Source organism: Rhodococcus sp. YL-1 (assembly GCF_001942025.1).
Classification (GTDB): Bacteria; Actinomycetota; Actinomycetes; order Mycobacteriales; family Mycobacteriaceae; genus Rhodococcus_F; species Rhodococcus_F qingshengii.
Genome location: NZ_CP017299.1, coordinates 1,167,551 through 1,395,701, shown reverse-complemented (window position 1 = coordinate 1,395,701; position 228,151 = coordinate 1,167,551). Strand labels below are relative to the sequence as shown.

Below are 228,151 nucleotides of genomic sequence, written 5' to 3'. Positions count from 1 at the left end.
TCCGAACGGTTCTGCCCATTGAGACGGCACCACGGACGCCGCACTGTCGCGAAGTATCTCGATCACATCTTCGTGCGAAGTGAATCCGGCCAGCGTGACGTTGTCGAGAGCTGCGCTTATGCTGGAGATCTCGCCGTACTGCGGTCCGTCACCGAGGACTGTGAGCGAGGGACTTCCAGCGCCCTGCGGCCAGTTGCGCACCAAATCCAGGACGCCCTTCTCCGGTGTCAGTCGGCTGACGCACACAACCGAATCAGTGCTCCGAAACTCGGGTTCATTTTCTTCGAATCCGAAGTTCGGACGAACCACGACGCGGCCAGAACTGATCAGTCGTCCTCCGACCAGACGTGCTGTCATCGCGCTCGTTGCGACGAACCTGTGCTGCTTCCACCCCAAGACGCTCAGCTTGACCGCCGTAGCGCTCAGGTAGCAGACAAGGCTCTGCAGTCGGCTGTTTCCGTAGCATCCGTTGCGGACACAACTCGTGAAGTATTTGGTGGAACCGCATTCGGTGCACGTGCCATCTGCGCGCAACTTGGCTGACGGTGTGGCGAGGCGATAGTTTCGAACCGCCTGCAACATAGGAATTGCGGCGGCTCTTGCGGCCACGAGCAACGAAGCCGAGAACGCCGGCCAGAGATTGTTCACGTAGATGACGTCGGGGCGCTCCGAACGGATGATGCGCAACGCATCGACGAGTACGCGAGGACTGAACACTGCGGTGACTGCCGCCCACGGTCCCCGGGAGATCTTGGAATTCTCGGTGGTGCACTGAACCGTCTCGTATCCGATCGATTTCAGGAGCTTGGATTCGTTGGCGAAGCTCTGCTCCTCACCACCCGGATTCCGATAGATCGCATGGAACATCAAGGCTTTCGGCGGCGTGAATCCACCGGCGGACGTCGGGTTCACTTCGGGCTTCGAACGCGCTACATCGAACGACTTGTACATCTCAGTGACCTCCTCTTCGCTCCGGAGCGAACCTGTACGCGTCGTTCTGGTCGGCACGAACCCCACGGATCGACAACTCGGCGTTGCCCGCATTGTGGGAGCGGTGGGTCGAGGGTCCGTACGGCGCCAGGAAGACCCATGCGATCAGCCACATGGCGCCGAAGAAGAGCGTCGACTCCGTCAAGTCCATCGAGAAGACGAGAGCCATGATCGCGACGACGGCGATGTACTCCGTTCTGCTGCGGGCTCGCCCGAGCGCCGTGCTCAGAAGCAGGTAATAGCCGGCCAACAGCAGCAGGAATCCGATCCAACCGATCTGCAGCCGAATGTCGAGCATTCCGTTGTGTGCGCTGGTCGCCGGAAAGGACAGCTTTGACCGAATCATCTGCCCCACTGCACTGTCCGGCGCCCACACCGAGCCGAAGCCCCATCCGAGCAGAGGCCGCTGTTCGGCGTAGTAGTCGGATACCGTCCAGAGATGTAACCGGCCGGTCAGCGTGACATCTCGCGAGAGTAGCGCCGCGACATCGGGTCCGAGCACCTTCATCGCGCCGGACACCCCGAGGTACAGGCCGATGATCACAGTCGAGGCGAGGTGAGCGTTCGGTGTCCGTCTAAAGCACCTCAGAGCAAGCATTGTCGCCAGCGCAATCCCTGCAGCGACGAGACCGGTCTGGCTCCGGGCCTCGAACAACACGATGCCGGCGACAGCAAGCGCCGCCACCCACGGAATACGCTTGACGTCGGGAAGCATGAGCATGACACCGACAAGTACAACTTCGATGGCAGCCATTCGTCCCAAAGTGTTCTTGTGCGTGAAGATTCCGCGATAAGCAACGGCGCGGGTGTCCACGTCGATGCCAGTCGAAGGATCGAGGAACACGACCATCAGCGACAGCACGAGAAGTACCAGCAAGGTGAGGGCAACAGTCCGCACTCGCACCGCGAAGGTCAACTCACGGGCGACGATGATTCCCGTGATCGCCAGGCACACGACGACGATGCCGGCGACGGCGGAGTTCCGGGGCAGTGTCGACCAGTACCAGCTGGTTGCCGGGACGCCGGCCGAGATCATAAGCGTGAAGACAGGCCACGTCGTATTGCGTGAGTATCGCCGGTCGAGGAAGTAGACCAACGCAAGTGTCGCCGAAAGAACGGCCGAACCGTGTACGAGCAACGATCCGAGCGCTGTCCTCTGCGTGTACGCCTGAAAGGCTCCGCTCGCGCCGATGACCGCGATCACCAATGCCGTTCGCAAGATCAGCGGATTGTTCGGCGCCTCATTTTCGCAAGGCGCCGGTACCGCCTTCTTGTCAGTAGGCGCCATCACTTCCCACCACCGCCTTGAGCGTCTTCGCGACGATCATGACGTCACCCATCATCGACCAGTTGTCGACGTAGGAAAGGTCCAGGCGGACAGTGTCTTCCCACGAAAGATCAGAACGTCCACTGACCTGCCACAGGCCGGTGACACCGGGCTTGACCAGTAGCCGACGACTGACCGCGTCGTCGTACATCTCGACCTCGCGCCGAAGCGGTGGCCGCGGGCCTACAACGCTCATCTCACGCCGGAGGACATTGACGAACTGGGGCAACTCGTCGATCGAGTATCGGCGCATGAATCGACCGACCGTCGTCACACGCGGATCGTCTCGCATCTTGAAAAGCACTCCGGCGCCTTCGTTCTCCTTCATCAGCGCCGTGACCTGTGAATCCGCATTCTGGACCATCGAGCGGAACTTGAGCATGGGGAACGGCTGACCGTCCAACCCCATCCGCTCGGACTTGTACAGAACCGGCCCCTTGCTCGTGAGCTTGACGGCGATCGCAGCCGCCAGTAGCACCGGACTGATCACGGCGAGTACCACGGTTGAGAAGACGATGTCGAAGGTCGTCTTCGTGAACTTCTGCGCGCCGTGATAGCGCGGACGCTCGACATGGATCAGCGGAAATCCAGCGACCGGGCGCATCGAGAGCCTCGGCCCGGACACATCCAGAATCCCTGGTGCGACAACAAGGTCCACATGATCGCGCTCGAGATCCCAGGCCAACGTGCGCAGCCTTTCCGGTCCGAACCGCTCCGACGCCGTCACTGCCACCGTGTCGGCACCGACCTGTTCGATTGCGTCGGTGACACTGTGCTCGTCTCCGAGCACCGGAATGTCCCGACCGTTCACTGTGACAACTTCGCCCACGTCTCCTCCGTAGCCGGGTACGCAGACTCCGACAACTCGGTATCCATGGGCATCGTCGCGCTCGAGGTTGCGTGCAAGATCGACAACCGCCCCTCGCACACCGACCACAAGTACGGCAGTTCGAAATTCACCTCGGGCTCGCTCACGAGCAATCACCCGTCGCCAGATCCAACGACTCGCGATCAAGGCGGTCAATCCCATCGGAAACGCCACGGCAAGGTACAGGCGCGCGATCTCCAGGTGAAGGAGAAGGCTGGCGATCGCAATCAGTCCGAACAGGCGGAGCGTTCCGACAGCGATCAATCGGTACTCTTCAGGGCCGCTTCCGATCACGCGAGGAGATCTGGTCCGAAATACCCTCAGTACGGCAAACCAGCCGATAATCAGGGCGAAAGACAGTGCGGTGTAGCTGAAATGGCCGAATGCTTCACCGTCGACGACATCCGCGTCGCTACCGAATCGCCACCATTGAGCCAGAAACACAACTGCCGCAACGATGATCGTGTCGGTGATCGCCAGACGACGAAGATACGCAGATTGCCATTTCCTGCGTGCGGAAACTCCACCGGCCCTCTCCGGCGTTACTCGTCGGTGTTGTTGTGGCCGCTCTTTCGTGGGCGCGGCCATCTCGAGAACCGTCATGTGTTCAGAAACCTTTCCCCATGCACAGAATTCGGCCTGAAGATGTTCACCGGCCGAGGTCCATCGGACCGCCTTGCCGATTCCCGAAACTTCGACAGCGAAGCAACTGCTCCGCATTGCTGCGTTCAGTGCGTATGGTCGCATTACGTGCGCCTTGCAGTTAACCCGGCGACTATTGTCAGGCCTCGGCCCAACTGTCGATTATTGCGGCATTGCCGCAGCTCACACCCCGTGATTGAAGCAGAGTCCACTAACAACCCAAACACAGGACGATCGGCGATTTCTCCTCGCCCGCTGACGTCGCCGGCCTCAATATTGCCAGGACTCACATCTTGGCAACTCTTCGGCTAGCTGGTCAGTACCAGTGAGGAGTTTGCCACATTCCGGACAGCGTGGCAATAGCGCTTTCCGAAGTTTTTCCCGACGTCAGCATTGACCTCAGTTATTCACCCTCCGACAAGAAGGAGTGAACATTGCTCACCATTACCATTGCGTACCTATAGTTTTCATCGCCTAGCCCATTTGGCTCCGCGTTTGGACGGAAACCAGCACGCGGTTGGTAAACACTCTGCAATCCATACTTTGATGCGCTCAGCGTCGACTCAGCCCTGGACGATTGTTCGACACTTCGCCTCTGGGCGTCTTACCTACTCCTGGCCGGCATTGCGCGAACCTACGATCGGGCGACACCGAGAATTCAGACATGCAAAAGGAGGAGTGTGGACCGCCAGCGATCGCCGGTGATGTCCTGAAATAGTTGCAGCACAGCCCAATTAGGGACATGCGAGTTGCGCAGCCGCTCGGCTGCAAAGCGGGGCGACTGCTACCGATGGCTATGGCTATGGCCATGGCAAACGTGTGTGGCCGTGTAGGGTCAACGGACGCTCGACACGCTCGTTCGCACCCAGTAGCGGAGCGTGTCTCTCGAACAACCGACATTGCGGGACAACTGATCAGCTGGGCGCACGCTCTCGAGTAAACCCCCGCACGCTTCGATTGCCTTACGCGAAACCGGGTTCCTTTCGTCGCAGGTAACCAGGACGCGACTGAGCCCCACCGGGTCGCCGACATACGCGAGCGCCTCACCCAGAGCAGTCGACGCTATCCCTTTCCGGCCCTCCGACCGACGGACCCGTGGCCGATATGACCACCGACATCGGCCAAGAACTCGTTCATGCTGAGTCGCAGCTGGCCGACAACCCCCGCACCCGCTGTCCAAATCCATCGAGGGATGCCAGATCGACATCTAGGCGTTGCGAAACTCTCGAGGCCGAATCGGGCTGGTCCGCCTGCGGTCCGCCACACTCGCTACGCGATTCCAACCAAGACGCCCAAGGCCCCGTCGGGCGCAACCAGATCGACAGTCATAGAGGCACTGGTCAAGCAGGGACAGCTCAGACCGCAGCGTCACATCCCGCATGCCCGTGCCTACCCAATTACTGCGACGGCCGATGAACCCGTATTCCGCACTGCGCGTCGCAGACTCAGAGGACCCGACTAGAGAATTGCGTCCGATTCACCACACAGAGAAGGGCCCTCGAGCTTTGCTCGAGGGCCCTGTGAGGCGTCGGGATTTACCGTACGACCAGGTCAGATGACTGTCGACGTGACCTTTCGTTCGCCGACTGGATTGCTGTCCACGGACCCTTCCACGGCCACGTCAGCGACAACCGGATCGGAATCGTAGTAGTACTTGTACTCGTAGACACCACGACCGTTCAGCGGGGTCATCGTGATGACAGTACCGAGAATCGTCGCGCCCACACTGTGGAGATTGCCGACCGCCCTGCTCAGCTGTTCCCTCTTCGTCGTGCCGTGACGAGCAATCACTAGCGCACCGTCCGCCAGCGCTGAAAGAACTGCAGCATCCGTAACCGGAAGCAACGGCGAGGCGTCGATGATGACGTAGTCGAACCTTCTGCGGAGATCGGTAAAGACCGCATGGGCAGTGTCAGTGCCCAGAAGTTCGCTCGGGTTCGGGGGAATCGGACCTGAGGCAAGAACCGTCAGGTCAGCATTGCTCGTGACTTGAAGTACGTCGTCGAGATCTGCTTGCCCGGCCAGGACCGAGCTCAGACCAACGCTTCCGATAAGTCCCAGATACTTCGAAACGCGAGGCTTACGGAGGTCACCTTCGACGAGACACACCTTCTTGCCTGCCTCGGCCAACACGAGTGCGATGTTCACCGCAGTCGTGGTCTTTCCCTCGGAGGGAAGAGAACTCGTAACGACGATGACACTCGGTGGGCGATCCACGGCCAGGAACTGCAGATTGGTTCGCAGCTCGCGGTACGCCTCGGCACTTGCGGAGTTGCCCTCGTGGAAGTTGATCGCTTGATGAACTTCGCGTTCCTTGTCGAACGGAATTGTTCCCACCATCGCCGCGCCGGCGATGTCTTCGACCACCTTGCGCTCTTTGACGGTGTTGTCCAGGCGATCACGCACCACAGCCAACCCGATCCCCAGCAGAAGCCCGATCGCGGCACCGAGCGCCACGTTCCGCGAAGTCTTCGGCGACACCGGTTCCGCGGGAGTTTGTGCTCGCTGTTCGACAACGACGCGCGCAGGTGCTGTGCCACCATTTGCGGGCGTACCCAGATCTTTGACCATCACGACAAACTCGTCCGAGAGCGCATTTGCGATTTCACGTGCCAGTTCAGGCGACGCATCTTGCACGCTCAAATCGAGCAGTACTGTATCCGGCGCCGATGTGGCGGTCACCTTGGACGAAATCTCCGCAGCGGAAAGCCCGCCGAGTCGATCGGGCCCGACTGAATCGATCGTTCTCTGTGCCAGTGTCTCGCCGGTAAGGAGCTTGGCGTAGGAAGTGACCAACTGCTGTGAGAGCTGGTTACCTTGGTAAGCCTCGTTCACGGTTGTTCCGGTAGAAGTCGACACGAACAGGCGCGTGGAAGCCTGGTAGATCGGCGTGGCAATCAACGAGGCGCCCAATGCGCCCAAGATCACGACCACAGTGACGACAGCGACTATCTTCCACCGTGCCTGCAAAATCTTCAGGTAGTCCCGTACATCCATCGTCGAATCTCCTTCGGCTCGAACACGTATCACGTCTTCGAGTAGTAATCGACAGCCGCTGTCGAGCCGCTGCACTCAATGCAGGCTGAACGAGGCAGCCAATCTTCTATCGCGTGTCCCTGCGTCACAGCGCGAGGTATTTGCCGAAACAGCCAGGGGGGAGAGGCCTTCACGGCATCTCACACATCTCACTTCCTGGCCGATGCATGATCGGGAAGTGGCGAACACGCGACACTGACAAACCCGCGACACTGACATCGGGCCCACTCGCACATCGCGCAGAGCAGACACAACGTGCAGCCAGGCTGAACTCTACTGCGTCATTGGTCTTTTCACCACCGCAACGGAGCCTCGAAACTTCCTAGACATCGTCAGTCGACTGTGCCGACCATGAAAGGGTCACATACCACAGCGGGCCGTAGGACCAACGTCCGTCGACGACCAACTACGCAACTTGCCGCCGGAAGTTGATGCATACCAACCGAACAAGGCAACATGCCCCTCACCCTGTGATGCACGAGCGGCTATCCCAGCATCTCCCCCGGCCACAGCTCGCTCGCTGACGGACTTTGGTCCTGGGCACACGGCCACTTCCCCTCGATGCCTACAACACCCACCCTCCGTGAAGGTTTCACCGGTTTACGGCCTTCCGAGACCTCGGTAGGTCCACCCTGCGTCGCGCCAGGTGGTCGGTTCCAGACAGTTACGTCCGTCGATGATGACCTTCTTGCGGACGACAGGTTCGAGGTCCGACGGCAACAACTTTCGAAACTCGGCCCACTCGGTCAGAACCAAGACGACATCAGCGCCTGCACACGCTTCAAGTGCGCTCGAAGTGTAAGTGAGGGTGGGGAACAACGCCTTCGAGTTTCCCATCGCCTTCGGGTCATAGACATTGACGGCAGCGCCTTGCAGCTGAATCTGCCCGGCAACGTTCAGCGCAGGTGAGTCGCGCACGTCGTCGGAGTCAGGCTTGAAGGCTGCACCGAGAACCGCCACATTGGCTCCGAGTAGAGAACCACACGCTTCTCGAGCCAGTTCGACCATCCGAGTACGACGACGCATGTTGATATTGTCGACTTCGCGTAGGAATGTGAGTGCTTGATCTGCTCCCAACTCACCAGCACGTGCCATGAAAGCACGGATGTCCTTCGGTAAGCAGCCCCCACCGAAACCGATTCCGGCGTTGAGGAATCGCCTACCAATTCTCTCGTCATGGCCGATGGCATCGGCAAGAACGGTCACATCCGCACCTGAAGCCTCGCACACCTCCGAGATCGCATTGATGAACGAGATCTTCGTTGCCAGAAATGCATTGGCTGATGCTTTGACCAACTCCGAAGTCGCAAGGTCGGTCACAACAAAGGGAATACCTTCGTTCAAGAGTTGCTCGTACACTTCACGCGCAATCGATTCCGCACGTCCGGGTCGATTGCGGTCGACCCCGAGCACAAGCCGGTCCGGGTGAAGCGTGTCTTTCACCGCGTAGCCTTCCCGGAGAAATTCCGGGTTCCACGCCACCTCCACGTCTTGTCCGGCAGGCGCCAGTTCCCGTGCCCGCGCACCCAATCGCTCTGCTGTACCGACTGGCACAGTTGATTTCCCGAAGATTACGGTCGGCCTGGTCAAGAGGGGTGCGAGTGTCTCGATCACCGAATCGACAAAACGCATGTCGGCCGCGAACTCCCCCTTCTTCTGCGGCGTACCGACGCCGAGGAAGTGGATGTCGGCGAACTCTGCGGCCTCCTCGTAGGAAGCCGTGAATCGAAGACGTCCCGCGGCTATGTTGCGGCGCAGTACTTCCTCGAGTCCCGGTTCGTAGAAAGGAACCTCCCCAGCTTCGAGCATAGCGAGCTTGTTCGGATCAACATCCACCCCGAGAACCTCGTGACCCAACTCGGCCATGCAAGCTGCGTGTGTCGCCCCGAGGTAGCCTGTGCCGAATACCGCAATACGAGAAGTCATAACGATGTCTGCCTGTCGAAGTCGAGTTTACGTCGAATAATGCTGTAGTACTTCATGTCCTGATCGAATCGACGTTCTGTCGATACCACTCCACGGTCGATGCGATCCCCGCACGAAGATCAATCCTGGGCTGCCACCCCAAATCTCGAAGCTTCCCGATGTCAAGCAACTTCCGCGGCGTCCCGTCAGGTTTCGAATGATCCCATTCGATCTCGCCGTCGAACCCGATCTCGTCCGCCACGATCGCAGAGATCTCCGCGATGCTCTGGTCCTCGCCTGTACCAACATTGACGTGTTCTGCTCCGTCATAGTGGTCGAGCAAATGAAGGCAGGCATCCGCCATGTCGTCGACGTGGAGAAACTCGCGCCTCGGCGTCCCGCTGCCCCAGTTCACGACTGAAGCAGCTCCATCACGGCGCGCGTCGTCGAAGCGTCTGATGAGGGCTGGCAGCACATGAGAGCCCTTGGCAGAGAAGTTGTCACCCGGGCCGTAGAGATTGGTCGGCATCGCGGAGATCCACGGACGCCCGAACTGCTTTCGAACAGCCTGTACCTGCAGGATTCCCGCGATCTTGGCGATGGCATATGCATCGTTCGTCGGTTCCAAATGACCGGTCAGCAAATATTCTTCGCGAATCGGTTGAGGAGCGAATTTCGGGTAGATGCAGGATGATCCGAGGAACAGCAGGCGATCTACGTCGAACTCGGCCGCCGCGTCCATCACGTTCACCTGGATGCGAAGGTTGTCGGAGATGAAGTCCACCGGCAGTGTGCTGTTCGCCAGTATCCCGCCCACTTTGGCTGCCGCGAGGACCACGTTCTTCGGCCTCTCGGCGGCGAAGAACTCGAACACGGCACCGCGGTCGCGAAGATCGAGTTCGGCGGACGTGCGACCGACAAGGCGATTGAAACCGTCGGCCTCCAAACGACGCCAGATCGCTGAACCCACGAGTCCACGATGGCCCGCGACGTACACCGCATCGTTCCGATCGAGGGACTTCTGCGCGTACTCCCCCGTCATCGGGCATGCTCCCAATCCACCAGGTTCGGGCGGTCGATCCAGGGCTTGCCCTCACACTTCAGAGCCTCTATGTCCGCATCGACCATGATTCGAGCCAGCTCGGGGGTATGTACAGTCGCCTTCCAGCCGAGCTTCTGCTCCGCCTTACCTGCATCTCCGATCAACGCGTCTACTTCCGTCGGCCGCAGATAGCGCTCGTCGAAGCGCACATGATCTTCCCAGTTCAGACCCGCGTGCTCGAAGGCCACCGTCAGGAAATCCTTGACCGAGTAGTTACCGCCTGTCGCGAGCACGTAATCGTCCGGCTCGTCGGCCTGAAGCATCCTCCACATTCCCTCCACGTACTCCGGCGCGTAGCCCCAGTCGCGGATTGCATCGAGATTACCCATGTACAAATCGTTTTCCAGGCCGGCCTTGATGCGCGCCACCGCTCGCGTGATCTTGCGAGTTACGAATGTTTCGCCTCGCCGCGGAGATTCGTGGTTGAACAGAATTCCGTTCACGGCAAAGATCCCGTACGCCTCGCGGTAGTTCTTGGTGATCCAGTACGAGTACACCTTCGCCGCACCGTACGGCGATCGCGGATAGAAGGGAGTCTGCTCGTCCTGCGGAGGCGGTGTCGCACCGAACATCTCGGAGCTGGACGCCTGGTAGAACCTGCATTCGAGACCAGCCATCCGGACTGCTTCGAGCAGCCTGATCGACCCGATTCCCGTCGTGTCTCCGGTATGTTCGGGCTCGTCGAAACTGACCCGTACATGTGACTGCGCTGCGAGGTTGTAGACCTCGTCCGGGCGTATCTGTGCGAGAAGAGTGACCAAACGCGCCCCGTCGCTGAGATCTCCGTAATGAAGGAACAGTTTTGCATCCGGCGTGTGGGGATCCACATACATGTGATCGATTCGAGCCGTATTGAACGTGGACGATCTACGAATAAGTCCGTGGACCTCGTATCCCTTGCTCAACAACAGCTCGGCCAGGTATGAACCGTCTTGGCCTGTAATTCCGGTAATCAGTGCACGTTTCACTTGAAACTCCGTCCTCGAAGCAGATACTTGTCTGCGAGTAGTCATCGGCCGAATTGTGTTGTGTGGGAGCAGCGAACCCACAACCAGAACTGAGAAACCCTCACGGCATTACTGCCTCCTTGATCCGCGATCTCAGATCCTCCAGTTCCGCGGCAGCGGAATCCATTCCGCGAGAGATTCGGGTAGATTCGTCGTGCCCTAGATTCAAGCTGCCACCCGTCGCATCGTCCATCCAGGAGGCCTGCGGTGCGAGTACCGGTTCCAGCGAATCCCTCAGCTTCGGTACCGAACTACTACCCGACATCACCGGTATCGATCCGCCTCGAGCGCTCAGGATCAAAACATGGAGGCGGTCACTGACGGTTACGGCGGCGCGCTCGTACAGGGCGCGGACAGCCGACTCCTGTTGCCGATGGGTCGTGTCATCGTCCCATCCCACGTAGGGAATACCCAGCGTCGCAGCAACTTCGCGGTTGTGGCTGTCGTCCTCGACAACCTGGCAACAGGCCATCAAATCCAAACCATTTGCCGAGAACTGACTTTGGATCGACCGAAGGGACGCGTAGTTCACCGGTCGGTCATGCCGAAGTGAAAGCAAGGCTATTTCTCGGCGCGCAGATTCTCGGCCAGCAGACTTCGCTCCGTCGGATACACCGGCCCCGAACGCGAGATCGGGATAGAACCGACTCTTACCTCGCAGGTACTCACACGTCCTTTTGTCACGTGCCGCGTAGACGTCGGCTACGCCGACGAGGATCTTCTCGGGTACTGCCGCCATTGGGCTTCGTACCTCGATCGACCGTCCCAAAACGAGGACTCGTGTACCGAACATGCGAAGCACCGCAAAGACTGTCACCAACAACGAGTGCTTGACGACGCTTGCTGCTGATGCCCCCAGAACCGCCGGCCCAGGTGCCATCACGATCACTGCCCGCTTTCGGCGCACTGTATCGGACAAAATCGCTCGCCAGAAGTTGATACCCGAATCCATCACCTCGTCGGTTGGTTCCCAATCGAAGGCATCGACGTACTCCGCGCTCATACTGCCCGAAAATACAACGGGTCTGAACCCCAGTTCACGCATGTAGTCGACTGCTGTTCGGCGTATCTCGATGTCACCCAGATTGCCCTGAGCTGCTGCGATACTCATGAAGAACCTACGCATGGGGATCCCTCCTCATTGCAACGACAACGACACAGGTCAGCAATGCGGTTTGAAGTACATAGCTGAGCGAGAGCGACCACCCCGCTCCGAGCGCCCCGTAACGGGGGGCAGCCAGCACGATTCCGACGAGGCAGATCAAGGTGCTCACAACCGTTATGTAGGAGACGATTTCAACTCTGCCCGTACCTTGCAGGATCGCATTCAATTGGGACGAGATCGCTGCGAAGATCAAACTGAAGCAGACGACCTGCATTACCGGTACCGCGTCTACGTACGCATCGCCCAAAATCGGTGGAACGAGTACAGGGATGACAGCTGCGATCACACCGAAGATCACCGCGCTTGCGATGCATACGTACATCGCGGGTCGCAGAATGCCCTGGGTGATTCGCCCGGTCGTCGAGCGCGCCGCCGCAGGCATGAGAACTGCCGCAAACGATGTGGGAATCAGCCGCAACGGAGTGGTGATACGACTCGTCACGCCGTAGATTCCGGAGACGGCCGGTGACGTGACAAGTCCAACCAGCAGTACGTCGAAGTTGCGCGTCTGAGTGGCAACGGAATTCAACCAGAAGTGCGAGGACTTGCCGATGATCGACTTGTACGAGCGTCTCGATCTGACACGAGTGATCGCCGGTCCGAGCCGAATGGCCACGAAGACAGCGATCATCGAAGAGAACGCGAGGCCCACGGAATACCAGAACACTGCGTCGACTCCTGCGAGCCAAGCGGCCGCAACAAAAACGAGAGCAAGTGCTCGCCGGAGGAGCAACGACACCGCGTTCTGCCAGGTATTCCCGTCAGCGAGTGGTAGCGAGAGCAGCGTCTCGACGTAATTGTCCAGAACAACCCAAGCTGTCAACGGCACTACGAACCAAAGCTTCGGCTCGAAGACCGCGGCTACCGCCGCGGTAAATGCCAGCAATGCACCGACGGCCAGGTTGGCGCGGCGCGAGAACTCCAAGGTCGACGCGATGAGGGGTTCCTGGTCACCCAACGCACGGATCCGAACCAGAAATGGGGTGAACCCGAAGTTCAGAATGGTCTGAAGCACCAGTCCGACACCATAAGCCGCAGCGAAGATTCCAAAGCCGGACGGACCGGAGATACGCGCGAGTAGGACCATACTCAGTGCCTGAATCAACGCACCGACAAGACGTCCGCCGGCGATTCCCGTGAACTGAACCACCAAGGGGTTCGTCATCACCTTCATGTTCCACCACCCGGGCACTCGAACGAGTGCGGAACCCCGGCGCAGCGCGGTCGTGCGCCCTTCATGGTCGTCCGATCGACGAAACCGGGGCGCGGACGATCGAACTCGCCGGAACATCGGATGTAACAAGGCAATTTGCGCCGATAACCGAGTGGTCACCGACCGACGTGCCGCGGAGAATTGTGGACCTGGCCGCAATCCACACTCCGTTGCCGATGACGATCGGTCCGTTGTCGAACTCGAAAGTCCGTGACTGTCTGCTGTGACTGCCCGCGCACAGAAAGACGTCCTGCGAGACACAACTGTTCGACCCGATACTCACCGGTTCGAGATTGAGGATCCATGCTCCCTCACCCACCCAAGTGTTATCACCGATCGACAGTTTCCACGGCCAATGGATCTTCACGCCGTGCCGAATCAGGACTCCATCACCGATCTCAGCGCCGAACAGTCTGAGAATGGCAACTCGTATGCGTGCCGGCACGAACCAGGCCCGGAACAGTGGTGCCACCGCGAGCCAGGCGACCTGCACTGATGCCGGACGTCCCTTGTCGTATCCTGCCCCGGTGAATTCGCCGAGGGAGAGCTGCGGGTGTGTCATCGCGCTCGGGCTTGCGTCGGTCGAGTCGGCAAACTGTCTCGATTGATGAGTCCGTCGAAGAGGTCACCGAACGCGGTGGTGGCAGAGCCGGGAGACAAGGTTTCGTGCACGTACTCCCCCCCGTTTCGCGCGAGTTGAGCGGCACGGACGGGGTCGGAAACCAGCATCTCTATTTCACGTACCAATGCTTCCGGATTTCCGGCGTCAACACGTACTCCCGCCCCGGACAGGGCGATCTCCTCGCCGGAGGCACTGTCCGAAGATGTAGCCGCGACGACAGGTACCCCTGAAGCGAAATACGATGTAAGTTTGCTCGGAACGGCCATACTGCGAAGATCGGCCAACTCGTTGAGAAGTAATGCGTCCGCTGCTCGCAGCACATCGGTGAAGTCCTCGCCGCCAACAGGATCCATGAATTCGATCCCAGTGCATCCCTCGGACAGCTCTTCGAGATGGGCCCGCTGATTCCCATCCCCCATCAGCACGAATTTGATGTCGGACTGGCGCGGCCCAAGTAAATGCGCGGCGTTCACCACGTTCTCGAGCCCTTGCTTTGCACCCATATTGCCGGCATGCAGAACTATCTTCTGTTCCGGCCCCCAGCCCAATCGCTTTCGCGAATCTTCTCGGGTGCAGGCAGACTGGGAGAGATCCAGGTGGGTCCAGTTCCTGATGACTGTGACGCTGCTCGAGTCGACTCCGAGGTTGTCCTGCGCATGCTTCGCGAACCGCGGGTGGATCACGACGACGTGATCGGACTTTCGCAAGATCCAGGATTCGGCTCGATCGACGAGAGACGACAGGCCTCCGCTCAGCTGACCGGTCTCGGACGCGCCCAGTCCGTAGAAGTCCTGCACCCACAGCACCACGGGTGTGCGCGATCGAAGGAGCCTGGTCCTGATGACAAATGCCGCCGAGGACAAAAGTGTAGGACTTAAACACAGTATGAGGTCTGCTCGATGGAAAAGAGTCGCCCAGGTCGCCCTCAAAGCGAAACTTGCCTCCATCAGAATTCTTCGCAGGAAGCTGGGATTCCGGGGGATGTAATGACGAAGTCTTTGAACCGTCAGATTTTCTGACTGCTCTACGGAAGACAGACCTGAGAAGCCATCCATCTTTCGCCAGAATGGATAGTGCGGATACCCTGTCACTACCCTGACGTCAGCACCGGCATCCGCTATCGCATTTGCTAAACCCTCCGTGTACGGAGCGATACCGGTTGGCTCAGGAGAATAGTTGATTCCCACGATCAGGATTTTATTTCCCTGATTATCCATCGTGCTCATTTCCCTTTTCAGCTAACTCAGGACGGCAGTCCGTGCACAGCTTGCAGGTGTGCACTTCTCTGCGTGTCACTCTCGAATCGTTCGGCGACTTTCCGTGCCGGAACTCCGACATTCACCGAGAAACTCTCGACGTCGTTCGTCACGACCGAACCGGCTCCGATAACCGCACCGTCACCGATCTTCACACCGCTCAATATCACCGAACAGGCGCCTATCCATACGTCTGTTCCAATTTCGACAGAATCGCGTGCACCAGGCTGACGGTCCCCCACCCACGTCGACGCGAGCATCGGAATACCCACCTCGTCGATCGCGTGGTCTTCGCGCCCCACGATGTAGACGTTCATTCCGATCATGACGTGGGATCCGATGGAGCCGTCTACCTGAATAACGGTTCGGGGTCCGACGCTGACATTATCGCCGATATTCAGCCGGTGAGGCGCACTGATGATGGCTCCACGGCCGGCGTTGAAGTCGCGCCCTACTGAAACATTCCCGTTCGATATTGCGAGTCCATTCATTATTCCGCGAAGGGCTCGCCTGACACCTGACGGTAGGCGTGATCGGTTGCTCATCGTACGACCATCTCCTTGGGCCATCCCTCATTGTCGAATTCGACGACCTGACCTCGCAACGCAGCAGAGATCCCCGATGCCATGGTTTCGGCGGAATAGAGATCCCCTACCTTCGCTGAAACTTTCTCCGCTGGAACGGGATTGGAGACAAGATGCAAGAAGTAGTCTCGCAGCGCCGCAGCCAGCGACTCCTCGGTCGTCGGTGAGTAACTCTGCATAGGACCGACAGCAGCAAGTTCGATCTCGGGGGCGTGCGGGGCGTCCTCGGGGTACAGCATCGGGACTCCGAATCCCAAACTCTGAGTGACACTCAACCCGACGTATCCGGGAGAGATCGACATGATTGAGCGTGCGTAGATTTCAGCAAGTTCGATCGGACTTTCAATGCGTCCGTGTACCACAACGGACTCTTCCAGACCTAAATCGAGAATTTGCCGTTCTATCGTTTCCACCGCATTGCCGAAACCCACGATTTCCAACACGGCACCCTCGTCGACGAGGCCTGATTGGTGGAAAGCCGGAACCAATTGATCGACGTTCTTCTCGGCAACCAATCGGCCGACATAGACAATTGATTTACGCGATTCACCGGTGTTACCAGCGTTGATGTCAGCGCGTTTGTACAAAGAATTGGGTGCAACCCAAACTGGTTGGCCTGGAACCTCGAGCTTGGCTGGGACCACACTGGCGTACCCGTAAAGAATAGTCCCCTGCGACAAGCGGCGCATTGTTCTCCGAAGGAAAGCCGTCTTCGACGAAGAACCTTGCCTGGGATGCAAATGGCCCCAAAGAAGAGTACGGCGACGCGCTATTCGTCGAAGGACCAAAATACTCCACGATGTGAGACTACGGGGGTTCAAATCCAGGATAGTCACGGACGCTGAAAGCGGATTTTTCCAAGAACCCACCTGAAGAAGAACCTTGTCACCGAAGATTCCGATCCGTCGAACGCGGTCGTAGAAATCCGTGTCGATGCCAGTTCGTACCGTGGAATCCAACCCGTAGTCCGAAGCCAGAATATCGAGATTTCCTTCCTCCATCTCACGCAACACCTCGATGCACGGATTCCGATACGTTGGAATCACCGCCAAATACATCGAGTATTTTTTTGATGACATCGAGCCTGCTCCCCCAAAGTTCTCATCGAGCGCCACCGATTGGCCAGTGTGCATTGCGCAGTTCCCTTACTTCGGATCCCAGGCAGGGTTCGCCGGGAATGGCGAATCGGATTCGCGATACGAATACGAAAGACTGACTGACTGACTGACTGAACGGATCAGTATGCGCCGTCACTAGCCATTACGGCTTTGAGCGTCTTCACGACGATCATCACGTCCCCGACCATCGACCAGTTGTCGACATAGGACAGATCCAGCCGAACGGTTTCTTCCCACGAAAGATCCGAGCGCCCGCTCACCTGCCACAAACCGGTGATACCCGGTTTGACCAGCAGTCGCCTTTTCACGGCCCCGTCGTATGCCTCTACCTCACGCCTCAACGGCGGTCTCGGACCAACTACGCTCATCTCGCGCCGGAGCACATTGACGAACTGAGGCAACTCGTCAATCGAAAACTTTCGAATGACGCGCCCCACCTTGGTAACCCGAGGATCGTCACGCATCTTGAACAGGACACCGGCGCCCTCGTTATCCGACAGCAGGCTGTCGACCTGCGTATCTGCGTTCTGAACCATCGATCGGAACTTCAGCATCGGAAAGGGAACCCCGTCCAATCCCATTCGCTCCGACCGATAGAGCACAGGACCCCGACTGGTGAACTTGACTGCCAACGCCGTCACGATCAAAACGGGACTGATCAAAATGAGAATTACAGATGCGAAAACGACGTCGAAGGCTGTCTTGGCGAACCGTTGAGCACCGTGGTATCGCGGACGTTCGACGTGAATCAGTGGAAGGCCCGCCACCGGCCGCATCGACAGTCGCGGACCGGAAACATCCAGGATTCCCGGTGCCACAACAAGATCGACGTCCTTACACTCCAGATCCCAGGCCAGTTTCCGCATACCGTCGTAGCCGAGGTGTTCCGTCGCCGTAACCGCCACCGCATCGGCTCCGACCAAGTCGAGTGCGTCGGTCACATCGTGCTCGTCCCCGAGGACCGGTATTTCGTTGCCGTCGACCACGATGACTCTGTCGCGACCACCTAGTTGACTGGGTTGGCAGACGCCCACGACCCGGTACCCGTCACCGGGAGCTCGTTCGAAGGTTTGGGCCATTTTCTTGACTGCAACCGGGCTTCCCACGACTAAGACGGACGTCTGGAAATCGCCGCGCGAGCGCTTCCTCGCAATCACCTTTCGCCAGATCCAGCGGCTCGCCATCAGCGCGGTCAGACCGACAGGAAATGCGAAGGCCAGATAGAGCCGCGCGATGTCCAACTGCAACAGCAAGCTGACAATCGCAATGAGTCCGAAGAGGCGAACTGTCGCGACGAAGATTCGCCTGTACTCTTCGGGTCCGCTGCCGATCACACGAATCGAGCGAGTGCGAAAGATCCCCAACGACGATAACCACATCGCCGCCAATGCAATTGACACACCGGTGTAGCTGAGTTGCCCGAGGATTCCGGGGCTCACTGCGCGGCTGTCTCCACCGAATCGCAGCCATTGAGCCAGGAAAACCGTCGCCACGATGATCACCGAATCGCCCAGGAACAGCCTTCTGCGGTACGCCGTTTCCCATTCCCTCCGAGAAGTCGATCCGCGGCGGAGGTCGGGCACTGCGCGGGGAAGCGTGTGCTTGGTCTTGCCCAGTGTGGACACGTCGAGCGCCGTCACGTGATCAGTCCCTTCCTCATTCGTGGAATCCGTGTGTCGTTGAATCCGTGTGTCGTTGACAGGTGTTGAGCGTGATTCACCAGATTTGAGCAATCCACTGGAACAGCAAATTGCTCGCTTCGATCCGAAGAGTGCAATTGTTCGAGAATCGGAACGCTCTCACGCTCCGAGTGGATTACATTTCAGCACTGTCCGCGCGCAGGATCAAACGCAAAGTCGCCCCAGTTCAGGCCTGTAGTCGCCCGCACCCCTACCTATTCCAATGTGGCCGCAACGCAAGCGCTTTGCCTCTCACCGTTCGGAGGCGGAGCGCCTGGAACAACAGAACGAAAGATCGATTCAGAGGCAACTATCGCGTTACTTCGACGAAAGTGCGGCAAAGCGAAGGACCTTACTCGTCAGTAGGCGGTTGCCACAGGGCAACGCATTACCGATACGGCCTGAATAGAGGATCATTTCCATTGGTAACCAACGCAATGACTTTCGCCGACATAAGGTGCCTGCGCCGTTGGGGACCTACGTCCCCGGCAGGGATCTTGGTCCCTATTGCCGATTCGATGTGCAATTCGAAGGCGAATAGCCCTACAGCCCTTGCTGATACAGGCTTCAACATCGAAACAAGATCAGGTCACTCGTCCAGTTCGCAACAAGCAAGCTCCGAAAAGAAAATTTTCCTTCGTCTCAATATGTGGGATTTCTGCCCCGCTTCGGCCGTTCCGCAGCGGCCGGTGCTCGGATTCGCACCTTGTGATCGATCACGTAAGGTCGACCAAAGTCGGGTTCGCTGACACAACCTCGCTGCAGCCGACACAGCCGGAGTGGACGACCAGTTCGAATAGGACTACATATCTTGAAGATTCGCGACCTACGCACGCAGTCGGGAATTATCCCCCGCCTCACAGTACGTTGGCTGATGATTGCAGCCGCGACAATCTTTGCTTTCTGGCCCACCTGGACCAATTTGTGGAGGAGCACCGCGAGCGGTACCGCCATCGGATACGTTTTTGTCCTCCCTTTGCTCTGCCTGATAGCCGCCGTCGGAACAGATTTGCGACGCGGCCCGGACCTTCCGATCCACGACCGTGAGACGGACAAGATTGTCGGTGGTATCGGCTTACTTGTTTCTCTGGGTTTACAGGCACTCCTCATGCCACGTTTTGCCGAGAACTATGAATTGATGCATATCGATGTAATCGCGGCATGGGTATTTGTCTGGAGCGCAGCGGTTCTCATGTTCGGGCTGCGTCCGGTGAACCGCTACTGGGCAATCTGGGTTGTTCCGATCGTCCTGGCGCCGCTCATCTACCGCACGCTGGCGACCGAACTCGGCGGCACACGATTCGACTACAGCATCATCATGGTGCTGGTCGCCTCGGCCGCAACGACGATCGCCGTCAGTAGGACCTGGAGACGGGGATTCGCCGGGTTCGTCGCTTCGTCCGTCCTGGGTGCTGCCTTGGTCTACTACCTCTCGCGGCAGTACCCGACTGCACCCTTGTTCAGCGTCCAGCTGCTACCAGCAATAGGTAGTGCGTTACTGGTAGGCGGGTTCTTCTACCTGTACGAGCGACGTGGAAGGTCATGGAAGCCGTTCGAGCGTCCGCTCCGGAATCCCTCGACGTCAACCAGCAACTGGACGATCCTGGTGGTGTTCGCCGCGGCAATCGTGATGTTTTTTACGCCAGTGCCCACCACTCAGAGCGTTCCGGTCTCAGTAGGTCCGCCGGCGACTGCTGATCCACGCCTCATCGTCCCCGCCGGTTGGCGTGAGATCTCAACCGACGAATACGATTGGCCGAGAAAATACTTCGGTTCCACCTCGGCACTCACTCGCCAGACAATTCGTGCTGACACACCCAACCCTGCCTGGGACACCCAGATGCGACCACGCACCGTCCAAATGGACGTTGTTCAAGTGCGTCGCCCGTCTACTCTGTCTGTCTATCCGAGCAATACAACCTATGATCTCCAGAACGCACGTGTCAGCCCCACCGTACGAGTTGAGTTGACTCGTGGAGTTGTCGCGGAAATGTACACAGTTGTCGACGACTCCCTCCTACTCACCTGGAGCAACCTCAATTTCGTGTGGACACGCGGCGACGGTGCCGCACAACGCGTCACACTCTTGACAGTGGACAATCATGAACCGAATGCCTTGTTCCCCGAACCGAAACCATCGATGGCTTCGAATGGAAGCAACACCTTGGCAGTTCTACTCAGAGGCAGGATATCTACTGTCGACAGCGAATCTCAGTACAAGGATCTAGGTATGCTCCAGTCCCTCGGAAGGCTTGTCGTGGAGGCACAGAAGTGGTAGATCCCGATCTCTCGGTTGAGGACGAAAGCTCGGAAGAATTCAAACGAGTTGCACTTCACGATGCTGTGAACGGACTGCGTGAACGTAAACCGATTTCGTCGGCATCAGTTGCGTTCTATCCGTGGCAGCGCAACATCCTGTTCCTGATTCTCGTGATCACCGTTGTGTGTCTGGTCTTCTTCCTTACTCCCACGCTCATCGTTCTCACATTGGCATGCACGCTCGGGTACGTATGGGCGATGGTGGATCGCCTAGTGCTGTTCACACGAGGTCTGGATGCCTCCTCGATCGTGACGATCAGCGATCAGGAGGCAAGCTCGCTTTCCGATGAAGAACTACCGCACTACACAATCCTTGTGCCGGCGTACAACGAGCCGGAAGTAGTCGGAGACCTGATTTCCGCTATGCGTGCGATCGACTACCCCTCGAACAAATTGCAGGTGCTGTTGCTCCTCGAAGAGGATGACACCGTCACCATCGACGCGGCGACTGCCGCCGGAGTCGATGCCGTGGTGAGTATCTTGAAGGTCCCTGCTGCAGATCCGCGCACCAAACCCAAAGCCTGCAACTACGGATTGCACTTCTCTACGGGCGAGATAATCACCATCTACGACGCCGAGGACTCACCGGATCCGCTCCAGTTACGCCGTGTGGTGGCAACCTTCGCGAAGCTTCCATCGAATACCGCGTGCGTTCAGGCGAAACTCGCATTTCACAACGGGACTCAGAATTTGTTGACCGCGTGGTTCACGGCCGACTACGCCCTCTGGTTCAATTTCATCCTCCCAGGACTGATGCGCAGTCAGTCACCGATTCCCTTGGGAGGCACGTCCAATCACCTTCGACGAAGTGTGCTCGACGAGATCGGCGCCTGGGACCCCTTCAACGTCACGGAGGACGCAGATCTCGGAGTTCGCATCGCGGAGAGCGGCTACCGGACCGCTGTTCTGAACTCGACGACGCTGGAGGAGGCCAACAGCGACACGATCAACTGGATCCGACAACGCTCACGCTGGTACAAGGGTTACCTGCAGACTTGGTTGGTTCACATGCGTCAACCTGTGAAACTGTGGCGCGGACTCGGCACGGTCGGATTTCTACGCTTCACCATCTTGATGGCGGGGACACCCATTGTGGCGACACTGAACATGGCGTTCTGGCTGATCAGTCTGGGTTGGATTCTCGGCCAGCCCGAGGTCATCCACGACGTGTTTCCCAACTACGTCTATTTTCCCGCCCTCGTGTCACTCGTATTCGGTAACGCCGCAGTCCTTTACATGAACCTGGTGGCATGCCGAGAGACGCGAAATCCTATGCTGCTGATAGCTTGCCTGACCGCTCCGCTTTACTGGGTCTTGATGAGCATCGCAGCCATCAAAGGCACATATCAGTTGATACGCAACCCGTCTTACTGGGAGAAGACCTTCCATGGCTTGAACACGTAAGCTCAATTCCCGATCAACTCTTGTTGCGCGGGTGAGCTTTGAAGCTTGCGGTCCGATCACTGCCGGCCGAAAGACATGCAAACGCGAGTACGACCGGTAGCCAGTAGTACGCCTGCTCGAAAAATGCCGAGGTCAGTGCGAATGTCATCATCGCGACCAGCACGCCGGCCGCGGCGGCGTTCTTGCCGGACTTCATCGATCTGAACGCAACCAATGCCGTCGCGCAGATGATGAGTCCCACAGCCAGGGCAAGCACCACCCCGCCTTGGTACCAAGACCGTAGAAACACATTGTGGACGACTGTGACGTTGTCGAACGAGGCCGCATTGGCAGCGTTCAGACCCACCCCGGACAGCGGATGCGCGCGAATAGCATCCCAAGCGAATCCGTAAGTGTCGTTACGGATCTCGAGTGTGCTGACGGCTTTGGTCTGCCCTGTGACCTGAAGGTATCGATCGGCCGGCGTCTCCAGGTGCTTTCCGAACTCGGTGTAGGTGATTGCGACCCAGAAGAGAACAGAGGCGCCGACAAAACTCTTGACGATGGTGGTGATCTTCACTCGCGAAGAAATCGCCACGACGATCAATCCGATCGCGCATGCCGACAACGAGCTCAAACTACCGGTTGCCAGCAGTCCCACCGCGTTCACAATCGATATCAGCACCAGAACGACCCGATTTCCTACCTTTCGCACTGCAGCCCCCAGGCACAGAATCAGCGCAAGTGAGGACATGATGCCCAGAACGTTCGGGTGACCTGCCAGACCTGGAGCACGACCGTTCACAACACCGAAACCGAAGACGGATGAACCGGCCAATTGGATAGCGGCGGCCAGAGCAGAAACCGATTGGCTTGCTATGAACGCAATGCATACACGCCTGACAAAACCCGGATCACGCCGGACATTGGCGACCATCACAAATATTCCGAGCCCGAGAACTATGAAAAGTTGGATTCCAACATAAAGATTTCCGCCGATATCATTGCCACGCGTCGCTGTTACCGTTGCGACGAGAGCGGCGTAGCCGGCGGTCAACCAGACGCCGACAAACTGCGGCCGAGCAACTCGTCCCAGCGCTACTGACGCCACGATGACCGCAAGCACTGCCATCGCCCACAACTGCGTGACGGCGCCGGGCAACGAGCGGTATATCGGAACTGCGATCGCGATCACCATCCACACAGCGGTAGTCGGCGACAAAGGAATTCTGCCTGTTCGCCCTGCCGTCGAAGCGGCATCATTCCGAAGACCTTGAGGTCTGACTTGACTCGGCGTTGTCATTGAGTTCCTGCTTCCGACAATCGAATTTTTTGCATTTCACCCTCGATTTCACCCTTCGCCGACGCCGGGCTGAATAATCCCCGCTCAGCGCAGAAGTCATCCTCTATCGGCAACGTCGCGTAACTGCAAATAAGCGAATCGTCGACGCAAAACTTTGCCACGACATGGCAGATATCCAATTGTCCTCGACTCGTGGCCGAAAGGAAGTGGCATATACGTCTCGGCTCAGGCAATATGACCGCTATGAGTGGTTTCTCCGCATGGGTCGAGAATCAACTGGAACTTCGCTCGTTCGGCGACATCCAGGAAGCTGCGCGTGCGCTGAAGATTCGACCTTCCGAGCTGAGTCGATGGCTGTCGGCTAAACGCCCTCCCACGCAGGACACGATGCGGACGGCATGTCAGGTCTTCGACGCTCCGATCATGGAGGTCCTCGTAGCCGCCGGTTATCTGACCTCTGAGGAAGCGGAGCCGGGGATGACTCCACCGTCGATCGTCGCGACGATTTCGACACAGTCCCTGGTGGACGAACTCACCCGACGCGGTATCGACCGACAAAGTGAATGAATCCGGGCTACCGACATTCACATACGCGCTAGCCGAACATGGTGCAGATTCTCGTGCACCAAAACATATTTCGACCTCAGCTGTCATGGACGGCATTATTCAGTACGTCAACTGCGGATCCGGCTGATCCAATCGTTCCTTGAGCCAGACTCGCAACTCCGGTCCGTACTCGGTGCGACTGAGCGCATGGTCGAGAGATGCTCGCAGAAAGCCTCCCGGGTTACCAAGATCGTGGCGGGTTCCGTGATGGACGACGACGTGAACCGGATGCCCCTCCGCGATCAACAGCGCTATCGCATCCGTCAGTTGTAGTTCGCCACCCTGCCCGGGTGAGATTCGTCTGAGCGCGTCGAACACGGCGCGATCGAGAAGGTATCGTCCGGCCGCGGCGAGAGTGGACGGAGCATCCTCAGGAGCCGGCTTCTCGACCATGCCGACGACGGCAAGTACATCGGGATCGCCGCCCTCCACAGGTGTTTGGACGTCGAATACTCCGTAGGCCCCAACACGATCGGGCGCGACGTCGAACGCGCACAGCACAGAACCACCACGCTCGACACGTACCTTCGCCATCGCGTCGAGAATGCCGCAGGGGTGGACCAGATCGTCGGGAAGCAGCACCGCGAACGAGTCCTCGTCCGCATCCAGCACCGATTCGACCAGACCGACAGCGTGTCCCAATCCCAGCGGAGACTCTTGCACAACCGGCTCCACCGAGATCAGGCCCGGGGCCCGACGCACACGCTCGAGTAGATGGTGCTTCCCGCTGGCGGCGAGCTTGCCCTCGAGCACCAGGTCCTCGACGAAATGCCCGACGACCGATGCCTTGCCCGGCGCAGTGACAATTACCAGACGTTCCGCGCCTGCTTGCGCCGCTTCGCTTGCGACCAGCTCGATCCCGGGTGTATCGACCACGGGGAGCAACTCTTTCGGAACCGTCTTGGTGGCCGGGAGGAAACGAGTCCCCATCCCGGCAGCCGGCACCACAGCAGTCTTGAAAGGCCGTTCAGCGCACCCAGTCATCGTTCACCTCTCCGCTCACACGATGCTCCACACACTTACCGTTACGCGCATGCAGCGGTCGTCCCCTCATTTCGACGACCGAAAGCTCACATCGCATGTACAGCCTGCGCACAAGGTCTACCGGGCGGCCGATGCCGCCGCAAGTTGACTCGAACTCGGAATTCGTTGCGCGCGAGAGCTACACACCACCCCTCGATGTCACTTCCACGAGGGGCACGCCGCACTCCGCGCACTACCCGTTACCGCGGCGAACGGTTGTGATCGTATTTCGACGTTGACCACGGCGGGACGTAGCAACTGGCCAAAGAGACAGGTACGACACAACTTCCGAACTCAGCACCTCAACCGGACCGTCCCCAGCCGACCCGGACGAAGGTCCTGGAAGCGTCGCATCGATGGTCCCGTGCGACTTCACCCGTCTTCAAGTTCGGTTATCCACAGGTGAATGCCACTGAATACCATTGAATACGAACGAAATACGGTCATCACGCCACAACACCAGATTCAGGTTGTTATCAAATCGTGACCATACTCCCACTGGATGGAACTCCCAGTGGACTACTAGCAGTGTCCTAACTTGCCAGTGAAGCAATCACGTCGAAGAGTGGATCGTCAGGCCCGATATCCATTGTGCATTCGTTCGGCCGTGGATCCGGCACGAATGCCCACAGGAGAGCTCCGGCCGTACCGGCCACCTTCTGCCCCGTCAGCTTCGTCTCGATATTCGTGGCTCTGGTCGCCAGTGATTCACAACTGCCTGCCAATTCGCCTGTCTCGGCGACCAACAACGGCTTCCCGACGTTCGCGGCCTGTTCGATGCGACGCGCCAGTCCGTTCCACTGGTCGCCCGGAAGCGGAACCCCGTCTGCTCCGTAGTCGTGATACTGCAGAACGTCGACGAAGTCGGACTCGCTCACGTACTGGTAGTCGTCACCCGCAGTGCCGCACTGACCGCCCCCGACGTATCCGGCCGTGATCAGGGTGTTCGGATCGATCGCCCGAAGTTCGGCGCCTGCCGTGTCGAAGAACTCCCGCAACACCTGCGCGGAATCAGACGGGCACGTTCTTGTCCACCAATTGCAGGCGGCATCGGTACACAGGCTCGGTTCCGGCTCCCCCACCAATTCCCACGCCGCGACGGAAGGCTCGTTCTTCCAACGGTCGACGGCGGTGTGCATCCAGTCCTGGAAGCTCATGGTGGCTCGACCTGGGATCAGGTTCGCGACCTTCCACTCGTCGGTGTACCAGTCCCTGGATTTGAACAGCCCGTCATCACACCCGCTGTCCTGGGGTGAGAGCACCGGAATCGTGAACTGATTGTGTCGCGCCGCAGCGTCGAACACCGCGTCCATCGGGCCGAAATCCATCTCCCCGGACACCTTGTTCACCGCGAGCGCCTGGAACGCGTTGAAACGCGTGACGGAGTTCGGTGGCAGAGAACCGAAGTAGGCATCGAGATCGACCATGGCGCCACAGCCGAAGTTCACCGACCAATCAGTGGCCAGTTGATAAGCATTCAGCCCGGTAGGCCACCATGGCTGTCCGTCGAGCGTCAGTCCGCTCGACGACGCTCCCACCCGAACCGTCTTAGGCGAATCGGCAACCACCGGCGTCGTGAACATTCCTGTCACCACCGCGACGGTTGCAAAGCTGACTACAGCGGCAGCGATACGGCGACGCACTGTGCCAGGCACACGCGGACGCACTTCTTCAGAAGACATCTACAACCATCCACGTCATACGGACAATCCTCCCACACGAATTGCCTCATCGACCCGTTTGCCGTTCACCGGTGACGCGATACAAACGCCAGGCCGAAGGGTCCATGCCGCCGTCGTTGGGAACCTCGAGTACCAGCGCTCCCACACCGCCGGCCCCGGCGTCGTACATCGTCGGATAGCGCCGATTGACCGCGTCCGACACACCGCGACCGGTGTTCGGCACCGACAGGATGTATTCGACGTGATGTTCGGCGGGGTTGTTCAGTACGCGCACGAAGTCCGCATCGGAAGGCACGACGAATTGCCGAGGGTTGTTCGACGACGCCACGACGGCATAGCTCTGCACGGTGTCGAGCAGAACCGACCCCTCCGGCAGAGCCAGGTCGTCCAGGTATCTGGCGATGCGACGCTCGGCCGCAAACGTGCGCAGATTCGTCTGCTCCTCCAGGTTCTGCCGGCCCGGAATGATCGCACTGGCAATGGAATGCTCGAGCACTGCGATCCGCGCATTACCCATCGCGACAAACGTGACCAGCGTCGACCCGACCAGCAAGCACAGAGAGATCACAAGGGGCAGAGAGGGTCCCGACTGCTCGGGGTACGTCGATACCGAGCGTGACGCAGCAGCCCCAGGTCGACGCGTGACGACCGGCGCTCCGCGAGGTGCGATCAGGACGACCAACACGAAACACAGCGGAATGATCGAAATGTAGAAGCGCAGAAGGGGAAACGTCGATCCCATCACGTAGAGCAAGGTTTGGGCACCGAGGATGGCGCCGAACAACACAAGAGGCACGACCACTTCGGTGTCGCGCCGCCGAAGTGCGTAGATGATTGCAAGGACCGCGAGCACCGGGAGCGCCGGGCCGAGTACGGCCATTTCGGTAATCGAGAACGCAAGACGGGCGATCGGTGAGTCGGTTCCGGCACCAGCCTGCTCCAGGATGGAACTGTTCCCGTAGACCGACGAGAACTGTTGGAACGCTTGACCTGTGATGAGCCAACTGGCAAACGACCACAAGGCGAAGGCAAGGAATCCCGGCATCAGCACTACGGCACCGTCGAGGGCTGCTGCCCAGAGCCGCAAGCCAGGCCCCGCGCCCTCGCCGCGCTCCTCAGCAGTCGGACGGAAACGAAGCCAACTCACCACGGTCACCAGCACCACCGCGACGAACAGCGGGGCCAATGCGTCGTATCTGGTGAGGTACGCCAGAGCGAAAGCGAGGCCGGCACCGATGAGGTCGTGTACGTCGTCGCTTCGCATCCACCGAATCAATCGACGTGTCGCCCACAGAACGAAGAAGAGGAACGGAGCTTCGCTCATTCCGCTCGCCGCGTACATGACGATCATCGGGTTGACAGCGAACAGCACGGTCAGGACGACGGTGACCCATCGCGCACACCCACGGTCGCGGCTGATCCCACGTACCTGAATCACAGCACCAGCCATGAAGGCCGCGGACATCACGACCGCAGTGATGTTCCACCGCAGCAGATCCGGCCACCAATGACCCATCAGGCCCATCGGAATCTGGACTGCCGCCGTCAACGGGGTGAACACGAACCCGATCGCCGCGAAGTGCGGATCACGGCTGAGCAGCATCGCCGACACCGCGGCGACGCGGCTGAGCGAATCGGTGAAGATGAACCCGATACCCGCGTTCATCCACACGCCCAACGCGGTGTAGATCGCGAAGAGCGCGACGAACATCCGCCATGGCTTGCGGCCCGGTAGATCGTGGACCGCGACGGACAGGGCCGGGCGATCGGTGACGGTCACTGTCCGCGACGCCGAGCCACGAGCACACCACCGACGGCAACAGCGATCAGAACCACGGTCCCGAATCCGATCCAGCCGATCGTGACCGCGCTCAGTCCGGTCTCCTCTTCGGCCGAGGTCGCGGTGCCCAACGGGGCGACGTTGACTCCGACATCGAAGGGCTCACTTCCCCGAGGCGCGACCAGGAGATCGCCGGTCAGTTCTGCGAACCGGTCCTTCCCACCTTCCAACCAGTTGAGCAGACCGTCGGCATCGGCCGCATCACCCTCAGAGGTCAGCGCCACCACTTCGTTGTGCGAACCCGAAACCACCTGCAAGGCACCGTATTGTCCACCGAATTCCAGACCCTGCAAGCGCAGGAGCCCTTGATCTGCTGTGTCCATGGGTAGAGCCACCGGAGTGGGAAGCGTCCCGTCCGCCGCGATCAACAACGCCGGCAGCGAACTGGTCGCCGCGTCGCCGAACGGGAGCACACGCGGTTGCAGCGGCAGATAGCTCAACCGCTGCATCGCCACAACGAGGCGCTGCGCGCGAACGAGATCTGCGAAATCACCGTGACTCAAACCGACATCGAGTGTGGGCAGCATCGACTGCGGTAATGCCTGGAATCCTCCAGGCGTCGGCGGGAATCCGGTAGTGGACGTGATGGTGCTTGCCGGATCGACAGTGAGCGAAGACGGGCTACTGGTGCCGCATTGGAAGTCGCCGGTCACATCCATCGAGACTTCGAAGGTCAGGTCGCGACGCAGGAGTTCGTTCGGAACATCGACGCCGATGTCGAAGCGCCCTGTCTCGTTCACCGTCTGCGAAGCAAGCCGTGAGTCCCCCAGCGAAATCGACAGTTCTCCGTTGCGTGAATTCGGCAGCGGTACATAGGAACCGATCATTCGGATCGACACGTCCTTCATCGGACGCCCCAGTTGCGACTGGCTGAACGGGACGTCGACCTCGATGTGATTGAGACCGGAAGCCGTCAACGTTCCGAGCTTCAGCTCACCGACGGTGATGGCGTCCTGGGAAATCTGGGCAACTGTGTTGTCCGGTGACGCGAGCGCCCTGCTCGCCGCCCAGTAGCCGTCGAAGTTCGCCGCCAACAGACTGACCTGAGGAACGAGGGTCTTGTCGTCCCCTGAAATTCGCAGCACTGGTGCACCATTCGGAGCAGCCGCGAGATCGATGCCGGCGTCCCCACTGTTGCCGAGTACTACAGCTCTCTCGAACAGTCCCGGCTCAGCGGACGGCAGACTCTGGCCGTTCGGCAGTTGTTCCACCACCACGGCGTCAGGCTGACTTCCGTACTTGTTGACAATCGCTGCACTCAGCTGCAGAGCCGCACTCTGCTGTGACCGTGACGAACCATCCGTGACGTAGATGGTTGCCTTCCTCAAAATCGGCGGAAAGAAGGTTGCAACAGTCGTGGGCTGCTGCTCGGCACCGTCGTAGGCGACAAAGGCATCCCGGAGCGCAAGGGGCTGGTATCTCGTTCGGTCGTAGCAGCGGTCGTCGACGGGAACGAGGTGAGCGATCATCGACACGGTCACGCTCCGGTCGACCACTTCGAGACCTTGCAACGGAACCGAAATCGGTAGGCCGGTTCCGGCCTGCCCGGCGTCGAAGTCGACGCGGCTCACCAATCTGCCGTCCGCAGTCACTTCGAGCCAACCCCTACTGAAGTCGGTCGGGGCGGTCAGGATTCCGGTCACGGCTGTTGCGGTGAGTCCGTCCGGCACCGGCACGGTCACCAAGACGGGTGCGTCATCGGAGGAGAACACGATGTCTGTTCCTCGTCCGAGTTCGGTGAAGGAGATCGGAGTTGTGGCTGCGGCGGCCACCGAAGTATCTGCGTCGTCCTCGAAATCCTGGGCGGAGGCGACACTGCCGAGCGGAAGCAACAAAGTGACCGCGACAGCCACCGGCATTGCCAGCGCGCGCGTCAGCCAGGTTCGAGAGTGGCCCATCAGCGTGTCTCCTCGACATTTCTTGTTTCCGCGCAATCACCAAACACAAATCACGAGTAGCAATCTCGCCAGTTCGCGACGGTCGCAGGTCCGATCGCACCGTTACGGACAAACAAACCATAACGACCAATTTATGCGTTTGGCTAATTATCCCGGCGGGCGAGACTTTTGTTACGGCATGTCACATGATTAGCAATCACCACCACTGGGAAGTCGAAAGACGCCACTGAAAAGCCCGTCAATACGCCTGAACGTCCGTCCAGTCCGGGCGCTTCACGGGCGGAGAATTCTCAGATAAAGGAAGCTGTGACGATCAATTCGATCATCCCCGCCGGCAGGAGTGCGATCGGGAAGCTGGTCGGTGCGCCGTTCCACTTCGCATCATCGCTGCGCATGGCCAGGGTTTTTCACCCTCACGGGATCGAACTGAAGGGAACATTGAAGCCGGCCACCCCATGGTGGCCGGTATCGGAGTCGTCGACGATTACCGTCACCGCTCGAATGTCGAAAGCCCTCGGAACACCCGGAGACCTACCCGACGTACTCGGCCTGGCGCTTCGGTTGCACGATGTCGGCGCAGATGAAAACCCGTGGGACATTCTTCTCGCAACATCAGGACTTTCTACCTTCTCGAAAATGTTTCCAGCTCCGGCTTTCTCGTGGAACGGCGCGAGATACAGCACACTGGTTCCTTACTCACGCGCGGGCGGTGCCGCGGCGTGGCTGATCGTGACACCGCGCGGTGTCCATCCGGCCGGCACTTCTTTGTCTGCATTGAAAGCTGCGGTCGATCATTCCCCGCTGCACTTCTCCGTGTACCTCGCGAGGATTCAACTTCAGTTGATACCGATCGGACATCTCTGCCTCGACGAAGTCGAGGACCACCCGGATTGCCTCCAGCCGTCCTTCGATCCGATTCTGAACACACCGGCCCACATGCGCATGCTTCCGGAGTGGCTCGCAGAAACGCGCAAGTTCGCGTATCGCGGTAGCCGCAACGGCCGAGGAGGCACACAAAAGCGCGGTTGACCGGACGTGCCGATCAACCGCGCCGAAGCTCACTCAGCTTGTGAACTTGTCCTTGATATCCGAGACCTTGTCACTGACAGTGTCTCCGGCCTTCTTGACCTTCGCCTCGCCCTGATCGGCAACACCCTCGGCAGCCAGATCATCGTTGCCCGTGGCGTTTCCGAACTTTTCCTTCGCTTCGCCGATGAGATCCTCAGCGCGGTGCTTTGCCTTGTCGATGAAGTCAGACATGTATTTCTCCTTCTTGAATTCGGTGTGGATTCGGTCGTGCGTTCGGCCGTGGAATTCGGTCGTGGATTCAGTCGAACTCGAACTGCGTGGACAAATGCGTGTCAGCGTTTTCCGGTGACTGCCTTGACCAGGAACAGCAAGATGACAGCGCCGAGGAGGCAAGTGAGGAAGCTGAAGATCCAGCCCGCGCCCTCGACATCGACGCCGAAGACTCGAAGCAGGAAACCACCGATCAGACCGCCGATGACACCGACAACGATGTTGAGGAAGATCCCCTGCTGCGCATCGGTTTTCATGATCTTACTGCCGATCCAACCCGCCAGTCCACCGATGATGATCCAGGCGATGATACCGAGAGGAAGCATTTGGACTCCTTAGAGTAAAGAGGGGCGGCGCAATGAGAGACTGCCGGTAAAGGGAGAGTTCCGAGCGATCGGCCCGCGCAACTAGACCGTGATCGCGGGTAGTGTTTGCACACAACCGGACTCTCCGCCGCACGACGCGGGGGATCGTGCACTCAGTAGCAGCCACATTGTCTGCTTACCTTTCTATCAGGTGTTCACGACAGAACCAAAATGACTGGCGATTCACCACATACGAGAAACGACACTCACCGACGCGCACATGATCAGCGTCACTACGATCGCGATCGCCATCGAAGTGACGGTCGCCAGGAGCACCGTGACGCACAGTGCCACAGCAACATCCATGACTCTGTGCACGATCGGGAGGTCTACCAATACCCGGCCGTCGGGAGGCTCAAACCTCGATTGATCAGAGAGTTCTCGGCTCATCGTGTTTCGCGCTTTCCACGGCGATGTGAGTTCTGGTCGCGACGGATGGATCACCGACCACCGCAGCGACTTGATCCCCCGTGTCGGTGACGCGAGAAATCAGCTCGGACAACGTTTCCGATCCGGATACGACGCTACGTCTCAATGTCACTCGCAAATCGATCGTGCGAACTCCACGATCGAGCAACGCTTTTCCTCGGACACGCGACACTTCGTCGAAGCCCTCCAGTGATGCGCTCGCCCCTTCCGCCACCGCACCCAGATCCGCGGTGATGGAATTGTGTGAGTTCGACCCATGGACGGCGATCTCCTTCACCCGACGCAGCGGCACATGCGCGATCAACCACCGCAACGCGAGGAGGACTAGCAATACTCCCCCAGCTCCGACAGCCCATGGCCACCACGAGTGATCGACAAGATCTTCAGCCCACGGGATCTCGATACGCGCCGGGAAATCCTTGATCACGTCGCGATTCCACAGGATCGCTGCAACTCCCAGCGCTATCGCGAGCATCCCCACGACGCATGTCGCCACGCGATCCATCGCCGTCGCCGTCCGAGTCATGACAGCGATCCCGTCTGGATACGAACCTTGATTCGCGGCGATGGTGACAGCGACCCGGCCAAGTCCCCCAGCACCGCACGGATTTCCGATTCAGCGGTGGCGGCTCCATCGGGCGTGACCGAGGCCTTCACTTCCAGCTTGCGCCGGGTCGCGTGTGACGAAGCGGATCGAACCTGGGCCAGTGACTCGACGCGAACAGACGCTATCGCCGCTACATCGGCGGGATCGATCCACGTATTCGCGACTCCGACCAAGGCATTGGCAGTCTTTCGTCGCGGTTTGAGTCCGAGGATGACGAACCACAGGCCGAGAACGACGGCTGCGATCCCCGCCGGCAACATCCAACCCTGGTACGCGAGCCCGTCCACATATGCGGCAGCACTTGGTATCCACTGCGACCCGGTGATCACGCCGGTATCCACCAGCGCGTCGCGGACGCCGACCACGCCGAGCGCAAGTAGCGCCGCGGCGATGAGGAATCCCGTGACGGCCGATCCGGGCGCCGCAAGGGGAACCGGAGCGGCAGCCCTCGAGGCAGTGGGTGGTGCGACCTTGTCGGCGGTCATCGCACTTTCCTTCCCGCGTCACGCTTGGTCGATGCCGGGAGAACGCTCACGATCGCCACGTCCACGCCGTCTACGTCCAGGCCCGATACAGACTGCAACTGGGTTGTCACGTTCTCTCGCACCGCGGTACCGATGACCGACAAGGATCCGGGCCACTCGATCGCGATGTCCACCTTGGCCCGTACCCGCTTGCCGGATACCAGCACTCGCGCCCTCGGCAATTCGCGCCCGGTCAGTTTGTCCATGCCGGCGGCGTGATGGCGCACCCCCGGGGTTCCGCGCGTCGCCTCGAGAACCAACTTCTGCGCGACTCTGTCTCGAATCGTCAGCGTTCCGCGATCGCCCGGCTCACCAAGCACAGACGACTCCGGTCGAGCTGTCTCAGCCACGTCCGCGACCCTTCAGCATCACACCGAGATCGAACTCGCCGTCACGCTGACCACCGACGAGGTATCCGATCACACCGAGAACCAGAGCGATGAGGAATCCGGTGAAACCGCCTGCAGCAGCTGCGACTCCGAGAAGTAGTCCTGCCAGTAGGCCGACAGTCGAGGTGGTCATGTGAATCCTCCGTTGTGGATGATGTTCGATGGTGCCTGTCAGATCTCGGTGTAGGTCTTTGCACCCGGAAACCGAGCGCGCACCCGCGTGTACTGGGCCCGAACGGGTTTGGCTATCTGTCGCATCGTGCCGCGCAGCGACGTGCGCACAACCACACCGATCGGGGATGCGAAGTCCCGGTCGACGCGTTCGAGTGCTCGATTGAGCGCGTCGGCAGATCCGCCCACGTCGGGGTGGTAGTTCCTGATCGCCTCTCGGCGTGCGGATCGTCGATCGGGAACTGAACCCCGAGAGTGCTCAGGCATCGTGCGCACGACCGACTACGTCTTCCACTGTCACGTTCACGGGGCCTGTAACGAGTCCTGAAACCGCTTGGCGGATACGTAAAGCCGTGTCTCGAACGGCGGCGTCGGCGAAGATGCACACATGGATGTCTGTCGACGACTCCGTCACCCGCACGCCGACGACGCGGCGGCCGGGGAGGTACGTGCCAACCTCGCCGAACATTCCGGCATGAAGCGAGGCGACCCCAGGTATCCCCGTCACAGCCGCCGCGATGGTGTCGGCGATTTCGGAACTCACTGCACCCGTGCAGTCTTGGGCTCGCCGGTTTCGTCGTCACTGCCCTCGTCGAGGTGAACGTCGTGAACCGTGATGTTCACCTCGGTCACTTCGAGACCCGTCATCCGTTCGAGCGCCGCAATGACGTTGCGGCGAATGCCGGTGGCCAGATCGGCGAGCGATACGCCGTACTCGGCCACGATGTCGATGTCGACCGCTGCCTGCTTTTCGCCGACCTCGACCGATACTCCCTGGGAGTGGTTGACACTCGCGCCGGGGATCCGCTCGCGCAGTGCCCCGACAACCCGCGACGCTCCGCCGCCAACGTCGTACACGCCGCTCACCTCTCGCGTAGCGATGCCGGCAATCTTCGAGACAACGGTGTCGGCGATCGACGTCTTTCCTTGAGAGCTCACGAGAGCCGAGTCGTTCGATGATGCAACATCCTTCGTAGATGCTGTCGCAACCTGTGTGCTGACCATTGTCATCTCCTCCTGTTGATCGATCTACCTGTGTAGTCGTCACTCGAAGGCAAAACCGAATGCCCCAGTCAGGTGACGTGCATCACTGACACTTGTTAGTTACTGTCCGTAACATTCAACGCCCCGGCCGGGCGAACAATCTTCGAACGCAGCCGAGTTTTCCGCATTTCCGCGAGAGGAGCGACTGTGGCGTTACCGCACACACAGGGGCTCACCGAAGCACCTGACGGCTTGGACACCGCAACGGTGGACGCTGCGATACTCGGCGACCGAGAAGCATTCGAGTCACTGGTGCACTACTACGGACCTGCACTTCACCGCTATGCGCGTCGAATGCTCGCAGATGAAGGTGACATTCTCGAGGTAGTCCAGGACACCTTCGTGGCCGCCTGGCGTCGACTCGATTCGTTTCGTGGCGAATCGTCGATGCGAACATGGCTTTTCGCGATCTGTTCCCGAAAGATCGTGGACAGCTATCGAATCAAGAGAGCTCAACCGATCGACGACAGATTGCTCGATCCTCTCGTGCCGTCTCCCGAGGCCGGCCCGTTCGACACGACCTCGAACTCCGCGTTCCTCGAGGCACTGGAAGAAGCGTTGGGTGAACTGCCTTATCGCCAGCGTGCGGCATGGACGCTGCGAGAGGTGGAGATGCTCACGTTCGTTCAAATCGGCAAGATTCTAAGACTCACCCCGGATGCGGTGCGCGGGCATCACCATCGTGCACGGGCTAACCTGAGTGAACGAATGACGAGGTGGCGATGACTGAATCACGAACCGACGCATTGATGGCGCACGCATCCGACGTCCTGCGGAACGCTCCCGAGCCGGGCTGGGATCGAATCAGCGACAAGGTGATCCGGGCGCTACGGTCGACCTCGGCGTCCGGTTGGCCGCTCGACGCACACGCGTCGGAAGGTCCACGTCTAGGCACTGTGTCGGTGAGCGATCACGTACTCCGCACCCACTTGGCCGCCGAGATACGTTCTCGGCACCACTGCTCGCCGAGCAGCATCGAGTTCTTCGTCGACGGCCACGAAATACGTTCACTACGTATCGAACTGGCAGCGCCATACGGAGTGGATCTGGCCGAACTGTCGGACCGGGTTCGGTTCACCGTCGTGGACGTCGTTCACCTGATCCTCGGCGACACGGACCCACCGGTCTCTGCAGAGAGCATCCACGTCGCCGTAGCCGACATCGTCGATGATCTACCTGCCGAAGGGAACACCAAAAGCCGCTCCGAACACTAGGTGTTTGTTCGGCAAGTGTTTGGGAACCCGGCACTCATGACCACTCCCCCACCACCGGATCCGGGCCCCGCCCCCGACCCGGGGCCGCCGACACCACCGGCGCCGACACCACCCGATCCGATGAATCCGCCGCCCGTGCCACCGACTCCGACGCCACCGAACCCGTACCCTCCGGATCCGATCCCGCAGATCTGACGTCGGCTGCCCCGAACTTCGGAGTTCAACCGCCGAGTTCGGCGATCATCTCGCTCAACGATTCTGCGGCGATACGTAGTTCACCTTCGTCGGGGTTGTCGGGTGAGGACGGTAGACGTTCGGCCAACTGCTCGCGAGTGACAAGCGAGATACCCTCGAGACCGAACCCTTCTTCATCGGGGACGTAGATCTCGATCTCGCCCCCGACCGCTACCAGTTCCGAATGGGGGCCACTGCCCAGCAGTGCACGCAGGTGTTCGGTCGTCACGGTCATATGGTTCACGTGAAATCTCCTGCTTCGGTGACAGCTGACTTTGCCGGTATGGACTCGACGTGACGTACTGGCTCGACGTGACGCACTACCCCCTACTGAGTACCCCTCGCGGGTGAGCAGGAAACGACAAGTACATGAACAACGACTTCCCGAAGGAAACGCACACCATGAGTGAACAGAATTCCACCGACCGCACGGATCAGACGGACGAGCCGCAGACCACCGGCACCGACCACGGTCCGGGAACCGGCTCCGACACCGCACCCAAGGACGTTCAGACCGATCCGTCGGGCGAACGTACGTGGGCCGACGAGGGCGGAGCCTCGAGCACCGGCCCGGCGACTGACACCGACTGATCCCGGAAGGTCTGAACCATCGGGACCAAGGTCCCGTGGGCCGACGCTCACGGGACCTTGAAATCCGTACGGATCTAACGCTTTTCACCTGGGTTTTCGCGATGCGGTAAGGTAGGCACTCAGCACGGTTGAGTACCCAGCCGTTGAAGACGAGCACGGTTCGTGCGTTGCTTCCCGTGCCGTTTCCCGGTTTCGAACGAAACCGTTTCGAACCAGACCGTTCGAACGAACCGTTTCGAGCAATCCGTCAGGAGTTTCGATGAACGAGTTTTCGAGAACTACAGATGAGCGTACGGACAGTCCCCCCACCTTCACGACGACCTGTGCCGAAAACATTCAGTCGCTCGTGGTCAGCGGCGAGATCGACGTCCGGTCCCGAGCTGATTTCGCTGCCTGCGTCGACGACCTGATCGGTGAGCGACACCCGTTCGTACTCGACTGCTCGGACGTCCAGTTCATCTCCGTCGGAGGTCTTTCCATCATCGAGACTCTGTCGGCCAAGGCACGGAGGCTCGGCGTGCCGTGGACGCTCGTCGCAGCGCACCCTGTCAGGCGTCCGCTGTCTCTTCTGAAGATGGACACCGACATCGTGTACACCGACTCGACAGCCGATGCAGTCGCGTACCTGTCCTCGACCTCCGTCCTGGACGAGACCCTGGCGGAGCCGATGTCGGCGTGAGTACCGATCTCGAAAAGCTCTCCGAATTCGTCGTCGTCGCAAACCGACTGCCGGTCGATCTCGAAACCGACGAAGACGGAAGCAAGAACTGGAAGCGAAGTCCGGGTGGGCTCGTCACTGCGCTCGAACCCATCCTCCGACAGCGGGATGGCGCCTGGGTCGGCTGGCCGGGGGTCGCGGACGAGAAGGTCGATCCGATAGTGGTTGACGGCCTTCGTCTGTTTCCCGTCGAGCTAACCTCTCAGGACCTCGCCGAGTACTACGAGGGGTTCTCCAACGACACGTTGTGGCCGCTCTACCACGACGTTCTCGTGGCTCCGACGTTCGAGCGGTCGTGGTGGCACACCTACGTCGCAGTCAACCAGCGGTTCGCCGAGGAAACCGCGCGTTGCGCCGCGGACGGAGCGACTGTCTGGGTGCAGGACTATCAGTTGCAACTTGCGCCGGCGATGCTGCGCGAGCTGCGGCCAGATCTGACGATCGGGTTCTTTCTTCATATCCCGTTCCCTCCGGTCGAGCTCTTCATGCAGCTTCCGTGGCGCAAGGAGATCGTCAGGGGAATGCTGGGCGCCGATCTGATCGGCTTCCACTTACCTGGTGGCGCAAACAATTTCCTGTTCTTGGCCCGCAAACTTCTCGGCCTCAAGACGACGACCGCGGGCGTCGGTGTTCGAAGTGCGCTCGGGCATGTGGATTTCGATTCTCGCGTCGTCAAGGTGGGCGCCTTTCCCATCTCCGTCGATTCTGCCGAACTCGAGCGCCAGTCGAAAAGCGATTCGGTCCTGCGTCGCGCGCGCGAATTGAAGGAAGAGCTGGGAAATCCCGAGAAAATCTTGCTGGGAGTCGACCGGCTGGACTACACCAAGGGTATCGACCTGCGGCTTCAAGCCTTGAAGGAACTCCTCGACGAGGATCGTCTGGATCCGGAGAAGTACACGATGGTGCAGCTCGCGACGCCCAGTCGTGAACGCGTGCAGCACTATATCGACCTGCGTAGCGTCATCGAAGAGCAGGTGGGCCGCATCAACGGTGACCACAGTCAGATCGGCCGCCCCGTCGTTCACTACCTGTATCAGCCGGTCGACCGTGAAGAACTGATCGCACTGTTCGTCGCTGCCGACGTCATGCTCGTGACGCCGATGCGCGACGGGATGAATCTGGTGGCCAAGGAGTACGTGGCCTGTCGTGGCGACCTCGGAGGTGCTCTCGTTCTCAGCGAGTTCACCGGTGCCGCAATGGAATTACGACAGTCATACCTGGTCAACCCGCACGATTTGGACGGCGTGAAGAATACGATCCTGACCGCGGTTCATCAGGATCCGAAGGAAGGCCGTCGCCGTATGGCTGCGCTGCATCGACAGGTCATGACACACGATGTGCATCAGTGGGCCGAGTCGTTCCTGACTGCGCTTGCCCCACCCGGACCGCTTCCGGACGATCAGTTCGTCACGGAGCGTGAGTCGAACTTTGCGCGCAACAACTGACCCTCACGGGCTTGCGTCAGTGCGCTCGGAGACTCGAGCTAGGATTGGTTTCAGTTCATCGTCAAGCAGCGGCTGCGAACTGATTTCCTCGACATAGCCGTGCAATGCTGCATCGGCCCAGAAAGACAGGCCGACCATGCCCCTCACGATGAAGTACTCCGAAACCTACAACGACGCTCTCATTGCGCTCGCTGCCGCTACTCATCGGCCGGCCAACGTGGTGAACCTGTTCGGCGAGTACGCCATTCGTGTTGACCTCGAATACAACCGGTTCCTTCTGGCGACCAATACCGCGGCTGGACTCTCCGATCGACCCGACAACGGAGAATCATGGCTGGTGCGGTTCTTCCAATCCGAGAACACCGACACTCCGGATCGCCTCCTCGCGGAGGCGTCGCATCAATGGTTGGTCGATGCGTTGGACGCCGCGCTCGAACAGATCGCAGCGGCAGGGAACAAAATCTCCGCCGACGCGGACTTCGGCGACCCTACCCGCACCGAAACTCCATCCTGAACGGCATCGTCTCGAGCAGCACCACTAGTCCCCCTCGGCGGTCAACTGGCTGATTCGAGCCGCTAAGACTGCATTCTCGGCCTCGAGGGACAGAATCAGACGAATACCGACGAGATTGACTCCGTCGTCGATCAGCGCGGTGATTCGTCCGAGCGTATCCAGGTCGGCTTCGCTGTACCGGCGCGTACCGCCATCGGTGCGGGTTGGTGTGAGCAAGCCCCTTCGCTCGTAAAGGCGCAGCGTCTGAGGTCCTACCCCGGACAGTTCAGACATCACTGAGATCCCGTACACGCCGCGCAGCGCCCGGGTCTGGGATTCCGACGTCACTGGAACCTCCTAGTTCGGTGTGGGCTGTCTCAATCGGCGTCACCCGACCTTAGCACCATCAAGCAGTGAATCTGACGCCCAGGACATAGATTCAAGCGTGTCCAGGACCACTGACAACAAGAATCGTCGAGCAGAAAAGGCGTGAAATGGCAGATCAAAGCCGATTTCGACAAGATTGCACAATGCGCTTTCCTTCGCCCGCGAATCGAAGTAGCCTTGCCAATTATCTACATCGGCTGATATAGATTTTGTAGCACCTGAAAGCGCCATAACTGGAGCTCGAAGGCGCAGAACACCCAGACGTCGGAGTCGGTGGTTCAGCCGACTCCCTCACGGCACACTCTTCACCGGGAGCAAGATGACGACGATCGACATCCCGCCCACACAGGGCGAGAGCACCACCGGCATCGGAATCACTGTCGCAAGTGCGACTTTGACAACCGAAGAGGTCAAGCGCCGAATCGCGATGATGTACGGCGACCCGGTGACAGAGGAGCCAGTAGCACTCGCGCACTGAACCTGACCGACACGCGATCCGATTGACGATGGCGCGAGACCGCCCCACTGGAGGGCGATCCCCATCAAGACGAGAGGAAAACATATGTCCGAGTTCACCGTACCGGGACTGAGCAGCGCAGACGGTTCGTCCGTCGCCGATATTCTGCAGGAACGCCTCAGCGCCTACAACGATCTTCACCTCACGCTCAAGCACGTTCACTGGAACGTCGTGGGCCCCAACTTCATCGGCGTTCACGAGATGATCGACCCCCAGGTGGAGTTGGTTCGCGGCTACGCCGACGATGTGGCCGAACGTATCGCGGCACTGGGTAACTCGCCCAAGGGCACCGCGGGAGCAATCGAGCGCGATCGAACGTGGGACGACTACTCCGTCGGCCGCGACGACGCTCGAGCGCACCTCGCTGCGCTCGACCTCGTCTACACCGGGATCATCACCGACAGTCGCACCGCAATCGACAGCGTCGGCAAGATCGATCCGATCACCGAGGACATGTTGATCGGCCAGACGGCGCAGTTGGAAAAGTTCCAGTGGTTCGTTCGTGCTCACCTCGAGAACTCGGGTGGCAGCCTCGTACACGAAGGCGCGTCCACCGAGCAGGATGCCGCAAATGAGGCGCGTCAGAACTGATGCACCGTCCGCGGTTTCGGCCGATCGGGGGTCGGCCGAAATCGCACTCCCCACAACAGGAAAGGGCAAGAGCATGTCTGCGGACTCGCGCGGCACGTCGACACAAACACGTCGCGAGTATCAGATGTTCGTGTTGCAGCAGCGTTTGTTGTTCGGATCGATCGTGGCAGGCACCGCCCTTGGAGTTCTCGCGATCACCTACTTCTGAAATATCATCTGAAATATCAGGGGCCGCAACCGTCGAAGACAGGACAGAAACGACACAATCATGAGTTCGAGCACTCTCCGCTCGATCGTTCGTAGCGATCGATTTGCGGCAAGCAGTTCTTCTCTTCTGCTCGTGGACAGCGATTTTCGTATCCAGGGCGCAAACGACGAATACCTTGCCGTATCCGGTCGCAGCCTCGATCAATTGCACCGAGTGGAAGTGTTCGAAGCCTTCCCCGACAATCCCGACGACTCGTTTGCCGATGGAATCTTCTCGTTGACAGCGTCATTCGAGCGCACGATGCGGTCCCGAACTCGGGACGCACTGCCGACTCAGCGTTACGACGTGCGCGACGAGCGCGGGAGCGGGATGTTTGTCACCCGCTATTGGAATACGGTGAATTCCGCCGTCACCGATGATGACGGCAGGGTCATCGGTGTGCTTCATCGTGTATACGAGGTTCAACGACCGCTGGCTCAGCAGTCCAGTTCGGCGTCAGACGTCCTCACCCGCCTTCGCGCGGAAAATGACGAACTGAGAAGAGCTTTGGATTCTCGGCCCTTGATCGAGCAGGCCAAGGGATTACTGATGGCCGAGCGTGAGTGCTCGGCCGACCAAGCCTTCGACTTTCTGGTCCAGATGTCGCAGGAATGGAACGTCAAGGTGCGCGACATCGCCGGTGGTCTTGTCGCCGCAGCAGAACGACGTGCCGTGGATCAAAAGAATTCCTGACGACCGGGATTCAAAAGTTGTACGGCTGGGTAATGACCGACCAGAGGTACCCCCGAAATCTTCCCCCTCGAGGGAGGAGCCTCGAAGGTCCCGCCGGTTCAGGCCGGCGGGACCGAGCTTTGCCTTAACACCCGACCTGGATCCGCGATCCGAGTCGAGTTCGTCACGCAGCGAAGGGAACGTCCATGTTCATGCGCTCCTACACATCTCCCAGGCCCCTTGCCGACGAGTGGGATTGGCAACTGTCCGGCACCTGCCGCGACACCGACCCCGCTCTGTTCTACGACGACACGAACGAGCGCGGCTCCAGGCGAGCGAAGCGCGAGAGTTCGGCGAAGCTGGTGTGCGCCAGATGCCCTGTCGTGCAGAGATGCCTGGTGCACGCCATCCAGACCGGGGAACCCCACGGTATCTGGGGCGGCATGACGGCGACCGAGCGAGAATCGTTGCGCAAAGCTCGAACTGAACCACTGATCAGTGCCGCGACGAGCTCACGAGAGTAGACAGGAACCTCAGGGCCTGGCCTCGTGGTGCCGCAAACCGTGCGTGCGGCGTCGCTCCTTCATCTCGGCTTCGAAGAGGTGCGGCACTCCGCCTGCCAGCTTGTCGCGCACCACTTTCTCGCATTCACGAAAAAACGACCAGTAGTTCTCGTCGAACTCTTCGACCAACTGGAAAGTCCAGCGCCCCTCGACCACGTTCCGGCCCATCAACTCGCCCTCGACCTGATCGGCCAGGTCGTCGTTGCCGCTGGATCGCAGTAGCTCGACGACCTCGTCGAGCATCAGATCGGCATGCCCTATCAGCTGATGGAAGTCGTACAGAGCACCGCGTGCCCGTTCCACCGTTTCAAGGGCGTTCGACAGCACTCCTGCCGCCTTCACCTCGTCATCAGTGACACCTTCCGGTCGTATGTGTACGGGGATCTGTCTGTCCGAATGGGTGTCCATGAAGCGGCTGTACCCGATCGACGCGAAAATGAAAGATGAGGATTCGGTACGTCCGCACCACAGGTGATGTGTCTCACAATTCATCCTCTAGTTCGGGTAAAGAGGGTTAGTTCGCCGGGCGAAGGGTAATCCAAGGCCATGAATACTTCCGGGGTAGAGACGGCTGGCACGCACGGCCGGTGCCGGTCCTTGCCTCGGTCCGCCGGAATTACGCCACATCTACCTACAGGAAGCCCCTTGATCCCTCTGTCGAGTCCGACCGAAACCGAACTAACTCACGACTCCATCGCCTCGCTCCGCGTCCGCGCGTCGTACTCTCAACTTCCCACTCTGCGCGGAATCACCCGAACGGTTGCCAACAACACCGGACTCGATGTCGACGGAACAGCCGACCTTGCTCTGGCGATGGACGAAGTCGCGAGCATCCTCATCGGCCACGCGATACCGTCCAGCGACTTGACCTGCCGATTCGACACCGTCGGCCGCACACTTCGGACCGTCGTGTCCGTGATCGCGCACTCCGAGATACCCGACAAGTCGCACAGCTTCGGATGGTTCGTTCTCGAAGCGCTGGTCGATTCCGTCCGCTTGGAACAGTCGGAAATCGACGCGGACGGTCACATCACCCTGACGATGACGCTTGAAAAGGGCTTGCCCCAGGAGCGTGCGTGACCGCTGTCCCACCGGACAAGAAGGACCAGTACGAAACAGCTGTCGAACTGTTCGTCTCGATGGCCTCGCTTCCGCCGAATGATCCCAGCCGAGAAAAAATAACCACCTCGATCATCGAACTGTGCCTACCCCTGGCCACACACGTCGCTCGCCGATACCAGGGGCGTGGCCAGCCTTTCGAGGACTTGGAGCAAGTTGCTCGCGTCGGGCTCATACAGGCCGTGCAGCGATTCGACGTCGACAAAGGATCGGATTTCCTCTCGTTCGCCGTCCCGACCGTCATGGGTGAGGTTCGCAAGCATTTTCGCGATCACGGCTGGTCCGTGCGAGTGCCTCGTAGCCTTCAGGAACGGCACCTTGCCCTCAACCGGGCGCTCACGACTTTGTCCCAGACGCTCGGCCGTGCACCGACAGTCGCGGAACTCGCCAAGGAACTCGACATCGAACCGGACGAGGTCGAACAAGGTTTGACCGCCGGTAATTCGTACCGAACCACACCGCTCGACACCGCGTCCGCCGGCGACGGGAGTGGTCTGACTCTGATAGACACTTTGGGACAGTACGACGAAGCGATCAGTCGGATCGACAATCACGAAACCCTGCGGCCCGCGCTCCTGGCACTACCGGAGCGCGAGCGCACGATCGTCGTTCTCAGATTCTTCGGCCATCTCACCCAATCCCAGATTGCCGAAAAGGTCGGCATCTCTCAGATGCATGTATCCAGAATCCTCACTCAGTCACTGAAGCAGCTACGCACCGAGATGGGTGAAATCTTCTGAAGGTACGTCTCGAGGATCAGATGTATTCCTGTGCAAGACGTTCCAGCTCGTCTCGATCGATGAGACCGGGCTGGCCGATGTCGAGGGCCTCGAGATACTTGTTGGCGAGGCGGTAATCGTGCCCCCACCGGCCGTGCTCGCCGTTCTGCTCGGTGCGCTGCACACTGGAACCGGGCGGAACCTCGTCCCGCAAACCGTTGGTCTCCGCGCCGATCAGTGTGTCGAGCTTGGTCGAGATGGCCGTGAGTGCATCGCGGTCGTTCATCTGATTCCCTTCGTCCGGTGACGCTGATCTTCCACCATACCGAAGCGTCGAGCCAAAAACATTGCACCGCTTAATATTCGACCTCTCACCTGGACCGATTCACGCCCTCGAGCTACACTAAACGGTACCGAGGTTGAGAATACAGCCGGGGTTGAAGCCACTGGCGCTCGGTTCGCATCAAGGCTCTGGATCAGGTGAGCATTTCCTGCGCACATCTGTACTGTTCATTTCCATTGAGCTCTAAAGCTTTCCACGCCTGGACGCATTAACTTTCCGCGCCGCCAGATCGGTCGTCAGCCTTTCGATGAAAGCACACAGACCGGATCTGCCATGAATCTGAATGAACTCGACCACACACCGATCGATTCCATCGATCCCTCAACACAATTGGGGCCGATCGTGGAAACGCATGGTTTCGCGGCCTGGCGGATAGCGCCCTCGACAGTCCTGATCCAGGTCGAGGTCGACCTCGACAAACTCTCCGCCCCAGCACTACGAGAACTTCTCAACTCGTACGCTGCGGAGTGGTCTCGCGTCATTCTGGACTTGTCCAACTCACTGTTCGTCGGTGCGGTCTGCCTCGAACTGTTCGCCGAGCTGAACTCCCGTTCGCGAGCCAACGACTTCCAGTGGGCCGCGATCGGGTCACACCCGCTTCGACGCTTGCTTCGCGCGGCGCGGGCGGAAGAGGAATTCCCGGTCACCAACTCTGTCGAGGGAGCAATGCGCGCGCTCGACGAAGCAGAGAAGTCACTCGAAGCCTCCTGACGCGACGGCTGCACCGGCGTCGAGCGCCGGGCGCTCGCAGCGACTAAGGTTCGTCGGGCTGTCCGACGAGCTGAGAGAGACCGAGAATGACAATCGCCAAGCGCCTCGATGCCTTGCAACAGAAGCATCCGGCCCTGGGGTTCCCGATAGCGGTCCTCTACAAGTTCCTCGACGATCAAGGTGTTTATCTAGCCGCGCTGATCGCTTACTACGGCTTCGTCTCGCTCTTTCCTCTTCTTCTGTTGCTCTCGACCATTCTCGGCTTCGTGCTGTCGGGCAACCCTGAGCTTCAGCAACAGATCTTGGACTCCGCGCTGCATCAGTTTCCGGTGATCGGTGACGACCTGGGCAATGCGCAACAGATCGGCGGCGGTGTCACGGGTCTGGTGATCGGAATCGTCGGTGGTCTCTACGGTGGCCTCGGTGTCGCTCTGGCTTGCCAGAACGCGATGAACACGGTGTGGTCGGTGCCCCGAAACATGCGACCGGATCCCATCCGCGGGCGTCTCCAAGGGCTACTACTCCTCGGCACGATCGGTCTCGCGATCTTGGGGACCACCGCTGTCTCCAACATCGGCGGTGCGCTTCATCTGGGCGGTTCGTTCAGCTTCCTGCTGACCCTTGCGGTAGTCGTCTTGAATGCGGGCATCTTCATCGTCGCTTTCCGGCTCACCTGCGCCCGCCCGCTCTCGGTAGCCGATGTGGCACCTGGAGCGATCGCCGCTGCTGTTCTCTGGCAAGCACTTCAGTCCTTCGGTGCCCTCTATGTGACCTCTGTGGTGCGGGGTGCCTCCACCACCAATGGCGTCTTTGCCATCGTTCTGGGTTTGTTGGCCTTCTTGTTCCTCGCTGCAGCCTCGATCGTCATGTGTGCGGAAATCAACGTCGTGCGAGTCGACAAACTCCATCCGCGGGCGTTGTTGGCTCCGTTCACCGACAACACCGAACTCATCGAAGGCGATCGGCGCACCTTCGCCGATCAAGCAAAAGCACAACGCGCGGTTCCCCACGAGAACATCCATGTGACGTTCGACGGGCACACCAAACCCGACGATTCGGACTGATCTCGACCCCGATCGAGTTGGGTATTTGGTCCCCTCCTCGGTATCGGGGTGGCATTCTGCGCCGCGAATCCAGATTTAACACAGGTGTTGTCATTTCGCGCTGCATCGAAGGGACGAATACATCACAGCAGGTAAACGCGCATAGTTGAACAATCACCTGCTTCCGACGTGGTCCCGGAACGGGACAAATCCGTCAAATACTGCAACTCGCCATGCATGTAATTGGAGACAGAAAAAGAAGAGCATGGCAGGATCAGGTGTGAGACCGGACTCTCGATGGGAGGGCTCGGCTCGATGGATCCAGGAGAATTTGGTTATGGCTCAGGGCAGTGTCAAGTGGTTCAACGGTGAAAAGGGCTTCGGATTCATCGAGCAGGAAGGTGGCGGACCGGATGTGTTCGTTCACTACTCGGAGATCCAGGGCAGCGGCTACAAGTCCCTCGACGAGGGCCAGAAGGTCGAGTTCGAGATCGGACAGGGCCAGAAGGGCCCCCAGGCTCAGAACGTTCGCGCCATCTGAGTTCGATCCCAGTCTGACTTCAGACTGAAAAGGCTGGACGCTGCACCGCATGGTGCCGGCATCCAGCCTTTTCTTGGTTTCCGGGTCGTCTTGGTTCACGGGTCGGGCTTGTTCCGAATATTGGCACCGGTTACGTCGCTCGCGCCCGCTTCTTCTTGTGGGAGCTGTCGCAGAACGGCGCGATGCCGGTCCGCCCACATCGACACAATGCAACCGTAGAGCGCTTGTTCTCTATCGGGGTTCCGTCGTCACGGAGCAACTCGAAGTCACCACGCACCAGCAGCGGGCCGTCCGTGCAGGCGGTTATGGTGGTGTTGTTACCGGGAACACTCGGTGTTTCGGCAGATGACGATTCGGGAAACGCGGTCATATGTCCTCTTCAGTTCTCGATTCGGCCACTGGTGTGCCCACTTCCATGCCTGTTCCACAGGCCCGCGGCCCACTGAGCGCCACTCTCGTTTCCATTCTGCGCTCCTCGGCCGATCCGAGGGAGATTACGGCTGCCGCTGACGCGTACGAGGATGCACAGTCCACCGACCTCACCTACGACATTCTTCGTGACGACGACGCTCAGCTGACCCTGACGCTCCTCTACGAGCTTCATTTGCAGGGAATCGAGAACGTCTCGGACAAATGGGAGTGGAATCCGGACCTGCTCGCGGTGCGGTCTCGGCTCGAAGAGCGTTTCGAGTCCGCCATCGCGCAACTCGTGGGGACAGTGGAGTCGTCTGGCGACGTCGTGGCCGACCTCTGGTCGATGACCGCCCCCAGTGCAGGCCCAGGTCTTGCGTCCTTCATGGCGAAAGATGCAACGATCGATCAGTTCTCGGAGGTGCTGATTCACCGTTCGCTCAATCAGCTCCGCGAGGCGGATGTGCACACCCTCGGAATTTCGCGTCTCTCCGGTGCCGTCAAGGCCGCCCTCGTCGAAGTGCAGAGCGACGAGTACGGAGGCGGTCGCGCAGAGCGAATGCATTCGCGTCTTTTTGCCGACACCATGCGGGCTGTAGGTCTTTCGGACCGCTACGGCCACTACATCGATTCTGTTCCCGCGGTAACGTTGGCGTCGTTGAATGCTCTCTCGCTCTTCGGTTTTCATCGCCGCCATCTCGGAACGCTGGTCGGGCACCTGTGCGCTGTCGAGACCACGTCTGCGCTGCCGAGCAAACGATACAGCGCAGGACTGCGCCGACTCGGATTCGGTTCGGGCGCGACACTGTTCTACGACGAGCACGTGGAAGCGGATTCCGTTCACGAACAGATCGCCGTTCGTGACCTTGCCGGCGGTCTCGCTTCTTCGCAGCCGCACCGCACTGATGACATCTTGTTCGGCGCCGCAGCGTGCCTGGCGTTCGACGATCTTCTCGGCGATCACCTCACATCGAGTTGGGAGAAGGGCAAGACTTCGTTGCGCGAATGATCACGAGTTGTTCGATTTCCTGACCGGTGGTGATCAACCCTCGTGCCTCGAGCATGGTGCGCCTCTCGCGCATCACGGGTCCGAAGGGAACGTACTTCCGCGCTGAAATCTCTACGGCCATACCGTGTTCTTCGAGTATCGCCTCGGTCTTGTCGACCCCACACAGCACCGATTGCAGGAGAAGCAGTGTGCCGCCCGGGACGAGCACCTCGTGAACGGTGGCTGCGATCCTGTCGATGAGGGCGCGTCCGTCCTTGCCTGCGTCCCAAGCACGTTCGATTCCAGCGGTAGGGAGATCATCTGCAAGAGCAGGGACGTACGGCGGGTTGGAGATCACCAGATCGAAGAGTTCGCCGTGCACCGCCTCGGTGAGGTCGCCACGACGGGAGTCGATCGAGGTTCCGTTGAGGATCCCGTTGAGACGAGCATTGGCACACGCTCGGCGAGATATGTCGACCGCGACGACGTGGCCTGCGCCTGCCGCTGATGCCGCGACAGCGAGGGCGCCGGTCCCCGTGCACAGATCCAGCACCCGACTGCGAGCGGTGAGGCGCTCGAACAGCAGCGCATCCGCCAGTAACGACGTGTCGTGTTGCGGTGGATACACACCAGGTAAACGCAGGATCATCATCGGCTCCTCTTTTTCAGGCGACATCGCACATCGCTGCGTGCGGCTACCCAGGAACCTCGGATTTCATGCAACATCGAAGCAAAGACCGCCTGGAACGGTTACATCGCCGCAATTTGCGGAGTAGACCTGAATCATGACAGGCAATGCGGACACCCCACAGGGAGCCGCGGCGTTTGCTTCCGCAGCAGATTCGCTCGACACCCTCGCCGAAGCGATTGCCGGACTCCGGTCCACTCTGAACACGGACGCGCATCTCGACTCCATGCTCCAACGTCTGGCCGAGACGGCGGTCAAAGCGCTGCCGGATGCCGATGCTGTCAGCGTGACGGTGCTGTCCGCCGATGGCCCACGAACTGCTGCATCTACCGCGGACTACCTTTCCGCGATAGACGATGCCCAGCATTCCGCCGATCGTGGTCCGTGCGTTGACGCCGCGCGCACCATGTCGTCGGTTCGGTCGAAGGTGGGTGATCACGACGACAAATGGCCGGAATTCACCGCCGAGGCCCGGAAACAAGGTGTCCGGTCCTACTTGTCCGTGCCGCTCACCATGGGCGAAGGAAGCACCGAACTTCTCGGCGCGTTCAACGTCTACGGATTCGCCTCGACAGAGTTCAAGCCCTTCGACGAAGAGTTGATGAAATTGTTCACCGCCGGTGCGGGCGCGGCGATCGCAGATTCACGACGCTGGCGTCAGGCACACGAGCACATCGAACAGTTGCACTGCGCCATGGAATCTCGTGCCGAGATCGAACAAGCCAAGGGCGTGCTGATCGCCATCCACGGCATCGACGCCGACGAAGCATTCAGCCGACTCGTTCAGCAATCGCAGCACACCAACGTGAAACTGCACGAGGTGGCCCGGATGCTCGTCGATTCGGTGCGCCACCGCCGGTTCTGAAGATTCTTCGGTGCAAAACCCCGTTTTGCACCCGAAAGCACAGTCGCAAAACCCCGTCTTGTACCCCGCCGGCACATCTCTCAAACGTATCCAGAGATGTTTCACCGAAACAGTTTTCGACCTGCACGGCTGCTGGCGTTCGCGCGGCGGCCCCCGTCCGAAATGTGGTTATCTGTTGAGAACCGGGACGAAAGAAGACCCGACCGTACCAGGGTGAGGAAAGGATCGTCACTGTGCCAATCGACCAGGTTCTTGTCGTAGTTCCCGCCCACAACGAAGCCGAAGACCTCCCCAATTGCCTTCGTGCACTCGCAACAGCGGCGTCTGCTTGCGTTGTCCCCGTCCGAGTGGTTGCCGTCCTCGACAACTGTTCGGACGGAACCGCGGGGGTCATCCCCGACGGGGTGGAAGTACTCCGCGTCGAGCATCAGAACGTCGGCCGTTCGCGAGCGACGGGTTTCTCTGCGTTCGGCTCGGATTTGGGGGCCTCAGCGTGGTTCGCCACGACCGATGCCGATTCGGTGGTCGGCCCCACCTGGATTGCGCGCCAATTGGAGTATGCGCGTACTGCGGACGTCGTCGCGGGCACCGTTCGCATCGCGGACTGGGAAGGACATCCGCACTCCGTTCGCGAACGGTACGAACGTATGTACCACGCACATCCCTATGGTCGACACGGTCACGTCCACGGTGCCAACCTCGGTGTCCGCGCCGATATGTACTGGGACGTCGGAGGATTCTGCGATCTCGAAGAAGACGAGGATGTCGATCTAGTCCGGCGGTTGAGCGAGGCCGGTGCCTGTATCGCGTGGGCAGAGGACATTGCGGTCACCACGTCTGCGCGTCTCGACGGCCGAACTCCGGGCGGCTTTGCCGGACATATCCGTAACCTGGGTGGTACGACCGCCGATAACGAAGAAGCGGAGCTGGCACGATGAAACGACTACACACACTCCTGGACGCAGGTGGACTGTACTTGCCGCTGCCCGGCGGCGGCGCGACGGCCGCACGGTGGACCTCCCTGGCAGAGCTCACACGGGAGAATGTGGTTCTCGGCCGGATGGCTGAGGCTCACACCGATGCCGTCGCGATACTCACCGAACTCGACGGACCGGATCCCGAACCCGGGCAGCTGTGGGGAGTGTGGGCGGCCGAGCCACCCCAACCTGTGGTGAATGCGTCTGAGCACGTGGGGATCTGGACGCTCACCGGTCGCAAGTTGTGGTGTTCCGGCGCCAACACCTGCACGCATGCACTGATCACCGCCTTGGTCGACGGTGTCCCCTCCCTCTTCGCGGTCGAGCTCGGACTACCTGGGGTGCATCCCGTTCCCGATTCGTGGAAGGCCGTCGGTATGGCCGAAAGCGACTCCAGCGCGGTCGACTTCGACATGGTTCCGGCCATACCGGTCGGGACGGCAGGCGACTATCTGAGCCGCCCGGGGTTCTGGCACGGCGCGATCGGCGTGGCTGCATGCTGGTACGGCGGCGCCTGCGGCGTCGCTGATCCGTTGTACGACAAGGCTGCAAGCAGCGAAGACCCCTACGTACTCGCACACCTCGGTGCGGTCGATGCAGCGCTCGCCGCAGCGCGCAACGCGCTCGCAGTCGCGGCGGCCGAGATCGATGCGGATCCCTTCGACGAAAATGCCGAGGCCATGCAGCGGGCACTCCGTGTGCGCGCAATTGTCGAGCGCGCCGCTACCGAGACCCTGGATCGGGTGGGACGCGCTCTCGGCGCCGCACCGCTCTGCATGGACGCCGCGCACGCGGCACGGGTAGCCGATCTCACCGTCTACTTGCGGCAGAGTCACGCCGAGAAGGATCTCGCCGAGCTGGGCCGGATTGCAGCCAAGGGGAAACGGCCGTGGTGAACTCGAAACTGTTCGCGCAGAAACCTGTCGACGACGGCGGTACTCCCGAATCGACATGGCGGGAGTGGGGAAGAAGTTTTCCGGAACTGGATCTCACCGGATGCTCACGATTGATCATCGTCGCTCCCCATCCCGACGACGAAATACTCGGTCTGGGCGGAACCGCTCTTCTGGCAATACTTTCCGGCATCAGTGTTCAGGTCGTATCTGTCACCGACGGCGGAGCTTCGCATCCCGATTCACCGACCGTGACTCAGCCCGAGATGGAACGCCGTCGACGGTCCGAGTCGGATCGGGCAGCGCGTGTCCTCGGAATTCCCACACCGGTTCGATTGAGCATCCCGGACGGAAAGATCGGCGAGAACCGACAGGAGTTGACCGACCGCCTCAGCTCGATTCTCGGTGATTCCTCGGCGGATACCTGGTGCGCCTCCACGTGGCGCGGGGACGGCCACCCGGACCACGAAGCCACCGGAGACGCGGCGGCGAGGGCGTGCGCGGACACTGGATCGCGCTTGATCGAGTATCCCATCTGGGCGTGGCATTGGGCCGCGCCGGATCATGCGGCAGTCCCGTGGGAAAGAGCACGAAAGGTGACCTTGCCCTCCGACGTTCAGGCTGCGAAATCTGCTGCCACCAATGAGTTCACTTCACAGATCGCTCCGCTTTCCGATCATCCCGCGGATGCACCCATCCTCCCCCGCCACGCGATGGAACGACTACTGAGGCCGTACGAGACGGTGTTCGTATGAGCGATCGTGAACTCCCCGCGGATTACTTCGCCAAGATGTATGCCGCACAGTCCGACCCATGGGATTTCGAATCCCGCTGGTACGAGCAGCGGAAGTACGCACTCAGTGTCGCTATGCTCCCGAAACCTCGATACCGTCGCGCATTCGAACCGGGGTGCTCGATCGGGATTCTCACCGAGAAGTTGTCCGAGCGCTGCGACAGCGTTCTCGCCACCGACATCGTCCCGACCGCACTCGAGAGCGCTCGAGCGAGGCTTACCGGACATGACTCCGAATTTCGGCTCTGGGCGTTGGGTGACGACTGGTCCGACGAAACCTTCGACCTCGTCGTCATCAGCGAAGTCGGCTACTACCTGACCTTCGAAAAGCTCATCGAGGCAATGCTGCAGGTCGTCGAGCATCTCGAGCCTGGCGGAACGCTGCTGTGCGCCCATTGGCGTCACGTCGTACCGGAGTATCCGCAAAACGGTGACGCTGTTCATTCGGCTGTGCGCCAGACCCCGGGGTTGGCGCAGTTCGCGTCGTACCAGGACGAGGACGTGCTGATCGATGTCTTCGTGAAGGGTCCGCCGTCACCACCGTCGGTAGCTCGTTCCGAAGGTCTGATCTAGTAGACCTGTGCGCGGTTGAGGAGTGTGGGGACTCCTCGACCGCGCACGGGGGTCAGTCTCGCTGCTCCAACGCGAGGTCCGTATCCGACTGCAGTTCACCGACTTCGGACTTCAGGATCCGCATCGACCTGCCGAGGCCCCGGGCCGCGTCGGGCAGCTTCTTCGAACCGAACAGCACCACGAGCACTACTGCGACTATCGCCCAGTGAGTCGGGCTGAGCGCGCCCATCAGGCGGGTTCCTTGCCGTCGGGGTACACCGCATCGACCTCTACCTCGACGAGCCAACCGGCAACGGGCAGTCCGGCAACCTCGAGGGCGAAGCGGGTGGGCCGGGCGCTGTTTCGCTCGATCGGAGCGATCGGCTCGGCCGTGCCCATCGGCACCAACTCGGTGTCACCCGTGTCGAGATTGGTGTTGGCGAAGAACTGCCGGTACGCGCGATTCCATCCTGTGTAGTCGGCCTTGTCCGATCCCGGCGCGTTGTCGAGGAAGACGCGCATCGTCACGACGTCTTCGAGACTCAATCCCTGAGCTTCGAGGTTGTCGCGGATCTTCTTGAGTACATTGATGCCCTGCGCCTCGGTGACGGTGACACCGGTCGGCAGAACACCGCCGGAGAACTGACCGTCGATGTACGACTCCGGCGAACCTTCCGGCGCCGCCTTGTTTCCTGCCGACGGACCGATGCCGCTGGTCTTGTAGAGTGCGGTGTCGCCGCCGATCGCGACGCCCTGAGCGATCATCGGGTTTGCCTGCCCCGCTTCGAGAATCGATTTCGAGACGAACGAACTCGATGTGGTCTCGGCGTCCGCCTCGTCAGACGAGCAGGCAGTGGCGAAGCCCAGTAGCGTGGTGGCGGCGAATGCCGCTGCAAGGACCTTGGTGCTGCGAGATTTCATGATTAGACCTCCAGAAAAAGTGATGGGAAACGAAGCACGTCAGGCAGTTTGCGCAACACGCTGATGCAGGTGGGTCACGACGTCCTGCGCGGACGTGAAGGCCCCGTGCTGCCAGGCGATGGCGTTGGAGAGGTGATCGCCGGCGAAGTAGATCCGGTCGACGGGTTCGAGCAGCTTGGTGTACTCGGGCGTTGCCATGCCGCCGTGGGAATCTCCCGCGCCGGCCCATGATGCCCAGGCGGATTCCGAATACTTGGTGCGACGCCAGCTTCCGGAGAAGGACGACGAGATGTCGCGAGTGTATTTGTCGCCGTGGATTTCTGCGCCTTCGGCGATGGCCTTTGCCAGCCGCTGACGGTGGGTGAGCGATTCGAAAGCCTGTTGACGCTTACCCGAGCTGTAGTACGCGACGACGACGCCGCGGTCGGAGTTGTAGTGATCGTAGGGGAACATGATCTGGGAGATGTCGCGGTCGGTGTTGGACGCGCCACCGTAGATGCGGTCCTCGGTCTCCCACCACCGACGCGAGTATTCGATACCGAGCTTGCCCGACGACGACGGCTTGGCTGCATCCAACGCGAGCAGGATGTCGGAGGGCAGATTGTTGTTCAGCCGCTTGATCAAGTGCGGCGGGATCGTGCAGATTGCGTAGTCGGCGGTGATCGACTTGGATTTGCCGTCGACGACGTAGTCGACAGTGACGCCTTCCGGCACGTTCTTCATGCCGCTGACCTCGGCGCCGAACTCGATGTTGTCCATCCCGATCGCGTCCTGGAACTTGTAGTAGATCCGGTCCATGCCACCGACGGGGGTCATCATCGTCATGGCCTGGTCGTAACCGAACTCGAAGGAGAATGCACGCCCGATGCCGCCCTGGATGACATCGCTCATCCCGAATGGTTCGATCTCGGTTCCGAAGTTGAGGCCGGCGCCCGGCTCCGCGGAGTGCCCTCGACGCGAGGATCCGACGTAGCGGCCGTCGCTGGAGAGATCACCGAAGTCGGTGAGGAAGGACGAGAGTGCTTCTTTGTCTTCCTTGCTCAAGACCTGGTCGAGAGCGCCCTGATTGGTGGCCTTCTGCAGCAGCTCGGACATGTATCCGTAGGTGTCGGCTTTGGCTGCTCGGTAGGTGATCGACTGATTCGCCAGCGGCTTGTTGCCAGTGTAGTTGACGAAGGTGTTCGCGTTCTGGTTTCCGAACATCTGCAGTTCGACGCCCAGTTCGCGGCAGTAGTCGATGGTGTTGTGATTTTGCGGAATACGCGTCGCACCGAGGTTGTAGAAGTGCCCTTCCGAGAACGTACAGGTCTGTGTCTCACCGTTCAGGTCGGTTTCTTCGGTGCCGTTGCGGATCGACCACACCCGACCACCCGGGCGGTTGCGTGCTTCGAGGACGGTGACCTTGTATCCGGCCTTCTGCAGTTCGTAGGCAGAGCACAGCCCGGACGGTCCGCCGCCGAGGATCACGACGGAGTGATTTCCCTTGACCTTTCCGATCAGGTCACCCGCAGCAGGTGCCTGAAATCGCCTCGGCGTCGACGCCACTGCCGGCGCCAGGCCGATGGACGACATAGCACCGAGTGCCAGGCCGGCGCCGCCGGTGATTCCCAGGCTGCGCATGAAAGATCTACGTGTGTATGGCATTCGAGCTCCCCAGTGTGCTCCCGGTGACCCGGGTGGTTGGTGTTGAACACAGACTTCAGGAGCGTTGGGTCCGGAACTTGACGCGCAGGAAACAGTCGGTGGGGACCGAGTGAGAAACGTGCGAGCGTTCGCATCTTGCTCTCTCACCCGAGTGCGATCAGCGGAAGCATGCCCGCAATATCGGCGTTACAGAACCGGACTAGCGTGACGCGACATGTCCGCTCTCACCGAAGCCATCGCGCGGTCCTTCACCACGCGCGAGAAGCAGCCCCCGGCGCGATCACCGCTGCGGGCGTTGGGCCGTCGGCAACTCTCCGGTGCCGAGGTGCTGGCCCAGTCGGTAGCGACCACTGCTCCCGCTGTGTCGATGGTCGTTCTGCCCGTCACCATGCTGACGCACGGCCGGTTGTTGAGCGGGATGATCACCATCATCTCCGCCACCGTGCTGGTGACGCTCATTGCTTTCTGTGTTTCGCAGTTCACCCGCCGAATGGCGGCGTCGGGCGGACTGCACAGCTTCGTATTTCGTGGCCTCGGCACTCGGGCAGCATTGACCACCGGCATCGCCATGCTGGTCAAGTACGTCGGCAGCGCGGTGATGACGCTCTATCACGGCGGACAGGCCGCAATCGCATTGCTCGGCTTCGCGGGTGTGCACGTGGACAAGACTTTTCACGTCATCGCGCTCTATCTGGGGATAGCCTTGCTGATTCTCGGCGCTCTCGTGCGAAGTGTCAGATTTGCCGCGCTCGCGATCCTCGTCGTCGAAAGCTGTTCACTTCTGTTCATCGTCGGGCTCATGATCCTGGGCGGTTCCGGAAGTCAACAAGCACAGATCGTTCCACCCACCTCCGGCCACGGGTTGTTACTCACCGCCCTGGCTGCCGTGTTCGCTCTCGCCGGATTCGAGAGCGCGGCCTTCTTCGGCCCCGAGGCCCGTCGCCCGCTGGTAACCGTCACCCGCACAGTCCTTCTCACTCCGATCATCTGTGGATCGCTCTTCATCTTCGCGGGCTGGGCCGCTTGGTCCGGGCGCAGTGACACCCTCGTCAACGCCTATCTCCACGGAACGGCGACGGGCGTGAGCCCCGGTGTCGTGATCGCGCTCAACGTCGGTCTGGGGTGCTCGTGGCTGGCGTCCTCGATGGCGTCATCCAATGCTGCGTCACGCCTGGTCTATTCGTTCGGTGTCGAGCGCCTACTCCCCCGCCGGTTCGCCTCGGTTCACAGTGCCTTCCGTACGCCCTACTTCGCATTGACTACCGTGGTCTGCACCGTCCTGCTGGGCGGCGGAACCTTTGCCGTACTCGGGCGCGGAGAAATCTTCGACGACGTTCGACTGACGGTTCGCGGCGCCGTCATCGTGGCCTATGCACTGACGGCTATCGCATGCGTTGTCTTCCTGACACGGATCGGCGAGCACACTCCCGGCGTTCTCGCGGCCGCGTCGTGTGGCAGTGGTGCCGGCGCGATAGTCCTCGGTTACCTGGTTTATGCCAACACGATCGACCACGCGTACGTTGCACCGATCGCCGTACTCGTGATCCTGACCTCGGGCACACTCTGGCAGTTCTACCTGCGACGCCGAAGCCCCAAAAGTCTGCTGCACGTCGGCGCTTTCGACAGTCCCGAAACCGAGGACGTACTACCAGGAGCTGGGGTGTTCGCCACCGACGCAGCCGGAAACATCGTGCTGGTGGGCGAGCCGACTGCCGGCGCCCGCTGATGGTGGGCCGACCACGCGACCTCGGTGGGCACGAACCCCGAGCGGTTCAGCGCGCCCTTGCCCTCCTCGAGTCGGCGGCCAGGCTCGGATCGGGAGCCACCGCCAAGGACATTGCCGCCCTGGCCGACATCCCACCTGCCACTGCGTATCGGTTACTCAACATCCTTGTCGCCGACGGTTACCTGGTTCGGATCGCCGACCTCTCCGGCTTCGCACTAGGCCGACGCACCCGTGAATTAGCCGGGGCTGCCGCCGAACCCACACCCATCGACAATTCGGTGCTCCTCGAAGAACTCCGCGAACAGCTACGGTTCGGCGTCTACCTTGCGTCGTTTGCAGAAAACAGAATTCGGCTCGTCGATCGCGATCCCGACCACGAACTCAGTGGTGAACGGACACTGGTCACAGCCGTTCACGCGTCGGCTATCGGGAAGCTGCTCCTCGCCAACCGACCCGAATTGGCCGAGGCCCCACTGCGAAAGGTCACCGCACACACCATCACCGACGGCGACGCGTTGGAACTCGAGCTCTCGCGGATCCGGCGCGGTGAGGCCGCCCGTGAGGTCGACGAGATTCGTGTCGGACGCTCCGCCGTCGCCGTCCCGATCCACGACGCGGAAAGGTGTGTCGTCGGTGCCTTGGCTGCGATAGGTCCGACCGGCAGACTTTCCGTCGACGACGCAGACCTGGTGGCACTGCTGCGGGAGTACGCGGAACGCATCGTTGCACCGTCGATGTCGAAGGCAAGCTGAAAGTCAGAGGCCGAACACACGTTTGGCAAAGCCGAGATGCTCGTCGGCCCAGCCGATGACGCCGAGCGTGGAATCGAGATTCTGCGGCGGAGTGCGCACCAAGGTGTCGCGTCGGACGAGTCGGTCGAAATCGATCTGAGCGCGGTCGAACTGGACCCCTGCCGTGACCATGATGTTCGCCAGTTCTTGCGCCATCACCCCGTACGCGACTGTCGTGGGATGAACGCCGTCGAGCGAGAAGAGGCCGCCCGAAGCGCGGCCGCCGCGACCGTCGGCGGAGAGGAACAGCGAGTCCGGCACGGGTTGCAAGTCGGTCAGCGCCTTGGGAAGGGGGTACGGCGTCCACCATGGCGGCCGCGCATTGACGTCGGTGACGTAGCGCCGTGAGGCCACGCGCTCGAGCAACCCGGCAATATCGCAGAGGTACCAGTCCTTCCCCACCCGACGGGCATTCGCGACGGCTTGCTCGATTCCGTCGTTGTACATGTCGATTGCGGTGTCGACGGCCCACGCCTGCGCGCCGGTGATGTGCTGATCGCGTTGTGGGTCGAAGTCGGTGTCGCGCACCCACGGTCGTGCGTAGTACGGGAAGTAGCGGGATCCGATTTCGATCTTCCCCCCGAGCCCGTGGGCGATCGGTGCGATGGTCACGTGTGGGACGGTGCAGAGGATGACGTGCTGCGCGTTGATCTTCCGGATCGCGGCGAGCACCTCGGCATACTCCGACGCGAAGTGCTCAGGCCGCCACACCGTGTAGTCGCGCTTGCCGACCGGATCACGGAAGTTGTTGCCGCTCCACTCGACTCGGAGTTCGGTGACGGTGCGGAGCGCGTTGTTGGCACCGAGGAAGACGATCAGAGTTTCGATGCCTTCCTTGCCCAACTCCGCTGCTGCGTCGAACGCGGTCATACGCTTCTCGGCGTCGGAGCCTCGCGGCAGAACTCGCAGTGCGGCGCGCTCGCCGTTGTTCTCGACGATCTGGCTGATCAAATCGTCGTGCGGTTGGTGAAGAGCATCCTCGCAGCCCTGCGCCGTCTTGGTCAGAGCGTCACGAAGATCCCACCCGTACACCGAGAGGTTGTGGTTGATTATCGAGAATGTCGGCGCTTCGCTGCCCGGTCCGCGTTCCCAATAGTCCTCTACCTGATCCATGAACGCGCGCGCAGCAAAGAGTGCGAGCGGCACCTCCCAGAGGTCGAGCCGTGGGCCGAAGCGCTCCTCGAGGGTGCGGAGCAACAGTTCGATGTTGAGCGGAAGCCCGCCCGGGCCGCCGTAACGGGGAAAGCGGAACTGGTCGAGCCGGCCCAGCTGGTAAGCAATGATCGCCGGATACGACAGATCGGTATTGAAGATCGCCCCGCTCTGGAATCCCTGCGACAGCGAATCGCCGATGACCACCAACCGGTGGGGAGCATCTCCCCCTGGCGGAACTACCGGAATCCCCACTGTGGGATCGAACTGCGGAACCCTTGGTCCGCCGGCGGCCGCGGCCACGACCTCGTCGGGAGTATCGGATGGAAGTTCCATGCCCACTCACCTCCGGAAAAGTCCAGCTGGTCAGCTTATCAGTGGTGGCTTACGCCGATCGGCATTGTCCTGCTCCGATTGCTTCTCGATCGACCTGACAACCTCGTCGGCCCACTGTTGATTTCGCCCGTCGAATTCCGCGCGGTCCCGACGCGCGATACCCCGCCCCACCAGGATGGCAATCGGAATGGAACACACGACCCATACGAGTAGTACGCCTCCGACAATCCACCACATAACCAGTAATTGTGCCCGATTCGACGACTGTTGTGCTCCAGGTCGAAACATCTGTCCGAATCGTGGCGGTCAATCCAGGTGAGCGCGCAGGTCAGAAACGATCTGCGTCGACGGTTTCACGGGCTTTGCGAACCTGATTCCAACCACGAGCGGCGATGCCGAAGGCAACAAGCGACATCAGATCCGAGACCGTCAGACCGTGTTCTCTGTTCAACGACCACAAGACCTGACCTTCCAGCGGTCCATTGAAGAACAGCCACGCCACCCCTGCACAGACGGTCACAACAACACTGGCTTTGGACGGCTTCATCAAACACACGGTGCTGGTCACGAACAACAAGTTCATGAAAACCAGACCGTAGAAAATTCCGATCATGCGACTCCCCCCGAAGTTCGTTCGTTCAGCCGCGGTTGAAGTTCAGGTACGCCTTCGACGGTGTCGGGCCGCGCTGGCCCTGGTATTTGGATCCGGCCTCGGAGCTTCCGTAGGGGAACTCTGCAGCGCTCGAGAGCTTGAGCAGGCAGAGCTGTCCGATCTTCATTCCCGGCCAGAGCGTGATCGGCAGGTTTGCGACATTGGACAGCTCCAGTGTGATGTGGCCGCTGAAACCCGGGTCGATGAAGCCGGCGGTGGAGTGCGTCAAAAGGCCCAGGCGCCCGAGGCTCGACTTACCTTCGAGACGGCCGGCGAGGTCGTTCGGCAGTGAGCACACTTCGAGAGTCGAACCGAGAACGAACTCGCCGGGATGAAGCACAAACGGCTCGCCCTCTGCCGGTTCGACCAGGCTGGTCAACTCGTCCTGGCGCAGTGCCGGGTCGATGTGCGTGTATCGCGTATTGTTGAACACCCGAAACAGACCGTCCAGTCGGACGTCGACGCTCGACGGTTGCACCATGGAGTCGTCGAAAGGGTCGATACCCAGACGTCCAACGGAGATTTCGGCACGGATGTCACGATCGGAGAGCAGCACAGGTAGAGGTTACCGGTTCTGCGGGCAGTGCCGGCCCATCGCCGGGGCGATCACACTGTGGTTACCGAACACGATGCGCGGGTTCTGGACTCCCACGGGAGAGCCCAGCCCCACCTATCTCAAGTTCTCCATCCCGAAAGGTGTTCCTGCGCACAATTTTTGGGCAAATCATTTACCGAAGGCGCCGACTTCGACACGCCTGTGTTGATCAATGGCGGCCGGGGACACCGCTGCTTGAAAGCTCGTCTGATAATGTTCGGAAAGCACGTTGATCGGCGGTGAAAACACGTCCGGTCGGCTGCGACGCCGATGTAGTTCAATGGTAGAATATCAGCTTCCCAAGCTGAATACGCGGGTTCGATTCCCGTCATCGGCTCCACAGATTCTCCGCAGTTCAGAGCCCTTTTTGGGGCAGTCGGACTTCGCTTGTTTGGGACCCAATCCTGTGACAGGTAGACGGCAGGTACACAACCCCCTCCATTCAGTGATCAGTCAATGTGAATCCACCGAAAATGGGGGTGCTAGAGGACCGCGTCTCGGAATTCTGCAGTTCATCGATGCCGTCCGACTGGTCGTGCCCCGGCCTGAATCGGTGTCCATTGCGCGCACTGTCAGGAGAGTGCTGTCGACCTCGAAGCCGATGGTCGCCGGTACCTCGGTTCGTTTGCCGTCCATCAGTGATTCGAGCGCGACTACCAACAAATGGGGTTGGAAACTGTCTCCGCTCGGACTCCGCCCGCTTATCAGTTGAATATTGCAAAAACGATCTGCCGTAGCGCACCCATACGCCGAGGACCACAACTCACGCAAGAATGCAGATCTTCTCACAATCACAACTGTGAAAATACCCAAGTCCGTCAAAAATCACCTTCGAAAAGCATCAAGTACGTATTCTTCCTCAGTACCGGGCAGCCCTAACCGTAAGTCCCAATGCACGACCATCGCTCTGCACGGATCCGGAGAGCCGGATAAAGCTCGAAGAAATACCCCAGTTTCGAGGACTGTCACATTAGCGTCGTGCTACCTTCCCGACGATCTTTAGAAACCGGCAGATTGGCCCCAATTCGATAGAAGGCCGTAAGTGTCCAGAGTCGAAACCTTATTCCCCGCAAGCATCGCAGCGCCTTCCCTGGTTATGACGTTCGGAGCTACGGCTTCTCACGCAACTCCCAAACCGGGCAACTTTGGCGCAGGTGCTTCTGGTGGACCTTGGTTGGTGGGCTACAACTCCTCGAATGGCCTCGGATATATCAGGACAGTCACCTCATTCGGTCCAGGCTCACCGCTTACATTGCAGGTCTCAATTTCGATAGCAGGACATCTGCCCTGTATGCAGTAGCGAATACTGCCGGGCCCTAGACGGAGCGAGGAGGTGAATTGAAATGGATAACGTCCTCTTTGCTATCGTCAACGTGATCGTGGCGATGGCGAACGGTTCCACGATCCCCTTCTCATTAGAAGGCGCAGGGCCACTAACCGCTCCCGACTTGTAGAGAAGATCGGCCGACCGCATGTGGATGACATTTTCAGCTCTGCCTGACCTGCATATCAGAAGATGCTTGGATCGTGCGGTGGTCACAAACATAAGCTCCCCTACCTGGCCAGGAAGGGGAGCTTATGTTTGACAGGCCCGAAATAGTCGGTCGAGGCCGCCCCGAATGGGATCAGCAACCGAATATCACAGCGCCGACTGGTTTGATCACGCGAGTGTGCACCGTGAGCAGAATTCACACAGAGGTCGATTACAGTGCATCTGCTCAATCAGCCTTCTCAGCTCCGATTGATCGAATACGTCTGCTGGCTCGAGTGCCCTTGCCACGGTGAGGCAAGCTACCGATCTCGGACGCGGGCGGGCGCTGTCTCTTGATGCTGATGTTGACCACGATGGACCTGTACCTAGTTGACATGGACCAATTTGGGTCGTCGAACAGGTGGCTGGTGGAAGCGCTTCGGTCTTCGGCCTGATCACGAGCGGCCGCTATGTAGTGAGAATCGGTCGGTCTCCTCTTGAAATGTAGTCGGCGAATCGTTCAATTCCTGCTTGTGAGAAGCTCCCTCGACCTGCGCGTTTAAGTGCGGCTTCGACGAATGGGAGCGGTTTCCTGCGGTATGTGCGGTAGATGCTGTCGAGTACTGGTTGCAGTGCCCGGCGTGCGAGGTCTGCTGTTTCCGGGTCTGAACCCCCGAATTTCACTGTCACATTCGGCATAGATACCCCTGCTGGTCGAGTGTCCGATTCCCTGGCCGGAAGCGTACGTATCGGGATTGCAAATCAGTACAGAAACACCAAAACGGGGCGCTAAGTCCCTACTTGCGGTGGATACGACTCCGTCTTTGGGTTGACGAAAAGGGGCCCGACCGCCGCGTGCGGTCCGGCTTCCGTTCTACGACTACGGGTTACGCCCCGAAGCCGAGGCTGGTGGTTTCGCCTGCTTCACGGGTGGGTGGCGAACTGCCGATGCTGACGGGTGTTTGCGTCAACACATAGCGAACTCCCCAAGCTACAACGTCCATGCAGAATGTCCCCCGCTACATAGTTGCGTGGCCGAATTCATTGAGGCGATAACTACCGGCCACCCGAAGGTGCCCCGTCCCGTGGTCGACCACTACAACTGGCGTTCCACAGTTCCGCAGAAGTTCAATGCCTGTGGTGCAACGCCCGCGGGGTCGTCGACATCGAGTTCGACGACGGTGCGTGGGTGATGTTCGGGGCGGGTATTCGGCCAGTATGCCCGCGCCATCGAGGTTGTGCTTTTTGACCGCTTGGTCAGGATCTGGAAGTCATAACTGGTCCATATCCAGCCTGTTCCATCAGCCTCTGCGATGAATGTCCCGATGGGTAGCGCTCGGAGACCCAAGTCATCGATGCCAGTTTCCGCGATCTCATTGCCAACATGCCCCATGACGTTCTATGGTTCATTACATGAGTAATGAACCAGTGAACATCGGGCGCCGATCATCGTGATCGACGACGGACGACCACTGTTCCAACAGATCGCCGAACAGATCGAGAGTTCGATCATCGACGGCTCCCTGCCGGAAGACGGGCAGGTGCCGTCGACCAACGAACTGGCGGCGTTCCACCGGATCAATCCGGCCACTGCAGCCAAGGGCCTCAATCAACTCGTGGGCGAGGGGATTCTCTACAAGAAACGCGGAATCGGAATGTTTGTCACTGTCGGCGCCCGTGATGCACTCAGGTTCAGACGCCGAGAAGCGTTCGCACGCCAGTACATCGAGCCGCTGGTCGCGGAGGCCGACCGCCTCCAGATTTCCCTCGAAGAACTCAAATCCATGCTGGACGACAGGAAGGCGGACTGATGAACGCAAGCACGACAACGACCGAGCCCCACGTCAGGCGTTTCGACGAAACTGAACTCGTCGCCTCGATGCGCTCCGTGGACAGAAAGTACGGGGACGTCGACGCGCTCGCGGACGTCTCGTTCGAGATCAGCCGCAACAAGATCTACGGCCTGCTCGGTCGCAACGGCGCAGGCAAGACGACGATCATGCAGATACTGACCGGGCAGGACCTGCACACCAGCGGCGACGTCGAAGTTTTCGGGGCTGCCCCGTTCGAAAGTGCCGACGTACTGGCGAACGTGTGCTTCGTCAAGGAAAGCCAGACGTACCCCGAAGACCTCAAGGTCAAGCACGTACTCGTCGCCGCCGGCCATCTACTCCCGAATTGGGACCACGCGTTCGCCGAGACACTGCTCGACGACTTCCAACTTCCCCTGTGCCGCAAGGTGAAGAAGCTCTCGCGCGGCATGCGGTCAGCGTTGGGAGTGATCATCGGACTTGCCTCCCGTGCACCGCTCACGCTATTCGACGAGCCGTATCTCGGCCTCGATGCCGTTGCACGCCAACTGTTCTACGATCGACTGCTTGCCGACTACGCCGAACATCCTCGCACTGTAGTGCTTTCGACTCACCTGATCGACGAGGTAGCCAATCTGCTCGAGCACGTGATTGTCGTAGACAGCGGCCGGATTGTCGTCGACGAGGACGCGGACGCACTGCGAGGTCGCGCCGTGCTGGTATCCGGTCCCATTGATGCGGTGGATGCCGTTGCTGCGTCCGGCAGGGTCCTGCGCCGGGAGACACTGGGCGCCCACAGCCGAATCATGTTGCAGGCCGATGTGACAGAGACCGAGCGAAACCGACTGCGGGAGGCTGGAGTCCAAGTGGAACCGGCATCTTTGCAGGAACTTGTCATCGCGACTTCGACGCAGCGCAAGGAGATCACCGTATGAGTATCGCAACGACAGAGCCACGGACGGTCCCGAAGACGCCCACTCGGTCCAGGATCGGTCCCGTCCTACAACTGCATACGGTCGCGTGGCCGTTGCTGATCGCCTGGCCGGTGGGCATCCTTTTGATCTCTTTCCTCATCAGCTTCACTATCTACGCGATCGTCGGAAACGAGCAAGGTGAGGGATTCACCGGCAGTGTGTTCTCCGTTTACGGTTTCGTGCTGGCGTTCTACCTCCAGTCGATGACCCAGACGTTCCCGTTCGCGCTCGGGCTGAGCGTGACTCGCCGCGAGTTCTTCACTGCCACCGCGATAATGGCGTTGGCACAGTCCGCAATCTTCGCAATCGCGCTGCAACTGCTGTCAGTGGTGGAGTCCGCCACCAACGGCTGGGGTGTGCACATGCGCATGTTCGGCATCGCACGCTACTTCACCGACAACACCGCCGTACAGTTGCTCGCACTGTTCGCGACGCTGCTGCTGACCAGTTCGATCGCAATGCTGGCAGGTGCTATCTACCAGCGGTGGAGGATCACCGGTCTACTCGCCTCCCTCACTGGGCTTTTCGGCTTGCTCGGCTTGTCAGCGATCGCGATCACCTGGGCTGGGTGGTGGCCGGCGATCGGTTCGTGGTTTGTCGATACTCCCCGAGTGGTACCGATGGCGCTACTCCCTCTGGCCCTTGCCATCGCGTGCATCGCCGGAGCCTGGGCGACGTTGCGTCGAGCAACGCCGTGACCGCGCAATCATGTGCGACGCCACATGTCGCGTCGTCTCGAAGTGCTCGTCGGATCAAACCCGTCTAGACAGCTCGTCCCCCTCCCTGAGTCAGGAAAGGGGGACGAACGTCGCAACAGGGTGCTATCTCGTCCCCGATTTGGTCCGCTCTACTGCCGAGCCACCCGCTCGACAAAACTCGAAGCCCGCAGCACCAGTTCATCTTTCCGGTTCTGGCGCGCAGCGGCGGCATCGTAGCCGGCATACGGGAGCGGGGGGTCGTTACGAACATTGGACGAGCACTGGAAGTCTCGGCAGATCAGTGTTCCGACCGTGCTGCCACGTCGACCGGCGGGCCCGGCCAACTTGGCGCCGTAGAAGACGACCTCGTTGGGGAGTCGCGTGTCGCGGCACCAGGAGCACTGGGCGCGCGATCGCGGAGTGGCCTCGGCTTGAACGAGCAAGACTCCGATGGTCTCCCCGTCGAGTGTCGGGACGATCGTGTAGGCGCGTCGGCCCATTTTCGGATCTCGCCAGCCCAGGTAGTCGAGAGCGTCGAAGTCGATGGTGCCGAAGCCGTCCGGCAGGGTGAGATCGGACTTCTCCTTACGACTCGCGTTGACGAGGCTGGAACGAATAGATGTATCGGTCAAAATGATCATGGGTGTATACCAATCGTGGCTCGGTGAAGGTGGGTACAGCTCATGGCCCGATCAGCACCAAGTGCTGTCGGGTCCGAAATGCGCTATCTGTCGCCGGCGAAGACGACGCCGACAACCCCCTCACGCCCATGGGGCGTCACCGTGTACGTATCCACACCGCGATGGTAGCTACAGGCCTGCGTTACAGGCCACTCGATTTATCAGTCACGCCATACCGCCGTGAACTCGTACCAAGGTCCGCCGAGGTGAGTTGCGGAGAAATCATCGAACCCCGATGGTGGGCCGCTGGGCGAGTACACCCACCCACTCGAGGTGATGAACATGCTGTCGTCGTCGATGAAGTAGACCTCATCCGGCCGCACGACATGGGCACTACTGATATCGAACTGGCCGATCTCGAGCTCTTCCACGGTCGATTCAGGCTGCTCCAAAAGACCAATCGCGATGGTCTCGAACTCTCCGCTCTTGTCGAGGAAAGTTGCCGGCGGCATCAACAACGCCAGAGCGACTGCAGCGATGACGGCGATCGGGGAGGGCAGAATCCACCACGACCACCGCCGGTCCTGGCCAAGGACGTAGAGGGTGCGGATCGCCCACACCAGACCGACCACGATCAAGATGAGCAGAGCCGCAGCGCTGACGAGGAAGGGATCCAACCATCTGTACTCCCCGAACGGCGAAGGCCACCAACCGTAATGCCGGCAGACCAACGCAATGAGCGGAACAACGGTGAATGCCAAAAGAATCGGCCCCGGCGGCTTGGACGACTCCGGAGGATCAGCTACCAACCATTCACCCAACGACGTCGGCCTTCTCATCACCCCACCGTATGTGATGGCAAGCCCCATCTGAACGGTAAACCTACGGAGTGGGTTGACAATTCCTCCGAAAGCACTTGCAAGACAAACTCTCCAATCGTCAACAAACTCCCGAGCACAGCGATCGGCACTCTGCGCCACAACCGAAACAAATAGACAATCCCCACGATCCATACAAACAATGCGAATCATGCGACAATCGGACGGTGAACGAGACCGCGAGTGGAGTTTCGCACCCGCACCGACCGCAACTGCTGAGCGTCGGCGTCCTACTCTCCGCCGCCCTCCTGTGGTCCACTCCCCTCGCCGCTGCCGCGCCCACCGAACCTGGGCCGGCCAGTTGCATATCATTCGGAACCGCCCAACTGCCACCAGGTGCGCCCTCCGGTGGAGGTCGAGTCGGGTTGGCAAACCTACCGACATTCACCGGTTCAACCGCCCCCAGCTCGGTCCAGATCCGCACGCCAACGACGCAATTCAATCGTTTCTGGGACTTCGCGCTAGTCGACCACGACTTACTCGCTCGGCCGCGAGAGCCAGGCGCATCAACGGCTCAACCGTGGCGTTTCGTGCCGATGCCCGAGTGCCTGCGTGGACGACTGGTCGGGATATCACTGGACGACGACGAACTCGTCGCGGTCGACGACAACGGCTGGATCTACACGATGGACAACGCATCCCAGGATCCGCTGGTGTGGAATTGGACCTCGGCATGGGGCGCACCGCTGTGGAGCGGTCCCGGCCGACAACTCCCCGGAGACCACCCGAACGGGTGGGCACTGAGCGTCTCGTCGCCTTGGGACAACCAAACTTTCACCGACGTCGCAGGACGGATTCACTTCGTCGGACTCGCCAAGATGACGATGATCCCCACGTTGACCGGGGACGGCAGCCGGATAACCTACGCGGACCCGTGGCTGCCCAACGACGACAGCTACGAGATCGGCGGCCCGCTCGGCGGGCGATTCCAGGCGGACTCGCTGTCGGCGGCCGGATCAACCACTTTCGTGATGAACAAGTACGGCGACATATACACCCGCACATTTGATTTCGATTCTTCGGGATCGGACTCGATCTTCTTCCGCTACAGCTGGGAAGATCAGTCGGACAAGCCGTCGGCACCCAACCTCGTGGCCGAAACACTCGACCGCAGCACCGCCGCGATCCGACTTCCGGCCCCAGACTGGGTGCACCAGCCCAAAATTCCCGGTGAAGTCACATCCGCGATCAGTGTGCACTCACTCGGTCCCGGCCCGAACCGGCGGGAGTTGCGCGTCGAGGGTCTCCGCGGCGCCGAATCCGGCTTCTGGCACAAGGATCTCGTCGGGGATGCCTGGGAGTTCACGCCGACCGGCGCGTCCCTCCTCGGCACACTGATCGAAAACGCGCCGACAGACCGGTCGACGGATACCCTGTCCCCCGCTGCCCCCTGGCACTTGTCCACGACCCTGCCCGCCCGCGACGGTGCCATCGACGGTCAGGCTCTGATCGACATCGGGTTTCCGTACTCTGTGGTGGATCCGCGTCTGCTCGACGCGATCGGCCAGCACGCACAACCGTCCGGATACCGACTGGACGTGGACCATTTCGACCCGGTCGCCACCACGCGGACCGCGACCGTGACTGCACCGGATGGCACGGTTCTTCCGGTCGTCCTGCACACCGCCGACGGACTACGGATGGCTCCCCGCGCATCCGGCCTCGATGCCGATCCGCGCCACCTCGTCGGGGCAATCGAGATCCCGTCGGACGCGTACGCGGATCGGGCATCGAACCCCGCTCTGGACGCGTTCGTGCAGGACTGGATGCGCGGAAACCCCATTGCCGCGATCACGCTCAGCGCCACCGACCACGACTTGGTGATCCGCTAGCCGAAACCATCGCCGTCCACCGTGTCGCCTCGATTAGGCTCAGCAGATGGTCGACACCACACCCGACGTGCCGATATCACCCGTCGACGCTGCGAGCTTCCAGCTCGGTGTGCACGTCCAGCCCTACCTGGTCACTATTGCCGGACTGCTCGCTCCTGGTGGCTTCGTCGATCGAGACGGTCGACCTGATCTAGTGCGACTTCACCGCACTCTCGCCGCTCACATCGCGCAGGAGCCGTTACTGCGGCAGCGACCGATCATGCGGAACGGGTCATGGTGGTGGACGGAAAACGACATCGACTTCGACCTCCATCTCTCGCTTGACGGACGCGGGCCTACAGAACCCGACTTCGAATCCGTCTGTGGTCGACTCGTGATGCAACCCCTCGACACCACCCGACCGTTGTGGCACATCGCCTTCGTTCCTGCAGCTCGACCGGGTCTGTGCGGCATTGTGATCCGAGTGCATCACGCGGTTCTCGACGGCGCCAGAGCCAGCGACCTTTTCGAGCGCTTGTTCGCCTCACCTGATTCGAAAAGTACCGACCCGGGCGCTCCCGTGCCGAACATCCCTCCGAAGGCCGCCGGTTCCCTCGACCTCCTCCGATTTCGAATCGGTACTTTCCTGCACCGGCCAATCCGATCACGGGTGTTGCTGGGCGCCATTGGTCCCACGAGATCGATCTCGTCCGTCAACGTCCGCACCTCTCCGATCGAGCATGCCGCGCAGCAAGCGGGAGGCACTTTGAACGATGCCTATCTCGTTGCGGTGGGCGGCGGACTGCGATTCATCCTCCAAGAATGCGGCGAGCCCATCCCCAAGTCGATTGCGGTATCGGTACCCGTCGCAGTCACAGCGATCGGTAGCGCACGCAATGCCGTCGGGTTCATGATCATCGACCTTCCACTTCGTGAAACCGACCCACAACGCACAGTCGCGATCGTCGCGAAGCAAACCGCTGCGGCCAAACCTTCCGCACGCGCTGCGGGAACAACCTTTCGGTCACCGCGTATCGCCGGCGTTTTCGACAAGCTCGCAAAGCGGCAGCACATGATCGGTGCAGTCGCGTCCAACGTCCATGGACCGCGCGGCCCGCTCACGCTCGACGGGGCAGCGCTAGTCGAACTCTGGCCTCTGGGCCCGTTGGCGGGCAATGTCCGCGTCGGCTTCACCGCAGCGTCCTACAACGACACATTCTGGATCGGAATCCAGGCCGATGCCGAGCATCTCCCACCTGCAAGCAAGATCGCCCGAGCCGTCGAACGGACTCTCGACGAAATAGCCGGCACTGCACACTGACTGGATCTACTGCCACTATCCGATGCACCTCGCCGCTTGGGCAACGGATACTGTCGAGACGTCTCGACAACATCTCCACTGATTCGAGCCTGCAAGCCGGTGTCGTCACGACACGATCGTCACGAGGAAGGCGAAAGATGTTCACACCTGCAGAATTCGGCAAGGTCTCGGTACTGGTTCCTGAGAACGGTGGTGCCGTCCCCTACGGGAACACCGTGGTAGTGCACGGATCTGAAAGCACGCTCGTCATCGACCCTTCGCTCTCCCTCGACCGCGACCCCGTCGGCGCAGACCTCGTATTCGTCAGCCACGGGCACGAGGACCACATCGCCGGACTACGCCATTTCGACACCCCGGCCTATGCGCACCATCTCGACGCACCCGCAGTCGCATCCCTCGACACGATGCTCACCAATTACGGCCTTCCTCCGAACGAACGAGTCGAGGTCCAGCAGTCGATTGCTACGCAATACGGCATACCCCCGACCCACGAGAACGTGTCGGGGATCGCGGGCGGCCACGTCTTCGACCTCGGCGACCGCACTGCGACAGTCATTCATTTGCCAGGGCACACCCGCGGACACTGCGGGGTCCTCGTCGAACCAGACGGCTTCTTCTACGTCGCCGACATCGACCTCACCTCCTTCGGCCCGATGTACGGCGACCTGGGTAGCAGCGTCAACGACTTCCTCGACTCCATCGACCACGTCGCAACGATCGACGCACGCTGGTACGGAACATTCCATCAGAAGGGCGTGGTCGAGGGCAGCGACGAGTTCCGTCGCCGGTTGTCCGCATACCGCGACAAATTACTGAGCCGCGAAGACCGTCTCATCCAATTCCTCGGCGAACCAAAACTCTTGGAAGACATAGTCGCTCATCGACTCGTCTACCGCCCCCACGTATCGGCCCCGTACGTCGACGCCGTCGAACGACGGACAGCTCAGCTACACCTCGAACGACTCATCGCATCCGGTGCCGTCACAGTCGACGAAGACAAGGTGTTTCGCCGGACCCTCTGACATCCCTGGCGAACTGATCGCGCCATTTCGGATACTTCCGAAAATCGGACCGAAGTTCACCGAAAAAATCTGGCACTCGAGGTTGCAGAGTGCCAGTTTGGCTGGTTATCATGTTCTCGCACAGTAAGTTCGGTCGCCGTCGAGGTGACGGTGACCTTTCTTAGACGATACGGGAGGTGTGTTGCTGTGCTTCGTTTCGATCCTTTCACCGACATCGACGCGATCACCAAGTCCCTGCTTGCCACCGGAACCGGCAGCAGCCGAAGTCCACGCTTCATGCCGATGGACCTCTACAAGATCGATGACCACTACGTCCTTCACGCCGATCTTCCCGGCGTCGACCCAGGATCAGTGGACGTACAGGTAGACGGCTCGACCCTCACCCTGACCGCGCACCGCAGCGCCATTTCCGAAGAGGGAGTGACGTGGCTGGCCGGTGAGCGTTTCACAGGAACATACAGAAGGCAGCTGTCCATCAGCGAGGACATCGATTCCGAACGGATCGTCGCCTCATACGACAACGGCGTGTTGACCGTGACCTTGCCGATCGCAGAGAAGGCGAAACCGCGGCGGATCGAAATCTCGTCGGGGCCGCCGTCCCGCACCGCAAACTCCGAGGTGAAAACCCAAGGACAGATCGAAGCCTGACCTGAACGGCTTGGCACGAAATCGACTGTACGAGAGCCTTTCATCCAGGAGGTCCACTATGCCCGCGCCAATCATGGCCCCCGCCGCAGCTCTGGCTGAACCGGTCGTCTGGAACGAAGACCCGCAGCGGCAAGGCTGGTGGAAGCGCATCCTCGCGGCCACCCCGCCCGAGAACCCCACCAACGAAGAATTTCAACCCTGACAAAACCAGACCGTGTTCGCCGAATACGGTCACCCACAAATGAATTGATGCCTTCCGTCCGTCCACCGAGGCGGACGGAAGGCATTTACAGGCGCTCTACACACGTTCAGCTCGATGAAGCCTTCCGGCCGAACCGAAGAGCCATCACCTGCAGCAGGTCAGGAACCGCCCGAAATGGGCGAAGCAGGACGAAACACTCACACAACAAGGACGAAGCTCGCCGCCACCTGCCAACCGCGACTCGTACGGTTGAAATGTAGACGTCAGTGACTGCGCTGACGCTTACCGACCTCGTCGGTCCCCTGAATTGTGTGGCCGTCGAGGTCGTCTCATGTCTATACCCAAACTGAAAGTGGTCAGCCCTCAACCCTCGTCGGAGGAGATGCCGTCGCCAGACCCTCCAGAAGGATTGCCAGACCGCGCTCGAGTTCGTCCTGCCCGTCGTAGTGAGCCATGATCGTAGCCATCGACCGCAGTCTCGGAAACTCGGCAAGCGCAAGCCGATGCAGACCGAGCCGCAAGAGATCGTCCGTCTCCTCGGGATTTTCGACTATTTCCTGAAGCTCGTTGAGAATGTGCCCGTTGAGGAAGCCGAACACTGCTCGGTAGATGTGTAATGCGTCTTCAGGAGTGAAACCGGCCCGTATCAGCAGTTCGAGAATCGCTTCGACGTAGCGCAACGTCCCGGGAGGGCGCAATCCGAGCGGGGTGGACAGCGGCCGAGTGACCAGCAAAGGAACCACGTTTGGGTGCGCGAGCGCGAGGCGGCGATACCCGTACGCAACTGCGTGCAGCTGCCCCCTCCAGTCGCGATCGGACGGGTCGACGACCAGTTGTTCGAGCACGGTCTCGACGACCCCGTCCAGCAGGGCCGCCTTGTTGGCCGCGTACCTGTAGAGAGTCATCGGATTTCTGTCGAGCGCTTTGCCCAGTCGGCGCATGGAGAGGCCGTCGGCACCTTCCTCGTCGATGATCGCCAACGCCGTCGAGAGTACGAGCGCCCTGGTGAGGGGCTCCTCGCGGTCCGCGGCGGGAATCAAACCCTTAGTGCGATCTGGCGAGTGTCCGGTCATTCACAAAACATACATCGTATGCCTACGCGTTGACAGAACAGTACGGCTGGTTTACTGTTCGGATACGCCCTATGCATACAACGTATATACACATCGTATACCCGGAATGTCCGGATTTACGTGGGCGCTCATCGATACGTCCCGGCGCCGGAGTCGGCGCGGACGTACGGACTCACTTTCGTCGCATGAGTCCCTTCTTCAAAGGATCGAAGATGAACAGAACATGACAGCACCCACCGCAACACGACGCTCGCGGTTCTTTCAATTCTCGGGTATTGCAACGATTTCCGTTTTCTCCGTCGGCATTCTCGTCTTGCCGGCCGGCACTGCCGGCGCGGAAGCGACTGCTGTCGGACTCGGCACCGCTGAGCCCTTTGCAGTCCTTGCCGGAGCAGGAATCACCAACACCGGACCGACAACCCTCGGCGGCGATATCGGCACGTATCCGACTCCAACCATCACCGGTGTATCGGACCTGACGATTACCGGCACCAATCATGGTGGCGACGCGGTATCGCAGGGAGCGAAACCCGACGTGTTGACTGCCTACAACACTCTTGCCGGTCAGGGACCCACACAACCGACGGGAGCCGACTTGACCGGTCGGACACTGGTTTCGGGTGTCTACAACTCCGGTTCGTCGATCGCACTGTCGGGAACCGTCACCCTCGACGCGCAAGGTGACCCCGATGCAGTCTTCGTCTTCCAAGCGGGATCAACGCTGATCACATCGTCGTCCAGCACCGTTGCACTGATCAACGGAACGCAGGCGTGCAATGTTTTCTGGCAGGTTGGAAGTTCCGCCACCCTGGGCACCAACTCCGTCTTCCGAGGAAACCTGTTGGCGCTGACAGACATTACTGCCACAACCGAGGCAACCGTCGAGGGTCGACTGTTGGCGATCAATGGCGCGGTCACTCTCGATACGAACACCGTTACGATCCCGACCTGTGCGCCTCCTGTCACGACTACGACCCCGACCACTACGACGACTACGGTCCCGCCTGACACCGCGACAACTACCACCACGACGGTGGTCCCGCCGGAGGTGACTACAACCACGACGGTCGTCCCGCCGGAGGTGACTACAACCACGACGGTCGTCCCGCCGGAGGTGACTACAACCACGACTGGTACACCGGTGGAAGCGACGACCACCACACCAGGGCCGAACGGCACGACTACAACCACTGTGGACGTACCGCCGATCATCACGACCAGCCGAAACATTCCGTCCATACCCGAGATTCCCGGTCTCCCACCACTGCCGGGAATACCTCCCACCGTTCCCGGGACGGTAACCGTCCCGTCTCGGGTGCCGACGACGTCAGCTTCTCGAACGGGTACCCCGACCACTCAACCGGTAGGCCCGGAATCCCCGAATGTTCGAGCCCCTCAGGTGCAGCAGGTACCACGAGGGTCGGTCGACACCGGTGACGGAAGCACACAATCCCAACGCGGCGGACAGTCCAGTGGAGGGTGGATCGCCCTGCTCGTCGGCTTCTTCAGCGTCGTGGCTATGTCGGCCCTCGTCATCCGTCGGACAAGTCGATAGATGAAAGACGAAAACTCCGTGATGGCTCCGCGAACTCGCCGAGCCATCACGGCTCTCGCCCTTACTGTTTCAGTACTCGTAACGGTGGTCGGATGCGCCGGCGGACAATCCGACAGCGGAAATTCACAACCACACTCGTCGCCTCGACAAGACACCACATCCGCGCCGCGCGCCACTGACTCTGCACTGCCCGAAAGGGCGCCGGTAACTGCTGACCACCGCCCCGCGCGCCTCGAAATCCCGTCCATCGGCGTCGACACCGACATCATCGATCTCGGACTCGATACCGATGGAGCACTCGAGGTCCCACCGGATGGGAAGGACGCAGGGTGGTACACCGGCGCTCCCGCCCCCGGTGAGGTCGGACCGGCAATCATCGCCGGCCACGTCGACTGGCAAGGCACCGACGGGGTCTTCTTCGATCTGCGGAATCTCGAAACAGGAGCCGACATCATCGTCACCCGCGAAGACGGAAGTCGCGCAGTGTTCACCGCTACCAGTGTCGAACACTTCCCCAAAGAGGACTTTCCCACCGACGTCGTATACGGCGACATCGACCACCCCGGACTCCGGATCATCACGTGCGGTGGATCCTTCGACGAAACCGCACGCAGTTACAACGACAACATCATCGCATTCGCCGACCTGGCCTAACCGCCTGAGACGCCGCAGCACACCACTTCGAAAGTCCGCACGAACCGTTGGAGAACAATGACCGTATTCCACTTTCCCGTGCTCGAGAAGTTTCGATGACAGACACCGACGACATTCGAGCGAGCGCCGAAGCAGGTGTCGACGCTCCTGCATGGCGGGATCGGAAGCGTTACTGGTGGCCGTTGGGATTGCTGATCCCGCTGAGTCCCTTCCTGTCCTGGCTGCTGGTCGAATATTTGCACCTCGGCCTGTTCTGGGCGACCGGTGCCTGGATCCTGATTCTCGTCATCCCGATCGTCGACGTCGCAGTCGGCGCAGATGGCCGCAGCCCACCCGACAACGTGATCGCGGCATTGCAGGACGACCGCTACTACCGATGGTGTACCTACCTGTTCGTGCCACTTCAATACGCTGGCCTCGTCTTCGCCGCATGGTGTTGGGCGCACGCCCCGATGGCAACCGGAGAGAAGATCGCACTGGCGATGACCGTCGGCGTCGTTGCGGGCGTCGGTATCAATGCCGCACACGAACTAGGCCACAAGAGCAGCCGCCTCGAGCGGCGGTTGGCGAAAATTGTGCTCGCTCAATCGTTCTACGGGCACTTCTACATCGAGCACAATCACGGTCACCACGTCAACGTTGCGACGCCGCGCGATCCCGCCAGTGCTCGTTTCGGGGAATCGTTCTGGATATTCTTGCCCCGCAGCATATTCGGAGGTCTGAAATCGGGCTGGCGGATCGAATCAGCACGCCTGCGCCGGCAGGGTTCACCCGCACTGTCACCTCGAAACAACATCGTGCAGGCATGGTCGCTGAGCGCCGCACTGTTCGGGACGTTGATCACCTTATTCGGGTGGCAGATACTGCCCTGGCTGCTCCTGCAAGCCTTGGCCGGGATCACGTTCCTCGAGGCCGCAAACTACCTCGAACACTACGGATTGCTCCGTGCGCGAAGACAAGACGGCAGCTTTGTCAAAGCCCGGCCCGAAGACAGTTGGAACAGTGATCATCTCTTGTCCAATTTGTTCCTGTACCAATTACAACGACACAGTGACCATCACGCGAATCCGCGTCTGCGCTACCAATCTCTGCGCAGCGCTCCAACCGCTCCGCAACTCCCTGCCGGATACGCGGTGATGATCGTCTGCGCTGCCGTACCACCACTGTGGCGGCGGATGATGGATCACCGTGTCCTCGGCTACTACAACGGCAACGTCGAGCTCATTCACACCAAGGCGACGATATGAATGACAATGCCCGAGACGACGACCACAGCGACGGGCACTACACGGCCACCGGGCCGACCAAACACGCCAGAGCTGCGTACCAGCCGGCGCGCACCCGGCTCAGACGAGCCGCACCGAGCCTGGACGTCGTCGCTGCCGCGGAGTACCTGTTGACCCAGCCCGACGCATACCTCTATCGCCGCCGATACCTCGACCTGATCACTCAAACCCCCGGGCCCGACGGAACATCGATCACCGACTACGCCGCAGCTGAACGCTACCTACTTGTCACCGCTACCGCGCACCGCAGAACTCACAGTGAGGTTCGTCCATCGCCGGCACCCGGCGATTTTCTGTGAAGTGGTCACCGCAGTGTTTGATGCCAGAGAGTGACAACAGCCTGACGAATGCGGGAGCGCAGCATTTGTCATTTGCCATCACAGCTTTGATTCGCGCTCGCCAATGTCATCGAGGATCAAGAACTCGATCTTCGCTCGCTCCCCGTCCGCATCGAAGTCGTTGTCGCGGTCTGAGACACGCGTGATCAGTTCCGTCAGTGCCGCATGGATCGTCGTGTACAGAAATGCACGCGGGTCGGGCACCCCCATCACGTCGTCAGTGTTCATCTGTACCTGCGCCGTAGCGGTACGCCTGCCCAGAAACACACGCGGAAGCCGGGTCCCGGTCGGATCGGTCACCACGGAGATGTCGCCACCAACCACAACAAACAGATCGAAGTCGTACTGCATCGCGATGCCCCTCAGCCGGTGTCTGAGCCGAGTCAACTCCTCGATGAAGTCAAGCGGCACCGACGGTCCACCGAATACTGTCCTGAACGTGACCCCGCGAGTCATCGATCTGCCCCCCTTTACGAATCATCCATTTCAGGATCGAGGGCCATACCCTCTGTGTCCCCCACGCCAAGTGCTCGGGCATATCGACCGGCATACCGCTCCAGTGCGACTGCTGAATCGGCCTCACCTTCCCATTGATCCGGAATCGCGGTGCCGTCACACGTTGTTCGCGACACTTGCGCCTCGGAGAACTCGACAGCGGTCCGGGTGAAGGAACACCGCACAAAACTCGTGGCCGCCGAGAATCGTGCGCCGCCGAAAGTACACTCCACGAATGAGGTATCGGCGAGCTGCGCACCAGTCAGGTCTGTGTCGTCGAATGCGCATCGTTCGAACACAGTATTGGGCACGGAGCGGAGCCCGCGTGCTTTGGCTCCAGTGAAATCGCAATCGACGACCCTCGGTCCGAGCGCCACACGCGAGAGCGTCGCACCCCGGAAACTGCACCGTTCGAGTCGGCGATTGAAACGGGGCTGTCCGGTCAGTGCCACGAAATCGAAACGGCAGTCGAATAATTCGGATTCGAAGACGGAGATCGAACCCCGAGCGAAGCTCAGATCAATCCGTTCCAACGTGAGAGATACCGAATGTCCAATCCAGCGCTACCCGCTGTCAGGCCACGCACATCGATCAGCCCGTCATCGGTCTCCGCCCGTGGGGAGACGAGAGTGTGGGGAGGCTTGACGATCCGCGACTGATCGAGCAATTGCGCCCGTAAATTATCGACGTCCTCATCTGACCAACGTCGACGTAGGGAGGTGATCGCGGACCGGTTCACGGGCTCAATAGTATCGGCAAGATCCCCAGCGATTGGCCGTGGCTGTCCGAGAAGCGAACCACCACGCATCAGTACTTCGGTAGGAATCACTTCTCGGAGCGCGCAAAACAGCCGGACCGTGAAATACACGGCCCGGCTGCAGCGCTCACGCACACCAAGTGGAACTCGGAGTCAACTGGGGTACTGAAACCGGTCGTGTACGAGTAGTTGACTCATCCCCGGATCAGTATCGAATTATCAACTCTCACAAGTTGATCACGTCGCCCACAAAGATCTGATCGGGATTGACGATCTGCGGATTCATGTCCCACACCTGCTGCCAGGTGAGACCTCGTTCTGCCGCGAGGTCGAACAATGTATCACCGGCCGCAACGACTACCTCTGAGCCGGACGCTGGAGTCTCCGACTCCGGAATGCTTTCTACCGGTGCAGATTCGGATGTCTCAGAGTAGACAACAGGAGCAGGCGCCGGTTCCGGTGCAAATTCGGGTGCTACGTCCTGTGCCGGCGCGGGCGCGGGCGCGGGAACAATACTCGACCCGGTATCGCACGCCCCGATCGAACTCAGGAAGGACATGGGATCGACTGCGCCTCCACTGTGAATGCGGAGATGCAGATGTGGACCGGTGGAGCTACCGGTGTTGCCCGTTGCCCCGATCTCGTCGCCTACCTCGACGTGTTGCCCCACACCGACCCATGTTTCGGAGAGGTGGCCCATCTGAATCTGCTCGCCACTGTCCGCTTCCAACTGGATATACGTTCCATATCCACCCGGATCATTGGGTCCGGCAACAGAAATCGTGCCCGATGTGGGCGCGTGGAGCGCGGTGCCGACGTTGACAGCGAAGTCGACTCCGTCATGTCCCGCGTGGTAACCCTGCGAAAGTGATCCGCTTACCGGCCACTCCCAATTGCAACTCGCCGACCAGCCCTGCGCACCGGCGGTACCTGCATTGGCTACTGCTCCGGCCCCCACAAGGGCGCCCAGTCCCGCAGTTACGGCGATGAATCGTTTTGTGCTGGAAGGCTTGTGTTTTCTGTGCTTACTCATGTTTTCCTTGACTGATGTGCTCGGAGCAGGTGCAGGCTCTACCCGCAGACAGCACTCAATACGTGCTGAGCTACTTGGTGTATCGCACCAAGACTCCGTTGGAGTGAAATGTTCGGATCGCGCCATGGAGAGAGGTACGGTGACCGCTCTCGAACGCGAGCGCGCGCATAGACCCGCAGGTCTGTATCTCCTGGTGACAGCACAGGAGATACGGGTTCTACATCGAGGCAGTGCCTGAATCGATCGTTGATCGAGGACTACGAATGCCGGAACAAACCGAAGGCTTCTCATTCGAAGATCGACAGGGTGGGTGTCTACCCGGATGGTCGGAAAGAGGGTGGAACATGGAGATCCTTGCGTTGCGGATGAGGAATCACCTCATACGCTGTCGCTTCACGACGCTCCACACCACGGTTGAATTACCTGGGTACATACCTGTTTTTGCGCATTCGACCCGACCGGTCGATATCAGGCGCGCCTTCGGTGGATGGCATCTGGTCGAACAATCGCCAGTGCCCCATGTCACTTCTGGAGACGATACCGCGTCTTGGTCACCCGGCGCGTCAGCGTTACCGAGATGGGACATACAGGCGGCATTGCTCCTACAAGCCGAACGGGAGACCAGTGCACGTTCCCGGCATCGGAAACGCGTGCTGATCTCCCGTTCGGCGATCTGTTGCCTAGTGGATCTACTGCTGAGTCGAAGCTACTTTCTCGGCTGCGTGGTGGGCGGCAATGTATCCGTAAACCAGCCCCTGGCCGATCGTTGCACCGGCGCCCGGGTAGGTGTGACCGAATGCGTTGGCCGCAGTATTGCCGATCGCATACAGGCCGTCGATCACGCTGCCGTCCTCACGAAGCACGCGTGCATGCTCGTCCGCCTGCACACCGCCGCAGGTGCCGAGGTCGCTGAGCGTCATCTTCACCGCGTAGAGGGCACTCGTGTCGAGCTTCCTCAGGTTCGGGTTCGGGGACACTGTCGGGTCGCCGTAGTACCGATCGTATGCACTTCCGCCGCGACCAAATTCCGCATCGCTACCGGCAGCAGCGGCCTCGTTGAACTTCTCGAAGGACTCGGCAAAAGCCTCCTCGGGAAGACCGACCTTGCGGGCAAGCTCGACCGGACTGCTCGCCTTGTGCGCGATGCCGGAGTCGAAAAATGCCTGCGGAAGCGGCTGACGGGGGAAGATACCGCCTGCGAACACGTAGCTGTTGCGGTACTCCTGGTCGAAAACAAACCACATCGACTCGGCCGGATCTCCGGCCTTTTCCCGTTCGAGCACGCGCTGGCCGAACGACATGTAGTCCGTCGCCTCGTTCACGAATCGACGACCGGTCTGGTCGACGATGAACGAGCCTGGCAGCGCACGCTCTGCGAGCATCACCATCGGCGGGCGGCCCTTGATGCTTGCCACCGCCGGGAACCACCACGACTGATCCATCGATCCGATACCTGCGCCGAGCTCTTGTGCTGCCTCGATCGCTTCGCCGGTGTTGCCCTCTGCGCCCAGGCTCTCGTGCTCACCGAGCCTCTCCGACTGGTACTTGTGGCGCCACTCCATGTTGTGGTCGAACCCGCCGGCTGCCAGAACGACACCACGCCGAGCGGTCACCGTCACTTCACGTCCGTCTTGCACCACAACTGCACCCGTTACGCGGCCATCTTCGGTGATGAGCCGAACCAACGACGTTTCCGTCCACACCGGGATACCGGCCTGGACCACACCTGCGAACAGGCCGGCGGCGAGCGCCTGACCGCCTGCGATGTATTCACGCTTGAGTACGTACTTGCCGTAAACGCCCTGCGCCAGGCGGCGGATGATGCGAGGGAAAGCCTTGCTCGGCTTCTTCACCATCAGGTTCATCCACTTGTAGTCCGCACCTGTCACCGGCATCGGCAGTCCGGCTTCCATCAAACCGGGCCGCAGGCGACCGCGTTCCGCGCCGAGTACCGACGCGTCGAACGGCAGGCACTCGCAGGTACGTCCGGCGGCGCTACCTCCCGGCAGTTCGGGGTGGTAATCGGAGTATTCCTTGGCCCAGAAGAACTTCATGGGCGTCGTGCGGTAAAGCATGTCGACGGTGGCCGCACCGTTGTCGACGAATGCCTCCCCACGTTGGGCAGGGGCAGTATCACCGACCACCGACCGCACGTATGTCTTCGCGCGCTCAACGGTGTCGCCCGCACCGGCTTTCGCCAAGATCGGGTTGGCAGGCATCCAGAACGCTCCACCGGACCGCGCCGTCGAACCGCCAACGTACTGCGTCTTCTCCACGATCAGCGTGGACAAGCCGAGCTCGTTCGCGGTGAGGGCGGCAGCCATGCCGGTACCGGACCCGATCACCAGTAGATCGACAACGATGTCCTTGGCTTGTGTCGCGGGGGGTGCCTGATTCTTCGCCATTGAACAAATCCCTTCACGTGGTTATCGACGTAGAACGCTAAGGCAGTCGCGGCGCAGAAGGTTCCGGATGCCCAGTCAGCGGGACATTGCGAGTGGATTGGCGAAGAACGGCTCCTGCCACGGTTCGGGCGTTGTGCCCGCCCCAGCAGAATCGCGGCTTGCCTTCTTCGATGTCTACGCTGCTCACGTGAGGACAAATCCCAGCTTCGGCATCGTCGACGAAACGCTCGGCACCCTTGCACGCGGCATGCTTCCCCGCCTACGCCACGTCTTCGAGCAGCACCAGGCTCTTCACCGTCTGGCCGTCGAAGCGATTGTCAACGTCTGACAGACTCGTGCGGTTTGCATTTCATGGACGGGTACTGGCCGGCGGTTCGTTTCAACGGCGACGATGGCGTGATCGAGGTGACTGTCGAATCCTGACCGCGATCCTCGTCTCGGGCTGTCGGCTGATGTTCCTCGGCACTGATGAAGAATAATCATCTACATGAAATGGAACACCCCTACAGAGACCGGCTGGTTCGTCAACCTCGCCGAAGGTGGTTCGGCCGTATCGATATTCGATCCGTCGGGGAACGTTCAAGGCGAACTGATTCCCGCATCCGACGACGGATCGGAGAGCGTTGCCGGCGGGCGGAAGAGGAAATCGTCAACAGCCGAGCAGGATCGATCCAGGCTCACATTCCGTAAAGGCCGACCTGCATCACTTCGATTGTCCGACGGAACGATCGGGACCCTGATCGACCAGAAGCCCAAGGCCATGCGCCGCAAGAACAAGCTGTGCGAAGTCGATATCGCGGGCAGAACATACCTCTTCGTTCATTCATCGGGCCGAAAGGCAACAGCCCGGCGTGACGGAATCGCATTGGCACACATGGAACGTGGCCGATGGTCCGGTAGAAGCACCGTCGCCAGAAGAACCCTCACGGCAACGGACGCCCTTGACGAATGTGTCCTGACACTGTTTCAGAAGGTAGTGACACCTGGACGTACCGGCGCCTTCGATCAGGTACTGACCGACCTCAGCAACATATGACGTACGCCATATTCGGTGGATCTCAACCGCACTCGAGATACTGACTTTCAACTCTCGGGTCCACGGACATGCCTTGGACACAATGAGTTTCACATCTCGGAGCGGAAGGCTGAAACCAGATCATGGTAGTGTCGACGCTTTGAACACGCTCGCCCAGCGATTGTCGCCAGGTGCGATGATCACAGATCCAGATCTACTCCAGTCCTATCGGCAGGACTGGAGTTTCGATCCCGCAGCCGGAACACCGGTTGCCGTAGTACGTGCTTCGACGACGGCAGAGGCGGTTCGACGGACGGCATCTGAGGCCGCCACATGTAGCGAATAGCGACGAGTACCTGAATTCTCCTGTGCAACCGGATACGGTGAGGATGTCGTCTTCAATGCGGCGATGCAAGAAGGGAAGCTACGACCAAAACGTTACGTCGGGGAAGACAAGCAAATCACCTGGACATGGCTGGAGGCCTCCGTGATGAATCTCGTTCGCCGACTGAGCGTCTGCACATCCGTCGTGATCGCTTCTACTCTGACGTCGGTAGCGCTCGCATCCGCCGCGGTGACCATTCCATTCCAGGTCAACCCTGCGCCGTACGGCAACCCGAACGGCAGCTTCGACGCGCCGGCCGTCCGCTGCGTAGCTGTCGTCGGTGAACAACCCGGCACGGTGACGATCACCGGAGGCAAGGAAGGCCGGTGGGGATGCCTGCTCTCGTCCGAAGTGCGCTGGCTGAACCTTTCGACCGGGGCCTCCGGCTCGGCTCGGCTCTCGGACGGTCTCAACGGAGTCCCAGCAGAGGCGATCGTGCAGACCGGGACCGGTCAAGTCGCTGTTGCCGTGCTGTCCGTGGCCGGATCCATCATCACCCCAGGTGTCACATCGTTCTACGTGCCGTAGCACCAGACTCCGCATCACCGGCACCGTTGGACCTAAGGTCCTGTTTACCGACCCGTCATCCCGGTTAGCCTGAAAAGACGCTACCGAGAGGACACTCATGACCTCGTCAGTGCACGAAACGATCGCCGTGGATCTGGATTTGATCGACCTGTACAAGGACCTCCACAGCCATCCGGAACTGGGGTTTCACGAGCAACGAACATCCAGTCTGGTGGAAAGACATTTAACAGCACTTGGATTCGACACCACCACCGATGTCGGGACTACCGGAGTCGTCGGAGTCCTGAAGAACGGAGTGGGCCCCACAGCGCTGCTGCGTGCGGATATGGACGCCCTCCCGGTTCGGGAAGAAACCGGATTGGACTACGCCAGTACCGTAACAACGACCGACGATCAGGGAAAGACCGTCTCGGTCAGCCACGCGTGCGGCCATGACCTGCATACGACCTGCTTACTCGGTGCGGCCCGGATCCTCTCTCAGGATACGACGACCTGGTCTGGCACTCTTGTCCTCGTCTTCCAACCGGCTGAGGAACTTGGCGCGGGTGCGCAAGCCATGGTCGACGACGGACTGTTCGAGCGATTCCCGAGGCCCGACATCGTTCTCGGACAACATGTATCGCCGCTACCGGCAGGCACGATCGCCGGGCACGCCGGCCCCTCGTATGCGGGATCGGACTCACTTCGTGTGAGACTGGTCGGAAAGGGCGCCCACGGATCTATGCCGGAGAACTCGGTCGATCCCGTGGTCATGGCAGCCGAAACCGTGTTGCGTTTGCAAACTGTCATCTCACGCGAGGTCCCGAGTACTGCCACAGCTGTCCTCACCGTCGGCTCCATCCATGCTGGAGATGCCGCCAACGTCATTCCCGGCGAAGCAGAACTGCAACTCAACATCCGCAGCTACGACGCAGGTGTGCGTCAGCGCATCCTGGACAGCGTCGACCGCATCGTCCGGGGCGAAGCGGCCACCGCCGGTGCACCCACCCCACCGACCATCACCGAGACGGAGCACTTTCCGATCGTCGTCAATGATCCGGCAGCGCTGGACAAGACACTCGATGCGTTTGCCGAATGGTTGGGGACGAACAAGATTCTCGATCCCGGAGCGGGAGCAGGTAGTGAAGATGTCGGCATTCTCGCGACCAGTGCCGGTGCGCCACTGTCGTACTGGCTGTTGGGCGGTACCGACCCTTCACTGTTCACGACAGGTGACATGACTGATCCGGCTTTGCGAACCGTGCCGTCGAACCACTCTCCGCACTACGCTCCCGTGATCGAGCCGACCCTGACCATCGGTGTGAACGCCTTGGTCGTCGCGGCCAGGACGTGGCTCCCAACTCCCTAGAGTGTTGCGGGTCCGCAATCGATCGATCGTCCATTCGATCAAGGCTGCAAACGCGTAGGCGCCGCCGAGAATACTTGCAGCGCCCCACCCTGCCGCGTCGAAAACCATAGTGGTGGAAACCGCCCCAGCCGCGCTGCCCAACGAATAGAACACCATGTAACTACCGATGATCTGCCCCGACGATTCCGGTGTGTTCGCGACGATCAGATTCTGGCTCGTGACATGAACAGCCTGCACGGCGAAGTCCAACGCAACAACACCGACTACGAGTAACACCAGCGAGTGCGTCGCCTGCGCGTTGAATACCCACGACAGCAAGAGAACGACCAACGACGCCCCGGTGACGCGTTGCGCTTTGCCTTGATCGGCCCACCGACCGGCACCGACCGCGCCCAATGCTCCAACCAATCCTGCGATTCCGAAGAGCCCGATCTGTGTGGTCGACAACCGCCATGGTTCCTCACTCAACGGCAGGGCCATTCCGCTCCACAAAGCACCAAAGGACGCGAAAAGGAACAAGGCGATCAGGGCCCGGGTGCGAAACAGTCGGTTCGTAAGCGTCAACGTCACGACAGACCCCATTGCACGCACGTACGAACGCCTATCGGGTTGCAAACGAGGATCTTTCGGCAGCATCGTCAGCGCGACGGCCGCGACCAGTACCGAAATGAAAGTGGATCCCGCGTAGACCGCCCGCCAGCCTGCCAGATCCGCAACTGCGCCGGCGACAGTCCGAGCGAGGATGATGCCGACGACAACGCCGCTGGTGATGACACCGATGTTTGCGCCCCGCTCGTCCGGGTCACTGATTGCCGCACCATAGGCAACTATGACTTGAACAACTACCGAGAACGTGCCTGCGACCGCCATCCCGATCAACAGCTGCAGATTCGTGGTGGCCAGAGCAACAAGCATCGTTCCCGTTGCAGCAGCGACGATCTGGATTGCGATCAATTTCTTTCGATTCACGAGATCGCTCAATGGCACCAACACGATCAACCCCACCACATAACCGAGTTGGGCGAGTGCGACTACGAAACCGAGGCCGGCCGGAGGAATGGAAAGATCCGAGCCTATTTGCCCGAGGAGCGGCTGTGCGTAGTAGATGTTGGCTACCGAGACCCCGCAGAGCACTGCGAGCAACAGGCGAAGTCCGCGAGACATTTTCAACTTGCCCCGCGCGTTCTCGACAGCATGACGTGCAGTCACTTCCACCTCAACTTGGTTGCGTTTTGATACCATTTGGAGGTTACGTCAATACAGTTTCAAAACGCAACCAATGAGGAACTCGATGCCGGATCGCGCACAATGGACAGACCCGCACTGCCCGACGGCCCGAGCGGCCGACATCATCGGCGACAGATGGTCGCTGCTGATCGTGCGTGACGCCTTCGACGGGTCATCGAGATTCAGTCAGTTTCAACGAAACCTGGGCATCGCAAAGAACATTCTCACGGACAGGCTCAAAGTCCTTGTCGAGCAGGGAATCTTCGAAGTCCAACCGAACGCGCAAGGTACCCGCAACGAGTACATCCTGACCGAACGCGGTATGGATCTGTTCATCGTGATCATTAGCCTGCGACAGTGGGGAGAGCGCCACGCCTTCGATGACGGTGAGCCACACTCGATCTTGATCGACGACACCACGGGCGATCCGGTTCCCAGGCTTCGACTGATCAACACACGGAATATCGACCTGGACCCTACAAGTACACATGTGGAGAAGGTCGAGGAAGGTTGACCCGCAACTCGCCAGATTGACAGATGGGCGCACATGATTCGAAGTACGCGCATACTCCGACCATGACTGTCGATCTCGAGTTCTCCTGGCCGCAGTTTCTCTGGATTGCATTCATCTTCGTCGGCGTGCCCGCAACTATCGGCGCGAGCATCATCTGGACAATCTGGCGTTCGGAACGAACTGGCCTGGAGCACTCCACGACCGGCCTCGGCGGCGGGCACACGGGATCGGGCTCACTCGGACTGTGGAGCACCGGCCTGTTGGCCTTTGCACTGGGCTTTCTGTCTTGCGTGGGCTGGCTCAGCTGGTCAGCCGACTACAAAGGCGGATTCCGCGGCCCCGGCCTGCCTGCCCCGACACAGTTCCCCACCTGGCAGGTCGTCGCCTGTGGACTGACAGTGATTCTGGCGTGTTTCGGTTCCGCCCATTGCTCGCGATGGATGAAGGCCGGCGGTATGACGGCCGCTGCCGGCACTGCTGCAGGATTCACCACCGCATTCAGCATCGACGCCAGTACTGATGTCACCGGACAGGCAGGCGTGGGCGTCGCACTGTCCACGATCGGATGGGGCCTCACCCTTACCGCACTGATGCTTCTGCGCGGCAAGTGGTCGCAACGAGGGTGAATCTGTCACTCAGTGCGGTTCACCCGCGGCGCGTTCAGTGGCGCGGGCAGTGTCGTCGAGGTGACAGTCGAATCTTGGCGTATGAATTGACGTGATGCCCAGGCGGATCAGTATCGCGAGTAGTGCTGAATTTCCTCACGATCGGCAGCGCAGATGCACTTTCGATCGAGACCGCGGTCGGCAGTCACTGCGCAGAAGCGAACCCCGAGCGGATCATGGGATTCCATACTGTGCTGACACGCCGGGCAGATCGACGGTGTTTTCTGATCCTCGTCAGTCGACTCGGATTGCCCTCGTGCATTCGACACATCGGACGGGTTCGACGCCATACAGGCGCTCCAGTTCTCGGCCGTTCGACCACAGACCGGGTTGGCGTCGAGGACGACATGGCTTGACCGCGCATATTCGAATGACCCTCGACGTACCCCACGCTACTCGCTTCGGCACACCGGTTTGTACCAATTTCTGCCCACGCGACATTCCCGGTCGAGCAGGATAGAACTACTGCACGCACCATTTCCGTGCAGGATTCGAATTCGTGCAGCATTCGTCGTGAAAGGGCTTCTCGTGAACACTTTCCAACGTGTATCCGCCGCCGTGAACGTAGTGGTCCAACCACTGATCGGCGCTCCGATCGTAGGCAAACTACTGGGCCGTTCCATGACCGTCATCACCTACGTCGGACGCAAGTCCGGTCGCACCTTCAGCGCGCCCGTGTCCTACAAACGAAAAGGCGACCATGTGACGATCGGCGTTGCCATGCCAGACAAGAAGAGTTGGTGGCGCAATTTCTACCCGGAACAAGGTCCGATCGTTCTCCAACTGGACGGTATCGATCGCCCCGGCGAGGCACTCGCACACCGAAAAGGCAAGGGTGTCTACGTCTCCGTCGAACTCGCTCCCGTCGACTGAGCGGATCGAACAGCCACCGGTGCAATCACATTCAGCTCACACCCACCGCCTCACGAGATCTGGGTGATTCAGATCTCGTGACGGTCGGGACCTTTGACTCTGTGCAATCGAGACTCGGTCTCGCACCCTTCGACGCGGGTTTTTTGTCGACCATCGGTCGGACAACCCGATCCTGTCGGGACATTACCGTCCGGTAACATCGACGGCAGGCGTGAGCTGGAAGAGGTGACCACCGTGACGATCGGCATCTATCTGGTCGACGACCACGAGATCGTCCGTCGTGGATTGGCAGACCTGTTGAACCAGGTATCGGGATTCAACGTTGTTGGCGAGGCGTCGTGTGTTCGCGAAGCCTCGGCCGGAATACCCGAATGCCGACCCGACGTGGTTGTCATGGACGTCAGACTTCCCGACGGTAACGGTGTGGAACTGTGCCGAGAACTGGCGTCGACCTACCCGAGCGCCGCCACTTTGATGCTCACGTCGTACTCCGACGACGACGCACTGCTCGACGCCCTGATCGCCGGCGCACGAGGATTCGTCCTCAAGAACATCCGCGGCCACGACCTGGTGTCGGCGATCCGCACGGTTGCTACCGGCAAGTCGCTGTTGAACACCCAGGCGGTGATCGGTTTGGTCCGGCGCATCCGGTCCGAACAGGAGTCGGGTACTGCGGCAGCCCTGTTGACCGATCAGGAGCTCTTGATCTTCGAGTTGATCGGCAAGGGACTGAGCAATCGAGAGATCAGCTCGCACGCAGAACTCTCGGAGAAAACAGTCAAGAACTACGTCTCACGCATCCTCGAGAAACTGGGTCTCGAACGTCGAACGCAGGCCGCAGTTCTGGCGACAAAGCTTCGTGCGGGCACTTCGCACCCGGATCCTTCCGGCCAGGCGACCACTCACCTGCTGACGCCATCCGGCTCGCCCTTCTCCGCCACCACGGGCACGCACCATGCCAGGTAGCCGCGACGCGCTCATGCTCAGCCTTTTCGGCGACATCGCCGGAAGCGCAGAGCTGACTGCTCTCAACCCGACTGCAATTCCCAAACTGCTCAGTGCCGTGTTGACCGTCGGGTCCACACTCCAGCTCGACGAAACCCTGCAACAGATAGTCGACGTCGCGCGACATCTCCTCGAAGCGGACTACGGCGCGCTCGGCGTGAAATCCCCCGACGGACGCTTGTCCCGATTCATCCACTCCGGTATGACTCAGGGGCAGGTTGCCAAGATCGGGCATCTTCCCGAAGGTCACGGCCTGCTGGGCCTGGTCGTTCGAGAACCGTGCCCGGTTCGAACCGACCGAATCTCCTCGCATCCGTCCTCGGCAGGGTTTCCGACCAATCATCCGCCGATGGACACGTTTCTCGGTGTTCCGATCTTCGTCAGGGGCGAGGTGTTCGGCAGCATCTACCTCGCGGACAGCTCGGAACGGACTGCATTCGACGACCGCGACGAGGCTGTACTCCAGATTCTGGCAAATGCTGCGAGCATCGCCATCGACAATGCGCGTCTGTTCGAGGAATCCCGGACGCGAGAAGCCTGGCTCAAGGCCGTCGCCGCCGTCAATGCACGTCTGCTCAGCGGCGGATCCCGCGACGAGACGCTATCGGAACTGGTTCGGACGACGCGGCACCTCACGGATGGAAATCTTGTGTGCGTCGTTCGCTACGACCTCGGCAGAGAGCCGGTAGTCCACGTCGCCGATGCTGCTGATTCCCAGCCTGCCCCCGCGACCGGATCAGCCGTCGATCTGTCCGGGACCGTGATCGACGACGCTGCGCGGAGCCGGCGGCCGATCTCTGCACCACATGGCAGTTCCGTTCCGGCACTGAACGTTTCCGGCGACGAATCAGTGGTCGCACTCCCCCTCTCCGGAACCTCGTTCGGCGGCGGTGTTCTCTTCGCGTCACGCCGCAGCAACCGCCCGTGGGGAGTGGACGAGATCGAGCAACTGACGGCGATGGCAGACATCGCTTCTGTCACTGTCGAATTCGCAGAACAGCAACGGAAAGAAAGACTGGTCGACGTCCTCGAAGATCGCGACCGAATCGCGCGGGATCTCCATGACCACGTCATCCAACAGTTGTTCGCCACCGGGTTGAGTTTGCAGGGGGTGCTGCAACGTCCAGGCGACGAGGACACCGTTCGAACCGTATTGGACACCTCTGTCGATCAACTCGATCGAACAGTCCGTGAAATCCGCACCGCAGTCTTCGACCTCCATACGAGCGAGATGTCTACTCCCACAAGCCTGCGGCGGCGACTACTCGATGCCGTCAACGGTCTGTCCGGCCACTCGTCGATCACTCCCAGCGTCACTTTCGAGGGAACCATCGACAGTTCCGTCCCGTCTCGACTTGCCCCGCACGCCGAAGCCGTTGTGCGCGAGGGCTTGAGCAACGCTCTGCGGCATGCACATGCCGATGCCATCGACGTCACCATCCGGGCCACCGAGGAGCTTGTCATCAGCATCGTCGACGACGGTGTGGGAATCGACCAGGCAACCAGAATCCACGGTCTCGACAACCTGGCGACCCGCGCTCGTCAGTGCGGAGGCTCGAGCAACATCACCAGCGAGAACGGTGTCACCGAACTGGTGTGGCGTGTTCCGCTGAGCCCCAGGCGAAGTCCGTTGCCGATCCAGCATCGTTGAGCGTCAGAGCGGATCCAGTTGGGCCTTGAGCAGGCAGAACTCGTTACCTTCCGGATCGGCCAGGACATGCCATTGTTCGTGCCCTGTCTGGCCGATGTCGGCCGGCCGCGCACCAAGACTCAACAGGCGTTCCAGTTCGGCCTCCTGATCGCGATCGGTGGCGTTGACGTCGATATGCAGGCGGGGCTTACCCTTCTCCGGTTCGTCTCTGCGACTGAGGATGATCGTCGGCTGCGGACCGCCGAACCCTTCGCGTGGGCCGATCTCCAACGAACCGTCGTCCATTCGATCGAGCACGACGAAGTCCAGGACCTCGCACCAGAACCGGCCCAGCACCTCGGGTTCCCGGCAACCGAGCACCAGTTCACTGATACGACATGCCATGACCATCTCGCTTTCTTTCGGCTCGTGAAGACAACTCTCTCGACCGTACCGGACCACGTGATCTACGCCATGCCTCTGTTCCGATCCTAGGGACCTTTTCCCCTCGTCCGAGTTCCCGGTCGCCACGATCATTGCGTTATGTTCCACAGTCCCAGGCATTCTCGGTCTTTCGTCACGTCGATGTGCGTAGGCGGCCGTCGTGGTTGATCTCGCGCCCCGGCCGGTCGGTGAGGTCGATTCCCCCGCCGATGCAATTCCCCGAACCGCTCCGAAGGGTTCGAAACTGGTCGAGATCCTCAGGACCACCGATCACAAGATGATCGGTCTGATGTACATCGTGACATCGTTTGCCTTCTTCTTGATCGGCGGACTGATGGCACTACTCATGCGCATGGAATTGACCGTTCCGGGAATGCAATTCCTGTCCAACGAGCAGTACAACCAGTTGTTCACCATGCACGGCACGATCATGCTCCTGCTGTACGCGACCCCGGTGTTCTTCGGATTCGCCAACTACCTCATGCCACTGCAGATCGGGTCGCCGGACGTGTGTTTCCCGCGACTCAACGCCTTCAGCTACTGGCTCTATCTCTTCGGCGGCCTGATCGCGTCCGCCGGATTCGTAACACCTGGTGGTGCGGCAGATTTCGGCTGGACCGCCTACGTACCGCTCACCAGCGAACTCCACTCCCCCGGCATGGGCGCCGACCTGTGGATCATCGGTCTCGCTCTCGGCGGCGTCGGCACCATCCTCGGCGCAGTCAACATCGTTTCGACGATCGTCTGCCTGCGCGCCCCGGGTATGACGATGTTCCGCATGCCGATCTTCACGTGGAATGCGCTGGTCGCCAGCATGCTGATCCTCCTCGTTTTTCCGCTGCTCGCTGCTGCCTTGATCGGACTGTGGGTGGACCGGCACCTGGGAGCGCACCTGTTCGACCCCGCCACCGGTGGAGTCATGTTGTGGCAGCACCTGTTCTGGTTCTTCGGCCATCCCGAGGTCTACATTCTGGCGCTGCCGTTCTTCGGCATAGTCTCGGAGATCTTCCCCGTCTTCAGCCGCAAGCCGATCTTCGGATACACCGGATTGGTCTATGCAACATTGGGAATTGCTGCACTGTCGATCGCTGTGTGGGCTCACCACATGTACGCAACCGGCGCCGTTCTCCTCCCCTACTTCTCGTTCATGACCTTCCTGATCGCAGTTCCCACCGGAGTCAAGTTCTTCAACTGGATCGGCACCATGTGGAAGGGGCAGTTGACTTTCGAATCGCCCATGCTGTTCTCCGTCGGCTTCCTGGTCACATTCCTGTTCGGCGGACTCTCCGGCGTCATCCTTGCCAGCCCGCCCTTGGACTTTCATGTCACCGACTCGTACTTTGTTGTCGCGCATTTCCATTACGTCCTCTTCGGGACAATCGCGTTCGCGACATACGCCGGAATCTACTTCTGGTTCCCGAAAATGACCGGCCGGATGTTGGACGAGAAGCTCGCCAAGATCCATTTCTGGTTGACCCTGATCGGCTTTCACGCAACATTTCTCGTCCAGCATTGGCTCGGCGCCCAGGGCATGCCTCGTCGGTACGCGGACTACCTGCCATCGGACAATTTCACTCTTCTCAACACGATCTCGACCATCGGCGCGTTTGTGCTCGGAGCCTCGACGATTCCGTTCATCTGGAACGTTTTCAAGAGCTACCGGTACGGCCGAATTGTGACCGTCGACGATCCTTGGGGCTTCGGAAACTCGCTCGAATGGGCGACGTCCTGCCCACCACCGCGACACAACTTCACCGAACTTCCCCGAATCCGCAGTGAGCGGCCGGCATTCGAACTGCACTACCCCCACATGGTCGAAAGAATGCGCGACGAGGCGCATGTCGGACTGCTTGGTCACAAGTCGGTTTCCGACGTGAGAACTGAGGTGAAACAACATGAATGACGGCACGAAGTACCGAGCCTGGGCAGAAAAGCAGCACCACGAATGCCGAGCGAAACCCGGCCATCTCCTCGCCCCGTTGCTCGTGCTCATGTTCGCTGTTACGACGCTCGTGTGGTTGCCCCTGACGACTGCCGCGTGCTCGATAGTCGTCGCAGGATTGCTGTTCGGCACTGTCCTGCAAGCTAGTTCGCATTCAACAGACACAGCTCGAGGAGTTCACGATGAAGCCCGAACTATCGACTGATCTCATCACCTCGGAGTGGTCCGCGGACGGAGCGGTGGTCGTGTGCATCGACGGATCCCCGCTGCGCCCCGGCGAGATCACGTGGGCGGCTGAGTTCGCACATCGCCACGGTCTCTGGATGCGAATCGTTTTCGTAGCTCCGAGCGCCGATCTGAACACCTCGGCATCGCCGACCGGCCTGTTCATGGAGGCCATTCAGATCGCCGAGTCGGTGTCGCCAGATCTTCGGATCCGGACCGATCTGATCTCCGGGGAGAACACCGCAATTCTCACCGCGCTGACAGCTGAGGCCGCCTTGATCGTCGCACCACAGGACGATCCCGCCGCACCTGGACCGACATGTTCGTTCGCAAGAGTCGGAACACCGCGTGAAAGCAGCGCTGCGACAGCCTTGCCGGTTGTCGTCGGTTTGGACGGAAGCGCCTACAGCGAAAGCGCTCTGGCCATCGCATTCAAGGAAGCAGAGGCAGCGAACACCGAACTGGTCGTCGTGCACGCAGCGCCGCCAGAGGCCGAGCTGCGTCGAGACTTCGCATCCGGGCACGCGCCCCAGCACTCGACGCCGCTGACGTGGCAACTGTCGGGTTGGGCCACGCTCTACCCTGGCGTCGCGATCCGTCAGATCGAGTTCGACGGCCCCTCGGTTGCCATTCTTGAACAACTCTCCACCGAGGCACGGCTTCTCGTCGTGGGTCGGCGTGGGCGAGGCTCGTTCGACGACACCGCTCTCGGCACCACGAGCAGTGCGATGATTCGAAAAGCACACTGCCCGGTCATCGTTGCCAGCGAAGCCTGAATCAGATCGTCACCCGGTCAGAAGCCGTAACTGTGGATGGGTGCGAGCTGACCGGAGTGATGGGCTTCGATTACGAAACGCTCGTGGTCGACCAACTTCTCCGGGAGTTCGTCAACCGGCCACCACCGCAGATCTGCAGATTTCAACGGCTCCATCCGGCGTGGTTCACCCGACCACGTGCGGCATTCGTAGAAGAAGTCCACTCGATGATCCACCGGTTCGCTCCCGTCCGCGTGGCGGCGATGCAACACGGTCAGCGGCTTCAGTTCCGAGGAAAGCAATTCGACACCAAGTTCTTCCGCAGCCTCCCGAACGGCAGCGTCGATCGCCGACTCCCCCAGTTCGACGTGGCCCGCAGCAGCGTGAGCCCAGTATCCGTCCATGAATCCCGTGCCCTCGCGCAATTGCAGCAGCACCTCGCGCCGTTGTACCGGGTTGCTTCGACAGAACATCACGTACACCGCTGGTACCAGCGCAAATTGATCGGCCACACGACCACGCTATCGTGCGCGTGAAATGACGGCGCCCCGCGAGAACAAGCTCGCGGGGCGTCGTCGACGATCTGCTGGATCAGTTCACGTCGAACCGGTCGAGGTCCATCACCTTGGTCCAGGCTGCGGCGAAGTCCTCGGCGAACTTCTGCTTGGCGTCTGCGCTGGCGTACACCTCGGCGAGTGCACGCAGTTGCGAATTCGATCCGAAAACGAGATCGACCGCAGTTGCCGTGTACTTCGGATCGCCCGTCACGCGATCAACGCCGTCGTATACGTTTTCGTCCGTCTTCGACGGCTTCCACTCGGTACCCATGTCGAGAAGGTTGACGAAGAAATCGTTGGTCAACGTCTCGGGACGATCGGTGAACACGCCGTGACGGGTATTGCCGAAGTTCGCGTTCAGCGCGCGAAGTCCGCCGACCAGCACTGTCACCTCGGGCGGGGTCAGCGACAGCATGTACGCGCGGTCGACCAACAGAATCTCTGCCGGAATCTTCTCGCCTCCCTTGAGGTAGTTCCGGAATCCGTCGGCCCGGGGTTCGAGTACCTCGAACGAGTCGACGTCTGTCTGCTCCTGCGTTGCATCCGTTCGGCCCGGCGTGAACGAGACCGTGATGTCCTGTCCGGCGTTCTTCGCAGCCTGTTCGACGGCCGCTGTACCACCCAGAACGATCAGGTCGGCGAGAGAAACCTTTGCTCCACCAGCCTGGTTGAAGTCCTGCTGAACACGCTCGAGAGTCTGAAGCACCGCGGAGAGAGCTGCAGGCTCGTTGACTTCCCAATTCTTCTGCGGCTCCAGTCGGATTCGCGCACCGTTGGCGCCGCCGCGCATGTCCGTGCTGCGGAAGCTCGCGGCAGACGCCCACGCCGTCGATACCAACTGCGAAATGGACAGCCCGGAGTCGAGAAGTCGACTCTTGAGGATCGCGATGTCTGCGTCCCCGATCAGTTGATCATCGGCCGAGGGAACCGGGTCCTGCCACAGCTGCGGCTCGGGAACCCAAGGTCCCAGGTAGCGCGTGACCGGTCCCATGTCACGGTGAAGGAGCTTGTACCAAGCCTTGGCGAACTCTTCGGCGAATTCTTCCGGATGATCGAGCCAGCGCCGGGTGATCTTCTCGTACGTCGGATCCAGGCGTAGGGACAGGTCGGTCGTCAGCATCGTCGGGGTGCGTCCGGCCGACGAATCGAACGGATCCGGGATGGTGCCCGCCCCCGCGCCGTCCTTCGGAATCCACTGCCACGCACCCGCCGGACTCTTGGTCAGCTCCCAGTCGTAGCCGTACAGAATCTCCAAGAAGGTGTTGTCCCACTTCGTCGGAGTGGGAGTCCACACGACTTCGAGACCACTGGTGATCGCGTCCTTACCCACACCCGTGCCGAAGGCACTCTTCCAGCCCAGTCCCTGCTGCTCGATGGGAGCACCTTCCGGCTCCGGTCCGACGAGGTCGGCCGGTCCGGCTCCGTGCGTCTTGCCGAAGGTGTGACCGCCGGCGATCAGCGCAGCTGTCTCCACGTCGTTCATCGCCATGCGGGCGAACGTTTCTCGGATGTCGCGGGCGGCCGCTACCGGATCCGGTTGCCCGTTGGGTCCTTCGGGATTGACGTAGATCAGGCCCATCTGCACGGCTCCGAGCGGTCCGGACAGCTCACGGTCTCCGCTGTAACGCTCGTCGCCGAGCCAGGTGTCCTCGGGACCCCAGTAGATCTCCTCGGGCTCCCAGATGTCTTCTCGGCCGAATCCGAAGCCGAAGGTCTTGAACCCCATCGACTCCAGGGCACAGTTGCCCGCGAACACCAGCAGGTCGGCCCAGGAAACCTGCTTTCCGTACTTCTGCTTCACGGGCCAAAGCAGGCGCCGGGCCTTGTCGAGGCTGGCGTTGTCCGGCCAACTGTTGAGCGGGGCGAAACGCTGAGCACCTTGGCCGCCACCGCCGCGGCCGTCTGCAATGCGATAGGTGCCGGCAGCATGCCAGCTCATACGCACGAAGAGTCCGCCGTAGTGCCCGTAGTCGGCCGGCCACCAATCCTGCGACGCCGTCATCAACGCGATGACGTCGCGCTTTAGCGCCTCGACATCGAGCTTGGCGAATTCCTGGGCGTAATCGAAGTCGGCACCCATCGGATTCGACTTCGACGAATGTGAATGCAAGACAGAGAGATCCGGCTGATTCGGCCACCAGTCGCTGTTTGTTCTCGGACGATTCCCGGTAGGCGTCGGAGACGGGATTGCGGGGTTTTCACTTTCGCTGGTGCTCTCGGTGTTTCCGTCGTGAGCAACCGGGCAACTATCGGACACGATAATCCCTCCATGAGCGAGTAGAACGGACTTCGATCACGTTTGTGATCGCAAACTCTGAGTTGTCGAGCAGTCGGGACACAGGCCCCAGTAAATGACCTCGGCTTCGTCGAGAACGAAACCGTTGTGCGCCGACGGCGTCAAACACGGTGCCTCTCCGACTGCGCAGTCGACATCTGAAACGACCCCACAGGACCGGCAGACGACGTGAAGATGGTTGTCGCCGACGCGTGACTCGTACAGCGCCACCGATCCGGACGGTTGGATCCGCCTGATCAGCCCGGCGTCGGTGAGAGCGTGCAACACGTCGTAGACCGCCTGCCGCGACACCCCAGGCAGAACAGCCCGCACAGCATCGAAGACAGTCTCGGTGGCTGCGTGTGGGCGTGCATGCACAACCTCGAGCACCGTGACTCTGGGACGAGTCACGCGAAGCTCAGCGTTACGCAGTTGGGCTGCATAATCCGGCGTCGAAGGCACCTTTCCACTATTGCGCAATCTTCTGGACTGAACCCAGACTTTCGCGAAAATCATCGCTGACAGGGCCCTCCCGCCCGATTCGTCCGTGCTGGAAGTGAGCCGGATTCCTCGCTCTTTCTGGCGTCCCCACACCGCCTTCAGGTTTGTTGCGCGTCGACGCGTCCTGCTGTGTGGTTCCACAAACTCCGACAATCTCCCCTTCGTCCAACTACCGTGAAAGGGAGAATCCGCCGAGGTCAGGAGTGCTCGTGCCCAAACTGGAGATCAAGAGGAAGTCAGAACTCTCACGGCAGGAAGTCGCCGACCGACTCATCGCCCTCGGCCAAGCCCTCGCCAGTGGATCGGAAGTGGAGCTGGGGTCGGGTGGGGACTCGATCGAAATCAGTGTTCCGGAACAGGTTCGGTGGGAACTCGAGATCGAAGTCGACGGCAACGAAGTCGAGATAGAAATCGAGATTCACTGGCGCGACGACCCTCAGGAAGAATCGGAAGAGAAGTCTCCGCCTCGCACCAAAGCAGTTCGTCGCAGCCGACCACGCAAGAGCACTTCCACATAGGCCGACTCGAATACGGTTGTTCGGCACTTACGGAGACGTCGACACCTCGAGAGACACGACGCGCAGCAGTGCTCGGAGGTCACTTTCGATCCGTCGAAACAGTTGATACACAACGATGAATCCGGCGATCCCGCCCAAACACAGCGCACGGACTGTTGCGTTGAGTTCCTCACCGGCACCCGAACCGACAAAACTGAGCCCCGCGATTCCCACCAGGGGAACCGACGCCGCGACTGCGAGGTAACGCGTGCTGCTCCGACCCAGTGAGCGAATATCGCGTCCGTCGTCGCTTCGTAACTCGCCGTGCGACAACAAGATCGGATACAGACATCGAACCGAGTAATACGTCAGGATGAAGAACGGATACGCGACTGCGACGGCGCCGCACACCGCCAGCGACGACATCAGGTGCACGTAGGCTCGCTGCGGAATTCCGCCGGCGGCAATCTGCAATGCGACCGGATATGCGATACCGGCCAGAACCCACAGCCCGAATGCGATCACCACCGCGCGATGTCCGACATTCAGCGTCGCGGTACGCGCTTTGTTCAAGACCTCCGCGCTGTACGTCTGACCGTTGCGCAGTCCGTGAGGCACGGTGAGTGCAAGCCGACACCAATACAGGATCGCTGCGGCACCGAGAGAGAACGCAGCCACCCCGATGACCAGATGAACCTGCTCGAGATGCTGCTGAGCCTGCGGCGAGAGACCCGAGATGATCAGCATCTTGTTGTAGTAGTAGTTGTAGCCCGCCGCAAGAAGATTCGGAATTCCGATCGCGGCAAGCACTATCGGCAGCGCCCACTTCCACAACGTCGAACGTGGACTCCCTTCCGGTGGGTCCACCAGATTGCGAGCAGACCGGTCCAGACACAGTGCGAACTGACGAGCCAACTTTCGGCCGCCAGACCACCTTCCGTCTCTCTCCGGCGAGAGAGACTTGACCAGAACTCGGCGCAGCGCCGGCGGACAGTCGTCCGGTAGCCGTGCCTCGGCTGCGGGATCCACCCCGCGCCGGCGGGCCTCGAGCGCCTTCTTGGGCGACGGTGGGCTCTCCCCCGTACCGTCGTCCGTGAAAGGCCTACTCCCGGTGAGGAGTTCCCACAACATCACGCCCAGTGCATAGATGTCGCTACGGGTGTCGAGTGTGCCAGGCGCCCCCACCGCACAGGCCTCCAATTGCTCCGGAGACATGTAGGCAAGCGAGCCTCCGACAAAACATGCAGCGTCCTCGGTCGAGACCTCCTCACTCGAGCTGACGTTGAAGTCGGCGAGCTTGGGGATGCCTTCGACGCTGAGCAGGACATTCGCCGGCTTGATGTCCCGATGTAATACGCCGTGCTCACGCGCATACTCGAGGGCATCGGCCAGTCGCATCCCCATCCAGGCCACGGTCTCCGGCCACGACATCGCAGCGATCTCGCTCCTCAGGCTCGTCTCGCTGGGCTTCATCTCTCCCTTCTTCGCCAGGGTCTTGTCGATGGCGTCGAGAAGTAGTTGTCCGGACCGCTGCGCCTGCGGTGTCACGCGGACAAGTTTGACCACGTCGAGCAGGGTCCCACCCGGCACGTATTCCATGAACAGGACTCGCAGTGCGCGTTCCTCGAGCAACCGTTGATCGAAGACCCGGACGATGTTGGGATGGTCGAGCTGGGCGAGAGTCTGCGGCTCGACTCCGACGTTGCGCGAGATTTTCAACGCAACCCACCGCTGCATCGAGAGTTGCCGAGCGAGGAACACTCGGGCGAATGCGCCGTGCCCGAGTTCCAACACCAGCTCGAAATCGTCCAGGTGCTGCCCGATTTCGAACTCGTCGAAACCCGAGAGTCCCAACATCATCACGTCTTCGCGACCGGCCATCGAATCACGGTCGAACATCTGCTCGAAACTCTCTGCCTGCAAGGGAAACTCGCTGAGGTACTCGGCTGCTGCGACGTCCTCCCCACCCTGCTTCCGCAGCCGGAACTCCTCGTACAGGAGCTCGGCCGGTAATGGTTCTTCGAGTAATTCGGGATACTCGGCACAGTAATCCGTGAGCCGTTTCGGGCAATCATTTTTCAGCCAGCGGTACTCCATGTCGATTCCGACCAATTCGATCAGCGCCGCCCGACGAATCTTGGCTGGATCAGGCAGATAGTCGCTCAGGTCGGACGGGGTTCGTCCCTCCTCCCAATCCGCCACAAGGCGGCCGAGGCCGTCTGCACCGTTCTGGCCGTCACGCATCACCGGCAGCGTTGAGGGGCGCAACTCGGTGACGGTGCCCCGTTCGGTCAGGGGCCCGCTCGCGATTGTCGCGTCACTGGCCTGCGCACCACGTTCATTCATGACACTTCTGTTCCGCACCTCGATCACAATGAATCGGAGTGACTCACTTCAGCGTAACCCCGGTGGTACTCCAGACCCCAGCGAATCTATTCGGCGTGAACTGCCGACTCCGTGCCGATGCGAACGAGTTCGTCGCGCTCTTTGATTTTGATCCGATCACGCCCATGCTTCACACCGAGGGCACGTTCGGCGGCATCGATGCGAAGCCATCCGTCCCAATCGACGGGCACCACTCTGCCGGCCCTGAGGACCTCCGCGATACGGCCGTGGCCGGCTCGACGCTCGTATGCCGAATCCAACTGTCGCAGCAAGGTTTCGACGGTTTGGCGTGCATCAGGCCGAGCCGCACCGATCAGCCCGGCGGCACCTCGCTTCATCCAGCCCGTCACGAACAAACCTGCGATCGGCGAGCCGCTCTCGTCGACCGCTGCGCCGCCCTGGTGCGCAACATTGCCGCGTCCGTGATCGAAAGGCACCCCGGCAAGTGGCGTCCCGAGAAATCCGATTGCCCGGTACACAGCTTGAACCGGATAGTCGGTACAGATACCCGAAGCGGTGACGTGACCGTATCCGTCCGGGACTGTCCGCTCGACGCGGAGTGCCTCGACTTTCCCGTTGCCGAGAATCTGCGCCGGCTGTCGGTAGAAGTGCAGGTGAACTCGACGCTGGGCAGTTCGGTCGGCAGGCGCAGTGTCCGCGAAACCACGGAGTGTCTCGACTGCCAGTCGGGTGTGCACCAACTGTTTGGTCATCCGCTCGACATGCCGGTCCGGTACGACATCGACAGAATCGACGACAACATCTACGCCGGGTAGTTCACCGAGAGCGCGCAACTCGTTCGGGGAGAAGCGAGCGTCGGCTGGTCCGCGCCGGACAAAGATGTGTACTTCGCGAACTCGACTGCCGGCGATCCCTTCCCGAACTTGGTCGGAGACGTCCGTGGCCTGCAGCGATTGCGCCTCGGCGAGGAGCATACGGGTGACGTCGAGTGCGACGTTGCCACCTCCGATCACTGCGACCGATTCCGCGTTCAGCGGCCACTGCGGCGAGCTGTCCGGGTGATCGTTGTACCAACCGACAAACTCGGCGCCACCGAAAGAACCTGGAAGCTCGACGCCGAGAATGTCGAGAGGTGCATCCCGCGGCGCACCGGTTGCAATGATCACGGCATCGTAGGACGAACGTAGGTCATCGACGGAAAGGTCCTTTCCGATCTCCACGTTGCAGAACAGCCGGAACTCACTGGCGACCAGCGTGGTGTGCAGAGAATGGGCGAACTTTTCGGACTCGGGGTGCCCTGGTGCGAGACCGTAGCGCACCAGTCCGTACGGCGTCGGTAGACGCTCGAACACGTCTGTCTTGGTGCCGGGCGCGAGTTCGGCGAGAGCGCCGGCGGCGTGGATTCCCGCCGGCCCCGCTCCGACGATCGCGACACTGAGCGGTGGTGAGAAGAATCGGGGCGCCGCAGGCGGGGATACCGCTGGACCTCTGGCGTTGATCATCCCCCGAGGCTAGGACCTCAACTGCGCTGGAGATCAAGTCCGCTTTCAGCAGCCCGCTTTTCAGTAACCTTGCTCTGCAGGCTTGTGCTCGGTTGTGTAGCGGTAGAAGTCCGCTAGTTGGAGTTCGCCGGCAGCTGCCTCGTCGACTATGACGGTCACGTGTGGATGCAGCTGCAGCACCGACGCCGGGCAGAATGCCGAGACCGGACCTTCGACCGCGGCCCGGACGGCGGGCGCTTTGCGGGCGCCGTCCGCGATCAGGACGAGATGCCTTGCATCACTGATGGTTCCGAGCCCTTGCGTGATCACATGATGCGGTACGTCGGCTGGGTCTGCGAAGAACCGTGCATTGTCGGCGCGGGTCCTCTCGGTCAAGGTCTTCACTCGGGTGCGCGATGCAAGCGAGGAGGAGGGCTCGTTGAAACCGATGTGTCCGTTCAGGCCGATGCCGAGGATCTGCACGTCGATGGGACCGTTTTCGGCGATGGCAGCGTCGTAACGCCGGGCAGCGTCACTGGGATCCGCGGCCCCGCCGTCGGGGCTGAACACTCGCGCATTGTCGATGTCGAGGTGATCCACGAGTTCCGTGCGGATGGTGTGCGCGTAGGACTGCGGCTGATCGGACGTGAGACCTACATACTCGTCGAGAAGATACGCGCTCATCGCCGCGAACGACACTCCCGATTCTCGATGCCTCTTGATCAGCTCTCGATACGTGTGCAGCGGTGACGATCCGGTCGCGAGGCCGAGCGTCCGCGCTCCGTTTTCGATTGCGCCGCAAACGATATCGGCAGCGATTCGCCCGCCGTCCTCCGGACTGGGAACTATGACGATTTCCATTCAGACTTCCTCACTGCTCTTGCCGGCTCCGACGATGGCCTCACGTACCGAACCCGAAGCGCGGTCCAACAGTTCGGTTGCTTCGGCGAAGTCGCATTCGGCCAACAACATGACGACCGCTGCCTTCACATGACCATCGGCATTGTCGATGGTCTCCGCAGCGATCTCGGTATCGACTCCGGTGGCTGCCGCGACGATCCGGTTCGCACGATCGACAAGCTTGGCATTGGTCGGCCGAAGATCGACCATCAGATTGTGGAATGCCTTCCCGGAGCGAACCATACTCGCCGTGGAGAGCATGTTGCACACCATCTTCTGCGCAGTTCCGGCCTTGAGCCTCGTCGATCCGGTGAGGATTTCGGGGCCGGTCTCCACTTCGATGGCCACGCCGGCGTGAGAACTCATTGCCGCGTTCCGGTTGCACGAGACTGCCACTGTTGCAGCGCCGAGTTCGCGGGCGTGATCGAGTCCCCCGATGACGTAGGGGGTACGACCGCTGGCAGCCAGACCCACCACGACGTCGTTGGCGTTCAACGAGATTGCGTCGAGATCGACCCCAGCCGCTCGCGGATCGTCCTCTGCCCCCTCGACGGCGTTCAGAAACGCTCCAGGGCCACCGGCGATGATGCCGATCACCTCGCCCGGATCGGTCCCGAACGTCGGAGGGCATTCCACCGCGTCGAGAACTCCCAGACGCCCACTTGTCCCCGCTCCCAGGTAGATCAGTCGACCACCTTGTGCTCGGGCCGCGACGATCAAGTCGACTGCGGCTTCGATGGCGGGTAGTACCGCTGCCACCGCGCCGGCCACGATTGCGTCCTGTTGATTCATCACCGTCAGCAGACCCGACACCGACATGACATCGAGATCGCGGGTCAGAGGGTTGGGTCTCTCGGTGGAGAGCATTTCCAATTGCATTGTGGCGAGTCCTCCTCGATCGATATTCATTACGACGACTCCTCGTCAGTACTCACAGCGACGACTCCTCGTCAGTGCCGCTTCGAAGCAATGGCATCATGGCTTCGTTGCAGAGCAGAGAGTGCGCTGGGCAGCGAGTGCGCCACCATCGCAAAAATTGTGTCGACTACCAACAGCTGACCGGTGCGGCTTGCCATCGCAGCCGATCGGAAACCGAATTCTCTACCGGCAGTGAGCAGAACGTGATGTGACTGCACGGCGAGCGTCGATCGTGCCCCTCCGGTGATCGCAGCCGTCGACGCCCCGGTTCGACGCGCAAGGGCAAGTGGTTCCACGACATCCGAAGTCTCACCCGAATGTGAGATCCCCACTGCGATGTCGTCCGGTCCGAGCAAGCTGGCGCTGACCATGGCCGCGTCTCGGTCGAGATGAACCCGGCAGTTGACGTCGATGCGAGAGAGCTTCAACGTGAGGTCTTGCGCGACGATGCCAGAGGCGCCGATGCCGTAGACCTCGACGCGGCGGGCGGATCGAATCCGGGACACAACTTCTTCGAGCGCAGCAGGATCTGTCAATTGCGCCGTGCCCTTGAGTTGTTCGGATTCGAACTCGGCGAGCTTGGCCATCACCTCACCGGCCGAGTCGGCAGCAACGATGTCCACACCGAGCGGAATCGTGTTCTCTGTACCGGACCCGCTGATCGCCGCCAGCGCGAGACGAAGCTGTGGATAACCCTCGAAACCGAGTCGTTTGGCTGTACGGACCACTGTCGCCGTGCTTGTCGACGCTCGTTCGGCGAGGTCGTTGACCGTCAGGGTGGAGGCCAGACTGGGGTCGGCTTCGATGATTTCGGCGATCCGCAGCTCGGCAGGCGAGAGGCTACTCAGTGATGCACGAATACGAGCAAGCAGGTCGACGGACGCCGGAGCACTCCGGTCCAAAGTCATAACGCCTCGATTCGCATCGTTTTCGGAGCTGACGGCACCGATGTGATTCTAGGCAGCCCACGGCTTCCTGGCGTCAGAGATCCGAGCACACTGGCGTGACGCGCACCGGTGCACGAAGCAATGCTTCCAGGCAATCCGTGTGCGGTGAGATAGCCGAGAACCGCGAAAGCCAATGCTTCCTTGATGTCGGAAGTGACGCCGAGCTCGTCCGAAGAGACAAGCGCGATGTCGCCCAGTTCGTCACGGAGCATCGCCATCAACGTCGGGTTCTTGGTGCCACCGCCTGACACCACCACTTCGGTAGCCGCCAGCGCTTTGACGGAATCGGCGACGGTCCGGGCGGTCAGTGCAGTCAGTGTCGCGACGATGTCGGCCAGAGACAAGGATTCGTAGCCCCGCAGTGCGGCGAGTAGGTAGTCCCGATGGAACAATTCCTTGCCTGTGCTCTTGGGAGCGGGCTGCGCGTAATACGGTTCGCTCAGTAGTTGTGCGAGCAGATCGACGTTCGGTGTGCCGGCTGCGCCCAGAGCACCTCCGAGATCGAACCACTGCTCCCCCGCGGTGAATTCGCTTACCGCAGCGTCGATCAACGCATTTGCGGGGCCGGTGTCGAAGGCAATCGGTACTGCGGCACCTTCTGCCGTCGATGTCGGGGCGCCTCCCGGAGCAGTGACGTTCGCGATGCCACCGAGATTGAGCGCGACGGAACCCGAAGTTCTTCCGTTGAGCCACAATACGTCGAACGCACTGACCAGTGGTGCACCCTGACCACCCGTCGCCACGTCGCGAGAGCGCAGGTCCGACACGACCGTGCATCCGGTCTTCTCGGCTATCCAGGCCGGCTGCCCGAGCTGAAGAGTGCCTTTTACTTGCGCTCCTTCGACCCAGTGGAACATCGTCTGACCATGTGAGGAGATCAATTCCGCACTGCCACCGCACAGTTCCTCATTCGCCCGCGCAGCCACGGCCGCAAATGCCTGTCCGATCTCGGTGTCGAGTTGGCAGATCTGACCGACAGTGGTGGACGCCGGCGGTACCGCAGCCGCCACCGCTGCCCGCAACTCACCGGAATACGGTTCGCTGACCATGCCCAGTGGGGTGAGCACAAGAGTGTCCCCGTCGATCCGGATGTCTGCTGCGGCAGCATCGATAGCGTCGTACGAAGTACCGGACATCAGACCGATGACTCTCATGAAATATCCCTTACTCGCATCGTTTCGGCGTTCGGAAGAACTGCGGTCAGTCGACGAGTGCCCGCTTGTGGGCATTCCCTCGCAAGGTACTCAAGGCGATCGCGCTGACGGCGCATGTTGCCATCACGAAGTAGGCCGGAATATCGAGATTGGACGTTTCCTTGATCAACCACGTGATGATCAGACCGGCGCAGCCCGAAAAGACCGCGTTGGACAGGGAGTATGCGAGTCCCAATCCGGTGTACCGGACCGAGGTGGGGAACATCTCGGAGAGCATGGCGGGTCCTGGTCCGGCAACAAGTCCCACTGCGGCGCCGGCGGCAAACACTGCAAATCCCTTGGCTGTCAGAGACGTCTGCTCGTTCTGCAGGACGTTGAGCAGCGGCAGAGCCAAGACCAGAATTATCACGGTGCCGGTGAGCATGACCGCGCGTCGTCCGATGCGATCGCTGAGTCCACCCGCGATCGGAATGGTCACCGCGAAGCCCGCATTGGCGAGCACGGAAGCAACAAGTGCCTGATGGAAAGTCGCGTTGAGTGAACTCTGAAGATAAGTCGGCATCACGACGAGGAACGTGTAACCGGCAGCAGACCACCCCATCAACCGCCCGATTCCGAGCAGAATCGCCTTGGCTGTCTCTCCGACAGTCGGCTGCACTACCGGCGCATCAGCTGTCGGTTCGGACTGGACTGATCGAGCACGCTCGAACGACGGCGTTTCTTCGAGCCGGAGCCTGAGCCACAGGGCAACCAGCCCCATCGGCAGTGCAAGGAGGAACGGAATGCGCCAGCCCCAGTCACTGAGCTGTGACGGGTCGAGGACAGTGGCGAGGAGTGCTGCGATCCCCGCACCGGCGAGCAGTCCGAGTGCGACGGTGAACGACTGCCACGAGCCGTACAGCCCACGTCGTCCGGGCGGAGCGAACTCGGTCATCACCGACACTGCACCGCCGAACTCACCACCGGCCGACAATCCCTGCAGAATTCGAAGGACCGTCAAGAGAAGCGGTGCCAGAATTCCGACGCTCTCGTAGGTGGGGAGCACACCGATCAGGGTCGTCGCAGCCGACATCAGCAGAAGAACGATCACCAGGGTGGGACGTCGGCCGATGCGGTCACCGAGTCGACCGAACAGCGCGGCCCCCACTGGGCGGAAGAAAAACGCCAACGCAAACGACGCGTAGGTCTTGATCAGGCTTTCGAGGTCGCCGGAGCCGTCGGCGCTGAAGAAGTTCGACGCGATGATCGTCGCGAAGAACCCGTACACACCGAACTCGTACCACTCGATGAAATTTCCGACGGAGCCGGCGACGAGCGCCCTGCGCCGTTTGAGCTGCGCACCATCGTTCCGTGTCTGCACTGTGATGCCCATGCCGTCCTCCGTTGACGAAACCCGAATATGCAACAAAGTTTCATCTGAACGGAGTAGAAATGTCAAGAAGTTTCACAATTGGATTTTTGCTACGCCCGGAAGCCTTATGCTCCCGCGAACGTGAATGCCTCCGCCCGTTCGAACTGGTCAGTGGAGTCACCGGAATAGACGGTGCTCTCGTTCGGTCCGAGTCCGAGCTTTCGGACGGGTGTCCCTTCCGCGAGATCCATCGACGCCACGTCCACCCAGAAGGTATTGGGCGTCATCGCCGACTCGAAGAAATAGAGCGTGCGTTTGTGATCGACGACGGTGCGCCAACGGGTCGATGAGATGTTGGGCTCATCGGGAGTCGAAATTCCCAGGGGCACCGACACATTCCGAATAACACTGAAGGTGGACGCCAACGCCGCCCGCGGATCGTCCGTCTGCGGTATCGCATCGACATAAAACGACGCCCGAGCGAATCTGTCAGCGGCACGGTTTGTTCCGGGCAGCATGACGGTCCCGTTGATCTGCTTCCAGTACTCGTTGACGGCGAGTTGCTGATCGAAGATCGGCGAATTGGTCATCACCTGGTACTCACGGCTGTGATGAATCGTCGGGCGTCCACCGACGTACTCGATGATCGCGCTGTCTCCCCCGGCGTCCGAGAGCGACATGTGCAGCGTTGCGAGGCGGTCTTCGCCGGGAACGGCAGCGGTCACTACCGTGAACGGTTCCGACGCGAGCACTTCGACCGCTTCCTGAACTGTCGCAAAGCGATCCAGGACGTATTGCGCCCACGCCGCGATCGACAATCCCGGGGTCGAACCGTCATACGTCGGGTACTCGGACTCGACCAACCACAAAAGATTGGCAGACAGCCCAGCCTCGTTGACCCCGTCGGTCGTGCACATGTCGTAGGCCGTCGCGACAACACTTCCGTATTTCGACGTCCACTGTATCGAGTTCGGACCTGCACAGCCCTCTCTGGTCATGCCGCGCGGGAATGCCCAGAGGTTTGTTCCGAGGTCGACCTTCCAATCCATCGATCGAGCAGTGATCACAGTGTCGTTGGGCCCCAAGTAGACCAAGCGTGTACACATCGAAAGCTATCCCTTCGTTACGGCGTGACGATATTGAAACTGGGATCGAAGGTATCGAGCAACCCTCCCAGCGTCTCGAGCGCTGATTCGTCTCCGTCGAGCGAAATCTGCCCGGCCTTGGCCAGTTCGGCGGCCGCGCCCGGTTGAAGAAGCGCTCCCACGAGCGCCGCCTTCGGGCCCGAGACCGTCAGTTGTGTGTTCGGTGACGCGCCCTTACGTGCGTTGAGGACGCCGCGCTTGACCCACGCAGTCCATGCCTCGTCGCCGCGATCGGTGAACACGAAATCGATCCGCAGTTCCGCGTCGGTGGCCTTGTCGCCGATGAGATGTATTGCAACGAAGTCGAAGAGGATGTCGATGGGCATCGCGAGGACACTGTCCTGACTTGCCGTGACGTACGGGGCAGGCTGGGCGCCCTCGCGTAGTTCCAATGCGGCCGAGAGATAGATCCCACGCCACTGCGGCCCTTCGGCTTGATAGCCCATCTGCTCGTAGACGTCGGCTTGCAGGTTCCTCGCTTCGGCGTTCTCCGGTTGCGCGAACACCAACTTGTGCAGGATCTCTGCCGCCCATCGGTAGTCCGCGGCGTCGAATGCCCGCTTACCCTCGTCCAGGATCTTCTGCGCGCCAAGGAGATCGACGAACCTCTTCGCCGATTCGACCGGCGGATGAGGATGAAGCGACACCGGATCGCCGTCCCACATTCCCAGTTCCTTGGTGTACACGGCGCGAACGTCGTGGTGCAGAGTGCCGTGATATCCGCGGTTGTACCACTTGCGCCCGAGTTCGTCCGGTAGTTCGATCACCTCGGCAGCTTCGAGCGGCGTGTACCCCTTGTTCGCGAGACGGAGTGCCTGGTCGTGAATGTACTTGTAAGTGTCCCTTTGCGATTCGATGAACGGCACCAGGTTCTCGTTACCCCACACCGGCCACGTGTGCGGTCCGTAGTGAACAGCCGCGTCGTCTCCCCACCGCTCGAGAGTCTCGTCCAGATACCGCGCGAAGTTCCGAGCGTCGCGAGTGCGCGCACCTCTTAAGGTCTGGATGTTGTGGAGCGAATGATTGGCATTCTCCGCACAGGTCAGCGCGGCGAGTTCGGGGATCCAGATGTGCATTTCCTCCGGGGCCTCGGTATCCGGCGCGTAGAGGAACTCGAATTCCAGACCGGCTATCTCACGCTTCGTTCCGGTCTCCGTGATGCTGTCAGTGGGGGAAATATACGAGACAAGTGGACCTTTCGTGCTGATCGTGCCGATGCCGCAGGTAACCATCCCTTTGGCATCGAGATCGAGCAATCCACCGAAGGCGTAGAAGGACCGTCTCGCCATGGCATTTCCGGCGACGACGTTTTCCCCGATCGCGAACTTGTCGAACGACGCGATCGTGCCCGGTGCGATGATCGGAACTCGCCCGGACGTCACGTCGTCCAGATCGACGATCCCTTTGACTCCGCCGTAGTGGTCGATGTGGGTGTGCGTGTAGATGATCGCCGAAACTGGCTTGTCGCTGACGTGCTCACGAATCATCTTCATACCCTGGCGCGCCGATTCGACCCCCGCCATACAGTCGATGACGATCAGTCCCTCGCCACCTTCGACAACCGTCAAATTTGCCAGGTCGTTGTTCCGTACCTGGTAAAGGCGATCCGTCACCTGATACAGACCACCTCGGCGCATCAGTTGTCCTTGACGCCACAGGCTCGGATTGACTGTCTCCGGCGCGGCAACATCGTCACCGAGGTATGCCATCGCATCGGGATCGAAGACCGTATGCCCGTCATCGGCGACAACCTTGCCCGGCAACGGAGCGATCAATCCTCGATCCGCGTCGGCAAAATCCTGCCGGTCGTCCATGGCATACCGTGCGACTGCCTCGCGATTCGCCGTGACTGTGGCCGGTGTTGCGTCCTTAGGTGTCTGGCACATGGCACTCCCCGCTCGGATACGACGATCTGATACCCCATCATCTGTATCGGTTGGGCACGCGCTTGGAATCACCCGCGCAGGGTGAAGCTCCCACGAACACGCGAGGTGATCAGCCGGGGAGTTCCTCGGAATTCCGAGATGCGAGTGCAATCACCAGGACCGCGATCCCACATCCGGCAACCAGGATCCATCCCGACCTCGATGCCTGCGCGACATCCACCGATGCACTGCCGCCGATGATGCCACCGGCCAGCGCAACACCGAGAGCAGCACCGAATTGGCGTGCACTGGAGGTTATTCCACCAGCAAGCCCCGCCTGCGATCTCGGCAACCCGTTGACGGCGGTGTTGGTGATCGGGGCATTCGAGAATCCGAATCCGATACCGAGGAACAGGTAAGCGGCCAAGAGCATCGGAATCGCCGTGTTGTTGTCGAGCGAGACCAGGCACAGCCCGCCGAGTGTCGTGAAGCTACCAGCAATGAGTAGCGGCCGCCGCGGGCCGAAGCGTCCGACGAGTATTCCGGACAACGGCGCGCAGACCGTTGCCGCAACAGCCATCGGAAGGGTGATCGCGCCGGCCAGTGCCGGACTCATTCCGCGGGAGTGCTGCAAGTAGAACGTGCCGAGCAGTAGCGTCACGTTCAACGCCACGAACACCACGACAGCGCCGACCACAGCCGACGAGAACGTTCTGCGGCGAAAGAGTGCCAGATCCATCAGTGGCTCGCGCTTGCGTGATTCGACGCGGATGAATGCGGCCAACGCTGCAGCAACAAAGACGTACCCTGCCGTCGCCGCGGCAGAGAACCATCCGATTCGCGGACCCTCTATCAGAAGGGCGACCGCCCCGCCGACAAGAATCACCAGTAGCAACTGACCGGGAAGATCGAGTCGTCGCGACTGCTGCGCTCGGGACTCCGGTACAAACACAGCAGTCAGGGCGAGCACGGCCAAGATCACGGGCGCGTTGATCCAGAAAACCGATCGCCAGCCGAAACTTTCGATGAGCACGCCGCCGACGATCGGACCTGCCGCCATACTCAGACCGAAGACCGCGGCCCACACCCCGATTGCCTTGGCCCGCTCCTTCGGGTCGGTCATCACGTTGACGACGATCGCCAAGGCAACCGGACTGAGCATCGACCCGCCGACGCCTTGGACGATCCGCGCCGCGATCAACATCTCGACGGACGGAGCGAGCGCGCAGGCAATCGACGCCACCCCGAAAACCACCAGACCGATCTGAAAGACTCGTCTCCTGCCGAAACGATCGGCCACTGCTCCGGACGAGATCAGCAAGCTCGCCAGGACGAGTGTGTATGCGTTGACGACCCATTCCAGACCACGGGTTCCCACGCGAAATCCCTCACCGATCGTCGGCAGGGCCACGTTGACGATGGTGGTGTCCAACCCGACGACGAACAGGCTCGTGCAGCAGATCGCCAGGATGCCCCATCGCCGCCGTGCATCAAGTCCGATCACTTGCGGTTCGATCCCGCTCGAAGGTTTCATGGTCGGACTCCATCTCTCGAAGTGCTCTGCCGTACTCGACTGTCGAAAGGATCGTTGCTCTCCAGCGTCCGAAGTCGGTAAGAATTTTGCGGAAACTGCAAAGATGGACGGCATGGATGCTGAATTCGAGCAGTTGATCACCGATATCGGACCGAGACTGCGCACGCTCCGACGCGATCGCGGATTGACCCTCGAGGGCCTGTCCGAAGCCACCGGCATCTCTGTCAGCGCACTCTCACGCCTCGAATCGGGGAAGCGTCGTCCCACCCTCGATCTGCTGTTGCCGCTTGCCCGAGCGCACCGGGTCGCGCTGGACCAACTCGTCGGCGCCCCCGCTACGGGCGATCCTCGGGTCCATCTCACCCCGAGCCGACGCAAGAACGGCAGTGCCGTCGTTCCGTTGACGCGCTATCCCGGCCGCGTGCAGGTCTTCAAGCAAGTGATCGGTCCGCGTCCACCGAAGCTGGTCACCCACGCCGGCTACGAATGGCTCTACGTCCTCGCCGGGGATCTGCGTCTCATCCTGGGGGCGAACGAGGTTCTCCTACACCCCGGGGAAGTCGCGGAGTTCGACACTGCCGAGCCCCACTGGTTCGGGCCTGCCGATGAACAGGTGGTGGAAATCTTGCATCTTTTCGGCCCGCAAGGCGAGAAGGCACATGTGCGCACGAAGGCAAAAACTACTACTGCACAAGACCTGGTTCCCGAAAGTTAGTTCACTGCATGCGTTTTCAATCGGTTCGACAGTGTGTGAGCGTGCTCGAGGAGCAGCGTTCCCAACTCGGCATGACGCGCGGGCCGGAAGCGTGTTTCCACTCCGGTCAGGCTCAGCGCCCAGGCCGGGCGACCGTTGCGATCGAACACCGCGGCACCCATCCCCCAGCTTCCCTCGACGATGAGGGCTGGATTGACCGCGTACCCGGTGACACGCGTCGACTCGATTCGCTCACGGATCGATGTCTCACTGTGGATCTCACCCCATTCCGAATCCAGATTCACCCGGGCGAAATAGTCGTCGACGTCCCGCGTCGGTAAATGGCTCAAGATGGCAAGCCCCGCCGACGCGACCCCCAACGGGAACCGCTTCCCCTCGTGCAGCACGTGAGATCGCAGTGGAAAACTACCTTCCTGACTCAGGATGCAGACGGTCTCGTCACCTCGGCGTGCCGACAGGAAGGCGCTCTCCCCCGTGACCCGGGCAAGTTCGTCGACGACGTCGCGAGCCCGGTCGGTGATGTCGTACCGATTTCCGGCCGCCGCCCCCAGGAGGTACAACTCCGGGCCGAGAGACCATCGACCGGTTCGTGCGTCACGGTCGACCAGTCCTTCGGCAGCCAGGGACGTGAGCAGTCGGTGCGCAGTGGGCCGAGCGAGGCCGGTGACCTTGCCCAATTCCGTGGTGGAAGTGCCCGTTGGTTCGGACGCGCCGAGGGCTCGCAGAAGTGCAGCCACCCGCGCGACCATGGCCGGCGATTGCCCGTGAGTTGGCATGCAGCCATCCTAGCGTCCATTCAATGAACGAAATTCCTTCAGACGATCAGTAGTCGATCAGTTCTCGGTTGATGTTCGAGATTCCTTGAACCTGTGAACTGGAGATAGTTCACTAGATATCGAAGTGAGTGAGTGTCTACTCAATGAACGCTTGGCAGGGAGAGAACATGACAGCAAAGGTGTACGAGTCCGCAGCGGAGGCGGTCGCCGACATCGTCGACGGCGCAACGCTGGCCGTCGGCGGATTCGGCTTGTGCGGCATCCCCGACGTGTTGATCGACGCGATCGCAGCTACGAGTGCAACCGACCTCGAGGTGTTCTCCAACAACTGCGGCGTCGACGATCACGGTCTCGGAATCTTGCTGAGCGCCGGACGTATCCGACGGGTGACCGCGTCGTACGTCGGTGAGAACAAGGAGTTCGCCCGGCAGTACCTGGCCGGCGAACTCGAAGTGGAACTGACGCCGCAGGGCACGCTCGCCGAGCGTCTGCGCGCCGGCGGAACCGGAATCCCCGCATTCTTCACACCGGCCGGAGTGGGTAGCCCCATCTCCGACGGCGGAATGCCATGGCGCTACGACGCCGACGGCTCGATCGCTATTGCATCGCCTCCGAAGGAGACTCGCGTCTTCGGAACCAAGCGTTACGTGATGGAAGAGGCGATCAACGCCGACTACGCACTCGTGCACGCCGTTCTCGGTGACACCGACGGCAACCTGGTGTTCGACAAGACCGCGATGAACTTCAACCCGCTCGCCGCGATGGCGGGACGGGTCACCATCGCGCAGGTGGAACGTCTGGTCGAGCCCGGTGAAATCGACCCGGCATCGGTGCACCTGCCCGGAGTCTTCGTGCAGAGAATTGTGCACACCGGCCCTCAGAACAAGCGAATCGAAAAGCGAACCGTCAGCGCTTCGGAAGGAACCTCACGATGACCGCACCAGTGACAGTGACGGGTTGGACGCGCCAGCAGATGGCAGCGCGGGCGGCTGCAGAGATGATCGACGGGGAGTACGTCAATCTCGGAATCGGCCTTCCCACACTGATTCCCGGATACCTGGGCTCGGACGTTCGTGTGGTCCTGCACTCGGAGAACGGAATTCTCGGCACCGGACCGTATCCCACCGAGGACCACGTCGATCCTGACCTCATCAACGCCGGCAAAGAGACCGTGACCGTCAATCCCGGTGCAGCATATTTTGATTCGGCCCTCTCGTTCGGGATGATCCGCGGCGGCCACATCGACACCGCAGTCCTCGGCGGTATGCAGGTGTCGAAGACGGGCGACCTCGCAAACTGGATGGTCCCCGGGAAGATGGTCAAGGGCATGGGCGGCGCGATGGACCTGGTCCACGGAGCCCGACGCGTCATCGTCGTCATGGAGCACAACGACCGCGACGGCAACCCCAAGATCGTTGACGCCTGCACCCTGCCGCTCACCGGCCAGGGCGTGGTGAATCGGATCATCACCAACCTCGCCGTCATCGACGTGAGCGAAGAAGGTCCACTCGTCCTGCGTGAACTCGCCCCCGATGTCAGCGTCGAAGACGTAGTCGCCGCAACCGGCACCGAACTGAAAGTTGAACTGGCATGACCGACACGACCACTGTGATTGTTGCGGGAGCTCGTACCCCGATGGGTCGACTCCTCGGATCGTTGAAAGACCTCTCCGGGTCCGACCTCGGCGGCATCGCCATCAAAGGCGCCCTCGACAAGTCCTCAGTCGCCCCCGAACAGGTCGACTACGTCATCATGGGACAGGTCCTCACCGCCGGCGCCGGCCAGATGCCCGCCCGCCAAGCCGCCGTCGCCGCCGGCATCCCCATGAACGTCCCCGCCCTGAGCATCAACAAAGTGTGCCTCTCCGGCATCGACGCCATCGCCCTCGCCGACCAACTCATCCGCGCCGGCGAATTCGACATCGTCGTCGCCGGCGGGCAGGAATCGATGTCCCGCGCACCCCACATGCTCGAAAAAAGCCGCGAAGGCTTCAAATACGGCGACGTCACCCTCCGCGACCACATGGCCTACGACGGCCTCCACGACATCTTCACCGACCAGGCCATGGGCCTGCTCACCGAACAAGTCAACCAACAAGAAACCGCCCACATCACCCGCGCCGAGCAGGACGCCTTCGCCGCCGCCTCACACCAGAACGCGGCCCGCGCCTGGAAAGACGGCCTCTTCGACAACGAAGTCGTCCCCGTCTCCATCCCCCAACGCAAGGGCGAGCCCATCGTCTTCGCCCAGGACGAAGGCATCCGCGCCGACACCACCACCGAATCCCTCGGCAAACTGCGTCCCGCGTTCAGCAAGGACGGCACCATCACCGCCGGCTCCGCCTCCCCGATCTCCGACGGCGCCGCCGCCGTGATCGTGATGAGCAAAACCAAAGCCGAAGAACTCGGCCTGACCTGGATCGCGGAAATCGGCGCCCACGGCGTCGTCGCCGGACCCGACTCCACCCTCCAGTCCCAACCCGCCCGGGCCATCGCCAAAGCCTGCGCGAAGGAAGGCATCGACCCCACCGACCTCGACCTCGTCGAAATCAACGAAGCATTCGCCGCCGTCGGGATCGCCTCCACCCGCGAACTCGGCCTCGACCCCGCCAAGGTCAACGTCAACGGCGGCGCCATCGCCGTCGGCCACCCCCTCGGCATGTCCGGCGCCCGCATCGCCCTGCACCTCGCCCTCGAACTGCAACGCCGCGGCGGCGGCATCGGCGCAGCCGCACTCTGCGGCGGCGGCGGACAAGGCGACGCACTCATCGTCCGCGTCCCCAAGGCCTGATTACTTCCTGCTGACCAGACAGGTCGCCGAGCCCTCATCATGCTCGGCGACCTGTCTGTTTCGTGCCGAAGGTTATTGGTGATCGAGCGTCGTCGAGCGGTTACGCAGCAACGTCTCGATCTCCGATCGCCGGTACCTCCGATGCCCGCCAAGCGTTCTCAGAGTGCCGACTTTGCCCTCCCTCGCCCATCTGGACACCGTGGTCCTGTCGACGTGGAACAGTGCTGCAACCTGTTTGGTCGTCAGCCACTCGTCGACAGGTGCTGTGTGCTCTTCTTCTCGGCTCATTGGCAGTCATTCGTAGCTGCCGACTGAAGGGATGGGTCCGACGATGAATTGGCAACCCCTGGCGTGCTGTGAAAGACTCGCTGCAAAACTTTACTATTCCTTGGGGAAATAATGTCGAAGTCGGTAACTCTGATCCGTTCCACGTCACTCTCTTCGGTGGCTGAATATGCCTATGCAGCAACGGCTCCCGCCGATGCACGACTGATCTTCCTGGCCGGATCCTGCCCGTTGAACGAGGACGGCTCCACTGCCGCCATCGGTGACTACGCAGGACAGGCAGCCAAGGCCGTCGACAACCTGAGAACAGCTCTCTCGGACGCGGGCGCGTCCATCACCGACGTGATCAACACCCGCGTCCTGGTGGCGTCGAGCAATCAAGCCGACCTGGTTGCGGCGTGGGAGGTAGTCCGCGACGCGTTCGGTGATCACGACGCCCCGAGCACTCTGATGGGTGTGACCGTTCTCGGTTACGACGATCAACTGGTCGAGATCGAGGCAATCGCGGCCGTCGTCGACTGAACTCGAACCGAACCGGGCGTCCCTACCGAGGATCTTCATGAGCAAGGGCCCGGTAGCCCTTTGCCCCCGCACGATCCACTGCGGCTCGCACAACAGCGAAGATGGCTCCCTGCAGGGCTGCGGCGATCAGGACTTCCTTGCTCGACCTGCTCAAGTCTTTGGGCTCGGGCGCATTCTTGTCGTCACCGATGCGCTTCCACACCTGCTGGAAGACAGCGCCGGCCAAGATGCCGCCCAGGACGCTGGTCGCCAGTGAGAGTGGCTTGTACATCGCTTTCGATACTGCGCTCATTGCGCGGATCCTCCGTGGTTCGATACGTACCGCCTGAGCGGGCTGACCGACTCTCACTACCCAGCAGGCGAGGTGTCGAAACATTGCACCGGCAAGGCACGAAGACGACTGTCGCACGTTGTGTTCCACGGGTTTGCCACTTCTCGAGCCGGGTAGGATCGTCTTAGCGAAAGAAGGTTGTGTAAGTCATGGAAAACTACAGAATCGAACTACCGGACGGTACAACGGTGATGGAAGATTTCGTCTCGGATCGCGCCGCAATCGCATACGCGGTCGATCTGAATCACGGTTGTAGCGAGAAAGTCTCGGTATTCCGTATCACCGCCGAGGGAGAAACCATCCCGACTCGGATGTGCCCCAAGCCGAATCCTGGTTCTCGGCGTCGCGCGCGAAGCGTCCGATAGAAGCCGGTCAAGAAGCGTCGAGGCGCGGGAAGAGCGTCTCCCTTGCAAGCAGCAGCAAGGCCGCAGCGACCGGAATCGCCAGCAACGCACCGACAATACCGAGCAACGCTCCACCCAACAGAACCGCGACAACGGTCACCAGTGCCGGGACCGCCACCGTCTTCCCGATGATCTTCGGAACGAGCAGGTAGTCCTCGAGCAGACGTAACGCAATGAAGAACGCAACTGTCGCCAATGCCGTTGGGACAGAGACTGTCAGGGAGACCAGGGCGACGACAACCCCTGCGATCGTGGAACCGACTATCGGGATCAGATCGAGCAGAGCGACCAGCAGCGCCAGGATCAACGGATACGGCACGTCGAAGATCAACAACCACGCGAAGGTGCACACTGCGGTGATCACGGAGATCAGAACATTGCCGAGGACGTACCCACCCACACCTGCCAGTATCTGATCACCGATGGCGATTGCTCGTGGCCGCCGCGAATGTGGCACCAGCCGATACAGATTCGTGCGGATTCGTGGGTAGTCGATCAAGAAGTACGTCGTCAGTACAGCAACGATTCCAGCGTCGGCGACTGCGCTGAACACCGCCCGCCCCGCTCCGAGCAAACCCGTCGCGAGCGCAGACCCCGAACCGTCCAGTTGGGTGGTGAGGTGCTCCTCGAGGTGATACTTCTCGTCGAGGTCGCTGACGATCGGATACCGGTCACGAATGTGTGTCAGAAGTTCGGGAGCGTGTGATGCGAACTGACGTCCCTGCTCGACCAGCGGGGTGATCGCAGCAACCAGAAACAGCGCCAACATCACTGCAATTCCGAGGAGTACCACGGTGACTGCGATCCAGCGCCGGAAATGTCTCCGCTCCAGCCAGACGATCATCGGTTCGATGCCCACCGCGAGAAACAGCGCGACCACGATCAGGATCAGCATGCCTCGCGCCGCCAGGAGCACTTCGATCACCGCGTACGTCACGGCAACACCGGCCGCCGCGCTCAGACCGATGAAGAACGGTGAACGACGATCGAATCTCGGCCCCGGTTCGCCCAGCGGCCGGACGGGAGTCGCCAATGCTGCGGCTTCACGTTCGGCTTCCGCCATCGGATCTGCCGCTTTGACTTCACTGTCGGAGTCCGGTGAGGTGTCCGCGGAACTGGGATCCATTCAAGCCACCTCACGATCCGCGCGACTTCCCGGCACGGGAGTGAGTACCCGTGCCGTGGCCGGATCAACCTCGAGGCTTCTCCGCTCCGCTTCGGGTCAGCGCGAGACCGGTTCCTACCACTCCGATGATCGACACAGCGATGGCGATGCTGGGCCAACCGTCGCTCTGCCAGTAGACGTCGTCGAGAGTGATCAGTAACGCAGCCTCGTCGACGATGAGCCCGAGTGCGATGCCCAACGCGATGCCCATCCATGTTCTTGCGCGAGGGCTTCGGTCTACGAGTCCGAAGATCGCCACCCCGGCCAACAGCAGAATTCCCCATAAATAGTGATGCAGATGAGTGCCACCGGCGCTGATGTCGCCGACGTCTCTGGTGTCGATCTGGATCAACCACGTCACCAGACGTGCTCCGCCGAACGTCAACGTGAAGGCCACCCACGCCAACACCAAACCGCGGCGCGATTCGTCAACCTGATTCCATCTGCGAGGGAATCTGAATCGCTCGGCAGATTTCTCTTCGTCATGGTCTCGAGAAAGCATCCTTCATGTTTACCCGATGCCGCTCAGATCGATAATTTGGGGTAGAGAGACCGAAAACCAGTTGGAGCACAAAAAGCGGTACCCGCTCTCCGAAGAGATCGGGTACCGCCTTCTCAGCTACTCGCGCAGTATTGATCAATACCAGACTTTTCGTCCGCCCACTGCGCGCCCGGTAGCACCGAGGATGGACAAAACTGCACCTACGACGACCAAGATGATGCCGACGGTGGTCAGAATGCTCAACCCCGTGAAAAAGCCGATCAACGCCAGAATAATGCCGAGAACAATCATGTGAGAACCTCATCCGGTATGCGTATCAAAATGATCTACTCAACTGACGCTACTACAGAAACTTCACAATCGATAAATCCGATAAATACATTCATAAATGCGAAACTCGTATTACTACCCAATAGTGTCACCGTTAAAACATCAGCCTTTCTCTTATCTCTACGTCATAGTTCCACGTCCTCGATCTTCGCCTCGACCGCCGGCGTGATGTGGCTCAACACGCAGCACCAACGACCGTCTCGCCGCGCGAACACGTCGGTGGTCCACTCGTCAGCGTCGTATTGTCTGCCGCCGTAGTGCGCGGTATTGACGATCCGCGTGGTGAACAGTGCGACGTCACCGAAGAAACGCACGCGAGCGCTCCCGGCGCGGTCCATCGCCGAATGAGTCAGGTCGCCCGAGGCCACGAAACCCAGGAACTCCGCTTTGGTCGACACTCCGGATTCCGAGACGATCACCCAGTCGTCTGCCATGAAATCGCCGATCCGTTCGGCGTCGTTCGAGCACATCGCGACGTTCCACTCGTCTGCGACAGCGACCAATGCCGCACTCTCCTGATCCGACATGTCTTCTCCCTCTACCGTCGTCACCCTCGGCGGGTGATGCCCCGACGGCAGGGTTCCCGCAGGGTGGACTTCGAACCGACGTGCACGACGAGAGGGCAGAGATGACAGACACCAGTCGCACCGAGCTTGCAGCTCAGGCGTATATCTACGGATTTCCCCTCGTTTTCAATCTCGACCAGGTCCATCGGTATGTTCACAACGGTGTCGGAGCGAACCCCGCCGCACCTTTCAACACCTTCAGCCACGCCCGAACACTGGCCGGGCCGGCAGACACTTTCGTCACGATCAACAACGACACCGTGTATTCCATGGCGCAGATCGATCTCTCTGTCGGCCCCGTTGCGCTGCACGTCCCCGATACCGATGGCCGTTACTACGTCCTCCAGTTCGTGGACGCCTGGACAAACAATTTCGCTTACGTCGGGCATCGGGCCACCGGCACGAAGAGCGGAGACTTCCTTCTCGTCCCACCCACCTGGACGGGAACCCCGGCGGACCAGACCACGGTGATCAGATTTCCCACGAACATTGCGTCGATCGTGGGCCGGTGGGCATGCGGTGGCGACGACGACCTCCCTGCGGTGCACGCCTTGCAGGACGCCACCACGCTGACCGTCGTCGACTCCACCGGAAACTCGGCGGGTCTCCCAGTGCCCGAACCCGGGGTAAGCCAGGACCTCCTGTTCCTCGAGAAACTCCGCATCTGGTCACAGGCGTTTCCGCCGGCCCCGCGCGATCGAGAACTCCAGGATTCCTTCTCCCTGATCGGAATCACCGAGCACGGGGCCTCTCCCTACGTATCGCTGTCTGCCGACGAGGCAGCCGCGTTGGCTGACGGATTGACGATCGGTGAGAAGAACCTGCTCGAGGCCCTCACGAAAGGCTCCAGCCCCGAAGTCAACGGATGGAAGCTCACATTCCACGCCTTCGACTACAACCTCGACTACTTCGAGGTCGGCACAATCGACGATCCACAATTCAAGATCGCCGATCCCAAGTTGCGCATCGTCGAACGCGCCGCGGCTGCCAAGGGCGGGCTGTGGGGCAACCACCCTTACGAAGCGGCGTACATCATGACCTACGTCGACGATCAGGGCGAGCAGTTGAACGGAAACCAGACCTACACAATAAGACTCGACCCCACTCCGCCGGTGAGCGCCTTCTGGTCGCTGACGATGTACTCGGTGCCGGACTTCTTCCTCGTGGCGAACCCCGTCGACCGATACTCGATCGGCGACCGCACTCCAGGAATCGTCCACGACGCCGACGGTGCGTTGACGATCACGATCAGCCACGAGGAGCCGAAAGATCCCACGGCGAAGGCAAACTGGCTGCCCGCACCGCGCGGGGATTTCCGACCGGTACTGAGAATGTACGAACCTTCGCCCGCCGTGCTCGATCAGTCCTACGTCGTCCCGCCATCACTCGCTCGCAAGAATGACGGCTCGCGTCTGACGGCCTGCCTGTGCGGGCCGTCAGACGGACTCAGAATCAGGCGTGTGTGCCGCCGTCGATCCGGATCTCCGTGCCCGTGATGAAGGCACCATCGTCGGATGCCAACATCGCGATAACTCCCGCAACACTTTCCGGCCCGGCCATGGGGGCACCACCGGACTCCAGATCAGTGCTCAGAATCGGTGACAACTTGCCGAAGAGCGACCAGTCGGTGTCTTCCGGCAAGTACGACGCCGTAGTGTCGGTGATCCCGCTCTTCACACTGCCTGGAGCCACCGCGACGGCACGCAGACCCTGCTTGCCGTATTCGAGAGCCAGTGCGTGAGTGAAGGACTGGATTCCTCCCTTACTTGCGGCGTACGCGGCCATGTACGGGTGCGCGAAGGCCGCGGAGGTGGAACTGAAATTCACCACGACTGCGTTGGCGGTGGCGAGGAGAGCCGGCAGTGCCTGGCGGGTGACGAGGAAAGTGCCCGTCAAATTCACGGAGAGCACCTGATTCCACAGGTCCAGCGAGGTCTCGTGGGTGTGCCCACCACGCAGTATCCCGGCGGCGTTGACCAGTACGTCCAATCCCCCGAGAGTCGAAATCGCCTGACCCACAACCTTGATGACGGAACTCTCGTCACCGATATCGACGACGACGGTGTCGAGGCGATCCTCCGTCGAAGCATGTTCTGCCGATTTCCGGGTGTTCGCCAAACCCTGCTCGGAGATGTCTGCAGCGACCACGCGGCCACCTTCGGCGAGCAACCGCAGCGCGGTGGCCTGCCCGATTCCAGATCCTGCGCCGGTGACGAGAATACGACGACCTTCGAAACGATTCATTGCTGTGTACCTTTCACGAAAACGAGTTGGCTGGCATTCCAGGCTCGGTGGCGCCGACACTCACAACTCACCCGCGAGAAACTTCAGGTACGGGAAATGCGCAGCACTGCAACAGGTGTGGCACTGCGAAATCTCGGCGAGGCAATGCTCGCCGAAGTGGCGAATGTCAGACGGATCCGGCCGGTGCGGCCAAGGCTCTTTCGATCCAGACAAGACCGGACGGGCGGCGGTCGATCGCCTTACGCCCACGTCGGAAAGTCGCTACGCCGAATCGGGCCGTGCGCAGTGCACGGCCGGAAGCGAGAGAACAGCGGCGTATGGACATCACAGGCACGGTAGCAGCGCCGGCACCACTCGCTCAACCGCGTCGTTTCGAGACCCGAATCATTCAGGTAATCAGATGTCACTTCTGGACAACTCGCTCGACTTAGGCAGCACTAACCTGGCGGCATCCCGAAAACCCGATCCAGGAGCACAGTCGATGACACATGCAGACGCCTCGCGCACAACAACTCCCCCGACGACCGTCCTACGGACCGCTGACCACAATCGCGGACTCAACGACGTTCTCGCGATCGTCGAAGCGATGGGGCGACCGAGCGATCACCTGCTGCGGATCACGGCTCGTTTGACGGAGTCGACCGACGATCCGACCTGGTCACGCCCGAATGTGACCGTACGCATGAATCTCGGGCCGGCCTTCGACGACGCTTCGCGCGTGTACACGGTGCGTTCCTACGATTCAGCGAGCGGATCGATCGTCGTCGATGTGGTCCTGCACGGACAGACCAGTCCGATGATGAGGTGGGCAGCAGCGTTGGCCGTCGGTGACACCTTCGGCCTCACCGGTCCGCGGCCACACTTCTTGATCCCTGATGTTCCTGGTCGACGTATCGCACTTTTTCTGGACGGCACCGCAATACCCGCATTGCACTCGATCATCGAGCAGTTACCTACCGACGTCGTCGGAATCGGCTGGGTCACAACAGATGACGAGGTCGCCTTCGCCGAACTGCCCGCCCTCCCCGGCCTGGAGCTTCACCGCGTGAGCGCAGATCCGGCCGAGCCCGACGGCCCACTGGCGGTACGAGCACGCGAGCTCGCCAATCCCGCGAGCTACGTCGTGTGGGGCGCCGGTGAACGCAACGAGATGCGCGCAATCCGGAAGCACTTTCGATCGACCGTCGGACTCGACAAAAACGACGTCGCGATATTCGGATATTGGAAGGAGGGCGTCAGCAACACCGAAATCGACCTCCGTCGACGCGAGAACTACGAGCGCATCCTCGCCGACGGCGGAACCCTCACCGACATCGACGACCTGGCCATCGAGATCTGATTGCCTCACACCAGCCGACCTGACCGGCGGTGCACTGCGGTGATAAGTTCCTCTGTGCCAGCGGACCTCCACACAGGGGGTCAGGGAATCCGGTGTGAATCCGGAACTGACGCGCAGCGGTGAGGGTGACCGCCCGGGCTTACGCCACTGGATGAGAATCTGGGAAGGCGCTCGGGTGGGGCGATCTCGAGTCCGAATACCGGCTGGCAGCAGGGGTCAACAGGCGCCTGTTCACACGGTAACGGGCTCCGCGAACGAGCCCCTGCGAGAACGAGATTCCATGCGTCTGTCCAGACTTCGCCTACCCGCCGCCGCCGTCGCTGCCCTGTTGAGCGCGTCGTTGGTTGCCTGCTCCTCCGACGACAGTGCTGCCCGACAATCCAACTCTTCCGAACAATCGCGCGTGACAGTCCAGAACTGTGGCCGAGACGTCACGGTGGAGCGACCGATCGAACGGGCAATCGCGGTAAATCAACCTGCAGCAGAGATGCTGTTCGCGCTGGGAGTGCAGGACCGGATGGCCGGGTACGCCATGAGCGATGACGATGTCCTCCCAGAACTGCGCGAGGCGCGTGGTCAGGTCCAGGCGTTCGACACCGAGTTCCCGTCATTCGAAAGTGTCCTCGAACGCGAACCGGACATGGTCTACACGACGTTCAACTACACGTTCACCTCGGAGGGCATCGCCGACCGGATCAAGTTCACCGACCTCGGTGTCGCGACATATCAGTCACCCAGCGAGTGCACCGGTCAGGATGCCGAGCAGAGCAAGGCCCTCACGCTCGACGACTTGTACGACGAAATCGACGACGTGGCAACACTGTTCGATGCCAAGGACAAAGGTGTCGAGCTCACCGAGAGTTTGAAGGATCGCGCGGCCACCGCCACGGCGGCACTGGGAGCTGAGAACGTGACGCTGGCGTGGTGGTACGCAGCCACGAAGACTCCGTACTTCGCCGGGTGCTGCGGTGCACCGGGAATCATGACCGACGCGGTGGGTGCGAAGAACGCCTTCGACGACAACAAGCAGTATTGGCCCGAAATCGGTTGGGAGAGTGTGCTCGATCGAGACCCGACCGTGCTGGTGCTCGCAGATCTCGACCGCGGTGGAGACGGCGACAGTGCCGCAGACAAGATCGCGTTCCTCGAATCGGACCCGGTCGCCAGCAAGCTCACCGCAGTGAAGAACAAGCGTTACATCATCCTCGAAGGAACGACGATGGATCCCTCGATCCGCAATGTCGGTGGCATCGAACAGCTCTCCGACGGGCTGCGCCAGTTGGGTGTGGTCTAGATGTCCGCGGAGATCTGTGAACTGGTGCGTCGGTGGGACGACCAGCAGGCGGCATACATCGCCGACCGTGAGAAGCGCTTCGACGTGATTCTCGACGTTCTCGAATTGCAGCACGCGCACACCCCGTTCACGGTTGTCGACCTGGCCTGCGGGCCGGGTTCACTGAGCGCCCGGATTCTCGAGAAGTTCGAGCATGCGAGCGTTGTGGGGATCGATTACGACCCGATGCTGCTGGAGCTCGCCCGCCAGTCGTCGACGCGTTTCGGTGACCGACTGCAGCTGATCGACGCAGACCTGGCGGGAGCCGATTGGCCGAATTCGGTGGCTGCGCCGGTTCAGGCGATAGTGTCGACAACCGCGCTTCACTGGTTGCAACCGCAGCAACTCGTCGAGGTGTACCGGCAGTGCCGCGAACTGCTGAGTCCGGACGGAGTCCTGCTCAATGGTGATCACTTTCGTTTCGACAGCCGCTTCCCTGTCATCGGGCGATGGGCGAAGGCTCACGACGAGCAGACGCAACACTCCGCCTTTGCTGCGGGCGCTCCCGAGTGGGAGAGCTGGTGGGACGAGTTGCGGGCCACTCACGGCATCGGGGCACTGACCGACGAGCGTGAGCGCAGATTCGCCGGACGTGACGCCACTGCGCCCACGGCCGTCGACTTCCAGTTGGCGGCGCTCGCGCAAGCAGGTTTTCGGGAGTCGGGGACGGTCTGGCAACTGTTCGACGACTACGTGGTCTACGGCGTGAGATGACGACAAGAGTTCGGCTGCGTGACAACCCGACGACCGTCACCCTGCTGTGGATGATCGGTGTTGTCACGCTGGCCGGATCGGCTGCCGTGGCGATCACGTTGGGGCCCGCCGGTCTGTCGGTCGGTGAGGTGGCTTCGATCGTCGTCGGCCATCTCGGCGGTACCGCGGCGGACGTCACCCCTATTCGTGACGGCATCGTCTGGGACCTCCGTCTGCCGCGTACCCTGCTCGCCGCGCTCTGCGGTGCCGGTCTCGGGTTGTGCGGTGCGATCATGCAGTCGCTGCTTCGCAATCCGCTGGCCGATCCGTTTGTCCTCGGTATCTCGTCCGGCGCCTCGACCGGTGCCGTACTGATCGTGATCCTCGGAGTCGGGTCGGGAGTGATCGGCTTGTCGAGCGGCGCCTTCATCGGCGCGGTGATCTCCTTCGCCCTTGTGTTGCTGCTCGCCCATGCGGCCGGCGGCACGCCGGATCGGGTGATCCTGGCCGGTGTCGCCGCGACCCAACTGTTCTCCGCGCTCACCTCGTTCATCGTCATCACCTCGGCCGATCCCGAGCAGACCCGCGGCGTGATGTTCTGGCTCCTGGGCTCACTCGGCGGCGCCGACTGGCTCGACGTCGCACTCTGCGCTGCGGTGGTCGCAGTCGGCCTCGCGGTCTGTCTGACTCACTCCCGCGCACTCGACGCCTTTGCCTTCGGCGAGGACGCGGCGTCGTCGCTGGGGGTGAACGTGTGGCGGGTGCGTGTGACCCTGTTGTTGGCAACAGCCTTGATGACCGCGGTGATCGTGAGCGTCGCAGGTGCCATCGGCTTCGTGGGCCTGGTCCTCCCGCACGCGGCGCGGGCTCTCGTCGGTTCGAACCACCGCCGACTCCTGCCCGCGTCCGCACTGATCGGCTCCATCTTCCTTGTCTGGGTCGACGCTGTGGCACGCACAGCCATTGCGCCGCAGGAACTCCCGGCCGGTGTGGTGACCGCGCTGGTCGGTGTGCCTGCGTTTGCCGTCATCCTCTGGAGACGGAAGGCCAGGCCATGACACTCGAAGCTACCGGCGTCAGTTGGCGGGTCGGCGGGGCGCTCATCGTCGACGACCTCGACGTCTCGCCTACAACCGGAAGTACGGTGGGGCTTCTCGGCCCCAACGGTTCGGGGAAATCGACGCTGCTGAAACTGCTTGCCGGGCACAATCGTCCGACGTCCGGTGTCGTGACCCTGGACCGAACCCCGTTGTCCGACTGGAAACGCCGCGACGTCGCGCGTCGGATCGCGACCGTTGATCAGCACAGCAACACCGAGATCGATCTGACGGTCGCGGAGGTAGTCGAACTCGGACGCACACCGCACCGCGGACTGTGGGGTGGGCAGTCGGATTCCGATCGCGACGCCGTCCGGGCAGCGATCGAACACACCGATCTCGCCGGCATGCTGGACCGGTCGTGGCACACCCTGTCCGGCGGGGAGCGCCAACGCGTCCAGATCGCGCGCGCCCTCGCTCAGGAACCTCATGAGTTGCTACTCGACGAGCCGACCAATCACCTGGACATCAACCATCAACTCGAATTGCTCGCGCTCGTGCGACGCCTCCCCACCACCACGATCATGGCATTGCACGATCTGAATCTGGCCGCCATGTTCTGCGATTCGATAGTGATGCTGAACCGGGGATCCATCGTTGCCCACGGAAGCCCGACCGAGGTCCTCACCGCTGACCTGATAGCCGAGGTCTACCAGGTCGACGCCGAGGTTCGCCTGGACGGTCCCGGCGGAGTACCTACCGTGCGATACCTTCCGCCTTGCCACATGTAACCGTTCCGAGTGCCAATATGGATACGTGACCCTCGATGATGTCGCCAACGAACTGTACGGGCTCGACCCCGGCGAGTTCGTCGAGGCACGTACACATCATGTGAAGGCCGCCCGGGAGGACAACGACCGCACATTGGCCGCGGAAATCGGCAAACTTCGGAAGCCGACCACCGTGGGGTGGTTGGTCAATCTCATCTCGCGCGATGCACCAGAGGATCTGGATGCACTTCTCGCGCTTGGCGAATCGCTACGCGATGCTCAACGCCATCTCTCGGGCCCGGACTTGCGACGGCTGACGACACAGAGGCAGCAGGTGGTGCGGAGTCTCGCCCACAAATCCGGCGAGATCGCGGCTTCACGGGGAAAAAGCGTCGGCGAGGATGCTTTACGTGATGTCGCGCAGACCCTCAATGCCGCTCTGGCCGATGAGGAGACTGCCGCGCAGGTTCGACTCGGACGGGTCGTGACCGCGGCGAGTTACAGCGGTTTCGGACCCGCCGGGCTCGCCGTGGTGAATGAGAAATCACCGCAGCACGCCGCGATTGAAGAGCCGACGACTCCGAAGTCGAAAACTCCGGAACCGAAGGCCGAACAAGCCAGAGCAAAAGCAGAATTGAAGGAAGCCACGGCGCAGGCCGACGAGATCCGCCGCCGGGTGAAGTCCGAGACCGCCGAACTCCAGGAAGCCAGAACGACGCTCTCCGACGTCGAACGGCGCGTTGAAGAACTGCGCACCGAACTCGAGCACGCTGAGCAGCAACGGCAGTTCGCACGGAACGCCGAGAAGACCAGTGACGCTGCGGTTCGAGAATCCGAGAAGGAACTCCGTGTTGCTGAGCGTCGCGTCTACAAAGCAGAACAAAACCTCGCCGCAATCAATTCGTAGACATCCTGTTCATTAATCGATAGTCTGCCAATTATCGATCAGGTTGATCATCCTGGGATCCAGCAGTTACGAACAATGCCGTGCCGATGAGGGTTTGGCGTTATCGGCTACTGCCTCGACAGTCTTCGGAGTGTGAACATGGACAGCGACAACACGTCGGAATGGAGTTTCTTACACGGCAAGCGCGTTCTCGACCTCTCTCGCCTTCTGCCCGGCCCGTTTGCGACGACGCTGCTCGCAGATCTGGGCGCCGACGTGGTCAAGGTCGAGAACCCGAAGCGACCTGATCCCACGCGGGCAGCTGGTGAACGGGTGGCTTCGTTGAACAGGAACAAGCGATCGATCGCGCTCGATCTCCGTCTCGAATCCGATCGGGAGACGTTCCTTCGACTGGTCGAGACTGCGGATGCAGTGGTCGAGGGGTTCCGGCCACAGGTACTGGCAGGCATGGGGCTCGGCTACGACGCACTTCGAAAAGCCAACCCACGCATCGTATTATGTTCGATCACCGGTTACGGGCAGTCCGGACCCTATGCCGACAAGCCGGGGCACGAATTGAACTTCCTCGGCCTTTCCGGCTTTTTCGCAGTTCCCGGGTGCACCGACGGAGTCGTCACTCGCCCTGGTATCCGGGCCGGTGATCTGGTGGGTTCGATGTACGCAGCACTGTCCATCTCGGTTGCTCTCGCCAGCGTGGACAAGCACGGACGCGGACAACACATAGACATTTCCCTCGCCGAGGCTGCAACCGCGTGGTGCGCGCCTTTCGCGCTCATGATCCGCGATATCGAGAACCCTACCGATTCACCGACCGTCCAGGGAGACAACGACATTTTCGAGACTTCCGACGGTTGCTTGCTTTCACTTGCCACTTTCGAAGACAGGTTCTGGATCGAGTTCCGCACAGCATTCAGCGCTGAGTTTCCAGCACTGAACACACTGCGCTTCGACGATCGATGGACCCGAACACAGCACAAGGCTGAGTTGCGGGAACTCCTGGTCACCACCTTCGGTACGCACACATACGAGTGGTGGGAAAGATCGTTGACTGCGATCAATGCCCCATGGGCGCCGGTGTTCACCGACGCCGGACAGCTGATGAGCGATCCCCATGTCGTCGCTCGAAACCTGTTCAGCGAGGTCGCGACCGAAAACGGAGAAAGCTGGCCCCAGATGAGATTCCCGGCGCAATTCAGCTTGGGACTGAACAGTTTTCGACTTCCGACTCCGTACGTGGGCGAGCACACCGAGTCGGTTCTCGACGAAGCCGCCGCGGCAACGGCGAGACGTGACAGCGGCTATTCGGATTTCAATTCGCCGTCGAAACCCGAAGACCAGTAGCGTCCCCGCAACGAAAGTTCGAGCAGCATCTCGGTGACTTCTTCCGGCGTCAGCGGTGGCGGGTCGGACTCGAGCCACCACTGCATGACCGCGATCTGTTCACCCACCCATGCCCGCGAGAGTACTTCGATGTCGATTCGCGGAGTAACCCCGAGCGCTTCTGCCCGTGCGGAAAATATCCGCACAGCGGCGACGCTGCGGTCTTCGACGAACTTTCGCAGCGCCTTGCCATCCCCCTCACCACGCAGGATCACACGGTAGACGTCACGTTCCTCAGCGGCATGCCTGAACATCTCGAGCACAGGCTTGCCGGTGAATCCGATCGAAGAGGCGGGAATGAGTGGACCGAGCCGCTCTTGCAGGTCATCGGCCAGATCGGACACGACTTGACCGAGCAAATCGTCTTTGTCGGTGTAGTGACTGTAGAACGTCGCCCGACCCAAATCTGCACGGTCCGTGATGTCTTCGACGGTGATCCCGGCATATCCCCGTTCCAGAACGAGCGAGACCAAGGCATCCCGCAGCAATCGTCGGGTACGCCGGACACGTCTGTCTTCTGGAGGCATTGGGTTCCCTTCCTTCGCACTGTTGTACGAAGCATAGTTCAACATTGACAGGACGATCGAATATAGACAGACTGTCCATTAACATTCGTGATGTCGATTTTCTCTGGAGATGTCCATGAACCTCGGTACTTATCTCGCCCGAAGCGCCAGCTACTACCCCGATCTCGAAGCCCTTGTCTGCGGCGAAGGCCGGTGGACCTACAGCGAGCTCGATACGGCCGCAAACCGTCTCGCGTCCGCTCTCGCAGTGACCGGGACACGGCCCGGACACATGATCGGAACCTTTGCCGGAAACTGCGGGGAACTCGTAGTGACCGAAATGGCCTTGTACAAGGGAGGATTCGTCAGGGTGCCGATCAACGCACGACTGGGCGCCGACGAACTCGGGCATATCCTCGCCGACGCCGATGTGCGTGTCCTCTTCGTCGACCCCGCCCATGCCGAGATGGCGCTGAAGGTCGTCGCCGACGCAGGGCTGAACTGCAGGGTGATCGACTACAGCACTTCGACTCCCGGCGCGGACAGTTATCACGAACTGACGACAAGGGGCAGCGAAGACAACGTCGAGGTGGACGTCGACATTGACGCCCCGGCTGTCCTCAACTACACATCCGGGTCCACCGGCAAGCTCAAGGCTGCGGTCCAGAGTCACGGCAACCGCTTGGCGAACATGCGCAAGCGACTGATGAGCCCCGAAGGCGCGCCGACTGTTGGTGATCGCTACCTCGCCCCCGGCCCGATCACACACGCTTCCGGCATGGTGATGCTCGGAATGTTCGCCAGGGGCGCCGCAGTGGTGATCCTGCCGGCATGGGACACGAGGACGTTCCTGCAGACCATCGAACGTGAGCGGATCACCACCACCATGGTGGTCCCGACGATGCTCAACTTGCTGATGGACCATCCGTCGGTTACCGAAGTCGACCTGAGCTCTCTGCGCTGCATCGGCGTAGGCGCAGCGCCGGTTTCTCCACAACGGTTGCGCGACGCGGTAAAGGTGTTCGGTCCCATCGTCATTCAGGGATACGGGCTCGGCGAAACGACCAGCGTCGTCACTGTCTTGACCGCTGAAGACGTGGTGCGCGGTATCGAATCCGACCCTGAGCTTCTACTCTCGTGCGGCCGGCCGGCATACGACACCGATGTTCGCGTGGTCGACGACAACGGCGTACAGGTCCCGGCCGGCACGATCGGCGAGATCGTAGCCAGTGGTCCGGACTGTGTCCGCGAATACTTCCACGAACCCGAGCTGTCGGCTGAGACGTTCAGGAACGGCTGGGTCCACACGGGCGATGTCGGCTATTTCCGCGAAGACGGCTACCTGTTCATCGTCGACCGCAAGAAGGACATGATCATCTCGGGCGGATTCAACATCTACTGCAGCGAGGTGGAGGCCGCTTTGTACGAACATCCTGCCGTTTCCGAAGTCTGCGTAGTGGGAGTTCCCGATCCGAAGTGGGGCGAAGCAGTCAAGGCTGTTGTCGTGACCAGAGATGGAACTGACACCACCGCAATGGAATTGATCGCGCACTGCTCGACGCGTCTGGCAAGCATGAAGAAGCCACGTTCGGTCGACTTCGCAGATTCGTTGCCTGTCAACCGAAACGGCAAGATCGATCGCCGCGCGATTCGCGCGACCTACTGGACCACCGCTGACCGTCACGTCAACTGACAGGAAATAGACATGTCATTCGCTCTCACCCCTACCTACGAAGACAATCCAAGACTTCAATCGCTCGTCGAGCGTCTACGCGACTATCTCGACGGCGAACTAGCCGAGTACGAAGCCGAATTGGGTCTCACTCAAGAATCCCACTACATCCGTGAGACACTCGAGCCAGTGTGGAGACGCAGCCGCGAACTCGGCTTCTACGGAATACACCTCCCCACTGAACTCGGCGGCCAGAACCTCACCTATACCGAACTCGCCGCACTCAAAGAAGAGGTCGGTGCATCGCCGCGGGTCCTCGCGACGTCCGTGCTCGGAGACATGGGTGGCCCACTCCGCGCGGGATCGATCTTTCAATACGCCACCGAGCACCAGTTGGAAAAGTACTTGATTCCGGTGCTGCGAGGAGAGAAGGCGTGCTGCTTTTCTCTCACCGAGAACGACGCAGGTTCCGATGTTCGCGGCATGCTCACCACAGCTACCCCGGACGGTGCCGGATGGCGCCTGAACGGCCACAAGGTGTTCTCGTCCGCGGGCCCCTTCGCCGACTTTTCGGTCCTGATCGCAAAGATGGCATCCGACGGCGACGGACCGGATTCGTACTCGGCCTTCCTGGTCGACTTGGATTCTCCTGGCTGCACAGTGGCGGACGGTGACGTCCCGATGTCCGGTCAGCACATCGAAGCGGACATCATCCTCGACGGCTGCTACGTGGGGCCGGAACAGCTTCTCGGAAATGTGGGCGAAGGCTTGAGAATCGGACTCGGTCGAGTCACAGTCAACCGGTTGTTGCACTGCCCCACCGTCCTCGGCGGAGCCCGCCGTGCACTGGAATTGTCGTTGGAGTACAGCAAGACTCGCCAGGTGCAGGGCGCTCCTCTTGCGATGTTGCAGTCCATCCAACACAAACTCGCCGACATGGCGACCGACTACTACGCTGCGCGCTCGATGACCTACGACGCACTCGCCACACTCGATGCCGGTGGGAGTCCGCGTACCGAAGCATTCATGTGCAAGCTGTTCGTTGCCGAGAAGGCCTTCACCATCGCCGACCACGCAGTTCAGATTCACGGAAAAGCCGGGGTCATCCGTGGTTCGGAGGTCGAATCACTGTTCCAGCGGTTGAGGATGTTCCGAATCCTGACCGGCTCCTCCGAGATTCAGAAGAACGGAATCGCGCGTCAATTACTCACCACCTGAAGATCATTCAAGGACAGTCGTATCCAATTTCGCGCCCGCCAGGTCGTCATACGCTCGACGTGACGGCCTGGCGGGCACTCGACATTTCGGAGGCAATCACCGTGATCGATCACGAACCGGACTACAGATTCAGTCTTGCGAACGAACGAACATTTCTGGCTTGGATACGAACTGCGTTGGGGTTGTTGGCAGGCGGCGTCGCAGTCGGTCAGTTCTACGTATCCGAAAACGACAACAATATGTACAAAATGCTCGGAGTCGTGTGCACCGTCGTGGCGTCGGCTGTAGCGCTCGGCGCGCTCAGACACTGGAAGGCCGTCCAAACCGCGATGAGGCGTGATCTTCCCTTACCCACGTCACCGATGATCGCGCTTCTCGTCGGTGGGGTGTGTGTCGTTGCGGGTCTCGGCGTAGGGATGACCGTGTTGTGACGAAAAACGAGCCGCCCGGACTGCAACCCGAGCGAACCGTGCTCGCCTGGCGACGAACTGCCCTCTCCTCTGTGACTGTGTCAGTGATCACCGGTCGCGAAATCGCTTTGCATCCGTCCGTTCTACGAATCGCAGTGTTCGCCACGCTCATCATTACGACTGCCGGAGTCATCGTGGGCACGACAATCCGTCATCGTCGACTCAGTCTGGACGACAAGGATTCTCGAGAAATACCGTTCATTGTCATGGCGACTTTGGCCGTAGGCGTCACGGTTGCGGGACTCGGCACCTGCACTGTCATCCAACTTTGAACAAAGAGATAGACAGTATGTCTATTTATGTATATTGTCTCCATTAATGCTCACTGTGACTCAGCGCACAGTCGACCGCCGAGCGCTGCCCACCGCGCCCAAGCAATCATCGGCATTTTTCGAGAGGGAACAATGACCACAGAACTTGCGGCACCTACTCAGTTTCCACGCAGTCGGCGAGGTAAGAACCTCGCACTCCTGACCGGCTCCACGGCAATGGACAACGCCGAAAGCAGCGTGACGTCCGTGCTCTTCCCGCTCATGCGCGAAGCCATGGGATTGTCATCGGCGGCGCTCGGCACGATCGTTGCAGTGGCCAAGGCCGTCGGGGTCTTCACGGCAATCCCCTGGGCGTTCCTTGCCCGACGATATTCTCGTAAGTCGGTACTTGCCATCTGTTCAGGGTTCTGGGGTGTCTGGGTAATCCTGGCCGGATTGTCCGGCAGTTTCACTCAGTTTCTCGTCCTCTATGCGATCGGCGCCGCAGGTTTCGCCGGCGCCGGCTCGATTGCATTGTCCATCCTCGGAGATCTGTACGAGGACGCCCGGAGGGGCCGCGCAACGGGATTGGTATACGGCGGCGTCGCCGTCATCACCGGCGCGACCGCCCCGATATTCGGGCTTTTGTCTCGCTTCGAAGATGGATGGCGCTACGGATACATCATCACCGGTGCAATCTGCATCGCCATCGGTGTGCTTGTCATGCTTTTCCTCGACGATCCTGAATCCGGCGATGCGCCCGCACAGACGACCACCGACGATCTCGGCTCCAAAGCAAGATTCTGGCGCGAAGGGATACGAGAGCTACTCGCTATCAAGACATTCCGATACCTACTCGTGCAACGCGCATTCTCGGGCCAGAACGTCATCATGAGCTTCAGCATCGTATTTCTCGTCGAGGAGCACGGATTCACGACCGCAACTGCTTCGATCATCGCACCGCCCTTCGCAATCGGGTATCTGCTCGGCACGTTCGTCGGCGGACGAGTCAACGACGCCGTACACGTCAAACGACCCCGAAACGGCCGCATCATCATGCTTCAGGCCAGCCAACTCGGATTCGCGGCCGCAGCACTGATCGCTACGCAGATTTCCTGGAACAGCATCGGCGCCTACGCGGTCTTGTTCGGGATCGTCGGCGTCCTTCAAGGTCAGGTCCCAGTGGTCAATCGGCCGATTATCATGGCCGTAGTTCGTCCGGAACTGCGAGCCCTGGCCTTTGCCGTCTCCGTCTCGACAGTCGAAGCGCTGGCCTACGCCGGATACGCTGTCTTGGTCGGAACTCTCGGCGACAGAATCGGATTGCAAGGCGCGCTCTTCATCGTCACCGTAGTGCTGACCACCGTCAACGGGGTCGCTTCAGGCGCACTGTATCGCCCCTACGCCCGCGACAGTGCGGCCCTACTCTCCGGGCCATCCGCCAACCCCCTACATGAACAGAATGCGCTTCGGCACTAGGCAATTCAGTTCATCAACTACGAACGCGGCAATCAACACTCCAACTCGGCAATCAAGACGGAAGTAGACCTCAGATGGCACAAAACATCGCAACGGATGACATCCCCTGGGCGCGCGGATTCACCGACCCGGCCGACGTGCGCCAACAAGCCACAACCATACGAGAGATGGTTGCGACTCGCCGTGTGTGGCGCGGCGACGGACCCAAATGGACCCTCCCGACCGACTACACGGATCTGTCCGGTGTCACGTTGAACCTTCCGGATCAGCCGAAGCAGACGGTGTCCGAGTTCCTCGCGGGTGCGCACAGTGACGGTATCGCAGTGCTACATCGGGGACGCATCGTGTATGAGAGTTACTTGCACGGTTGCAAACCGCACGAACCGCACCTCAATGCATCGATGGCGAAATCCTACGTCGGTTTGATGGCTGCACTGGTCGAAGCACAAGGATTGTTCGACCGCGACGATCGGGCGTCGAAATTCATTCCCGAGTTGGCAGGAACTGCGTTCGGAGACAATCGGATTCAGGACCTTCTTCACATGGGCACTGATGTAACGTACGGCGGTCGGCCGTTCCATCGCACCATCGAAGCCAGCCGTTTCTGGGCCGTAGTCGCCCCGAAGCTGCGCCCCATGAATTACCGCGGCCCGGAGACCATTCTCGAGCACCTCGCCACGGCACGCACTGCGGGCCCGACCGGCGTCGAATTCCGCTACGAGAACGGCAATGTCGAGACTGTCGGAGAAATACTGCGCCGCGTGACCGGAACTTCACTCGCCGAACTACTCAGTGAGCTGGTCTGGTCAAGAATCGGAGCCGAAGAAGATGCGTTCTACATAGTCGACTCCGCTGGAACGGAAATGGCGGCGGGCGGATTCAGTGCGACCCTTCGAGACGTAGCCAGAGTGGGTGAGATGATTCGTTGTGACGGTGCCGTCGAGGATCGTCAGGTGATCCCACCGCACATCGCGCGATCGATGACCGCGGGAGTGCCCGCAGGCTATCCTTCGGAGGTCAGAAGCCCGCGTGCCCCTGTCGATTCCCCCGCGACGATGAGCTACCACGACTACTGGTGGATCCTCAATGATCCGTTCGGATCGTTCATGGCAAGCGGAATCCATGGCCAGAGGCTCTTGATCTCACGCGACCTGGAGTTTGTGGTCGCGCATTTCGGAGCCCACATCCTCTCGCCTGCAATCGACACCCCGAACTTCGTACCCGCGTTCCTTCAGATCGGCACTCACTTGGTATCGAACGCTCGCGGAGCGGTCCCCGTCAGCTGAGGTTTCCTCACGCATTCAACCTGCGGCGGCTTCGAGCTCACTCAAGGATTCCTCGAGATGGCCGAGGAGCCGCTGCAAGTGCGGAACATTGCGGCGGCAGCCGACGAGCCCGAACTGCATGGTGTCCGCGTAGCCGATGACGGTGATGTTCATCGCCTGCCCGTCCAACGGAATCGATGCCGGGTAACAGCTCTCGAGTTTCGCGCCATTCCAATAGCGCGTCGTTGTCGGGCCGGGGACGTTGGAAATCACCAGATTGAAGACTGGACGCCCAGTGATCAGTCGGGATGAACCAGGGATCAGCGGCAGCCCGAGACCCGCGACGTTCAATGCACTGAGCGCCGTGATCTGCAGGGGCGTCAGGCCCGACATCAGAGACTTGGCGCTACTCATCGAGTCGTGAACTCTCTGAAGTCGGGCCGCCGGATCTGCCAATTCGGTTGCCAGATCACACAACACCGCACCTACGGCATTGCCGGAAGCCTCACCCTCTTCACCTTTGCGAAGGGATACCGGCACCATCGCGATCAACGGTTTGTCCGGCAACTCGTCCAGTTCGATCAGGTATCGCCGTAGCGCACCCGCGCACATTGCCAACACCGCATCGTTGAGCGTCACGTCTGCAACGCAGCTGACCTTGCGCAGGCGCTCGATCGGCCACGACTGCGCGGCGACACGCCTCGCTCCGGTGATCGGGACGTTGAAGATCGATTTCGGGGCAGCAAACGGCAACGGTGCGACGTGGTCCTTCACTGCCGAGGCAGCGGCGTTCACTATCGCAGGGCCGACCCCGACCACATCTTGCACAGTCTCGATCACGGAGCCCACCCGCCTCTGCAGGTCCAGCCCGCGACCGGCACGAACCCGCCCCGAAGAAGGTCGTTGCGCCCACGGAGGCATCGAATGTCGATCGTGCGGATCCGACGAGAGGCTGCGGTACCACGCCTGAACAGCAGACACACCATCCATGAGCGCGTGGTGCGTCTTCATGTACACGGCAACTCGGCCGTCGGCGAGACCTTCGATCACGTACGCCTCCCACAGCGGCCGATGCCGATCGAGCAGCGTGCCGTGGAGCATGGAGGTCAGCTCGAGCAACTCGCGGACTCGACCCGGCTTGGGCAGCGCGAGCAACCGGACGTGATACTCGAGATCGACGTCTGCGTCCTCCGTCCAACGCACCGGCGCGAAGTTCGACAAGAACTGCACCGGCTTGCGGCGAAAGAGTGGCCGAATCGAGTCGACGTCGGTGAGCGAACGGTAGAGCGACCTGGCGAACTCGCCGTCGTCCCCTTCCGGCGGAACGAAAAGCGACAGGCCACCGACGTGCATGGGATGCTCCCGTGACTCCATCAGTAGGAACATCGAGTCGAGCGGCAGCATCAGCGTCATGGCGATCCGTTCTCTCGGGCAGCTGCCCGGAGTACCGATCAGCCGCTGTTCGACAAAGTTACTCGCCCTGACTTCCCTCATTGGCGACTCCGACAAAACATTGCCCCTCGATTTCGACAGGAGTCCGATATTCCCGTCGACGAACGCCTTTTCGGGTCGAAGCACCTCACAGCGATTCGTGGGTGAATGACGAGACACAGAGCACTGCAACAAATTTCAATCCTCACAGCCACAAGTAGTAGCGGAGGCGATCGCAGTAATACTTTTGTCGGAATTGTTTCAAATTGTCTGTACATCCAAGTCACACGTGACTACCGTCACTCATCATCACAATCCCGACTGGTCGGTTGTACCCAAAGGAGAAATACATGTCCCGACGTTCGACGTCGCGTGGGCTTTTCGGCGCACTCGCCACCGCAACTGTGTTCGCCACCGCCGCTGCGGTGGGAAGCTTGTCAGCAAGCATTGCAGGAGCCGCCCCGGCAGCGGAGATCCCCTTCGGCGGTTGGGATTCATGTCCGATCGACAATCCCGAGACCAGCACCTGTATGGACGTCACGGTCACCGGCGGAAACATGAAGATCGGCAAGCTTTCCGTCAGCATTCCCGCCGGGGCGATGCGCATCGCAGGCGGAGTTGCATACCGGGAGAATCCAGAGGCTGAATTCGGATTCGACCAAGTATTCATCCCGCCGAACGACAACAGTCGGGGGATCTACGCCAAACCCATCGACATCCCCGGGGGCGCACTCGGAATCGACCTGCCATTCAACAATCTCTTCGGACTGAACAAGGCTTCGGCCACCGTAGAGTCGACGTCTGCACTCCCCACCGTGGATGCATTTCAGCTTGGTGTGAAGCTACCCGTCAAATTGAAGATCGCGAACCCTCTCCTCGGCGGCAAATGCTACCTGGGCTCGGACAACAACCCCGTCCAACTCAACTTGGATGTGACCGAATACGGTGTCCTCGAAGAGGTTCCAGGTTTCCCGGATACTGCCGTCGTTCGAAACACCGGGCACACCGGACAGCCCTTCGCGGTCCCGACAGCTTCCGGGTGTGGCCCGTTCGGCGTTCTGAATCCAATCGTCAACTGGCGCGCCGGGCTTCCCTCGTCCACCACGTCCAACTCCCTCGCCACGACGAGTGACGTCTACAACATCGGTGCCGACAGCCTCAGGCCCCAGCCGGCCGGCTCACCCGAACCCGCTGCCGTCGTTGCCGAACGTAGTGCCAACTAGCAATCCAACCCACTGCCACAGAACCGTCATCGACGACAGATTGCCACCTCGAAACGGAGTTCACTTGTCCATGCGCACAATACGATTCAGAGCCGCGCTCGCTGTCGTCGCAGCGGGAGTCCTCACTCTCGGGGCGGTGTCAACCGCGACGGCGGCCCCGCTGCCCAATGCGCCGTTCGGGGGCTGGGGAAAATGCCCGATAGCCAATCCGGAGACAAGCACCTGTGTCGACGTCGTCGTCAAAGGCGGCGAAATGAACATCAACGGGCTCAAAGTACCGATTCCTTCCGGCTCGTTGAATATCGCCGGCGGTGTCGCCTATCGCGAGAACCCCGACGCAGAATTCGGGTTCGACCAGATCTTCATTCCTCCCACTGACGGCACCAAAGGCGTCTATTCCAGCCCCATCGAGGTACCAGGAGGAATCTTCGGGCTCGGTATACCGTTCCCCGGCGGCTTGACCACCATCAAGGCAACAGTCGAACCGGTCGCGTTGCCAACAGTCGACGCATTCCAACTCGGTGTCACACTTCCGGCAAGATTGAAGATCTCCAACCCCTTGCTGGGCGGCAACTGCTATCTGGGTTCTGCGAGCAACCCGATCATGTTCAAACTCGGAGTGTCCGAGAATGGTGTCCTGGAAGAAGTTCCAGGATTTCCGGATACCGCCGCCGTCAGAAACGTGACGCACGCCGACCAGACGTTCGCGGTACCGGGCGCATCTGGATGTGGACTGTTCGGCGCATTGAATTGGGCAGTCAATCTTCGCGCCAACGTTCCGTCTTCGAGTGGTCACAACTCGTTGACCACCACAAGCGATGTGTTCAACATCGGCGCCGACAGCCTGCGGACGCAGTAGAGCAAGCACCGGCGACTCACGAAGTATCACCGACAACAAGGAGATATCGATGTCCCATGCAGTTCGCCGCACCACCATCGTCACAGCTGCCGCCGCAGCCGCGATTGCAGTCGCAGCCGGCACCGCTCTGGCTTCGACCGTCGTCACTCCAGCGGGTCAAACCGTGACTGCTTCGAGCAGCAATCTCAGTATCAAGACAGGAACGATCACACTTACCTGCTCCAGTACGACGGGCTCCGGGACCATCCCATCCGCGCCGGGTAATTCCAACACCGGCACCGGCGGAGTCAACGTCAATATCGGCACCCCCAGCCTGACCGGGTGCAAGGCTAACGGCCTACCCGCTGTGGTCACCACCTCCGGCTCGTGGCTATTGAACGTCTCGTCAGACACCGGATCGGCTCAGGGATCCCTGGTCATTCCTGCAGGAGGCGCAGTCGTGACGATGCCCGGATCCACGTGCACAGTCACCGTCGGGGCCAGCACTATCGGACCGCTGCCATTCGATATTCCCAACCAGCGCGTCGTGGCCAGCAACACCGGCACTGTGAACTACACGCGTACCGGCACCGGGCCCGTCTGCCCCGCCGCAGCCACTGGCACGGCAACCATGTCCGGCACACTGCAGTTCGCGTCGGCCTCGCCGATCAACGTGACGCCGTAACGATCGACAGCTAGACAATAGGCTCGTTGGGGGATCGACGCTTCCGTCGCTCCCCCAACGAACGTCCTGTGGACCGGGTCCGCACACGATCGCCTTCGGTTACGCCACGAAGCGGACCGGCGCGTTATCCATCTCCTGCTTCGGTGGCGTCGAGTAACGCGCCAAGGGCGCGGTGGAGCTCGGCGAGTTCCCGCCCTCCGGTTTTCGTCAGCACTTCCGTATTCTTTGCATCCAATTGGCGGACAATGTCTTTAGCGAGCTCTATGACTCGTTTGCCCTCGTCACTGAGATCGAGGCGAACGGCTCGCGCATCGCGACTATCGCGTTCACTGACAACAAACCCGCTCTTCTCCAACGCTCGCACGAGCTTGGATATGTAGATTCGCTGCAATCCTGTGTGCACTGAGAGTTCTCGCTGACTCGGCCTCTCCCCCGCACTCACCAGACCATGCAGAGACGCGAGCACTGAATACTGGGCGTGAGTCAACCCCAGGTGCGCGATCGCTCGGTCAACCCCCGCCCGCCAGCGCAAGCCAAGGTGCCACACCAGCGACCCTGTCGTCCATGTTTCTCGATCTTGCATACAAATAGAATACATGGCTACTATCTCAATTAGAGTATATGGAAACTATTTGAGGAGTCGCAATGCCCACAATTCCCGTGCTCGACTCGACCATGGCCTACCGCTCGCGCGGTGAAGGACCACCCTTCGTACTCATCCACGGAAACCCCACATCCTCGCACTTGTGGCGAAACATCCTGCCGCAGATAGGAAATCTGGGCCACGCACTTGCCCCTGACCTCATCGGAATGGGGCGGTCAGGCAAACCGCCAATCAACTATGGCTTCCTCGACACCGCCCGCTACCTCGACGCCTGGTTCGACCAGATGGAACTCGACGACGTCGTACTCGTCGGACACGACTGGGGCGGGGCGCTTGCACTGGACTGGGCTGCCCGCCACCCCGATCGCGTCCGAGGTGTGGCCTTCTTCGAAACGATCCTTCGTCCGATGACCTGGGACGAACACTTCCCGGGAGAGGCACGGGCACGGGTGGAAGCTCTGAGGGACTCCGACACAGGAGAGACGAAGGTACTCGACGAGAACTTCTTTCTCGAAATAGCGCTTCACAGAACGGTTCTCGGTGAAATGACCGAAACCGATGCCGAGGCCTATCGCTCCCCTTATCCGTCACGAGAGAGTCGCCGACCCCTTCTCGAGTGGCCACGATCCTTCCCCATCGAAGGAACTCCCGGTGACGTGAATGCACGTGTGGCGGCGTACAGCGATTGGCTCGCAGAAAGCACCGACGTACCCAAACTTCTTCTCACCTTCAGCGGCCCCGCAGAACTTCTCATGATCGGACCTGACGAAGTCACGTGGAGCCGATCGAATATCGCAAATCTCGAGGTGGAACAGTGCGGTCCCGCAGGACATCTCGCCCCCGAGGATCAGCCTGCGGCCATCGCGGCGGCGATCACCGAATGGACACAGCGGCAACACTGTTTCAACCGCGAGTGACGTGGGACCGTCGCCAAGTACTCTGAGGGCCGGTTTCCCCGACCCATGCGGTAGCGATCCAGACGATGCTCCGAAATATGGGACCGACACCACCTCCGCCGGATTTGTCCGATATAACTAACTGGCGAGTACGCCGGTTGGGACGAGGTCGAGAACGAGGGGGCGTGTGTGGTGAACGAGGACGGGTTGGGGCGAACGTCAGGATCGGGGGCTCCACACCGGGTGGGCGGCTTTCTCTATCACCGCAACGGCGATCGGTGGGAGTGGTCGGACGAAGTTGCACGGATTCACGGATACGAACCCGACCAAGTAGCTCCGACGACAGAATTGATGCTCTCGCACAAGCATCCCGACGACCGAAGACACGTTGCTCAAACACTGCACGCCATCCGCACTTCAGGCGGACCGTTCAGCAGCCGCCACCGCATCATCGACACTGCAGGGGACACTCACTCGGTAATCGTCGTCGGCGACAGCGTCGTGGACGAGTCGGGTGCCGTGGTCGGCAGCTCAGGCTTCTACATCGACGTCACCGAAACCCTCGACAGTACGGTGAAAGCGTCTGTCGACGTGCTGGTCAACGAAATCACCGCTTCTCGCGGAGTAATCGAGCAAGCCAAAGGCATGCTCATGGTGATCTACGGCATTTCGGCCGATCGCGCCTTCGACATCCTCGTGTGGCGTTCTCAAGAGACCAACGTGAAACTCCGGGATGTTGCCGAACAGTTGATAATTCGAACGCTTGACGACTTCCGGGTCCCGACACTACTGCGGACCCGATTCGATCACGTGCTGTTACAGGGTTGAATGACAACAGGGTTGAGGGATCTGCTTAAGGCGGTTCCCGTGGCTGGCTGCTCAACCTCGAGGAACCTCGCCCGCATTGATTCCGGGACGGTCCGATGCGGCCTATCCCCGTTGTTACCCAACGCGGAGTAAAAGGAAACTACTCGTCGTCAGACTTCTCGTCGGAGGTCTCCTCGACCAGTTCAGGCGCCTGTTCTCGCGTTGCCATTCCCCCGTCGCCGCCCTTGTCCACGGGTCCTGGGTGCCCGCCCTTGGGCGACTGGTCGTTGTCGTCTTTGTCGGTCATGCGATCGTCCTCATCATCTCGTCGTCTCGGTCCTGGAGCCGGCGCAAAGAGACCGGGACCCAGCTCCATCTCAATCTAACGCGCTCAGGACTTCTCGCAACCCTCACCGATTTTGTTTGCATTTCAGTGCTTTCGGGCAGGTGACTGCGAACAGCATTTCCACGATGAGAGGTCGATCCCAGTGCGCGCAGTGACTTGGCAAGGCAAACGGAAAGTAAGCGTCGATACGGTTCCGGACCCGAAGATCGTCGAACCCACCGACGCAATCATCAAGGTCACCACGACGAATATCTGCGGATCCGATCTGCACCTGTACGAGACTCTGGGTGCGTTCATGAATGCCGGCGACATTCTCGGCCATGAACCGATGGGCATCGTCGAAGAAGTCGGTTCGGAAGTCACGAATCTCGAGATAGGTGACCGCGTCGTCATTCCGTTCCAGATCTCGTGTGGCAACTGTTTCATGTGCGATTCGAGCCTCTACACACAGTGCGAGACGACGCAGGTCCGCGATCAGGGAACGGGCGCAGCATTGTTCGGCTTCTCCGAGCTCTACGGCTCGGTGCCAGGCGGGCAGGCTGAGTACCTCCGAGTACCGCAAGCACATTTCACACACATCAAAGTTCCCGAAGGTCCAGCGGATTCGCGATTCGTCTACCTCTCCGACGTGCTCCCCACAGCCTGGCAGTCGGTCGAATACGCCGACATCCCGCCGGGTGGGTCCGTGACAATCCTCGGCCTCGGACCGATCGGTGACATGGCGGCTCGTATCGCCCACCACAAAGGGTTTCGAGTATTCGGTGTGGACCGTGTACCCGAACGCCTTGCGCGCCTTGCCGAACGCGGTATCGAGACCCTCAACCTGGACGACTACGGCAGCAAGATCGGCGATGCCATCAGAGACGCGACAAATGGCCGCGGAACCGATTCGGTGATCGACGCTGTCGGTATGGAAGCGCACGGGTCTCCGATCGGAAAGCTCGCGCAGCAGTTCGTCGGACTCCTTCCCGATGCTCTTGCCGCACCTGCGATGCGTAACGCAGGAATCGATCGCCTTGGCGCTGTCTATTCGGCCATCGACATCGTTCGGCGCGGCGGAACCATCTCTTTGATCGGTGTCTACGGCGGAATGGTTGATCCGCTGCCGCTGATGACCATGTTCGACAAGCAGATTCAGCTCAGGATGGGCCAGGCGAATGTCAAGAAGTGGGTAGAGGACATCATGCCCCTGCTCACTGACGACGACCCACTCGGCGTCGACACCTTTTCCACCCATCAGCTGCCGCTCGATCAGGCGCCACACGCCTACGAGATCTTCCAGAAGAAGCAGGAAGGCGCGGTCAAGATCCAACTGAAACCGCACCTGTAGTTCAACGCCGATCAGTTCGACGGTTCATCCGCCACGTCCGCATCTTGTTCGCGAAACCACCGATCGTCATACTCACACCTCACACACGCTCGACAGAAAGAACCTGAAACCGAAATGGCTCGCGAACTTACCGTCTCCGACAGCATCGTCGTCAGCTCCGACGCGCTTTCCCTCTACGAGGTCATCAGCGATCCCACTCGTATGGGTGCCTGGAGTCCCGAAAACATAGGCGCAACCTTGCGGGGAGCCCGCGAAAGCGCTTTCCTGGGCATGGAGTTCGACGGGCACAACAAGCGTGGGCGCGCGCAGTGGACCACGCGATGCACAGTCACCGCTGCCGAGGCCGGGAAGCTCTTCGAATTCCGTGTTCACAAGATCGGCCTCAGTACTCCCCGGATCCCCGCCTCTATCGCAACCTGGCAGTACCGATTCTCGCCGGTGCCCGACGGAACCCGAGTTACCGAAACGTGGACCGACGACAGGCGCGGCTGGCCGGACTTCGCCGCCGACATGTTCGACAAAATTGCCACCGGAGGAAAAACCTTCGCCGACTTTCAGCGCGGCAACATCCGCAAGACGCTCCTGAACCTCAAGAACGCAGTTGAGCAGGAGGTTTCCGGAATCGAAGGCAACGTCGGCTGACCGGCCGACACCATTTGTGGCAGTTTCTGCCACTTTTGGTACAGTGCGGATATGGCAACAGCCCGCCGCACTGCACTACTTCTCCGCGTCTCGCAGAGTTGTGCTGCCGCTTTCGTCGAACGCGGCGACACTTCGACGACCATCGCGGAGCTCGCCGATCGGGCAGAAATCTCCGAGCGAACGTTCTACCGTTGCTTCGCCACCAAAGAGGAGAGCATCTGGCCGATGCTCGACGAGGGAAACCGCAGTCTGGCCACGGCACTCAGCGCGCAAGCCCGCGAATTCGGGCTCGCAGCGGCTGTGAAGAATGCCTTTATCGCATCGGTCGGCGAGTCCTTCGAGCCGATGACCCGGTCACTGATGCCCATCATCTTCGGTGATGCGGCACTCCGGAGAGTTTGGGAATCAGCAACTTTCGAGACGATGGAACTGATTCGCCCAGAAGTCGCACGCCTGATCGATCGTCCGGAAACCTCGCTCGACACCACAGCGGCTTCGGGCCAGGCAACACTTGCGGTAGTGGCCGCACTGCGTGAGATGGCAGACCTCCGGACGCCCGCACCCAAGGCCATCACCCGCGCGCTCGGGGCGTTCTCGAAGCCATATCTCGCAACACCAACAGGTAAGGAACAATCATGACTCAGGATCTCTCCGGAAAAATCGTTCTCGTCACCGGCGGCGCACGCGGCCTGGGCGAGGCGTTTGCCCGCGGCATCGTCGCGGGCAACGGCCGCGTCGTCATCGGCGACCTACTCGACGACGACGGTCGAGCAGTGGCCGAATCTCTCGGCGACGCAGCGCGTTACGTTCACCTCGACGTCACCGATCCAGCGTCTTGGAAGTCCGCCGCCGAGTACGCGGTATCCGAGTTCGGCGCGATCAACGGTTTGGTCAACAACGCCGGAATCTCGGCGTCCGGCCAGACAGTCGCCGAGGAACCACTCGAGACGTTCCAGCGCATCATCCAGATCAACCTGGTGTCCGTGCACACCGGTATCCACACGGTGGTGCCGTTCATGAAGGCAGCCGGCGGCGGATCCATCGTGAACATCTCCTCGGCCGCCGGCCTGATGGGCATGGCCCTGACCAGCGGTTACGGCGCAGCCAAGTGGGGCGTGCGTGGGCTGAGCAAGATCGCCGCCGTCGAACTCGGCCGCGACAAGATCCGGGTCAACTCGGTTCACCCCGGCATGGTCCTGACGCCCATGACTGCACCGACGGGTATCAGCCTCGAAGAGGGCGCATTCCCCAACAATCCGTATCGCCGTGTCGGTCGCCCGGAGGAGTTGGTCGGCGCGGTCACCTACCTGCTTTCCGACGATGCCTCGTACACAACGGGTTCCGAGATCGCCGTCGACGGCGGTTGGACTGCCGGCCCGTCGATCGAATACATCGCCGGCCAGTAAGGCAGGGATCCGTTCCCGCCCGAATCTGCGCATTCCGAACGCCCTCAGGTGAATACCAAACTCTCTCTGATTGCATTCGGAGAAGACAACTTTCGCAGTCGCTGCAGCGCCCGATGCAGGTTGAGTGACACCTCGTCTGTCGTACGGGCAAGCGACGTTGCGGTCGCCTTTGTATCGAGCCCGACGATCAGCCGCAACACCAGGACATCGCGTTCGACAACCGGGAGCGTTGTCGGAGGCGGGAGCGATCCACCGCTGAACCCGTCGGATGCCGCCCGAGCAATCGCGATGCTTGTACTCGCGTACAGCACGCGAAGAAAAGGCTGATACGTCTCCGATCCGTCGCACACTGCCGTGAGAACGGCGACGCACGCGGCATCCGCGGCGGAATCGGAAACCGCCTGATCAAGCTCGGCGCGGCACCGCAGCACAACCATCGGACGAAACGCCGCATACAAACTGGCCATGGACTCACGGCTACCGCGCCGCGCCGCGGCGGCCAATACATCCAGCGAGCCTTCCTTCAACATGGGCTTACATCTCTCTTTCTCGACGGGACATTCGTTGTGCGGTCCGAGAGATCAGCTCGAACCGAACGGTCCCACGAAGTAGTTTCCGGCGGATGGACATGGCACGATCAATCCCCTGCCCGAAGGATTCTCGAGGCTCTCTCTCAGCTCTGAGGCACACACCAGTGAAGTCCTGCATCCTTGCCGCTCACTGGCACTGACCTGGCAAATTCCTGGCAGGATGCTGATTCAAACCGAACGCCTTGCACTGCAGAATTTTTCGATCCGGTCAGCGTGTATTTGCTGCTCCAAGTCCGACCGTTCCGTTCCAGGCGACGAGGGGTCACACGGGCGTAGGGTCGAGAGAGTTCGGCTCAGTCGTCAAGAGCGGAAGGACACCCAGACAATGCGGAGCGATGGAGATACGTGGGACATCGTCAGTAGCGTCGGACTTACCGCGCTGGCAGTGGCAACGTTCCGAGCACTGGAGAGCACCCGTCCGGACGCGATCATCGAGGACAAGTTCGCATCGTGGTTCGTAGAAGCTGCAGCCGAGCCGCATTTCACAGCTCTTCTGAAAGATCCCACACTCCTCGAGGACACCCCCTTCGGCGGTTTCATGGGGTTGCGAACCAGGTTCTTCGACGAATTCTTCTCGTCGTCAACCGAATCCGGAGTAAGGCAGGCGGTAATCGTTGCAGCAGGGTTGGATTCGCGTGCGTACCGGCTAAATTGGAGCTCAGGATCGACGGTATTCGAAGTGGATCAGCCAAAGGTGCTGGAGTTCAAAGCCGAAGTGCTCGCGGCGCACGACGCCCAGCCGAAGACCGATAGACGCACTGTGCCTACTGATCTGCGAAACGACTGGCCGGCCGCACTCGAAGAGGCTGGTTTCGACCCGAACGAACCCACGGCCTGGTCGGCGGAAGGCCTGCTCGCCTATCTCCCCGGCCCGGCCCACGACGCCCTGTTCGAGCGGATCGACGAACTCTCGGCCACCGGTAGTCGCTTGGCGGTGAACGACTTTCCGGCCGGAACCGACCCGAGCAAGCTTGCGGCCATCAGATCCAAGTACTTCGCCAAGGACCCGTTCGGAGACCTGGACATTTCGCAACTGTTCTACAGCGACAAGCGATCCGATCCGGGCCAGTGGTTGGCTGAACACAATTGGACTGTCCGACGCTTCAGCTCGGTCGAGTTGGCAGAACTGTACGATCGTCGGATCCCCGAACTCCCCGAAGAAATCGCAGCGCTGTCAACGCAACCGTCCTTTTTGGCCGCGACCAAGAACTAGCTCTCGCAGTCATCCCGAAAGTTCTTCGAGTGCAGCCTTTCTCCCATTTGTCCAGCGGCAAGGCGCGTGTCACCACTACAAGTGGTCGACGGTACTCCAGGATGAAGCGATTCAGTACCTCAGGCTGAGTACGTCTACACCTCAGACGGACGCGCGCCGAAGAGAACGCTGATGAAATGAGTCCATGAAACTCGAACACACACGCAGGAAGGGCCGCCCGCTCGCGCTGGTAGCACTTGCCTCCGCAGCGGTATTCGCCCTCGCCGCATGTACTTCCGGGACTGATTCCGCACAAACCTCTGAAAACAACACAAAGACCTCCCCCACCGCGGCACCCGTTACGGTCACGATCCCTGACAGCTCCGTCGGCAAGCAGATCACCTGGCTTCTCAGTGCGTTCAACACGAGCACGCCGTTGACCCAGGAAGAAATCGCCGAACACTTCGGGCCCACTGCACCCGTAGTCCTGACACCTCCGGACTTCGACTCCATCCGAGCCGGACAGCCTTGGACAACAGTGAATTACAAGGGAGGCGACTCCGACGGCACAGTTTCCATCACCAGCACCACCGGCGGTGCGTTCGACGTCAACGTCGTCGTCGACGGCAACGGGCTGATCCTCGGAATGGCGATCACACCGACCAAGGACGTTCATGTGCCGGCCGCATCTTGGCAAGAACTCGAGGCAGCTGTCAAAGCGCTTCCCGCGCCGACCAATCTGACCGTCACCGAGGTCACCGAAGGAAAGAACGCCGAAGTCTTCAGTGTCGGCGACACCTCACCACAGCCCACAGGGTCAACGATCAAGCTGTACGTTCTCGGCGCGGTCGCGACGGCCGTCCAGAACGGGACACTCTCCTGGGATCAGAAGCTCACCATCACCGACGACCTCAAATCGATGCCCGGCGGGACCATGCAGGACCTGCCATCGGGAACTGAAGTCACGGTCCGAGATACCGCCGGCAAGATGATCTCGATCAGCGACAACACCGCCACCGACATGCTGATCGCCGCTGTCGGGCGCGAGCAGGTAGAAGCCGAATTCGCCCCGATGGGCATGGCAAATCCTTCGCTCAACATCCCGCTCAAGCCGACCCGCGCACTGTTCCAACTCGGCTGGGGTGACCAAGGCGCACAACGTATCGCTTGGCGCGACGGAACTCCGGACGAGCGTCGAGCGATACTCGCGGCACTACCTGGCGGCCTGGTGGACATCCCGGCGTCAGCATTCACCACCCCCGCATGGCCTTTCGACATCGATTGGTTCGCCTCGCCTGCCGACCTGCGTGCCGCGTTGGTCACGTTGCAAGAGAAGGCGAAGACCGAGAGCGGCGCACCGGTTCGAGACATTCTCGCCGAGGATCCGGCGCTCAGTGACGAGTCCGCGAAATGGTTCACTTACGGCGGATTCAAGGGCGGCAGTTCCATCGGGGTCCTCGCGGGTGCCTATTACGTGGAACACGACGATCGTGCCTGGGTTGTCACCATGCAAACTCATGGTGACGACGCTGCACTGGTTGCCGACCCGGCTCTGTACTTCGATCCGGTCGACGACGCGATGCTCTTGATCCAGACGGATGCAACCAGTTAGTGCCCAGTGGCGGGCCGAAACCACGCACGCCGATTCATTGCCTTCGCCGATGAAGGCGCCGGATACAGAGAAGCCGCTGCACATCCAGTGTCATCCGGATGCACAGCGGCTTCGCTAAGTCTTAGCCCGTGGGGGGCTCGGTCTCGTCCGACGAGAATCCGTCGAAGAATGCGATGACCTTCTGAAGAAGTGCCGCGATGTCGAAATCTTCCAAGCTACCCATTGCGTTCGTCCTTTCGTTTAACACTGAGGATGAAACGTGCATCTTGCAATTTCCAATGTAAAGCATGAAAAGCATTATTTCTCGACCGAGCGACACTTCGGTTGCAAATACGTCACTCAGCAAGATATGGGCAAATCACCGGAAATAACAGCTCCCACCCGCAATATTTCGGTCTTCCGCAACCCGCTTATTTCCCCAATTCGCAAGTGGGTAAATCTTGAGAAAAATTTCCCGGCGCGTCGATCACGAAAGATATTCCTGGTGAAACTCTCAATCCAAGAACACAAAGACAGAGGAAGCTCCGACACAGCTGACACGCAGTTTTGCCCGCCTTCAAGAGTCGTCATCCACGCACATAGTGGACACTCGTCTGCGATAACGAACCGGTAGCAACACAATCCCAGGCACTTTCTCCCATCTTCTGACTTTTACTCATGACCACTGAAGATTTGCGCTGGTGAAACGCAATACCAGTTCGAAAGTTCCACAACTTCTCCGGATGCTGTGCACGCGATTAACTGATCAAATATCTGTTGACTCACCGAACCCACACACTCCGCCAGAACGTCACATCCGAATGCTGGACGTTAGTTTAGATGGGTTCGTATTCTCGGAATCTGCTCGATAACGGCGGCCCCACGGATAAAACCGAGACTGCACCACCTCAGGCCGCCAGGTCATGATCCGCGACTCGGCGAAGGGTGTGCGGACAAGTCCACACGAGGGTGAAATAGGGGGTGAGACATGCCTTGGGGTCTCGTTTTACCGAGTCCGACACAGTACGTTTTCCCAGGCACGCCAGTCCCCAGATTCATACGGTGTGCAAGGACTCGTTGACGCTTCCGAGATGTTGGCAAGGCCGACCACAGGCCCCGTTCTCCCGACGAGAACGGGGCTTCCTCGGGTCGGTTTCCGCCTTCGACCGACCGGGTAGACGCGAGCATGGGCGCCACCTGCTCGACCGAATCCACCGCTGGCCGCCACGAATCGACGACCCCGACCGTCGGCGTCGAAGAAGAATTCATCCTCGTCGACCCGACCTCCTGGTTGCCGTCCACCGACAATGCTGCGGTTGCGGAAACCGCGTCGACACTGGGTTTGGATCTTCAGCTCGAGTTGTCCCGCTGCCAAGTCGAGACCAACTCTCCCGTGTGCTGTGGCATCGACGAACTCCGAACCCACTTGACCGACATGCGTCGGCTCGCGGCAAAAGCTGCAGAGTTGAACGGCTGCAGGCTGTTGGCCGTCGGCGCACCGCTTTCGGGGCCTTCGCGTTTCGAGATCAGCGACTCGCCTCGTTACCGCCGGATGGGCGAACGCTTCGGCGCCCTCGCTGCCGAACAAAGCATCTGCGGTTGCCACATACATGTGGGCGTCGCTGATCAAGTACAGGCCGTGCAGGTCTGCAATCACGTGCGCATCTGGTTGCCCGCCTTGTTGGCACTGAGCGCCAATTCCCGTGTCCACCAAGGAGTCGACACCGACTTCGCGAGTTGGCGGGCGATCCAATGGTCCAGGTGGCCCGTCGCCGGGCCGCCGCCGTACTTCGAGACCACCGGGGACTTCGACACCGCGGTTGCGAAGATGGTGGATTGCGGCGTGATGCTCGACAAGCGGATGGCCTACTGGGATATCCGACCTTCCTGCCACCTACCGACCGTCGAGATCCGAGTCTGCGACGTTCAGCCGACAGCAGAGGATGCAGCGCTACTTGCAACCCTTGGACGAGCTCTGGTGGCAACTGCGTTACGCGCGATAGACCGGGGCATCGAGGCTCCGAACATTTCCCTCGAGAGCCTCCGCCTCGCAACCTGGGTGTCCGCGAAGGAAGGCGTCCTGGGAGCGTCGATCGATCCGATTACCTCACAAAGAATTTCAGCCACGGAACTGTTGCACCGGCTCCTGATCCATGTCCGTGACTCCCTCGACGAGGGAGGCGAGTACGCGAGCGTGGAGTCGGCGCTGCAGCTCAAGTCAGTCACAGGCAACGGCAGCGACTGGCAACAGCGAACGCTGCGCCAGGTCTGCCTTCGGGAACTGATTGCGCGTGCCGTTCAGCGCACCGTACCGACCGCGCCGACTGGCACGGATACGCACGACGAGCCGACAACGGATCAGTAGTAATGCCGCCGACCACCGATGGCGTGCCCGGCCGCGCCCAGCGCGTACAGGATGATTCCGATCACCAGCAAGACGACACCAATCGTCCACAGGATCGGAATGTTCACCACGAAACCGATTATCAGCAGGATCACGCCGAGGATGATCATCACAAGCTCCTTCAGTGCGTTCACTCGGGCGGATACGCCCGCCTCGAGCCGCATACACCGCGGATACCCGTCGGCAGAGCGTTTCATACCCACTCTGACCGGGTATTTCGCTGGTCACCATAATATTTGAAGAATCGAGCCCGCCATGATGAGAATTGTGACTCTGATCGTTCTGATCTGGCTGATAGTCGGGGCCGTCGCGGCCGGCCAACGCGGCTACTACAGCAGTTCGCCGACCAACTGCGCCGGCGTCGGGACCATCGCGCTCACGGTCATCGCGGGTCCGCTGAACTACTTCGGCGTCAACCCCAAAGTCACCGACTGCACGCTCCCCCAGCCCACCGAGTGAGCTGCCGGAAATCCACGCTAAACCGACTAGTCGTTACCCTGGAGGTGAGTCGACACACATCGAAGTGAGGGGCCACCATGACCACTGCACCAGATCGCACCCGAATCGAGTTCCCGGACATCAGCTCGCGTGCGTGGGAACACCCAGCCGATCGGGCTGCATTGGTGACGCTCCGGACGCTTCGGGGGTTCGACACTGTCCTGCGGACGCTGTCCGGACTGCTCCAAGAACGTCAGCACCGCCTCATGTACCTCGCCACGTCGGTGCGAGTCGACGAACGCCAGTTCAGCGACCTGAACGACCTGCGCCGTGACTGCGTCGACATCCTGCAGGCCGACGAGACACCCGAGCTGTTCGTACTCCAGACCCCGATGGTCAACGCCTTCACCATCGGCATGGACAAGCCGTTCATGGTGGTCACTACCGGCCTATTGGACGTGATGAACTACGAGGAACAGCGGTTCATCATCGGCCACGAACTTGGCCACGCGCTGTCCGGTCATGCTGTGTATCGGACCATCCTGATGCATTTGATGCGACTGGCCGGAACCATCGGATGGCTGCCCGTCGGCGGGTGGGCATTGCGCGCGATCATCGCCGCCCTCATGGAATGGCAGCGCAAGTCAGAACTGTCCGGTGATCGTGCCGGACTGTTGTGCGGGCAGGACGTACACACCGCGATTCGCGTCCAGATGAAATTGGCGGGCGGATCCCGAGTCAGTGAAATCGACATCGACGCGTTTCTTGCCCAGGCCGCCGAGTACGACGCCAGCGGCGACCTCCGCGACGGTGTACTCAAGCTCCTCAACATCGAACTGCTCTCTCACCCGTTCTCGGTGCTTCGCGCCGCCGAGCTCAAGAAGTGGGTGGACAGCGGAGACTACGCCGCGATTCTGCGCGGAAACTACCCCCGTCGCGGCGATGACGACGGAGCGAAGATCAGCGACGAGTTCAAGAATGCAGCCAAGACCTACAAGCAGAACTTCGACGAGTCGGAGGACCCTTTGATCCGCATGGTGCGCGACATCGGTAGCGGATTGGGCGGTGCGGTGGGCGCCGTGGGGAATGGCGTCGGCGATGTAGCGTCGGACATCAAGGAACGATTCACCCACTGGCGCAAGAGTTCCGACAGGTCGAAGGGCACTGACGACGCCGAGTAAGCAGAATCGGGACCTGCCGCCGAAGGCAGTCGGCGGCAGGTCCCGGGCTCTTGGCGTGAAGGTGATGCAGGCTTCCCTCTGCACCACCCTCACGTTCACAGACAGTACCAGCAGTCGAACAAACGTGCGAACTGAAAGCGGTCGTGTCGAATCACCGGTTGTCGGGTACGCGGCATAGGACCACTACAGAAGGGAGCCGACATGCATGCTGGGCGACTGAAGAAGGTCGGTTCGAGTGACGGCCCGTTTGCCTCCGTGTACTTCGAAGACGTCCGTAACCGGGAAGATGCGCGCGAGCGCTTCGAACTCGAATGGCGCTCGATGCGCAATCAACTCACGAAACAGGGAGCATCGGAATCGCTGATCGCACGACTGGACGAGGTGAAGGACAACCATCACGGCATCTCAGGTCGCGCCGGACGCGCGATCGTCGCCACTTCCGAGGCAGTGCTGATCGACGATATTCTGCTCGAACCTGCCGGCTCCACTATCGCGACCTTGGGCGAACTGCCCTACCTGATTCCACTGATCGCACACGGATACGACACCGAACCGTTCCTCATCGCCAAGGTCGACCACACTGGCGCGGACCTGTGCGTGCGAGATGCTCGCGGGCGTGACGTGTACGGCGAAACGGTAGACGGAGACGGCTTCCCGGTCCACAAGGCACACGTGGGCGGTCAGGAGCGATACACCGACAGCCAAAGCCTCGTGGAGGAGAATATCCGGAAGAACCTGACTCAGGCTGTGGAGCGCGCGGCGGCACTCGCCCGTGAACACAAGGTCGCGCTGGTAGTTGTCATCGGAGAAGTACAATCCCGCAAAGCTTTTGCACAGCTTTTGCCGTCGACGCTACGGGTGGTGGACGTCGAAAAGGGTTCGCGTTCAGTCGGTTCGACACCCGCCGAGGTGTCCAAGTCGATTCGTGAACTGATCGACACGCAGCGACTGCGCAGAATGGATGTGGAAACCGAACGCTACGTCGCAGAGCAGGGCCGGGACTCCGGCCTCTCCATCGACGGGACCGCACGCGTCCTCGACGCCCTCGAACAGGGCAAGGTCGAGACGCTGCTGCTCACCGATCCCGACGACAAGGAAGTCACCAGTGGAGAGTTGATCGGGCCCGCCGATCGCGTACTCCCCTACATCGCAATCGGGACCGGCACCGAGTTGGTACAGATCGACGAACGCCTCGTTCTCGCCGACGGATACGGCGCGATACTTCGGCACCCTTGAACGCCAGAGCCTGCTGATCAGATTCGGTGGCGAGCACGTTCTATCGAGAAGCGTGCTTGCCCACCGAGTCCGGGAAACCATCGGCAATTGCTGCGACGAGTTCCAGATATGCCCGTGCCGTGCGCTTGTTCAACAACTTCAAGTCGATCGGACCGCCTTCGCCCAGGTGATCGTCGTAGGGCAACGTCTTGACCGCTCGCACTCCACGCTGAGCGAAAACGTCCTCGAGTTGATCGAGGTCGAGCGAAGACGAACCCGGCCGCGTCGAATTGATCGCCACGACCGACCTGCTCACCAGATCTGCGTATCCGTGCTTGGTCAGCCAACTGAGCGTTGCTGCAGCACTACGGGCACCATCCTGAGCTGTCGGGCTGACGACAACCAAAGCATCTGCTTCGTCGAGAATTCCGTACATGGCCGAGTGCATGATTCCGGTGCCACAGTCGGTGATGACGATGTTGTAGTGCACCTCGAGAATTCGGAGAGTATCGAGGTAGTCCTGCTCGTTGAACGACTCCGAAGTTTCCGGATCTGCCTCACTCGCAAGGATTTCGAGTCGGCTGTCGCCTTGCGAGGTGTAGTAGCGAACATCGCTGTACGTACGAATGTCACCGTCGGCCAACAGATCACGAACGGTCAGGTGATGTTCACGTCGTTCGCGATCAGCCAGAGTCCCCAGGTCGGGATTGGCGTCGATGGCTACGATTCGATCCCCACGGATCGATGCGAACGTCGAACCGACAGTTTTGGCCGCCGTGGTTTTCCCCACTCCACCCTTGAGTGAGATGAAAGCAATCTTGTACACGCCGCGCACCGTTCGGTTGGCACGGCGCACGAGAGCCTGGTGTTCGAGTTCGGCAGCCGACTGCCCAGTGTTGATCCGGCCCCCGGTGAGTTTGAACAACACACTGCCCAAACCGCGTTCGGGTGGACGCTTCGCCCGCTTGATGATGTCCAGGTCGTCGACGGAGGTCATAGGCCTGGGCGTCGAGGTCCGAAAATCGGTCGGCTCTTCACGACGTTGCTGGCGCATCCGCTGACTGGGCAACGGTTTTGCTGCAGGCTCGTCGAATTGTGGTGTGAAGGTGACGGTTCGAATCGACGTTGCATAGCCGTCGTCGGACGCGTCGAAATGGCCGTCGCCCTGAGTCGTTCCGGAGTTGTTCCCCAGGACTCCGTTATTCGAACCGTTGTTATCGCTGCGCACCGTTTTCCTAGGTCGAGTTCGGAATCATTTCGGACATAGCCTCTCGGACGCTATCACTCTGGCGGGCTTGCCGTTCTCTGCTCAATACCGTCGTGGCACAACAGACCGTTACACCCGCACTTCGATGACTTTGGTCCCCAAGCTTGTGCCGATCTCAGCAAATACGAACGTCGTAACGATATGCGGCACAGATATCTTCATCTGCCGCTAGAAACAGCCTTCCGCAATGTCAGGGCAAATCCCTTGGTAACAAACGAGAAAAGGGAGGGCGATCGCCTCGGCGATCACCCTCCCTTCATGGACAAGTGTTCAGCTGCTGCAGAATTCCGAACTACCGAGACTTCCGAAAATCGTCGACAGATCCACACTTCCGAACGAACTGCCCGTATCGCAGCCGTCGGCAGTGAGCGCGAAGTCGACACCGGTGACGTCATTCGTGCTCAGATTCACCGGAATTACTGCTGGATCGGCACCGCATCCGCTGCCGGGAACCACTTCTACGGAATAGCCGTCCTTGGCCGGCTTGTACTGAAAGAAGTAGTCACCGGAATCATCCGTCGTTGTCGTCGCGATTTGCGTGCCGGCATCGAGGAGATTCAACGTCACGTCAGACGCCCCGACCCCGTCGGCACCCGGACACCCGGTGACAGTTCCGACGATGCTGAACACCTTCACCAACTCGAAGTCGATCCCGGTCGCGTCGGACGTCGTCAGATCTACCGCCGTCCTGTCGGGTACGGATCCGCATCCAGCCGGCGAGTATGGACTGACCGTGTAATTGCCCGGAGGAACGTTCGTGATCGTGTATGCGCCACCCACCCCGACAGTGGCCGAGGATATCTGCGTCGAGCCATCCCATACGACCATCCATATCCCGACCGGATCGCCAGTATCGCTACACGAGTTGACAAGGGTGCCCGACACGGAGCGTGTGACCGGGTCCGCCGAGGCCACCGAAGACAGGAAGAGACCGAACGCACCCATCAGGGCGAATATCGCAAAGAATCGACGCCTCATGAAACTCTCCTATGTGTTTGCCCTGCCGTCGACCCGTTGCCGGCGACCAGAGCCAAGTCTGGCACCGGAAAATGACCGTCACGTTTGTTTCACCCGGTCCTCGGCAAAGTTTGGCGAATCGGACAAATCCCCCACCTAACGCGTTCGTCGGTCGGCCACCGAAACGATCCCGACCGATCACCTACTAAGCCCGGTAGTAGGCGCCTGTATCCTTTCGCGTATGACGCCGGGACCGAAAGATGTCGCGCAGCTGCGCGGTGCTTTCGTGGGCGGCACCTCCGGCGCGGTTTCCGTCGCAGCCCACGCGCTCGGTGGCGGCGGCATGGCCCCGTCCGAAAGCGCTGTCGTGTTGCTGATCCTCGCCTGCGCGAGCGTCGGCGCGGTGGTCACGTCCATCGACACCCGTCGCTCCCCCGCGCTCTTGCTCGCCCTCATGCTCGCTGCGGGTCAGGCCATCGGTCACGCGACGTTGACCATCGCTTCGGATCATCAACACGGCCTGCTCCTGTCCCTTCCGATGCTCGCGGCACACATCGCTGCCGTCGGAGTGTGCGCAGTGCTGATCCGCGGCGCAGAACGCGGATACGTCGTGGCCGCATCGACGGTAGCGGCAATCGTCGCCGTTCTATTGCGCCCGTGGGCAGCTGAACCGTCACCGTTCGCTGCACGTACTCGATACCGCGCCAAAGTTGTTCTACGTCAACTTCTCACCTCAGGCCTGGGCACTCGCGGCCCACCGGCATTCGTGTAACTCACCTCCCCTTTCCTTTCACGCACGTGATTACGTGCGCCACTTTGCTGTGCGCCTTTATTAACCGCCCGCGGTTAACAAAGGCGCACGGCGGGATCGAGTACACGCATGTCCGCACCCGAATTGGAGCGCGCACAGACGCGCGCGTCCAACGACAGTTCTCCCCCGAAGAAGCAGGTTGGCGGCGCCAGACCACTGATCCTGCGTCTGCACTTCTACGCCGGCGTCCTGATCGGACCGTTCATCCTCATCGCCGCTTTGAGCGGTGGCCTCTACGCGATGGCACCCACCATCGAGAAGTTCGTTTACAGCGACTACCTCCAGACCGACACCACCGGACAGATCGCGTCACTGAACGACCAGATCCGTTCCGCTCAGCAGTACCGCCCCGACTTGACCGTCTCGGCAGTACGTCCGTCCCCTGCTGCCGGCGAAACCACCCGAGTCCTGTTCACCGATCCGTCGCTGGGCGAATCGGAGAGGCTCGCCGTCTTCGTCGATCCGGTACTCGCACAGCCGGTCGGCGAGTTGGCGGTCTACGGAAGCAGTGGTTCGCTGCCGCTGCGAACCTGGATCTCCCAACTGCATCGCCACCTTCATCTGGGCGAACCCGGCCGCCTCTACAGCGAATTGGCCGCGTCGTGGATGTGGGTGGTCGCACTCGGCGGTGTCTACCTCTGGTTCCGTCGTTACCGCACCGCCCGGAACGCTCGACTGCTCACGATCGACCGAGCATCCACCGGACGAAGCCGGACCCTGAACTGGCACGGTGTCGTCGGCATCTGGATAGCAGTTGCATTGGTCTTCCTCTCGGCGACCGGCCTCACGTGGTCGACCTACGCCGGAGAGAACGTCAGCAATCTGAGAACCGCGTTGAGTTGGACGACGCCCTCAGTTGTGAAAACTCTCGGCGACGCTCCCCCTCCGGCGACAGGCGGGCACGAGGGTCACGACATGGCCCCCGCCGCCACCGGCACGCTGACGGACACCAACGTCGGACGCGTCGACACCGTCCTCGGTATCGCCAGGTACAACGGGATCACCGGTCCTGTCGAAGTATCGATACCCGCGAACGCCGAGACGGCGTTCACCGTCGCCCAGACACGTCAGCCCTGGGTGTACAGCAACAACACCATCGCAATCGACGGAGCGACGCAAAAGGTCACCGACGAGTTGTGGTTCTCGGATTGGCCACTCGCAGCCAAACTTTCGGCCTGGGGAATCCAACTCCACATGGGCCTGCTGTTCGGTCTTGCCAACCAGATCGCACTCGCCGCACTGGCACTCGCACTGGTCAGCGTGGTCATTCGGGGCTACATCATGTGGTGGCGCCGACGCCCCACTCGTGGCTCCGACTGGGCAGTCGGCCGGGTTCCTGCCCGCGGCGGAATCCGCAACCTCTCCCCGGTCGGCCTCGTTGCTCTCGTCGCGATCACGGCGTTGGTCGGCTGGTTCGTTCCGCTACTCGGCATCAGCCTTCTCGCATTCCTGCTGATCGACCTGTGCATTGCGGCGTTCAAACGCCGTGCCACCACCTGACACTTCACGAATTACGGAGACACACATGACTGTTCGCACAAAGATATTCGCAGCTGTTGCACTGTCCGCAGCTCTCGCCCTGACCGGCTGTTCTTCCAACTCCGACAAGGAAACCGAAGCTGCACAATCCATCACAGTTCAGGATCAATGGGTCAAGGCCGCGCCGGAAGGAATGAGCGCGGCGTTCGCCGAACTCGTCAACTCCAGTGACAAGGACGTACGCGTGGTCTCGGCCACCAGCCCCGCGTCGTCTCGACTCGAACTGCACGAAGTCGTGACCGGCGACGGCGGAACGATGACGATGCGTCCCAAGGACGGCGGTTTCCTGGTCCCTGCCAACGGGTCCGCCTCCCTCACCCCGGGCGGTGACCACCTCATGTTCATGGACCTGTCCGCGCCGCTGCTCCCAGGCGCAGAAACCGACCTCACCTTGATCTACGACGACGGTTCCAGCACCACGTTCACAGCCCAGATTCGCGACTTCTCCGGTAATCAGGAGAACTACGACCCGAATCACGGTGGCTGAGAACACGAACCCGCCCAGCCGAGCAGTCAGTCGGCGGCGCCTTCTCGGAGGAGGCGTCGCCGCGCTCGGCGTGGCGGGAATAACCTGGGGCGCAACCACAGTGGTCGAGCGCAGCCAACAGGAGCAGCAAGCAGGCAAGCTGGTGGAACCGTTCTACGGAGTCCACCAAGCCGGCATCGACACCACGCCGCAAGCGCACGGCACCTTCATCGGGTTCGACCTCTTGCCTGGAACCGATCGAGCAGTCGTCGTCGGAATCATGAAGATGTGGTCCGAGGATGCGTCACGGCTCACCGCGGGCTACCCGGCGTTGGCGGACACCGAACGGGAACTGGCTGTGGATCCGGCACGCTTGACAGTGACCGTCGGCTACGGCCCTGGCCTGTTCACCAAGCTGGGATTGCAAGCACGTCAACCGGACTGGTTCGAGCCGTTGCCGAGCTACGCGATCGACCGACTTGACGATCGATGGGGCGGATCGGACCTGTTGTTGCAGATTTGTGGCGACGATCCGGTGACCATTGCTCATGCTGTGCGAGTTCTGACCAAGAACGTCCGATCACTGACGACCATCCGGTGGACGCAAAAGGGGTTCCGCAACGCTCGCGGCACCACGCCTGAGGGAACCACGATGCGCAACCTAATGGGCCAAGTGGACGGGACCGTCAATCCTGCTCCGGGAACGGTGGATTTCGATTCACTGATCTGGCACGACGGCGCGGGTCAGTCGTGGCTGGCGGGCGGAACCTCGTTGGTACTGCGACGCATTCGCATGGAAATGGATACCTGGGACGAACTCGACCGTTCGGGGCGCGAACTCACGATGGGGCGCACGTTGTCCAATGGCGCTCCGCTCAACGGAACCAACGAATTCGACGAAGCGGATTTCACACTCACGGACAAGTTCGGCATTCCGGTGATCCCGCCAGGATCGCACATCGCGCGAGCCCACCAGACGCATGAGAAGGAGCAGTTCTTCCGTCGGGCATACAACTACGACGACGCACCCGAGAGCGGGCAGACCTCGAATTCGGGATTGATCTTCGCAGCATTCCAACGGGACATCGCCGAGCAATATCTACCGGTCCAACAGCGCTTGAGTGACTTCGACGCACTCAACGAGTGGACGACGCCGATCGGTTCTGCGGTGTATCTCATTCCGCCGGGATGCACCGAGAACGACTATCTGGGAAGCGGATTGCTCGGCTGACAACCCCGGGCAACGATATTGTGGGGGCGGGATCCGAACGGATCCCGCCCCCACAATTCCTTCTACCTGAAGTTGTTGCGTTACTTGGACTTACGAGGTCCCGGCATGACCGCACCTGGACGGGCGGTAGTCAACCTCGTGACCCAACCACTGACGGGCCACTTCTTCAGTCCGACGTTGTGTGGGGTGACCTCGGTTCCGACGTACTTGGCAGCAAGCTCGTCGTCGACGGTTCCGTTGAACCGCCACAGTTGGCTTCCGTCGGCATTGCGGGTGGACACCTCCCATGACTGAGCACGGAAGGCACCACGAATGATGCTGTCGGCAAACACCAGAACGGGAATTCCGATCTCGGCACGAACAGCCGCACCGGCAGACCACTCGGCGCGCGCGAGTTCGTAGATCTCTTCCGGCGTTGCTCCCGGACGGGCGGAGGCCGGTACGTGGAGGACGATGCTCGGCGTCGGGAGTTCCGGCGCGGGATCAGCCGAGTAGCGCAATGCGAGTTCCTCGACGCGCGTCGCTCGGGCGTCCTTGTCCGAGGTATCGCCTGCGAGATTGGTCAGACCCTCTCCCGCGTCGGTGATCCGCAAGGCTTCCACGATGCCTCGGACGACCTCGTCGGTAGTGGCGGCCGAATCCGTGGCGCCAGAGACCGAGCGGAGGAGTACGAAGTGCTCCACCGCCGAACCTGCGTCGTAGATCTCGCGGATCCGAGCGATCTTGGCTGCCGTCACAGCACCATTCGACTCGGCCGGAGCGTCCGCTCCTTCGAGGTTCGCGAGTTCACCGAGCGCTTCGAACACCGGCGCGAATACTTGATTTCCCGTGCCGTGCCCGACATGGAACACCTGGTCGTTACGCGGGTCACGCAAAGCAAAGACATACTGCCCCAGCCTCTTCCCGACCTTCTCGGAGAACGGCTGCGGAGCGGGCTTCCTGACGACGACCTCGGTGGACAGAGTGCGCATCACGGCCAGACGTAGTGCGTCTGGCACGCTGGTGGAACCGGCAGCACCGGAAAAGATTGCCGCCGAAGCAGCGCTGATCGAGGTGAACGTGCGGCCGACTTGCTTCTCGAGAGAGGCAGAGACCGTACCGACCGCAGTCAGTTTTGCATCGAGGGTGCCGTCACCCTCGACAAGGAACTCCTTGATCAACGGAGCAACGAGCAAGGTGGAGCCGATAGCGCGAGGAACTGTCCAGACAATAGCCATGCCACGAGCCTAGGCGATCACCTCGAGGCGCGAGGCGAACGCGACTCAGCCCGCCGCTGCCGGCCCGGCCAGTCCCTGCACAAGTAGGTTCCAGGCCGAGTGCGCGACTTCTTTTCGCGAGCTCTCGGCAGTCCGTTCCATGATCGCGGCGAACATCGCGATCGCCAGAATCACGTCCTCAGCAGTCACGGACTCGCGTATCTTCCCAGCTCGACGCGCCTCCTCGAGGCGTCCTTCGAGGAGATCGGTCAGGCGGGTGCCTGCCGAATTCAGTCGTGAGTCGCCGAAGGAGACGGGCTTGATGACCTCCACGAACACGATGGAGGTGGTGATCTGGTCTACCAACAATCGAAAAAGATCGTCGAGAGTCGAATCCGGATCGGCAGCCATATCTTGCAGCTCGACGATGTTCTCGTCGAACACCGCGAGTGCGAGGCTTTCGCGAGTGGGAAAGTGCCGGTAGAGGCTGCCCTGACCGACGCCGGCCGTGCGGGCGATCAGGCTGAGCGGAGCAGCAAAACCCTGAGTGGCGAACACCTCACGAGCTGCTGAGACGAGTGCCGCACGATTGCGCGCCGCATCTCTCGGCCCTCTGTTGAGAGATCCGCTATTGACGCGGCCAGACGATGTCACGCACACTACGATACCAACCGGACAGCATTGTCCGGTTGGTTGCGGCCCGACACCGGTTCACACCCCGACCCGATCGTCGTGAGCGCTCGAACACGCGCCTGCCCTCCGTGCTGCCTGTCCGTGAGATACGTCTGCCCGTGAGATACGAAAGGCAATCCCGCACCGGGAGTTGGACTCGATGAAATCGTTCACGACCATCAGAACCAGATCTGCCATCGCACTCGTCGCCTTGATCACCGTCCTTCCCGTGTGCGTCGCGTCGGCTGAGCCCGCCGCTGCCCCGGGCTCGATCCACGAGAACCCGGGTGTCGCTTCCACCGCCGCAAGCCGCGCCGAATGCGGCCCGGGATCGATGCCCGAGACCGGGTTGCAGGGTGATGTTCCGGCCGAGGACCGAAACAGCGGACGCAGCCGAGACGGCTACAGCTGCAACATGTCTCAGATCGGCGGCTACTCGGGTCGCGGCGGCGGGATCACGTCCACCAACTTCGAACACTGCTCGTACGTCGGCAGTTTCTTCCCCGGGAACCTCCTGGGCCCCGCCCAGGGCGTCCAAGTTCTCGACGTATCGGATCCTGCCAATCCTGCTCTCACCGCCACGCTGACCGAACCCGCGATGCTGGCCGGAACGTGGGAGAGCCTCAAGGTCAACACCGCGCGAAAGCTGCTGGTGGGCACGGGCGTTCCGCTCTTGACCGGCGTCGGCCTGATGTCGGTCTACGACATCTCCGATTGCGCGCACCCGAAACTACTCAACCCCGGACCAGGAACCGATCTGGGGATGCTGCTGCCCATCACCAATCACGAGGGAGGATTTTCACCGGACGGGAACACCTACTGGTCTTCCGGCACCGCTCCCGGCGTGGTGAGCGCCGTCGATCTCACCGATCCCGCCAACCCGCGCGTCGTCTGGCAGGACCTCATCGGGTTGTCGACGCACGGATTCGGAATCAGTCCCGACGGAAATCGCATGTACTTGTCGAACAATCTCGGCGGAATACATGTCCTCGATATCAGTGAAGTTCAGCGCCGCGTCCCGAATCCTCGGGTGCGCCAACTGTCCCAGCTCTCGTGGACCGACGGTTGGGCCACCCAACACAGCATTCCGGTCACCTACGACGGTTCGCCGTACCTGTTCACCGTCGACGAAGGTGGTTCCGGCGGAGTCAAATTGATCGACGTCTCCGATGACGACGAACCGTCGGTCGTCAATTCGGTGAAGCTCGAAATCAATCTGCCGGAGAATCAAGACGCTGCGCTGGCGTCCGCGGCCGGTGGATCGCTGTTCGCGTACGAATCTCACTACTGTTCGGCAGATCGCCCGGTCGACCCGACTGCGCTCGCATGTGGATGGATCTCGAGCGGGATTCGGGTCTTCGATGTTCGAGATCCCTTCGACGTCCACGAAATTGCGTACTTCAATCCACCTGCTCGGACCGGTGACAATCTCGAACTCGCCAACTCGCCACACGCTCTCGCGTCGCTCATCGGGGTACCCGTTCTCAGCACCCCGGCAATCGCGCAGTCGATCGCGCAGGGCCAGTTCGACCCCGGCCAAGCACTGAGTTCGCGGTCGGGCATGGTCGCTCTCGGCGACATCTCGACCGATTGGTGCTTCTCCCCGCCCGAATGGCGCGGGACCACGTTGTGGGCGACGTGCGCCGACAACGGCTTTGTTGCCATGCAACTCGAAAACGGTGTCTACACACCACCCGCCGACCAGAAGACGACCGTGGGATCATGACGGCGCCGCGATCGGTCAAAGCCGTCGCACTCGTGGCCGCGGCACTGATGCTGCTCGTACTCGGCGCAGCATTACGTCCCCTGTTCGCACCCGAGAACCACACGCAGAGAGCTGTTCTGAGCGAAACCGAAATCGGATTGGTGCACGACATGGCGGCCCACCATCAACAGGCCCTCTTCATTCTCGCGCGTCTGAGTCCCGATGTGGACCCGGCGGTGACGAGACTGGCCCAGCAGATCGACGATGTTCAACGAACGGAAATCGGTGTCATGCTCGGTTGGCTGAGGTTGGCCGGTGTCCCGCCGAATAGTAGAACGCCGATGGCGTGGATGGAGGCGTCGCCGAGCGGCGCCAGCGACTCTCGTCATCACCCGGCAACGCTGGACACCGAGACCGACTCCATGCCGGGTATGGCTACGACCGAAGAACTCGAGAAACTGAGCAGCGCTCGCGGGCTCGACGCCGAGGTCCTTTTCCTTCAACTGATGGAACGCCACCACCGTGGCGGGATCGCCATGGCGCAGGCCGCCGATGCCCTGCTCGAGAGCGGGCCGGTGAAACAGTCCGCCCGCGACATGATCAACACCCAGAGTCAGGAATCCGGGCTGATGACACTGATGCTCGAACAACGTGGGGCACAACCACTGCACTGACCCGCATGTCCAGTGACTACCATAGGTGTCGACCTGCGAACTACAGAAGGAATCGACACTTCATCATGACCCTGCTTGTTCGCGGAATCGATTGGTCGAACCCGACAGCACCGCGGATCCGATGCGTCGACGACACCACTGCTGCTACGACCTTCTTCACTCACGACTCGGTGCTGCGATTCTCCGTCGACGAGACGAAGGGCCGCCGCTGCCTCGGCTGGCGAGATCTCACCGCCGAAGGTCCAGGACACTCGCCGTGCGACCGCGGGGCGACGGTCACCGCAGGACGCCAATGCGACCGATGCCGAAATCGTGAGGGGTTCACCACGGTTCATCAGGCACACGTCAGCGGCGCGCACATTCATCCGAATGTGCGTACCTACCTCGCACAACCACAATGGCTCTACGTCGACGTATTCGCCGGCGGCCAGATGAAGGTGGGGACGGCGTCCGAGTTCCGCAAGCATCCGCGAGTCGCCGAACAAGGGGCAGTCTGCGCATTGTTCGTAGCGCGGTCGACGGACGGTTACAGCATTCGCGCCCTCGAAGCCCGAGTTTCGGAGCACTTCCACTTGAGCCAGGCAATACGTACGTCTCGGAAGATCGAAGCGTTGACAGGGCCCTTGGATCGAGAGAAACTACGAAAGTCGTTGCACCACTTCGTATCGTCGATCAAAGACGAGCTGAATGACATCGGATCGGACATCGACGGAATCGAGATCCTGGAGGCTCCCGAAGAATGGACGGCGCCGGCGTGCGCTGACGTGGTCTTCGATGCGGCACCGTTGATCGCGTATCCGCACACTTTCGAGTCCGGCGAACATTCCTTGTATTTGGAGGGCCTTGCCGGTTCGATCGCCTCGCTGTGGATCGACCCCGACTCTGAATCGCCACGCTTTGTCGCGGACGTGTCCGGACTGGTCGGTCGAACCATCACCGTCGGCGAGTTCGAGTCCCCTGGCGTGGCGATTCAGGAATCGTTGTTCTGAAAGTAGGTCAGCAACTTCCCGCGGTCGCTGCGGCGAATCCGCGAGTGACCTCGGCCTGCTCGTCGGCAGACAGGCTCGACCATTCGGGATAAGCCTGGATGGAGGTCAGCATGTCGTTTGCCAATGATTCACGCGTCATGCCCATTTCCTCTCCGGACTCGTCGATGGCCGGCTGGTATGCGTCGAGGTACCGGAGAACGTCGGAGCACGCCTGCGCGTAGGTCCGTGGCAGTGCCGAACTCACATTCGGGTCGGACGGGACCTCAGCCGGAGCACTCGAGTCGACCGAAGGGGTCTCGGTAGGTATTTCCGACGACGTCGCCGGAGCCTCGGATGACGTCGTCGACGTCGCCGTGGTGGTCGCCGAAGCAGAGGAAGTGAGTGTTCCGACCTCGGTCGGCTTGTCTCCGTCAGAACCGCAGGCAACCAGCGCCACCAGCGAGCAGGCACCGATGAACCCGGTGATCGTTTTCTTCATCCCTCAAGGATGCCAGAGGGCCACTGGCGCTCGAACGGACCGGCGTCGCCCGTCAGCGCCGATTGCCCGAGCATCCTGCCGAATCCGAGCGCCTCGCCCTCCCGACTGCGGGATTGGACTGTATGCCCCGTTCGCGAACCCATGCTACGGTGACTTAACTGCAAAATAACTACGGGTGGGATTGTCCGGTCTGCCGCGTTCATCCGGAACGCTCCGATCGGAAATAGTTCGTATATAAGGGGCTGGAACGAGTGGGACTTTTTCGTCGACGAGGTTCCCGCGAGGAAGACGACGATCGCGGGCAAAACCTCGATCGCAGCGACCCCGGGTACGCCGCCTGGTTCGCGAACGTCGCCGACGCGGGTGGTCAGCCGATTCCGTACAAGCGACCGCTGACCGCACCGGTGTATCCGCAACTCCAGCCGCCGGCCCCGGACTACGAGACGGATACGAGACGGCCACTCAACGCACCCGCCGGAGACGGCTGGCTACCCGCAGACCGCATCGACGAATTCGAGTCGTCGAATGGCCGCCCATCTGCACCGAACGGAACGAGCCCACAAATCTCACAAACTGAAAAGTTGCCGCCCGACCCACTCCCGACGCCGCAACCAACAATTCCACCTCGAAATGTACCGATGACTTCACCACCGAAGCATCACCTGGAGTCGCCCCGCGCGACTCGGCCCTACCAAGGAGAAGCAATGAGCAACATCGACAAGATCCTCGGCGAATTGATGCGCATCGACGGTGCCAGCGGTGCAGCCGTCGTCGACGCCGACAGCGGAATGGTTCTCGGCATGAGCGGCAACCCGTCATTCAGCCTCGAGTACGCCGGCGCCGGCAACTCCGAGGTTGTGCGAGCAAAGCTCCGCACGATGAGTAACTTGGGGATTACCGACACCCTGGAAGACATCCTGATCACCCTGAGCAACCAGTACCACCTCATTCGCGTCCTCGAGACGCCCGGACTGTCGACGCTGTTCGTGTACCTCGTTTTGGACCGTGCACGTGCGAACCTGGCGCTGGCCCGCCACAAGCTGGGCGAACAGACCCCCAAGATCGAGATCTGAAGCTCCACCCCAACCCCGACAAATGCCCGGTCCTCGCCCGACGGCGAGGGCCGGGCATTGTTCGTTCCGAACCCTCGATTGGTGAACCGCGCGCCGGCGCCGATACTGGGACCGTGACTATCGCGGATGCTCCTTGCGTGTGGTTGACCACCCTCCGAAGCGACGGCTCGCCGCACACGACTCCGGTCTGGTTCTTACTGCATCAGAACACATTCTGGATACCGAGCGCTGAGCAGAATCGCAAGGTTCGGAACCTGCTGGACGATCCTCGGGTCTCGTTGGCAGTCGACGGATCCGCTGGCGACCCGTGGATCGCACAGGGCCTCGCGACAATTCATCACGACGTCGGCGAATTCGTCGACCTCCTGAGACTTTTCGGCGAGAAGTACGACGGCTGGGATGCCGCAGACGAAACTCGTGACGGTCCGCGGGTCCTCGTCTCGGTCCCGGTGACTCGATGGTTCCTTCGACCAGACTGACAGACAGTGCCGGTTAGGCCCGAATTGTCGTGAATGACATACTTGTAGTTCATCTCTCGCAGAAATGGACTCTCACACATGGCACGCACGGCACATCACAGGCGCGGCATCACCGGCGTCACCATCGGCATTGCTGCCGTGATCGTGCTGGGAGGTTGCGCCAATTCCAACGCCGACGCGCCCGAAACATCTTCTCTCGGTTCGGGAATCGGATCCGGTGTCACCACGACGGTCGTGACCGAAGCCTCGGCTCCTTCGTCCGCCGCAATTGAACTGCTGGCACAGATCCCCGTCAAGGGACGCGCACCCAAGACCGGATACGACCGCGCGCTGTTCGGTACCGCCTGGACCGACGACGTCACCGTCGAATTCGGCCACAACGGCTGCGATACACGCATTATCTGCACGCAGTTTTGACATATCTCAAAACCTTGCTGGTAGGCCCCCATTGTTCGATGTCGACGGTGTGAGTTATGTGAGTGACGATGGTCAGTTCGTGTGACGGTCGACCGGTTCGACCGCACGGATAGGGACGATGGCATGTTCAATCACGCACGTGGCCGGTTGATTGGGTTCGGTGGATGTGTAGCACACCTGGTCTGATGTCGGGATTTCCCGACAATCATCCTCATGAGTTTTGTTGATAAGAGTGCAGATCCTCTGCACTGCATATGATTTAGGAGTTTCACGTTGCATAGTCGCTTGGTGCGTTCCCGTTCCCTCCTGGTTGCCGTCACTGCCTTGGTCGGGTTGTCGATTTCCGGTTGCAGTACGACGTTGGCGGATGTGATCCCAGCAGGATCGTTGTCTGTGGATAGCCCTGGTCAGCACGATGTTGATGTGGCTTCTTCCGTTGCGCTGTTGGAGACGCTTCCGGTGAAGGGGCGTGCTCCGAAAACTGGTTACAGCAGAGATCAGTTCGGTCAGGCATGGTCTGATGATGTCGATGTGGAGTTCGGGCATGACGGGTGCGATACGCGCAATAATCTGTTGGCTTCGCGGCTGACTGACGTGGTCTTCAAAGAAGGAAAGAAGCAATGTGTTGTTCTCTCTGGCACGTTGGCTGATCCTTACACTGGAAAGACGATCAATTTTGTTCGGGGACAGGATACTTCGACTGCAGTTCAGATTGACCATGTGGTCGCGTTGAGCGATTCGTGGCAGAAGGGTGCGCAACAATTGAGTCTTCAGGAGCGCACGAATCTGGCGAACGATCCCCGAAATCTGATCCCGGTGGATGGACCGACGAACGCGAAGAAGTCTGATTCCGATGCCGCATCCTGGCTTCCCCCGAACAAGGCGTACCGATGCACCTACGTCTCGAAGCAGATCACGGTGAAGTCGGTCTACCGCCTGTGGGTGACTCAAGCAGAGAAGGATGCGATGTCTGCCGTATTGTCCGCGTGTTGATTCACAGTTCCGCGTAGATTCCGATGCTTGCTGGGGTGTGTTCTTATGTGCCGATTGCTTCGATTCGTCGTGCTGGAGAAACGCTTTGAACCATCCTTTTGAGTGAGGCGCGGGCGGCGGTGAGCTCGTCCTGGAGTTCTTCGGTTCGTGTTGTCATGGTGTCGGCGCGTCTGCGTTCGGAGTCGAGGTCCGAGCGCAGCTCGGCTGCTATCTGTTCGAGCTCGTGGATACGGGCGAGCAGTGTGTCGTGCGGCAGGTGTTCGAGTTGGTTGCCGAGTAGTAGTTGCACTTTGGTCTCGAGCTTGGTTCGGTCCGTTCGTAGCGCCCGAACTTCCTCACGCGCCATCAACAGTTCGGCGTGAAGACTGTCCGCCGTAGCGGACGTGCGTCCGGCGCTGCTTCTGGTGGCGGTGTGGGAGTGCTCTTCTGTGGCGCGTTCGACGGCGGTTCGAATTGCTGCGGTGTTGTAGATGAACCATGGAGAAACGCCTGCGCGACGCGCTATTTCGCTGATGTTGATGCGTTCGCCAGCGGATGAGAGGTCGGCGATGACTGTCAGCGTTCTGCGTTGTTTGTCAGCGCTGTCACGTCGACGGGAGGCGATGAGCCGTTGGGTTCGTATGTCACGGTCATCGGCAGTCATCGTTGTTCGTCCTCGTTCGTGTGGGTGGTTACGGACTCGAGCGGTATGAAGGCAGCTGCGGTCCTCGCTTTCCTCAGTTCGCGGGAGGCGTTGTCGATGACCGCGCGTTGGTCTGCGGGCAGGTCGGCAAGCATTGCGTCCATCGACGAGATGACGTCCGTGAACGCGTGAATTTGGGCGTCGAAGTTGGTGATCACCCACGACGCGGAGTCGGTGGCGATTGCAGTTTCTTTGTCTGTGCGCAGCTCTGCGAGATGCTGCTCGATTGCGGGCCGGTAGGACGGGTCCGGTCGGTAGAAGGAGCATCCTGCGCACTGGAATCGGATCGGGCAGTGTTGGCCGCCGGCTTTGATGTTCGAGGGTTCGGTGCAGTTTCCGAAGGGCACGGCCACCGACTGTCGCTCGTACTCCGTTACCGACGTGAATCCCGCCGGTCGTCCGTGCCTGTCGATCGCGAACTTCGAAATCTCCTCGGTGGCTTGGCGTTTACGTTTGAGTGTGACGGAGAAATATCCCATGGTCGTGTCGACGCTGCGGTGATCCATCAATTCGCGTAGGACGTCCACCGGTGTGCCGTTGTCAGCGTGCCGCTGAGCGTAGGAGTGCCGCAATCCGTAAGGAGTGATCATTGATCTGTCGTAGAGAGCTGGGTTTCCGTCATCGTCGAGTCTTTCGTCGACAAGTTCCGGGATTGCATCGATCCAGATGGCGAAGGCCCGGGACCCGAACTGCGCACCGCTCAAGTGCCCGCGGCGAATGTTGTTGCGGGTTCCCGGCGTGGGAAAGAGCCAGTCGCACAGTGTGTCCGGAACAGACAGCGATTGAAGGTGGTCGAGCCATTGGTCGATCACGGTTGCCGTTGCAGTGCTGATCGGCAATCTACGCCCCATTCTGCGACGTTTACGGTTGTCGTAGACGAGTGTGGGCTTGCCGTCGACCCAGTCCAGGCATGAGCGTTTGAGCCCGACGATCTCACTCGGGCGTCGACCGGTGTCCCGGATGATCTGGTAGACCGTCTGATACATCATGGCGTAGTCGTCAGGGTTCCAGCCCGGCGCGGAGTACGTGGAGTGCCTACCCAGCAGCTCGAGGTGTTGATCGAGTTGTGCGATGACATGTTCGGGGATCGTGCGTCCGAAGTCGTCCTCGCTGGTCTCGACCTGGGCAATTGTGTGCGAACGCAGATCGAGTGCGAAGGAGCCGGGGATGTCATCCATTGCGCCCGTGCGGCGTGAGAACTCGAGAAGTCGGCGCCACCACCCGAGCAATGATCGTCGATGGGTGAAGGAATGGGGCTTGCCCTCTCGATCGGCGCTGGTGCGGAAACCCTCGACGACAGCGCTCATGTCACCGTGGTCGAGTAGTTCGGGGTGATCGCCGTTCGTGCGCAGCGAGAGTTGCCGTGAAGCGATTTCGGCGGCATGAACGGTGTGCCGCAGTGTCGTCACGGGTGGGCGTACCTCGCGGCCGAATTGTTTGGTGATCTCTCGAAGCCATCGCTGTCTGATCTCTCGGAAGTCCACAACGCCACCGGCCGCACTGTATCGCCGGTCCGGAGCAGCTTGCAGGCCCACGACGGCAGGTTTCCACACGTCGGCCATGGTGGGATCAGTACCGGAGTACACGACGTGCGCCCGCTGCAGATGTGTGACCAACGACCGGAACACACCACCGGCTGCAGCTCCGAGTGCCTTCTCGAACTGGCGATTTCCGGCGACATCGAGCAGTGAGCGACAATCCGGTGGGAGGTGGGAAACTATGCTGCGGATCCGCATCGGAACCAAGATGATCTGATCACGGTCACGCTGCTGCACTCCGTAAATAATCTCCGCCGCAACAGTGCCGTTCACCTCACTGAGTTCGAAATCGACTTTCGAAAAGGCTTTTTCGTCTCTTCGTGGAACCGAATCGGGGTCGAATGTCCGGTCGAAGAATGAAGGTGAGGTCCCGTTGAGCTTGCGGTGGCGTTCGCACCGCCTGCAACGGCGGTCGAAGATTTCCACGACCGTCATGCATCGGTCGACTCGGCACAGATAGACCGCTGTCATTTCGTTGTCGACGTCTCCGGTGAATACCTGTCGGCGTGAATCCCATTCCGCGACTCGCCATTGCGGGTCGATTCGTTCGATCAACCACGCTTTCCAGGTCTGTTCGTTTCCAGTCGAGAGGGCTCTTGACTCGACGGGTAGAGCGGTGATGCTCATATGCCCACTCTTTCCACTGCCGCCCTCAGGTCCTCCGCGTCGGGGTGTTGATAGATCGCGGTCGATGCTCGGCTCACATGACCGAGCAACGACTGAACCACGTCGATACCGGTGCCGTTGCGCGTCCAGATTGTGGCTGCCGTATGCCGGAACATGTGGGGCCGCAATCGGAAACCGGCACGGTTGCCGATCCTTTCCACAATCTGTTTTGCGTTCGAATACGACATCGGCGAACCGGCGTGATGCCCGAGAAGGTTGACGAACACGAAGTCCGAGGTCATTGCGGTGGGCACGCTGTCTCGTTCGAGAAGGTACTCGCGATACTGAGTGACCACCTCGTCGCTGACCGGTACGACTCGGGATTGTCCTTTAGCGCGGGCACCGTTCGAATTGCCTTCACGCCGAACAACATGAACATGAGGTCCACGTTCCTGGCATCCCAGATGAACCGAGGTCGGAAGGAAATGCAGGTCGCTACGGCGCGAACCCAATGCCTCTCCGATTCGGAGTCCGGAACGAACCAGCAACAGCACCAGAAAACGGTCTCGTTCGGTGTTCGCGGAGTTCAGAGCATGCGAAAACTGTTCTTCAGTAATAATTTCCGGAGGCTTTACGACTTCCGGCGCTTTGAGGGTTCTGGCACGAATCAGCCGATGCTGACCGGATTCACCTTCGTGGAAATCGCGGGGTGCGTAGGCCAGGTACTTGGGCTGGGACAGCCCAGAAACAACATCTGCGGAGACCAATCCACGCATTCCGCAGAACCTGAGGAATTCGACGACAGCGGTCATCACTGCGTTGACCGATCTGCCGGAGCGCAGCCGGTAGTGGACGGTTGGGGTGTGTTCGACGGCGAATTTGAAACGAGTGAGTTCACCTACACGAATCTCGTGCCAATCCAGTCCGCGACCGGCAGTCCAGTTCAAGAACCAACAGACCCGAGGAACGTATGCGCGGATTGTTTGAGGTGACCTTCCGGCGCCTTGCATGAACAGCACCCACTCGGAAGCCTCCGCGACCGGGCGCATGGATTCTTCGTCCACGATCACCCAACCCGACTGCCCCGTCGTCGGTGAAATGACCTTCTCTACAGCACACGACATCGCCACTCCTATGGCTGTCCCACCTGTGATATAGACGCTATTAGATAACCATGAGGGACAGGGCGACCGACACGCCGTGCCTACCGTGCCTTCATCCTGATGCGGCGCTAGAGATAACCCGCAACGACATCCTGCGGCGTGACCTCACCGACCTGACATTCAAGGACGGCTCCAAAAGCTGCTCGGTCCAAACCGGTACGCTCCGTGACCCGTACACGAACAAGACCATCGCGTTCACCCGCGGCGGGTCTGTCCAGAAAACGGTGTAATTGATTGGTTTCTAACTACTTTCGTCCGGCAGACAGCCGTCCGTCGAACGTTATCTCGAAGGCATTCAGTGCTGCCTTCCATCGGTTGGACCAGCGCCTGCGGGCGGTGCCTTTGGGATCGAGGCTCATGATGGCCAGATACACGCATTTCAAGGCCGCGGCCTCGGTCGGAAAGTGTCCACGGGCCTTGACAGCCCTGCGGATTCGAGCGTTGACACTCTCGATGGCGTTGGTCGTGTAAATGACCTGCCGGATGGCGTTGTCGAATTGTAGGAACGGCACGAACTCAGCCCAGGCGTTAGTCCAGAGCCTGATGATCGCGGGATAGCGTTTCTCCCATTTGTCACTGAACTCTGCGAATCGGTCGAGCGCGGCCTGCTCCGACGGAGCCGTGTAGACGGGTTTGAGGTCCTTGGCGATCTCGGACCAGTCCTTGCGGGAGGCATAGGCGTAGGTGTTACGGAGAAGATGGACCACACAAGTCTGCACGATGGTCTGTGGCCACACTTGCTCGATCGAGTCGGGTAGATGCTTGAGACCATCGCACACGACGATCAGAACATCCTGCACACCACGGTTTTTCAGCTCGGACAACACCCGAAGCCAGTACTTCGCTCCCTCCCCGTCGCCGTGCTCACCGACCCACAATCCGAGGATGTCGCGGGTGCCGTCGACAGTCACCCCCATCGCGACGTAGATCGGCCGGTTAGCGACGTTGCCCTCGCGGATCTTGACGTGGATGCAGTCGATGAACAACACCGGGTACACAGGATCCAACGGCCGGTTCTGCCACTCGGCCATGCCTTCCATCACCCGCTCGGTGATCGTCGAGATCGTCTGCTTGGACACATCAGCTCCGTACACCTCGGCCAGGTGTGCAGCGATCTCACCGGTCGTCAAACCCTTGGCCGACAATGAGATCACCATGTCCTCCACGCCTGAGAGCCGACGCTGCCGCTTGGCCACGATCTTCGGCTCGAAGGAGGAATCCCGGTCACGGGGCACCTCGAGTTCGACCGGGCCGGCCTCGGTCAACACGTTCTTGGCTCGTCTGCCGTTGCGGGAGTTGCCGCTGCCCCTGCCTGCCGGGTCGCTCTTGCCGTATCCGAGGTGGTCGTCCATCTCGCCTTCGAGCGCGGACTCCACGACTAGCTTGGTCAGCTTCGACAGCAATCCACCATCTCCGGTCAACTGCAGCCCTTCGGCTCGCGCCTGCTCGACCAGCTCTTTGAGCCGCGCATCGCTGATACCCGGCTGAGCCGAGTTCGTCTCTGTCTCACGTTCAATCACGTCAGTCATAGTGGCGTATCTCCTTTCAGAGTTACACCGTTGTTCTTACAGTCCCCCCGCGGCCAGGACACGTCTTCTGCAGTCCAGATCGATCATGTATTATCAGCAGCTTTGTCAAGGAGTCTTCCTCTTTCTGCTGGTCACTATGTCGATGACATGCCGCTCACTGCTGTGGTGGCCTTGTGATGCGCCAGCGCGTGACCGGGGTCGCGGCGGTAGCTGCGGCGTTCGTTGTCACTGTGTCTGGTTGCTCGGTCCTTCCCGCTGATGGTGGGTCGGTATTCGCCGCTCCGGTGTCGGGAACTTCTGCGCCTGGTGTGCAGGTCGATGAGGCACTGTCGGCGCTGGATCAGCTTGCGGTGAAGGGGCGTGCGCCGAAGACGGGGTATGCGCGCAGCGAGTTCGGGGTCGCGTGGACTGATACGAACACCGTTATGTGGGGCGGGAACTCGCTGAGTACTCGCGAGGACATATTGTCCCGTGACCTTGTGGACGTCACGTGCAAGGTCCGCTCGGGTGTGGTCTCGCCGCCGTGTGTGGTGCAGTCGGGAGTTCTTCACGATCCGTATACCGGGACGACGGTGAATTTCGTTCGTGGGGAGACGACTTCGCCGCTCGTCCCGATCGAGCATGTCGTCGCTCTTGGTGATTCGTGGCAGAAGGGCGCGCAGCAGTTGTCGGCCGCCGAGCGGATCGATCTGGCGAATGATCCGCTCAATCTCATCGCTACCACGCAGGCTCCGAACTCGGCGAAGAGTGATTCGGATGCCGCATCGTGGCTGCCGCCGAACAAGGCGTTCCGTTGTGCTTATGTGGCCCGTCAGGTCGCGGTCAAACTCCGGTATCGACTGTGGGTGACCCAGGCGGAGAAAGACGCGATCGCCACCGTCCTGTCGACGTGTCCCGGACAGGCGCTTCCCGCCGATGCCGAGGCAGCGGGTCGTGTTTCGTGAACGAGCGGCGAAATCGCTTACCCGCAGGGCGCTAGCCGGAGTCGGTGAATCGTCGCCGCAGCGCGAGGTTCTCGCCGTGGGCGACCGCGAGCGCCGTGCGCAGCTCGCCGACCTCTTCGGCGTGCCGCCGTTTGAGTTCCTTGAGCTGCGAGGACAGTGCTCTGACTGCGGACGGTGCAGACTGCTGTCCGGGTTCGGTCATCTGTTCCGGAGTTGTTCGGCGGTGCGACCGCCTGGTGCGGAGGTCGTTGATCTTCGTGCGCAGGTCGGGCTGGTTGTAGAGGAAGTCGGTGGAGACCTTGGCGCGGCGAGCGACGGCCGCGAAGGTGACCGGCTCGCCTGCATTGCTGAGTGCCAGCAGCGCCGCGTCCGCGCGGGCTCTGGTCTCGGTGTGGCGCGCTCGCGCTGCGGCGGTGAGGTGTTCGGGCACGGGCTGGTTCTCCTTGCTCTAGATGGTGGTTCCGGGGCCGCGAACGGCCTTGTCGGTGGCGGAGACGTCGTTGATCGAGAGCAGGATCCGGTTGAGCGAGTCGACCTCGATTTGGCGGCCGTGCAGCCAGATGTTCGTCTCGTCCATCGGGGCGCCGTACTTCGCGGTGAACACTGCTTGCCGGTGTTCGATCAGGGTTTCCGTGTCGGTGAGTTGGGTCCGCAACTGCGGGGCGTGAGTGGAGTCGGTGACGAATTTCGAGCAGGACAGGCAGGCGTTTCCCTTATCGCACAATTGTTTCGGTGGGAGCGTGCACCAGCCGTTGGGGAGGATGCGGTCGGCTCGCTTGTCGAGCTGGATCAGGTCGTAGAGGTCGGAGCTGTCGATCGAGGCGGTGCGGCCGTCGCGGGTGACTTTCTTGTATCGGAGGAATTCCTCCTCCATGGTCTGAGCGGAGGTCACGGCGTAGTGCAAGGTCATGTCCGGAGAGATGTGTCCGAAGTAGCGCATCACGACGTGCAGCGGCACTCCGGCGTTGATGAGGTTGGTCGCGGCGGTGTGCCGGAAGCGGTGTGTCTTGGAGACCGCGACCTGACGTCCGACGGAGTCTCTGATGTTGAGCAGGCTGGTGAGTCTGCTGAACCGCAGATGCATTGTCGGAAGCGGGTAAGGCTTGTCGCCCAGTCGGTTTCGGGTCGTGCGAAGGAACAGGTATTTTGGCGTGACGTCAGGGTTTCCGAAGTGTGCCATCATTTCTCGGGCGTGCTTTTGTTGGGCTCGGATGATCGTGACGATCTCCTCGTCCACGGGGATCGTGGGTGCGAGGTTCGATTCGATCTTGGTCTGTTGATACCGCATCCGGGCGACGAATCCCGCGCTGTCAGGATCACTGTCTGTGCGCGTGCGCAGGATCGGTTCGAGTGGGTCGAAGTCCATCATCAGCACCTCGTTGGCGCGACGTCCGGTGCGCAGCAGAAGCATCATGATGTGGAAGGCTTGCAGGTCGCCGAGTCCGCCCTCGTTCACGGGCTGTGCGAGCAGGCCGCTGCCTTCGGCGATCTGCGCCATGACATCGTCTTCGAGGACCATGCCGTCTGCCTTGACGTTGGCCAGGCGGGGCTTGTCCTCGGGGCGGAAGAGCACGCAGTGCTCGGGTCGCAGAGTGGCCCAGGCGCTGATGCCGAGTTCGGTGGCGGCTTCGTCCCGGTGGTCATACATGAACTGGTAGAACTGTTCGATCGCGGTCATGATCTGGCGGCGTGGGTTCGTCGCCAGCGGCTTGCCCGCGCGCGCCCCGGACTCGATGCGGTGTGCGAGGAGCAGGTCGCAGAAGCCGCGGATGAAGCCCCGCAGGCGGTGTGGATCGGTTGTCAGGCACGGGCCCTGATCGGCGGTGGTGTCGATGTAGCGTTGCAGCCATTTCAGAGCGTCCAGGCGCGATTTGATCGTGCTCCAGGAGTACCGTTCCGTGGTCAGGCCCGCCGAGAGCCAGTACTTCGCTCCCTCGCGCAACCACATGCTGGTCAGGTTGGTGAAGTGCATGGTCGTGCGACCTTGCGGTTCGTGGTCGCGTTGGGGCACCCTCGGGTCGAGGCTGGGGTTCCAGACGTTCAGCTCCCACCACGGGCCGCGGTGATAGGCGTATCCGAGCACGGCGGCCATGTGCCCGAGGCGGTAGGTGCCGCCTTTGAACGCAGACTCGCCGATCTTCTCACCGCGCATCTGAGCCTTCCGTGCGGATCTCACCCACTCGTCCGGCGAACGGTGCAGCAGCGATTGCGCCGACCGGCACTCGTCGTCGTGATGCATCGCGGCGCGCAGCAGGGTGAAGACGGCATTCGTCTCGATGACGCGGACGAAGTGACCCAGCTCGATACGCCGATGAATGATCCAGGCGATTTCCCAGGTCATCGGCTCCGGCAAACCGCGGAAGTTCAGGTAGCAGGAGGTCCAGCCCCCACCGACGTTTACTTCGCGGATCGCCGGTCGGTAGTGCGCCGGCATCGTCTTCTTGTCGAAGTGATCGCTGCGGCATTCTTCGGGCAGAGAGTCCCAGAGCCTGCGGGCGATGGTGAGGTCGAACATGTCCGCTAGTGCCAAGCCCGGATCGATCTGGTGCAGTCTCTTGGGGCTGCGCGACCAGGACGTGATTGCGGGATCTGTTGCTGGGCTAAGCATTCGGATACTCCCATCCGGCGACGTATTCGCGCCAGTTCGCTACCGAGGCCAGCTCGGCGTCCTCGGTGACGTGGCCGTAGATGTTCATCGTGGTCTGCACGCTCGCGTGGCCGAGGCGGCGACTGACGGTGTGGACGGGGCTCCCTGCCAGCAACAGCGCAGTGGCGTGGGTGTGCCGAAACCAGTGCGGTGTCATCAGGTTCGGGAAGTCGTTGTCGCGGTGCTTCATCGAGCGCAGGTGCGCATAGACCGACTCGGTGCGCAGCGGCGCGAACAGCGGGTTCCGCATCACGTTGCAGAAGATGTAGCTGCTGTCCCAATCATCGAGGGCCACATCGGCGCCTCGATCGCACAGCCACCACACGTAGTCGGCGTAGAGCCGATCGAGCCGCGACCCGATGTGGACCTCGCGCTCCCCGGACTTGGCGGACAGGCCGTGCGGGTGCACCCTGCTCACGATCGCGACCCGGGCGCTCTTGCCACCGATCCCGGTGATCCAGTCGCGGTGCTGCAACGAGAGGGCTTCACCGATCCGCATGCCCGATTCCGCCAGGACTGCCCACAGGAACCGATATCGCAGGTCACCTCGCCACTCCTCGAGCACCGGGTCGTAGCTGGCCTCGGCATCTTGGAGGGCGTCGATCGTGGTCGGCGTCAGAACCGGGATGGCCTTGCGGGCGGCGCGGATTCGGATAGTTGCGCGCTTCTGCGGCGCTCGCCTGGCCACGTGCTCGAGGAACGAGAGGTAGCGGCCCGATCGGACCTGGGCTTGCTTCCACAGGAACGGCGCAGCGTCTGTTCCGCTGTCGGCCTGGTAGCGGTAGAAACTCATCACCGCGCGCATGCGGAGGTTCACCGTGCTGTCGCTGAGCGTCGGTCGGGGGCGGAGTTCGCGGACCGGCGAGTCCAGCTCGCCGTAGCGCAGGGCAGAGATGAAGTCGCCGAAGTCGTGCAGCTTCACCGCATCCCACGATGTGCCGGTCACTTCCAGGAACGACCACCACTGGGCCAGGCTCTGTGCGTAGGCGCGGGTCGTGTTCGGCCGGAAGTCGATTTGCCGCCCGTACTCGAGGTATGCCTCGACCGGCTCAACGAGACCGAACGATCTGTCGATCACCGTCCAGGTCGTTGCACCGTCGCTGAGAGTGACACGTTGCGCTGTAGCCATCAGCCCGCTCCCGTTCGCCTGAACTCGAAGCTACGCCCGACCCTGCCTGATTCGATGCACCCGAACGGTGCGTGTCGGCGGTGTCATCGGCGTACCTCGCTGCCTGCAGATAACACCGTCGCCCACATATCCCGAATCCGTGGAAGGAAGCCCAGGATGATGTCAACGGCACTACCTACTAGCTACGGATTACATGTAGTCGCACTCTCGGACGCCTGGCAGAAGGGCGCACAACAGCTCGATACACAGACGCGAACCAATCTGGCCAACGACCCTCGAAACCTGCGCGCTGTCGACGGGCCCACGAACCAGAAGAAGTCGGATTCCGACGCGGCGTCGTGGCTGCCACCCAACAAGGCCTACCGCTGCCAGTACGTGACTGCCCAAGTGGAAGTCAAAGCGGCATACGGTTTGTGGGTCACCCAAGCCGAACACGACACCATCGCAGACATTCTCGCGACCTGCTGAACTCTTGCGATGATCAGCGGCCCTTGATCAGATACCGCACAATCGCCATTCCGAGCGCGAGGCCCACTACGGTGGCGAGCGCTGCAACCAGACCGTGACCGGTCAGTGCGACGAACACACCGGTGATGACTGCGACGACGGCAATGATCCCCGCGTCCACTCTGCTTTGACCACGTTCAGGCATGGCACTCTCTCGTGCCGTCTGGTCCGTCCGCTCCCCTCGTAGCGGACGGACCCAGCGGCAATCTGTCGAAATGCGCGAACTCCGGTGGCCTCACCGGGCTGACTTTGCGGGCGGTCCTGCGAGGCCGGCACGTCCCCCGGAGCCAACTCACATCGGTTCACGAAGTCCGTACCTTCGCAGAATATACCGATTGGTAGGTAATTACCGAGGGCTAAAGTCCCTGGTCATGGACTCATGCGACGAGTGGTCGGAAACTCGAGACGAACGAGCACATCCGCGAGGCGAGCGTTAGCCGAGATGGCAGAGGTCCGTGGCCACGGCCAGAGGCCCATCTGGAATCAGAGCGGCGACGTCTATGACCCGAAAAGTGATCCGAGATCCAACGATCCGACTGACGACACTCGCTTCCAATCAGCGCAATATGCGGTGGTGAAGCGAGAATCCGTCAAGAGAATCGTGACTGTCGCCGGTTCGAGGGTGCTTTCGAACTCGAGGACATTCAATTCACCATCGCCGTCGACTTTCGCTCGGCCGTATATGCACGGCATGTCAGCTGATACGGGCCCAGACGTCGTGTAGGTTCCCGGCAACACCTCCCACGGCACGTCGAACAGTCCGTGACCAGGAATCGTTCCCGGCGCTGCTGAGGCCGCAGACGTCCCGATCATTGCCACACCGACAGCTACTGCTGCAGCGGACGCGAGCAAACTAACCTTGCGCATTTTCCCTACCTTGTTCATACCTGAACCGCAGCGGCGAGTTCGAAGGCTTGTTGATGTAAGAACCCGCGGTTCGCGCAGTTCTTCAACTAACGGTAGTAAAAGGGCACCAGTTTTGGTGAGCTACCTTTTGTGGTTCTGGCCCGATTTCCGTGACGGAGACTCCCATTGAGAAGATCAGAGAACGCCGGCGTTGCGGCTCTCGGCATGATTCGAACCTGCCATTCCAGTATTCGATCACACACCCGCATTCGAGCCGAAACGTCGACGCTCCCCTGCCGTTTGGGTGACTCAGCCTCCGAGCGAGCCCGTCGGCAGCTTCGAGAAGATGTCCCCGAGGCTTCCGGTTCCACCAGGAGTTTCCGGTTCCGTCGGATCCACCGGCTCGACGACGATGACACCAGGCACGGTGACGGTCACGGTCTTGTCCGCAGATTCCGAAGAACTGAACTTCTTGGTACCCAAGAACTTTGCGGTGATGCGATGCTCGCCCTGGTCGCGGAACGGCCAGACCAGTTCTGCATGGCCATTGGAATCGACTGTGGCGCTGCCGATCTTCGTATCGCCGTCGAAGAACTCGACCGTTCCCTCACCCGGGTTCGGGTCGATACTCGCCGCAATCTTGACGTCTTCGCCCGTCAGTGCCTCCAGTGCGACAGCGACCATCGTCTCGGTCTGGTTGGTTTTGAAGACCTCGGTAGTCGAGAGGGCGCTGCGTCCCTCGCCCGCAGCAACACAATACCCAGCGGCATTGACCCACCGGGACTCACCGAAACTCATGCTCGTGTCTTTGATCTTGATGGTCGGGCTCGTCGCCCCGGCGCGCAGGTGCGTCGTCGCGTTTCCCTCGTCGGACCGAGCTTCGAGTTTCAATTCGACTGCCGGTAAACGAAAGTCCGTGTTGGCCTTGACTTGCAGTCCTTCCTTGGGCTTGTTGTCGTTCGCGCTCGGACCGTCGTTGACTGTCTTGTTGCCGGTACCGGTAATTCGCAGGTACTCACCCGCCGGGTTCGCGTTTCCGTCTGCGCCCACCCGGAGCAGCACCGCAGTCTCGCCGGTCAAGTTGGACGACGAATCACCGACGAGGGAGTACGAAACCAGGGTTGCCCCTTGCGGTAGTGCGATGTCGTACTTGATACGACCGGTGTCCGAATCCGAACTACGCATGGTGCCTGGATGCAATTTCACTGTGAACTGTTCGCCGGGACGCACGGACGTGGGCGCCGTTACCTCCATGTTGTCGGAGAACGACGAATCCCAATCGGTGGCGCCGTCGACCCGGCACTTGTGTTCGAAGGAAACTGTCCGCGTCACGGTATCGGAAGCCGCTGCCACCGGCGCGGACACAGCGAGGAGTCCGGCCGCGAGTGCTGGTACGACAGCGCAAACTGCCAGAGTGCGGGGGTTCATGTGTTGCCTTTCAGAAGAACTCGGCCATTGAAAGTTCAGTGAGGTAGGACCGTGATCACTTGCCACCGAGCGAACCCGTCGGCAGCTGCGGCAGAACGGACTCGAGGCTGCCGAGACCACCCGGGGTGCCCGGATCGGTCGGGTTGGGATCGACCGGACCTGTGGTGTCACCGGTCACCGTGAGTACGTGTGCCGCCGACGTGTACTTCGCCTCGTCTCCGGTAGCGGTGAATACTGCAGTCACGGACTTGGTACCCGCCTTACCGAAGGTGAGATCCAGGCGCGCAATACCGCGAACCACCGGCCGCGGGTCACCGACGGGTTTGCCGTCGACCATGAACTGTACTGTTCCCGTTGCGTTTTCCGGATCGACGTGAGAAGCAAAAGACACCTTGGTACCGGTCGCGGCGGTAGCCGGTCCTTCGAGCTTAGTCACGATGTCCGCGCCTGGCTCAGGATCAACGGGCCCCAGGTCCCCGTCGATCTTCGTGGATGCCAGGGCGCCGGCACCGGCATTGAGGGGGCCGGTCTCAGCGTCGCGCGGCGAGCAGGATGTGGGCGCCCAGATGGTTCCCGCGAGCCAGTGACTGACCTGAGGGAGGAAGGTCAAAAATGACTCCGGCCCACCGAAAGTACCTGCAGCACCCGAAGTCCGGACATTGGTTTCGACTGCGCCGGAAGGCCCGGCCTTTACGGTGATTCTGATCTTCGGAAAGACGATGTTCGTCTCGGCACCGGACTGAGCATTGATCGCCAGCCCACCGTGCGCACCCGACGACGATGACGGGCTGTTGCCGATCGCTTCGTTTGCGCCGGACAACCGGAGTATCGGACCGTCCGCTGCGGGAGTGCCGTCTTCGTTGACACGAATCACCGAAGCAGGTTTCCCGGCAATAACATTGCCCGGATCGGTGACCTTCGCCGAAACGAACTCCGCGTTGGTCGGAATCGGCAGATCGATCTTCAGACGCGAGATCTTCTTGACGCTTGCGCCGCTCACATCGTTCGGGATCTGGACGCTACCCGGATCCACGTCGATGTCGAAGACCTGACCTGGCGCGACTACCGTCGGAGCCGAAACCCGCACCGTAGCAGGCTTTCCGTCTGACGAAGGACCGGAGAACGCACTCGGAACTGCGCGGCACGTGACCTGGAACGTTGTCGACGTGGTTTCTGCAACGGGCGCCGCGGTTGCCGGAATCACGGCCACAGCGGTTCCACCGGCAAGGAGGCCGGTAAGGAGCGCAGCATTCAGTAGGCGTTTTGACATGATGTCCTCTCGGAACAACCTGATTGACGTTTGCCGCCGAACTGTAACGGAGCCAGCGCCCGAGTTGACCCGTTTTCAATAAACAAAACCCACACAGTAGGTAAATACTTGGTAAGAGTTGCCGGTCGTCACATCTGACCGCCGCCGCAGGCCTTTCCTCTCTCGATCAATCTCGCGATTCGAGATTCACTGCAGGGAAACACAATTCGACAGAAGTTCGCACCATAGCGAGATCTCCGGTCATACTCTACCCTTACAGGAGGGTAGAGTATGAGAACCTCGTCAGGACGGAATCTCATGGCAGTAACCATCGCTTCATCCACCAACGACAATTCGGTTCGGGCCGCGCTCCGGTCACCTCACCGTCTCAAAACGGAGGTTTTGGCCGGACTGGTCGTGGCGTTGGCACTGATTCCCGAGGCGATCTCGTTCTCGATCATCGCCGGCGTCGATCCGCGGGTAGGACTGTTCGCGTCGTTCACGATGGCAGTGACCATCGCCGTCGTCGGCGGACGACCCGCAATGATCTCCGCAGCTACCGGCGCCGTCGCACTGGTCGTCGCTCCACTGACGCGCGAGTACGGAATCGACTACCTGATTGCGACAGTCCTTCTGGCCGGCCTTCTCCAGATCGTGTTGAGCCTCCTGGGCGTCGCAAGGTTGATGCGCTTCATTCCGCGCAGCGTCATGGTGGGATTCGTCAACGCACTCGCCATCTTGATCTTCATCGCCCAACTCCCCCACCTGATCGATGTTCCGTGGCTCGTCTACCCACTCCTTGCAGTCGCACTTCTGATACTCGTATTCCTGCCGAAACTGACGAACTCCGTCCCGGCTCCACTGGTGGCAATCGTGCTACTGACAACCGCCACAGTCGTTTTCGCGTTCGATGTCCCCAACGTCGGCGACGAGGGCGAGCTTCCGTCGAGCCTACCGACGCTACTGTTCCCCGATGTCCCCCTGGACATGCACACACTGTCGATCATTGCGCCGTACGCATTGGCCATGGCGCTCGTCGGACTCCTCGAATCGTTGATGACGGCCAAGCTCGTCGACGACGTCACGGATACGCACTCGAACAAGACCCGAGAAGGGTGGGGCCAAGGCGTCGCGAACATCGTCACCGGCTTCTTCGGGGGCATGGGAGGGTGCGCGATGATCGGCCAGACCATGATCAACGTCAAGGTCTCCGGCGCTCGCACTCGAATCTCGACTTTCCTGGCGGGCGTGTTCTTGCTGATACTCGTCGTCGGCCTCGGCGATGTGGTGGCGTTGATTCCCATGGCCGCATTGGTGGCCGTCATGATCATGGTCTCGGTCGGCACTTTCGATTGGCACAGCATCAATCCGAAGACCCTGCGCCGCATGCCGATCGGCGAGACAGTGGTCATGTTGGTCACCGTGGCAGTCACCGTCGCGACCCACAATCTTGCCTACGGCGTGATCGTCGGAGTGATCACCGCGATGGTCATCTTCGCTCGCCGCGTCGCGCATCTCACCGAAGTGATCGACGTCGCGCATCCGGACGAGGACACCCGTGTCTATGCGGTTCGAGGCGAACTGTTCTTCGCATCCAGCAACGATCTGATCTACCAGTTCGACTACGCCGGCGACCCGAAGAACATTGTCATCGATCTGTCCGAGTCTCATGTCTGGGACGCGTCGACCGTCGCGACACTGGACGCCATCACCACCAAGTACGCGGCCAGAGGCAAGAATGTCGAGATCGTGGGGCTCGACGACGCATCGGCCGAGCGCCACCTGCGCCTGTCCGGTCGCCTGGGTGACGGTCACTGAGAGTATGGAGGCCCAGCGCGAGGAAAGTGGGAGTGATGTCTGAGCCGGAACATGCGGGCCAAGGGCCGAACATGCAGATCGGACAGGTTGCCGAACGCACCGAACTGTCGATCAAGACGATTCGTCATTACGACGAGGTCGGTCTGGTTACTCCGTCCGAGCGGAGCGCCGGAGGATTCCGCCTCTATACCGAGGCCGATGTCCAACGGCTACTGGTAATCCGACGAATGAAGCCGCTCGGATTCAGTCTCGAAGAAATGAAACAACTTCTCGATTCTCTGGCAGTGCTCGGCGACGAAGCTTCGGACGCGTCAACGCGCACCGCTGCAACCGAATTCGTCACCGACTGCCACACCCGGGCGGAAGAAAGCTGCACACACTTACGTAAGCAACTCGCCTACGCCGAAGAGCTGACGGGTTTGCTCGCCGACCACAGTCTCAACGGTGAACGGCATTCGTGATCTGCAAGCTGAACTAAGCTGAGTTGATGGCCCGATACTTCGACGTTCACCCGGAAAACCCGCAGCCGCGCGCGATCAGCCAGATCGTCGAAATGCTGCGCAACGACGCGGTCATCGCCTACCCCACCGACTCCTGCTACGCCCTGGGCGCCCGAATGGACAATCACTCGGGCACCGATCGGATCCGCGAGATCCGTCATCTGCGTTCGGACCATCACTTCACGCTGGTCTGTGCCGATTTCGCGCAGCTCGGGCACTTCGTCCACGTCACCAACTCGGCGTTCCGCGCGGTGAAAGCGGCTACGCCTGGGCAGTACACGTTCATCCTTCCCGCCACGAAGGAAGTTCCGCGTCGGCTGGCACACGCCAAGAAGAAGACCGTCGGAGTGCGTATCCCCAGCCACCCGGTAGTGCGGGCACTCTTGCAAGAGTTGGGTGAACCCATCCTCTCCAGCACCCTTCTCCTGCCCGGCGCCGAGGAACCGATGACGGACGGCTGGCAGATCAAGGAAGAACTCGACCACCAACTCGACGCCGTCATCGACTCGGGTGACTGCGGAACCGAACCCACCACAGTCGTCGACTATTCGTCCGGTGTTCCCGAAATCGTGCGGGTCGGCGCGGGAGATCCTTCTCGTTTCGAATGATCCCCCGCCCGGGCCACATCATGGAGTCGACCAGTCACGGCGTGACGATATCGAACCACAGATCGAAGTCCTCCAGCAGCGAGATGAACGTCTCCAGTTCGGACTGATCTCCCACAGCTTTTGCCGTTCCGGCCTTGATGGATTCGGTGAGCGAGGTCGTTCCCAGATACACCTCGTTGAACACGGCACGGGTCAAGGTCAGAGTCAGGGCGGCCGAAGCATCTGCCTTGTCCATGTCGTAGTTCAGCACGCCGTTGCGCACTGTGACCAGGACGTTGTCCGCGGTGTCGGACAATACGAATCGCAACGACAGGTCTACATCGGCTGCTTTGGGACCGTCGAGGCGAACTGCCCAGAAATCCAGCATCTGTTCGAGCGGCATCACTGCGACCACGGCCGGGCCGGTGGGGTTGTTGGACGGCATCGGTGCCAGCGGATGCCGCAATTCCATCGCTCCGACCAGGTAGAAGTTGCGCCACGTTCCGTTCTCGGCTTGGTAGCCGAGTTGTTCGTACGTGTCCGCCAACAACTCTCGCGCATTCTGATTACTCGGATCGGCGAACACCAGATGGTTCACCAACTCCGCGGCCCAGCGGTAGTCGCCGTCGTCGAACGCCTGCTTGCCCTTGGTCAGAAGTGCGTCCGGCCCGCCGACGGCTTCGACGTAGCGCTTGCCGTTCTCCACCGGCGGATGGGGATTGAGGTGAGCGGGAACGCCGTCGAACCAACCGAGATAGAAGGTGTAGATCGCTTTGACGTTGTGACTGAGCGAGCCGTAGTACCCACGGTTGTACCACTGCTTTCCGATCGCGTCGGGTACCTCGATCTGGTCGGCAATCTCTACCGGTGTCAGTCCCTTGTTGGCAAGGCGCAACGTCTGATCGTGCAGATACTTGTACAGATCTGCCTGATCCGACATCAGCTTCAAGATCTTGTCGTTACCCCACGTGGGCCAATGATGCTGCGCAAAGATGATTTCGACGTCGGGGAACAGTTCCATTGCCAGACGCACGTAGTGCGACCACGCTTTGGCGTCGCGAGTCTTGGCGCCGCGCAACGTGTATAGATTGTGCATCGTGTGCGTGACGTCCTCAGCTGACCCGAGCGCCTTGAAATCTGGTAAATAGAAGAGCATTTCGGATGGCGCTTCGGTTCCCGGCGCGAGCATGAACGTCACGCGCACACCGTCGATGACCTCTTCGTGCACCGGTTCGGTGATGACGTCGGTAGGCACGGCGAACGTCGAAGTGCCGTGCGAAGTGGACAGGCCGAGACCACCGGATACCTGCCCTTGTGGCCCCGGACGCAGGAACGATCCGTACATGTACATTCCGCGACGTGTCATTGCCGTGCCGGCAAGTACGTTCTCGGAAATCGCTTCCTCCGTGAAACTGTCTGGTGCGTAGACCTTTACGGCACCGGACTCGATCTCTTCGTCGGTGACAAATCCTTTGACACCGCCGAAGTGATCGCCGTGGGAGTGCGTGAAGATGATTGCCTTGACCGGAACCTTCGGGCGGTGCTGGTAGTACAACTCCAGCGCGAGAGCGGCTGTTTCCGCGGACATCAGAGTGTCACCGATGATCAACCCGGTGTCGCCCTCGATGATCGTCGTGTTCGACAAGTCCTGGCCGATCACCTGGTACAGACGATCAGCCAGCTTGAACAGTCCACCGCCCTTTCCCATCAAAGTGGCTTGGCGCCACAGACTCGGGTTGACGGTATCCGGTGCATCGCCGTCGGCGAACCCGTAGGCGTCGTACGAGAAGATGAACTGCCCTTTGTCACCTTTGACCAGTCCGCCATCGATGAGCGGTGCCACGAGACCTCGAGAAATCAGTTCGAAGTCGAAGGTGTCGTCGAAAGGAAGGTCACGGAGAACCTGGGCATTTGCCAGGCGAGTCGCTTCGGTGGCGGGCTTGGGGTCGAGTTCGGACGGTGTAGTCATCTTCTCTTACGCTCCTCGGGAACTCGCGGTGACCTGTGTCGGGATATCGGTTCATCCTCGATTCCCACGCAGCCCTCGCGCATCACCCGGAAGGGATGATCAGGTGGCCCGTCCAGCAATCAACAGCGCAACGACGAACTCACGCACCAACGTCCGCTCGTCGTTCTCGTCCGCCCCCGGCACCATGAGCAGCGAGAGGATCACCCGCACGATCCAGCGTGCCCGCGACGCTGTGCCTGCTCCGAGTTCACCGAGCATCGCGACACCAAGTCCGTTGATGACGTCGGACGAATTGGCGAGTTCACCGGCAAGACTCGCATCGCCCGGGGCGAACCATGCAGCCAACGTCGGAGTGCTGCGCACCGCGGAGACTGCGGTGAGTATGGCCGTCTCCAGACGCTCACTCGGATCGTCGATGGTCGCTACCGATTCCGCGATCGCAGTTCCCAGCCTGCGAGCTTCGCGGTGAACGAACGCAATGTGAAGAGCCTGCCGATTCTCGAAGTACCGATACAAGGTGGCTCGGGAACATCCTGCAGCAGAGGCTATCTCCGCCATACCGACCGCGTTGACGCCTTTCTCGACGAACAATTGTGCCGCACTGTCGAGGATCTTCTCGGCTGCCGCCAAGGCGCGCCCCTCGCCGAGCCAGTCGTTGCTCATGGCCGAGTCACCGACATCGGAGCCGAGAGCGGACGGCGCACGTAGTTGCCCGGCGCGTATTGCATCGCGTCGATGTCGACATGGAAGTCGGGAATCCGGGAAAGCAACTCTTCCAAAGCAACTCGCGCCTGCATTCGAGCTGCCGACGCGCCCAGACAATGGTGGGCGCCATGGCTGAAGGTGAGGATCTTCTGCGGTCGACGCAAGACGTCCAACTCCGCCGCGTCGGGTCCGTACTTCTCGGGATCACGATTGGCCGCACCGTACATCAGCAGAACCTTACGTCCTGCCGGAATCACTTTGCCACCCAAGGCCACATCTCGCGTCGTGGTGCGTGCCAGTCCTTGGACCGGCGAGGTGAGTCGAAGCAACTCGTCGACCGCGTCGGTGATCAATGCGGGATCGTCCAGCAGGATCTGACGCTGGTCGAGGCGTTCGGTCAGCATCGCCACCGAACCACCCAGCATTCCTGTCGTGGTGTCGTTTCCCCCGGCCACCATGGTGAAGGCGAAGCCCAGAATCGACAGCAGGCCGGACATGTCGCCGTCTTCACCGAGTCCAGCGGCGAGTAGGTGCGAAATCGTGTCGTCATCCGGTTCGACCTTGCGGCGTTCGATCAGCGAAGCGAAGTACATCATCAGCTCACCGGTGGCGGCCTGCGCCGTCGTCGCTGCCGCGGCCACACCACCTGCCGAATTGGCAGCGACAATGGCTTCGGTCCAGCCGTCGAACTGGTCACGGTCCGATTCCGGCACACCCAGATAGTGTGCGACAACCATAGACGGCAACGGTTTGAAGAGCTCGACGACGATATCGCCGCTGCCACGCGCTTTCAGCGCCTCGATTCGTTCGACGACAAATTCGCGAACCATCGGCTCGACCGCCGATACCTGACGCGGAGTGAAACCCTTCGACACCATGCGCCGGAACTCCGACTGCACTGGCGGATCCTGCATCACGAACGGCGGATTGTCCTGCATCCCGATCTGTTCGAGTTCACCGTAGACAGTGGTCAATCCCTTTGCCGACGAATACGTCTCGTAGTCGCGAGCGGCGTTGTAGACGTCTTCGTGACGGGTGAGCACCCAGTAGTCGTCCTGCGGCGCAGCTTCCGGCACAACGTTGTGCACCGGGTCGTTCTCGCGCAATGCGTCGTACATGGCCCAGGGCGAACGCCAGGACTCCCCGGTGGAAGGTACAAACCGTGGCGAATGTGACACAGAAGTTGTCATGACTCGACTATGAGACAAATTGCCAAATGTGTCAACGTTCTACGATCAACCGTTCCCACGAGCAGCATTGAGTAACTCGCATCCACGCAGAGCACTATCGTGTGTCGGGTGATCACGGATCCGAAGAATCATCCGAACAGCTCTGACGCCGGGCGCCGCGCCGTGGTTGCGGTCCTGCTCCCCCGCGAACATCTCCCCTTCATCAGGGACTGGTGCCTGCACCACATCGAGCAAGGCTGGGAGGTTGTTCTCTACGACAACACCGGTTCCGTCGGGTCCACCCGCAAGACAAGCGCATTCAGTCTCAACCGTTGGCACGGCCGCAGCGAGGACAAGAGAGGCAACTCTTACGGCGCCTTCACCCGATCGATGTCGGACAGTGAAGTTCAGGTCGCATTCCGCAAAGAACTGCACGACCTTCCGGTGACGATCGTCGACTGGCAACCGCGCGACGCGGACGGTCGGATCGTGCACGGACAGGTAGAGGCGTACGTCGATTACGTGAGCCGGTACCGCGACACCGTCGCATGGGCAGCATTCGTCGACGCCGACGAATACCTCCAACACGCACCAGGATTGGACTGGGAGGTTCTACTTGCCGGCGTTACTCAAGCGGGTTCGCACCGCGTCGTTCTCGATGCTCTGGTCTACGAATCCAGGTGGACGCGCGACGGGCAATTGCGAGACGTCGAGGAATTGAAATGCCTTGGGCTACAGAGCCATGGTTGCAAGAACATACTGGAGCTGTCGGAGATTTTGCGAGCAGACGTCCACTGGGGATGGAAGACAAGCGAACCGGACAGCCTGGTGCGGCCCGACCGATCCCTCTTCTACTTCCGCCATTACCGCGGTTCGGAGGCGGCACTCGACTTCACTCCGCTGCCGAACTTCGGGCCCCAGGTCCACGAAGAAGGTGTGGATGTGCCGGCAAAGATCGACGTATCACAAAAATGAATGTGCCTGCAAGACACAGGTATTCATCTGCAGGCAAACCTCCGGCCCGCATCCACGAAGGCAATACCTTCAGAATGCGGGCCGGGGGCCGTAAATCCGGTTCAGCGAAGCAATCAAGCCTTCGGCTGCGAGCTTCCTGCGCCACCAATTGCGCCGAGAAGACCTGCAACTGCGCCGATGCCGACGAGAACGCCGCCCAGGCCTGCAATGATCTTCTGGAAGTCGCCGAGAGTTGCGAGGTCCGTCTTGCTGCTGCCAGTGGTGAATGCCATGTCTAGCTCCTCATCATGGAATGTGTACGCGGTCCGCGCGCCCGGTATGTAACGGCGCTCACAATATACGTAAGACGACCGAAATTTGAAGCGGTGCCGCTGAGTGGGACGTAACTCACATCTCATCCAGCGGGAACCCACGAGTAACAATGCGCGATTCGGACAACGCTTCGGGAACCGTTGAATGACGAGCAGGAGAACAGCAGTGGGCAAGTTGGATGGAAAAGTGGCCCTGATCACTGGCGCAGGGCAAGGCGTCGGCCAGGGAGTTGCGTTTGCGCTCGCCAAGGAGGGCGCTTCCGTCGCGGTCGCGGGCCGCACTGAGTCGAAACTCGTCGTCACATGTAACGAGATCGCCGAACGCGGAGGCCGTGCCGAACCGGTGCTCATGGATATCGCCGACGCGGATTCCATCACCGGAGCCGTGGCGCGAACGGTGGAACTGTTCGGCGGCGTCGACATTCTGATCAACAACGCCAGCCTCAACCCGCTCGGCAACGTCCTCGACCTCACTCCGGAGCGCCTTGCCGACGGATTGACGTCCGGCCCCGTCGCGACTCTGCGAACCATGCAAGCCTGTTACCCGTTCATGAAGGAGCGCGGCGGCGGGGCAATCATCAACATGGTCAGCTCCGTGGCCGTCCGCTGGGACGCTGCCGGCTACGGCGGCTACGCGGCCGTGAAGGAATCCGTCCGAGCCCTCAGTCGCGCGGCAGCATGCGAATGGGGCGTCGACGGGATCCGGGTCAACGCGGTTGCTCCCCACGCGTCGTCGCCGGGGCTGCAGCGGTGGGCAGATGCACGCCCGGAGGAGGCTGCCGCCTTTGTTGCCGGGATTCCGCTACGGAGGATCGGCGACTGCGAAACGGACATCGGAACCGCGGTGGCTTTCCTGGTCGGCCCGGATGCCGCGTATCTGACTGGAGCAACAATTCCGCTCGACGGTGGTCAGTCGCGCTGGGGCTGAGAGCTGGCGTCGTCGAAGGCAAGCACCGCCGACTTGGCTTCGGCGATCGGGCGGCGGAAAACGAAACCGACCAGAACGGATGCCAAAACCAACGCGGCCAGCACTATGAGCCCGACCATCCACCACATGGTTTTCAGTATGCCCGAACCGACCTCCGCCGGACGCGCGCCACGGCCGCCGGACAGCGATGACAACCGCGAAAAGTGCTGAACACCAGTCAAATTCGGTTTTGCCCGTTTCCTGAGCTTCCTGAGAATCCGTGATCGATGACACATATTCGGATCTCGAACCGGAACGAGTGCGTGACTACGACGACACCTCGGTGCATCCTGGCAGGTATGGAATCCGCTGTTTCGGCCCAACTCACCGACGGAAGCACCCTCACACACCCGTGGGGCGGGACAAGCAACATCACCGATCTCGGCGGTGACGTTCACTGGATCGACTTCGGCGGTCCCAGCGGAGCGCCGCCCATCGTGCTCGTTCACGGTCTGGGCGGCTCGCACCTGAACTGGGTGCGGGTGGCACCGGCGCTGGCGGCGCGCACGCGCGTGTACGCACTTGACCTCGCTGGATTCGGACTCACCTCTGCCCGTGGGCGACACACCGGCGTCGACGCCAACGCAGTACTTCTGAATCGCTTTCTCGACGCAGTGGTGGGTGAGCCCGCCGTCCTGTTCGGCAATTCCATGGGCGGAATGGTCTCGGCAATGTCGACCCATGCCAGTCCCGAATCAGTCGCCGGCCTGGTGCTGGTGGATCCGGCGCTCCCCCTGCCCGTCCAACTTCCCGATCTGACCGTCGCCGCCCAATTCGCGCTCTACTCGATGCCGTACGTCGGTGAGCAGGTTCTCGGCTTCGGACGCCGAAAGATGTCAGACCGGCAGTTGGCCGCTCAGATGACCAGATTGTGTTTTGCCGATCCGACGCGAGCCGACCCCGCGGTCCTCGACGCGGGCGCTGCCTTGACGGCGATTCGCCGCAACGAACCTACCCAGGATGCCGAATTCCTTCAGGCAGCACGGTCACTGCTGATGACCCTCGCCCGTCCTGCCTCCTATCGAAAGACATTGCGAGAGATCACGACTCCGACGCTCCTGATGCACGGCGATCGCGATCGGCTTGTCCCAGTCGAGGCCGCACGGGCAGCCGCTGCTGCACATCCACACTGGACCACCATCATTCTCGGCGACACCGGCCACACCCCACAATTGGAGATTCCGGACGAGTTCACCCGTCATGCGCTCGCGTGGCTCGATCGCACGGGGCTGATCAGGAGCTGACACGTACCAACACTCCCCGGTGGAACGCCCTTGCCGATCGAGCAAGTGCCCCATCAACTTCGGAGTATCAAGAACGATTCGGCGGTCGTCTACGTTGGCAGGTCCGGCCCACCGGGGAACGCGAAACGGACACATACCCCAAAGCTCTCGAACCCTGGGAATGTGTCGGGGTACGCGCGTAGCGTGAGATTCAGGCCTTCCTCGGCCAAGCATTTCCGCGTCCCCTGCTTGTGTATCCGTTTCGGTTAAGGAGAGTTTTCAGATGCCCGCACGCACAGCGCTCGACGGAACACCCTGTTGGATCGACCTCACCAGCTCCGACACCGAGGTTGCCAAATCCTTCTACACCAACGTGTTCGGCTGGCAGGCTGACACAAACGACGACCCGCAGTACGGCGGCTACGCGATCTTCAGCAAAGACGGGCAGCCCATCGCCGGGCTCGGACCCCAGCAGGAGGGAAACCCCTACGGCAACGTGTGGACCACCTACATCTCCTCGACTGATGCGGCAGCGTCGGCGTCCAAGGCCCAAGCCGCGGGCGGAACGATCATGATGCCGTCGATGCAGGTCGGTCCTCAGGGCAGCATGGCGATCGTGGGCGATCCGGCCGGTGCCGTCGTCGGCATCTGGCAGGCAGATCAGCATCACGGCTTCGGTTTGGTCGGCGAGGCCGGAGCGCCGGTCTGGCACGAGACCTTGTCCAAGAACTACGCCGCGGTCCTGCCGTTCTACACCGACGTGTTCGGCTGGACTTACGAGTCGATCGGTGACAGCGACGAGTTCCGGTACTCACAGGCCAAGCAGGGTGACACCGTCGTCGCCGGTTTGATGGATGCCAGCTCGTTCCTCCCGGCAGAGGCGCCGTCGTTCTGGCAGGTGTACTTCGGGGCGGACGACACCGATGCGGCCGTCGCCAAGGTCGTCGAATTCGGCGGCAGCGTCTTGCGCGATCCCGAGGACACGCCCTTCGGTCGTCTCGCGTCGGTGGCCGATCCACTAGGTGCCAAGTTCCAGATCTCCACGATCATGGAATGAATCTCCGCGCGGAGGCCGCACCGGTCCGCGGTCTCTGCGCGCTGATCATCTGGAAAGTCCGGATTTGACCGCACAGATTTGAACACTCGCCCAGAAGGTATGCAGTTTTCTGCGTCCAACGCCTAATCTCATGGGATGCCCGCCCCCGCCCCTCTCCTCGATGTGTACTCGCAGCCGACTCTGTCGACGCTTGCGCCGTCGGTACTCGCTTCTCTCGGAGTGAGCGGCGAAGCGAACCGTCTCGATCTACAGCCCAGCAAGAAGACCGTAATTCTGCTGGTAGACGGGATGGGCGCGAACTTGCTCGCCCGCAACGCCGAACACGCACCATTCCTGAATTCACTGATCGGAACGCCCATCCGGGCAGGCTTCCCCACGACGACGGCCACCAGCATCGTCTCACTGGGGACCGGTCTGCCTTCGGGAGCGCACGGCATCACCGGCTACCAGTCCTACGTCGAAGAAGCCGATTCGGTGTTCAACTGGCTGGGTTGGCACAGCGCGGGCAAGAAGGAATCTCAGACCGACTCCATCGTCCCGGAAACCCTGCAGCCGCAGGCCACGACGTTCGATCGCGCCGCCGCAGCCGGCATCACCGTTACAACCGTCGTACCGTCGAAGTTCGACGGCAGCGGCCTCACCCGTGCCGGGATGCGCGGTGCCCAGTTCGCCGGAATCCAGGCATACGGAGACCTCCTCGCTCGCACCGTGGCGGCGTCGAAATCTGCCGACCGCACGTTCACGTACTGCTACGTCAGCGAGATCGATGCACTCGGCCACGTCTACGGACCCGAGTCCGAGCCGTGGATTTTCCAACTGATGCTGGTCGATCGACTGGTCGAGCAACTCGCCGCGGCTCTCGGTCCGGACGTGAGATTGCTGGTGACGGCAGACCACGGAATGGTCGACGTGTCGGACGAGAACAAGATCGACTTCGACAACACTCCGATTCTGTCCAAAGATGTACTCGCTCTTGCCGGTGAACCTAGATGTCGTCACATCCACACCCGAGAAGGCGCTGCACAAGATGTTGCCGACCGCTGGCGCGCCGAACTGGGTGACCGCATGTGGATCGGGACGAGGTCCGAGGGCATAGTCGCAGGATTGTTCGGGCCTGCAGTGCATTCCGAGTATCACGGCCGGATCGGTGATGTCATCGCCATTGCGTCCGGGGACGTGGCCGTCGTACGTCGATCTGTCGAATCGGGACTGTCCGGCCTCCGTGGACAGCACGGCGCCCTCACTCCGGACGAACTGCTGGTACCGCTCTTGTCCTCAGGACAGCAGTAGGGCTCGCGCCCGGCGAATCTCGGGAACACCGACGACCTTGCATGCGCCCAACAGGACGACGGCACCGACGGCCGCACCCGCCGACAATGAAATAACAGCAGCAAGCCTGGGCTCGGGAACTCGGTTCTGAACCGCCACCACCAAAGCGAACGCACAACCACCTGCCAGAATTGCCGCCGCCGAAATCCTTCCGACGGCGGCCTGCACGCGACGGAATCCCAACAGCCCGTATCGCTTTCGAAGAAGGATATGGCCGAGTACCGCTCCACACACGTAGGAGAACGAGCCGGCGGCACAGACGGCCAGGACCAGCCTTTCGTCACTAGCCGACAGTGACGCAAGAAGGACGAGCGCAGTCTTGGCGACCACCATCACCAGGGCGATCACCGCGGGAGTTCGGGTGTTGTTGTCGGCGTAGAACACTCGCAGCTGAAGCATGACCATCGCAAAGGGCACCAGCCCGAATGCACTGACCGCAACGGCCGTCCCGATCAACCGGGCACTGCTGCCGTCGACCCGGCCGAAGAAGATCAAGGTGGTCAACGAGGGACCGAACACCATGAGCGCCACAGTCACCGGGATCAGCGCCACCACAGAATACCGGGCTCCCCGGCCGAGATCGGATACGACGCCGACGTCGTCACCCGCAGCAACCGACCTGGCGATCCGCGGCATCAGCACCGTCAACAACGACACACCGAGAATGCCGTACGCCACTTGAAACAACAGATCCGCGTGCGTGTACATCGAGTAGACGTGACGGGAGAGAGTGACCTTCATCGTCACCCACACACCGATCTGGCCGGCAACGACGTACACAAGTACCCAGCCGAGCAACGGCGCCCCGACGCGCACCGGTCGCCAGGTGTGCGGTACGACGCGCACGCGAAGGCACCACCGAAACCCGTTGCGGTGCAGCGCTCGAGCAACGACGGCGGTTTGCGCCACGATCCCGAGCAGAGTGCCGATACCGATCACCAGAACCTGCGCGGTGGTCATCGACTCGGGAGTCAGAGCCACCGGTCCCGGGATACACAGGAAGACCGCGACCGTCACCAGAAGGACGACGTTGTTGATCACCGGTGCCCAGGCCGGCGCGCCGAATACCGATCGAACGCTGAGCACAGCCGTCATCATCGCCGTGACGCCGTAGAAGAAGATCTCCGGAAGGAGCAAGTACGCGAAGAGCGTCGTCAGCTCTCGTTGAGCCGGATCATCGATCACGGCCGAGACCAGAGGCGGCGCGCACACCACGGCCACTACCGTCACGAGCGCAAGAGCCAGCGCTCCGACGGTGAGAACGCGCTGCGTCTGCTCTCGTTCGAGCGTCCGCCCACGGCTCCGTTGCCGCGTCAGATACGGAAGCAGGACGCTGGCGAGAATCCCGCCGAGGAGGAGCTGATAGACCATGTTCGGGAAGCTGTTGGCCGCGTTGTACGCATCACTGACCAGGGCGATGCCCAGGACCGCGGCAAGGGCAAGGGTGCGGACGAAGCCGGTGATCCGACTGACCGTGCTGGCGAGCGCCACTTGCCCGCCCATCTTCGCCAAGCTGCCGCCCGTCACACCATTACGTTCGGACTCCCGTTCGGACTCCCCCACGTTCTCGACCATCTCGCCAGAGTGCCACATCGCAGACGTTCGACGATCCGGACGGAAACGGAAGGGCGCCCCGAACCGTGGGTTCGAGGCGCCCTTCCGTAAGGAACAATCAGGCGGATTCCGCTCCAGCCAACGGCGGCATGACGACAACCTGACCGGCGAAGGACAGACCCGCACCGAAGGCGAGAAGCAATGCCTTGTCGCCCGGCTTGCACTGGCCGTCGCGCAGCATCTGCTCCATGGCGAGCGGGATCGAGGCCGCGGACGTGTTGCCCGTCTCGGCGATGTCGTTGGAGACGGGGAAGCCCTCGGGCAGCTTCATGCTGCGAGCGATGACCTCGTTGATGCGCTGGTTTGCCTGGTGCGGCACAAAAGCGTCGATGTCCTCGATACCCAGCCCCGACTTCTCCAGGGTGCGAGTGGCGACCTTGCCCATCTCGAAGGCAGCCCAGCGGAACACCGCGGTACCGGCCATCTTGATCCACGGACGAGGTCCGGTCGGGTTCTTGGTGTAGTCGAGCCAGCTCGGCTCCTGAACGATGGCGTCGGACTGGCTGCCGTCCGAACCCCACTCGACCGGGCCGATTCCGACGGTGTCGCTCGGGCCGACGACAACTGCGCCTGCGCCGTCACCGAAGATGAAGCGCACGCTGCGATCGGTGGGCTCGGTGGCCTCGCTCATCAACTCGACGCCGACGACGAGTACGTGATCAACCGTGCCACCGCGAACGAGGTCGCTGGCCACTGCAAGAGCGGTACAGAAACCGGCGCAGCCTGCCGCGACGTCGAAAGCAGCCGGACCCTTGATGCCGAGCTCGTGGGCGACGATGGACGCAGCCTGGGGAGTCTGCAGGTCCCACGTCGACGTCGCGATGATCACGGCGCCGATCTGCTCAGGGGCAATGCCGCTGACGTCCAGTGCTTTACGGGCCGCGCTGATCGACATCGCGAGGATGCCTTCACCCTCGCCGGAGAACCGGCGCGACTTGATACCCGATCGCGTCTGGATCCACTCGTCGGTGGAATCGATCAGCTCACAGATCTCGTCGTTGGTCACGACTCGCTCCGGGCGGTGAACGCCGAGCCCGAGAAGGACGGACTGCCGACCTCCGGCCACACTGGCAATCGGCTTACCCATTGATCGATCTCCTCGTTGGTTTCTGGTGATGACGCGCATTCGACATCACACGTTACGTACAGGACATAAGCCCCTGCCTCTCAGGTCACCGTTCGATCACGGCAACAACATGAGGCTGGCTCACATTACGCTTCGGTCAGGTATGTAGTCCAGATCCATGATCAGGCGCGCAAATGAGCTAGAACTGCCAAAACACGACGATGCCCGCTTTCGGAAGCCGACAGGCCGAGTTTTGCGAAGATATTTCCTATGTGCTTGCTCACAGCAGTGTCGCTGACGACCAGTTTCCTGGCGATTTCCTGATTTCCCAACCCCTCCGCCATCAGTCCGAGAACTTCGGACTCGCGTGGAGTCAGCGATCTGATCGGATCGTCGGCGCGTCGACGGCTCATCAGTTGGGATACGACCTCGGGATCCATCACCGTTCCACCGTCGACGACCCGGTTCAATGCGTCGACGAACTCGGCTACCTTCCCGACTCGTTCCTTGAGCAGGTACCCGACCCCGCCGGCGCCTCCTGCCAACAATTCACCGGCGTAGCGATCCTCGACGTACGCGGAAAGGACCAGGACGGGAAAGCCCGGGCGAAGCTTGCGCACCTCGATCGCCGCTCGAAGTCCCTCGTTGGTGAAAGTAGGAGGCATCCGGACGTCGAGCACCGCGGCGTCGGGGGCGGTCTCCTCGAACACCGTGAGGAACTGCGCGGCGTCGGAGACAGCAGACACCTCGAAGCCCTCTCCGCGGAGCAGCAGTGCCAGCCCCTCTCGCAGGAGAGCGTCGTCCTCGGCAATCAGAATCCGCACGGTAGTTCCACCCTCATCGTTGTCGGTCCACCCTCCGGGCTCTCCAATACTGCGGTTCCTTCGAAAGCCTCGACCCGGCGTCGAATACCCGCCACGCCGCCGCCCGGGCGTTCGTTCGCGCCGCCGTGACCGTCGTCGATCACGTCGATGAGCATCGTCTCACCCGACGAGTCGTCCGACGTCTCCGTCCGTGCCGTGACGGTGACCCTGCGGGCTCCGCTGTGTTTTGCGACGTTGGTCAAGGCCTCGGCGACGACGAAGTACGCAGCAGCCTCGACGGCAGCCGGGGCACGGCGGAGCTCGTCGATCTCGAGTACGCAGGGCACGGCGGAGCGCCCGGCGAGCGCCGAGATCGCGCCCTCCAGACCCAACTCGTCGAGGATCGGCGGGTAGATGTCGTGCACCAACGTCCGGAGTTCGCTCAACGCCTCGGTGGCCGCATCCTGGGCCCGATGCAGTTGTGGCAGAGCCTGGTCCGGATTGTTCTGCAACGACCGCTCGGCCATCCCCAACATCATCACCACCGCGACCAGACGGTTCTGCGCTCCGTCGTGCAGATCCCGCTCGATGCGCTTGAGTTCGGCCGAATGCGCGTCGAGCGCCGCAGCGCGGCTGGCCGTCAGGGCGGTGACGCGCTTCGAGAGGTCCGAACGCGTATCCGGCGCAAGCAAAGTCGTGGTCGACCAGCTGATCCATTTCGCCATCGCGGGGATCAACCACCACGCGATCAGGAAGTACAGGATGCCGATCAACGGCATTCCGGCAGCGCCCAGCCACGACGTCACGGGGTACGGATTGTTGACGGGTTCACCGGCGGGCATCTGCTGCCAGTACAGCGGGACGGCAATCGCATTGAGCGCACCGAGTGGCAGAGCAATGGTCAGCATCGCCGCGACGAAAGCACCCAGACCATGAATCGACAACCAGGCCGCGTCGCGCCTCGTCGACTGATCGGTGAGGAACCGGCTCCAGTCCCCGAATGTCGGATTGCTGGGCATCGGTGGGTATCGCTGCAGAACAGGGCGTCCGGTGTACGCAGCGGTGCGTTTGCGAGCCAGGCCGGCCCACCACCGGAGCACTCGCACGTACGACGGCAACAGCAACCAGCCGACGATCAGAATCGAGAGCGACAACAGAATGAGACCGACCATCAGAAAGAACAGGGAAACCACAGCTGCCGCGCCCTCGACGAGCACGTACACCGCAGCCCTGGTTCTCTTCTTCACTGCCCCAGCATGCCGCACCACACCGCACGATCCACTACAGCTGGCTACACCATTGATTCGGGACTCTGCTGGATGTCGACGAATGGCGAATCTCCATAGCGTTCTTCCCATGAAGAATCGACACTCGGTCCTCGCCCCGCCGGCTCCTGGTGCCACGGGAGCTCGAACATCTGCCGTGCGACTCGAAGGGGTCAGCAAGGTCTACGGCAACGGCCGCGGCGCCGTGACCGCCCTCGACAACGTCAGCCTCACTCTGCCGCGCAGCACCTTCACCGCAGTGATGGGCCCGTCCGGATCAGGTAAGAGCACTTTCCTGCACTGCGCCGCGGGCCTCGACCGACCGAGCAGCGGATCGGTGTGGCTGGGCGACACCGAAATTTCACAACTGAAGCCGAAGGCCCGCAGCATCTTCCGTCGCGATCACATCGGTTTCGTCTTCCAGGCCTACAACCTGCTCGGCGCTCTCGACGTCGAGCAGAACGTCACGCTCCCCCTACTCCTCGCCGGGCGACGAGCCGACAAGCAGTACCTGACCTTCGTCCTGGAATCCGTCGGACTCGGATCACACCGAAAGCGCAAACCCTCCGAACTGTCCGGCGGTCAGCAGCAACGCGTCGCAATCGCGCGCGCCCTCGTCACTCACCCCGACGCACTCTTTGCCGACGAACCGACCGGCGCCCTCGACTCCCGTAGCGCCAAGCAGGTTCTGGAGTTGTTGCGCCGGACAGCCGCCGAGTTCGATCAGACCATCGTCATGGTCACGCACGACCCGGTGGCCGCGTCGTACGCCGATCGTGTGCTGTTCCTCGCCGACGGGAAACTTGTCGGGCACATCGACCGCCCGACCCCGCAGCAGATCGCCGAGCGCATGACACACCTCGGGGACTGGTGATGATGAAAGCGCACACCTTTGCGCACCTGAAAGCGCATCGCTCCGGTTTCGTCGCCGTGTTCGTCTCCGTATTCTGCGCAGCGCTCCTCACCTGCGGTCTGGGTGTGCTGCTGGAATCGGGAGTGCGAGGCGGTGTCTCACCACATCTCTACGCCGGTGCCGACGCCGTCGTGAGTGCGCCACAGGCGCTCGAGGTCAAGGAAGACGCCGATCAGCCCTTTGCCGAGCGAGTTCTCCTCGCCGGCGATACGGTCCGCAAGCTCGACGCACTCGATGTCACCGTGGTTCCCGACATCTCCGTCCCCGTCAGCACCGCCGAGGGCGTCGTACTCGACGCACATCCTTGGGAAACAGCACAATTGGCGCCGTACTCGCTCATCGAGGGGCGCGCTCCGCAGAGCCGCGACGAGGTGGTCTCGACCACGGGCGCCGCGCTCGGCGAGCGAATCACGCTGGCTCACGGCGCGGTAACGGACGAGTACACCGTCGTCGGCACAGCTGATTCGGCTTCGGTGCCGTCACCCGACCGTCCGGCACTCGTCTTCCTCGACGACGCAGAGGCCGAACGGTTGTGGCCGCACCAGAACGCTGTCACCGCAGTCGGATTGATCGCTCCCGAAGGCGTGGATGCTGCCGCTCTCGCCCACGATGCACTCGCCGGAACCGGTGCGGAGGTCTCGACCGGCACTGCACGCGGAGGCATCGAATTCCTCGACGCCGGTGCCGCGCGGACGCAGTTGATCGTGCTCTGCGCGTCGTTTGCCGGTCTCGCGTTGATGGTCAGTATGTTCGTCGTTTCCAGCACGCTGTCGCTCTCGATCAACGCCAGGCGCCGAGAGTTCGCTCTGTTGCGGGCAATCGGGGCCACCACGCGGCAAGTGCACGTCATGATCGGACGTGAAGTGCTGCTCGTTGCTGCTGCGGCGGCAGCTCTCGGCGCGGTGCCCGGATACCTGCTCGCCCGAGTACTGGGCGCGCAGTTCGCCGACGCCGGGGTCATGCCCACCGATTTCGCGCTGGCGTACAGCCCGCTTCCGGCGATCGCAGCTCTCCTGATCTGCGTACTCACTGCCCGCGCGGCAGCGGCGATCGCGGCAAGACGACCGGCGAAGCTCGACCCCGTCGAAGCGCTTCGCGAATCCGAAAGCGGCCCGGCGAAACTGAGCCGCGGACGCATCGTCACCGGGCTGATCTTCGGCGCCGCCGGCCTCAGCGCCTGCGTCCTCCCTGCTTTCCTGCCCGGCAGCGTGGCGGCCGCTGGAGCCGGTTCGAGCGCACTGTTGTTGATCTTCTCGGTCGCGCTGCTCGGCCCCTTCTTGGTGCGCGGCATCATCAAGGTGATCGGCGGTCCGCTGCGCCGCAGTGGGTCGGCGTCCAAAGTTCTCGCTGCCGCCAACGCCGAATCCAATTCGAGACGGCTCTCGTCGGCGGTTGTTCCGTTGGCTCTCGCAATCGCACTGGGCTCGGTGCAGTTCTTCAGCCAGAGCACCGTCGCCGCCGAGGCGACCAACCAGTCGATCAAGGGCGTCACCGCCGACCTGATCGTCGGCGCACCGGCCGGTATCGCTCCCTCGCTCCTCGAGTCGATCGCATCGGTGCCCGGAGTGAGTGCGGCAAACCCGGTGGTCCGCAGTCAAGTCCTCCCGGTACCCAGCGGTGAGGAAGGCGGCTCAGCCGACAGCGCGATCGCGGCCCAGGGCATCGACGCCGCCAGCGCCGACGCGACCCTCGATCTCGCGGTGACCGAGGGCGACCTCAGCGCTCTGACCGGCGATACCGTTGCCGTGAGCGAAGACGGCGCCTTCACCCTCGGAGCCAAGGTAGGCCAGCGCGTCGACCTCTATCTGGGTGACGGAACACTGGTACATCCCATGGTCGTCGCAAAATATGGTCGCGGCCTCGGATTCGGGGACGTGACCATGCCGATCGAGACTTTGCGTCAGCACTCCACCGACGCTCTGATCGACACCGTTCTGGTTGCTGCCGAACCCGGACGGTCGGCCGAAGTCCAGCAGTCGTTGCGCTCGTTCCCCTCGATCGCCGCGATGAACCAGGACCAGTTCGGGGCCGCGGGCGAAGATCAGCGCCGTATGCAGTCGTGGGTCAGCATCCTCGCCGTCCTCGTCCTGCTCGGCTATCTCGCAGTCGCAGTCGTGAACACCCTGGTCGCCGCCACTGCCGAGCGTTCCCGCGAGTTCGCGCTCCTTCAACTGGTGGGCTCGCGGACGAGGCAGGTCCGAGCAATGATGCGCATCGAGTCGTTGATGGTGGTGGGAATCGCCGTCGTGGTCGGATCACTGATCGCCCTGCCGCCTCTGATGGGCATTGCCGTAGCGGTGTCCGGGCAGCCGATCCCGGCGATTTCACCGGCGATTTACGGTTCCATCGTCGCGGTGACCGCTGTTCTGGGATTTGTCTCCATCGCGATCCCGACGCGCGCCGCTCTACGCAAGAACCCGATGGACGGAGTGCGTAACCACTGAGTGGCACTACCGTCGTCATCTATGGATGCGGCGGCCTGGGACAAGAAGTACGAAGAAACCGAGCTCGTCTGGGGCGCTCCTCCCAACGAATTGCTGGTGGAATACGCGACGGCCCTCCCCCACGGCCAGGCACTGGACCTGGCGTGCGGCGAGGGCCGTAACGCGTTGTGGCTCGCGACTCGCGGTTGGGAGGTCACCGGCATCGACTACTCGGCCGTCGCGATCGAGAAAGCCCGCACGATCGCGGCCCGCTCACCCCGATCGGTTCTCGACCGGCTCGACTACCGATGCGGCGACGTCACCGTCGCGGATTACGCCTCGAGGAACGGGCAGGGATACGACTTGGCCCTGCTTCTTTACCTTCATCTGCCCGCACCACAACGCACCCTGGTTGTGAACCGTGCCATAAATTCTCTGAAACCTGACGGAATCCTCATGATTTTGGGTCACGACCGAAGCAACATCGACTACGGCGTCGGCGGGCCGCAAGATCCCGAAATCCTTTACACACCAGAAGAATTGATGCAGGAGTTCCGCGGAAAGCTCGAGTTCGAGATCGCCGGAAATCCCCACAGGCACACCGAAACGGGAATCGCGGTCGACGCGCTTGTCATCGGACGCAAATCCGGTGTTGGCAATGCAAAGAACGGCTAGTAACATGTATTAAGTTACCGACGAGTAATAAACTTCGGGCGGTACTAGGAGTGCTGGACCGCACCACCTCACTGGGAGAAGCAGAAGACATGGGCCATTACAAGAGCAACGTTCGGGACCTGGAGTTCAACCTCTTCGAGGTTCTCGGACTGGAGAAGCCACTGAGCGAAGGCGCTTGGGGCGACCTGGATGCCGACACTGTCCGCAACATGCTGGCAGAGGTCGCACGCCTGGCCGAGGGACCGCTTGGCGAATCTTTCGCCGATGCGGACCGCAACCCCCCTGTCTTCGATCCCGAGACGCACACCGTTGCACTTCCGGAATCCTTCAAGAAGTCGTTCAAGGCTCTGTGGGATGCCGAGTGGTACCGCATGGGATTGAGCGAAGAGGTCGGCGGCGTGCCGGTTCCCCGCTCCGTCGTGTGGGCCATCGGTGAGCTGATCCTGGGCGCACAGCCTGCAGCGCACATGTACCAGGCCGGACCCGCCTTCGCGGACGTGCTGTTCAACAACGGCACCGAAGAGCAGAAGAAGTGGGCAGCCACCATCGTCGAACGCGGATGGGGCGCCACGATGGTCCTCACCGAGCCCGACGCCGGCTCCGACGTCGGTGCCGGACGCACCAAGGCGATCAAGCAGGACGACGGCTCCTGGCACATCGAGGGCGTCAAGCGCTTCATCACCTCGGCCGACTCGGACGACCTGTTCGAGAACATCTTCCACCTCGTTCTCGCTCGCCCCGAAGGCGCCGGACCGGGCACCAAGGGCCTGAGCCTGTTCTTCGTCCCGAAGACGCACTTCAACTTCGAGACCGAAGAGTTCGGCGAGCGTAACGGTGTCTTCGTCACCAACGTCGAGCACAAGATGGGCCTGAAGGTCTCCGCCACGTGTGAGGTCACCTTCGGCGGACACGGCATCCCCGCACAGGGCTGGCTGGTCGGCGAGGTCCACAACGGCATCGCCCAGATGTTCGACGTCATCGAGCACGCTCGAATGATGGTCGGCACCAAGGCAATCGCCACCCTCTCCACCGGTTACCTCAACGCTCTCGATTACGCCAAGCAGCGCGTGCAGGGCGCAGACCTGACCCAGATGACCAACAAGGCAGCACCGCGCGTGACCATCACGCACCACCCCGACGTGCGTCGTAGCCTGGCAATGCAGAAGGCATACGCCGAAGGCCTGCGCGCGGTGTACCTCTACACCGCAGCACACCAGGACGAGGTTGTCGCCCAGCTCGTCTCGGGCGCAGACAAGGACACCGCGTTCCGCGTCAACGACCTGCTGCTCCCGATCGTCAAGGGCGTCGGCTCCGAGCGTGCGTACCAGTACCTGACGGACAGCCTGCAGACCCTCGGTGGCTCCGGCTTCCTGCAGGACTACCCGATCGAGCAGTACATCCGCGACTCCAAGATCGACTCGCTGTACGAAGGCACGACGGCCATCCAGGCTCAGGACTTCTTCTTCCGCAAGATCGCTCGTGACCGCGGCGTCGCGCTCGCTCACGTTGCGGGACAGATCAAGACCTTCATCGACAGCGAAGCCGGCAACGGTCGTCTGAAGGCGGAGCGCGCACTGCTCGCCACCGCACTCGAAGACGTCCAGGCCATGGCTGCCACGCTCACCGGCTTCCTCATGGGAGCTCAGGAGCAGCCCACCGAGCTGTACAAGGTCGGCCTCGGCTCCGTCCGCTTCCTGATGTCCGTCGGCGACCTGCTCATCGGCTGGCAGCTGCTCCGCCAGTCCGAGATTGCTCTCGCAGCACTCGACAACGGCGCTTCCGACAAGGACAAGGGCTTCTACGAGGGCAAGGTCGCCATCGCGTCCTTCTTCGCCAAGAACGTCCTGCCCGAGCTCACCGCTTCACGCGAGATCATCGCGAACACCGAGAACGACATCATGGAGATCGACGAAGCAGCATTCTGATTCGTTCCTGATTCATGAAAAGTGCCGGTCCCGAGAACGTTTCGGGGCCGGCATTTTCGGTTGTCGGCACTCGGTGGTGACTGGTGTCATCTGCGCTCGATGGTCGGGCAACTGATCTGCGCGGACAGTACCGACGTCGTCGGTTGCTCGCCCGGTCGTGCCGCCGTACCCGCCAGGGAAAGCGCCACGCGCCTGCGGTCCGGAGAACTGACTATTTCGACGGACTTGTCGTCGCCACCGCCGAAGGACACGAACTGTCCGCTCTGATCCGAGAACTTCATGATCGCGGACCCGTGCTGACCTGGTTCGGGTTTCTCGTTCACGTAGACCTGCAACTGGAAATCACGTCCCGGATATTCGCCGCCGCCGTCGTACTCGTAGAAGGAACTCGTGTGCACCTCGTAGGCCCACTGACGGTGACCGGCGGGCAGCGAATCCGCCCAGTTGTGCTCGAAACACGTGACGGATCCAGGCAGCGAGACATTGGCTGCGCCGCTCCACCCACCGGACAGGGTGATGGCTCCGTATGGCGCTGCTTCGGACTCGTGCCGATCGGAGGGCAAGGGCGGCACCGTCAAGGGTCCGACATTGCGACCGGTGAACTCGAAAAGCCTTTCGCTCGACACGAACGGGGGCGACTCGCGCTCACCGGCACAGGAGACAACCGACAGGGTGGCCATGACCAGCACCGCGCACATCCCGCGTCTACGAACCGGCACCTCGACTCCCCCGTTCCGTTTCCAACAGAATACATACCGTTCGGTCTCCAAGTTGCCGGACGTGTCCGACACATCCCATTCATGGGACAGCTCGCCCGCTACCGATGTGATTGGGTGAGCACGAACGTCCACTGAACCAGCACTCGGTTCTTTCGAAGGCCGAGTAGATCAACAGACAGGTGATCATCGTGGTCGCACCAGAGCACGCACAACCCGATTACGCCCCTGACCTGGCATTGACCGCCACGGACTTGGCGCTCGACGGCCCATGGGGGCCGGTGTTCGGACCCGTCAATCTCGAGATTCGTGCGGGCGGTGTGACCATCCTCGAAGGCTCGGCCGGTTCAGGACGTACGTCCTTACTTCTGACACTCAGCGGGCGAATGAAAGCCAGTTCCGGATCACTGTCCGTCTTCGGTCGAACGCGTCCCCGAGAGATCTTCGAGATCGCCGGGATCGCCGGGTTCGAGGACATCGACGAGCTTGCCGAGTCCGTCACCGTCCGCGATCTGATCACCGAACAAATTCGCTGGGATGCTCCCTGGTACAAACTCGTCGGACGCGCCGGAGACCGCGAACTCGAAGCGGTGTGCGCTCCCGTCTTCGGCGATCATCCGTTGCCTGCGCTCGGCCGATACGTCAGCGATCTCGGGGAACTCGAGGCGACCCTGCTGCGTATCGCCGTCGCGAACACGAAGAAGCCGGCCTTGCTGGTCGTCGACGATCTCGAACAGGTGCGGCGTGACTCCGAACGTGCATACCTCGTCGAGCGACTGGTCGAGATGGGGAGCTACCAGACCATCATCGCGTCGACCGTCAACCCGCTGCCCGACGGATCACCCATCGATGCCGTCACCCTGCTCCAAGAAGTCACCAATCCCGACCAAGAAGGGGCGAGGTAACCGCGATGCTCGCTGGAATGTCTCTCGGAACCGAACTCAAGCGGTTCTCCCGCGGCGCGATGCCCAGGATCGCACTCGTCACCATCATCTTGATGCCACTGCTGTACGGCGCGATGTACCTGTGGGCCTTCTGGAATCCGTTCGGTGAGGTCAACAAGGTCCCCGTCGCGCTGGTCAACACAGACCGCGGTGCGATGGTGCAGGGTCAGGAACTCAACGCGGGCGACGAGGTAAGCCAAGCGCTGCTCGATTCCGGTGAGCTCGATCTCCACCTGGTCTCACAGCAGGAAGCCGCTCAGGGAGTCTCGGACGGCACGTACTACTTCTCTCTCACCTTGCCTGAGAATTTCAGCGAGGCCGTGGCCTCCCCGACGACCAAGGACCCCCACAAAGCTCAGTTGCAGTTCACCTTCAACGACGTCAACAACTACCTCGGCACCATCATCGGCCAAAACGCCGCCCAGCAGGTCCTCAGTCAAGTCAGCGACAAGATCGGCGCGCAGTCCGTCGAGACGGTCCTGGTCGGATTGACCGACGCGGGTGCAGGTTTGAAGCAGGCCGCCGACGGAGCACTCCAGCTCTCGGCCGGAGTGAACACTGCCAACGCCGGAGCCGGCGAATTGGCGTCGGGCTCGAAAACGCTGGCCGACAACATGGTTACCGCACGTGACGGCGCAGCCACTCTTGCCGGCGGTACAGCGCAACTCTCGACCGGTATCAATACCGCCACGGACGGTGTCCTCGCACTGACCGACGGTTTGGGGCAGCTCGATCTCGGGGCCGTCCAACTGGGCGACGGCGCAAGCCAACTCAGTGGTGGCGTCACCCAGGTCGTCGACCAGCTGAGCGTACTCGGGAACACACAAGCAGACGTCGCACAGCTGGTCGGTCAGGCAGTGGCCAGCCTTCGACTGAACCCGGATCCCGTCAGCCAACAGATCGCCAACGCCCTCGCGCCTGCCCAGGACATGCTGCGCACTCAGGGCTTCGGCGAAGCGACCATGGGTCAACTGGGCGAACTCAAGAGCGGCGCACAACAACTCGCTTACCAACTCGACGATCCCTCGAGCACCTTCCGCGCCGGGCTCAGCGCCGCGGCCAACGGCGGCGGTGAACTCCGCAACGGCCTGGTACAGCTGCGTGACGGCGGTCAGCAAGTCAACGACGGCGCTCAAACCCTCAGCAGTGGACTGGTTCAACTCACCGACGGCAGCGTCCAACTCTCCGACGGTGCAGCCAAACTCGCCGACGGAACCGAGCAACTCCGTGCCGGGTCTGCCGAACTCGCAACCAAACTCACCGAGGGCGCCGGCCAGGTTCCCAGTTGGACCGATCAGCAGAGAACAGCAACCGCTCAAACCCTCTCCAGTCCGGTCGAGCTGCAGGAGACCTACGAGAACCGGGCAAGCACCTTCGGTACCGGTTTTGCTCCGTTCTTCCTGCCCCTCGCACTGTTCGTGGGCGGCATCATCACCTGGATGCTGCTCAAGCCGCTCCAGAACCGGCCTATCGCAAACGGACTCGGCGCGCTGCGAGTGGTCCTCGCCTCGTACTGGCCGGCCTTGCTCATCGGCATCTGCCAGGTGATCGTGATGTACCTGGTCGTGCACTTCGCCGTTGGCCTGCACCCCACGCACGCCCTCGGCACCGTCGGATTCCTGATGCTCATCACTGCCACGTATATGGCGTTGATCCAGGCGTTCAACGCCATCTTCGGAGTCTCCGTCGGACGCGTGATCACCCTGGCGTTCCTGATGCTGCAACTGGTTTCGGCCGGCGGCATCTATCCCGTGGAAACCACCGCGAAACCGTTCCAGATCATCCACCCGTTCGACCCCATGACCTACGCGGTGAACGGGCTTCGACAACTCACCGTCGGCGGCATCGACTCGAGGCTGTGGGTCTCGATCGCCGTCCTCGGCGGCCTTCTCGTCGCCTCACTCGGGGCCAGTTCACTTGCTGCACGCCGAAATCGGCAATGGACCATGGACAGGCTGCATCCGCCGATCGAAGTCTAGGTCAGGGTCTCCGGCCAAGGCTCCACGGTCAGCGCAGGCCATTCCCTGCGCCACCGTGCTGCCTTGGCCTCGTAAACCTCTCGCGGCGCCAGCACCGGGAGGGGCGGACGATCATGTTTTGAAGCTGCCTCGCACGTGATGCAGACCCTGCCAGGAACCTTTACGACAGGGTCTGCATTCGGCTATCTCAGATATCGTCGGAGCTGCCGATCAGCTCACGTCGAATATTCTATTTCGCGCTCATCGATCGAGGCTTGCCCACCCGCCGCCTTCCATTGATGCGGTCCACAACCCGACCAACGTCAGCCCGTAAAACGCTAGCGTGTTCTTGACACTTCCGGTCCAGAAATCAGACGACATGAGTTCACCCTTCTTTACGAGAGTCCGACAAGGAATTGTTGAAGCGGAAACCTAAGGGCGTAGAACGTCATGGTTGCAAGTTCAGCCAGGTCCGTGCTCATTGCGTTGAGCGACATCTAGTTTCTCCTCAGATTGAACAGGGTCACCGGGGGTAACCGAATGACAGTTGGAGCGGGATATCCATCAGATATGTAAATAACATCGGAAGCATCTGTTCTACGGTCTGCCCCAGCGACGCGGTACCTTGCTGCACGGATCCCATCAGCCCTCTCCTCCACTCGCGGACATGTCGAGCGAGATGGCGTTCAATCCATCAAGCCCGTCGCCTAACGATGTTGCAAAGGACGGGATAAATGCCCGCAGGAGGGCCATGAACTGACCTAACATTTGTTACTCCGTTTCCAGTAGGTAATTGCTCTGACTGTGGCGCGGGGCCAGGTCGGTTTATCCGGCACAACAGTGGTTGCCAAGCGAGGTTTTGGGGAAGCCCGCAACTCCTCGTGGTGCCGACAACTGTACCCAAAATTTGCAAATTAGGAACTCGTTCTAGGAATTTTTCTTGCCATAGATGGAATTCATTTAGTTAGCACTAAAGTCCTAGTACTATAGTTCGGTTCATTAAATCTTTAGGACTAGAAATTTTGCACCGAAAGCGAGATGGAACCGCTTGCAGGATCAGAAAGCCACCCGAATCACGGATTCAGGTCGCGCAGCCAACTTCCCGATCACGGCTTCACGAACACTATTCGGTGGCACAAGAATTGATTGCGAGCCAACCTTACGGCGATTGCCCATAAGCCATGACTTCGAGACGATACCGATGCCGTCCAATCCGTGCCGGACGACCGAATTACATCGAGCAGGCTGCGAGACAAAGCCGCAGAGACAGGCCTGCATTCGTCACAGCCGAAGCAGCATTCGCCATCTCCCTGGCGACACCCGCGCCCATTGTCACAATTGCCGAAACACACACCCGAACTCGCAACACGGCGTCATACGGCGAACGGGTTGGAGCACGGAGACCCGCACTCCAACCCGTCCAGGTTCTTACGATCAACCTTGCAGCCGATCGACTTACTGGTAGTAGAAGTTCACCTTCGAGGCCCTATCCGAAAAGATGAACGCATTGCCATGGAGGAGGAACTCCCCTGCATCGATGACGGCGTCCGCCCCGCCGCCCGACCACTGCCCTGTGCGAGTTGTTGTGCCGTCCAACACGGTCGGAGTGTCGGTGGACATCCTGACCTCACCACCGCTCGTCACGGTGCTAGCCATCGCCGAGTCACCCTGCATGCACCATCCACCCGCGGCATTCGTTGTGGCGGTGAAGGTCGTGATCGGAGTCGTGCTGGAGGATGAGCTGTATAGCTTGCCAGTGACCTGGGCGCCCACTACCGCTTTGGCACCAGAAGGCACGCCCGCCACGTGGGCGTCCGGGCCGACGTAGAAATTGCCACATACCTGATACGCAGAGGATGCGGAAAGAGTTACGGCGGAGCCAGCAGCGCCGACGGTGGCAGCGGATGCAATACCGGTTCCGGCGAGCACCATCGCACCGGCTGCGGTACCGAGCAGGACACCTCTGACGGAATTCTTGGCAGTCAACTTCACGAGTTCTTCCTTCGGTTGAATTGATAGACCCCAGGCGTTCAATTCATAGGCGAGAGCGCGGAGTCCTTAACGCTCCAACCCGATCTGTTCTGACCATCTCTTATCACCAACCGACCTACTACCTTCGGGGCTATCGCCAACTTCGCATTTATGGCCCTGCTCGCAGGGCTACAGCTTTCCCTAAAAGGGAATGCCCTGGTGAGAGCTCGCATTGAACAGGACCCGAAGCTCTGGTGACGTGAGTCACTGTACTCACATTTTGTCCATCCGGGAACAGGTTCTAGAAATTTTTCTTCCAACCTCGATATTTTTCTCAATGAAATTTCGAGCATCGAATGCAAAGCGTTTAAACCGACAATCCAAATAGTCGAGAAGTTTGAAAAGCCACGACAGTCGTCGAGCAGAAAATATTCCGATATATCGCACGTTGCACGAAAAGTCACATAGACAAACCACACTTTCACCGTAGAATGTTCATTTGTTAGTGATGATTGCTATTCACATTGGAGAAACCTTATTAGCACTAAAGAATTAGACGTAAAGTATTAGAAACAATCCACCAAATATCGGAAGAGATTTTCACCATGAGGGGACCCAGACAATCATGGATGAACGTCGCAGCACACTGAAAGTTCGTGAAATTAGCGCAGACGATTCCGAAAGGCGCAAGGTCTTGCGGGGGTTCAACTACCAGAACTACAGCTGGATGCGTTGAATCCGGCCGGTTGTCTCCATGCACGGACGGACGAGACAGCAGGGTCGACACGGATCGGCCACAGTTCGTGGCCGTGGCGGACGCACTGCGACCAGGGAAGACACGCCTCTCACGCCGAAATCGGCGATGGACCATGGACAGGCTGCATCCGCCGATCGAAGTCTAGGTCAGCGTCTCCGGCCAAGGCTCCACGGTCAGCGCAGGCCATTCCCTGCGCCACCGTGCTGCCTTGGCCTCGTAAACCTCTCTCGGCGCCAGCACCGGGTTGGGGCGGACGATCATGTCGAAAAGATCGTCGTATCCATGCGGGGCATACACGTCCAAGGTCCCATCCGATCCCTTGGTGATCCCGAAACAGCAAGTTGTGGAAGCGAAGTGGTCGACAGCGTCGCGGCAACTGGTGAACGGAACGCCGGGAATCCCGAAATGCTGCTCGTACCACAGGTGCACGCGGGCTTCGTTGCGTACTTCGACATCGGCATCCACATCGGCGAACAGTTCTGCCGCCGAACGAATCACACGGTCCTCCGCGTCGTAGCTCAGATCGCCGGCGTCGAAATAGAAGAGGTCGTAGTCCTTGATCCCGGCGCCGAGGTCACGGCCGTCGATGTGATTCCAGACGGTTTGGAAGAGCCCACCCGCCGTCAGGTACCACTCCGGCAATCCCAGCTTCGGCGCACGATCCACGATCGTTGCGACCACCGGATTGGCCAGGGCGATCTCGAGAAATCGTTCACGCATGCTCTTCAGCCTCTCATATGACAAGCAAACTTGACATCTAGTGACAAGTATTCTTTACTTTTTGCATGACTGGAAAGGCTGGCGACAACAACGTGCGGGAGCACCGACGCCTCGCCGGCCTCACCCAGGCGCAACTGGCCACGGCAGGTCAGGTGAGCAGACAGAGCATCGTCTCCGTCGAACGCGGCGACTATGCACCGAGTGTCTACCTGGCACTTCGCCTGGCCCTGGCGCTGGGGACCACCGTCGAAGCGCTCTTCCCCTTACCCGAATCGGAACTCACCACAGAAATTCCAGAGGAGACGGCATGAGCACCATGATGAAGGCAATGCGGTTCGTCGGAGATCTGGACGACGACTTCTACAAGGACGAGCGTCAGCGCGACGTCTGGAACGAAGCCTCGGCGGTGGGACTCCAGAGTGTCTTCTGGGCAATATTCGTCAGCTCGGCGATTCTGCCCTGGGTCGCCGGCCGAACAGGGGCGTGGATCTCGCTCGCCCTGCTGATCGTTGCGTTGTTCGGCTCGTTGATCACGATCATCTATGCGAAGCGCCGCGATGTGGACGTGTACCTGCTGTCCACCTACGGCCGCCCTCGCGTGGTGATCAGCATCGCGCTCTACCTCGTGGCCGCTGTCGGAATCATGGCCCGTCTCGAATTCGATTCGTACGAAGAATCGTCAACCTGGGTCGGCGCGCTGGTAGGCGCCATCATCGGCGGTGGCATCGCAATCGCAGTCGTCAAACTTCACCAGCAGCGCGCCAAGCGACGCGACGAGGCCGAAGAACTTCTCTGAATTCCGGAAGTCTGCCCAGCACAACGGAATCCATAGAGTTGGTAAAATCGTGCCAGGTCAACCGATCGCGAGTAACGTCGAAACGGTGAGCACTCGCCTCGGATACCAGATGCCCAACTTCAGCTACGGCGGTCCGGTCAAGGACCTCTTCCCCACCGTCATAGCGCAGGCCCGCGAAGCCGAAGCCGCAGGCTTCGACACTGCATTCGTGATGGATCACTTCTACCAACTCCCCGGAATCGGAGCGCCGGACGCCCCGATGCTCGAGGCCTACTCGGCGCTCTCCGCGCTGGCGACGGCCACCGAGACCATCCAGTTGTCTGCACTGGTCACGGGAAACACCTACCGCAATCCGCCCATGCTCGCCAAGACCGTCACCACCCTCGACGTGGTGAGCGGCGGTCGGGCCATCCTGGGCATCGGCGCCGGTTGGTTCGAACTCGAACACAATTCGTTCGGATACGAGTTCGGAACGTTCACCGAGCGCTTCCAGAAACTCGACGAAGCACTGCAGATCATCGCGCCGATGCTCCGCGGTGATCGCCCCACCTTCGACGGCAAGTGGTACCACGTCAAGGACGCCATCAACGAGCCTCGCGTCCGCGACGACCTGCCGATCCTGCTGGGCGGTGGCGGTGAGAAAAAGACGTTCGGCCTCGCCGCTCGCTTCGCGGATCACCTCAACATCATCTGCGACCCGTCGGAACTGCCGCGCAAGATGGAAGCACTTGCGGCACGCTGCGACGAAGCCGGTCGCGATCCCGCAACCCTCGAGACCAGCTTCCTCACGTTCATGATGATCGACGAGGACGGCGACAAGGCTCGCGCCCATCAGCGAACGTTTCTCGCGGAGCGTGGCCTCGACATCACCACGGCGCCGGAAGACGTGGTCGCCAAGGCCACCGAACGCCATTTCGTCGGCAGCCCGGACGACGTCGCCGAGCAGGTTCAGACGCGCATCCTCGACCACGGCATCGACGGCGTCGTGATCAACCTGATCACCAACGGCGAAGAGCCAGGCATCGTCGACCTCGCGGGCCGCACCCTCGGCCCGCTCGTCGGCAAGTAGTTCCCTACTCGCACTTCACGATCGGCACCGGGTCGTACTTGACGGTTCGGGTGTTCGAGGAAATCTCGGCGCCACTCGCGTGGTCGGTGATCACGCGAGTGTCGCTGACCGTGAACCCGGGCGCACCGCTCGAAGCCACACAGCCAGGCCCCTCCGGCAAGGTCACGGTGTTCGGCGACGTCGGCGACGTCCGCGGGCCGGTCGTCGACGTGACATCGACAGTTTTGGTTCCCCAGATCCGAACGGTGATGTTCGACGACGTCGCAATCGTCTCGATCATCACGCCGGTCTTCGCCGGATTACGGAACTGCAGGTCGATCGCACCATCGAAGATGGTCGCCTCACGAGCCTCGGGGTACCGCGAGATGTAGTAACTGTGCTCGGTGTGCGCGACGTCCTCCATACCTGCGAAATACGTCGCGTTGTAGAGCGTCGTCGCGAGCTGGCTGATACCGCCGCCGACAGCCTTGTCCGGGCGACCGTTGTTGATGATCCCCGACTCGATGTATCCCTGCGCCGCACCGCGCGGGCCCGTGTACTCGTTGAGCGAGAACGTGTCACCGGGCTTGATCACGGCCCCGTCGATCTCCGACGCGGCCAGGCCGATGTTCACACCAGACGCGTATTCGAAACCACCGGTAGTGAATTCGCCGATCACCTCGTTGATGCCGAGGGCCTCCGCGGCTTCGGTGGTCAACGCCGGCGGGACCGGTCCGTAAACGGCGGGCGTTGCCCGAGAAGCCGTGCTGCCCAACAGAACCGGAAGTTCCTTGACCGTGTCCGGCCAGTTGATCAGATCACCGACGACACCGGGCACAACCGACGGTTTGCCACCGGCGAAGGTGAACGACGCGTCCTTGGGTTGTACTTCCGTCGACGCCAACTGCGGAGTCAGAATCTTGATCGCAGCATCCGTGTTGTACTGCGGAGTCAGCCCACCCGAGCCGTCGGGTGTGAAGGTCAGAACCTCGCCGATCTGATCGACGCCGAGTGTCGCGACCTTGCCGTCACGGCCGTTGACCACGACGTCACCCGAGACAGCTGGAATAGCGATCTCCTGCAGCGCACGATCGACACCGGCCTGAGTGACCGTCACCGGAACCTCGTCGACCGGAAGATCGACGACGCCACCATCGGACCATTCAGCGGCGAAGGTCGAACCCGCCTGCTGCGTTTCGAGCGCCTGACCGGCAGCGGGCGAAACACCAGTCGCCTTCCCGTTCTCGAACACGACTGCACCTTCGACGGGAGCACGATCGCTGTTCGCCGCGAGCTGCGCCATCGACGCATCCAACGCACCCTGGTCGATTGCCGACACCACGGGCACCTCGCGGGAGCCGAAGAACGACGTGATGCGGGTGATCGGGTTGATGGGCTGAGCGTTCACGCCCGACAGCGTCGCCGACCAGTCGACGTCCACACCCGCAGACGCGGGAACGATCTCGGAGTCGACGCCGCCTGCATATACCGCTACCGGTTCGACGAGCCTCGGGCCGAGTTGGGCGCGCAGCGTGGCTTCCGCGTCGGCGGGCGTGAGATCACCGATGTCCACCCCGGCAACCTGAGTGCCGCGTGGTGTCTTCCCGGACGAGGTGAAGATGTCCACTCCGTAGGCAATCGCTGCGACGGCAAAGATGGCGCCGACTGCTATCGCCGGTTTGACCCACTTGCGGGAAGACTGCGAAGCGGGCGCCACCGGTTGTTGCGGCGCCGGGGGTGCAACTACCTCTGGTTCTCGGACAACAGGCTCGTACTGCTGCTGGATGGGTTCGAGTTGCTGGGTGTCGTACTGCTGCACGAACTCGGGACGCGGCGGCTTCGGGGGAACCACCACTGCCGGGGGCTCGAACTGCTCTGTCTGCTCGTCGATGGCTTCTGTCGCCGGAGCCGAGTCGACCAATTCCGTCGGCGGTGCGTCCTCCGCTGGGACGACAGGGATGACGGTGGTGACCTCGTTTGCCGATTCGTCGACTGTCGCTTCCGTGGAATCGCTTGCTTCTTCGTCGACAGGCCTTGGTGCTTCGGCTGGTTCAGGTTCTACTGATTCAGCCTCGACAACGGCCTCGGTGTCCTCAGGGGCCTCGGGTTCCTCGACCGACTGGGGTTCCTCGACCGACTGCGTTTCCTCGACCGACTCGGTCTCTTCGACCGCCTGAGGTTCCTCGACCGACTCGAGTTCCTGTTCCGGGAGGGACGAGTCCTCGCTGTTCGTCTTCTCGACGGACGGACCCTCTTCGTCACTCACCTGTTGGCTCCTCGCTGCATCAACCGTCGCTGCGGCGCTCACCGACAACTCAATACAGGATATCCGGACATACGAGAGCCCCGCGCTGCTGCCAGGTCGGGGGTCAGGCAGCAACACGGGGCTGTCATGAATATCGGTAGCTATTCTGCAGCGTTACACGCCTGCGCGAAAAAGTTTGCAAAGAGTTCGGGGATCCGGCCACCCCTCGTGGCCGGATCCCCGATTACGCATCCCCTCGCGACGATCACTGCAGGTGAGCGCAGTTTTCAGTCGCATGGGGAGATTGTGGAGCGGTTACCGCTCGATGATCGCCGTGACACCCTGGCCACCGGCCGCACAGATCGAGATCAGGCCGCGGCCCGAACCCTTCTCCGCGAGCATCTTTGCGAGGGAAGCCACAATACGTCCGCCGGTTGCCGCGAACGGGTGACCTGCAGCCAAGGACGATCCGTTGACATTGAGCTTGCTTCGGTCGATCGATCCCAATGCGCCGTCGAGGCCGAGACGTTCCTTGCAGTACTCGTCCGACTCGAAGGCCTGCAGGGTTGCCAGAACCACCGAAGCGAAGGCTTCGTGGATCTCGTAGTAATCGAAGTCCTGCAAGGTCAGACCGTTGCGGGCCAGCAAACGCGGGATCGCGTACGTGGGAGCCATGAGCAACCCGTCTTTGCCGTGGACGTAGTCGACGGCAGCGGTTTCGGAATCGACGAGGTGCGCCAGAACCGGAAGATTGCGTTCGGCTGCCCACTCGTCGGTGGAGAGGAGCACTGCAGAAGCGCCGTCGGTGAGCGGCGTCGAGTTGCCTGCCGTCATCGTCGCGTCGCCGAGCTTGGTACCGAAGACGGGCTTGAGCGTCGACAGCTTCTCGACGGTCGAACCGGGACGGAGGTTGTCGTCGCGGGTCAGGCCGAGGAACGGGGTGACGAGGTCGTCGAAGAAACCGCGGTCGTAGGCAGCTGCCATGTTCTTGTGGCTGGCAGCGGCAAGTTCGTCCTGGTCCTCGCGCTTGATGCCGAATTCCTTGGCAGTGATCGCAGCGTGGTCACCCATCGACTTGCCGGTGCGAGGCTCGCCGTTGCGCGGAATTTCCAGGCCGAGCATGCCCGCACGGACGTTGCCGAGCAGCTTGATGCGGTCGCCCGTGGACTTCGCGCGATTGAGGGAGAGCAGGAACTCGCGCGCCTGATCGTTGACGCCGATCGGGGCGTCGGACGTGGTGTCCGTGCCGCCGCCGATGCCGGAATCGATGCGGCCGGCCGAAATGGCGTCGCCGACGGCGATGATCGACTGCAGTCCCGTGCCACACGCCTGCTGAAGGTCGTACGCCGACGTGTACGGGCTCAGCGCGCTGCCGAGAACGGACTCGCGAATGAGATTGAAATCACGGCTGTGCTTGAGCACCGCACCGCCGACGACCATGCCGAGCTTCTCGCCCTGCAGATTGAATCGGCTCACCAGACCGTCGAGCGTCGCAGTGAACATGTCCTGGTTGGACGCCTGTGCGTACGCCTTGTCCGAGCGTGCGAACGGAATGCGATTTCCGCCGACGATCGCAACCGGACGGCGCTGACCTGCAGAATTTGCAGCGGCTGCGGCCGGTGCAGTGCGCGGTGCGGCGGGCTTTGCATTTGAACGGGCTTTGCTTGTCACTTGCGTCTCCAAGGATGGTGCGATTACCTGTTGAAGACTATTCTTACTCAGTAGTAAGTTACTTGTCTATCGCCGCATTCTTTCGATTGCCCGGTGAGAGACAACCCGAAACACAACAGAAGGTAGGACCGTGGCAGCCAGCAAGGGAGCTCCCGACCTCTATTCACAGTTCCTCTCGTCCGCCCCCGGCGCATTCATCGCGTCGAAGGCCGGCCTGCCCAGGCCCGAGAACCTGCGTCGATACAAAGCAGGAGAACCCGCACTCGCCGGACCTGTCCTCATCGGCGGCAAGGGTCGACTCGCAGAACCACTTCGCGTACTGCTCTCCGACTACCCGGCGGCTCAGGCACACGACAGCAGCTTCGGTGGACTCGTGTTCGACGCCACCGGAATCACTCAGGTCAGCGAGCTCGAGCAGCTGTTCGAGTTCTTCCAGCCCGTAATCCGCAACCTCGCACCGTCGGCTCGCGTCGTCGTTCTCGGCACGACGCCGGAAGAAACGTCGAGCGTCGACGAGCATGTCGCGCAGCGCGCTCTGGAAGGCTTCACCCGCAGCGTCGGCAAGGAGATCAAGCGCGGCTCCACCGCTCAGCTGGTCTACGTCTCCCCCAAGGCATCCACCGGACTCTCCGGCGTGGAATCGACTCTGCGCTTTCTCCTTTCGGCAAAGTCCGCCTTCGTCGACGGCCAGGTCATCGTCGTCGGCACTGAAGATTCCGTCGCGCCCGCAAGCTGGGACAAGCCGCTCGAAGGCAAGGTTGCCGTCGTCACCGGCGCAGCCCGCGGTATCGGCGCCACCATCGCCGAGGTCCTGGCCCGCGACGGCGCGCACGTCGTCTGCGCTGACATCCCGGCCGCCGGCGAAGCGCTGTCCGAGACCGCGAACAAGGTCGGCGGCACGTCCCTCGCCCTCGACGTCACGGCAGCCGACGCAGCCGAGGTCCTCGCAGCTCACCTCCTCGAGCGTCACGGTGGAGCGGACATCATCGTCCACAACGCCGGCATCACCCGCGACAAGACCCTCGCCAACATGGACGAGGGCCGTTGGAACATGGTCATGAACGTCAATCTTCTTGCACCGCAGAAGATCACCGAGCACCTCGTCGAGAAGGGCGCTCTCAAGGAAGGCGGCCGCGTCGTCGACGTCTCCTCCATCGCCGGCATCGCGGGCAACCGCGGCCAGACCAACTACGGCACCTCCAAGGCCGGCGTCATCGGCCTCGTACACGCCGAAGCTCCCGTCCTGGCGAAGAAGAACATCACCATCAACGCCGTCGCACCGGGCTTCATCGAGACCGCCATGACCGCAGCCATCCCCTTCGCCACCCGCGAAGCCGGCCGCCGCATGAGCTCGCTCCTGCAGGGCGGCGAGACCGTCGACGTCGCCGAGACCGTCGCATACTTCGCCAGCCCGGCCTCCAATGCCGTTACGGGACAGGTCGTTCGCGTCTGCGGCCAGAGCCTCCTGGGCGCATGATGGCAACAAAGACCGTCGCGCTCACCGAGCAGCCGAAGACCCTCGACATCTACTCCCGCGCGGTACTGGGATTGTTGCCGTGGAACAAGTCCAACTCGCGCTCGGTGCCACAGCAGACCTTCACCCTCACCGGACTGAAGGTCGACACCGACAATCTGGCGGCGTACTGCCGCGTGACCGGACTGCGGTTCGGCGACACTCTGCCGATCACCTACCCCTTCACCTTGGCCTTCCCGACCGTGATGAAGCTGATGGTGTCGAAGGACTTCCCCTTCGCCGCCGTCGGCTCCGTTCACGCCGAGAACGTCATCGAATCACTGCGGCCCATCTCCGTCAGCGAACCGCTTGACCTCTCGGTGCATGCCGAGAACCTGCGTGAGCACCGCAAGGGCCTGCTGATCGACGTGATCACCGAAATTCGGGTGGGACGGGAACTGGTCTGGCGACAGACCTCGAGCTTCCTGAACCAGCAGAAGACCTCCCTGTCCGGCCAGCCCGGTCCGGAGCCCAAGGCCGACGAGGTCCCCCCGATGCCGATGAGCACCATCCGCGTCGACCAGACCACGATCAGCAAGTACGCCGCTGTCTCCGGCGACCGTAATCCGATTCACGTCTCGTCTCTGGGCGCGAAGGCTTTCGGTTTCCCGAAGACCATTGCTCACGGAATGTGGAGTGCCGCGGCAGTTCTGCGGACCGTCGAGGGGTCCGTCGCGGACAAGGTCACGTACAGCGTGCGTTTCGGGAAGCCGATTCTGCTACCGGCGACGCTGAATGCCTACGCTGATCGCACCGACGACGGCTGGGATCTGTCACTGCGCCACCCGAAGAAGGGTTACCCGCACGTCACTGCGACGCTGCGCTGACCTAGGACTGAACTGGGTTGGGCTGGTGCGTTTCCGACCCCGCCCCGACAGTGTGAACGTATCGCTCCCCCTGTTCAACAAGGGGAGCGATACGTTCACGCGATGTGACTGGGTGGCTATTCGGACTTCTTCTTGCCCGACAGACCGCGCCACGCGAGGGATTCGAGTAGATCCGCTGCAGCATCCACTTCGATTTCCCCACCCGCGACCCGGTCCGCTACCGCCTCACCGGCACCGACGAGCGCGATGGCGATGATCCCGTAGTCGTGCGCGGCATCAGGATCCTTGGTGCTGGACTCGAGCAGATGCGCGGTCAACTCGATCAACCGATCGCGACTGGACTGCACGGTGCCCGCAAAAGCCTGCTGCCCGACGGCCTGACGGTAGAGCACCATCCACGACTTGCGGTTTGCGCCCACGAACCCGAGGAAGCCCTCGAGAGCGGCGCGCAATTGTTCACGCGGAGTCAGGTTCGGCGCGCCCGCCGGGGCGAGCGCTTCGAGGAAGCGGAGCCCTTCACGATGAATGCACGCCGCGAACAACTCTTCCTTCGAGCCGTAGTACAGGTACAGCATCGGCTTCGAGATCTCGGCCTTGGCTGCGATGGTGTCCATCGAAGTTTCGTGAAATCCCCTGTCGGAGAACACGTCCACAGCCGCGTCGAGCATCTGCTGCTCACGCACTGCGCGTGGCAGTCGCTTGGTACCGCCGGCCATGCTTCCTCCAACCACAGGGTAAATGTCGATCTTACTCTACGGTAAGATTGTGCGTCGAATCCTGACTTCGACTCAGCAGGTCACGGCACCTTTGGCAGCGGCAGCTGTGACCACGGCCTGATCGACCCGCGTCTGCGGAAGCTCACCCGACGCGACGGCCTGCTCGAGATGATCGAGAACCCGCGGAACGTCGTCGGTGGTCAGCCACAATGCCTGATCGACTCCAGCCACCAGCGCAGCCTGAACCGCGTCGGCAATATCGTATCGGTCGGTGATCGCCTGCATGCCGCTGAGGTCGTCGGTGAACACCGGGCCGGTGAACGGCGCTGCGCCGTAACCCACTCCGTCGCGAAGCAACGCAACGGCTGCGGGGCTGATGCTGGCAGGGGTACCGGGCTCGGTCAGACCGGGAACCTCGAGGTGCCCCATCATGACGCCGACTCCGGTTCCCGACAGCTCGCGGAAGGGAATCAGGTCCGACGCGATCAGATCCTGCAGCGGCGGCGTGGTCACCTCGCCGCGGTGCGAGTCACCCGACGCGCTGCCGTGCCCCGGAAAGTGCTTGATCACCGGGAAGATTCCGGCGTCGCGCATCCCCTGCGCGTACGCACCGGCGTAGGCAACCACGGTCTGGGGGTCGTCGGAGTACGAGCGGTCCCCGATCACGGAGTCGTCGGGTTGGCTGCTGACGTCGACGTCGGGTGCGTAGTTGACGGTGATCCCGAGATCCTTCAAACCGCGTCCACGCTCGAGTGCCATCTGGTACGTCTGTTCCACTGTCATGGTCTGCGCCGTTTCCCTGGCCGACGGATCGGGCCCGAGGATGTCCGCGACGCGGGAAACTCGTCCACCTTCTTCGTCGATCGTCACCATCAACGGCAACTTCGACGCCGAAGCAACCTGCGGCACTTCACGATTGGTGAGCATCGACTGATCGGTCCAACTTCCGACGAAGATGCCGCCGATCTCCTCGTTCTGCACTATCGACAATGCGTCGTCGGTCCCGGTGACGCCGACGTTGAGCAGCTGGGCAAGTTTCTGACGCAAGGACAGCGAGGCTAGAAGGTCACTACCGCACGACGCGGCGACGGGTGCGGAGCTCGATGCCGCAGGCGTCGACGTGATCTCGGTGCTGGTGCTGGTCGGGGCGCTCGAAACCGGATCGGCGGTCCCGTTTTCGCCCGAGCATCCCGCAACCAACCCTCCGCACAAAGCAATGGTCGTCGCAGCCTTCAGAAACTTGATCCGCATACCTCGACCGTAACGGACCCGGTACCCATACACTCCCTCACGGGCACATCGGGACGGTAGCCTGGAAGAGAACCGATTCCCCGCTGACGAGGAGGTCGTGATGCCACAAGGTCTGATGCTCATCGCGTACGACGGTTCCGACAACGCCAAGCGTGCAGTCGACTATGCGGGGCGTTTCCTCTCCGCCAATCGTGCTGTTCTCGTCACTGCCTGGGAACCCATGGTTCGCCAGGCCGCTCGCATGTCCGGCCTGTCCGGGGTGATGCAACCGGAGTGGGTTCCCGACGACGACGTCGAGGACATCGCGTACACCGACGCCAAAGTCACCCTCGCCGAGGGCGTCGCACTGGCCGAGGCCGCAGGCCTGACCGTCGAAGGCAGAAGCGCCGAGTGCCGATCCGCGATCTGGTCTGCAATCTGCGAAACCGCAGACGAATTGGACGTCGACATCATCGTGACCGGCACCCGCGGCACCACGGGTTTGCGGTCGCTACTGCAGAGCAGCGTCGCGGATCATGTTCTGCGTCACAGTCATCGGCCGGTGTTGATCGTCCCTCCGGGGAAGTGACCTTCGCGCATTCCTGATCCGTGGCCGACTAGTGTCGAAAGCACCATGGACGGTTTTGTTCTCTCGCGCCCCGATCACAGCGTGGTCACCCGCGGCGTACGACGCAGCTTCGACAGCTCCGACGCGGCCACCCACGCTCTGTCGGCAGGTACGACAAAGCTGATCGTCGGAGCGCTCCCCTTCGACCCGGCTGCCGCAACGGCGTTGTACGAACCCGCCGAGGCGACGATCGCGTCGCGGCCGTGGCAACCGCGCGATCCCCAGGCCCTGCCCACGACCCGGGTTGACCGGGAGATCCCGTCGTCGTCGGAGCATCTTCGTCGAGTGGAAAAGTTGATCGGACGCCTCCGCAGTGGAGAGATCGACAAGGTTGTCGCGGCTCGCACTGTGGAACTTCGCACGCAGACCCCGATCTCCCCAACCGCGCTCGCCGCACGCATGGCGGCGCTCAATCCCGTCGCCAACACCTTTGCCGTCGACCTCTCTGCTGCGGGAGCCGAATTCGCGGGCCACAGCCTGGTCGGCGCGACGCCCGAAGTATTGGTCAGTCGACGCGGGCGCGTCGTGACGTGTCGCCCGTTGGCCGGGACCACCAAGCGATCCGCCGACGCCGATCAAGACCGCGAGGCAGGCGAAAGCCTTCTGCATTCGACGAAGAATCTGGCCGAGCACGCCTTCGTGACGTCGTGGATCCGCGAGGTCCTGCAACCAATGTGCAGTGATCTGTCGGTGCCGGCAACTCCCGAACTGACCAATACTCACGAGGTCTGGCACTTGGCCAGCCCGATCCGCGGCACGCTGCGAAACGACACTACTGCGCTCGACCTCGCCATCGCGCTGCATCCGACGCCCGCGCTGTGCGGAACACCCACTGACGCGGCACTGAAGGTCATCCGCGAGACCGAGGAACCTCGGCGTTTCTACGGCGGCGCCGTGGGATGGTGCGACGAGGCCGGTGACGGCGATTGGGTGGTTGCCATCCGCTGCGCCGAGATCGGTGCAGACGGCTTCACTGCCTGGGCCAGCGCGGGTGGCGGAATCGTCGCCGAATCGGATCCGCAGGACGAACTCGACGAGACGTCCACGAAACTGCGCACTCTGTTGACCGCGCTTGGTGCCGAAACCCTCGACTGACCAGCACGTCACGAGGGTAATCGTCCGGATTCTCGAGTGCGGGTGATACCTTGACCCGAGCAGTTCGTACGGGCCGGTAAGTCCGTCCGACCGCGAACGACCGACTAACGACCAATTGGGAGATCCGCGATGACGAAGTTCCTTGTCCCCGGTGTGGCCAGCGCTGTCATCGGTGCCGTTCTGGGTGCCGGCGTCATCTTCGGTGTCACGGCCGCCGCGTCGGACAACACTCGTCCCGAGATCGACCGCAGCGGAAACGCAGATTCTTCCGTGCTGAACCAGGTTGAGTACGGCAGCCGCTGAGAGCGCAGGCCTCGCGAGTTCCCGTTCTTCCGCCGACGCAGCGGTGTCTTCGGTAGACACCGCCCCGTCGGCAGAGCCCCTGTCGAAGCGGTGGCTGTTCGGCGCCTCCGTCGTAGCGTTTCTTCTCA

Annotated in this window: 235 protein-coding genes, 1 tRNA gene, 4 pseudogenes and 1 riboswitch (2 of these 241 cut by a window edge); of the genes and pseudogenes, 126 read left to right on the top strand and 114 right to left on the bottom strand. The window is 61.1% G+C overall.

The features are described from left to right. From BH682_RS06565 to BH682_RS06490, 15 genes are all read right to left on the bottom strand, one after another. Positions 1-951 carry the 5' portion of a glycosyltransferase family 4 protein gene (locus BH682_RS06565; RefSeq protein ID WP_075832473.1) on the bottom strand. It extends 261 nt beyond the left edge of the window, so 951 of the gene's 1,212 nt are visible here — the first part of the coding sequence; its start codon is at positions 949-951; its stop codon lies beyond the left edge, outside the window. A 1-nt stretch (position 952) separates the two neighbouring features. Next, positions 953-2,278, bottom strand: coding sequence for an O-antigen ligase family protein (locus BH682_RS06560; RefSeq protein WP_058038961.1), 1,326 nt, complete (start codon positions 2,276-2,278; stop codon positions 953-955). Beyond that, on the bottom strand, positions 2,265-3,788 hold the full coding sequence (locus BH682_RS06555) for a sugar transferase (RefSeq protein WP_075835176.1): 1,524 nt from the start codon (positions 3,786-3,788) through the stop codon (positions 2,265-2,267). Before BH682_RS06555 ends, BH682_RS06560 begins: the two co-directional genes overlap by 14 nt. Before the next feature lie 874 nt (positions 3,789-4,662). Beyond that, positions 4,663-5,013, bottom strand: coding sequence for a GNAT family N-acetyltransferase (locus BH682_RS37280; protein WP_075832471.1), 351 nt, complete (start codon positions 5,011-5,013; stop codon positions 4,663-4,665). A 365-nt stretch (positions 5,014-5,378) separates the two neighbouring features. Next, positions 5,379-6,824, bottom strand: coding sequence for a polysaccharide biosynthesis tyrosine autokinase (locus tag BH682_RS06545; RefSeq protein WP_007726623.1), 1,446 nt, complete (start codon positions 6,822-6,824; stop codon positions 5,379-5,381). Between the two features lie 639 nt (positions 6,825-7,463). Continuing rightward, complete coding sequence (locus BH682_RS06540) at positions 7,464-8,789, bottom strand: UDP-glucose dehydrogenase family protein (protein WP_007726621.1); 1,326 nt, start codon at positions 8,787-8,789, stop codon at positions 7,464-7,466. A gap of 52 nt (positions 8,790-8,841) precedes the next feature. Further along, positions 8,842-9,810: a GDP-L-fucose synthase family protein gene (locus BH682_RS06535; RefSeq protein WP_007726619.1), complete on the bottom strand. Its 969-nt coding sequence runs from the start codon at positions 9,808-9,810 to the stop codon at positions 8,842-8,844. Next, the gene (gmd, locus tag BH682_RS06530; RefSeq protein ID WP_181991934.1) at positions 9,807-10,838 is read right to left on the bottom strand and encodes a GDP-mannose 4,6-dehydratase; all 1,032 of its coding nucleotides are present in this window, start codon (positions 10,836-10,838) and stop codon (positions 9,807-9,809) included. Before gmd ends, BH682_RS06535 begins: the two co-directional genes overlap by 4 nt. Before the next feature lie 100 nt (positions 10,839-10,938). Next, the gene (locus tag BH682_RS06525; protein WP_064443238.1) at positions 10,939-12,003 is read right to left on the bottom strand and encodes a polysaccharide pyruvyl transferase family protein; all 1,065 of its coding nucleotides are present in this window, start codon (positions 12,001-12,003) and stop codon (positions 10,939-10,941) included. Beyond that, entirely contained in the window at positions 11,996-13,207 is a 1,212-nt protein-coding gene (locus tag BH682_RS06520) for a lipopolysaccharide biosynthesis protein (protein WP_158170310.1), read from the bottom strand. Before BH682_RS06520 ends, BH682_RS06525 begins: the two co-directional genes overlap by 8 nt. Positions 13,208-13,277: 70 nt before the next feature. After that, on the bottom strand, positions 13,278-13,817 hold the full coding sequence (locus tag BH682_RS06515) for a DapH/DapD/GlmU-related protein (RefSeq protein WP_064443236.1): 540 nt from the start codon (positions 13,815-13,817) through the stop codon (positions 13,278-13,280). After that, a complete protein-coding gene (locus BH682_RS06510) occupies positions 13,814-15,094 on the bottom strand; it encodes a glycosyltransferase (RefSeq protein ID WP_164490553.1) in 1,281 nt (426 codons plus the stop codon). Before BH682_RS06510 ends, BH682_RS06515 begins: the two co-directional genes overlap by 4 nt. 26 nt (positions 15,095-15,120) lie before the next feature. Next, positions 15,121-15,459, bottom strand: coding sequence for a DapH/DapD/GlmU-related protein (locus BH682_RS36675; RefSeq protein WP_024487404.1), 339 nt, complete (start codon positions 15,457-15,459; stop codon positions 15,121-15,123). Positions 15,460-15,674: 215 nt separating this feature from the next. Further along, positions 15,675-16,832, bottom strand: coding sequence for a glycosyltransferase (locus tag BH682_RS06500; protein ID WP_198174632.1), 1,158 nt, complete (start codon positions 16,830-16,832; stop codon positions 15,675-15,677). A 122-nt stretch (positions 16,833-16,954) separates the two neighbouring features. Next, on the bottom strand, positions 16,955-18,475 hold the full coding sequence (locus tag BH682_RS06490) for a sugar transferase (RefSeq protein ID WP_075832465.1): 1,521 nt from the start codon (positions 18,473-18,475) through the stop codon (positions 16,955-16,957). An 850-nt stretch (positions 18,476-19,325) separates the two neighbouring features. Here BH682_RS06490 and BH682_RS06485 point away from each other — a divergent pair. Together BH682_RS06485 and BH682_RS06480 are read left to right on the top strand one after the other, a co-directional pair. Further along, positions 19,326-20,792 (top strand): hypothetical protein, encoded by a 1,467-nt coding sequence (locus tag BH682_RS06485; protein ID WP_223304619.1) that lies wholly within the window; start codon positions 19,326-19,328, stop codon positions 20,790-20,792. Continuing rightward, the gene (locus BH682_RS06480; RefSeq protein ID WP_058038950.1) at positions 20,786-22,237 is read left to right on the top strand and encodes a glycosyltransferase; all 1,452 of its coding nucleotides are present in this window, start codon (positions 20,786-20,788) and stop codon (positions 22,235-22,237) included. Before BH682_RS06485 ends, BH682_RS06480 begins: the two co-directional genes overlap by 7 nt. Positions 22,238-22,250: 13 nt before the next feature. Here BH682_RS06480 and BH682_RS06475 read toward each other — a convergent pair whose 3' ends face one another. After that, a complete protein-coding gene (locus tag BH682_RS06475) occupies positions 22,251-23,414 on the bottom strand; it encodes an O-antigen ligase family protein (protein WP_075832463.1) in 1,164 nt (387 codons plus the stop codon). Positions 23,415-23,762: 348 nt separating this feature from the next. Here BH682_RS06475 and BH682_RS06470 point away from each other — a divergent pair, with 348 nt between their 5' ends. Next, entirely contained in the window at positions 23,763-24,086 is a 324-nt protein-coding gene (locus tag BH682_RS06470; protein WP_223304618.1) for a helix-turn-helix domain-containing protein, read from the top strand. A gap of 99 nt (positions 24,087-24,185) precedes the next feature. On the opposite strand, the gene BH682_RS06465 is transcribed toward BH682_RS06470, so the two are convergent. From BH682_RS06465 to BH682_RS06450, 4 genes are all read right to left on the bottom strand, one after another. After that, a complete protein-coding gene (locus tag BH682_RS06465) occupies positions 24,186-25,109 on the bottom strand; it encodes a UTP--glucose-1-phosphate uridylyltransferase (protein WP_075832461.1) in 924 nt (307 codons plus the stop codon). Between the two features lie 572 nt (positions 25,110-25,681). Next, a complete protein-coding gene (locus tag BH682_RS06460) occupies positions 25,682-26,830 on the bottom strand; it encodes a cellulase family glycosylhydrolase (RefSeq protein ID WP_054187559.1) in 1,149 nt (382 codons plus the stop codon). A 46-nt stretch (positions 26,831-26,876) separates the two neighbouring features. Continuing rightward, complete coding sequence (locus tag BH682_RS06455; RefSeq protein ID WP_075832459.1) at positions 26,877-28,610, bottom strand: ArnT family glycosyltransferase; 1,734 nt, start codon at positions 28,608-28,610, stop codon at positions 26,877-26,879. Further along, positions 28,607-30,568, bottom strand: coding sequence for a hypothetical protein (locus BH682_RS06450; RefSeq protein WP_042925707.1), 1,962 nt, complete (start codon positions 30,566-30,568; stop codon positions 28,607-28,609). Before BH682_RS06450 ends, BH682_RS06455 begins: the two co-directional genes overlap by 4 nt. Positions 30,569-30,874: 306 nt before the next feature. Between BH682_RS06450 and BH682_RS06445 the strand changes: the two genes are divergently transcribed. Next, positions 30,875-31,597 carry a hypothetical protein gene (locus BH682_RS06445; RefSeq protein WP_065352046.1) on the top strand — a complete coding sequence of 241 codons (723 nt, stop codon included), beginning with the start codon at positions 30,875-30,877 and terminating at the stop codon, positions 31,595-31,597. Between the two features lie 33 nt (positions 31,598-31,630). Here the strand turns inward: BH682_RS06445 and BH682_RS06440 are convergent, their stop codons facing one another. The 10 genes from BH682_RS06440 to BH682_RS06400 all read right to left on the bottom strand — a co-directional run bounded on the left by BH682_RS06440 (position 31,631) and on the right by BH682_RS06400 (position 35,357). Beyond that, a complete protein-coding gene (locus BH682_RS06440) occupies positions 31,631-31,828 on the bottom strand; it encodes a CsbD family protein (protein WP_007726588.1) in 198 nt (65 codons plus the stop codon). 101 nt (positions 31,829-31,929) lie between these two features. Continuing rightward, positions 31,930-32,193 carry a GlsB/YeaQ/YmgE family stress response membrane protein gene (locus BH682_RS06435; RefSeq protein WP_003943661.1) on the bottom strand — a complete coding sequence of 88 codons (264 nt, stop codon included), beginning with the start codon at positions 32,191-32,193 and terminating at the stop codon, positions 31,930-31,932. A gap of 222 nt (positions 32,194-32,415) precedes the next feature. Then, on the bottom strand, positions 32,416-32,538 hold the full coding sequence (locus tag BH682_RS37035; protein WP_003943707.1) for a hypothetical protein: 123 nt from the start codon (positions 32,536-32,538) through the stop codon (positions 32,416-32,418). A gap of 64 nt (positions 32,539-32,602) precedes the next feature. Continuing rightward, positions 32,603-33,187, bottom strand: coding sequence for a hypothetical protein (locus BH682_RS06430; protein WP_065352045.1), 585 nt, complete (start codon positions 33,185-33,187; stop codon positions 32,603-32,605). Further along, positions 33,184-33,753 (bottom strand): DUF6286 domain-containing protein, encoded by a 570-nt coding sequence (locus BH682_RS06425; RefSeq protein WP_019747451.1) that lies wholly within the window; start codon positions 33,751-33,753, stop codon positions 33,184-33,186. Before BH682_RS06425 ends, BH682_RS06430 begins: the two co-directional genes overlap by 4 nt. Beyond that, positions 33,750-34,142, bottom strand: coding sequence for an Asp23/Gls24 family envelope stress response protein (locus BH682_RS06420; protein WP_019747452.1), 393 nt, complete (start codon positions 34,140-34,142; stop codon positions 33,750-33,752). Before BH682_RS06420 ends, BH682_RS06425 begins: the two co-directional genes overlap by 4 nt. Then, positions 34,135-34,314 (bottom strand): hypothetical protein, encoded by a 180-nt coding sequence (locus tag BH682_RS06415; protein ID WP_003943629.1) that lies wholly within the window; start codon positions 34,312-34,314, stop codon positions 34,135-34,137. Before BH682_RS06415 ends, BH682_RS06420 begins: the two co-directional genes overlap by 8 nt. Before the next feature lie 38 nt (positions 34,315-34,352). Next, entirely contained in the window at positions 34,353-34,541 is a 189-nt protein-coding gene (locus BH682_RS06410; protein WP_223258031.1) for a hypothetical protein, read from the bottom strand. A gap of 70 nt (positions 34,542-34,611) precedes the next feature. Then, the gene (locus BH682_RS06405; RefSeq protein WP_042452304.1) at positions 34,612-34,896 is read right to left on the bottom strand and encodes a hypothetical protein; all 285 of its coding nucleotides are present in this window, start codon (positions 34,894-34,896) and stop codon (positions 34,612-34,614) included. Next, positions 34,893-35,357, bottom strand: a complete 465-nt coding sequence (locus BH682_RS06400; protein WP_003943699.1) for an Asp23/Gls24 family envelope stress response protein — start codon at positions 35,355-35,357, stop codon at positions 34,893-34,895. The genes BH682_RS06405 and BH682_RS06400 overlap by 4 nt, the downstream gene beginning before the upstream one ends. A gap of 186 nt (positions 35,358-35,543) precedes the next feature. Here BH682_RS06400 and BH682_RS06395 point away from each other — a divergent pair, with 186 nt between their 5' ends. Beyond that, positions 35,544-36,122 (top strand): RNA polymerase sigma factor, encoded by a 579-nt coding sequence (locus BH682_RS06395; RefSeq protein ID WP_003943626.1) that lies wholly within the window; start codon positions 35,544-35,546, stop codon positions 36,120-36,122. Then, the gene (locus tag BH682_RS06390; protein ID WP_223304617.1) at positions 36,119-36,610 is read left to right on the top strand and encodes a hypothetical protein; all 492 of its coding nucleotides are present in this window, start codon (positions 36,119-36,121) and stop codon (positions 36,608-36,610) included. The genes BH682_RS06395 and BH682_RS06390 overlap by 4 nt, the downstream gene beginning before the upstream one ends. A gap of 220 nt (positions 36,611-36,830) precedes the next feature. Here the strand turns inward: BH682_RS06390 and BH682_RS06380 are convergent, their stop codons facing one another. After that, positions 36,831-37,079: a hypothetical protein gene (locus BH682_RS06380; RefSeq protein WP_007726566.1), complete on the bottom strand. Its 249-nt coding sequence runs from the start codon at positions 37,077-37,079 to the stop codon at positions 36,831-36,833. A 167-nt stretch (positions 37,080-37,246) separates the two neighbouring features. Between BH682_RS06380 and BH682_RS06375 the strand changes: the two genes are divergently transcribed. From BH682_RS06375 to BH682_RS06360, 4 genes are all read left to right on the top strand, one after another. Next, positions 37,247-37,435, top strand: coding sequence for a PI-type proteinase (locus BH682_RS06375; protein WP_136472457.1), 189 nt, complete (start codon positions 37,247-37,249; stop codon positions 37,433-37,435). A 259-nt stretch (positions 37,436-37,694) separates the two neighbouring features. After that, positions 37,695-38,114 carry an STAS domain-containing protein gene (locus tag BH682_RS06370; RefSeq protein ID WP_007726563.1) on the top strand — a complete coding sequence of 140 codons (420 nt, stop codon included), beginning with the start codon at positions 37,695-37,697 and terminating at the stop codon, positions 38,112-38,114. Next, positions 38,111-39,598, top strand: a complete 1,488-nt coding sequence (locus BH682_RS06365) for an alpha,alpha-trehalose-phosphate synthase (UDP-forming) (RefSeq protein WP_075832455.1) — start codon at positions 38,111-38,113, stop codon at positions 39,596-39,598. Before BH682_RS06370 ends, BH682_RS06365 begins: the two co-directional genes overlap by 4 nt. 136 nt (positions 39,599-39,734) lie before the next feature. After that, entirely contained in the window at positions 39,735-40,112 is a 378-nt protein-coding gene (locus BH682_RS06360; protein WP_007726560.1) for a hypothetical protein, read from the top strand. A gap of 24 nt (positions 40,113-40,136) precedes the next feature. On the opposite strand, the gene BH682_RS06355 is transcribed toward BH682_RS06360, so the two are convergent. Further along, positions 40,137-40,439 carry a MerR family transcriptional regulator gene (locus BH682_RS06355; RefSeq protein WP_003943719.1) on the bottom strand — a complete coding sequence of 101 codons (303 nt, stop codon included), beginning with the start codon at positions 40,437-40,439 and terminating at the stop codon, positions 40,137-40,139. 358 nt (positions 40,440-40,797) lie between these two features. On the opposite strand from BH682_RS06355, the gene BH682_RS36350 reads away from it, so the two are divergent. From BH682_RS36350 to BH682_RS06335, 5 genes are all read left to right on the top strand, one after another. Then, positions 40,798-40,956 carry a hypothetical protein gene (locus BH682_RS36350; protein WP_003943664.1) on the top strand — a complete coding sequence of 53 codons (159 nt, stop codon included), beginning with the start codon at positions 40,798-40,800 and terminating at the stop codon, positions 40,954-40,956. Between the two features lie 84 nt (positions 40,957-41,040). After that, positions 41,041-41,586, top strand: coding sequence for a Dps family protein (locus tag BH682_RS06350; RefSeq protein WP_003943731.1), 546 nt, complete (start codon positions 41,041-41,043; stop codon positions 41,584-41,586). Positions 41,587-41,659: 73 nt separating this feature from the next. Continuing rightward, complete coding sequence (locus BH682_RS37030) at positions 41,660-41,794, top strand: hypothetical protein (protein WP_256082897.1); 135 nt, start codon at positions 41,660-41,662, stop codon at positions 41,792-41,794. 60 nt (positions 41,795-41,854) lie between these two features. After that, positions 41,855-42,526 carry an ANTAR domain-containing response regulator gene (locus tag BH682_RS06340; RefSeq protein WP_042452311.1) on the top strand — a complete coding sequence of 224 codons (672 nt, stop codon included), beginning with the start codon at positions 41,855-41,857 and terminating at the stop codon, positions 42,524-42,526. A gap of 185 nt (positions 42,527-42,711) precedes the next feature. Continuing rightward, entirely contained in the window at positions 42,712-43,029 is a 318-nt protein-coding gene (locus BH682_RS06335; protein ID WP_003943622.1) for a WhiB family transcriptional regulator, read from the top strand. A gap of 9 nt (positions 43,030-43,038) precedes the next feature. Here BH682_RS06335 and BH682_RS06330 read toward each other — a convergent pair whose 3' ends face one another. Next, a complete protein-coding gene (locus tag BH682_RS06330; RefSeq protein ID WP_039972685.1) occupies positions 43,039-43,476 on the bottom strand; it encodes a hypothetical protein in 438 nt (145 codons plus the stop codon). Between the two features lie 237 nt (positions 43,477-43,713). Between BH682_RS06330 and BH682_RS06325 the strand changes: the two genes are divergently transcribed. Beyond that, positions 43,714-44,148: an ATP-binding protein gene (locus BH682_RS06325; protein WP_003943620.1), complete on the top strand. Its 435-nt coding sequence runs from the start codon at positions 43,714-43,716 to the stop codon at positions 44,146-44,148. Further along, positions 44,145-44,927, top strand: a complete 783-nt coding sequence (locus BH682_RS06320; protein ID WP_003943639.1) for a SigB/SigF/SigG family RNA polymerase sigma factor — start codon at positions 44,145-44,147, stop codon at positions 44,925-44,927. Before BH682_RS06325 ends, BH682_RS06320 begins: the two co-directional genes overlap by 4 nt. 16 nt (positions 44,928-44,943) lie before the next feature. On the opposite strand, the gene BH682_RS06315 is transcribed toward BH682_RS06320, so the two are convergent. After that, positions 44,944-45,192, bottom strand: coding sequence for a modification methylase HgiDII (locus BH682_RS06315; RefSeq protein ID WP_075832453.1), 249 nt, complete (start codon positions 45,190-45,192; stop codon positions 44,944-44,946). A 330-nt stretch (positions 45,193-45,522) separates the two neighbouring features. Here BH682_RS06315 and BH682_RS06310 point away from each other — a divergent pair, with 330 nt between their 5' ends. The 3 genes from BH682_RS06310 to BH682_RS06300 all read left to right on the top strand — a co-directional run bounded on the left by BH682_RS06310 (position 45,523) and on the right by BH682_RS06300 (position 47,544). Then, positions 45,523-45,960, top strand: coding sequence for an STAS domain-containing protein (locus BH682_RS06310; protein WP_054187566.1), 438 nt, complete (start codon positions 45,523-45,525; stop codon positions 45,958-45,960). 86 nt (positions 45,961-46,046) lie between these two features. Next, complete coding sequence (locus BH682_RS06305) at positions 46,047-47,024, top strand: YihY/virulence factor BrkB family protein (protein WP_003943713.1); 978 nt, start codon at positions 46,047-46,049, stop codon at positions 47,022-47,024. 316 nt (positions 47,025-47,340) lie between these two features. Then, a complete protein-coding gene (locus BH682_RS06300; RefSeq protein WP_003943666.1) occupies positions 47,341-47,544 on the top strand; it encodes a cold-shock protein in 204 nt (67 codons plus the stop codon). A gap of 130 nt (positions 47,545-47,674) precedes the next feature. Here the strand turns inward: BH682_RS06300 and BH682_RS06295 are convergent, their stop codons facing one another. After that, positions 47,675-47,914, bottom strand: a complete 240-nt coding sequence (locus BH682_RS06295; RefSeq protein ID WP_003943717.1) for a CDGSH iron-sulfur domain-containing protein — start codon at positions 47,912-47,914, stop codon at positions 47,675-47,677. On the opposite strand from BH682_RS06295, the gene BH682_RS06290 reads away from it, so the two are divergent. After that, complete coding sequence (locus BH682_RS06290; RefSeq protein ID WP_007726547.1) at positions 47,915-48,964, top strand: iron-containing redox enzyme family protein; 1,050 nt, start codon at positions 47,915-47,917, stop codon at positions 48,962-48,964. Here the strand turns inward: BH682_RS06290 and BH682_RS06285 are convergent. Further along, the gene (locus BH682_RS06285) at positions 48,921-49,619 is read right to left on the bottom strand and encodes a HemK2/MTQ2 family protein methyltransferase (RefSeq protein WP_037131016.1); all 699 of its coding nucleotides are present in this window, start codon (positions 49,617-49,619) and stop codon (positions 48,921-48,923) included. The two genes, BH682_RS06290 and BH682_RS06285, sit on opposite strands and share 44 nt — an antisense overlap. 109 nt (positions 49,620-49,728) lie before the next feature. Between BH682_RS06285 and BH682_RS06280 the strand changes: the two genes are divergently transcribed. The 5 genes from BH682_RS06280 (at position 49,729) to BH682_RS06260 (ending at position 53,732) form a co-directional block, all read left to right on the top strand. Continuing rightward, the gene (locus tag BH682_RS06280; protein ID WP_003943624.1) at positions 49,729-50,496 is read left to right on the top strand and encodes a GAF and ANTAR domain-containing protein; all 768 of its coding nucleotides are present in this window, start codon (positions 49,729-49,731) and stop codon (positions 50,494-50,496) included. A 233-nt stretch (positions 50,497-50,729) separates the two neighbouring features. Then, positions 50,730-51,434: a glycosyltransferase gene (locus BH682_RS06275; protein ID WP_042452319.1), complete on the top strand. Its 705-nt coding sequence runs from the start codon at positions 50,730-50,732 to the stop codon at positions 51,432-51,434. Further along, positions 51,431-52,369: a hypothetical protein gene (locus BH682_RS06270; protein WP_007726542.1), complete on the top strand. Its 939-nt coding sequence runs from the start codon at positions 51,431-51,433 to the stop codon at positions 52,367-52,369. The genes BH682_RS06275 and BH682_RS06270 overlap by 4 nt, the downstream gene beginning before the upstream one ends. Beyond that, positions 52,363-53,121, top strand: coding sequence for a PIG-L deacetylase family protein (locus tag BH682_RS06265; RefSeq protein ID WP_003943643.1), 759 nt, complete (start codon positions 52,363-52,365; stop codon positions 53,119-53,121). Before BH682_RS06270 ends, BH682_RS06265 begins: the two co-directional genes overlap by 7 nt. Further along, complete coding sequence (locus BH682_RS06260) at positions 53,118-53,732, top strand: class I SAM-dependent DNA methyltransferase (RefSeq protein ID WP_058227582.1); 615 nt, start codon at positions 53,118-53,120, stop codon at positions 53,730-53,732. Before BH682_RS06265 ends, BH682_RS06260 begins: the two co-directional genes overlap by 4 nt. A gap of 52 nt (positions 53,733-53,784) precedes the next feature. Here the strand turns inward: BH682_RS06260 and tatA are convergent, their stop codons facing one another. From tatA to BH682_RS06245, 3 genes are read right to left on the bottom strand one after another with little or no spacing between them, the layout of a single operon-like run. Beyond that, on the bottom strand, positions 53,785-53,961 hold the full coding sequence (tatA, locus tag BH682_RS06255) for a Sec-independent protein translocase subunit TatA (protein ID WP_003943732.1): 177 nt from the start codon (positions 53,959-53,961) through the stop codon (positions 53,785-53,787). After that, complete coding sequence (locus tag BH682_RS06250) at positions 53,961-54,632, bottom strand: Rid family hydrolase (protein WP_075832451.1); 672 nt, start codon at positions 54,630-54,632, stop codon at positions 53,961-53,963. Before BH682_RS06250 ends, tatA begins: the two co-directional genes overlap by 1 nt. Before the next feature lie 39 nt (positions 54,633-54,671). After that, on the bottom strand, positions 54,672-56,252 hold the full coding sequence (locus BH682_RS06245) for a flavin monoamine oxidase family protein (protein WP_003943721.1): 1,581 nt from the start codon (positions 56,250-56,252) through the stop codon (positions 54,672-54,674). Positions 56,253-56,490: 238 nt separating this feature from the next. Between BH682_RS06245 and BH682_RS06240 the strand changes: the two genes are divergently transcribed. Together BH682_RS06240 and BH682_RS06235 are read left to right on the top strand one after the other, a co-directional pair. Then, positions 56,491-58,002 carry an APC family permease gene (locus tag BH682_RS06240; protein ID WP_075832449.1) on the top strand — a complete coding sequence of 504 codons (1,512 nt, stop codon included), beginning with the start codon at positions 56,491-56,493 and terminating at the stop codon, positions 58,000-58,002. Further along, complete coding sequence (locus tag BH682_RS06235) at positions 58,002-58,754, top strand: IclR family transcriptional regulator (RefSeq protein ID WP_075832447.1); 753 nt, start codon at positions 58,002-58,004, stop codon at positions 58,752-58,754. The genes BH682_RS06240 and BH682_RS06235 overlap by 1 nt, the downstream gene beginning before the upstream one ends. 3 nt (positions 58,755-58,757) lie before the next feature. On the opposite strand, the gene BH682_RS06230 is transcribed toward BH682_RS06235, so the two are convergent. The 3 genes from BH682_RS06230 to dcd form a co-directional block, all read right to left on the bottom strand. Next, positions 58,758-60,281, bottom strand: coding sequence for a hypothetical protein (locus BH682_RS06230; RefSeq protein ID WP_075832445.1), 1,524 nt, complete (start codon positions 60,279-60,281; stop codon positions 58,758-58,760). Positions 60,282-60,609: 328 nt separating this feature from the next. Further along, positions 60,610-60,894, bottom strand: a complete 285-nt coding sequence (locus BH682_RS06220) for a hypothetical protein (RefSeq protein WP_042452329.1) — start codon at positions 60,892-60,894, stop codon at positions 60,610-60,612. Positions 60,895-60,919: 25 nt separating this feature from the next. After that, on the bottom strand, positions 60,920-61,489 hold the full coding sequence (dcd, locus tag BH682_RS06215) for a dCTP deaminase (RefSeq protein ID WP_003943702.1): 570 nt from the start codon (positions 61,487-61,489) through the stop codon (positions 60,920-60,922). A 305-nt stretch (positions 61,490-61,794) separates the two neighbouring features. Here dcd and BH682_RS06210 point away from each other — a divergent pair. Then, a tRNA-Gly gene (locus tag BH682_RS06210) sits at positions 61,795-61,868 on the top strand. Positions 61,869-64,095: 2,227 nt separating this feature from the next. On the opposite strand, the gene BH682_RS06200 is transcribed toward BH682_RS06210, so the two are convergent. Beyond that, positions 64,096-64,392: a hypothetical protein gene (locus BH682_RS06200; RefSeq protein ID WP_075832443.1), complete on the bottom strand. Its 297-nt coding sequence runs from the start codon at positions 64,390-64,392 to the stop codon at positions 64,096-64,098. Positions 64,393-64,450: 58 nt separating this feature from the next. Here BH682_RS06200 and BH682_RS06195 point away from each other — a divergent pair, with 58 nt between their 5' ends. The 3 genes from BH682_RS06195 to BH682_RS06185 are packed head-to-tail and all read left to right on the top strand — an operon-like array spanning position 64,451 to position 66,482. Next, positions 64,451-64,810 carry a GntR family transcriptional regulator gene (locus tag BH682_RS06195; RefSeq protein ID WP_058038928.1) on the top strand — a complete coding sequence of 120 codons (360 nt, stop codon included), beginning with the start codon at positions 64,451-64,453 and terminating at the stop codon, positions 64,808-64,810. Next, the gene (locus BH682_RS06190) at positions 64,810-65,745 is read left to right on the top strand and encodes an ABC transporter ATP-binding protein (RefSeq protein WP_058038927.1); all 936 of its coding nucleotides are present in this window, start codon (positions 64,810-64,812) and stop codon (positions 65,743-65,745) included. Before BH682_RS06195 ends, BH682_RS06190 begins: the two co-directional genes overlap by 1 nt. Then, complete coding sequence (locus tag BH682_RS06185) at positions 65,742-66,482, top strand: ABC transporter permease (protein WP_075832441.1); 741 nt, start codon at positions 65,742-65,744, stop codon at positions 66,480-66,482. Before BH682_RS06190 ends, BH682_RS06185 begins: the two co-directional genes overlap by 4 nt. A 149-nt stretch (positions 66,483-66,631) precedes the next feature. On the opposite strand, the gene BH682_RS06180 is transcribed toward BH682_RS06185, so the two are convergent. Together BH682_RS06180 and BH682_RS06175 are read right to left on the bottom strand one after the other, a co-directional pair. Beyond that, positions 66,632-67,123, bottom strand: coding sequence for an FBP domain-containing protein (locus tag BH682_RS06180; protein WP_058038925.1), 492 nt, complete (start codon positions 67,121-67,123; stop codon positions 66,632-66,634). A gap of 200 nt (positions 67,124-67,323) precedes the next feature. Next, positions 67,324-67,941 carry a DUF1109 domain-containing protein gene (locus BH682_RS06175; protein WP_075835174.1) on the bottom strand — a complete coding sequence of 206 codons (618 nt, stop codon included), beginning with the start codon at positions 67,939-67,941 and terminating at the stop codon, positions 67,324-67,326. 206 nt (positions 67,942-68,147) lie between these two features. Between BH682_RS06175 and BH682_RS06170 the strand changes: the two genes are divergently transcribed. The 5 genes from BH682_RS06170 (at position 68,148) to BH682_RS36345 (ending at position 72,984) form a co-directional block, all read left to right on the top strand. Beyond that, entirely contained in the window at positions 68,148-69,812 is a 1,665-nt protein-coding gene (locus BH682_RS06170; RefSeq protein ID WP_223304616.1) for a hypothetical protein, read from the top strand. Between the two features lie 46 nt (positions 69,813-69,858). After that, entirely contained in the window at positions 69,859-71,112 is a 1,254-nt protein-coding gene (locus BH682_RS06165) for a wax ester/triacylglycerol synthase domain-containing protein (protein WP_075832439.1), read from the top strand. Between the two features lie 137 nt (positions 71,113-71,249). Beyond that, positions 71,250-72,134, top strand: a complete 885-nt coding sequence (locus BH682_RS06160; protein WP_042452347.1) for an MBL fold metallo-hydrolase — start codon at positions 71,250-71,252, stop codon at positions 72,132-72,134. A gap of 186 nt (positions 72,135-72,320) precedes the next feature. After that, entirely contained in the window at positions 72,321-72,782 is a 462-nt protein-coding gene (locus BH682_RS06155) for an Hsp20/alpha crystallin family protein (RefSeq protein ID WP_007726499.1), read from the top strand. Positions 72,783-72,840: 58 nt separating this feature from the next. After that, positions 72,841-72,984 (top strand): hypothetical protein, encoded by a 144-nt coding sequence (locus tag BH682_RS36345; protein ID WP_165639161.1) that lies wholly within the window; start codon positions 72,841-72,843, stop codon positions 72,982-72,984. A gap of 356 nt (positions 72,985-73,340) precedes the next feature. Here BH682_RS36345 and BH682_RS06150 read toward each other — a convergent pair whose 3' ends face one another. Next, positions 73,341-74,057 carry a TetR/AcrR family transcriptional regulator C-terminal domain-containing protein gene (locus tag BH682_RS06150; RefSeq protein WP_042452349.1) on the bottom strand — a complete coding sequence of 239 codons (717 nt, stop codon included), beginning with the start codon at positions 74,055-74,057 and terminating at the stop codon, positions 73,341-73,343. A 223-nt stretch (positions 74,058-74,280) separates the two neighbouring features. Between BH682_RS06150 and BH682_RS06145 the strand changes: the two genes are divergently transcribed. The 4 genes from BH682_RS06145 to BH682_RS06130 all read left to right on the top strand — a co-directional run bounded on the left by BH682_RS06145 (position 74,281) and on the right by BH682_RS06130 (position 77,851). Continuing rightward, complete coding sequence (locus BH682_RS06145; RefSeq protein WP_065456033.1) at positions 74,281-75,612, top strand: ice-binding family protein; 1,332 nt, start codon at positions 74,281-74,283, stop codon at positions 75,610-75,612. Beyond that, the gene (locus tag BH682_RS06140; RefSeq protein ID WP_058038921.1) at positions 75,613-76,266 is read left to right on the top strand and encodes a class F sortase; all 654 of its coding nucleotides are present in this window, start codon (positions 75,613-75,615) and stop codon (positions 76,264-76,266) included. A gap of 95 nt (positions 76,267-76,361) precedes the next feature. Further along, complete coding sequence (locus BH682_RS06135) at positions 76,362-77,513, top strand: alkane 1-monooxygenase (RefSeq protein WP_063315140.1); 1,152 nt, start codon at positions 76,362-76,364, stop codon at positions 77,511-77,513. After that, positions 77,510-77,851: a hypothetical protein gene (locus tag BH682_RS06130; protein ID WP_063314901.1), complete on the top strand. Its 342-nt coding sequence runs from the start codon at positions 77,510-77,512 to the stop codon at positions 77,849-77,851. Before BH682_RS06135 ends, BH682_RS06130 begins: the two co-directional genes overlap by 4 nt. Before the next feature lie 78 nt (positions 77,852-77,929). On the opposite strand, the gene BH682_RS06125 is transcribed toward BH682_RS06130, so the two are convergent. From BH682_RS06125 to BH682_RS06110, 5 genes are all read right to left on the bottom strand, one after another. Beyond that, entirely contained in the window at positions 77,930-78,346 is a 417-nt protein-coding gene (locus BH682_RS06125) for a hypothetical protein (RefSeq protein WP_058038919.1), read from the bottom strand. Positions 78,347-78,360: 14 nt separating this feature from the next. Beyond that, the gene (locus tag BH682_RS36670) at positions 78,361-78,684 is read right to left on the bottom strand and encodes a pentapeptide repeat-containing protein (protein WP_411561140.1); all 324 of its coding nucleotides are present in this window, start codon (positions 78,682-78,684) and stop codon (positions 78,361-78,363) included. A 215-nt stretch (positions 78,685-78,899) separates the two neighbouring features. Beyond that, on the bottom strand, positions 78,900-79,124 hold the full coding sequence (locus tag BH682_RS36665; RefSeq protein WP_223304614.1) for a hypothetical protein: 225 nt from the start codon (positions 79,122-79,124) through the stop codon (positions 78,900-78,902). A gap of 244 nt (positions 79,125-79,368) precedes the next feature. Continuing rightward, complete coding sequence (locus BH682_RS06115; RefSeq protein ID WP_223304613.1) at positions 79,369-80,175, bottom strand: M23 family metallopeptidase; 807 nt, start codon at positions 80,173-80,175, stop codon at positions 79,369-79,371. A gap of 689 nt (positions 80,176-80,864) precedes the next feature. Next, positions 80,865-82,580 (bottom strand): 3-ketosteroid-delta-1-dehydrogenase, encoded by a 1,716-nt coding sequence (locus BH682_RS06110; RefSeq protein WP_075832435.1) that lies wholly within the window; start codon positions 82,578-82,580, stop codon positions 80,865-80,867. A 187-nt stretch (positions 82,581-82,767) separates the two neighbouring features. Here BH682_RS06110 and BH682_RS36660 point away from each other — a divergent pair, with 187 nt between their 5' ends. The 4 genes from BH682_RS36660 (at position 82,768) to BH682_RS06085 (ending at position 85,856) form a co-directional block, all read left to right on the top strand. Further along, the gene (locus BH682_RS36660; RefSeq protein ID WP_156423194.1) at positions 82,768-82,908 is read left to right on the top strand and encodes a hypothetical protein; all 141 of its coding nucleotides are present in this window, start codon (positions 82,768-82,770) and stop codon (positions 82,906-82,908) included. A 159-nt stretch (positions 82,909-83,067) separates the two neighbouring features. Next, a complete protein-coding gene (locus BH682_RS06100) occupies positions 83,068-83,616 on the top strand; it encodes a hypothetical protein (protein ID WP_003943619.1) in 549 nt (182 codons plus the stop codon). 469 nt (positions 83,617-84,085) lie between these two features. Further along, positions 84,086-84,508, top strand: a complete 423-nt coding sequence (locus tag BH682_RS06090; protein WP_007726468.1) for a hypothetical protein — start codon at positions 84,086-84,088, stop codon at positions 84,506-84,508. Between the two features lie 97 nt (positions 84,509-84,605). After that, the gene (locus BH682_RS06085) at positions 84,606-85,856 is read left to right on the top strand and encodes an amidohydrolase (protein ID WP_064689438.1); all 1,251 of its coding nucleotides are present in this window, start codon (positions 84,606-84,608) and stop codon (positions 85,854-85,856) included. A gap of 84 nt (positions 85,857-85,940) precedes the next feature. Here the strand turns inward: BH682_RS06085 and BH682_RS06080 are convergent. Next, positions 85,941-87,020 (bottom strand): annotated as a pseudogene (locus BH682_RS06080) (MFS transporter); the annotation flags it as partial. A 127-nt stretch (positions 87,021-87,147) separates the two neighbouring features. Between BH682_RS06080 and BH682_RS06075 the strand changes: the two are divergent. Together BH682_RS06075 and BH682_RS06070 are read left to right on the top strand one after the other, a co-directional pair. After that, positions 87,148-87,597, top strand: coding sequence for a winged helix-turn-helix transcriptional regulator (locus BH682_RS06075; RefSeq protein ID WP_007726458.1), 450 nt, complete (start codon positions 87,148-87,150; stop codon positions 87,595-87,597). A gap of 23 nt (positions 87,598-87,620) precedes the next feature. After that, positions 87,621-88,223: a hypothetical protein gene (locus BH682_RS06070; RefSeq protein ID WP_083954651.1), complete on the top strand. Its 603-nt coding sequence runs from the start codon at positions 87,621-87,623 to the stop codon at positions 88,221-88,223. Between the two features lie 107 nt (positions 88,224-88,330). On the opposite strand, the gene BH682_RS06065 is transcribed toward BH682_RS06070, so the two are convergent. Then, positions 88,331-88,552, bottom strand: a complete 222-nt coding sequence (locus BH682_RS06065; protein WP_075832430.1) for an RGCVC family protein — start codon at positions 88,550-88,552, stop codon at positions 88,331-88,333. 238 nt (positions 88,553-88,790) lie between these two features. Between BH682_RS06065 and BH682_RS06060 the strand changes: the two genes are divergently transcribed. From BH682_RS06060 to BH682_RS06050, 3 genes are all read left to right on the top strand, one after another. After that, positions 88,791-89,135 (top strand): nitroreductase/quinone reductase family protein, encoded by a 345-nt coding sequence (locus BH682_RS06060; protein WP_037129595.1) that lies wholly within the window; start codon positions 88,791-88,793, stop codon positions 89,133-89,135. Positions 89,136-89,369: 234 nt separating this feature from the next. After that, positions 89,370-90,101 carry a response regulator transcription factor gene (locus tag BH682_RS06055; RefSeq protein ID WP_039972719.1) on the top strand — a complete coding sequence of 244 codons (732 nt, stop codon included), beginning with the start codon at positions 89,370-89,372 and terminating at the stop codon, positions 90,099-90,101. Then, on the top strand, positions 90,091-91,791 hold the full coding sequence (locus BH682_RS06050; RefSeq protein ID WP_063314904.1) for a GAF domain-containing sensor histidine kinase: 1,701 nt from the start codon (positions 90,091-90,093) through the stop codon (positions 91,789-91,791). The genes BH682_RS06055 and BH682_RS06050 overlap by 11 nt, the downstream gene beginning before the upstream one ends. A 3-nt stretch (positions 91,792-91,794) precedes the next feature. On the opposite strand, the gene BH682_RS06045 is transcribed toward BH682_RS06050, so the two are convergent. After that, positions 91,795-92,175: a VOC family protein gene (locus BH682_RS06045; RefSeq protein WP_007726436.1), complete on the bottom strand. Its 381-nt coding sequence runs from the start codon at positions 92,173-92,175 to the stop codon at positions 91,795-91,797. Between the two features lie 199 nt (positions 92,176-92,374). Between BH682_RS06045 and ctaD the strand changes: the two genes are divergently transcribed. Genes ctaD through BH682_RS06030 form a run of 3 tightly spaced genes read left to right on the top strand, consistent with a single transcriptional unit; the run spans position 92,375 to position 95,157 of the window. Beyond that, positions 92,375-94,117, top strand: coding sequence for an aa3-type cytochrome oxidase subunit I (gene ctaD / locus BH682_RS06040; RefSeq protein ID WP_007726434.1), 1,743 nt, complete (start codon positions 92,375-92,377; stop codon positions 94,115-94,117). Next, the gene (locus BH682_RS06035) at positions 94,110-94,361 is read left to right on the top strand and encodes a hypothetical protein (protein ID WP_007726433.1); all 252 of its coding nucleotides are present in this window, start codon (positions 94,110-94,112) and stop codon (positions 94,359-94,361) included. The genes ctaD and BH682_RS06035 overlap by 8 nt, the downstream gene beginning before the upstream one ends. Continuing rightward, positions 94,339-95,157, top strand: a complete 819-nt coding sequence (locus tag BH682_RS06030; protein ID WP_075832428.1) for a universal stress protein — start codon at positions 94,339-94,341, stop codon at positions 95,155-95,157. Before BH682_RS06035 ends, BH682_RS06030 begins: the two co-directional genes overlap by 23 nt. Before the next feature lie 17 nt (positions 95,158-95,174). Here BH682_RS06030 and BH682_RS06025 read toward each other — a convergent pair whose 3' ends face one another. The 3 genes from BH682_RS06025 to BH682_RS06015 form a co-directional block, all read right to left on the bottom strand. Next, the gene (locus tag BH682_RS06025) at positions 95,175-95,648 is read right to left on the bottom strand and encodes an NUDIX hydrolase (RefSeq protein ID WP_003941446.1); all 474 of its coding nucleotides are present in this window, start codon (positions 95,646-95,648) and stop codon (positions 95,175-95,177) included. A gap of 79 nt (positions 95,649-95,727) precedes the next feature. Continuing rightward, a complete protein-coding gene (gene katG / locus BH682_RS06020) occupies positions 95,728-97,950 on the bottom strand; it encodes a catalase/peroxidase HPI (RefSeq protein WP_003941458.1) in 2,223 nt (740 codons plus the stop codon). A 36-nt stretch (positions 97,951-97,986) separates the two neighbouring features. Then, entirely contained in the window at positions 97,987-98,430 is a 444-nt protein-coding gene (locus BH682_RS06015; protein WP_075835169.1) for a Fur family transcriptional regulator, read from the bottom strand. 248 nt (positions 98,431-98,678) lie between these two features. Here BH682_RS06015 and BH682_RS06010 point away from each other — a divergent pair, with 248 nt between their 5' ends. Next, positions 98,679-98,987, top strand: a complete 309-nt coding sequence (locus BH682_RS06010) for an amphi-Trp domain-containing protein (protein ID WP_037129603.1) — start codon at positions 98,679-98,681, stop codon at positions 98,985-98,987. A 27-nt stretch (positions 98,988-99,014) separates the two neighbouring features. On the opposite strand, the gene BH682_RS06005 is transcribed toward BH682_RS06010, so the two are convergent. From BH682_RS06005 to BH682_RS05960, 10 genes are all read right to left on the bottom strand, one after another. Beyond that, a complete protein-coding gene (locus BH682_RS06005; protein ID WP_075832426.1) occupies positions 99,015-101,312 on the bottom strand; it encodes a serine/threonine-protein kinase in 2,298 nt (765 codons plus the stop codon). Positions 101,313-101,398: 86 nt separating this feature from the next. Continuing rightward, positions 101,399-102,814 carry an FAD-dependent oxidoreductase gene (locus BH682_RS06000; RefSeq protein WP_075832425.1) on the bottom strand — a complete coding sequence of 472 codons (1,416 nt, stop codon included), beginning with the start codon at positions 102,812-102,814 and terminating at the stop codon, positions 101,399-101,401. A gap of 60 nt (positions 102,815-102,874) precedes the next feature. Continuing rightward, positions 102,875-103,654, bottom strand: coding sequence for a glucosamine-6-phosphate deaminase (gene nagB / locus BH682_RS05995; RefSeq protein WP_003941456.1), 780 nt, complete (start codon positions 103,652-103,654; stop codon positions 102,875-102,877). Next, the gene (gene murQ / locus BH682_RS05990; RefSeq protein ID WP_039972677.1) at positions 103,655-104,572 is read right to left on the bottom strand and encodes an N-acetylmuramic acid 6-phosphate etherase; all 918 of its coding nucleotides are present in this window, start codon (positions 104,570-104,572) and stop codon (positions 103,655-103,657) included. It lies immediately after the preceding gene. Positions 104,573-104,643: 71 nt separating this feature from the next. Next, complete coding sequence (locus BH682_RS05985) at positions 104,644-105,519, bottom strand: MurR/RpiR family transcriptional regulator (RefSeq protein ID WP_003941452.1); 876 nt, start codon at positions 105,517-105,519, stop codon at positions 104,644-104,646. After that, a complete protein-coding gene (locus BH682_RS05980; protein ID WP_075832423.1) occupies positions 105,516-106,712 on the bottom strand; it encodes an anhydro-N-acetylmuramic acid kinase in 1,197 nt (398 codons plus the stop codon). The genes BH682_RS05985 and BH682_RS05980 overlap by 4 nt, the downstream gene beginning before the upstream one ends. Positions 106,713-106,758: 46 nt before the next feature. Then, positions 106,759-108,084, bottom strand: coding sequence for an MFS transporter (locus tag BH682_RS05975; protein ID WP_075832421.1), 1,326 nt, complete (start codon positions 108,082-108,084; stop codon positions 106,759-106,761). Between the two features lie 104 nt (positions 108,085-108,188). Continuing rightward, on the bottom strand, positions 108,189-109,169 hold the full coding sequence (locus BH682_RS05970) for a linear amide C-N hydrolase (RefSeq protein ID WP_064075789.1): 981 nt from the start codon (positions 109,167-109,169) through the stop codon (positions 108,189-108,191). Between the two features lie 17 nt (positions 109,170-109,186). Continuing rightward, entirely contained in the window at positions 109,187-111,094 is a 1,908-nt protein-coding gene (locus tag BH682_RS05965) for an alkyl/aryl-sulfatase (RefSeq protein ID WP_042452401.1), read from the bottom strand. Between the two features lie 109 nt (positions 111,095-111,203). Further along, positions 111,204-112,607: an MFS transporter gene (locus BH682_RS05960; protein WP_075832419.1), complete on the bottom strand. Its 1,404-nt coding sequence runs from the start codon at positions 112,605-112,607 to the stop codon at positions 111,204-111,206. A 112-nt stretch (positions 112,608-112,719) separates the two neighbouring features. Here BH682_RS05960 and BH682_RS05955 point away from each other — a divergent pair, with 112 nt between their 5' ends. Continuing rightward, entirely contained in the window at positions 112,720-113,322 is a 603-nt protein-coding gene (locus BH682_RS05955; RefSeq protein WP_064075792.1) for a helix-turn-helix domain-containing protein, read from the top strand. Here BH682_RS05955 and BH682_RS05950 read toward each other — a convergent pair. Next, positions 113,319-114,098 carry an IclR family transcriptional regulator gene (locus BH682_RS05950; protein WP_070160312.1) on the bottom strand — a complete coding sequence of 260 codons (780 nt, stop codon included), beginning with the start codon at positions 114,096-114,098 and terminating at the stop codon, positions 113,319-113,321. The two genes, BH682_RS05955 and BH682_RS05950, sit on opposite strands and share 4 nt — an antisense overlap. A 167-nt stretch (positions 114,099-114,265) precedes the next feature. On the opposite strand from BH682_RS05950, the gene BH682_RS05945 reads away from it, so the two are divergent. Genes BH682_RS05945 through BH682_RS05935 form a run of 3 tightly spaced genes read left to right on the top strand, consistent with a single transcriptional unit; the run spans position 114,266 to position 116,888 of the window. Further along, entirely contained in the window at positions 114,266-115,033 is a 768-nt protein-coding gene (locus tag BH682_RS05945; protein WP_172403426.1) for a CoA transferase subunit A, read from the top strand. Beyond that, positions 115,030-115,692: a 3-oxoacid CoA-transferase subunit B gene (locus tag BH682_RS05940; RefSeq protein WP_075832417.1), complete on the top strand. Its 663-nt coding sequence runs from the start codon at positions 115,030-115,032 to the stop codon at positions 115,690-115,692. Before BH682_RS05945 ends, BH682_RS05940 begins: the two co-directional genes overlap by 4 nt. Continuing rightward, positions 115,689-116,888: an acetyl-CoA C-acetyltransferase gene (locus BH682_RS05935; RefSeq protein WP_065456052.1), complete on the top strand. Its 1,200-nt coding sequence runs from the start codon at positions 115,689-115,691 to the stop codon at positions 116,886-116,888. The genes BH682_RS05940 and BH682_RS05935 overlap by 4 nt, the downstream gene beginning before the upstream one ends. Positions 116,889-116,960: 72 nt before the next feature. On the opposite strand, the gene BH682_RS05930 is transcribed toward BH682_RS05935, so the two are convergent. Next, the gene (locus tag BH682_RS05930) at positions 116,961-117,176 is read right to left on the bottom strand and encodes a BldC family transcriptional regulator (RefSeq protein ID WP_003945782.1); all 216 of its coding nucleotides are present in this window, start codon (positions 117,174-117,176) and stop codon (positions 116,961-116,963) included. Positions 117,177-117,287: 111 nt separating this feature from the next. On the opposite strand from BH682_RS05930, the gene BH682_RS05925 reads away from it, so the two are divergent. Beyond that, the gene (locus tag BH682_RS05925) at positions 117,288-117,695 is read left to right on the top strand and encodes a RidA family protein (protein WP_007734708.1); all 408 of its coding nucleotides are present in this window, start codon (positions 117,288-117,290) and stop codon (positions 117,693-117,695) included. Between the two features lie 22 nt (positions 117,696-117,717). Here BH682_RS05925 and BH682_RS05920 read toward each other — a convergent pair whose 3' ends face one another. Continuing rightward, positions 117,718-117,987, bottom strand: a complete 270-nt coding sequence (locus tag BH682_RS05920) for a DUF4235 domain-containing protein (RefSeq protein ID WP_003945929.1) — start codon at positions 117,985-117,987, stop codon at positions 117,718-117,720. Between the two features lie 188 nt (positions 117,988-118,175). Here BH682_RS05920 and BH682_RS05915 point away from each other — a divergent pair, with 188 nt between their 5' ends. Beyond that, complete coding sequence (locus BH682_RS05915) at positions 118,176-118,391, top strand: hypothetical protein (RefSeq protein ID WP_003945874.1); 216 nt, start codon at positions 118,176-118,178, stop codon at positions 118,389-118,391. A gap of 7 nt (positions 118,392-118,398) precedes the next feature. Here BH682_RS05915 and BH682_RS05910 read toward each other — a convergent pair whose 3' ends face one another. The 4 genes from BH682_RS05910 to BH682_RS05900 form a co-directional block, all read right to left on the bottom strand. After that, positions 118,399-119,556 (bottom strand): AI-2E family transporter, encoded by a 1,158-nt coding sequence (locus tag BH682_RS05910; RefSeq protein WP_042453495.1) that lies wholly within the window; start codon positions 119,554-119,556, stop codon positions 118,399-118,401. A gap of 64 nt (positions 119,557-119,620) precedes the next feature. Continuing rightward, on the bottom strand, positions 119,621-120,097 hold the full coding sequence (locus tag BH682_RS05905; RefSeq protein ID WP_003945539.1) for a hypothetical protein: 477 nt from the start codon (positions 120,095-120,097) through the stop codon (positions 119,621-119,623). 135 nt (positions 120,098-120,232) lie between these two features. Then, positions 120,233-120,388, bottom strand: a complete 156-nt coding sequence (locus tag BH682_RS36335; protein WP_003945564.1) for a DUF6131 family protein — start codon at positions 120,386-120,388, stop codon at positions 120,233-120,235. A gap of 164 nt (positions 120,389-120,552) precedes the next feature. Then, positions 120,553-120,954 carry a nuclear transport factor 2 family protein gene (locus tag BH682_RS05900; RefSeq protein WP_075832415.1) on the bottom strand — a complete coding sequence of 134 codons (402 nt, stop codon included), beginning with the start codon at positions 120,952-120,954 and terminating at the stop codon, positions 120,553-120,555. 101 nt (positions 120,955-121,055) lie between these two features. Here BH682_RS05900 and BH682_RS05895 point away from each other — a divergent pair, with 101 nt between their 5' ends. Further along, entirely contained in the window at positions 121,056-122,489 is a 1,434-nt protein-coding gene (locus BH682_RS05895; protein ID WP_223304677.1) for a DUF1254 domain-containing protein, read from the top strand. On the opposite strand, the gene BH682_RS05890 is transcribed toward BH682_RS05895, so the two are convergent. Then, positions 122,446-123,237, bottom strand: coding sequence for an SDR family NAD(P)-dependent oxidoreductase (locus BH682_RS05890; protein ID WP_042920159.1), 792 nt, complete (start codon positions 123,235-123,237; stop codon positions 122,446-122,448). The two genes, BH682_RS05895 and BH682_RS05890, sit on opposite strands and share 44 nt — an antisense overlap. A gap of 166 nt (positions 123,238-123,403) precedes the next feature. Further along, complete coding sequence (locus tag BH682_RS35845) at positions 123,404-123,562, bottom strand: hypothetical protein (RefSeq protein WP_155419158.1); 159 nt, start codon at positions 123,560-123,562, stop codon at positions 123,404-123,406. 156 nt (positions 123,563-123,718) lie between these two features. Between BH682_RS35845 and BH682_RS05885 the strand changes: the two genes are divergently transcribed. From BH682_RS05885 to BH682_RS05855, 7 genes are all read left to right on the top strand, one after another. Next, positions 123,719-124,576 (top strand): siderophore-interacting protein, encoded by an 858-nt coding sequence (locus BH682_RS05885; protein WP_075835167.1) that lies wholly within the window; start codon positions 123,719-123,721, stop codon positions 124,574-124,576. 41 nt (positions 124,577-124,617) lie between these two features. Further along, a riboswitch (cobalamin riboswitch) is annotated at positions 124,618-124,798 on the top strand. Positions 124,799-124,856: 58 nt separating this feature from the next. After that, positions 124,857-125,870: an ABC transporter substrate-binding protein gene (locus BH682_RS05880; protein WP_042452430.1), complete on the top strand. Its 1,014-nt coding sequence runs from the start codon at positions 124,857-124,859 to the stop codon at positions 125,868-125,870. Next, a complete protein-coding gene (locus tag BH682_RS05875; RefSeq protein WP_075832413.1) occupies positions 125,871-126,623 on the top strand; it encodes a class I SAM-dependent methyltransferase in 753 nt (250 codons plus the stop codon). Beyond that, positions 126,620-127,660 (top strand): FecCD family ABC transporter permease, encoded by a 1,041-nt coding sequence (locus BH682_RS05870; RefSeq protein ID WP_042920161.1) that lies wholly within the window; start codon positions 126,620-126,622, stop codon positions 127,658-127,660. Before BH682_RS05875 ends, BH682_RS05870 begins: the two co-directional genes overlap by 4 nt. Beyond that, positions 127,657-128,430, top strand: coding sequence for an ABC transporter ATP-binding protein (locus tag BH682_RS05865; RefSeq protein WP_075832411.1), 774 nt, complete (start codon positions 127,657-127,659; stop codon positions 128,428-128,430). The genes BH682_RS05870 and BH682_RS05865 overlap by 4 nt, the downstream gene beginning before the upstream one ends. Before the next feature lie 25 nt (positions 128,431-128,455). Further along, positions 128,456-129,316 (top strand): hypothetical protein, encoded by an 861-nt coding sequence (locus BH682_RS05860; RefSeq protein WP_075832409.1) that lies wholly within the window; start codon positions 128,456-128,458, stop codon positions 129,314-129,316. A gap of 138 nt (positions 129,317-129,454) precedes the next feature. Next, positions 129,455-130,657 carry a CaiB/BaiF CoA transferase family protein gene (locus BH682_RS05855; RefSeq protein ID WP_075832407.1) on the top strand — a complete coding sequence of 401 codons (1,203 nt, stop codon included), beginning with the start codon at positions 129,455-129,457 and terminating at the stop codon, positions 130,655-130,657. Here BH682_RS05855 and BH682_RS05850 read toward each other — a convergent pair. Next, positions 130,615-131,223: a TetR/AcrR family transcriptional regulator gene (locus BH682_RS05850; protein ID WP_007734687.1), complete on the bottom strand. Its 609-nt coding sequence runs from the start codon at positions 131,221-131,223 to the stop codon at positions 130,615-130,617. The genes BH682_RS05855 and BH682_RS05850 overlap by 43 nt on opposite strands. Positions 131,224-131,338: 115 nt before the next feature. Between BH682_RS05850 and BH682_RS05845 the strand changes: the two genes are divergently transcribed. From BH682_RS05845 to BH682_RS05820, 6 genes are all read left to right on the top strand, one after another. Beyond that, the gene (locus BH682_RS05845; protein ID WP_063315142.1) at positions 131,339-132,895 is read left to right on the top strand and encodes an acyl-CoA synthetase; all 1,557 of its coding nucleotides are present in this window, start codon (positions 131,339-131,341) and stop codon (positions 132,893-132,895) included. Positions 132,896-132,907: 12 nt separating this feature from the next. Next, entirely contained in the window at positions 132,908-134,092 is a 1,185-nt protein-coding gene (locus BH682_RS05840) for an acyl-CoA dehydrogenase family protein (RefSeq protein WP_063314921.1), read from the top strand. Positions 134,093-134,151: 59 nt separating this feature from the next. After that, entirely contained in the window at positions 134,152-134,523 is a 372-nt protein-coding gene (locus tag BH682_RS05835; protein ID WP_081557457.1) for a YidH family protein, read from the top strand. Beyond that, positions 134,520-134,834, top strand: a complete 315-nt coding sequence (locus tag BH682_RS05830; protein ID WP_007734680.1) for a DUF202 domain-containing protein — start codon at positions 134,520-134,522, stop codon at positions 134,832-134,834. The genes BH682_RS05835 and BH682_RS05830 overlap by 4 nt, the downstream gene beginning before the upstream one ends. 132 nt (positions 134,835-134,966) lie before the next feature. Further along, complete coding sequence (locus BH682_RS05825) at positions 134,967-136,292, top strand: MFS transporter (protein WP_075832405.1); 1,326 nt, start codon at positions 134,967-134,969, stop codon at positions 136,290-136,292. 74 nt (positions 136,293-136,366) lie between these two features. Continuing rightward, complete coding sequence (locus BH682_RS05820; RefSeq protein WP_075832403.1) at positions 136,367-137,578, top strand: serine hydrolase domain-containing protein; 1,212 nt, start codon at positions 136,367-136,369, stop codon at positions 137,576-137,578. 15 nt (positions 137,579-137,593) lie between these two features. Here BH682_RS05820 and BH682_RS05815 read toward each other — a convergent pair whose 3' ends face one another. Then, on the bottom strand, positions 137,594-138,970 hold the full coding sequence (locus BH682_RS05815; protein ID WP_003945789.1) for a WS/DGAT/MGAT family O-acyltransferase: 1,377 nt from the start codon (positions 138,968-138,970) through the stop codon (positions 137,594-137,596). A 368-nt stretch (positions 138,971-139,338) separates the two neighbouring features. Between BH682_RS05815 and BH682_RS05805 the strand changes: the two genes are divergently transcribed. The 3 genes from BH682_RS05805 (at position 139,339) to BH682_RS05795 (ending at position 141,734) form a co-directional block, all read left to right on the top strand. Beyond that, positions 139,339-140,211, top strand: a complete 873-nt coding sequence (locus BH682_RS05805; protein WP_007734676.1) for a hypothetical protein — start codon at positions 139,339-139,341, stop codon at positions 140,209-140,211. A 70-nt stretch (positions 140,212-140,281) separates the two neighbouring features. Further along, positions 140,282-141,070 carry a hypothetical protein gene (locus tag BH682_RS05800; protein WP_021333197.1) on the top strand — a complete coding sequence of 263 codons (789 nt, stop codon included), beginning with the start codon at positions 140,282-140,284 and terminating at the stop codon, positions 141,068-141,070. 49 nt (positions 141,071-141,119) lie between these two features. Next, positions 141,120-141,734, top strand: a complete 615-nt coding sequence (locus tag BH682_RS05795; RefSeq protein WP_075832401.1) for a hypothetical protein — start codon at positions 141,120-141,122, stop codon at positions 141,732-141,734. A 124-nt stretch (positions 141,735-141,858) separates the two neighbouring features. Here BH682_RS05795 and BH682_RS37275 read toward each other — a convergent pair whose 3' ends face one another. After that, the gene (locus BH682_RS37275) at positions 141,859-142,317 is read right to left on the bottom strand and encodes a MarR family winged helix-turn-helix transcriptional regulator (RefSeq protein ID WP_172403485.1); all 459 of its coding nucleotides are present in this window, start codon (positions 142,315-142,317) and stop codon (positions 141,859-141,861) included. A 62-nt stretch (positions 142,318-142,379) separates the two neighbouring features. Between BH682_RS37275 and BH682_RS05785 the strand changes: the two genes are divergently transcribed. Then, positions 142,380-143,255, top strand: a complete 876-nt coding sequence (locus BH682_RS05785; RefSeq protein ID WP_064074093.1) for a haloalkane dehalogenase — start codon at positions 142,380-142,382, stop codon at positions 143,253-143,255. Between the two features lie 168 nt (positions 143,256-143,423). Further along, on the top strand, positions 143,424-144,062 hold the full coding sequence (locus tag BH682_RS05780) for a PAS and ANTAR domain-containing protein (RefSeq protein WP_075832399.1): 639 nt from the start codon (positions 143,424-143,426) through the stop codon (positions 144,060-144,062). Positions 144,063-144,201: 139 nt separating this feature from the next. On the opposite strand, the gene BH682_RS36330 is transcribed toward BH682_RS05780, so the two are convergent. Further along, a complete protein-coding gene (locus BH682_RS36330; RefSeq protein WP_003945804.1) occupies positions 144,202-144,348 on the bottom strand; it encodes a hypothetical protein in 147 nt (48 codons plus the stop codon). A gap of 181 nt (positions 144,349-144,529) precedes the next feature. Between BH682_RS36330 and BH682_RS05775 the strand changes: the two genes are divergently transcribed. The 4 genes from BH682_RS05775 (at position 144,530) to BH682_RS05760 (ending at position 147,765) form a co-directional block, all read left to right on the top strand. After that, complete coding sequence (locus tag BH682_RS05775) at positions 144,530-145,717, top strand: zinc-dependent alcohol dehydrogenase (protein WP_054827313.1); 1,188 nt, start codon at positions 144,530-144,532, stop codon at positions 145,715-145,717. Between the two features lie 114 nt (positions 145,718-145,831). Continuing rightward, the gene (locus BH682_RS05770; protein ID WP_054781433.1) at positions 145,832-146,359 is read left to right on the top strand and encodes an SRPBCC family protein; all 528 of its coding nucleotides are present in this window, start codon (positions 145,832-145,834) and stop codon (positions 146,357-146,359) included. 51 nt (positions 146,360-146,410) lie between these two features. Continuing rightward, positions 146,411-146,998, top strand: a complete 588-nt coding sequence (locus BH682_RS05765) for a TetR/AcrR family transcriptional regulator (RefSeq protein WP_075832397.1) — start codon at positions 146,411-146,413, stop codon at positions 146,996-146,998. Further along, the gene (locus BH682_RS05760; RefSeq protein WP_003945779.1) at positions 146,995-147,765 is read left to right on the top strand and encodes a glucose 1-dehydrogenase; all 771 of its coding nucleotides are present in this window, start codon (positions 146,995-146,997) and stop codon (positions 147,763-147,765) included. The genes BH682_RS05765 and BH682_RS05760 overlap by 4 nt, the downstream gene beginning before the upstream one ends. Positions 147,766-147,809: 44 nt before the next feature. Here the strand turns inward: BH682_RS05760 and BH682_RS05755 are convergent, their stop codons facing one another. Continuing rightward, positions 147,810-148,295 carry an RNA polymerase subunit sigma gene (locus tag BH682_RS05755; protein ID WP_075832395.1) on the bottom strand — a complete coding sequence of 162 codons (486 nt, stop codon included), beginning with the start codon at positions 148,293-148,295 and terminating at the stop codon, positions 147,810-147,812. 385 nt (positions 148,296-148,680) lie between these two features. Here BH682_RS05755 and BH682_RS05750 point away from each other — a divergent pair, with 385 nt between their 5' ends. From BH682_RS05750 to BH682_RS05740, 3 genes are all read left to right on the top strand, one after another. Beyond that, complete coding sequence (locus BH682_RS05750; RefSeq protein ID WP_075832393.1) at positions 148,681-149,568, top strand: class I SAM-dependent methyltransferase; 888 nt, start codon at positions 148,681-148,683, stop codon at positions 149,566-149,568. Between the two features lie 184 nt (positions 149,569-149,752). Further along, a complete protein-coding gene (locus BH682_RS05745; RefSeq protein WP_075832391.1) occupies positions 149,753-151,159 on the top strand; it encodes a serine hydrolase in 1,407 nt (468 codons plus the stop codon). A gap of 1,165 nt (positions 151,160-152,324) precedes the next feature. Beyond that, positions 152,325-153,503, top strand: a complete 1,179-nt coding sequence (locus tag BH682_RS05740) for a carboxylate-amine ligase (protein ID WP_075832389.1) — start codon at positions 152,325-152,327, stop codon at positions 153,501-153,503. On the opposite strand, the gene BH682_RS36325 is transcribed toward BH682_RS05740, so the two are convergent. After that, positions 153,497-153,652, bottom strand: a complete 156-nt coding sequence (locus BH682_RS36325; protein WP_003945912.1) for a DUF6131 family protein — start codon at positions 153,650-153,652, stop codon at positions 153,497-153,499. The genes BH682_RS05740 and BH682_RS36325 overlap by 7 nt on opposite strands. 145 nt (positions 153,653-153,797) lie before the next feature. Here BH682_RS36325 and BH682_RS05730 point away from each other — a divergent pair, with 145 nt between their 5' ends. From BH682_RS05730 to BH682_RS05720, 3 genes are all read left to right on the top strand, one after another. Further along, positions 153,798-154,001: a hypothetical protein gene (locus BH682_RS05730; protein WP_003945456.1), complete on the top strand. Its 204-nt coding sequence runs from the start codon at positions 153,798-153,800 to the stop codon at positions 153,999-154,001. Between the two features lie 77 nt (positions 154,002-154,078). Further along, positions 154,079-155,161, top strand: coding sequence for a M48 family metallopeptidase (locus BH682_RS05725; protein WP_042452503.1), 1,083 nt, complete (start codon positions 154,079-154,081; stop codon positions 155,159-155,161). A 201-nt stretch (positions 155,162-155,362) separates the two neighbouring features. Continuing rightward, positions 155,363-156,397, top strand: a complete 1,035-nt coding sequence (locus BH682_RS05720; protein ID WP_007734628.1) for a baeRF2 domain-containing protein — start codon at positions 155,363-155,365, stop codon at positions 156,395-156,397. Positions 156,398-156,437: 40 nt separating this feature from the next. Here BH682_RS05720 and BH682_RS05715 read toward each other — a convergent pair whose 3' ends face one another. Both BH682_RS05715 and BH682_RS05710 read right to left on the bottom strand, forming a co-directional pair. Then, positions 156,438-157,604 carry a MinD/ParA family ATP-binding protein gene (locus BH682_RS05715; RefSeq protein ID WP_003945525.1) on the bottom strand — a complete coding sequence of 389 codons (1,167 nt, stop codon included), beginning with the start codon at positions 157,602-157,604 and terminating at the stop codon, positions 156,438-156,440. A gap of 309 nt (positions 157,605-157,913) precedes the next feature. After that, complete coding sequence (locus BH682_RS05710; protein WP_003945876.1) at positions 157,914-158,621, bottom strand: hypothetical protein; 708 nt, start codon at positions 158,619-158,621, stop codon at positions 157,914-157,916. A gap of 220 nt (positions 158,622-158,841) precedes the next feature. Here BH682_RS05710 and BH682_RS05705 point away from each other — a divergent pair, with 220 nt between their 5' ends. The 4 genes from BH682_RS05705 (at position 158,842) to BH682_RS05690 (ending at position 162,647) form a co-directional block, all read left to right on the top strand. Further along, on the top strand, positions 158,842-159,372 hold the full coding sequence (locus tag BH682_RS05705; RefSeq protein WP_007734626.1) for a hypothetical protein: 531 nt from the start codon (positions 158,842-158,844) through the stop codon (positions 159,370-159,372). A gap of 108 nt (positions 159,373-159,480) precedes the next feature. Continuing rightward, on the top strand, positions 159,481-160,911 hold the full coding sequence (locus tag BH682_RS05700; RefSeq protein ID WP_007734624.1) for a PepSY-associated TM helix domain-containing protein: 1,431 nt from the start codon (positions 159,481-159,483) through the stop codon (positions 160,909-160,911). A gap of 25 nt (positions 160,912-160,936) precedes the next feature. Continuing rightward, complete coding sequence (locus tag BH682_RS05695) at positions 160,937-161,437, top strand: copper chaperone PCu(A)C (protein WP_003945769.1); 501 nt, start codon at positions 160,937-160,939, stop codon at positions 161,435-161,437. After that, complete coding sequence (locus tag BH682_RS05690; RefSeq protein ID WP_075832387.1) at positions 161,430-162,647, top strand: Dyp-type peroxidase; 1,218 nt, start codon at positions 161,430-161,432, stop codon at positions 162,645-162,647. Before BH682_RS05695 ends, BH682_RS05690 begins: the two co-directional genes overlap by 8 nt. A gap of 80 nt (positions 162,648-162,727) precedes the next feature. Here the strand turns inward: BH682_RS05690 and BH682_RS05685 are convergent, their stop codons facing one another. Together BH682_RS05685 and BH682_RS05680 are read right to left on the bottom strand one after the other, a co-directional pair. Further along, entirely contained in the window at positions 162,728-163,864 is a 1,137-nt protein-coding gene (locus tag BH682_RS05685) for a GIY-YIG nuclease family protein (protein ID WP_075832385.1), read from the bottom strand. Between the two features lie 45 nt (positions 163,865-163,909). Beyond that, positions 163,910-164,497: a TetR/AcrR family transcriptional regulator gene (locus BH682_RS05680; protein ID WP_223304676.1), complete on the bottom strand. Its 588-nt coding sequence runs from the start codon at positions 164,495-164,497 to the stop codon at positions 163,910-163,912. Positions 164,498-164,675: 178 nt separating this feature from the next. Between BH682_RS05680 and BH682_RS05675 the strand changes: the two genes are divergently transcribed. From BH682_RS05675 to BH682_RS05665, 3 genes are all read left to right on the top strand, one after another. Next, positions 164,676-166,241: an LVIVD repeat-containing protein gene (locus BH682_RS05675; RefSeq protein ID WP_075832383.1), complete on the top strand. Its 1,566-nt coding sequence runs from the start codon at positions 164,676-164,678 to the stop codon at positions 166,239-166,241. Then, positions 166,238-166,894, top strand: a complete 657-nt coding sequence (locus BH682_RS05670) for a DUF305 domain-containing protein (RefSeq protein ID WP_075832381.1) — start codon at positions 166,238-166,240, stop codon at positions 166,892-166,894. The genes BH682_RS05675 and BH682_RS05670 overlap by 4 nt, the downstream gene beginning before the upstream one ends. A gap of 65 nt (positions 166,895-166,959) precedes the next feature. Beyond that, the gene (locus tag BH682_RS05665; protein WP_075832379.1) at positions 166,960-167,883 is read left to right on the top strand and encodes a DUF2797 domain-containing protein; all 924 of its coding nucleotides are present in this window, start codon (positions 166,960-166,962) and stop codon (positions 167,881-167,883) included. Between the two features lie 7 nt (positions 167,884-167,890). Here BH682_RS05665 and BH682_RS05660 read toward each other — a convergent pair whose 3' ends face one another. Next, on the bottom strand, positions 167,891-168,361 hold the full coding sequence (locus BH682_RS05660) for a hypothetical protein (protein ID WP_003945723.1): 471 nt from the start codon (positions 168,359-168,361) through the stop codon (positions 167,891-167,893). Between the two features lie 704 nt (positions 168,362-169,065). Between BH682_RS05660 and BH682_RS36320 the strand changes: the two genes are divergently transcribed. From BH682_RS36320 to BH682_RS05635, 4 genes and pseudogenes are all read left to right on the top strand, one after another. Beyond that, positions 169,066-169,434, top strand: a complete 369-nt coding sequence (locus BH682_RS36320; protein ID WP_020906454.1) for a hypothetical protein — start codon at positions 169,066-169,068, stop codon at positions 169,432-169,434. A gap of 113 nt (positions 169,435-169,547) precedes the next feature. Further along, entirely contained in the window at positions 169,548-169,913 is a 366-nt protein-coding gene (locus BH682_RS05645) for a pyridoxamine 5'-phosphate oxidase family protein (protein ID WP_223304675.1), read from the top strand. Positions 169,914-169,991: 78 nt separating this feature from the next. Further along, positions 169,992-170,330, top strand: a complete 339-nt coding sequence (locus BH682_RS05640; RefSeq protein ID WP_230691590.1) for a hypothetical protein — start codon at positions 169,992-169,994, stop codon at positions 170,328-170,330. Between the two features lie 285 nt (positions 170,331-170,615). Further along, positions 170,616-171,320 (top strand): annotated as a pseudogene (locus BH682_RS05635) (HNH endonuclease family protein); the annotation flags it as partial. A gap of 46 nt (positions 171,321-171,366) precedes the next feature. Here BH682_RS05635 and BH682_RS05630 read toward each other — a convergent pair. Genes BH682_RS05630 through BH682_RS05620 form a run of 3 tightly spaced genes read right to left on the bottom strand, consistent with a single transcriptional unit; the run spans position 171,367 to position 175,273 of the window. Continuing rightward, a complete protein-coding gene (locus tag BH682_RS05630) occupies positions 171,367-171,966 on the bottom strand; it encodes a DUF6262 family protein (protein WP_047269065.1) in 600 nt (199 codons plus the stop codon). Further along, entirely contained in the window at positions 171,963-174,170 is a 2,208-nt protein-coding gene (locus tag BH682_RS05625) for a tyrosine-type recombinase/integrase (protein WP_058037609.1), read from the bottom strand. The genes BH682_RS05630 and BH682_RS05625 overlap by 4 nt, the downstream gene beginning before the upstream one ends. Beyond that, on the bottom strand, positions 174,167-175,273 hold the full coding sequence (locus BH682_RS05620; RefSeq protein ID WP_047269064.1) for a tyrosine-type recombinase/integrase: 1,107 nt from the start codon (positions 175,271-175,273) through the stop codon (positions 174,167-174,169). Before BH682_RS05620 ends, BH682_RS05625 begins: the two co-directional genes overlap by 4 nt. 116 nt (positions 175,274-175,389) lie before the next feature. On the opposite strand from BH682_RS05620, the pseudogene BH682_RS36650 reads away from it, so the two are divergent. Beyond that, a pseudogene (locus tag BH682_RS36650) lies at positions 175,390-175,539 on the top strand (HNH endonuclease family protein); the annotation flags it as partial. Positions 175,540-175,557: 18 nt separating this feature from the next. Here the strand turns inward: BH682_RS36650 and BH682_RS05610 are convergent. After that, a complete protein-coding gene (locus BH682_RS05610) occupies positions 175,558-176,841 on the bottom strand; it encodes an IS256 family transposase (protein WP_075832375.1) in 1,284 nt (427 codons plus the stop codon). Positions 176,842-177,017: 176 nt separating this feature from the next. Here BH682_RS05610 and BH682_RS05605 point away from each other — a divergent pair, with 176 nt between their 5' ends. Further along, entirely contained in the window at positions 177,018-177,785 is a 768-nt protein-coding gene (locus BH682_RS05605) for an HNH endonuclease family protein (protein WP_021334716.1), read from the top strand. Between the two features lie 31 nt (positions 177,786-177,816). Here the strand turns inward: BH682_RS05605 and BH682_RS05600 are convergent, their stop codons facing one another. From BH682_RS05600 to BH682_RS05590, 3 genes are read right to left on the bottom strand one after another with little or no spacing between them, the layout of a single operon-like run. After that, the gene (locus BH682_RS05600; RefSeq protein WP_021334717.1) at positions 177,817-178,215 is read right to left on the bottom strand and encodes a DUF6262 family protein; all 399 of its coding nucleotides are present in this window, start codon (positions 178,213-178,215) and stop codon (positions 177,817-177,819) included. Between the two features lie 18 nt (positions 178,216-178,233). Beyond that, on the bottom strand, positions 178,234-180,393 hold the full coding sequence (locus tag BH682_RS05595; protein WP_080656790.1) for a tyrosine-type recombinase/integrase: 2,160 nt from the start codon (positions 180,391-180,393) through the stop codon (positions 178,234-178,236). Then, positions 180,386-181,561 (bottom strand): tyrosine-type recombinase/integrase, encoded by a 1,176-nt coding sequence (locus BH682_RS05590; protein ID WP_021334719.1) that lies wholly within the window; start codon positions 181,559-181,561, stop codon positions 180,386-180,388. The genes BH682_RS05595 and BH682_RS05590 overlap by 8 nt, the downstream gene beginning before the upstream one ends. A 192-nt stretch (positions 181,562-181,753) precedes the next feature. On the opposite strand from BH682_RS05590, the pseudogene BH682_RS05585 reads away from it, so the two are divergent. Next, positions 181,754-182,026 (top strand): annotated as a pseudogene (locus BH682_RS05585) (HNH endonuclease family protein); the annotation flags it as partial. 16 nt (positions 182,027-182,042) lie between these two features. Here BH682_RS05585 and BH682_RS36315 read toward each other — a convergent pair. The 4 genes from BH682_RS36315 to BH682_RS05570 all read right to left on the bottom strand — a co-directional run bounded on the left by BH682_RS36315 (position 182,043) and on the right by BH682_RS05570 (position 185,612). Next, positions 182,043-182,213: a hypothetical protein gene (locus tag BH682_RS36315; RefSeq protein WP_007734610.1), complete on the bottom strand. Its 171-nt coding sequence runs from the start codon at positions 182,211-182,213 to the stop codon at positions 182,043-182,045. Between the two features lie 353 nt (positions 182,214-182,566). Beyond that, the gene (locus tag BH682_RS05580; RefSeq protein WP_029537646.1) at positions 182,567-182,935 is read right to left on the bottom strand and encodes a hypothetical protein; all 369 of its coding nucleotides are present in this window, start codon (positions 182,933-182,935) and stop codon (positions 182,567-182,569) included. 288 nt (positions 182,936-183,223) lie between these two features. Then, on the bottom strand, positions 183,224-184,342 hold the full coding sequence (locus BH682_RS05575) for an Ig-like domain-containing protein (RefSeq protein WP_075832373.1): 1,119 nt from the start codon (positions 184,340-184,342) through the stop codon (positions 183,224-183,226). Between the two features lie 55 nt (positions 184,343-184,397). Further along, positions 184,398-185,612: an Ig-like domain-containing protein gene (locus tag BH682_RS05570; protein WP_075832371.1), complete on the bottom strand. Its 1,215-nt coding sequence runs from the start codon at positions 185,610-185,612 to the stop codon at positions 184,398-184,400. Positions 185,613-185,909: 297 nt separating this feature from the next. On the opposite strand from BH682_RS05570, the gene BH682_RS05565 reads away from it, so the two are divergent. The 3 genes from BH682_RS05565 to BH682_RS05555 are packed head-to-tail and all read left to right on the top strand — an operon-like array spanning position 185,910 to position 188,517. Next, entirely contained in the window at positions 185,910-187,409 is a 1,500-nt protein-coding gene (locus BH682_RS05565; RefSeq protein WP_087503809.1) for a SulP family inorganic anion transporter, read from the top strand. Positions 187,410-187,444: 35 nt separating this feature from the next. Beyond that, positions 187,445-187,870, top strand: a complete 426-nt coding sequence (locus BH682_RS05560) for a MerR family transcriptional regulator (RefSeq protein ID WP_007734605.1) — start codon at positions 187,445-187,447, stop codon at positions 187,868-187,870. A gap of 26 nt (positions 187,871-187,896) precedes the next feature. After that, entirely contained in the window at positions 187,897-188,517 is a 621-nt protein-coding gene (locus BH682_RS05555) for an L-threonylcarbamoyladenylate synthase (RefSeq protein WP_003945756.1), read from the top strand. Positions 188,518-188,551: 34 nt separating this feature from the next. Here the strand turns inward: BH682_RS05555 and BH682_RS05550 are convergent, their stop codons facing one another. The 3 genes from BH682_RS05550 to BH682_RS05540 all read right to left on the bottom strand — a co-directional run bounded on the left by BH682_RS05550 (position 188,552) and on the right by BH682_RS05540 (position 192,360). Then, positions 188,552-190,465, bottom strand: coding sequence for an alkyl/aryl-sulfatase (locus tag BH682_RS05550; protein ID WP_075832367.1), 1,914 nt, complete (start codon positions 190,463-190,465; stop codon positions 188,552-188,554). A 99-nt stretch (positions 190,466-190,564) separates the two neighbouring features. Beyond that, on the bottom strand, positions 190,565-191,128 hold the full coding sequence (locus tag BH682_RS05545) for a TetR/AcrR family transcriptional regulator (RefSeq protein WP_042452540.1): 564 nt from the start codon (positions 191,126-191,128) through the stop codon (positions 190,565-190,567). Then, a complete protein-coding gene (locus BH682_RS05540; RefSeq protein ID WP_075832365.1) occupies positions 191,125-192,360 on the bottom strand; it encodes a cytochrome P450 in 1,236 nt (411 codons plus the stop codon). Before BH682_RS05540 ends, BH682_RS05545 begins: the two co-directional genes overlap by 4 nt. A gap of 108 nt (positions 192,361-192,468) precedes the next feature. Here BH682_RS05540 and BH682_RS05535 point away from each other — a divergent pair, with 108 nt between their 5' ends. Further along, positions 192,469-193,314 (top strand): hypothetical protein, encoded by an 846-nt coding sequence (locus tag BH682_RS05535; RefSeq protein WP_075832363.1) that lies wholly within the window; start codon positions 192,469-192,471, stop codon positions 193,312-193,314. A 113-nt stretch (positions 193,315-193,427) separates the two neighbouring features. Here BH682_RS05535 and BH682_RS35840 read toward each other — a convergent pair whose 3' ends face one another. Next, complete coding sequence (locus BH682_RS35840; RefSeq protein WP_156423205.1) at positions 193,428-193,586, bottom strand: hypothetical protein; 159 nt, start codon at positions 193,584-193,586, stop codon at positions 193,428-193,430. Between the two features lie 205 nt (positions 193,587-193,791). On the opposite strand from BH682_RS35840, the gene BH682_RS05530 reads away from it, so the two are divergent. Further along, the gene (locus tag BH682_RS05530) at positions 193,792-194,553 is read left to right on the top strand and encodes an SDR family NAD(P)-dependent oxidoreductase (protein ID WP_042452547.1); all 762 of its coding nucleotides are present in this window, start codon (positions 193,792-193,794) and stop codon (positions 194,551-194,553) included. On the opposite strand, the gene BH682_RS05525 is transcribed toward BH682_RS05530, so the two are convergent. Further along, positions 194,535-194,747 (bottom strand): hypothetical protein, encoded by a 213-nt coding sequence (locus BH682_RS05525; protein ID WP_223304495.1) that lies wholly within the window; start codon positions 194,745-194,747, stop codon positions 194,535-194,537. The genes BH682_RS05530 and BH682_RS05525 overlap by 19 nt on opposite strands. 144 nt (positions 194,748-194,891) lie before the next feature. On the opposite strand from BH682_RS05525, the gene BH682_RS05520 reads away from it, so the two are divergent. From BH682_RS05520 to BH682_RS05510, 3 genes are all read left to right on the top strand, one after another. Further along, the gene (locus BH682_RS05520) at positions 194,892-195,836 is read left to right on the top strand and encodes an alpha/beta fold hydrolase (protein ID WP_065456078.1); all 945 of its coding nucleotides are present in this window, start codon (positions 194,892-194,894) and stop codon (positions 195,834-195,836) included. 262 nt (positions 195,837-196,098) lie between these two features. Beyond that, positions 196,099-196,872, top strand: a complete 774-nt coding sequence (locus BH682_RS05515) for a VOC family protein (protein ID WP_042452552.1) — start codon at positions 196,099-196,101, stop codon at positions 196,870-196,872. Positions 196,873-197,007: 135 nt separating this feature from the next. Continuing rightward, on the top strand, positions 197,008-198,162 hold the full coding sequence (locus tag BH682_RS05510) for an alkaline phosphatase family protein (RefSeq protein ID WP_058227328.1): 1,155 nt from the start codon (positions 197,008-197,010) through the stop codon (positions 198,160-198,162). On the opposite strand, the gene murJ is transcribed toward BH682_RS05510, so the two are convergent. The 4 genes from murJ to BH682_RS05490 form a co-directional block, all read right to left on the bottom strand. Continuing rightward, positions 198,148-199,776, bottom strand: coding sequence for a murein biosynthesis integral membrane protein MurJ (gene murJ, locus BH682_RS05505; protein ID WP_223304494.1), 1,629 nt, complete (start codon positions 199,774-199,776; stop codon positions 198,148-198,150). The genes BH682_RS05510 and murJ overlap by 15 nt on opposite strands. Positions 199,777-199,873: 97 nt before the next feature. Further along, positions 199,874-200,902, bottom strand: a complete 1,029-nt coding sequence (locus BH682_RS05500; protein ID WP_003945837.1) for a beta-ketoacyl-ACP synthase III — start codon at positions 200,900-200,902, stop codon at positions 199,874-199,876. A 161-nt stretch (positions 200,903-201,063) separates the two neighbouring features. Then, positions 201,064-201,705, bottom strand: coding sequence for a response regulator transcription factor (locus BH682_RS05495; protein WP_003945784.1), 642 nt, complete (start codon positions 201,703-201,705; stop codon positions 201,064-201,066). Further along, the gene (locus BH682_RS05490) at positions 201,693-202,931 is read right to left on the bottom strand and encodes a sensor histidine kinase (protein WP_223304493.1); all 1,239 of its coding nucleotides are present in this window, start codon (positions 202,929-202,931) and stop codon (positions 201,693-201,695) included. Before BH682_RS05490 ends, BH682_RS05495 begins: the two co-directional genes overlap by 13 nt. A 109-nt stretch (positions 202,932-203,040) precedes the next feature. Between BH682_RS05490 and BH682_RS05485 the strand changes: the two genes are divergently transcribed. The 4 genes from BH682_RS05485 (at position 203,041) to BH682_RS05470 (ending at position 208,885) form a co-directional block, all read left to right on the top strand. After that, the gene (locus BH682_RS05485; protein ID WP_051649487.1) at positions 203,041-203,823 is read left to right on the top strand and encodes an ABC transporter ATP-binding protein; all 783 of its coding nucleotides are present in this window, start codon (positions 203,041-203,043) and stop codon (positions 203,821-203,823) included. Beyond that, positions 203,823-206,306 (top strand): FtsX-like permease family protein, encoded by a 2,484-nt coding sequence (locus tag BH682_RS05480; RefSeq protein ID WP_075832359.1) that lies wholly within the window; start codon positions 203,823-203,825, stop codon positions 206,304-206,306. The genes BH682_RS05485 and BH682_RS05480 overlap by 1 nt, the downstream gene beginning before the upstream one ends. 21 nt (positions 206,307-206,327) lie before the next feature. Next, a complete protein-coding gene (locus BH682_RS05475; protein WP_007734580.1) occupies positions 206,328-206,960 on the top strand; it encodes a class I SAM-dependent methyltransferase in 633 nt (210 codons plus the stop codon). Positions 206,961-207,049: 89 nt separating this feature from the next. After that, positions 207,050-208,885 (top strand): acyl-CoA dehydrogenase, encoded by a 1,836-nt coding sequence (locus BH682_RS05470; protein WP_007734578.1) that lies wholly within the window; start codon positions 207,050-207,052, stop codon positions 208,883-208,885. 86 nt (positions 208,886-208,971) lie between these two features. On the opposite strand, the gene BH682_RS05465 is transcribed toward BH682_RS05470, so the two are convergent. Then, positions 208,972-209,604 carry a hypothetical protein gene (locus BH682_RS05465; RefSeq protein ID WP_223304492.1) on the bottom strand — a complete coding sequence of 211 codons (633 nt, stop codon included), beginning with the start codon at positions 209,602-209,604 and terminating at the stop codon, positions 208,972-208,974. Between the two features lie 179 nt (positions 209,605-209,783). On the opposite strand from BH682_RS05465, the gene BH682_RS05460 reads away from it, so the two are divergent. Continuing rightward, positions 209,784-210,506 (top strand): ATP-binding cassette domain-containing protein, encoded by a 723-nt coding sequence (locus tag BH682_RS05460; RefSeq protein WP_054826521.1) that lies wholly within the window; start codon positions 209,784-209,786, stop codon positions 210,504-210,506. 5 nt (positions 210,507-210,511) lie between these two features. Beyond that, complete coding sequence (locus tag BH682_RS05455; RefSeq protein ID WP_058039138.1) at positions 210,512-212,524, top strand: YhgE/Pip domain-containing protein; 2,013 nt, start codon at positions 210,512-210,514, stop codon at positions 212,522-212,524. A 1,434-nt stretch (positions 212,525-213,958) separates the two neighbouring features. Here BH682_RS05455 and BH682_RS05450 read toward each other — a convergent pair. After that, positions 213,959-214,495 (bottom strand): hypothetical protein, encoded by a 537-nt coding sequence (locus BH682_RS05450; RefSeq protein WP_054781872.1) that lies wholly within the window; start codon positions 214,493-214,495, stop codon positions 213,959-213,961. Between the two features lie 877 nt (positions 214,496-215,372). Next, positions 215,373-215,951, bottom strand: coding sequence for a nucleotidyltransferase family protein (locus BH682_RS05445; RefSeq protein WP_054187985.1), 579 nt, complete (start codon positions 215,949-215,951; stop codon positions 215,373-215,375). A 65-nt stretch (positions 215,952-216,016) separates the two neighbouring features. Between BH682_RS05445 and BH682_RS05440 the strand changes: the two genes are divergently transcribed. The 3 genes from BH682_RS05440 to BH682_RS05430 all read left to right on the top strand — a co-directional run bounded on the left by BH682_RS05440 (position 216,017) and on the right by BH682_RS05430 (position 217,816). Beyond that, a complete protein-coding gene (locus tag BH682_RS05440) occupies positions 216,017-216,262 on the top strand; it encodes a helix-turn-helix transcriptional regulator (RefSeq protein ID WP_007734566.1) in 246 nt (81 codons plus the stop codon). Then, positions 216,259-216,747 carry a hypothetical protein gene (locus BH682_RS05435; RefSeq protein WP_075832357.1) on the top strand — a complete coding sequence of 163 codons (489 nt, stop codon included), beginning with the start codon at positions 216,259-216,261 and terminating at the stop codon, positions 216,745-216,747. The genes BH682_RS05440 and BH682_RS05435 overlap by 4 nt, the downstream gene beginning before the upstream one ends. Positions 216,748-216,832: 85 nt before the next feature. Continuing rightward, positions 216,833-217,816 (top strand): LLM class F420-dependent oxidoreductase, encoded by a 984-nt coding sequence (locus BH682_RS05430; protein ID WP_007734562.1) that lies wholly within the window; start codon positions 216,833-216,835, stop codon positions 217,814-217,816. 4 nt (positions 217,817-217,820) lie between these two features. Here the strand turns inward: BH682_RS05430 and BH682_RS05425 are convergent, their stop codons facing one another. Both BH682_RS05425 and BH682_RS05420 read right to left on the bottom strand, forming a co-directional pair. Continuing rightward, positions 217,821-220,061 (bottom strand): VanW family protein, encoded by a 2,241-nt coding sequence (locus BH682_RS05425; RefSeq protein ID WP_075832355.1) that lies wholly within the window; start codon positions 220,059-220,061, stop codon positions 217,821-217,823. Positions 220,062-220,355: 294 nt separating this feature from the next. Further along, on the bottom strand, positions 220,356-221,711 hold the full coding sequence (locus BH682_RS05420; RefSeq protein ID WP_003945465.1) for an acetyl-CoA C-acetyltransferase: 1,356 nt from the start codon (positions 221,709-221,711) through the stop codon (positions 220,356-220,358). A gap of 130 nt (positions 221,712-221,841) precedes the next feature. On the opposite strand from BH682_RS05420, the gene BH682_RS05415 reads away from it, so the two are divergent. Both BH682_RS05415 and BH682_RS05410 read left to right on the top strand, forming a co-directional pair. Next, positions 221,842-223,188, top strand: a complete 1,347-nt coding sequence (locus BH682_RS05415; RefSeq protein WP_063314949.1) for a 3-oxoacyl-ACP reductase — start codon at positions 221,842-221,844, stop codon at positions 223,186-223,188. Then, positions 223,188-224,051, top strand: coding sequence for a MaoC/PaaZ C-terminal domain-containing protein (locus tag BH682_RS05410; protein ID WP_007734551.1), 864 nt, complete (start codon positions 223,188-223,190; stop codon positions 224,049-224,051). Before BH682_RS05415 ends, BH682_RS05410 begins: the two co-directional genes overlap by 1 nt. Positions 224,052-224,167: 116 nt before the next feature. On the opposite strand, the gene BH682_RS05405 is transcribed toward BH682_RS05410, so the two are convergent. Then, the gene (locus BH682_RS05405) at positions 224,168-224,767 is read right to left on the bottom strand and encodes a TetR/AcrR family transcriptional regulator (protein ID WP_003945885.1); all 600 of its coding nucleotides are present in this window, start codon (positions 224,765-224,767) and stop codon (positions 224,168-224,170) included. Positions 224,768-224,839: 72 nt separating this feature from the next. Continuing rightward, entirely contained in the window at positions 224,840-226,018 is a 1,179-nt protein-coding gene (locus BH682_RS05400; RefSeq protein WP_075832353.1) for a glycoside hydrolase family 3 N-terminal domain-containing protein, read from the bottom strand. A 100-nt stretch (positions 226,019-226,118) separates the two neighbouring features. Between BH682_RS05400 and BH682_RS05395 the strand changes: the two genes are divergently transcribed. The 4 genes from BH682_RS05395 to BH682_RS37180 all read left to right on the top strand — a co-directional run. Then, the gene (locus BH682_RS05395; RefSeq protein WP_003945900.1) at positions 226,119-226,586 is read left to right on the top strand and encodes a universal stress protein; all 468 of its coding nucleotides are present in this window, start codon (positions 226,119-226,121) and stop codon (positions 226,584-226,586) included. Positions 226,587-226,631: 45 nt separating this feature from the next. Further along, positions 226,632-227,720, top strand: coding sequence for an isochorismate synthase (locus tag BH682_RS05390; RefSeq protein WP_075832351.1), 1,089 nt, complete (start codon positions 226,632-226,634; stop codon positions 227,718-227,720). Between the two features lie 129 nt (positions 227,721-227,849). Continuing rightward, positions 227,850-228,023, top strand: coding sequence for a DUF2613 domain-containing protein (locus BH682_RS05385; RefSeq protein ID WP_003945488.1), 174 nt, complete (start codon positions 227,850-227,852; stop codon positions 228,021-228,023). Between the two features lie 43 nt (positions 228,024-228,066). Continuing rightward, positions 228,067-228,151: the 5' portion of an alpha-(1->3)-arabinofuranosyltransferase gene (locus BH682_RS37180; RefSeq protein WP_075832349.1), read on the top strand. Its footprint extends 4,250 nt past the window's final position; the window shows 85 of its 4,335 coding nt (coding positions 1-85); it begins with the start codon at positions 228,067-228,069; its stop codon lies off the right edge, out of view.

Coding starts and splice junctions, on each gene's coding strand:
- BH682_RS06160 (WP_042452347.1), top strand. CDS start 71,250: ATGTTCACACCTGCAGAATTCGGCAAGGTCTCGGTACTGGTTCCTGAG.
- BH682_RS06090 (WP_007726468.1), top strand. CDS start 84,086: ATGAATCTCGTTCGCCGACTGAGCGTCTGCACATCCGTCGTGATCGCT.
- BH682_RS05950 (WP_070160312.1), bottom strand. CDS start 114,098: ATGCCAACTCACGGGCAATCGCCGGCCATGGTCGCGCGGGTGGCTGCA.
- BH682_RS06400 (WP_003943699.1), bottom strand. CDS start 35,357: ATGGTCAGCACACAGGTTGCGACAGCATCTACGAAGGATGTTGCATCA.
- BH682_RS05500 (WP_003945837.1), bottom strand. CDS start 200,902: ATGGGTAAGCCGATTGCCAGTGTGGCCGGAGGTCGGCAGTCCGTCCTT.
- BH682_RS06460 (WP_054187559.1), bottom strand. CDS start 26,830: ATGTCTTCTGAAGAAGTGCGTCCGCGTGTGCCTGGCACAGTGCGTCGC.
- BH682_RS05440 (WP_007734566.1), top strand. CDS start 216,017: ATGACTGGAAAGGCTGGCGACAACAACGTGCGGGAGCACCGACGCCTC.
- BH682_RS05885 (WP_075835167.1), top strand. CDS start 123,719: ATGACACATGCAGACGCCTCGCGCACAACAACTCCCCCGACGACCGTC.
- BH682_RS06005 (WP_075832426.1), bottom strand. CDS start 101,312: ATGAATGAACGTGGTGCGCAGGCCAGTGACGCGACAATCGCGAGCGGG.
- BH682_RS06240 (WP_075832449.1), top strand. CDS start 56,491: ATGTCCGCTCTCACCGAAGCCATCGCGCGGTCCTTCACCACGCGCGAG.
- BH682_RS05560 (WP_007734605.1), top strand. CDS start 187,445: ATGTCTGAGCCGGAACATGCGGGCCAAGGGCCGAACATGCAGATCGGA.
- BH682_RS06175 (WP_075835174.1), bottom strand. CDS start 67,941: ATGAGAAGGCCGACGTCGTTGGGTGAATGGTTGGTAGCTGATCCTCCG.
- BH682_RS05685 (WP_075832385.1), bottom strand. CDS start 163,864: ATGGCTATTGTCTGGACAGTTCCTCGCGCTATCGGCTCCACCTTGCTC.
- BH682_RS05915 (WP_003945874.1), top strand. CDS start 118,176: ATGGAAAACTACAGAATCGAACTACCGGACGGTACAACGGTGATGGAA.
- BH682_RS05805 (WP_007734676.1), top strand. CDS start 139,339: ATGTCCCGACGTTCGACGTCGCGTGGGCTTTTCGGCGCACTCGCCACC.
- BH682_RS06140 (WP_058038921.1), top strand. CDS start 75,613: ATGAAAGACGAAAACTCCGTGATGGCTCCGCGAACTCGCCGAGCCATC.
- BH682_RS05455 (WP_058039138.1), top strand. CDS start 210,512: ATGCTCGCTGGAATGTCTCTCGGAACCGAACTCAAGCGGTTCTCCCGC.
- BH682_RS37035 (WP_003943707.1), bottom strand. CDS start 32,538: ATGGATGTTGCTGTGGCACTGTGCGTCACGGTGCTCCTGGCGACCGTC.
- BH682_RS05740 (WP_075832389.1), top strand. CDS start 152,325: ATGGGCGCCACCTGCTCGACCGAATCCACCGCTGGCCGCCACGAATCG.
- BH682_RS36330 (WP_003945804.1), bottom strand. CDS start 144,348: ATGACCGACAAAGACGACAACGACCAGTCGCCCAAGGGCGGGCACCCA.
- BH682_RS05580 (WP_029537646.1), bottom strand. CDS start 182,935: ATGCGCAAGGTTAGTTTGCTCGCGTCCGCTGCAGCAGTAGCTGTCGGT.
- BH682_RS05575 (WP_075832373.1), bottom strand. CDS start 184,342: ATGAACCCCCGCACTCTGGCAGTTTGCGCTGTCGTACCAGCACTCGCG.
- BH682_RS06380 (WP_007726566.1), bottom strand. CDS start 37,079: ATGACCGTGACGACCGAACACCTGCGTGCACTGCTGGGCAGTGGCCCC.
- BH682_RS06075 (WP_007726458.1), top strand. CDS start 87,148: ATGCCGGATCGCGCACAATGGACAGACCCGCACTGCCCGACGGCCCGA.
- BH682_RS05820 (WP_075832403.1), top strand. CDS start 136,367: ATGGCACAAAACATCGCAACGGATGACATCCCCTGGGCGCGCGGATTC.
- BH682_RS06220 (WP_042452329.1), bottom strand. CDS start 60,894: ATGATCGGAATTTTCTACGGTCTGGTTTTCATGAACTTGTTGTTCGTG.
- BH682_RS05570 (WP_075832371.1), bottom strand. CDS start 185,612: ATGTCAAAACGCCTACTGAATGCTGCGCTCCTTACCGGCCTCCTTGCC.
- BH682_RS06245 (WP_003943721.1), bottom strand. CDS start 56,252: ATGCGCAGCCTGGGAATCACCGGCGGCGCCGGCCTGGCACTCGGTGCT.
- BH682_RS35840 (WP_156423205.1), bottom strand. CDS start 193,586: ATGGCATTCACCACTGGCAGCAGCAAGACGGACCTCGCAACTCTCGGC.
- BH682_RS05520 (WP_065456078.1), top strand. CDS start 194,892: ATGGAATCCGCTGTTTCGGCCCAACTCACCGACGGAAGCACCCTCACA.
- BH682_RS36335 (WP_003945564.1), bottom strand. CDS start 120,388: ATGATTGTTCTCGGCATTATTCTGGCGTTGATCGGCTTTTTCACGGGG.
- BH682_RS05640 (WP_230691590.1), top strand. CDS start 169,992: ATGGCACGCACGGCACATCACAGGCGCGGCATCACCGGCGTCACCATC.
- BH682_RS06190 (WP_058038927.1), top strand. CDS start 64,810: ATGAACGCAAGCACGACAACGACCGAGCCCCACGTCAGGCGTTTCGAC.
- murQ (WP_039972677.1), bottom strand. CDS start 104,572: ATGCAATTGGAAATGCTCTCCACCGAGAGACCCAACCCTCTGACCCGC.
- BH682_RS05905 (WP_003945539.1), bottom strand. CDS start 120,097: ATGCTTTCTCGAGACCATGACGAAGAGAAATCTGCCGAGCGATTCAGA.
- BH682_RS06145 (WP_065456033.1), top strand. CDS start 74,281: ATGACAGCACCCACCGCAACACGACGCTCGCGGTTCTTTCAATTCTCG.
- BH682_RS06045 (WP_007726436.1), bottom strand. CDS start 92,175: ATGGCATGTCGTATCAGTGAACTGGTGCTCGGTTGCCGGGAACCCGAG.
- BH682_RS05410 (WP_007734551.1), top strand. CDS start 223,188: ATGGCAACAAAGACCGTCGCGCTCACCGAGCAGCCGAAGACCCTCGAC.
- BH682_RS05445 (WP_054187985.1), bottom strand. CDS start 215,951: ATGCGTGAACGATTTCTCGAGATCGCCCTGGCCAATCCGGTGGTCGCA.
- BH682_RS05590 (WP_021334719.1), bottom strand. CDS start 181,561: ATGGCTACAGCGCAACGTGTCACTCTCAGCGACGGTGCAACGACCTGG.
- BH682_RS05405 (WP_003945885.1), bottom strand. CDS start 224,767: ATGGCCGGCGGTACCAAGCGACTGCCACGCGCAGTGCGTGAGCAGCAG.
- BH682_RS06315 (WP_075832453.1), bottom strand. CDS start 45,192: ATGAACGACCGCGATGCACTCACGGCCATCTCGACCAAGCTCGACACA.
- BH682_RS05705 (WP_007734626.1), top strand. CDS start 158,842: ATGACGCCGGGACCGAAAGATGTCGCGCAGCTGCGCGGTGCTTTCGTG.
- BH682_RS05755 (WP_075832395.1), bottom strand. CDS start 148,295: ATGTTGAAGGAAGGCTCGCTGGATGTATTGGCCGCCGCGGCGCGGCGC.
- BH682_RS06280 (WP_003943624.1), top strand. CDS start 49,729: ATGACAGGCAATGCGGACACCCCACAGGGAGCCGCGGCGTTTGCTTCC.
- BH682_RS05925 (WP_007734708.1), top strand. CDS start 117,288: ATGTCGAAGTCGGTAACTCTGATCCGTTCCACGTCACTCTCTTCGGTG.
- BH682_RS36325 (WP_003945912.1), bottom strand. CDS start 153,652: ATGATCATCCTCGGCGTGATCCTGCTGATAATCGGTTTCGTGGTGAAC.
- BH682_RS06305 (WP_003943713.1), top strand. CDS start 46,047: ATGACAATCGCCAAGCGCCTCGATGCCTTGCAACAGAAGCATCCGGCC.
- BH682_RS05980 (WP_075832423.1), bottom strand. CDS start 106,712: ATGAGAGTCATCGGTCTGATGTCCGGTACTTCGTACGACGCTATCGAT.
- BH682_RS05605 (WP_021334716.1), top strand. CDS start 177,018: ATGCGCCAGCGCGTGACCGGGGTCGCGGCGGTAGCTGCGGCGTTCGTT.
- BH682_RS37275 (WP_172403485.1), bottom strand. CDS start 142,317: ATGCAAGATCGAGAAACATGGACGACAGGGTCGCTGGTGTGGCACCTT.
- BH682_RS06335 (WP_003943622.1), top strand. CDS start 42,712: ATGTTCATGCGCTCCTACACATCTCCCAGGCCCCTTGCCGACGAGTGG.
- BH682_RS05510 (WP_058227328.1), top strand. CDS start 197,008: ATGCCCGCCCCCGCCCCTCTCCTCGATGTGTACTCGCAGCCGACTCTG.
- BH682_RS06100 (WP_003943619.1), top strand. CDS start 83,068: ATGAAATGGAACACCCCTACAGAGACCGGCTGGTTCGTCAACCTCGCC.
- BH682_RS05935 (WP_065456052.1), top strand. CDS start 115,689: ATGACCGACACGACCACTGTGATTGTTGCGGGAGCTCGTACCCCGATG.
- BH682_RS05910 (WP_042453495.1), bottom strand. CDS start 119,556: ATGGATCCCAGTTCCGCGGACACCTCACCGGACTCCGACAGTGAAGTC.
- BH682_RS06180 (WP_058038925.1), bottom strand. CDS start 67,123: ATGATCATTTTGACCGATACATCTATTCGTTCCAGCCTCGTCAACGCG.
- BH682_RS06425 (WP_019747451.1), bottom strand. CDS start 33,753: ATGACCGCCGACAAGGTCGCACCACCCACTGCCTCGAGGGCTGCCGCT.
- BH682_RS06165 (WP_075832439.1), top strand. CDS start 69,859: ATGGTCGACACCACACCCGACGTGCCGATATCACCCGTCGACGCTGCG.
- BH682_RS36350 (WP_003943664.1), top strand. CDS start 40,798: ATGACGACGATCGACATCCCGCCCACACAGGGCGAGAGCACCACCGGC.
- BH682_RS06390 (WP_223304617.1), top strand. CDS start 36,119: ATGACTGAATCACGAACCGACGCATTGATGGCGCACGCATCCGACGTC.
- nagB (WP_003941456.1), bottom strand. CDS start 103,654: ATGGAAATCGTCATAGTTCCCAGTCCGGAGGACGGCGGGCGAATCGCT.
- BH682_RS06540 (WP_007726621.1), bottom strand. CDS start 8,789: ATGACTTCTCGTATTGCGGTATTCGGCACAGGCTACCTCGGGGCGACA.
- BH682_RS05975 (WP_075832421.1), bottom strand. CDS start 108,084: ATGGGCATCACAGTGCAGACACGGAACGATGGTGCGCAGCTCAAACGG.
- BH682_RS36320 (WP_020906454.1), top strand. CDS start 169,066: ATGAGCAACATCGACAAGATCCTCGGCGAATTGATGCGCATCGACGGT.
- BH682_RS06465 (WP_075832461.1), bottom strand. CDS start 25,109: ATGACTGGGTGCGCTGAACGGCCTTTCAAGACTGCTGTGGTGCCGGCT.
- BH682_RS06030 (WP_075832428.1), top strand. CDS start 94,339: ATGAAGCCCGAACTATCGACTGATCTCATCACCTCGGAGTGGTCCGCG.
- BH682_RS05630 (WP_047269065.1), bottom strand. CDS start 171,966: ATGACTGCCGATGACCGTGACATACGAACCCAACGGCTCATCGCCTCC.
- BH682_RS06000 (WP_075832425.1), bottom strand. CDS start 102,814: ATGATCAACGCCAGAGGTCCAGCGGTATCCCCGCCTGCGGCGCCCCGA.
- BH682_RS36315 (WP_007734610.1), bottom strand. CDS start 182,213: ATGCCTGAACGTGGTCAAAGCAGAGTGGACGCGGGGATCATTGCCGTC.
- BH682_RS05435 (WP_075832357.1), top strand. CDS start 216,259: ATGAGCACCATGATGAAGGCAATGCGGTTCGTCGGAGATCTGGACGAC.
- BH682_RS05550 (WP_075832367.1), bottom strand. CDS start 190,465: ATGACTACACCGTCCGAACTCGACCCCAAGCCCGCCACCGAAGCGACT.
- BH682_RS05865 (WP_075832411.1), top strand. CDS start 127,657: ATGACACTCGAAGCTACCGGCGTCAGTTGGCGGGTCGGCGGGGCGCTC.
- BH682_RS06560 (WP_058038961.1), bottom strand. CDS start 2,278: ATGGCGCCTACTGACAAGAAGGCGGTACCGGCGCCTTGCGAAAATGAG.
- BH682_RS06150 (WP_042452349.1), bottom strand. CDS start 74,057: ATGACCGGACACTCGCCAGATCGCACTAAGGGTTTGATTCCCGCCGCG.
- BH682_RS06200 (WP_075832443.1), bottom strand. CDS start 64,392: ATGGGGCATGTTGGCAATGAGATCGCGGAAACTGGCATCGATGACTTG.
- BH682_RS05475 (WP_007734580.1), top strand. CDS start 206,328: ATGGATGCGGCGGCCTGGGACAAGAAGTACGAAGAAACCGAGCTCGTC.
- BH682_RS05675 (WP_075832383.1), top strand. CDS start 164,676: ATGAAATCGTTCACGACCATCAGAACCAGATCTGCCATCGCACTCGTC.
- BH682_RS06375 (WP_136472457.1), top strand. CDS start 37,247: ATGAGTGAACAGAATTCCACCGACCGCACGGATCAGACGGACGAGCCG.
- BH682_RS05480 (WP_075832359.1), top strand. CDS start 203,823: ATGATGAAAGCGCACACCTTTGCGCACCTGAAAGCGCATCGCTCCGGT.
- BH682_RS06450 (WP_042925707.1), bottom strand. CDS start 30,568: ATGGGCCACTCTCGAACCTGGCTGACGCGCGCGCTGGCAATGCCGGTG.
- BH682_RS05610 (WP_075832375.1), bottom strand. CDS start 176,841: ATGACTGACGTGATTGAACGTGAGACAGAGACGAACTCGGCTCAGCCG.
- BH682_RS05795 (WP_075832401.1), top strand. CDS start 141,120: ATGTCCCATGCAGTTCGCCGCACCACCATCGTCACAGCTGCCGCCGCA.
- BH682_RS05710 (WP_003945876.1), bottom strand. CDS start 158,621: ATGAGGCGTCGATTCTTTGCGATATTCGCCCTGATGGGTGCGTTCGGT.
- BH682_RS05750 (WP_075832393.1), top strand. CDS start 148,681: ATGCGGAGCGATGGAGATACGTGGGACATCGTCAGTAGCGTCGGACTT.
- BH682_RS06230 (WP_075832445.1), bottom strand. CDS start 60,281: ATGGAACTTCCATCCGATACTCCCGACGAGGTCGTGGCCGCGGCCGCC.
- BH682_RS05700 (WP_007734624.1), top strand. CDS start 159,481: ATGTCCGCACCCGAATTGGAGCGCGCACAGACGCGCGCGTCCAACGAC.
- BH682_RS05485 (WP_051649487.1), top strand. CDS start 203,041: ATGAAGAATCGACACTCGGTCCTCGCCCCGCCGGCTCCTGGTGCCACG.
- BH682_RS05800 (WP_021333197.1), top strand. CDS start 140,282: ATGCGCACAATACGATTCAGAGCCGCGCTCGCTGTCGTCGCAGCGGGA.
- BH682_RS06070 (WP_083954651.1), top strand. CDS start 87,621: ATGGGCGCACATGATTCGAAGTACGCGCATACTCCGACCATGACTGTC.
- BH682_RS05760 (WP_003945779.1), top strand. CDS start 146,995: ATGACTCAGGATCTCTCCGGAAAAATCGTTCTCGTCACCGGCGGCGCA.
- BH682_RS05565 (WP_087503809.1), top strand. CDS start 185,910: ATGGCAGTAACCATCGCTTCATCCACCAACGACAATTCGGTTCGGGCC.
- BH682_RS06185 (WP_075832441.1), top strand. CDS start 65,742: ATGAGTATCGCAACGACAGAGCCACGGACGGTCCCGAAGACGCCCACT.
- BH682_RS06440 (WP_007726588.1), bottom strand. CDS start 31,828: ATGTCTGACTTCATCGACAAGGCAAAGCACCGCGCTGAGGATCTCATC.
- BH682_RS06050 (WP_063314904.1), top strand. CDS start 90,091: ATGCCAGGTAGCCGCGACGCGCTCATGCTCAGCCTTTTCGGCGACATC.
- BH682_RS06470 (WP_223304618.1), top strand. CDS start 23,763: ATGAGTGGTTTCTCCGCATGGGTCGAGAATCAACTGGAACTTCGCTCG.
- BH682_RS37280 (WP_075832471.1), bottom strand. CDS start 5,013: ATGGATTTGGACAGCGGGTGCGGGGGTTGTCGGCCAGCTGCGACTCAG.
- BH682_RS06435 (WP_003943661.1), bottom strand. CDS start 32,193: ATGCTTCCTCTCGGTATCATCGCCTGGATCATCATCGGTGGACTGGCG.
- BH682_RS05880 (WP_042452430.1), top strand. CDS start 124,857: ATGCGTCTGTCCAGACTTCGCCTACCCGCCGCCGCCGTCGCTGCCCTG.
- BH682_RS05825 (WP_075832405.1), top strand. CDS start 134,967: ATGACCACAGAACTTGCGGCACCTACTCAGTTTCCACGCAGTCGGCGA.
- BH682_RS05850 (WP_007734687.1), bottom strand. CDS start 131,223: ATGCCTCCAGAAGACAGACGTGTCCGGCGTACCCGACGATTGCTGCGG.
- BH682_RS05620 (WP_047269064.1), bottom strand. CDS start 175,273: ATGTCGTGTGCTGTAGAGAAGGTCATTTCACCGACGACGGGGCAGTCG.
- tatA (WP_003943732.1), bottom strand. CDS start 53,961: ATGGGCGCGCTCAGCCCGACTCACTGGGCGATAGTCGCAGTAGTGCTC.
- BH682_RS05720 (WP_007734628.1), top strand. CDS start 155,363: ATGCATGCTGGGCGACTGAAGAAGGTCGGTTCGAGTGACGGCCCGTTT.
- BH682_RS05595 (WP_080656790.1), bottom strand. CDS start 180,393: ATGCTTAGCCCAGCAACAGATCCCGCAATCACGTCCTGGTCGCGCAGC.
- BH682_RS36345 (WP_165639161.1), top strand. CDS start 72,841: ATGCCCGCGCCAATCATGGCCCCCGCCGCAGCTCTGGCTGAACCGGTC.
- BH682_RS06130 (WP_063314901.1), top strand. CDS start 77,510: ATGAATGACAATGCCCGAGACGACGACCACAGCGACGGGCACTACACG.
- BH682_RS35845 (WP_155419158.1), bottom strand. CDS start 123,562: ATGTCCATACGCCGCTGTTCTCTCGCTTCCGGCCGTGCACTGCGCACG.
- BH682_RS06115 (WP_223304613.1), bottom strand. CDS start 80,175: ATGAGTAAGCACAGAAAACACAAGCCTTCCAGCACAAAACGATTCATC.
- BH682_RS05770 (WP_054781433.1), top strand. CDS start 145,832: ATGGCTCGCGAACTTACCGTCTCCGACAGCATCGTCGTCAGCTCCGAC.
- BH682_RS05945 (WP_172403426.1), top strand. CDS start 114,266: ATGACAGCAAAGGTGTACGAGTCCGCAGCGGAGGCGGTCGCCGACATC.
- BH682_RS06110 (WP_075832435.1), bottom strand. CDS start 82,580: ATGGCGAAGAATCAGGCACCCCCCGCGACACAAGCCAAGGACATCGTT.
- BH682_RS05670 (WP_075832381.1), top strand. CDS start 166,238: ATGACGGCGCCGCGATCGGTCAAAGCCGTCGCACTCGTGGCCGCGGCA.
- BH682_RS05930 (WP_003945782.1), bottom strand. CDS start 117,176: ATGAGCCGAGAAGAAGAGCACACAGCACCTGTCGACGAGTGGCTGACG.
- BH682_RS05390 (WP_075832351.1), top strand. CDS start 226,632: ATGGACGGTTTTGTTCTCTCGCGCCCCGATCACAGCGTGGTCACCCGC.
- BH682_RS06065 (WP_075832430.1), bottom strand. CDS start 88,552: ATGGCGTCGAACCCGTCCGATGTGTCGAATGCACGAGGGCAATCCGAG.
- BH682_RS05395 (WP_003945900.1), top strand. CDS start 226,119: ATGCCACAAGGTCTGATGCTCATCGCGTACGACGGTTCCGACAACGCC.
- BH682_RS06085 (WP_064689438.1), top strand. CDS start 84,606: ATGACCTCGTCAGTGCACGAAACGATCGCCGTGGATCTGGATTTGATC.
- BH682_RS05725 (WP_042452503.1), top strand. CDS start 154,079: ATGACCACTGCACCAGATCGCACCCGAATCGAGTTCCCGGACATCAGC.
- BH682_RS05940 (WP_075832417.1), top strand. CDS start 115,030: ATGACCGCACCAGTGACAGTGACGGGTTGGACGCGCCAGCAGATGGCA.
- BH682_RS05545 (WP_042452540.1), bottom strand. CDS start 191,128: ATGAGCAACGACTGGCTCGGCGAGGGGCGCGCCTTGGCGGCAGCCGAG.
- BH682_RS05890 (WP_042920159.1), bottom strand. CDS start 123,237: ATGAATCGTTTCGAAGGTCGTCGTATTCTCGTCACCGGCGCAGGATCT.
- BH682_RS06135 (WP_063315140.1), top strand. CDS start 76,362: ATGACAGACACCGACGACATTCGAGCGAGCGCCGAAGCAGGTGTCGAC.
- BH682_RS06475 (WP_075832463.1), bottom strand. CDS start 23,414: ATGGTGATCGCGATCGCAGTTCCGATATACCGCTCGTTGCCCGGCGCC.
- BH682_RS06545 (WP_007726623.1), bottom strand. CDS start 6,824: ATGGATGTACGGGACTACCTGAAGATTTTGCAGGCACGGTGGAAGATA.
- BH682_RS06515 (WP_064443236.1), bottom strand. CDS start 13,817: ATGACACACCCGCAGCTCTCCCTCGGCGAATTCACCGGGGCAGGATAC.
- BH682_RS05840 (WP_063314921.1), top strand. CDS start 132,908: ATGTCATTCGCTCTCACCCCTACCTACGAAGACAATCCAAGACTTCAA.
- BH682_RS06350 (WP_003943731.1), top strand. CDS start 41,041: ATGTCCGAGTTCACCGTACCGGGACTGAGCAGCGCAGACGGTTCGTCC.
- BH682_RS06125 (WP_058038919.1), bottom strand. CDS start 78,346: ATGACTCGCGGGGTCACGTTCAGGACAGTATTCGGTGGACCGTCGGTG.
- BH682_RS06360 (WP_007726560.1), top strand. CDS start 39,735: ATGCCCCTCACGATGAAGTACTCCGAAACCTACAACGACGCTCTCATT.
- BH682_RS06430 (WP_065352045.1), bottom strand. CDS start 33,187: ATGACTCGGACGGCGACGGCGATGGATCGCGTGGCGACATGCGTCGTG.
- BH682_RS06520 (WP_158170310.1), bottom strand. CDS start 13,207: ATGACGAACCCCTTGGTGGTTCAGTTCACGGGAATCGCCGGCGGACGT.
- BH682_RS05970 (WP_064075789.1), bottom strand. CDS start 109,169: ATGTGTACACGCTTGGTCTACTTGGGGCCCAACGACACTGTGATCACT.
- BH682_RS06330 (WP_039972685.1), bottom strand. CDS start 43,476: ATGGACACCCATTCGGACAGACAGATCCCCGTACACATACGACCGGAA.
- BH682_RS05695 (WP_003945769.1), top strand. CDS start 160,937: ATGACTGTTCGCACAAAGATATTCGCAGCTGTTGCACTGTCCGCAGCT.
- BH682_RS06310 (WP_054187566.1), top strand. CDS start 45,523: ATGAATCTGAATGAACTCGACCACACACCGATCGATTCCATCGATCCC.
- BH682_RS06295 (WP_003943717.1), bottom strand. CDS start 47,914: ATGACCGCGTTTCCCGAATCGTCATCTGCCGAAACACCGAGTGTTCCC.
- BH682_RS05400 (WP_075832353.1), bottom strand. CDS start 226,018: ATGCGGATCAAGTTTCTGAAGGCTGCGACGACCATTGCTTTGTGCGGA.
- BH682_RS05985 (WP_003941452.1), bottom strand. CDS start 105,519: ATGACTTTGGACCGGAGTGCTCCGGCGTCCGTCGACCTGCTTGCTCGT.
- BH682_RS05765 (WP_075832397.1), top strand. CDS start 146,411: ATGGCAACAGCCCGCCGCACTGCACTACTTCTCCGCGTCTCGCAGAGT.
- BH682_RS06285 (WP_037131016.1), bottom strand. CDS start 49,619: ATGTCGCCTGAAAAAGAGGAGCCGATGATGATCCTGCGTTTACCTGGT.
- BH682_RS05920 (WP_003945929.1), bottom strand. CDS start 117,987: ATGAGCGCAGTATCGAAAGCGATGTACAAGCCACTCTCACTGGCGACC.
- BH682_RS36675 (WP_024487404.1), bottom strand. CDS start 15,459: ATGATCGGAATGAACGTCTACATCGTGGGGCGCGAAGACCACGCGATC.
- BH682_RS05960 (WP_075832419.1), bottom strand. CDS start 112,607: ATGAAACCTTCGAGCGGGATCGAACCGCAAGTGATCGGACTTGATGCA.
- BH682_RS06415 (WP_003943629.1), bottom strand. CDS start 34,314: ATGACCACCTCGACTGTCGGCCTACTGGCAGGACTACTTCTCGGAGTC.
- BH682_RS05870 (WP_042920161.1), top strand. CDS start 126,620: ATGACGACAAGAGTTCGGCTGCGTGACAACCCGACGACCGTCACCCTG.
- BH682_RS05900 (WP_075832415.1), bottom strand. CDS start 120,954: ATGTCGGATCAGGAGAGTGCGGCATTGGTCGCTGTCGCAGACGAGTGG.
- BH682_RS05855 (WP_075832407.1), top strand. CDS start 129,455: ATGGACAGCGACAACACGTCGGAATGGAGTTTCTTACACGGCAAGCGC.
- BH682_RS05785 (WP_064074093.1), top strand. CDS start 142,380: ATGCCCACAATTCCCGTGCTCGACTCGACCATGGCCTACCGCTCGCGC.
- BH682_RS05540 (WP_075832365.1), bottom strand. CDS start 192,360: ATGACAACTTCTGTGTCACATTCGCCACGGTTTGTACCTTCCACCGGG.
- BH682_RS05660 (WP_003945723.1), bottom strand. CDS start 168,361: ATGAAGAAAACGATCACCGGGTTCATCGGTGCCTGCTCGCTGGTGGCG.
- BH682_RS06510 (WP_164490553.1), bottom strand. CDS start 15,094: ATGGATAATCAGGGAAATAAAATCCTGATCGTGGGAATCAACTATTCT.
- BH682_RS06370 (WP_007726563.1), top strand. CDS start 37,695: ATGAACGAGTTTTCGAGAACTACAGATGAGCGTACGGACAGTCCCCCC.
- BH682_RS06340 (WP_042452311.1), top strand. CDS start 41,855: ATGAGTTCGAGCACTCTCCGCTCGATCGTTCGTAGCGATCGATTTGCG.
- BH682_RS37030 (WP_256082897.1), top strand. CDS start 41,660: ATGTCTGCGGACTCGCGCGGCACGTCGACACAAACACGTCGCGAGTAT.
- BH682_RS06270 (WP_007726542.1), top strand. CDS start 51,431: ATGAAACGACTACACACACTCCTGGACGCAGGTGGACTGTACTTGCCG.
- BH682_RS05470 (WP_007734578.1), top strand. CDS start 207,050: ATGGGCCATTACAAGAGCAACGTTCGGGACCTGGAGTTCAACCTCTTC.
- BH682_RS06250 (WP_075832451.1), bottom strand. CDS start 54,632: ATGAAATCTCGCAGCACCAAGGTCCTTGCAGCGGCATTCGCCGCCACC.
- BH682_RS05875 (WP_075832413.1), top strand. CDS start 125,871: ATGTCCGCGGAGATCTGTGAACTGGTGCGTCGGTGGGACGACCAGCAG.
- BH682_RS05555 (WP_003945756.1), top strand. CDS start 187,897: ATGGCCCGATACTTCGACGTTCACCCGGAAAACCCGCAGCCGCGCGCG.
- BH682_RS05815 (WP_003945789.1), bottom strand. CDS start 138,970: ATGACGCTGATGCTGCCGCTCGACTCGATGTTCCTACTGATGGAGTCA.
- BH682_RS05955 (WP_064075792.1), top strand. CDS start 112,720: ATGGATGCTGAATTCGAGCAGTTGATCACCGATATCGGACCGAGACTG.
- BH682_RS06555 (WP_075835176.1), bottom strand. CDS start 3,788: ATGACGGTTCTCGAGATGGCCGCGCCCACGAAAGAGCGGCCACAACAA.
- murJ (WP_223304494.1), bottom strand. CDS start 199,776: ATGGTCGAGAACGTGGGGGAGTCCGAACGGGAGTCCGAACGTAATGGT.
- BH682_RS05965 (WP_042452401.1), bottom strand. CDS start 111,094: ATGTGCCAGACACCTAAGGACGCAACACCGGCCACAGTCACGGCGAAT.
- BH682_RS05845 (WP_063315142.1), top strand. CDS start 131,339: ATGAACCTCGGTACTTATCTCGCCCGAAGCGCCAGCTACTACCCCGAT.
- BH682_RS05385 (WP_003945488.1), top strand. CDS start 227,850: ATGACGAAGTTCCTTGTCCCCGGTGTGGCCAGCGCTGTCATCGGTGCC.
- BH682_RS06535 (WP_007726619.1), bottom strand. CDS start 9,810: ATGACGGGGGAGTACGCGCAGAAGTCCCTCGATCGGAACGATGCGGTG.
- BH682_RS06260 (WP_058227582.1), top strand. CDS start 53,118: ATGAGCGATCGTGAACTCCCCGCGGATTACTTCGCCAAGATGTATGCC.
- BH682_RS05895 (WP_223304677.1), top strand. CDS start 121,056: ATGACAGACACCAGTCGCACCGAGCTTGCAGCTCAGGCGTATATCTAC.
- BH682_RS06035 (WP_007726433.1), top strand. CDS start 94,110: ATGAATGACGGCACGAAGTACCGAGCCTGGGCAGAAAAGCAGCACCAC.
- BH682_RS05625 (WP_058037609.1), bottom strand. CDS start 174,170: ATGAGCATCACCGCTCTACCCGTCGAGTCAAGAGCCCTCTCGACTGGA.
- BH682_RS05745 (WP_075832391.1), top strand. CDS start 149,753: ATGAAACTCGAACACACACGCAGGAAGGGCCGCCCGCTCGCGCTGGTA.
- BH682_RS05665 (WP_075832379.1), top strand. CDS start 166,960: ATGACCCTGCTTGTTCGCGGAATCGATTGGTCGAACCCGACAGCACCG.
- BH682_RS06235 (WP_075832447.1), top strand. CDS start 58,002: ATGGTGGGCCGACCACGCGACCTCGGTGGGCACGAACCCCGAGCGGTT.
- BH682_RS06290 (WP_007726547.1), top strand. CDS start 47,915: ATGTCCTCTTCAGTTCTCGATTCGGCCACTGGTGTGCCCACTTCCATG.
- BH682_RS06525 (WP_064443238.1), bottom strand. CDS start 12,003: ATGCGTAGGTTCTTCATGAGTATCGCAGCAGCTCAGGGCAATCTGGGT.
- BH682_RS05730 (WP_003945456.1), top strand. CDS start 153,798: ATGATGAGAATTGTGACTCTGATCGTTCTGATCTGGCTGATAGTCGGG.
- BH682_RS05515 (WP_042452552.1), top strand. CDS start 196,099: ATGCCCGCACGCACAGCGCTCGACGGAACACCCTGTTGGATCGACCTC.
- BH682_RS06300 (WP_003943666.1), top strand. CDS start 47,341: ATGGCTCAGGGCAGTGTCAAGTGGTTCAACGGTGAAAAGGGCTTCGGA.